Here is a 194,050-nt window from a genome sequence, read left to right on the forward strand (position 1 = left end):
AAATAGAGGGGGCGGGTCCCTTGCTTACCCAAGAGAGTAAAAAACCCCCCCCCCCCCCGGTGCCACCCCCTCCCTTTCCCCCACCCCCTCCGGCTCCGCGTTCCGGGGCGCCCGCCCCGAGGGGCGCGGTCCGCCGCGACGTGTCGCGCGGTTCCCCGCACCTCTGACGGGTCCGCCCTCCGGTCTTCCGGGCAGAGGATGACCCCCCGGGGGCGTGGGGAACAGCGCACTCAGCCGACGCGGCGCCGCACTCGGGACGACACCGCAAGCGGCACCCCCGGGGTCCTGGTCACCGCGACGGGGCCGGGAGGTAGCCCGCGGGGCAGGTGCTGAAGGTGCCACGGCCATGCGTGCGGCTCCGCAGCCCGGTGGCGTAACCGAACAGCTCGGCCAGGGGGACGGTCGCCGTGAGGACCGTGGAGCCCATGGCCACCGCGCCGGAGGCGGTCACCCGGCCGCGGCGCGCGGCCAGGTCGCCGAGGACGGCGCCCACGGCGCTCTCGGGCACGGTAACCGTCACCTCGGTCACCGGTTCCAGCAGCACCATCGCGGAGGCCCGCAGCGCCTCGCGGAGAGCGAAACGGCCCGCCGTGCGGAAAGCCAGCTCCGAGGAGTCCTTCGCATGGGTCGCCCCGTCCGTCAGCGTGACGCGCACCCCCGTCACGGGGTGACCGCCCAGCGGCCCCTGCGCGAGAGCGTCACGGCAGCCGTCCTCGACCGCGCGAACGTACTCACGCGGCACCCGGCCACCGGTCACCGTCGAGGTGAACACGAACTCCTCCTCCCCCTCCTCGGCGCCGAGCGGCGCCACATCGATGACGACATGGGCGAACTGCCCCGCCCCGCCGTCCTGTTTGACATGCCGGTGGACATGGCCCGTCACCCCGCGGACGACCGTCTCCCGGTAGGCGACCTGCGGGCGGCCGACGCCGACCTCCAGGCCGTGGGCGCGGCGGATCTTCTCCACCGCGACCTCCAGGTGCAGTTCGCCCATGCCCGCGAGCACCATCTGGCCGGTCTCGGGATCGGTCCTGACGGCGAGCGACGGGTCCTCCTCGACCAGCCGTGCGAGCGCCGACACCAGCCGTTCGGTGTCGGTGTTGCGGGCGGCCTCGACCGCGACGGAGACGACCGGGTCGGCCGCCACCGGGGGTTCGAGCACCAGCGGGGCGCCCGGCGCGCACAGCGTGGTGCCCGCGCGGGCGGCCTTCGGCCCGACCACCGCGACGATGTCCCCGGCGACCGCCTGTTCCAGCTCGGTCTGCCGGTCGGCGTGCAGCCGCAGGATGCGGCCGATCCGCTCGCCGCGCCCGGTGCCCGCGTCCAGCACCGTGTCTCCCTTCCTGATCGTTCCCGCGTAGATCCGCAGGCAGGTCAGCCGCCCGGTGGCGGTCGAGTTGACCTTGAACACCAGCCCGGCGAAGGGTTCCGCCGGGTCGGCCGCGCGTTCGCGCGTTTCGCCGTCGAGCGTGCCCCGGACCGGGTGCACGTCCAGCGGCGACGGCAGATAGGCCGCCACCGCGTCCAGCAGCGGTTCGATGCCGCGGTCGCGGTAAGCCGAGCCGCAGAGGACCACGACGCCCTCTCCGCCGCGGGTGAGGTCGCGCAGGGCCGCCGTCAGGGTCGGCTCCGACAGCGCCGAGCGCGCGCAGAATTCCTCCAGCGCGGCCGGGTGCAGCTCCGCCACCGTCTCCTCCAGCAGCCGTCGCCGCCGGTCCGCCTCCTGCTTCAGCTCGTCGGGCACCGCGCCTTCGCGCGGGCCGCCGCCGTCCGTCCAGACCAGGGCGCGCATCCGCAGCAGGTCGACGACGCCCGTGAAGCCGTCCTCCCGGCCGATCGGGAGCTGGACGACCAGCGGGACGGTGTGCAGCCGCCGTCGGATGGAGTCGACCGCCCGGTCCAGATCGGCGCCCGCGCGGTCCAGCTTGTTGACGAAGACGATCCGCGGCACGCCGTGCCGGTCCGCCTGCCGCCACACCGACTCGCTCTGCGGCTCGACGCCCGCTACGGCGTCGAACACGGCGATGGCGCCGTCGAGCACCCGCAGCGAGCGCTCCACCTCGTCGGCGAAGTCGACGTGCCCCGGGGTGTCGATCAGGTTGAACCAGTGCCCGTCCCACTCGCAGCTCACCGCGGCGGCGAAGATGGTGATGCCGCGGTCGCGCTCCTGGGAGTCGAAGTCGGTGACGGTCGTCCCGTCGTGGACCTCGCCGCGCTTGTGGGTGGCGCCGGTGAGGTAGAGGAACCGTTCGGTGACGGTGGTCTTGCCCGCGTCCACGTGGGCGAGGATGCCCAGGTTCCTGACGTCGGCGAGTGCCGGTACGGACGGACGGTTCGGGTTGCTGCGCACGGCCTGTGACCTTTCGGATGATCCGGTGAGGTGGCGGCGCGATTGTCGTGACGTACGACCGATGTGGCCCCGTCCGGAGAGCCGTGAAGCCGCGCGGCCGTAGCGCCGAGCCGCGCCCGGGTGTCCGGGCGTACGGGTACGGCGGCGGGCCTGGCAGGCAGGGCGGCGGGGAGGCGGGGTCGAGCGGATCGGTCGGGGGCCCGACGGGGTCAGGCGGGCGTCACGGGGCCACGGTGCCGGCCGCGCAGCGGGCACCGGGCGGACCGAGACACCAGAATCACCCGGTGCCGGGTCGGGGGAACGACGACTGCGCTGCGGTGACGCACGGCCGGGCTCCCCTCATTGGTCCGTTCACTCGTCATGGCACGCGCCGTCCGATGGTGGCGGCGCGTGGACGCGTGCCGAGTGTAGGGAGGCGGCTCCGGTCGCCGCACCGGGTTTTTCCGGTGCGGCGGGTCCGGGTCGGTGGCGGGCGGCGTCAGGCCGGGGCGCTCGCGTACATCCGGGAGACGACCTCGGGCAGCAGGCGCTCGGTGAGGCGCGGGGGCAGGGCCTGGAGGACGGCGAGGACGGGGGCCATGCGGTCGGGCAGCGCGCCGCCGGGGCCGACGCCGGCGAGCTGGAGGGCGAGCGCCGCCTCGTCGGGGCCGAGGGTGTCCGGGTCGAGCGCGGCGGCCAACTCCACGAGTCCGGGGTCGACGGCGGTCGGGCCGTACGCGCGGGCCCTGGTCACGGCGTCGGCCAGCTGGGCGAGGAGTTCGTCGATCCGGTCCGGGTCCGCGACGGCGGCGGTGACCGTGAGGTGCACATTGGACGGTGAGCCGCCGAAGGCGGGCTGCGGCTGGAGGTACCAGCCGAGCAGCCGCATCTCGTCCGCGACCACGAACGGGTCGAGCGCCGGGTCGGCGGAGGCGACGGCCACCAGCGACGCCTCGGGGGCGCCGAGCACCCGCAGCCCCTCGATCCGGCCGATCCCCTCGACCAGCCGTACGGTCGCCGCGTGCACGCGGCGGGACAGGTCGGTGTACCCGTCGGTGCCGACCCTGCGCAGCACCGCCCAGGCGGCGGCGAGCGGCCCGGCGGACTTGGTGCCCTGCAAGGTCGCGTTGACGACCGGGTAGCCCGGCCAGGAGGCGTGCGCGAACCAGCCGTGCCTGCGCAGTTCCGCGTCCCGGAAGAGCAGCACGGAGGCGCCCTTGGGCGTGTAGCCGTACTTGTGCAGGTCGACCGAGAGCGAGGTGACGCCGGGCACCGCGAGGTCGAAGGCGGGCGGCGGCGCGATGCCGTCGGCCAGCCGCCGGTGCGCCAGGTACCAGCCGCCGATGCAGGCGTCCACGTGGCACAGCGTGCCGCGTTCCGCCGCCGCCCGCGCCACCTCGGCGACAGGGTCGAGCACGCCGTGCGCGTAGGAGGGCGCGGAGACGACGACGAGGGCGGTACGGGGGCCGATGGCGGCTGTCATGTCCTCGGCCCGCACCCGGAAGGTCTCCGGGTCCACCGGGACGCTCACGACGGTGAGTCCGAAGAGCGCCGCGGCCTTGTGGAAGGCGGCGTGCGCGGTGACGGGGAGCACGATCTCGGGCGCGGTGACGCCGCGCGTCCTGCGGGCGTGCTCGCGGGCGGTGAGAACGGCCAGCAGGCAGCTCTCGGTGCCGCCGCTGGTGAAGGTGCCCGCCGTCCGCGGGCCGCCGCCGAGCACGGCCGCCGCCCGCCCCACGACGTCGTTCTCCAGCGCGACCACGCTGGGGAAGGCGGTCATGTCGAGGCCGTTGACGCCCGCGAAGGCGGCCTGGGCGCTCGCCGCCAGATCGTCGAGCCCGTCGAGTCCCGCGTCGTAGACGTACGCCATCGTCCGTCCGCCGTGCACGGGCAGGTCGGCGGCGCGCAGTCCGGCGAGGTGCTTCAGGATCGCGTCGTCGGTCCGGTCGTCCGTTTCGTCCATGCGCGGGAATCTAGGCCAGCGCCAGGACACACACCAGGCCCGAAGCAGAATATTGTTCAACTTCTGCTTCGGGCCCGGAAGGACGGGCCGGGCGCTCGGGCGCGGTTCCTACCGCTTGAGCGTCGGCTTCAGTTCCATCAGCCGGGCCAGCAGCCCGTTGACGAAGGCCGGTGACTCGTCGGTGGAGAACTCCTTGGCGAGCTGCACCGCCTCGTCCAGCACGACCGCGTCCGGGACGTCGTCCTCCCAGAGCAGCTCGTACGTGCCGAGCCTCAGCACATTGCGGTCCACGACCGGCATCCGGTCGAGCGACCAGCCGACGGAGTAGCTGGACAGCAGTTCGTCGATCCGCTCGGCGTGCGCCTCACAGCCCTCGACGAGCCGCATCGTGTACTCGGTGACCGGCGGCTGCCGGTCGTCGGTCCTGGCGAGCCGGATCCAGTCCGCCATGGCGGTCTTGGGGTCGACGCCCCGCTGTTCCGCCTCGAAGAGGATCTGGAAGGCCCGCTTGCGGGCCTTGTTCCGGGCAGCCACGGTTAGCTGTTCACCCGGCCGAGGTAGTCGCCCGTACGGGTGTCGACCTTGACCTTCTCACCCGTGGTGATGAAGAGCGGGACGCCGATCTCGTAACCGGTCTCCAGGCGGGCGGGCTTGGAGCCGCCGGTGGAGCGGTCGCCCTGGACGCCGGGCTCGGTGTACTCGATGACCAGCTCGACGGAGGCGGGCAGCTCGACGTAGAGCGCGGAGCCCTCGTACATCGCCACGACCGCCTCGAAGCCCTCGAGGAGGTAGTTGGCGGCGTCGCCGACCGTCTCGGGCGCGATGATGATCTGGTCGTAGGTCTCGGTGTCCATGAAGACGAAGTCGGTGCCGTCCTTGTAGGAGAACTGCATGCCGCGCTTGTCGACGTTGGCGGTCTCGACCTTCACGCCCGCGTTGAAGGTCTTGTCGACGACCTTCCCGGAGAGCACGTGCTTCAGCTTGGTGCGCACGAAGGCGGGGCCCTTGCCGGGCTTGACGTGCTGGAACTCGACTACGGTCCAGAGCTGGCCGCTGTCGAGCTTGAGCACGAGGCCGTTCTTGAGGTCGTTCGTGGTGGCCACGGTTGCGGAATCTCCTGAAAGTGCTGCTTCGGGGACCGAGGAGGGCACGCGCCCGTCACAGGGCGAGCAGTTCCTTGGTCGTGATGGTGAGTAGCTCGGGCCCGCCGTCCGCCAGTGGACGTACGACGAGTGTGTCGTCGATGCGGACACCGCCGCGGCCCGGAAGGTGGACCCCCGGTTCGACGGTGACCGGCACGCAAGCGTCCAGTTTACCCATGGCCGCAGGTGACAGCCGAGGGTCCTCGTCGATTTCCAGACCCACGCCGTGTCCCGACCACTGTGCCAGACCCTCCGCGTGGCCGGCGGCGGTGAGCGGGCTCCGGGTCGCGTGGTCGACGTCTCGGCAGGCCACACCGGGTGCGAGCGCCTCGCGGCCGGCCCGCTGGGCGGCGAACACCAGCTCGTAGAGGTCGATCTGCCAGGCTGCGGGAGCGGTGCCGATGACGAACGTACGGCCGACTTCGCAGCGGTAGCCGCGGTAGCGGGCGCCGAGCCGGACGGTCAGGAAGTCGCCCTCCTCGACGCGGCGGTCGGTCGGCACGTGCCGGGGCGCGCCGGAGTTCGGCCCGGTGCCGACGGAGGTGCGGAAGGCGGGGCCCTCGGCGCCGTGGTCGACCAGGCGGCGCTCCAGCTCCAGGGCGAGGTGCCGTTCGGTGCGGCCGACCAGGATCGACTCCAGCAGCTCGCCGAGGGCCTGGTCGGCGATCTCCGCGGCGATCCTGAGGTTGGCGATCTCGTGCTCGTCCTTGACCAGCCGGAGCTGTTCGACGGCGCCGCCGAGGTCGGACAGCGGGAGCGCGCCGACGACCGAGCTGATCGCGCGGTGCCGGGTCACCGTCAGGTGGTGCTCCTCGACGGCGAGGGAGTCGGCGCGGTGCTCGCGGGCCAGGTCGGCGGCGGCCACCGCCGCGTCGCCGTCCGGCGTCGCCAGCACCACCGCGCGCAGGTCGCCGGGCAGCGGTTCGTCGCGGTCGTCCTGCGGCGGTGTGAGGTGCACCAGCGCGTCGTCGTCCGGGCCGATCAGCAGCGCCGCGCCTTGCGGCGCGCAGCCGGTCAGGTAGCGGATGTTCGCGGGACGGGTCACCAGCGCGGCGGACGCGCCGTTCGCCGCGCACCGGTCGCGCAGCCGTGCTCTGCGTGCTGCGTGCACCTCGGACATGTGGCGAGCGTATGGGCGCGTCGGCGGCCCGGCTTCCTGAGCGCGTCCACCCGTGGCGCCGGGCCGCCGGCCGCCGCCCGCGCCCGTACCGCCGAAGGCTCGCCTGCCGCGTGAGCCCGTACGCGGGCCGCTCGCCCGCCGCCGCCGGATCGTGCGGGCGGGCTACCAGATGGGCGGGCCCTGGGCGCTGCGGGCCACGACGCGGTCGAGGGCGGCGGCGGCGGAGACCACGTCGAGCTGGGAGTTGTCGATGATGGGCAGGCCCGAGCCGTACCAGCCCGCCATACGGCCATGGATCCGGGCGACTTCCTCGTCCGACAGGCGGCGGTTGCCGGTGCGCTCCGCGTTGCGGGTCAGGACGACGTCCAGTCCCGGGAGCAGGACGACGGGGAGCAGGCCGGGCCCGACGTGCCGCTTCCAGCCGCCGAGGCCGACGGCGGGGCGGTCGGGGAAGACGGCGTCGTCGATGATGCAGGAGACGCCGTTGGCCAGGAAATTACGGGCGGCGAAGCCGCAGGTGCGGCGGGCCAGCCGGTACTGCGCCTCGGAGTGCTCGTTCCACCCCGCCTGCGGGTCGGCGAAACCGGCCCGCACCCATTCGCGTACGTCGTCCAGGCTGATGTGCGCGGTCGGCGCGCCGCGGTGGTCGGCCCAGTGCCGCGCGATCGTCGTCTTGCCCGCCCCCGCCGCGCCGATCAGCAGCACGGCTATCGGGCCGTGCGAGGCGCCGGACAGCGAGCCGTTGCCGTGCGGCGCCGGGACCTGCACGGGCGCGGGCGACGACAACGGGAAGTGCCCCGTACTGACGCCCGTCCCCTGGGGCGGGGTGGGGCCACCGGGCTGCGGCGCCCCCACAGCGTGCTGCATCTCGCCCCACTCCATCCCGTACGGAGGACCAGCTTCTTGAACCGGCCGGTAACGAACCCGTTCGACACGGAACGGTACAGCCCCTGACGGCCGTTGTGTGAACGAGCCGCGCTCCTCCAGGGTGCCCCGCTAGGAGCCGCCGTCCTCCGCGAGGGCGCGCAGCGCCAGCCGGTACGAGCCGATGCCGAATCCGGCGACCGTACCGGAGGCGACGGCGGCCACGACGGAGTTGTGCCGGAACGCCTCGCGCGCGTACGGGTTGGAGATGTGCACCTCGATCAGCGGCGCGGTCCGCTGCGCGGCGGCGTCGCGCATCGCGTAGGAGTAGTGCGTGAAGGCGCCGGGGTTGAGGACGACGGGAATCCGGCCGTCGGCCGCCTCGTGCAGCCAGCCGATCAGCTCCGCCTCGTCGTTGGTCTCGCGGACCTCGACGTCGAAGCCCAGCTCGGCGCCGAGCTTGGTGCACTCCTCGACCAGACCGGCGTACGAGGTCGCGCCGTAGACGTCGGGCTCGCGGGAGCCGAGGCGCCCGAGGTTGGGGCCGTTGAGCACCAGGACGCGGGTGGTCACGCGGAGACCTCCCCGTAGGCGGCGAGCAGGACGGCCGGGTCGGGGCCCTCCAGCACGGTCGGCTTGGCGAGTCCGTCGAGGACGATGAAGCGCAGCATGTCGCCGCGGGACTTCTTGTCGACCTTCATGGTCTCCACCAGCTTCGGCCACTGGTCGCCGCGGTAGGTCAGCGGCAGTCCGACGGACTCCAGTACGGCGCGGTGCCGGTCGGCGGTCGCGTCGTCCAACCGCCCGGCCAGGCGGCCGAGTTCGGCGGCGAAGACCATGCCGACGGAGACGGCGGCGCCGTGCCGCCAGTTGTAGCGCTCGTTCTTCTCGATCGCGTGCGCCAGCGTGTGGCCGTAGTTGAGGATCTCGCGGAGGCCGGACTCCTTGAGATCCGCGGAGACGACCTCGGCCTTGACCCGGATGGCGCGTTCGATCAGCTCGCCGGTGTGCGGGCCCTCCGGGCCGCGGGCGGCGGCCGGGTCGGACTCGATCAGGTCGAGGATGCCGGGGTCGGCGATGAACCCGGCCTTGATGATCTCGGCGAGGCCGCTGACGTAGTCGTTGACCGGCAGCGAGGCGAGCGCGGCGAGGTCGCAGAGGACTCCGGCGGGCGGGTGGAAGGCGCCGACAAGATTCTTGCCCTCCGCGGTGTTGATGCCGGTCTTGCCGCCGACGGCCGCGTCGACCATGCCGAGCACGGTGGTGGGCACGGCGATCCAGCGCACTCCGCGCAGCCAGGTCGCGGCCACGAAACCGGCCAGGTCGGTGGTGGCGCCGCCGCCGACGCCGACGATCACGTCGGTGCGGGTGAAGCCGGTCTGGCCGAGCGCCTTCCAGCAGTAGGCGGCGACCTCGGCGGTCTTGGCCTCCTCGGCGTTCGGGAGCTGGATGGCGATGGCCTCGAAGCCCTGCTCCGCGAGGTCCTCGCGGATCGCCTCGCCGGTCCCGGCCAGCGCCTCGGGGTGCAGGACGGCCACCCGGCGCGCCTTGGGCCCGATCAGTCCCGGCAGTTCGCCGAGGAGCTGGTGACCGACCAGCACCTCGTACGCCTCGGTGCCCGCCGTGGCACCGACCTGGATACGGGTGGGGGGCGCCACCGCGTCGTTCTCGCTCATGCGTCCTTCAGTTGGAGTGCGTCGAGGACGGCCTCGGCCACGTCCTCGGGGGTGCGGTCGTCGGTGCTGACCACGGCGCGGGCGATCTCCGTGTACAGCGGGCGGCGTACGTCCATTAGCTCGCGCCACTGCTGGCGCGGGTTGACCGCGAGCAGCGGGCGCGGCGCGTCCAGGCCGACGCGGCGGACGGCCTGGTGCAGGCCGACGTCGAGGAAGACCACCGGCAGACCGGCCAGCAGGTCGCGGGTGGGGCCGTCCATGACGGCGCCGCCGCCCAGCGACAGCACTCCCTCGTGCTCGGCGACGGCGGTGCGGACCGCGGCGCGTTCCAGCTCGCGGAAGCGCGGCTCGCCGTCGTCGATGAAGATCTCGGGGATCGGCTTGCCCGCGACGGCCTCCACATCGGCGTCGGTGTCGCGGTACGTGGTGCCCAGCCGGTCGGCGAGCGCGCGGCCGACGGTGGTCTTGCCCGCTCCGGGCGGGCCGACGAGGACGATCGCCGGGCCGGTCACTTGATCGCCAGGTTGTCGAGGAAGCCGCGGACGCTGCGCCGGGTCTGTACGACCGAGTCGCCGCCGAACTTCTCAGCGACCGCGTCGGCCAGCACCAGGGCGACCATCGCCTCGGCGACGATGCCCGCCGCGGGCACCGCGCACACGTCGGAGCGCTGGTGGTGGGCCTGGGCGACCTCGCCGGTGGTGACGTCGATGGTGGCGAGCGCGCGGGGCACGGTGGCGATCGGCTTCATCGCGGCGCGAACCCGCAGCACCTCTCCGGTGCTCATGCCGCCCTCGGTGCCGCCGGACCTGCCGGAGGCGCGCCGGACGCCGTCGGGGCCCGGCACGATCTCGTCGTGCGCCTTGGAGCCGGGCACCCGGGCCAGGTCGAAGCCGTCGCCGACCTCGACGCCCTTGATCGCCTGGATGCCCATCAGCGCGGCGGCCAGCCGTGCGTCGAGCCTGCGGTCCCAGTGCACGTGCGAGCCGAGGCCGACCGGCACTCCGTACGCCAGCACTTCCACGACGCCGCCGAGCGTGTCGCCGTCCTTGTGGGCCTGGTCGATCTCCGCGACCATCGCCTTGCTCGCGTCCGCGTCCAGGCAGCGCACCGGGTCCGCGTCCAGCCGCTCCTCGTCGCCGGGCACCGGCACCACGCCGTAGGGCGCCTTCGCCCCGGCCAGTTCCACCACGTGCGAGACGATCTCGATGCCCGCGGTCTCCTTCAGGTACGACCGCGCGACCGCGCCCAGCGCCACCCGCGCCGCGGTCTCCCGCGCGCTGGCCCGCTCCAGCACCGGCCGTGCCTCGTCCAGGTCGTACTTCTGCATCCCCGCCAGGTCCGCGTGGCCGGGTCGCGGCCGGGTCAGCGGCGCGTTGCGCGCCAGGCCCGCCAGGATCTCCGGGTCCACCGGGTCGGCCGACATGACCTGTTCCCACTTGGGCCACTCGGTGTTGCCCACCATCACGGCCACCGGGCTGCCCATGGTGAGGCCGTGCCGTACGCCGCCCAGGAAGGTCACCTCGTCGCGCTCGAACTTCATCCGCGCCCCGCGCCCGTATCCCAGCCGCCGCCGCGCCAGCGCGTCCGCCACCAACTCCGTGGTGACCGGCACCCCGGACGGCAGCCCCTCCAACGTCGCGACGAGTGCGGGTCCGTGCGACTCCCCCGCGGTCAGCCAGCGCAACCTGCTCAACGGTGCTCCCTCGATGTGCGCGTCCCGGTCCGGCCGCCCCCGAGCAACGGCGTGCCGTCCTGTCCCCCGATCCTCCCACGCCGACGTGCCGTGCCCCGACACGGTCCACCGTGCGGACAGCGACCGGCCGGAACCGTCACCCCCGCGGCAGCGCGGCCTCGCCCGCCGCGCGCATGGCCGCGAGGGGGGCGGGGGCGTGGCCGGTGTACTGCTCGATCTGGAGGACGGCCTGGTGGACCAGGAGGTCGAGGCCGCCGACGACCGGGGCGTCGCGGCGGGACCAGGCGGCGGCCAGCGGGGTGGGCCAGGGGTCGTAGAGGACGTCGAAGAGGGCGCCGGGGGCGGGCGGGACGGCGGCGGCGAGGTGGTCGGCGGCGCCGGCCGGGGTGGTGGCGATGACCAGCGGCTCGTCGAGGGCCTTGGCGGCGTCGGCCCAGTCGGCGACGCGCACGGCGACACCGAGGCGGTCGCCCCACTGCCGCATCTCGGCGGCGCGCGCCGGGCCGCGCACGTACGCGGTGACCTCGGCCGTGCCGAGCCGCGCGAGCGCGGCCAGCGCGGAGGAGGCGGTGGCCCCGGCGCCGAGGACCGCCGCGGAGGGCACGGAGGTGATGCCGCGCTCCCGCAGGGCGGCGAGCATGCCGGGGATATCGGTGTTGTCGCCCCTGCGGCGGCCGTCGGGGCCGAGCACGACCGTGTTGACGGCCTCCACGGACGCGGCCGTCTCGGTGATCTCGTCCAGCAGCGGGATCACGGCCCGCTTGAGCGGCATCGTCAGCGACAGACCGCGCCAGACGGCGGGGTCGAGGCCACCGATGAAGCCGGGCAGCGCGGCCTCGTCGACCTCGAAGCGGTCGTAGCGCCACTCGTCGGCGAGGCCCATCGCCTCGAACGCGGCCCGGTGCAGCACCGGGGAGAGCGAGTGCGCGATGGGTGACCCGAGCACCGCCGCACGGCGGGTGCCCGGGTGTCCGGTCGTGTCCACGGAAGAAGTGCCCCGGTCCTACTGGCTGTTGTACTGGTCGTAGAGCTTCTGGAACTCGGCGTGTGTCGAGGTGAACTTGGTCGTCTTGCCGTCCAGCGAGATGAAGTAGTACCAGTTCCCGCTGTCGGGGTTCATCGCCGCCTTCAGCGCGTCGACGCCCGGGTTGCCGATCGGCCCCGGCGGCAGGCCCTTGTACTTGTACGTGTTGTACGGGTCGTCCAGGGACTTGATCTTGGCGAGGCTGATGTTCGTGGCGCTGGTGTTCTTGATGTAGTTGTACGTCGAGTCGAACTGGAGCAGTCCGAAGGTCTCCTTGTTGGTGGGGACCATCCGGTTGTAGACGACCTTGGCCATCTTGCGGAAGTCGTCGTCGGTCTTGCCCTCGGCCTGCACCAGGCTGGCGACGGTGAGCAGTTGCAGCGGCGAGCTGAGATTCTGCTTCTTCGCCTCGGCGACCATGTCGAACTGGGCGTACTGCTTCTTCGCCTCGCCGACCATCTCGCGCAGCAGCGCTTCGGGCTTCATGCCCTTGGCGACGCCGTAGCGGGACGGGAAGAGGAAACCTTCCAGCGGGTCCTTCACCTTGGAGCTGGTGTCCGCCCAGTCCGGCAGTCCGAGGTTCTTGGCCTGGTCGTGCGCGACCTTCTTCGTGCTGCCCGCGGAGAGGCCGAGACGCTTATCGATGGCGTCGTAGATCTGCGCGTCGCGCATGCCCTCGGCGATGATCATCGCGTTCTGGGACTTGGGGTCGAGCATCATCGTGACGGCCGAGGCCGCCGACATCTGCTTGTTGAGGACGTAGACGCCCGCCTGGATGAACTGGCCCTTGGGGTTCTTGCGGGCCGCGGCGGTGAAGGCGTCGACGCTCTTGACCACACCGTCGGACTTGAGGATGTTGCCCATGGTGGTGATCGTCGAGCCCTTGGGGATCTCGACCTGGACCTCGCCCGCGCCGTTGCCCGAGTAGTCGGGGGCCGGGCCGAAGCGGTCCTGGTAGAAGTTGTAGCCGAAGTAGCCGACGCCGCCGAGGCCGCCGCCCAGGACGACCAGGACGACCAGGCACGCGCAGCCGCTGCGGCGCTTCTTGCCGCCCTTGGCGGGGGCCGACTTGCCCGCGCGCCTGCCGCCGCCGCTCGTGGTGGTGGTCGCGGGGGCGTCGTCATCGTCGTCGTCGCGGCCGGAGAAGAAGGCGTGCTCGCGCGGGTCGTCGTCCTCCCCCGCGTCCCAGTCGCCGGTGTTGCCCGGAGCCGTCCGCAGCGGGCGCGCGCCCGGCTCCTGCGGGTGACCGTCCTGCGCCCCCTGGACGCCTTGCGTGCCCTGCGCCGGGCCCTGGCCCTGTGGCTGGCCCTGGCCGTGCAGCGGCGCCTGCGGCTGACCCTGCCCCGGAGCGCCCTGACTCAGACCGCCCTGTCCCGGACCGCCCGGCCCCTGCCCGGGCCCCTGGCCCTGGAACGGCGCCTGCGGCTGCTGCCGGTACTGGGGCTGCTGCGGCGGCGGGTAGCCGTTCTGCCCGTAGAAGTCGGGCTGCGGGCCGCCCGCGTACGGATCCTGCGGCTGGTGCCCGCCATACGGGTCCTGGTGGCCGTATCCGCCGACCGAGTGGGAGCCGGTGTCGTAGCCGTCGTACTGCGCCTGCGGGTACTGCTGCTGTTGAGGGTGCTGCTGGGGGTGCTGCTGAGGCTGGTACTGCCCCTGCGGGTGCTGCGGCTGCTGCTGCGGGTACCCCTGCTGCTCGTACTGCTGCGGGGTCTGGGGGTACTGCTGGCCGCCCTGCTGCTGCGGGTACTGCTGCTGGTGCTGACCGGTGGCGTAGGGGTCGTACTCCGCCTGCGGGTACTGCACCTGCTGCTGCGGCGGGTAGGGCTGCTGCGCCTGGTCGTAGCCGTCACCGAAGAGCGGGTCCTCGGGATGCCACGGTTCGGAGCCGGCGCCCCGGCCATAGTCAGTCATCGGTCCCCTTGGTACGCGGTCTGCAACCGGCTTGCCGACCCTGTGAAACGGGCGGCGCCCGAGGGGCGCCGCCGTGTCGCGCGAGACGTTACCGTATCGCGATCAGATGACCACTTCGACGCTCTCGCCCGGAGCTTTACCCGACACCCGTTCGGTCTCCAGCGCACTTTGCAAAATAATGACCGCGGCAGCCTGATCCACTACGGAGCGTCCCTTTTTCGCCTTCACTCCGGAGGCGCGGAGCCCTTGCGTGGCCGTGACCGTACTCATGCGTTCGTCCACCAGGCGCACCGGAACCGGCGAGATGACTTTCGCCACATGCTGGGCGAAGCCGCGGACCTTGGCCGCCGCCGGGCCCTCGCCCCCGTTGAGGGAGCGCGGCAGCCCGACGACGACCTCGATCGGCTCGTACTCCGCCACGATCGCGGCGAGCCGCCGCAGCGCCGCGGGCACGTCCCGGCCGGGCACCGTCTCGACCGGCGTGGCGAGGATTCCGTCGGGGTCGCACGAGGCGACCCCGATGCGGGCGTCCCCGACATCCACCGCGATCCTCCGGCCCCTCCTCATGCCGCCTTCCCGCCCCGGGCGGCTCGGATCCGGCGAACCGTCCGTCACGCCTTCTCGCCCACCAGGCGCTGGACGGCCTCGACGGCGTCCTGGACCGCGGCCGGGTTCTGGCCGCCGCCCTGGGCCACGTCGTCCTTGCCGCCGCCTCCGCCGCCGAGGGTCTTGGCGGCGGTGCGGACCAGCTCGCCGGCCTTGATGCCGCGCTCGCGGGCGGCCTCGTTGGTGGCGATGACGGTCAGCGGGCGGCCGTTGGCGACAGTGAAGAGGGCGACGACGCCGGGGCGTCCGCCGCCGATCCGCTGGCGGACGTCGAGGACGAGCTTGCGCAGGTCGTCGGCACCGGTGCCCTCGGGGACCGTACCGGCGACCAGGGCGACGCCCTTGATGTCGGCGGCGCTCTCGGCGAGCCCTGCGGCGGCCTGGAGGACCTTCTCCGCGCGGAAGCGCTCGATCTCCTTCTCGGCGTCCTTGAGCTTGGCGAGCATCCCGGAGATCTTGTCGGGCAGCTCCTCGGGGCGGCCCTTGACCAGCTCGGTGAGCTGGGCGACGACCGTGTGCTCGCGGGCGAGGAAGTGGTAGGCGTCCACGCCGACGAGGGCTTCGACGCGGCGCACGCCGGAGCCGATCGAGGACTCGCCGAGCAGCTTCACCAGGCCGAGCTGCGCGGTGTTGTGCACATGGGTGCCGCCGCACAGCTCCTTGGAGAAGTCGCCGATGGTGACGACCCGGACCCGCTCGCCGTACTTCTCGCCGAATTCGGCGATGGCGCCCTGCCTCTTGGCCTCGGCGATCGGCAGGACCTCGGCGGTGACGTCCAGTTCGCGGGCGAGCACCTCGTTGATCTTCTGCTCGACGTCGGTGAGGACGGTGCCGGGGACGGCGGCCGGGGAGCCGAAGTCGAAGCGGAAGCGGCCGGGGGCGTTCTCGGAACCGGCCTGGGCGGCCGTCGGGCCGAGGGCGTCGCGCAGCGCCTGGTGGGTCAGGTGGGTGGCGCTGTGGGCGCGGGCGATGGCGCGGCGGCGTACGAGGTCGATCTGGGCCAGCACCCCGGCCCCGACGGTGACCTCGCCGACCTGGACGACGCCCTTGTGCACGCTGACGCCGGGCACCGGCTGCTGGACGTCGCGGATCTCGATCACAGCGCCGTTGTCGGCGCGGATGCGGCCGGTGTCGGCGAGCTGGCCGCCGCCCTCGGCGTAGAACGGGGTGCGGTCGAGCACCACTTCGATCTCGTCGCCCTCGGTGGCGGCGGGCGACGGGACACCGTCGACCAGCAGACCGACGACGGTGGCCTCGTTGTGGTTCTGGGTGTAGCCGGTGAACTCGGTGCTGCCGGAGCGGTCGGCGACCTCGCGGTAGGCGGACAGGTCGGCGTGGCCGGTCTTCTTGGCGCGGGCGTCGGCCTTGGCGCGGTCCCGCTGCTCCTTCATCAGGCGGCGGAAGCCCTCCTCGTCCACCGACAGGCCCTGTTCCGAGGCCATTTCGAGGGTGAGGTCGATCGGGAAGCCCCAGGTGTCGTGGAGCAGGAACGCCTTGTCGCCGGGGAGCACGCTGCCGCCGGCCGACTTGGTCTCGGTGATGGCGGTGTCGAGGATGTTGGTGCCGCCGCTGAGGGCCTTGAGGAAGGCGGTCTCCTCGGCGATGGCGACCGTCTCGATCCGCTTGCGGTCCGAGATCAGCTCCGGGTACTGCTCGCCCATGGTCTTGATGACGACGTCGGCCAGTTCGGCGACGACCGGTCCGGTGGCGCCCATCAGCCGCATATTGCGGATGGCGCGGCGCATGATGCGGCGCAGGACGTAGCCGCGCCCCTCGTTGCCCGGGGTGACGCCGTCGCCGATCAGCATCACGGAGGTGCGGATGTGGTCGGCGACCACGCGCAGCGACACGTCGGTGTCGTGGGCCTGGCCGTAGCGCACGCCGGTCAGTTCGGTGGCGCGGTCCATGACGACGCGCAGGGTGTCGGTCTCGTACATGTTCTGCACGCCCTGCAGGATCATCGCGAGGCGTTCGAGGCCGAGGCCGGTGTCGATGTTCTTGCTGGGCAGGTCGCCGAGGATCGGGAAGCTCTCCTTGCCCTCACCGGCGCCGCGTACGTACTGCATGAAGACCAGGTTCCAGATCTCCACGTACCGCTCGTCGTTGACGGCGGGGCCGCCCTCGACGCCGAACTCGGGGCCGCGGTCGTAGTTGATCTCGGAGCAGGGGCCGCAGGGTCCGGGGACGCCCATGGACCAGAAGTTGGGGCCCATGCCGAGGCGCTGGATGCGCTCGGCGGGGACGCCGATGACGTCGCGCCAGATCTGCTCGGCCTCGTCGTCCTCCTGGTAGACGGTGATCCAGAGCCGGTCGGCCTCCAGGCCGTAGCCACCGTCCTCCAGGGAGCCGGTGAGCAGCTCCCAGGCGTACTTGATGGCGCCTTCCTTGAAGTAGTCGCCGAAGGAGAAGTTGCCGCACATCTGGAAGAACGTGCCGTGCCTGGTGGTCTTGCCGACCTCTTCGATGTCCGGGGTGCGGACGCACTTCTGCACGCTGGTGGCGCGGTCGAAGGGCGGCTTGACCTCACCGAGGAAGTACGGCTTGAACGGGACCATGCCCGCCGGGACCAGCAGCAGAGTCGGGTCGTCCGCGATGAGCGACGCCGAAGGGACAACGGTGTGCCCGCGCTCCTCGAAGAAGCGCAGCCAGCGGCGGCGGATTTCTGCCGACTCCATCAGTGTTCGTCCTTCCGGTTGTACGCAATGCTCCGGCGCGGTGCCGGGAGTTCGGACGGGATTTCGGATTGCGGGGCGCTGCCGGTGAGGCCGAGCGCGTCCTGGAGCTCGCTCTCGCGCTGCGTCATGCCCGCCCGTACGTCCTGGGCGAACACCCGCAGCCGCGCGCCGGTCTCCAGCGCGCGGTCGGCCGCGGTCGCCGCGAGGCTCTCCGGCGTGAGGCGGCGCAGCGCCCGGTTGACCTTGGTGGTGGCCCAGACGCCGGTGGCGGCGCCGGTGACGAACCAGAACATACGGCGGAACATGTGGCCTCAGTCCTTCGAGCGGTTGCGACGGCCGCCGCGCCGGGCGGCGGGGAGCACCTTGCCTGCCTTGACGGTCCTGGCACGGGAGCGGTCGGTGCCCGCCGCGCCGTTGGCCGCCGCGCCCGCGCCCGCTCCGCCGGAGGTCCGCAGGCCGACCGCGCGCCGTACGCCGTAGCTGAAGGCGGCGACCTTCACCAGGGGTCCGCCGAAGGCCGACGCGACGGTGGAGGAGAGCGCGGAGGCGTTGGCCGTCACCTCGGCGACCTCCGCGGTGATGGTGTCGACCCGGTCGAGCTGGCTGTGGGCGGTGCGCAGCGCGTCGGAGGCGTCGCCGAGCAGCGGTACGGCCTGCTCGGTGATGCCTGCCACGAGTTCGCTGGTCCGCTTGAGCGTCTGGGCGAGCCTGACCAGCGCGACGGCCAGGAACGACACCAGGATCGCCCAGAAGACCGCCACGATGAGGCCAGCCACCTCTGCACCGGACACGTTGCTCCGCTCCCTCACCGTCGGTATCTCACGGACACTTCGCCGCGCTGTTTCGGCCGCTTCTCACGGCTGCTTCCCGCGACCGCTTCCGCGACCGCTTCTCACGACCGCGGTCCGCGGCTGGTTTTCACCACGACATCGGCCTCCGACCCTATCGCGCCGGGCCTGCGCGTCCGTACCGCATTACGCGCGCGCCGGGGCTGTCCCACAACCGGGCAAGCGCGGGCGTTATACCACTACTCGGCGACGGGATTGTACGGTCCGCGCACAGTCAAGTACGCTCCGTACACCATGGAGACTGTGGGTAACCTCCCCGCCGAGCTGACCGGCTTCGTCGGCAGGACGTCCGAACTCGCGGCGCTCGACGCGCTGTTGTCGCCGGCGGCGGAGTCCCGGCTGAGCACCGTGACCGGGGTCGGCGGGGTGGGCAAGACGCGGCTGGCGCTGCGGGCCGCCAGGCACGCGCAGGACCGTTTCCTCGGCGGCGTCTGGCTGGTCGACCTGTCCGGGCTCGGCGACGCGTCGCTGCTGGATCACGCGGTCGCGGAGGCGCTGCGGCTGGCGGACCACACCACCCGCTCGACGCGTTCGGTGCTGACCGAGCGGCTGGCCGGCCGCGAGCTGCTGCTGGTCTTCGACGGCTACGACCGGGTGCACGCCGAAGTGGCCTCCCTCGCCGCGGAGTTGCTGCGCCGCGCGCCGGGGCTGCGGGTGCTGGCGGCCGGCCGCAGGCCGCTGGGCATCACCGGGGAGCGGCTGCTGCCGCTGGCGCCGCTGCCCGCGCCGGACGCCCACAGCGACGCCGTGCGGCTGTTCGCCGAGCGCGCCGCGGCCGTGCTGCCGGGCTTCACCGTGACACCGGCCAACAGCGGTCCCGTCCTGGAGCTGTGCACCCGGCTCGACGGCCTTCCGCTCGCCCTCGAACTGGCGGCGGTCCGGCTGCGGGCGCTGTCGGTGGAGCAGGTGCTCGAACGGCTCGACGACCGCTTCCGGCTGCTGACCGGCGGCGACCCCACCGCGCCCGCCCGGCACCGCGCGCTGCGTACGGCGATCGGCTGGAGCCACGAATTGTGCACGCCGGGCCAGCGGCTGCTGTGGGCGCGGCTGTCGGTCTTCGCCGGACGGTTCGACCTGGACGCGGTGGAGTACGTGTGCGCGGGTCCCGACCTGGCCGAGGAGGACATCGTGGAGACGGTGTCCGCGCTGGTCGACCAGTCGGTGCTCAGCCGCGAGGAGGGCGCCGACGGTCTGGTGCGCTACCGGATGCTGGACACGGTCCGCGAGTACGGCGCGGGCTGGCTGGCCGCGCTCGGCGACGACGTACGGATGCGGCGGCGGCACCGCGACTGGTACCTGGGTCTGGCCACCTGGTGCGAGCTGGACTGGTTCAGCCCCCGGCAGTCGGAGGTGGCCGCGCGGGTCGAGGCCGAACTGCCCAATCTCCGGCTGGCGTTGGAGTTCAGCCTGGACGGCGCCGCGGACCGGCCGCCGGAGGACCCGGCCGTCGGCCAGTACCTGGCGGGCACCTTGTGGTTCTGCTGGGTCGGCTGCGGGCGGCTCGCGGAGGGCAGGCACTGGCTGGAGCGGGCCCTCGACCTCGCCGCGGGGCGCTCGGAGGCGCGCGCCAAGGCGATGTGGGTGTACGGCTATGTGACGCTGCTCCAGGGCGACTCGGTCACCGCGCTCGACGTGCTCCAGCAGTGCCGCAGCGAGGCCGAGGCGGCCGACAACGGCACGGCGATGGCGTACGCGGTCCACCGGCTGGGCTGCCTCGCGCTGGTCTCCGACGACATGCCGCGGGCCGAGCGGTTCATCGGCGACGCGCTGCTGCGCTACCGCCGGATCGGCGAGCTCAACAGCAACGTCCTCATGGCGCAGGTCGAGTTGGCGATGGCGGTGGCCTTCCAGGGCGACCTGGACCAGGCGGTGACCCTCGCCGCGGAGGCCCGCGACATCTGCCACGACCACGGGGAGCGCTGGACGCTGGCCTACGCGCTCTACGTCCTCGGTTACGCCGCCTGGCTCGGCGGCGACCGCGCGGAGGCGCGGCGGCTGGCCGAGGAGGCGCTGGCCATCGACCACGCCTTCCGCGACCTGGTCGGCGCGGTGCTCGCCCTGGAGCTGCTGGCCCTCATCACCGAGGACGAGGGCGCCCCGCACGAGGCGGCGGTCCTCCAGGGCGCCGCGGGGCGCCTGTGGGCCTCGGTCGGCCTGCGCCTGTTCGGCTCCCGTTTCTTCAACGCCCCGCACGTGCTGTGCGAGGCGCGCGTGCGGGCGGCGCTGGGTGACGACGCCTACGCCGCCGCCCTGAGCGAAGGCGAGCGGTTCGGGCTGGACGCGGCGGTCCACCGCGCCCTCCACCGCCCGTCGCCCGCCGCCGCCACCCGCGAGCGTCCCGCCCGGAAGGCCCCCGCCAGGAGCGCGGCCCCCGCGGAGGTGGTCGCCCCCGAGTGAGGGGGACGCGGGTACTTCCCAGCGGCGGCTGAGGGACGCGCTACACGACCGACCACGACGGCGGCGTCACCGCCGGCCCCGGGGGCCGCTTGCCACCGGCCGGTTGACCGCGCCCCGGGGGGCGACCGCCTCCCGTACGGAGCGCGGCGCCCCACCTCGGCGACCTCCCCGGAGGGGGTCAGCGGGCGTAGTACTCGACGACGAGCTGCTCGTCGCAGATGACGGGGATCTCGTTGCGGTTGGGGTCCCGGTCCAGGCGGAAGGCGAGGGCCTGGAGGTTGGTCTGGAGGTAGCGAGGGGCCTCGCCCTCACCGGCCCAGCCGCCTTCGCGGGCGACGATGAACGGCGTCTTCTCGCGGGAGCGCTCGCGGACGGTCACGACGTCGTCCGGGCTGACCCGGAAGGACGGCTTGTCGACCTTGCGGCCGTTGACCTCGATGTGGCCGTGCACGACCATCTGGCGGGACTGGTAGATCGTCCGGGCCAGACCGGCACGGAGCACGAGGGCGTCCAGGCGCCGCTCCAGCTCGATGATCAGGGCCTCGCCGGTCCGCTTGCCGGAGACCTTCTTGGCGCGGTCGTACGCGCGCTGCATCTGCCGCTCGCTGATGTCGTACTGCGCGCGCAGCCGCTGCTTCTCCAGCAGCCGGGTCTTGTAGTCGCTGTTCTGCTTGCGACCGCGACCGTGCTCACCGGGCGGGTAGGGGCGGGCCTCGAAGTACTTGACCGCCTTGGGGGTGAGCGCGATGCCCAGCGCCCGGGACTTCTTGACCTTGGGACGCGACTGATTCACGTGCGTGGAACCTCCGTGTAAATTAGGTAAGGCTTACCTTAGCTGAGGAGAACGCATGTTTCGACCCGGGAACCCCATGCCTGGCGTACCAGCACATGGTCAGCCGCGTCCCGAAGTGGAAGAAGCGCCCCGGCTGCCCTCGGCAGCCGAACGCGCGCGAACTCTCGTCGAGAATAACTCGTCCGCCGTCGTGACGATTCCCGGCCTGGCCACGGCCGGATCCGACGTCATGACCCCGGTGCGCCGCTCCGTGGGGCCCACCGGCGACGTGTTCCTGCTGTTCCCCGACGAATCCCCCGCCGTGCGCGTGGTGCGGGCCGCGGGCGGCGAGGAGATCGAGGCTGTGCTGGAGATCACGGATGTGGCGCCGGTCGCGGTGCCGCACCGGATCCGCGGCAGGGCCTGGGTCGCGGGCTGGCTGACACCCGTCCCGGGCGGCGCGATGGAGTCCGGTACGACGCTGCTCCGCCTGGAGACCGGCGAGATCTCACTGGACGACCTGTGGGGCGCCGCCCTGGTCGAGCCCGACGAGTTCGCCGACGCCGCCGCCGACCCGCTCGCCGAGTACGAGAGCGAACTGCTCCAGCACCTCGCCGCCGCCCACAGCGCCCAGGTGGGTCTGCTGTGCGCCCTCGTCGGCCGCCGCGAGGCGTCCTGCGACGACGCCTTCGCGGGCTCGCGCCCGACGCTGAGCGCCGTGCCGCTGGCGCTCGACCGCTTCGGGCTGCGCGTGCGCTTCACCGGCGACAACAGCGTCTTCGACGCCCGCTTCGACTTCCCCGAACCCGTCCGCGACCGCGACGGGCTGCGCCGCTCGATGCACGCCCTCTTCGACGCGGCCCGCGACTGCTGATCCGGGGATGTGTCAGTCCGAGGCCGGGGCCTCGCCCGCGAGCCGGGCGCGGACCCGGTCCAGGACGTCCGCGTAACGGGCCTCCGTGCCGTGCCGGGTCGGCTCGTAGTAGCGGCGGTCGCGCAGTTCGTCCGGCGCGTACTGCTGCGCGGCGATGCCGCCGGGCACGTCGTGCGGGTAGACGTACCCCTGGGCGTGGCCGAGCTTGGCGGCGCCCTTGTAGTGGCCGTCGCGCAGGTGCGCGGGCACGGGTCCCGCCTTGCCCGCCCGTACGTCCGCCAGCGCCGCGCCGATCGCGGTGGTGGCCGCGTTGGACTTCGGCGCGAGCGCCAGCGCGATGGTGGCGTGGCTGAGGGTCAGCGCGGCCTCGGGGAAGCCGATCATGGCGACGGCCTGGGCGGCGGCGACGGCGGTGGGCAGGGCGGTGGGGTCGGCGAGGCCGATGTCCTCGCTGGCGGAGATCATCAGGCGCCGCGCGATGAAGCGCGGGTCCTCGCCCGCGTCGATCATGCGGGCGAGGTAGTGCAGGGCGGCGTCCACGTCGGAGCCGCGGATGGACTTGATGAGGGCGCTGGCCACGTCGTAGTGCTGGTCGCCGTCGCGGTCGTAGCGCACGGCGGCCCGGTCGACGGACTCTTCGAGGGTGGCCAGGGTGAGCGTGTCCTCGCCCTTGTCCAGGGCGGATCCCGCGCCCGCCTCCAGGGCGGTCAGGGCGCGCCGCGCGTCGCCGCCGGCGATCCGCAGCAGGTGCTCCTCCGCGTCGTCCGGCAGCGTCACCGCGCCGCCCAGACCGCGCTCGTCGGTCACCGCGCGGCGCAGCACACCGCGCAGGTCGTCGTCGGTGAGCGGTTCGAGGGTGAGCAGCAGGGAGCGGGACAGCAGCGGCGAGATGATCGAGAAGTACGGGTTCTCCGTGGTGGCCGCGATCAGGGTGACCCAGCGGTTCTCGACGGCGGGCAGCAGGGAGTCCTGCTGGGCCTTGCTGAAGCGGTGGATCTCGTCCAGGAACAGCACGGTCTCGCGCTGGTACCCGCCCGCCTGGCGCTTGGCGCTCTCGATGACCGCGCGGACCTCCTTGACGCCCGCGGTGATCGCCGAGAGTTCGACGAAGCGCTTGTCGGTGGCCTTGCTGACCACGTACGCCAGCGTGGTCTTCCCGGTGCCCGGCGGCCCCCACAGGATCACCGAGGACGCGCCCGCCGGTCCTCCGCCGTCGGCCACCAGGCGGCGCAGCGGGGAGCCGGGGCGCAGCAGGTGCTGCTGGCCGACGACCTCGTCGAGGGTACGGGGCCGCATCCGTACGGCGAGCGGGCTGCTGCCCGGATCCCGCTCGTGACGGTCCTCTGCGGCTGCGGTGAACAGATCTGGCTCCACTCCGGCAGCCTATGCGCTGGGTGTGACAGCCCGGTCGGCGGCGGCGGCGAGCAGGGCGTGGACCAGGCGCGGGTCGGTGCCGTTCTCGGGGTGCCACTGCACGCCGAGGGCGAAGCGCTCGCCGGGCGCCTCGACGGCCTCGACGGTGCCGTCGTCGGCGTGCGCGGCGGCGGTGAGGCCGTCGCCGAGACGGTCGACGGCCTGGTGGTGGTACGTGGGTACGTCCTGGGGGCCCGGCAGCACGCGGGCCAGCAGGGTGCCGGGCACGGGCGTGACGCGGTGCTCGCCGAAGACGCCGGGCGCGGGGGCGTGGGCGTCGTGGCCGACGCGGTCCGGCAGGTGCTGGACGAGCGTGCCGCCGTACAGCACGTTCATGAGCTGCATGCCGCGGCAGATCCCGAGGACGGGGACGGCCGCGTCCAGGGCGGCGCGCAGGACGGCCGACTCCCAGCCGTCGCGCTCCGGTGCGGGCGGGCCGGTGCGCGGGTGCCGTGGTGCGCCGTAGTGCTCGGGCGCGATGTCGGGGCCGCCCGCCACGATCACCGCGTCCATCCGCGCGACGGCCGCCGGTGCGCGCTCGGCCGCGTCGGGCGGCAGCAGGACGGCGACGGCGCCCGCGGCCTGCACCAGGCGCGGGTAGACGGCGGGCAGCAGGACGGCCGAGGTGTCCCACAGCCCCCAGCGCGCCCGCTCCAGATAGGTGGTGACCCCCACCAGCAGCGTCCTCGGCACGTCCCCGTCCTCCCGCGTCGGCCAATGGTCCGGACTCGTACCTTAACCGGCGCGATCGTCCGCCCCGGTGCTAGGGCGTGTCCGTAAAGTCTCGTCGTCCGCCCGGAGGGCGGGGCTGGCGGTGTCTGGTGCGTGCGATCGGCAATGGCGGTGGGGGTGCCCCCGGACGAAGTCTGGGGGAGGCCGTCCTCATAGTGGGCCTATTCGGATGAGCCCGACAACGCAGCGAGCGTGCGTGCCAGGCGCCGCCAGCCAGACGAGACTTCACGGACACGCCCTAGGACAGAAAGCCCCGCAGCAGTGACGCCGTGCCCGCGAGGTGCTGCCGCATCGTCTGCCGCGCCCGCGTTTCGTCGGCGGCCAGGACGGCGGCGACCAGGGCGGCGTGCTGGCCCTGGGAGTGCTCGATGTTGCGGACCAGCATGGGGATGCCGTCCAGGAGTTGGTTGACCCGGGCGCGGACGGCGGCGTACTGGCGGGCCAGCGAGGGGGAGCCGGACAGCTCGGCTATCGCGAGGTGCAGGAGCGTGTCGGCGCGCCGGTAGTCCTCGATGGAGGCGTCCCCGGTGGCGCGCAGCCGGGCCCGCAGCAGGTCGGCGTCCGCTCCGGTGAGGCGTGCGCGGGCGCAGAGCCCGGCGGCGCCCACCTCCAGCACCTCGCGGAAGCGGAGCACGTCGTCCAGGGCCGTCGCGTCCAGACCCGCCGCGCCCAGGCCCGCCGCGTCCACGGGCGGGCCGTCCGCGCCGGGCGGCCTCGGCCGGACGAAGGTGCCGCCCTGGCGACCGCGGCGGCTCTCGACCAGGCCCTGCTCGTGCAGCACGCGCAGCGCCTCGCGCAGGGTGACCCGGCTGATCGCCAGCCGCCCGGCGAGTTCCCGTTCCGGTGGCAACCGTCCGCCCGCGGGGACCAGGCCGAGCCGGACCACTTGGAGCAGCCGTTCCACGGCCTCCTCGAAGCCGTTGCCGCCGCGCACCGGGCGCAGCACCGTGTCGAGCGGATCGGCGGGCAGCGCCGGGGGCTCCGCCGACCGCCCGGCCGCTGACCCGGCCGGCGGCTCGGCCGTCGAATCGGCCATCGGTTCCGTCATCCGCTCCGTCATGGCGAGGCCCCCTTCCCTTCAATGGTTCGCAGCCATACCTTAAGTCTTCCGACCGATCCGAGAGGTTCCGCTGTGGCAGAACACACTCCAGCCCTGTCCGTCGGCGCGCTCCGCTCGCTGGTGGCGGCGGGCGAGATCCACACCGTCGTCCTGGCCTTCACCGATATGCAGGGGCGGCTCCAGGGAAAGCGGTTCGCGGCTCCGTTCTTCCTGGAGGAGGTGCTGCCGCACGGCTCGGAGGGGTGCAATTACCTGCTCGCCGTCGACATCGACCTCAATACGGTGGACGGCTACGCGATGTCGTCCTGGGAGCGGGGCTACGGCGACTTCGCGATGCGCCCCGATCCCTCGACGCTGCGCCGCGTCCCCTGGCAGGACGGCACCGCGCTGCTGCTGGCCGATCTGACGTGGGAGGACGGCAGCCCGGTCAGTGCCTCGCCGCGGCAGATCCTGCGGCAGCAGCTCGACCGGCTCGCCGGACACGGCCTGACCGCGCACGCGGGCACCGAGCTGGAGTTCCTGGTCTTCCGCGACACCTACGAGCGGGCGTGGGACAGCGGCTACCGCGGGCTGACCCCGGCCAACCAGTACAACGCCGACTACTCGGTGCTGGCCACCGCCCGGGTCGAGCCGCTGCTGCGCCGCATCCGCAACGAGATGGCGGGCGCCGGGCTCGTCCCGGAGTCCGCGAAGGGCGAGTGCAACCTCGGCCAGCACGAGGTGGTGTTCCGCTACGACGAGGCGCTGACCACCTGCGACCAGCACAGCGTCTACAAGACCGGCGCCAAGGAGATCGCCTCGCAGGAGGGCATGGCGGTCACCTTCATGGCGAAGTTCAACGAGCGCGAGGGCAACTCCTGCCATATCCACCTGTCGCTGCGGGACGCGGACGGCGCCCCGGCGATGGCCGACCCCGAGGACCACTCCCCCACCGCGATGTCCCCGCTGATGCGGCACTTCCTGGCCGGACAGCTCGCCGCCCTGCGGGAGTTCTCGCTGTTCTTCGCGCCGAACATCAACTCCTACAAGCGGTTCCGCCCCGGCTCCTTCGCGCCCACCGCGGTCGCCTGGGGCCGGGACAACCGCACCTGCGCGCTGCGCGTGGTCGGCCACGGCCCGTCGCTGCGGCTGGAGAACCGGGTGCCGGGCGGCGACGTGAACCCGTATCTGGCGGTCGCCGCGATGGTCGCGGCCGGACTGCACGGCGTCGAGCGGGAGTTGGAGCTGCCGGAGCCGTGTACGGGCAACGCGTACACGGAGTCGTACGAGCGGGTGCCCGGCTCGCTGCGGGAGGCCGCCGAGCTGTGGTCGGGCAGCGACCTGGCCCGTGAGGTGTTCGGCCCCGAGGTCGTCGCGCACTACGCGAACATGGCGCGGATCGAGCAGCGGCAGTTCGACACCGCGGTCACGGACTGGGAGCGGTTCCGCTCCTTCGAGCGGATGTAAGGGCGGACGGGATGCAGGAGAGCCACGACGTACTCAACCCCGCCACCGAGGAGGTCGTCGCGACGGTCGCGGCGACCTCCCCGGAGGGCGTGGACGCGGCGGTCGCCGCCGCGGTGCGGGCCCAGCGGGGCTGGGCGGCGCTCGCGCCGGGTGAACGCGCCCGGCTGCTGCGGCGGTTCGCCGCCGAGGTCGACGCGCACCTGGAGGAACTGGCCGCGCTGGAGGTGCGGGAGGCGGGTCACACCGTGGGCAACGCCCGCTGGGAGGCGGGCAACGTCCGGGACCTGCTGGAGTACGCGGCGGGCGGCGTCGAGCGCCTGAGCGGCCGTCAGATCCCGGTGGCGGGCGGCCTCGACCTGACCTTCCACGAACCGCTCGGCGTGGTCGGGGTCATCGTGCCGTGGAACTTCCCGATGCCGATCGCCGCCTGGGGCTTCGCCCCCGCGCTGGCCGCGGGCAACGCCGTCGTGCTCAAGCCCGCGGAGACCACCCCGCTGACCGCCCTGCGGCTGGCCGAACTCGCCCTGGCCGCCGGGCTGCCCGAGGGCCTGTTCCAGGTGGTGCCCGGCGCGGGTCCCGTCGCCGGGGCGCGGCTGGTCGACCACCCCGACGTGCGGAAGATCGTCTTCACCGGCTCCACGGCGGTCGGCAAGCGGATCATGGAGCGGTGCGCGGCCCAAGTGAAGCGGCTCACACTGGAGTTGGGCGGCAAGAGCCCCAACGTCGTCTTCGCGGACGCCGATCTGGAGCGCGCCGCGGACCCGATGGCGTTCCTGGACAACGCGGACCAGGACTGCTGCGCCCGCACCCGGCTGCTGGTGCAGCGCGAGGTCTACGACCGCTTCCTCGACCTGCTGGCCTCCGGCGTGCGGGCGGTGCGGGTCGGCGACCCGGCGGACCCGGCGACCGCGATGGGCCCGCTGATCTCGGCGGTCCAGCGCGAGCGGGTCCGCGGCTACGTCACGCCCGAACTGCCGGTCGTGGCACGGGGTTCCGCGCCCGAGGGCCCCGGTTTCTGGTACCCGCCGACGGTGCTCGCCCCGGCCGACCCCAGCGTGCCAGCGGCCACCGAGGAGATCTTCGGCCCGGTGGCGGTCGTGCTGCCCTTCGACGACGAGGCGGACGCGCTGCGGCTGGCGAACGCGACACCGTACGGCCTGTCCGGCTCGCTATGGACCCGCGACCTGGGCCGCGCGCTGCGGCTCGCGCGCGGTGTCGCGGCGGGGAATCTGTCCGTCAACTCGCACAGCAGTGTGCGCTATTGGACGCCCTTCGGCGGCTTCAAACAGTCGGGGCTCGGCCGCGAGCTGGGACCCGACGCGCTCACCGCGTTCACCGAGACCAAGAACGTCTTCATCGGCACCGAGGAGTAGCAGGGTATGCCCGAGACCACAGACAGCACAGACGTGACCGGCACGGCTGCCGCCGCCGGGACGGAGCAGCCGGTCTGCCGCCGCCTCGTCGGCCGTACCGCCGTCATCACCGGCGGCGGCAGCGGCATCGGCCTGGCCACGGCGCGGCGGTTCGCCGCGGAAGGGGCCAGGGTCGTGGTCGCCGACATCGACCAGGACAGCGGGCGGGCGGCGGCCGAGGAGACCGGCGGGCTCTTCGTCGCCACCGACGTGACCGACCCGGAGCAGGTCGAGGCGCTGTTCAAGGCCGCCCACGACACCTACGGCTCGGTCGACATCGCCTTCAACAACGCGGGGATCTCACCGCCCGACGACGACTCGATCCTCACCACCGGGCTGGACGCGTGGCGCCGGGTGCAGGAGGTCAATCTGACGTCGGTCTACCTGTGCTGCAAGGCCGCGCTGCCGTACATGCGGCGGCAGGGCAAGGGGGCGATCATCAACACCGCGTCGTTCGTGGCGGTGATGGGCGCGGCGACCTCGCAGATCTCGTACACCGCGTCCAAGGGCGGGGTGCTGGCGATGACGCGGGAGCTGGGCGTGCAGTTCGCCCGCGAGGGAATCCGGGTGAACGCGCTGTGCCCCGGGCCCGTGGACACCCCGCTGCTGCGCGAGCTGTTCGCGAAGGACCCGGAGCGGGCGGCGCGGCGGCTGGTGCACATTCCGCTGGGGCGGTTCGCGGCGGCCGAGGAGATCGCCGCCGCCGTGGCGTTCCTGGCCAGCGACGACGCCGGATTCATCACCGCCGCCGAGTTCCTGGTGGACGGCGGCATCTCCGGCGCCTACGTCACGCCGCTGTAGCGGGCGGGCCGCTCGGCGGAACCGCTCAGACCAGCGTCTTCCAGTACGACCACCAGCGGGTCAGGATCAGCAGGACGAGCACCCCGTACCAGAGCACCGGCACGACCCAGTGGAACTCCAGCACGGCGGTGCGCGCGCCCTCGGGCACTTTGATGATCCGGTGCTTGATGTTGTGCACCGCCGTGTACCAGAACGCGGCGATGGTCACGACCCAGGCGAGGCTGCACCACAGGCAGAGCGAGCCGATGCTGTACAGCGACTGGTACTGGAGCCAGGTGCAGAATCCGACACCGAACAGGGTGCCCGCCTGGAGGCCGAGCCAGAACCAGGGACGGTAGCGGGCGCCGGCCAGGATGCCCATCGCGACGCAGATCATGACCGGGTAGGCGATCATGCCGATCATCGGGTTCGGGAAGCCGAACGCGTGGGCCTGCTCGCTCTTCATGATGTTGCCGCAGGAGATGATCGGGTTCAGGCTGCACGCGGGGGTGTAATTCGGGTCTTCCAGCAGCTTGAACTTGTCATCGGTGATCACGAACGCGGCGACCGTGCCGAGCAGGCCGCAGATCAGCAGCAGCCAGGTGTACGCGCGCCCTGCTCCGATGCCGTCGGCCGGCCGCCGCTCGTCCTCGGCGCCGCCGTCCGTACGCGTCTCGTCCAACGCGGAAGTCGTCATGATCGCCGATCTCTTAGGTCGTGGGGAGCGGGCACCCAACATTGTGCACCAGGGCGGTCAGGACTGGATAAGTCCTGCACGCCCTGGTACACGGAAGAGGGTCAAACGAGCCGCGCCTTGACGCTCGCGACCACCTCGGCGAGCGGGACCGCCGTCTGCTCGCCGCTGCCCAGGTCCTTGAGCTGGACGACGCCCTCGGCGAGGTCCCGCTCCCCCGCGACGAGCGCGAATCGGGCGCCGGAGCGGTTCGCGGACTTCATCGCGTTCTTCATGCCCTTGCCGCCGAAGGCGAAGTCCGCGGCGATCCCGGCCCTGCGCAGCGCGGTGACCGTGCCGAACAGCGCCCGCCGCGCCTCGTCGCCGAGCGGTACGGCGTAGACGTCGGTGACCGCGGGAAGGGCCAGTTCCACGCCCTCCGAGCGCAGCGCGAGCACCGTACGGTCCACGCCCAGCGCCCAGCCGACCGACGGCAGCGCGGGGCCGCCGATCATCTCGGAGAGCCCGTCGTAGCGCCCGCCGCCGCCGACCGCGGACTGCGAGCCGAGCCCGTCGTGGACGAATTCGAAGGTGGTGCGGGTGTAGTAGTCCAGGCCGCGCACCAGCCGGGGGTCGTCCTCGAAGGCCACGCCCGCCTCGGTCAGCAGCGCGCGCACCTCCTCGTGGTACGCCTTGCACGCCTCGCACAGGTGGTCGCGGATCAGCGGCGCGTCGGCGAGCTGTTTCTGTACGGAGTCGCGCTTGTCGTCGAGCACCCGCAGCGGATTGATCTCGATCCGGGCGCGGGTCTCCTCGTCCAGGTCCAGGCCGCGCAGGTAGTCCTGGAGGGCGGCCCGGTAGACCGGACGGCACTCGCGGTCGCCGAGCGAGTTGAGCAGCAGCCGGAAGTCGCGCAGCCCGAGGTCGGTGTACGCGTCCACCGCCAGGATGATCAGCTCCGCGTCGAGCAGCGGGTCCTCGGCGCCGATCGCCTCCGCGCCGACCTGCGAGAAGTGCCGGTAGCGGCCCGCCTGCGGGCGCTCGTAGCGGTAGTAGGAGCCGGAGTACCAGAGCTTGACCGGCAGATTCCCCGTCTTGTGCAGGTTGGCCTGGAGGGCCGCGCGCAGGACGGAGGCGGTGCCCTCGGGGCGCAGCGCGAGTTCGCTGCCGCCCTTGGTGGTGAGGGTGTACATCTCCTTGGTCACGATGTCGGTGGACTCCCCGACACCGCGGGAGAACAGTTCGACGTTCTCGAAACCGGGGGTCTCGACATAGCCGTAACCGGCCCGGCGGGCGGGCGCGGCGATGGCCTCGCGCACCGCGAGGAACACCGCGGAGTCGGGCGGCAGCAGGTCGTAGGTGCCCTTGGGGGCCTGGAAGGCGCGTACGGCGGAACTCACTGAATCCGTCACAATCCTCGTCGCGGAGCCGGGTCTCCGGCTCCTGGGCCGCGGGCCACCTCACCCAGGTAGGGGTTGGCGGCGCGCTCGCGGCCGATGGTCGTCTGGGGGCCGTGGCCGGAGAGCACCACGGTCGAGTCGTCGAGCGGCAGGCACACACGTGCCAGCGACTCGTACAGCTCGGCCATGGAGCCGCCGGGCAGGTCGGTGCGTCCGACGGAGCCGGCGAAGAGCAGGTCGCCGGAGAACAGCACCGACGGGATGTCGGCGGTCTCTGGCAGCCTGAACGTCACCGACCCCCTGGTATGGCCGGGCGCGTGCGCGACGGAGAACTCCAGACCCGCCACCGTCAGCGCGGCGCCGTCGGCCAGTTCCTTGACGTCGTCGGGCTCGCCGATGGTCAGCTCCCCCATCAGCGGCTGCCCGATGGCGCGGCCGAGCGCCTTCTCGGGGTCGCTGAGCATGTACCGGTCCTCGGGGTGGATCCAGGCGGGCACGTCGTGCGCGCCGCAGACCGGTACGACGGAGGCGACATGGTCGATGTGGCCGTGGCTGAGGATGACGGCGACGGGCTTCAGTCGGTGCTTGGCGAGGGTGTCCTCGACGCCCTGGACCGCGAGGTGGCCCGGGTCGACGATCACGCACTCCTCACCCGCGGCGGGGGCGACCACATAACAATTGGTGCCCCAGGCCCCGGCGGGGAACCCGGCAATGAGCACGTTCGTCCTTCTGTCGTCCGCGGTGTCGGCCGCGGGAGATATCGGCCGTTCACGAGCCTACCGGCCGCCGTACCGCCGCAGCGAACTCGTATTGTGCCTTCATCGGACCGCGTGCGGACTGGACGGGGGACGCGCATGCCGCGAAGATCTGCGGCACGCGTATTCGCGTTCGAGCGCACCGCGGCACACGGCCTGCCGACAGGTCGTGGACAGCGGAAACACAGTCATCGCACAGCACTCACGAGACACGACCGGGAGACGGCGAAGTGGTCACCAAGGATCAGCGGCGGCGGCAGCTCGCCCGGGAGAAGTTCGAGCGGCAGCAGCAGCGGCGGGTGCAGATGCGCCGCAAGTCGCGGACGCGCAATTCGGTGATCGCCGCCGTGCTCGCCGTGGTCGTCATCGGCGGCGGTTCCGCCTGGGGCCTGGGCGCCTTCGACAGCAGCGGCAAGAAGAAGTCCACGGACGACGCGGCGGCCAACGCCAGCGCGTCGCCGTCGGCGACCCCCTCGAAGGCGCCGGACCCGTGCGGCAAGGCGGACGCGGGCGCGCCGGGCACGGAGCAGTGGAAGACCGAGCCGAAGATGGCGATCGACAAGAGCGCGAAGTACACCTTCACGCTCCAGACGACCTGCGGCTCGATCCCGATCGCGCTGGACGCGGCGAAGGCCCCCGACACCACGAACTCCTTCAAGTTCCTCGCGGACAAGGGCTTCTTCGACCACACCAAGTGCCACCGGCTGACCACCGAGGGCATCTTCGTCCTCCAGTGCGGCGACCCGACCGCGCAGGGCAACGGCGGCCCCGGCTACACGATCCCGGACGAGAATCTGACGGCGTTCGGCAAGGCCGACGCGCAGAAGACCGTGACGTACCCGGCGGGCACCGTGGCCATGGCCAACACCGGCCAGGCGCACACCGGCGGCAGCCAGTTCTTCCTGGTCTACAAGGACAGCCCGCTGGCTCCGAGCTACACGCCGTTCGGCACGATCGACGCCGCCGGTATGAAGGTGCTCGACAAAATCGCCGCCGCGGGCGCCCAGCCCGCCGACCAGACGACGGGCAACACCGCGCCGAACGCGACCGTGGTGATCAACAAGGCGACCGTCAGCAAATCCTGATTGGGCCCGCATCGGATGCGGACAGCCGGGGTGCTGGTCGCCTATGTTGGCGTTGGACCGGTCAGGGCGTGCGGCCCAACCGGTGAAATTCTGTGGAAGATGTCCGGCCGTGAGCCGGCCGGGCATCACGTGGAGGAGGCGCTGTGAGCAGCGACCCGTGGGGCCGCGTCGATGAGACGGGGACCGTGTACGTGCGTACGGCCGACGGGGAGAAGGAGGTCGGTTCGTGGCAGGCGGGTTCTCCTGAGGAGGCGCTCGCCTACTTCGAGCGCAAGTACGAAGGACTCGTCGTGGAGATCGGCCTCCTCGAACGACGGGTGCGGACCACCGATCTCGCGCCCAAGGACGCGCTGGCCGCGATCGAGCACTTGCGCGTCTCGGTGACCGAGGCGCACGCGGTGGGCGATCTGGCGGCGCTGGGCGAACGGCTCGACGCGCTGGTCGCACTGGTGGACTCCCGGCGCGAGGAGCGCAAGGCGGCCAGGGCGAAGCAGAGCGAAGAGGCGAAGGTCGCCAAGGAGCAGCTTGTCGCGGAGGCCGAGCAGCTCGCCGAGAGCGAGCAGTGGCGGACCGCGGGCGAGCGGCTGCGCGCCCTGGTCGACACCTGGAAGGGCCTGCCGCGACTCGACCGCAAGGCGGACGACGAGCTGTGGCACCGCTTCAGCCACGCCCGTTCGGTGTTCTCCAAGCGCCGCAAGGCGCACTTCGCGTCGCTCGACGCGCAGCGCGAGGAGGCCAGGCGGACGAAGGAGAAGCTGGTCACCGAGGCGCAGTCGCTGTCGAACTCGACGGACTGGGGGCCCACCGCGGCCCGCTACCGCGAGCTGATGACGGAGTGGAAGGCGGCCGGGCGTGCGCAGCGCGAGGCCGAGGACGATCTGTGGAACCGCTTCCGCGGCGCCCAGGACGTCTTCTTCGCCGCCCGCTCCGAGGTGTTCGCCGAGCGGGACACCGAGCAGCGCGACAACCTCGCGCTTAAGGAGGAGCTGGTCGTCGAGGCCGAGAAGCTGCTCCCGGTGACCGAGCTGAAGTCGGCGCGTGCCGCCTTCCGCTCGCTCAACGAGCGCTGGGAGGCCATCGGGCACGTGCCGCGGGACGCGCGTCCGCGGATCGAGGCCCGCATGCACGCGGTGGAGCGTGCGCTGGCCGAGTCCGAGGAAGCCGAGTGGCGGCGCACCAACCCCGAGGTCCGGGCGCGGGCGGCCGGTCTGACCGGTCAGCTCCAGGCGGCGGTCGAGAAGCTCCAGAAGCAGATCGACGCGGCGCGCTCCGCGGGGAACACCGCGAAGGCGGACAAGCTCCAGTCGGAGCTTGACGGGCGTCAGGCGCTGCTGGACGCGGCCCTGAAGGGCATGGGCGAGTTCGGCGGCTGACCGGCCGCTCGCACGCCCGACGGCCCCGGCACTCACCATGAGCGCCGGGGCCGTCGGGCGTCCGCGGGCCGGTGGGTCGTGCCCGCCCGCCCGCGGCCTCGCTTACCTCTGGCGGCCCGAGGTCACCCGGTAGACGTCGTAGACGCCCTCCACGCCGCGTACCGCCTTCAGGACGTGGCCCAGGTGCTTCGGGTCGCCCATCTCGAAGGTGAAGCGGGAGGTGGCGACGCGGTCGCGGGAGGTCTGGACGGCCGCGGACAGGATGTTGACGTGCTGGTCGGACAGCACGCGGGTGACGTCCGAGAGCAGCCGGGACCGGTCGAGGGCCTCGACCTGGATGGCGACCAGGAAGACCGACGACTGGGTGGGCGCCCACTCGACCTCGATCATCCGCTCGGGCTGCTGCGAGAGCGAGTCCACGTTGACGCAGTCGGCGCGGTGCACCGAGACGCCGTTGCCGCGGGTGACGAAGCCGATGATCGGGTCGCCCGGCACCGGGGTGCAGCAGCGGGAGAGCTTGACCCAGACGTCGCTGGCGCCCTTGACGATGACACCGGGGTCGGCGTTGGCCCGCCGCTTGGTGCGCCCCTGTGTGGGGGTGGTGATCTCCGCGATGTCCTCGGTGGCGCCCTCTTCGCCGCCGAGCGCGTCGACCAGCTTCTGCACGACGGACTGCGCGGTGATGTGCCCCTCGCCGATCGCCGCGTAGAGCGCGGAGATGTCGGGGTAGCGCATCTCGTGCGCGAGGGTGACCAGCGAGTCGCCCGTGAGCACCCGCTGGATCGGCAGATTCTGCTTGCGCATCGCGCGGGCGATGGCTTCCTTGCCCTGCTCGACCGCTTCCTCGCGGCGCTCCTTGGAGAACCAGGCGCGGATCTTGTTGCGCGCCCGCGGCGACTTGACGAAGCCCAGCCAGTCGCGGGACGGCCCGGCTCCCGCGGCCTTGGAGGTGAAGACCTCGACGGTGTCGCCGTTGTCGAGCGTCGACTCCAGCGGTACGAGGCGGCCGTTGACGCGGGCGCCTATGGTCCGGTGGCCGACCTCGGTGTGCACGGCGTACGCGAAGTCCACCGGGGTGGCGCCCGCGGGCAGCGCTATCACGTCGCCCTTGGGCGTGAAGACGAAGACCTCGCTCTGCGAGAGGTCGAAGCGCAGCGACTCCAGGAACTCGCCGGGGTCCTCGGTCTCCTTCTGCCAGTCCAGGAGCTGGCGCAGCCACGCCATGTCGTTGACCGCGTCGTCCTTCTTGTCGGACCGCGGGCTGTCGGTGCGCACCTTGGAGGCGCCCGCCACCGCCTCCTGCTTGTACTTCCAGTGCGCGGCGATGCCGTACTCGGCGCGACGGTGCATGTCGAAGGTACGGATCTGCAGTTCGACGGGCTTGCCGCTGGGCCCGATGACCGTCGTGTGCAGCGACTGGTACATGTTGAACTTGGGCATCGCGATGTAGTCCTTGAACCGGCCGGGGACCGGATTCCATCGCGCGTGGATGGTGCCGAGCGCCGCGTAGCAGTCGCGGACGGTGTCGACCAGGACGCGGATGCCCACCAGGTCGTAGATCTCCGCGAAGTCCCGGCCGCGGACGATCATCTTCTGGTAGACGCTGTAGTAGTGCTTCGGGCGGCCGGTGACGGTGGCCTTGATCCGGGCGGCGCGCAGGTCCTGCTGGACCTGGTCGGTGACCACGGCGAGGTATTCGTCGCGCTTGGGGGCGCGCTCGGCGACCAGCCGGACGATCTCGTCGTACATCTTGGGGTAGAGGATCGCGAAGGCGAGGTCCTCCAGTTCCCACTTGATGGTGTTCATGCCCAGCCGGTGCGCCAGCGGGGCGTAGATCTCCAGCGTCTCGCGGGCCTTCTTCTCCTGCTTCTCGCGCTTGAGATAGCGCATCGTGCGCATATTGTGCAGCCGGTCGGCGAGCTTGATCACCAGGACGCGGGGGTCCTTGGCCATCGCGACGACCATCTTGCGCACGGTCTCGGCCTGCGCGGCCTCACCGAATTTGACCTTGTCGAGCTTGGTGACGCCGTCGACCAGCAGCGCCACCTGGTCGCCGAAGTCGCGGCGCAGCGCGTCCAGGCCGTACTCGGTGTCCTCGACGGTGTCGTGCAGCAGCCCGGCCATCAAGGTGGCGGGGTCCATGCCCAGTTCGGCGAGGATCGTGGTGACGGCCAGCGGGTGCGTGATGTACGGGTCGCCGCTCTTGCGCTTCTGGCCGCGGTGCCAGCGCTCGGCGACCTGGTAGGCCCGCTCGATCTGCCGGAGCTGGGCGCTGTCGCCCTTCGGGTCGTTGCCCCGCACCACGCGCAGCAGCGGTTCGAGCACCGGGTTGTACGGGCTGGAGCGCTGCACGCCGAGCCGGGCGAGGCGGGCACGGACGCGGCTGGAGGAGGCCCCGGGACGCGTCGGCGCGACGCTGCCGGGCGTACGCACCGGGCGTACGGCGGGCGCGGCCGGTTCGGGCGCGGCGGGCTTGGCGGGCGCGGGAGCGGGGGTGGGTGCGGCGGTCCGGCTGTCGGCGGACGTCCCCGTGCCACCCGCGGCCGGTTCCTTCCCGCCCGCGGCGTCGAGTGGCTGGGCCTGGTCTGGCAAGAGCACTCCTCACGCGGGGTAGAAGTTCCATGGTATCGACCTGCGGCGAGAGGCGGGGGCCCGAGCCCGCCGGGCGCCCGCCTCAGGGCCCCGTACGGGCCCCGCGTACGCCGTACGGGGCCGCAGGACGCTCGTAGGAGGCCGCAACCGGGCCCCGCGGACCCGAATGGCGTACGAGAGCCCGTACGCGGCCCGAGAGCCCGTACGCGGCCCGGAGCGCGTCAGATCGCGACGAGGGTGTCCAGGGGGGCGTCCCCCAGGACCCGGGCCAGCCGCGCCCGGCCGCCGAGGAAGCCCAGCTCCAGCAGGACGGCCACGCCCGCGACGGTCGCGCCGGTCCGCCGGATCAGCTCCAGCGAGGCTTCCGCGGTGCCGCCGGTGGCCAGGACGTCGTCGATCACCAGGACGCGGTCGCCCTCGGCGAAGGCGTCGACCTGCACCTCGATCTCAGCGGTGCCGTACTCCAGGTCGTACGACTGCGCCAGGGTCTTTCCGGGCAGTTTGCCCGCCTTGCGGACCGGGACGAAGCCGAGGCCCGCGCGGGCGGCGGCCGGGGCGGCCAGGATGAAGCCGCGGGCTTCGAGGCCGACGACCTTGGTGGCGCCGTGCCGCGCGCACAGGGCGGCGAGCGCGTCCACCAGGGCGCTGAAGGCGACGGGGTCGGCCAGCAGCGGGGTGATGTCCTTGAAGATCACGCCGGGCTGGGGGTAGTCCGGTACGTCGCGGATGCGGCCGAGCAGCAGTTCCCTGAGCTCGGCGGAGGCTGCGTCCGTGGTGGTCATCGCGCTACTTTCGTCGGTTCATGTCGCGTCGGTCCATGACGTGCTTGTCGTTCCACGGCGCTTCGGGCCATGGAGCGCTCATCGGTCGACGAGGGTCGGTCGATGAGGGTCGGAAAACGGAAAATCGCCGCCGCCCGGTCGGTGTCGACCGGGCGGCGGCGATTCACGGTCAGCGCCGCTTGCCCGAGGGGCGGTTGCGGCCACCACGGGTACCGCGGTTGGCGGACGCGCCGCGGGTGCCGCCGGAACGGCTGCCCGGGGCGGTGCCCTGGGCCCGCGGGCCCACCACACCGGCGCCGGCCGCTGCGGCTTCCGCCTGGTCGTCGTCGTCCCCGTCCCCGTCCTCGGGGTCGGCGGGCTCCTCGCCGCGGGCGGCCGCCTCGGCGGCCTTCGTGGCGTCGGAGGCCCGGCGGGCGAGCACCCGCTTGCGGACCTGCTTCATCGCCGGGTCGCGCTCCTTGAGGTCCGCGACGATCGGGGTCGCGATGAAGATCGAGGAGTACGCACCGGCGGTGAGGCCGACGAACAGCGCGAGCGCGATGTCGTTGAGCATGCCCGCGCCGAGGATGCCGCCACCGATGAAGAGCAGCGCGCCGACCGGCAGCAGGGCGACGACCGTGGTGTTGATCGACCGCACCAGGGTGCCGTTGAGGCTGCGGTTGGCGATCTCGCTGTAGGTGTACCTGTTCTGCTTGGTGATGTCCTTGGTGGACTCCTTCAGACCGTCGAAGACGACGACGGTGTCGTAGAGGGAGTAACCGAGGATGGTGAGCAGACCGATCACCGTGCCCGGTGTGACCTCGAAGCCCACGATGGCGTAGACACCGACCGTGATCGTGAGGTCGTGGAGCAGGGCGATCAGTGCCGCGACGGCCTTGCGCCACTCGAAGGCGATGGCCAGATAGGCGACCACCAGCACCAGGAAGATGATCAGACCCTGAAGGGCCTTGTGGGAGATCTCCTTGCCCCAGCTCGGACCGACGATCTGCGCGTCGATGTCCTTGAGCGGGATGCCCAGTTCCTTGGAGATGTTCTGCTGGACGGACTTGGACGCCTCGGTGGAGATGTCGCTGACCTGGATGCGGAGCTTTCCGCTGCCCAGCTTCTGGATCGTCGCGTCGTGGCCGGCGGTGTGGCCCTCGATCTTGCTCTGCGCGTCCGCGACCGAGATGGAGGTCTTGGCCGTGGTGAAGTCCGCGCCGCCGGAGAACTCGATGCCGAGCTTGAGGCCGTTGACCACCAGGCCGACCGCGGCGACGACCGTGATCAGGATCGATACGCCGTACCAGATCTTGCGGTGGCCGACGAAGTCGTACGCGATCTCGCCGCGGTGCAGCCGGTGACCGAGATTGCTGAGCTTGGACATCAGGCTTCCTTCGTCTCGGTGGGCCGGTTGTGGCGGACGCTCCGACGCAGCGGCGCCTTCACGCCGAGCGCCTTGGGATCGAGACCGGACCACCTGTGGCCCTGAGCGAAGAACGGGCGACGGGCGAGGATCGTCATCAGCGGCTTGGTGAACAGGAACACCACGACGACGTCGAGCACGGTGGTGAGACCGAGCGTGAACGCGAAGCCCTGGACCTTGCCGACCGTCACGGTGAACAGCACGGCGGCGGCGAGGAAGGACACGAAGTCCGACACCAGGATGGTGCGCCGGGCGCGCGGCCAGCCGCGGGCGACCGCGGGTTGCAGCGAGCGGCCCTCACGGAGCTCGTCCCTGATCCGTTCGAAGAAGACGATGAACGAGTCGGCGGTGATACCGATGGCGACGATGGCACCACAGACCGCGGGCAGGTTCAGGGCGAAGCCGATCGCCTCACCGAGCAGACACATGATCGTGTAGGTGAGCGCGCCCGAGACCACGAGGCTCGCGAGCGCCACCAGGCTCAGTCCGCGGTAGTAGGCGAACATGTAGAGCACGACCAGGACGAGGCCGACGGCGCCGGCGATCAGACCGCCGCGGAGCTGCTCGCCGCCGAGGGCGGGAGAGACCGTGGTCGTGTCCTGGATGGAGAACGCCAGGGGCAGCGAGCCGTACTTCAGCACGTTCGCCAGGTCCTCGGCGGACTTCTGGGTGAAGCTGCCGGAGATCTGGGCGCTGCCGCCGGGCAGGGCCTGGGAGACCGACGGGGCCGAGACGACGTTGCCGTCCAGGTCGATCGCGAACTGGTTGTTCGGCTGGGCCTGGGAGGCGAGGTCGCCGGTGACCTTGGTGAACTGGCTGGCGCCCTTGGAGTCGAACGTCAGGTTGACGACCCAGCCGTTGCCCTGCTGCGAGTCGAAGTTCGCGCTGGCGCCGGAGACGCGCTTGCCGTCGATCAGCGTCGGGCCGAGCGCGTACTTGATCCACTGGTTGCCCTGCTGACCGCAGGCGACGACCTTGTCACCGGGCTTGGTGCCCTTGCTGGCCGCGGTGCGCTGCGTGGGGTCGGTGCAGTCGAGCTTGTCGAGCTTCGCTTGGAGGTCGGCGGGGATCGACAGGTCGGCGGCGCCCGTGCCGGGCGTGGTCGCCGGGTTGCTGGGCGTCGCGGTGGGCGTCGGTGTCGGCGCCTTGTTCACACTCGACTTCAGCGCGTCGGTGACGGCGCGGCCCTGCGGACTGGACGTGGTGCTCCCGGTGGCCTTCGGGGTGCCCGTCGCGCTGGGCGTGCCGCTCGGCTTCGGCGTCGTACCGCCGGAGGCCGAGGGGCTGGCCGAGGGCTTGGGCGCGGCCGTGGCCGGGTTGCCGTCCGCGGCGGTCAGCACCTGGCGGAAGGCGAGCTGCGCGGTGGTGCCCACCTGCTGCTCGGCCTGGGCGGCGTTGGTGCCCTTGGGGATGTTGACGATGATGTTGTTCGATCCCTGGGTCTGCACCTCCGCCTCGGAGACACCGAGTCCGTTGACACGGCGGTTGATGATGCTGACCGCCGTGTTCATATTGGACTTGGTGACCGCGTTCCCCTGGTCCGCCTTGGCGGTCAGCGTGATGCTGACACCGCCGGCCAGGTCGATGCCCAGTCGGGGAGTGGTGTTGCCGGAGAGGAACATTCCTCCGGTCAGCGCCACCAGGGCGATCACGATCACGGCCAGAGCGCGCCCGGGGTATCCCTGACTCCCCGGGGACGGCCTGCGGCCCTTGTTGGCTGCTGCCACCTTCTTGATTCTCCCTGTCCTACCGCCCCTGAGCCTGCACGCTCATGGGGTGGCCACGAAGTTGTGAGAGCCGGACCCTTACTTGGACGTGGAGTCGGGGCCGTCCTGCCCCGGCGCGTCCTCGGTCTTGCTCAGATCGATGCGGTGCTCGCCCGAGTCCTTGGCGTCCTTCTTGACGTCGTCCGTCGCAGCGGCATCCCCGGAAGCCGCGTCGGCGGTGACGTCGCCTTCGGTGTCCTCGGTGTCGTCGTGCTCGATCTCCTCCGGCTCGATGCCGTGCACGATCCGGTTGAACTCCTCTTCGGCCAGCACGGCGCCGATGGCGTTCTTCGCGAAGTGTGCGTGCACCCCGTCCGTCAGCTCAAGGAGGACCGTCTCCTCGTTCACTTCCTTGACCACGGCGTACATGCCACCGATCGTGCGGACGCCCGATCCGGGCTCCATCTGGTTCCGCATGGTCAGTGCCTGGCGCTGCTTGTTCTTGGCCGAGCGCGTCATCATGAACATGACGCCAACAATCAGGACCAAGGGGAGGAGAGTGACGATACTCACGGTCTGGACGTTCCTTCGCACGGCCAACGTGGGGCTGGCCTGGGTTTCGGGATGTGGGTGCCGATCCGGAGGAAGGGCGTCGGCGGAGTCTAAGCGCTGGCTCGCCGCCTGAACAACGCCAAGCATGGCACTGGGGTTCCTGAAGGGGCGAGTCTATCGGCGGTCACGGTCCGAACAACCCGCTCTGTCCGGGTCCGGCGGGATTGTGCGGTGGTACCAGACCGAGGTGCGTCCAGGCCGCGGGAGTGGCCACCCGGCCGCGCGGTGTCCGGGCCAGCAGGCCCTCCCTGACGAGGAACGGCTCGGCGACCTCCTCGACGGTCTCGCGCTCCTCGCCGACCGCGACGGCGAGCGTGGACAGGCCGACGGGCCCGCCGCCGAAGAGCTTCAGCAGCGCCTGGAGCACGGCCCGGTCCAGCCGGTCGAGACCGCGCTCGTCCACCTCGTAGACCTCCAGCGCCTTGGCGGCGATCTCCCGGCTGATCACACCGTCCGCCCTGACCTGGGCGTAGTCGCGAACCCGGCGCAGCAGCCGGTTGGCGATCCGGGGGGTGCCGCGGGAGCGTCCGGCGATCTCGGCGGCGCCGTCGTCGGCGACCTCGACGTCCAGCAGCCCGGAGGAGCGGCGGATGACCTTCTCCAGCTCGGCGGGGGCGTAGAACTCCATGTGGCCGGTGAAGCCGAAGCGGTCGCGCAGCGGCGGCGGCAGCAGTCCGGCCCTGGTGGTGGCGCCGACCAGGGTGAAGGGCGGCAGTTCCAGCGGGATCGCGGTCGCGCCGGGGCCCTTGCCGACGATCACGTCGACCCGGTAGTCCTCCATCGCCATGTAGAGCATTTCCTCGGCGGGCCGTGACATCCGGTGGATCTCGTCGAGGAAGAGCACCTCGCCCTCCTGGAGCGAGGACAGGATCGCGGCGAGGTCGCCCGCGTGCTGGATGGCGGGTCCCGAGGTGATCCGGATGGGCACGCCCATCTCGGCCGCGATGATCATCGACAGCGTCGTCTTGCCGAGGCCGGGGGCGCCGGAGAGCAGGACGTGGTCCGCGGTGCCCTGGCGCTGGCGGGCGGCCCTGAGCACCAGGTCGAGCTGCTGCCGTACGCGCTCCTGCCCGATGAACTCCCCCAGGTCCTTGGGGCGCAGCGCCGCCTCGACCGCCTGGTCCTCATGGTCGGCGGTGGCGCCGACCAGTCGCTCCGGCCGCTCGTCGGTGGCGTCGTCCCAGTTCATGGTTGGTCTCTCGGGTCGGTGTGGGGTCGGCGGTACGGACCGGCGTCACCGGTACGGGTGCGGCCGGCGGCGTCAACAGGGCGGTCAGCGGGTGCGGTTGAGGGTCTGGAGGGCCGCGCGCAGCAGCGCGCCGACGTTCGGCTCCCGCTCGGCCTCGGCCTGCGGGGTGACGGCGGCGACCGCCTCGTCGGCCTCGCGGGTGGCGTAGCCGAGGCTGAGCAGCGCGGCGTGCAGCTGCTCGCGCCAGGAGTCGCCGACCGGGCTGCCGATTCCCCGGTCCGCGCCGGAGCCGACCGGTTCGCCCAGCCGGTCCTTCAGCTCCAGGAGCAGCCGCTGCGCTCCCTTCTTGCCGATGCCGGGCACCGCGGTCAGCGCCTTCTCGTCGCCGACCGCGACCGCGGAGCGCAACGCGTCCGGGGTGTGCACGGCGAGCATCGTCTGGGCGAGCCTGGGGCCGACTCCGCTGACGGTCTGGAGCAGTTCGAAGACCTGCCGCTCGTCCTCGTCCGCGAAGCCGTAGAGGGTGAGCGAGTCCTCGCGGACCACCAGGGAGGTGGCGAGCTTGGCGGGCTGGCCGATCCGCAGCGCGGCCAGGGTGTTCGGGGCGCACTGGACGGCCATGCCCACGCCGCCGACCTCGATGACCGCGGTGTCGGGGGCGAGCGCGGCGACCTGGCCGCTGACGAAGGCGATCACTTGGCGGACTCCTGGGGTCGTACGGGGCGGTGGGCGGCGATGGCCTGCTGGAGGCGGTTGGTGGCGGCGCCGCGCCAGATGTGACAGATGGCCAGTGCCAGCGCGTCGGCGGCGTCGGCCGGTTTCGGCGGGGCGTCGAGCCGCAGCAGCCGGGTCACCATCGCGCCGACCTGCGCCTTGTCGGCCCGGCCGCTGCCGGTGACGGCGGCCTTGACCTCGCTGGGGGTGTGCAGGTGGACGGGCAGGCCGCGGCGGGCGGCGCACAGCATGGCGACCGCGCTCGCCTGGGCGGTGCCCATCACGGTGCGCACATTGTGCTGGCTGAAGACCCGCTCCACGGCGACCGCCTCCGGGCGGTGTTCGTCGAGCCACTCCTCGATGCCGCGTTCGATCAGGACGAGCCGGTCGCCGATCTCCGCGTCGGCCGGGGTGCGTACGACGCCGACGCCGACCATCGTCAGCGGGCGTCCGGGAACGCCGTCCACCACTCCGATGCCGCACCGGGTCAGACCCGGGTCCACGCCGAGCACTCGCATGCCGCCCCCTTCCGCGCCCGTCAGCCGCCGTCTTCGCCAACCTGTTCGTGCAGGTTATCGGTTGGGGCCGACAAACAGCGGAGGGGGCGACGGGGTGTGTCCCGTCGGCCCCTCCGGCTGACCGTCCGTCAGGGTCCGCTCGCGCGCGGCCCCGGCGTCACCGCCTGAGCGCGGCTCAGGCGTCGACCTTCTCCATGACCTCGTCGGAGACGTCGAAGTTGGCGAAGACGTTCTGCACGTCGTCGCTGTCCTCCAGCGCGTCGATGAGCTTGAAGATCTTGCGCGCGCCGTCCTCGTCCAGCTCCACCTGCATGGTGGGCAGGAAGTTGGCGTCGGCCGAGTCGTAGTCGATCCCGGCCTCCTGGAGCGCCTTGCGGACCGGCACCAGGTCGGTGGCCTCGCTGATCACCTCGAAGGACTCACCGAGGTCGTTGACCTCCTCGGCGCCCGCGTCGAGCACCGCGTCCAGCACGTCGTCCTCGCCCAGCTCAGCCTTGGGGACGATCACCACGCCCTTGCGGTTGAACAGGTACGACACCGAGCCCGGATCGGCCATCGAGCCGCCGTTGCGGGTCATGGCCACCCGCACGTCGGACGCGGCGCGGTTGCGGTTGTCGGTCAGGCACTCGATGAGCACCGCGACACCGTTGGGACCGTAGCCCTCGTACATGATCGTCTGGTAGTCGGCGCCACCGGCTTCGAGACCGGCGCCGCGCTTGACCGCGCTGTCGATGTTCTTGTTCGGTACCGAGCTCTTCTTCGCCTTCTGGATGGCGTCGAACAGCGTCGGGTTGCCGTCCGGGTCGGCGCCACCGGTCCGCGCCGCGACCTCGATGTTCTTGATCAGCTTCGCGAAGAGCTTGCCGCGCTTGGCATCGATCACGGCCTTCTTGTGCTTGGTCGTAGCCCATTTAGAGTGGCCGGACATCCGACTGTCTCCTTCGCGTCACCAAATGCTGTCTTTCGTCGCGCCGTCGATCCTACCGGGATCCGGTCAGCCCGCCGCGCGCACAGTGTCCACGAAGAATTCATGGACCCGGTGGTCGCCGGTCAGTTCGGGATGGAACGACGTGGCGAGCACATTGCGCTGACGGACGGCGACGATGTGGCCACCGTACTCGGCGAGCACCTCCACGTCCGCACCCACCGACTCGACCCACGGCGCGCGGATGAAGACGCCCTCGACCGGGCCGCCCTCGACGCCCGTGACGTCGACGACCGCTTCGAAGGACTCGTTCTGCCTGCCGAAGGCGTTGCGGCGGACGATCATGTCGATGCCGCCGAAGGTCTCCTGGCCGGACCTGGGGTCGAGGATCTTGTCGGCGAGCATGATCAGTCCCGCGCAGGTGCCGTAGACCGGCAGGCCGCCGCGGATCGCCTCGCGCAGCGGTTCCATCAGGCCGAAGAGCACGGCGAGCTTGGAGATGGTGGTGGACTCGCCGCCGGGTATCACCAGGCCGTCGATTCCGGCCAGTTCCTCCGGGCGCCGGACGGGACCCGCCGCGGCGTCCGCCGCGGCCAGTGCCGTCAGATGCTCCCGGACGTCGCCCTGGAGTGCCAGGACGCCGATCGTGGGAGAGCTGGTCATCGTCGCCTTACCAGCCGCGGTTGGCGTAGTGCTCGGACTCCGGGAGGGTGTCGATGTTGATGCCGACCATGGCCTCGCCGAGGTTGCGGGAGGCGTCCGCGATGACCTTCGGGTCGTCGAAGAAGGTGGTGGCGCGGACGATCGCGGCGGCGCGCTTGGCCGGGTCGCCGGACTTGAAGATGCCGGAGCCGACGAAGACGCCCTCGGCGCCGAGCTGGCGCATCAGCGCGGCGTCGGCCGGGGTGGCCACACCGCCCGCGGAGAACAGCACGACGGGCAGCTTGCCCAGCACCGACACCTCCTTGACCAGCTCGTACGGGGCGCGCAGGTCCTTGGCGGCGGCGTACAGCTCGTTGTTGTCCAGGCCCTTGAGGCGGGAGATCTCGCCCTTGATCTGGCGCAGGTGGCGGACGGCCTCGACCACGTTGCCGGTGCCGGCCTCGCCCTTGGAGCGGATCATGGCCGCGCCCTCGGCGATCCGGCGCAGGGCCTCGCCGAGGTTGGTGGCGCCGCAGACGAAGGGGGTGGTGTAGGCCCACTTGTCGGAGTGGTTGACCTCGTCGGCGGGGGTCAGCACCTCGGACTCGTCGATGTAGTCGACGCCGAGCGCCTGGAGGACCTGGGCCTCGACGAAGTGGCCGATCCGGGACTTGGCCATCACGGGGATGGACACCGCGTTGATGATGCCCTCGATCATGTCCGGGTCGGACATCCGGGCCACGCCGCCCTGCGCGCGGATGTCGGCCGGAACCCGCTCCAGTGCCATGACGGCGACGGCGCCCGCGTCCTCGGCGATCTTCGCCTGCTCCGGGGTGACGACATCCATGATCACGCCGCCCTTGAGCTGCTCGGCCATACCGCGCTTGACGCGTGCGGTGCCGGTCTCGGGGGTGGTGGCGGAGGGGCTGGTGGACACGGTGACCTCACTCGCTGACGAAATCGGTGGCTTTTCTCCATGGTCCGGCCGGTCGCCGGGGGCGGGAAAGGGCCAATTCCGCCGCGGTGGCTCCCCGCGGACCGGCGGGTGGCCGTGTGGCCCGCGCGGATCGGTGTGTCCGGCGGGTGCCGGTGCGCTCCGTGGTGCCGGGGCGTTCAGTGCGACCCGGCGCCGTCCGCCGTGAGCGGCACCGGCGGCTCGTCGTCCATCTCGAAGGCCAGCGGGAAGGGGGCGTGGCCCGCGAGCCGGAACCAGCGCACCACGCGGTGTCTGCGGACCGCCCGCGCGGCGCGTACCGCGTCGTTGTGGAAGCGCCGGGCCATCGGCACCCGCCGTACCGACTGGGTCAGCTCCTTGATCGCCTCGGTGCCGCCCGGCGCCTCCCCGATCTCGGCGACCGCGCCCGGCTCGGAGAAGACCGCGCGCAGCGCCTGGCTCAGCTCGCTCTCGGCGACCTCCCGCTGCTCCGGCTCGGCCTGCCGGGCGGCGTGCGCGGACTCGTACAGCACGATCGACGCGGCCGGGTCAAGCACACCGGCCGTGGCCAGTTCCTGGGCGACCGAGGCGCGGCGCAGCAGTTGCGCGTCCAGGGCGGCGCGCGCCGCGTCGATCCGGGCGTGCAGGCGGTCGAGGCGCCCGGCCGTCCAGCTCAGGTAGAGGCCGATCGCGACGATCGCGACCGCGACCCAGATGATGGTGGTCACTGTCAGTCCCTTGCCAGGCCGAATCTCGCCCGAAGGCTGGTGCGTTCGTCCGCGGCGACATGCGCGGCGCCGTCGGTGACGGTCTCGTAGACGGACAGGATGTCACCGCCGACCACCGACCAGTCGAATCGCCGCACATGGGCGCTGCCGCGGGTGCGCAGTTCGGTACGGCGGGCGGGGTCGCCGAGCAGCCGCAGGGCGGCGGCGGCGAGCGCGTCGGCGTCCTCGTTGGCGAAGAGTTCGCCCGCCGCGCCCTGGTCGAGGACCTGCGCGAAGGCGTCGAGGTCGCTGGCGAGCACGGCGGCGCCCGCCGACATCGCCTCGACCAGGATGATCCCGAACGACTCGCCGCCGGTGTTGGGCGCCACGTAGACGTCGACGCTGCGCAGCAGCCGCGCCTTGTCCTCGTCGCTGACCATGCCGAGGAATTCGACCCGGTCGCGCATCGCCTCGGGCAGCGACTCGACGGCCTCCTCCTCGTCGCCGCGGCCCGCGACCAGCAGCCGGGTGCCGGGCCGCTCGGCGAGGATCTTCGGCAGTGCCCGGATCAGCACGGGCAGGCCCTTGCGCGGCTCGTCGATCCGCCCGATGAAGCCGATCGTGCCGCCCTGCCACTCCTTCTTGGGCTCGGCCCGCGCGAAGAAGTCCACGTCGACGCCGTTGGGGATGACGACCGCGTCGCCGCCCAGGTGCTCGACCAGGGTGCGGCGGGCGTACTCGCTGACCGCGATCCGGGCCCTGATCTTCTCCAGCGCGGGTTGCAGGATCGGGTACGCGGCGATCATCGCGCGCGACCGCGGGTTGGAGGTGTGGAAGGTGGCCACGATCGGGCCCTGCGCCGCCCAGCAGGCCAGCAGGCCGAGCGAGGGCGAGGCGGGTTCGTGGATGTGGATGACGTCGAAGTTGCCGTCGTGCAGCCAGCGGCGGACCCGGGCGGCGGACAGGAAGCCGAAGTTGAGCCGGGCGACCGAGCCGTTGTACGGGACCGGCACGGCGCGGCCCGCCGACACCACGTACGGCGGCAGCGGTGTCTCGTCGTCGGCGGGGGCGAGCACGGAGACCTCGTGGCCGAGGCCGATCAGGTGCTCGGCGAGGTCGCGGATGTGGAACTGGACGCCGCCGGGGACGTCCCAGGAGTACGGGCAGACGATCCCGATCCTCACGTTTTCTCCGTTCCGGAGTGGTCAGGTGGGCCGCCGGCCGTACCGCCCGCGCCCGACGGGCCGTCCGTGCCGGCCGTGCCGGCCGTGCTGTGGGCGCCGTCCGTGCCGTCGGCCCTACCGGCGCCTTCGGCCGCGGCGGTGCCCGGGCCGCCCCGCGGGGAGACGCCGGACGTGCCCTCCGCCGTTGCTCCCGCGCTCTCCCCCGCCGTGTCGGCGCCGCCCGCCGGGGGTTCGGGGCGGGGTTCGAGGTCGGACAGCCACAGGCGTTGCAGCATGTGCCAGTCCTCGGGGTGCTCGGCGATGCCGGAGGCGTACGCGTCGGCCAGTCGCTGCGTCATCGCGGCCGTCTTGGACGTACGGTCGCCGGTCGCGGGGACCTCGACCGGCGGGTGGACGCGGCCGCGCATGACGGGCGACTCGTCATACCAGAGGGTGACGGGGAGCAGCAGCGCTCCGGTCTGCTGGGCGAGCATGGCCGGGCCCGCGGGCAGCCGGGTGCGCTCGCCGAAGAAGTCGACCTCGACGCCGCTGGCCGACAGGTCGCGGTCGGCGACCAGGCAGACCAGGCCGCCGGACCGCAGCCGCCGGGCCAGGGTGCCGAAGGCGGCGCCGCCGGTGTGCGGCAGCACCTCCATGCCCAGGCTCTCGCGGTAGGCGACGAAGCGGTCGTACAGCGTCTCGGGCTTCAGGCGCTCGGCGACGGTGGTGAAGGGGGTGTCGAGCGCGGTGGTCACCCAGGCGCCGGCCAGGTCGTAGTTGGCCATGTGCGGCAGCGCCAGGATGACGCCGCGTCCGGCGGCGAGGCCGTCGGTCAGGTAGTGGACGTCCGCGGGGTCGAAGCCGCCGCGGATGCGGTCCTTGCTCCAGGCCGGGAGCCGGAAGGACTCCATCCAGTAGCGCAGGTAGGACCGCATGACCGAGCGCGACAGCGCGCGCAGCCGTGCCTCGTCGGCGTCCGGCACGACCCGGACCAGGTTGGCCTCGAGGCGTCGGACGCCCTTGCCGCGCTGCCGCCACGTGACGTCCGCGATGGCGCGGCCGAGCGCTCGGGCGGCCGGTTCCGGCAGCGTCTTGACCGCGCTCCAGCCGAGCCCGTAGAGCCCGTCGGCGAGGCTCCCCCTGAGCCGCGCGGCCCGGGAGGCGTCCTCGCTCACGCGCTGCTCCCCTGCCCCGAGGTGGCGGCGGCTGCGGCGTCGGCCTCCGCGGACTCGCGGCGTACGGTGACGACCCGCTGGACGAGGGTGACCAGGCTGCCCGCGGCGACCGCCCACAGGGCGATCGGCAGCAGGTACTGGATGCCGGGGACGCCGAACTTGTGCAGGCCGGCGAAGCCGCACAGGGTCAGCGTGATCACCAGGCGCTCGGCGCGCTCGACCAGCCCGTTGACGTTCACCGGCAGGCCGATCGCCTCGCCGCGCGCCTTGGTGTAGGACACCACCTGGCCGCTGGCCAGGCAGAAGATCGTCACCGCGCACAGCACGAGGTCGTCGCCGCGGCCCGCGTACCACATGGCGAGTCCGCCGAAGATGCCCGCGTCGGCGACCCGGTCGAGGGTCGAGTCGAGGAAGGCGCCCCAGCGGCTGGAGACCCCGGCCTGGCGGGCCATGTTGCCGTCCACCAGGTCGGAGAAGACGAAGAGCGTGATCACCACGGTGCCCCAGAAGAACTCGCCCCTGGGATAGAAGGCCAGTGCGCCCGCCATGACACCCGCGGTGCCGAGCAGGGTCACCGCGTCGGGGCTGACCCCCTTGCGGAGCAGAAATGCGGCGAACGGCGTGAGAACACGCGTGAAGAACGCACGCGCGTACTTGTTCAGCATGGCCTTCCCGACAGGTCGGAGGATGGTGTCACGGCGGCCGGAGCGGCAGCCGGATGGCCCATCGTAGCCAGCCCGCGCGCACCGGATGTCCCAGGCCGTGCCGGAGCGGCGGGGGCGGCGGCCCGGCGTACGACGTATGGACGCACCCGGACGGCCGTGGGAAGGTCGAAAGACCGCGGGCGTCGTCGAGGCCGCCTGTGCGTGGAGCGGTCTCCCGTGGCGCCCCTGTGACGCGCCCCCCACCGAGGGCGCGGTCCGTGCAGTGAGGACCGGGAGGCGAGAACGCGTGGGTGGTGCAGCGGACAGGAGAGACGCACAGCCAGGAGCCGCCGGAAGGGCACCGGCGGCCGACCGCCCCGAGAACGTGCGCAATGTGGTGCTGGTCGGCCATTGCGGATCAGGCAAGACGACATTGGTGGAGGCGCTGGCGCTGACCACCGGCGCGGTGAACCGGGCGGGCCGGGTCGAGGACGGCGGCTCGGTGTCCGACCACGACGAGATCGAGCAGCGGCAGCAGCGCTCCGTACAGCTCTCGCTCGTCCCCGTGGAGTGGGGCGGGATCAAGGTCAATTTGCTGGACACCCCCGGCTACGCCGATTTCGTCGGGGAGTTGAGGGCCGGTCTGCGCGCCGCGGACGCGGCCCTGTTCGTCGTGTCGGCCGCGCAGGACGGCGAGGGCATCGGCGGCGCGACCCGGATGGTGTGGGAGGAGTGCGCGGCCGTCGGGATGCCGCGGGCGGTCGTGGTGACGCACCTGGAGTCGGTGCGGGCCGGTTTCGAGGAGATGGCGGCGCAGTGCGCGGCGGAGCTGGGCGGCGACTCCCCCGATTCGGTGCTGCCGCTGTATCTGCCGGTGCACGGGCCCGCGGGCCCCGACGGCCATGCCCCGGTGACGGGCCTGGCGGGGCTGCTCTCGCAGCGGGTGTACGACTACGCGTCCGGCGAGCGGGCCGAGGCAGAGCCGGACGCGGCGCTGGCGCCGCTGGTGGAGCAGGCGCGCAACCGGCTCATCGAGGGGATCATCGCCGAGAGCGAGGACGAGACCTTGATGGACCGCTACCTCGGCGGCGAGCAACTGGACGTCAAGACGCTCGTCGACGACCTGGAGCGGGCGGTGGCGCGCGGCTCCTTCCACCCGGTGCTGGCCGCCGCGCCCGCCGCGGACGGCGCCCGGCAGGGCCTGGGCACCGTGGAACTGCTGGAGCTGATCACCGGCGGTTTCCCGACCCCGCTGGAGCGGGAGGCGCCGCCGGTCACGACGCCGGACGGCGGCGGGCGCCCCGCGCTGGTCTGCGACCCGGAGGGGCCGCTGGCCGCCGAGGTGGTCAAGACGTCCTCGGACCCGTACGTGGGCCGGATCAGTCTGGTGCGGGTCTTCTCCGGCACCCTGCGGCCGGACGAGACGGTGCACGTGTCGGGCCACGGCATGGAGGACCGCGGGCACGAGGACCACGACGTGGACGAGCGGGTCGGGGCGCTGTCGTCGCCCTTCGGCAAGCACCAGCGGCCGGTGCCCTCGGCGGGCGCGGGCGATTTGGTGTGCGTGGCCAAGCTGACCCGCGCCGAGACCGGCGACACGCTCTCGGCCAAGGACGGGCCGCTGCTGATGGAGCCGTGGGTGATGCCGGACCCGCTGCTGCCGATCGCCATCGAGGCGCACAGCAAGGCCGACGAGGACAAGCTCTCCCAGGGCCTGGCGCGGCTGGTCGCCGAGGACCCGACGATGCGTCTCGAACAGAATCCGGACACCCGGCAGGTCGTCCTGTGGTGCCTGGGCGAGGCGCACGCCGACGTCGCCCTGGAGCGGCTGCGCAACCGGTACGGGGTGCAGGTCGACGCGGTGCCGCACAAGGTGTCGCTGCGGGAGACCTTCGGCGAGCCGGTGACGGCCCGCGGGCGGCACGTCAAACAGTCCGGCGGGCACGGGCAGTTCGCGATCTGCGACATCCAGGTGGAGCCGCTGCCGGTCGGCTCCGGCATCGAGTTCGTGGACAAGGTGATCGGCGGGGCGGTGCCGCGGCAGTTCATCCCGTCGGTGGAGAAGGGCGTCCGCACCCAGGCCGCCCGCGGGGTCGCGCTCGGCTTCTCGGTGGTCGACATCCGGGTCACCCTCACCGACGGCAAGGCGCACTCGGTGGACTCCTCCGACGCCGCCTTCCAGACCGCGGGCGCGCTCGCCCTGCGCGAGGCCGCCGCGGGCGCGCCCATCCATCTGCTGGAACCGGTCTGCGAGGTCGGCGTGCTGGTGCCGGACGCGTACGTCGGTTCGGTGATGAGCGATCTGTCGGGGCGGCGCGGCCGGGTGCTGGGCACCGAACCGGCCGCAGACGGTCGGTCGGTGGTGCGCGCCGAGGTCCCGGAGATCGAGATCGGCCGCTACGCCGTCGATCTGCGGTCGCTGTCGCACGGCACCGGCCGGTTCAGCCGGCACTACGCGCGGCACGAGCCGATGCCCGCCCAACTGGCCACGAGACTGCGTCGGCAGGAGGAGAAGGACGAGGCGACCGCGCACGGCAGATGACGTGCGCGCGACGGAGAATCAGCGCCGGCGGACGCCGGAACAGCGCCGCTAAGTCGCCAAGTGGACATGTCCGCTGGCCAATCGGCGGCTCGCGGCCACGCCGCGGGCCGTCGCGCCGCTAATCTGGAGACTGCTCCGAACGTGTGACGTTCACCCGTGCGGGGAATGGGCCGGTCGGAGCCGTATGGACCGGTGAACCGGTGGATGTACGGGACTGGCGACTGGGGGCCTGTGGTGACGGACGGTATCGGGTTCGATTTCAGCCCAGGTGCGCAGATTCCGCTGACCGGCAGCGACGGTGAGACCGGTGCGACCCAGGCGCTGGCGTCCGCCGCGTACCGCGACACTCCGGTAACGACGCTGGTCGACGCCAACAGCGAGGCGAGCGTCAAGGCGCCGCGGCTGTCGCTGTTCGCGCCGAATCTGGGCGAGGCGTTCTCCCGCGCCATCCAGGTCAGGATGCTGGGCGCGGCGCGCAGTGAACTGGTGCAGTCCTTCGGTGTGGTGCCGCAGACCGTGGTGGAGCACGCGCTGGCCGCCAACCGGATTCGGCAGGAGCGCGACAACCGGCTGACCGTGGTGATGGGCGTGTGCGGGGTGCTGTTCCTGCCCGGCGTGCTGCTCTGGCTCGGCGCCTTCCAGTTGCGCAAGTCGCTCGGGTCGCTGAAGGCGCGGGGCAACAAGTCGGGGGCCTTCGGGGCCGTCGTGCTGGCCGTGGCCGCCGCCTTCACCGTGCTGCTCGCGGTACGGCCGCCGTTCAGCGGTTTCTGGCAGCAGTATTTCCGCGTCCTGATGATCGCGCCGATCATCGGCTGGTTCTGGGCGAAGCGGATCTGCGAGGCCACCGCGAAGGATCTGCGCAGCCGCTGGGCGGGCCTGGTCGCGGGCACCGCGGTCGGCGCGAAGATTCCCGAGGCGGTGCCGCGCAACCCCAACCAGACCCGCGCGGAGCTGCTGCGGCAGAGCCTGGCCAAGCTGTCCGCGGAGCAGAACAGCAATGTGGTCTTCTACGCGGGGCCCAAGGGCATACTCGGCATGGGCAGCCGGTGGGCGAACTGGCAGATGGCCGAGGAGCTGATCCCGCGCGAGGGGCTGGCCGAGATCCACCCGTTCCGGAGCTGGGACGTCATCCGCGCCATCCACGACCAGCTACGGATGATCGAGCGCGGCCCGCTGCACACCGGCGGCTTCCCCAAGCCGTCGATAAAGCACTGGGTCGTGGTGCCGGTCGGCGAGGGTGCGGGCAAGATCTCCCGGCCCACCGGGCCTGAGGTCGACTCGTTCTCGGTCAAGGACTTCGAGATCCAGCGGATCTGCAACACGCAGCAGTTCGGCAAGGGCAACCGGCACTATCTGGGCATCCAGTTCACCCTCTGGGACGGCAATCTCGTCATCACGCTGATGACGACGGTGACGGTGCTGGCGCACACCCTGCGGATCGAGGTCACCGGGCACGCGCTCGGCCCGATCCACGGGATCTTCACCTCCGGGCCGCCCGCGAAGGAGAAGACGATCACCAAGCCGGTGAAGTTCTGGGAGACCAGGACCGTACAGCTCCCGCTGATCGAGTCGGACGAGGTGGTACGGCTGGCCGCCCGCGCGCCGCTGACCCGCTTCCCCGCCGTGTTGGACTACCTCGGCGGCACGCTGAAGCTGCCCGAGCCGTTCGGGCTGCGGCACACGTGGGCCGACAAGCCGTGGAAGCACCGCTTCATGGCCGACGACGCGCTGCGCGCGGCCACTCCGGTGCTGCGGGCGGTGCACGCCGCCGCGATCCAGGTGATGAGCGAGAACGGCGTGGACACCTCGCACTTCACCAGCCGCTCGATGATGCTGAGCGGTCTGTCGCAGAGCGTGGAGCCCAGGAAGGCCGACGCGTACGACGCCTAGGACCTGTCCGGGCTCCGGCTCCGGCTCCCGCTCATGCGGGGTTCAGGGCGACGGGACGTTTCAGGGCGACGGGACGTCCGTCAGGAGGGCCAGACGTCCGCGAGCATCTTGCGGGTGTCGGCGAGGAGCTGCGGCAGCACCTTCGTGTGTCCGACGACCGGCATGAAGTTGACGTCGCCGCCCCAGCGCGGCACCACGTGCTGGTGCAGGTGCGCGGCGATCCCGGCGCCCGCCACATCGCCCTGGTTCATCCCGATGTTGAAGCCCTGCGCGCCGGACGCGGACCGCAGGGCGGTCATCGCCTGCTTGGTCAGCACGGCCAGTTCCGCCGTCTCGGCGCCGTCCAGCTCGGTGTAGTCGGCGACGTGCCGGTAGGGCACCACCATGAGGTGCCCGCTGTTGTACGGGTACAGGTTGAGCACCGCGTACACGTGCTCGCCGCGCGCGATGACGAGGCCGTCCTCGTCGGACTCGGCCGGGACCGCGCAGAACGGACATCCGTCACCGGCACCGGGGCCGGTGGGCTTGTTCTCGCCCTGGATGTACGCCATCCGGTGCGGGGTCCACAGGCGCTGGAACGCGTCCGGCACCCCCGCTCCGATCTGCTGTTCCGGCTCACTCGTCATGCCGTTCAGCATAGGACTTCCCCCGGAGCACGCGTGCTGCGGGGGAAGTCCCGGATCTCACGGGCGGCGGACGTCGGCGCCGTCAGACCTGGATGCGGCGCTCCACGGCGTCCACCATCTCGGCGATGGCCTCGTCGCGCGGAATGCCGTTCTTCTGCGAGCCGTCGCGGTAGCGGAAGGAGACCGTGCCGCCGGACATGTCCTCGTCGCCGACGATGACCATGTAGGGCACCTTCAGCTTCTGCTGGTTGCGGATCTTCTTCTGCATGCGGTCGGAGGACGCGTCCACGTCGACCCGCAGGCCCTTGCGCCTGGCCTCCGCCGCGAACTCCTGGAGGTACGGCACGTGCGCGTCGCCGATCGGGATGCCGACCGCCTGCACCGGGGCGAGCCAGGCCGGGAAGGCGCCCGCGTAGTGCTCGAGCAGCACGGCGAAGAACCGCTCGATCGAGCCGAACAGCGCGCGGTGGATCATCACCGGGCGGTGCTTGGTCCCGTCGGGGCCGGTGTACTCCAGGTTGAACCGCTCGGGCAGGTTGAAGTCGAGCTGCACGGTCGACATCTGCCAGGTGCGGCCGATGGCGTCCTTGCACTGCACGGAGATCTTCGGCCCGTAGAAGGCGGCGCCGCCCGGGTCGGGGACCAGCGGCAGCCCCTGCTTCTCGGCCACCTTGCGCAGCGTCTCGGTGGCCTCCTCCCAGACCTCGTCGGAGCCGACGAACTTCTCCGGGTCCTTGGTGGACAGCTCCAGGTAGAAGTCGGTCAGTCCGTAGTCGCGCAGCAGATTCAGCACGAAGGTGAGCGTGGTGTCCAGCTCGTCGGCCATCTGCTCCTTGGTGCAGTAGATGTGCGCGTCGTCCTGGGTGAAGCCGCGGGCCCGGGTCAGACCGTGCACGACGCCGGACTTCTCGTAGCGGTACACGGTGCCGAACTCGAAGAGCCGCAGCGGCAGTTCGCGGTAGGACCGGCCGCGGGCGTCGAAGATCAGATTGTGCATCGGGCAGTTCATGGGCTTGAGGTAGTAGTCCGTGCCCTCGTCGAGCTGCATGGGCGGGTACATGCCGTCGGCGTACCAGTCCAGGTGGCCCGAGGTCTCGAACAGGGTGCCCTTGGTGGCGTGCGGGGTGTAGACGAACTCGTACCCCTCCTCCTCGTGCCGCCTGCGCGAGTAGTCCTCCATGGTGCGGCGGATGATGCCGCCCTTGGGGTGGAAGACCGCGAGGCCCGAGCCGATCTGCTCGGGGATGGAGAAGAGGTCCAGCTCATTGCCCAGCTTGCGGTGGTCGCGCTTGGCGGCCTCCTCCAGGAAGTCCAGATGCGCCTTCAGCTCTTCCTTGGTGGGCCAGGCGGTGCCGTAGATCCGCTGGAGCATCGGGTTCTTCTCGCTGCCGCGCCAGTACGCCGCCGCGTTGCGCATCAGCTTGAACGCCGGGATGTTGCGGGTGCTGGGCAGGTGCGGGCCCCGGCAGAGGTCCTTCCAGCACAGCTCGCCGGTCTTCGCGTCCAGGTTGTCGTAGATGGTCAGCTCGCCGGCGCCGACCTCGACGTCCGCGCCGTCGTCTGAGGACGCGGCGCCGCCCTTGAGGCCGATCAGCTCCAGCTTGTACGGCTCGTCGGCCAGCTCCTCGCGGGCGGCCTCGTCGGTCACGACCCGGCGCGAGAAGCGCTGGCCGCGCTTCTGGATCTCCTGCATCTTCTTCTCGACGGCCTTGAGGTCGTCGGGGGTGAACGGCTTCTCGACGTCGAAGTCGTAGTAGAAGCCGTCCTTGACCGGCGGGCCGATGCCGAGCTTGGCCTCGGGGTGCAGCTCCTGCACGGCCTGCGCCATCACGTGCGCGGTGGAGTGCCGCAGGATGTTGAGGCCGTCCTGGCTGGTGATGTCCACCGGCTCGACCTCGTCGCCGTCGGCGAGGGCGTACGCGAGGTCCTTCAGCTCGCCGCCGACGCGGGCGGCGATCACGGACCGCTCGCCGGGGAACAGTTCGGCCGCGGTCGTGCCCGTCGTGACCGTCCGCTCTTCCAGCTCAACGGAATCGCGTTTGATGATCACACGGACATCTGACACCGGTCTGCTCCTGACTCAGGTCCTGCTGGCTGTGGTGACTCGGCGGCGGCGGGCGCCGCACCGCTGAATCGTACCGAGCCGCGAGGGCTGCCCGCGAAGCGATAACCCGCGGGGGTGGCGGCGCGAGGTGCCGTGAGCCCCGACGACCGGCCGCATCGCGGTCCTCATCCCTGGGGCCGGTCCTGAGGACGACCCTGGGGACGGCCGCCGAGCGGCGGTGCCGGGGCGTCGTCACCGAGCGGTGTCCGGCTGAAGTCCAGCGGCAGCCGCACGTTCCGGTAGCGGCCGACCGCCGGATGCTCCAGGGTCTCCACGGTGCGCCGCTCGCGCAGATAGTCGTCGTCGGCCAGGGACTCCAGGGTGCGTACGGGCGCGCAGGCGATCCTCGCGGTCCGGCACGCCGACACGATCCGCGCGACGGTCCGGCCGGACACGTAGTCCGCGATGACCGCCTGGACCTCGTCCGACCGGCCGCCGCGCTGTCCCGCGGTGGCGAACCGGGGGTCGTCCAGCAGGTCGTCGCGCCCGGCGAGCACGAGGAAGCGCCGCCAGTCGGCGTCGGTGTACGGCATGACGCAGACCCAGCCGTCGCGGGCCGGATGCGGGCGCCGGGCGGGTGCCAGCGACCGCGCCCACCCGATGTCGCCGCGCGGCGGGTCGAAGGTGTGGCCCGCGAGGTGCTCGACGAGGTTGAACGCGGCCATGTTGTCGACCATCGGCACGTCCACCCACTGGCCGTGGCCGTCGCGCAGGCGGCTGTACAGGGCCGAGACCGTCGCGAGCGCCATCAGGAGGCCGCAGGTCTTGTCGGCCGTGATCGACGGCGAGTACGCCGGTTCGCCGCCGCGCAGGCGGTAGCTGTCGGCCATGCCGGACAGCGCCTGGACCGTGTCGTCGTAGCCGGAGACGTCGCGCAGGCCGGAGCGGGAGCTGTACGCCTGTCCGGTGCAGAGCACGATGTCGGGACGGACCCGCGCGAGCGCGTCGTAGTCGAGGCCGAGCCGTTCGCGGGCGCTCGGCAGGATGTTGGTCACCACCGCGTCGGCCCCGGCCACCAGGTCGGTGAAGCGGCGTCGGTCCTCCCCCGTCGCCAGGTCGAGCACCACGGAGGTCTTGTTGCGGAGCAGCCGGAGCGACAGGGCCGAGAGACCGTCGCCCGCAGCCGGCCCGATCCGGCGTCCGATGTCGCCGCCCGGCGGCTCGACCTTGACGACCTCGGCGCCGAGGTCGGCCAGCAGCGAGGTCGCGTACGGCCCCATCACCACCGACGTGCAGTCGATCACGACGGTGCCCGCCAGCGGACCGCCGCGCGGGGCCGCGTATCGCGTCGGCACGGAATCTCCTGTCGGCACGCGGTCTTCTGTCGGCACGCGATCTCCTGTCGGCACGCGGTCTCCTCGAAGACGTCGGTCTCGGCCCCGGGACCGGGCCACTTGTGCGCCGGGGGCGCGGTGGCATCGTCTCCAGGACGGCCCTGGCGCCGCTCTGGAGTTGCCCACGCACTCGGCGGCGCCGACTTGTGCTCAGCCACAAAGGGGGCCGATAGCCTGGGGTGATGGACACTGGCGAGGGCGTCGCGCGGTCGGTGACCCCCGCCGCCGCGTCCTCGGCGGCCGTGGGCACGCTGCGCGACCTGCTGGAGAGCCTGGGACCGCACACGCTGCGGCTCGTCGGCGGTGACCGGGCGCGGTTGGCCCGGCCCGCGGGCGAGCCCGTGGTCCACGGTCCCGACGAGCCGATCCACGACGTGGCGGGGGCTGTCGTACTGCTCACCGGGGGCAGGTCCGATCCCGCCGAGGTGACCGACCGGATACGGCAGGCCGCCGCCGCGGGCGCGAGCGCGGTCGTGGTGAAGGCGTGGGGCCGGGACCTGGGCCGGGCCGTCGAGGCCGCCCGCGAGGCGGACATCGCCCTGCTGTGCACGCCCGACGAGATGGCCTGGCGGCGCCTGGACGCGTTCGTCACCGCGGCCGGTGCCGCTCGGGCCGCCGTCCCCGGGGAGGCGGGCGGCATCGGCGACCTGTTCGGCCTGGCCAACGCGATCGCGGCGTCGCTGGGCGGGCCGGTCACGATCGAGGAGGTCGACGGCCGGATCCTGGCGTACTCCAACCTGCCGGACCAGGAGATCGACGAGATCCGGCGGTTGGCGATCCTCGGCCGCCGGACACCGGAACGGCCTGGCGACGCGGCGAAGTACCAGGCCGTGATCGCCGCGCAGGGCCCGGTGCGGTTCGCCAGTTCGGGTCCGGAGTACGCCGACCGGATGGCCGTCGCCGTACGGGCGGGGCACCAGGTGCTCGGCGTGATCTTCGTCCTGGCGGACCGGCCGAAGCTGGTGGACGACGCGGAACGCGCGCTGCTGGACGCCGCCCGCAGCGTCGCCTTGCACCTGCTGCGGTCGCGGGAGGCGGTCAGCCCCGAGCGGGAGCGGCGCGGCGACGCGCTCCGCGGTCTGCTGGCCTCCTCGCTGGACGCGGCGAGCGCCGCCGCAGCGCTGGCGCTGCCCGCGCGTGCCTCGTTCGTCCTCGCGACGGTACGACCGGTCGCCAGTGAGCTGCGGGCCGCCGACGCCGCCCGCGTCCGCGACCTGATCACGCTGCACGGTGAGCACTGGCACCCGGAGTCGGCGGCCGTGCTGGAGGCGGGCGACGTCGTCCTGCTGCTGCCCGTGCTCGACCCGCCCTCGGACGACCGGGGCCAGGCGCGGCTGGCCGCGCGGCTGCGCAGGCTGGGCACGGACCTGGTGACGGCGGCCCGCAGGTCCGCCGGGGTGGAACTGGTCGTCGGCTTCGGCGCCGTCGTCGACGGCCTCGCTGCCGTCGCCGGGTCCCGGCCGCTCGCCCGGCGGGTCGTGGACACGCTGCTCGACCCGCGCGCCGACCCGCCCCACGGCGGTGTCGCCACCCTCCACGACGTGCGCCCTCAGGTCGTCCTCGCCTGTCTGCGGTCCGGGGCGCCGATCGACGAGGACGTGCTGCGGCTGCCCGCCGTGCGCGCCGTCCTGCGCCACGACGCGGACCAGGGCACCGACTACGCCGGGACGCTGCTGGCGTATCTGGGGTCCGCCGGGAGCGTCGCCGCGACCGCCCGTGCCCTCGGCGTCCACGAGAACACCGCCCGCTACCGGGTCCGCAGGCTGACCGAGATGTTCGGGGTCGCCCTGGACGCGGGCGACGACACGCTCGTGACGTGGCTCCAACTGCGCAACGCCGTGCGCGGCCCCCGGGGCGCACGCGGCTGAGGCCCTTGTCGGGACCGACAAGTCGCGGGGTCGGGCCCGTGGCCTGACGACAACGGCGGGGGCGCCCGCGCCTTCTACCGTTCGGGGCGGAACGGAGGAATCAGATGACATCAACCCTGCTCGCCCACGTCCGCGTCGGCCTCGGCGGCCCACCTCGCGACGTCCTGGTCCGCGACGGGCGCGTCACGGCGATCGGCGCCGTCGGCGGCGTCCCGCCCGAGCCGGACACCGAGGTGATCGCGTTCGCCGACGCCACCCTCGTCCCCGGTTTCGTCGACGGCCATGTGCACATCGAGCAGTGGGTACGGAATCTGCGCGCCGTCGATCTCGGCGCCGCAGGGAGCCCGCGCGAGGCCGCGGTCATGATGCGGGACGGCATACGCGCGGCGCACCGTACCGGGATCGTCTGGGGTCAGGGCATCGTGCCCGCGCTGTGGGAGGAGGCTCCGCACAAGCGGGTCCTGGACGAGCTGGTGGGCGACGCGGCGGTGGCCGTCAGCACCATCGACCTGCACACCACGTGGCTGAGCAGCGCCGCGCTCGACCTGGTCGGCCTGCGCGGGCACCCCACGGGGGTGCTGCGGGAGACGGCATCGATCGAGACCAAGGCGCGGCTGGCGGCGATGGTGCCGCCCGAGGAACTCGACGCCTGGGTCGGGGAGTCCGTCGCCGCGCTGCCCGCGCTGGGCGTCACCGGCCTGACCGACCTCGCCTACGCGGACAACGTCGAGGCGTGGCGCCGCCGGTCCCGGCCCGGCGCGGTGCCGGTCAGGGTGCTGGCCGGCGTCTGGACGCCGTGGCTGGACGGTGCCATCGCCGCGGGGTTCCGTACGGGGCAGGTCGTCGCGGGGACCCACGGGCGGGTGCGGGTCGGGCCGTACAAGATCGTCAGCGACGGGTCGCTCAACACGAGGACGGCGTGGTGCGTCGATCCGTATCCGCACCCGGCCGGGGCCGGTGACGCGTGCGGGCTGTCGCTGGTGCCGCTCGACGAATTGGTCGAGCTGATGGGCAGGGCGTGGGCGGCCGGTCTCGAACCCGCGGTGCACGCGATCGGCGACCGGGCGAACTCCGCGGTGCTCGACGCGTTCGAGCGGGTCGGGTGCCCCGGCAGGATCGAGCACGCCCAACTGGTGAGCGAGCGGGACATGCCGCGCTTCGCCCGGCTCGGCGTGGTCGCGTCGGTCCAGCCGCAGCACGCCGTGACCGACCGGGACGTGGCCGACCTGCACTGGCCGGGCCGCACTGACCGGGCCTACGCCTTCCGCTCCCTGCACGCCGCCGGTGCCCGGCTTGAGCTGGGCTCCGACGCGCCGGTCAGCCCGCTGGACCCGAGGCTGGCCATCGCCGACGCGGTCTTCCGCACCGACGACGACCGGCCCGCGTGGCACCCCGAGCAGAGCATCCCGCTGGAGGTGGCGTTCGCGGCGGCCGGCGCGGGCCGGGGCCCGGTGTCCGTCGGCGACGTCGCCGACCTCGTGGTCATCGGCGGGGACCCGCGCGCGTTCGACCGCGCCGCGCTGCGGACCATGCCGGTGCTGACCACGATGGTCGGCGGCACGCTCACGCACCGGTCGGTCTGAGGGGCCGCCCCCGCGTCGGGCCCGCCCGGCCGCGGTCGGGTGCCGTCCCCGGCGACGGCTTGCCTACGGGCCGGGCGCGTCCTCGGGGGCGCCGATCAGCCGCGACACGCGGGCGCCCAACCGCCGTGCGACGCCCTCCAGTTCCCGTGTCCGCGGCCTGATGCTGTCGGTCGAGCCGACCAGGCAGGCCGCGGCGGCGACCGAGTTGCTGGAGTCGCGTACCGGCGCGGAGATGGAGATGATCCCCAGTTCGTCGATGGACTTCATCGACAGCACGCCGTCGCGCCCGGCGCGGGCGAAGCGCCGCAGGAACTTCTCGACCTGCTCCGGCGGGTGCCTGTTCGGCAGGACCCGGCGCAGCTCGTCGGCCTCGAAGTCCGATGCCAGGGTCGGTCCGCCGTCGGAGCCGATGATGGGGGCGAGGCGCCCGAGCCACGGCGTCATGCTCAACCCCTCGCCGACGCTCTGGAGTTCTTCGACGAGCGTGAGGCTGTGCATCCCGTTCAGCACGGTGATGAACGCGCACACCCCGGTCGTCGCCGCCGCTTCGGCCACGAGCGGCCGGCCCTTTTCGAGGATCATCGGCAGGGTCGCGGCGCGATGCCAGCCGTGCACCGCCCAGCTCGCCTCGAACCGCGCGCCGTCCTTGCTCCTGCGGACGACTCCCGCCCGGCCGCACGACTCCAGCAGGCGGCGGACCCGGTCGGGCCGCAGCCCCGTCCCGGTCGCGATACCGGCCAACGAGTCGCGCCCCGCGGACAGATGCCACACGATCCGCAGTGCCGCCTCAAGGCCCAGCGGGCTGCCGTCGCGGCCGAGCGGACCTCCGGCCGCGATGTTCGGCCGGTCCAGTTCGTCGTCCACCGTGCGTTCGAGCAGCCGCCGCGCCTCGTCGAGCACACGGCGCGCCCGCGGTACGACCTTGGCGGCGCGGCTGACCGGCAGCCGGGCCGCCAGTACGGCGACACATTCGCCGACGGGGCTCATGACCGGCACGGCGATCTCCACGCCCATGCCGATGGTCGACTCGGCGCGGAGCGCCCGCGACGGGCCGTCGGTGTCTTCGAGGCGCGCCGCGCGCACGATCGCGCGCCGGGCGTCGTCGACCGACTCGCCCACCTTGGCGTGCGCGCGCAGGGGCCACACCGACTCGACCGAGGCGACCACCCGCATGCCCTGCGCCGTCGGTGCGGCCAGGCACGCGGTCTCGCCGGTGAGCGTCGCGACGAGCGTCAGCGCCGACCGGACGGACCTGGCGAACGGGGCCGCCGCGCGGCCGGAGAGCTCGATGGCCCGCCGTCCGATGCGGTAGGTCCCGTACGCGCTCCCGCGCTCCAGCAGTTCGAGTTCCGCCAGTTCACCACAGAGCCGGGAAGCGCTGCTCAGCACCGTGCCCAACCGTCCGGCGATCTCCCCGACCGGCATCGGCAGGGTGGGGTCGGGACGATTGCCGACCTGCTGCACCGCGTTCAGTCCCGACAACACATGTGTCGTCATCACCGGGTCCTCGACGATCCGTGTCGCGTGGGCCTTCCGTCGTGGCCGGGGCGACGTGCGTTCCCCGCACCGTAGCAGTGGCCCGCCCGCGCGCCCGGTGGTGCGCCGCCGCGGCGACCGTCCGGCCCGGGCGTTCGCGCAGAACCGTCAATTCGCCGTGCCGCGATTTGCCGGAAACGCATCGTGCGGCGTGACAGCACTTCCGCGGTGCTTATAGTGAGCCAACTCGTTTTGAGCACCGCCGGATTTCCCTTTTCCACAGAACGGAAAACGGCGTATCGGTCCTCGCATGTTGTTCCCGACTGCCGCAAGGAGCCCGACTCACGTGTTCAGCAAACACCTTACTGGTAGACCGGCGACAGCCGTGACAGTAGTGGCCGGATTCGCCATGACCGTCGGCGTCCTCACCGGTTGCACCTCGCATGCCACCGCGACCGCCGATTCCGTGGGCGAGGATTTCATCCGGGGGACGTACGACAAGAGCGTCGCACGACTGGTTCCTTCGGACATCGCGGGAAGGGGCGGGATCGACGTGGCGAGCGGGCCCGGCTATCCGCCGTTCTTGCTGCTCGCCGAGGACGGCAAGACCCTGGCAGGCGCGGAACCCGAGCTTCTGCGGGCCGTCGCCGACGTGCTGGGGCTGAAGGTGAGGTTCGCCGACGTCAAGTTCGACGCGATGATCCCCGGCCTCCAGACCAACCGCTACGACATGGTCGCCGCGGCGCTCAGCATCACGCCCGCCCGGCTGAAGCAGGTCGACTTCGTCAGCGAGTACTCCGGCGGCACCTCGCTGATCGTGGACGCGGGCAACCCCGAGAAGCTGACCCTCGACACGATGTGCGGACACACCATCGCCGTCATGAAGGGCAGCATCTACGCCGAGAACTACATGCCGACGTTCGACCGGGACTGCGTGCGTGCGGGCAAGCCCGCCATCACCGTCTCGGTGTTCCCCGCCCAGGCCGACGCCACGCTCGCGGTCAGCAGCCGCCGCGCGGACGCCAGCATGTCCGACTACGGCCCGCTGTCCTACATCGCCGGGCAGTCCAACGGCCGGCTCGACGTGCTGAACGCGAACTACCTGCCGACCACATGGGGCTACGCGCTCCCGAAGGGCTCCGCCCTGGCGCCCGCGGTCGCCGCCGCGATGAACAATCTGATATCCGACGGCACGTACGGCAAGATCCTGGCCAAGTGGAAAGTGAACCAGGGCGAGATCGCGAAGTCAGAGGTGCACACCGATGGCCAACGCTGAAATGCCCTCGCTCGCGCAAAGAACCGGCGGCCCGGACGGCGGCGTGCTCAAGGTCGCGCGCACCCGGCATTACGGTCAGTGGATCGCGACCTTCGTCATCATTTCCCTGGCGGCCCTCGTCGTCAATTCGCTGATCACGAATCCCCGCTATCAGTGGGACGTCGTATTCAGCTATTTCCGCGATGTGCAGGTGGTGCACGGACTTGTCACGACGATCGTCCTGACCGTCGTCGCCATGGTCGTCGGAATCGTCATCGGCGTCCTGGTCGCGGTCTGCCGTGATTCCAGGAACCGGTCCGTCGCCGCCGCGGCGCTGGCCTACGCCGGATTCTTCCGCGGCACGCCGCTGCTGGTGCAGTTGATCTTCTGGTTCAACCTGGCCGCCCTTTACCCGGTGCTGTCGATCGGCGTCCCGTTCGGCCCGACGCTGGTGTCGGGTGAGGCGAACACGCTGATCACGCCGTATGTCGCGGCGATCCTCGGCCTCGGGCTGAACGAGGGCGCCTACATGTCCGAGATCGTCAGGGCCGGGCTCCAGTCGGTCGACCCCGGCCAGACGCAGGCCGCGCAGGCGCTGGGCATGCGCAGGGGCCAGATCTTCCGGCGCGTCGTGCTCCCCCAGGCCATGCGGGTGATCATCCCGCCGACGGGGAACCAGACGATCTCGATGCTCAAGACGACGTCGCTGGTCAGCGTCATCGCGATCCCGGAGATCCTCTTCCGGGTGCAGGAGATCTACTCGCGGACGTACGAGGTGATCCCGCTGCTGATCACCGTCAGCCTCTGGTACCTCGTGGTGACCACCGTGCTGAGCACGGGCCAGTTCTACCTCGAACGGCATTTCAAGCGCGGTGACACCCACTCCGCCGAGCCGTCGCTGCTGGCGGCGCTGCGGGCCGGGATCGTCCCGCGCAGGGCGAGGGCCGCCGCGCCGACGGGCCCGGCCGGCACCGAGGGAGGCCGCGCATGACCGCCGTCTCCACCCGGCCGATGGTCGAGGCCGTGGGCGTGCACAAGTCCTACGGCGGCAATCGCGTCGTCCAGGGGATCGACCTGACGGTCGCGGAGGGCGAGGTGCTGTGTCTCATCGGCCCGTCGGGGTCGGGCAAGAGCACGTTCCTGCGCTGCGTCAACCATCTGGAGAAGATCGACGCGGGCAGCATCAGCGTCGCCGGCGACCTGGTCGGCTACCGCGAGCACAACGGGTGGCTGCACGAACTACGCGACGCGGAGACCGCCAAGCGCCGCAGCGAGATCGGGATGGTCTTCCAGCACTTCAACCTCTTCCCGCACATGACGGTGCTGGAGAACCTGATCGAGGCCCCGCTCCGGGTCCGCCGGGAGAAGCGCGGGGCGGCCGTCGAACACGCGCGGGCGCTGCTCACCCGCGTCGGGCTCGCCGACAAGGCGGACGCGTACCCGCGGGCGCTGTCCGGCGGGCAGCAGCAGCGGGTCGCGATCGCACGGGCGCTCGCCATGCGCCCCAAGCTGATGCTGTTCGACGAGCCCACCTCGGCGCTCGACCCGGAGCTGGTCGGCGAGGTGCTCGACGTGATGCGGGGTCTCGCCTCGGACGGCATGAGCATGATCGTGGTCACCCACGAGATCGGCTTCGCCCGTGAGGTCGCCCACACCGTGGCCTTCCTCGACGACGGCGTGATCGTCGAGAGCGGCCCTCCCGAGCGGGTGCTGGGCAGTCCGCGGCACGAACGCACCCGTTCCTTCCTGGCGAAGGTCCTGTCATGACAACTCATCGAATCCGGAAGGAAGCACCGTGAGCAACCCGCTGGAGACCTTCGACGTGGCCGTCGTCGGCCTGGGCGCCCTGGGCAGCGCCGCCGCGTACCACCTGGCCAAGCGCGGAGTCCGCACCGTCGCGTTCGAGCAGTTCGACCTCGGACACGTACGGGGCGCGTCGCACGACACCTCACGCATCATCAGGACGTCCTACGGCGCGACCAGATACGTCCGGCTCGCCACGTCCGCGTACCAGGACTGGGCGGACTTCGAGAAGGTCGCGGGCGAGCGGCTGGTCACGGTGACCGGCGGGGTGATCTTCCTGCCCGCCGACGGCCCCTACAGCGCCGGTGACTTCACCGGCAGCCTGACCGAGGTCGGCGTCCCGTACGAGCTGCTGGACCCGGACCAGGTCCGGGCGCGGTGGCCGCAGTTCGACCTCCCCGAGAACGTCGAGACCGTCTACACGCCCGACACCGGGATCGTGAACGCCTCCCGTACGGTGGCCGCGCTCCAGATGCAGGCGCGGGCCCACGGCGCCGAGTTGCGGGCGCGCACGCCCGTGACAGCGCTGAGGCCGGACGGCGCGGGCACCGTACTGGAGACGGCGGCCGGTCCCGTGCGGGCGAGGAAGGTGGTCCTGGCGGCCGACGCGTGGACGAACCGGCTGCTCGCCCCGCTGGACGCCGCGATACCGCTGGAGACGATGCAGGAGCAGGTCACGTACTTCAAGCCCGCCGACGCCGAGGCGTTCGACCCCGACCGCTTCCCCGTGTGGATCTGGGAGGACACCGACTGCTTCTACGGATTCCCCGCCTACGGCGAACCCACCGTCAAAGCCGCCCGCGACGTGTCGAACAACCTGATGACGCCCGAGAACCGGACCTTCGAGCCGTCCGCCGAACTGCTCGACCAGCTCTCGGCGTTCATGGGCGCCACGATCCCCGCCAGCGGCCACGTGCTGCGGACCGTCACCTGCCAGTACGCGATCACGCCCGACCGGGAATTCGTGCTGAGCCCGCTCGCGCGGTACCCCGACATCATCGTCGCCCTCGGCGCGGGCCACGCCTTCAAGTTCACCCCGGCCATCGGCCGCATCCTCGCCGAATTGGCGCTGGACGGTGAATCCACCGACGACATCTCGGCGTTCGCCGCGCCCGGCGCTGCCGCCTGACGGTCTCACAGGCCGGCGTTCCGCGACGGCCGCCGCGGAACGCACAACGGCCCGCCGACTGATGTCGGCGGGCCGTCACGGTACTTCGAGGCCGGTGAGCCTCGGTGGGCGATACTGGGATCGAACCAGTGACCCCTTCGGTGTGAACGAAGTGCTCTCCCGCTGAGCTAATCGCCCGGGACGCCTCGAACCATACAGCGCGACGGGCCCGCCGTTCAAACCACATGCGCGGCGTCGGCGGCGAGCCGCGCGAGCAGCCCGTGGCGTCCGCCGCGCATCATCAGCGCGTGGTTGGCGAGGAAGAGCGGGCGGCAGGGGACGGCGAGCAGCCGCATCAACGGCTTGCGGACGACGACTTCCTGTTCGTAGAGCAGCCGGGTGCGGGTCCCCGGGAGGCCGCCCGGCGTGATCGTCCAGCGGAACCAGCCCTCCAGGTCGCCGGTCATCGCGGCTTCCAGGACCCGCGTACTCGGGTCGTGCCGGACGGATCTGGCGCTGACGACGAGGTCGTACGGGAGGAGGGAGCGGAAGCGCAGCATGCCGGTGGTGTCGCCGGTCTGCCGCACCTCGCGGATCTGGGGCCACCAGACGGGGTAGTCGTCGGGCCGTTCCAGCACCCGGTAGACGGCGTCGGGGTCCGCGTCGAGCTGCCACGTCCTACGGAATCGGTAGTGACTCCAGTCCATACCGCAAGTGTGCGCGATCGAATCCGCGTACGGCGCGGGAACGCAAAGGATCCCGGGGAGCGGTGTGGAAACCGGTCCCCGGGATCCTCGAATCCGGTGGGCGATACTGGGATCGAACCAGTGACCCCTTCGGTGTGAACGAAGTGCTCTCCCGCTGAGCTAATCGCCCGGACGCGTGGACAACTTTACCGCACGTGGGAGGGGCCTCGGACCAGGCTCCCGAGGGCCCGCGACGGGCGCGCGGGCCCTAGCTGTCGGCCCAGGGCGTGTCGAGGCCGAACTGCCACAGGTAGCACCCGGCGAGTCCGGCCAGGGCGAGCACGGCGGCGGTGGTGAGCAGCAGATTGCGCCGCCGCACGCGGGGGTCCAGGGCGGCCCTGGCGGCGTCGGCGACCTTGCGGCGGGTCCAGCGCAGGACGCGCTGGGCCCAGGCGAACTCGGTGGCCCAGATCGCCATGCCGCCGAAGATCACCACCCAGCCGGGGCCGGGCAGCGGGAGCAGGACGACTCCGCCCGCGACGACGGCGAGGCCGACGAGGAAGACGCCGACCCGCCAGGACTGGTGCAGCAGCCGTGACTTCCTGATGAAGCCGGGGGCCCGTGACCCCAGCCGCGAATCCTTGGCCACGGCTCCGCCGGACTCGTCACTCTCCGCAGTCATACCGACAATTTACCCGACCGGCGTTCGTCACCGAAATGGCTGATCGGCCCGTCTCGGGACTAGGCCGGACGAGGTACCAGAAGCCTCACAAACCCCTCAGAGGGGTTTACAACGTCCTCGCAGGTGGCATGTCGATTTCGCCGACGTGCGAATCCCCGAGCGCACACTGAGCGAAAGGCCCTGGCGCTTATGAACACCACGGTCAGCTGCGAGCTGCACCTGCGCCTCGTTGTGTCGAGCGAATCCTCACTGCCTGTACCCGCGGGCTTGCGGTACGACACGGCCGATCCGTATGCCGTGCACGCCACCTTCCACACCGGAGCCGAAGAGACGGTCGAATGGGTGTTCGCCCGCGACCTGCTCGCCGAGGGGCTGCACCGCCCCACCGGCACCGGAGACGTCAGAGTCTGGCCGTCCCGCAGCCACGGTCAGGGCGTCGTCTGCATCGCCCTCAGCTCCCCCGAGGGCGAAGCGCTGCTGGAAGCACCGGCGCGGGCCCTGGAGTCCTTCCTGAAGCGGACGGACGCCGCGGTTCCGCCGGGCACCGAGCATCGTCACTTCGACCTCGACACCGAGCTCTCCCACATCCTCGCGGAGAGCTGAGACCCAGCCCGTCACCGCAGTCCGCGGCCGTCCTACTCGGGGGGACGCCCGGACCCGACCAGCGGAGCCGGACGCTCGCGCCCGGCCCGGCCGCCTGTCATCTCGACACGACTTCGCACGCGATTTCGCTCATGACATCGCTCGTGACGTCGCTCGCCGCGACACGCACGACACCGTCACCCGTCGCGTACGAGACACGCACGACAGCCGTCTCCGTGGGGCCTGCACCCCCACGGCGGCGGCTTTCGCGCGCTAGAGTCACCGGAACGCAGCCGACCGATCACGCCGGCAGGGAGCAGTTCCGTGCTGATCAACCATGACACCAGGTGCGCGCTCGACAGCGTCGTCGACCTCGTCAACACCGCGCCGCAGATCGAGGGCCGGGATTCGCTCGCGGACGTCGCGGACCTCCGCGGCTTCGTGGAGCGCAACCAGGTCAGCGAGGTCGGACGGCTCGACGAGCGCGACCTCACCGCCGTCCACGCCGTACGCGCCCGCTTCACCGCCGTCTTCGGCGCCGCCGACAACGCGACGGCCGCCACCATGCTCAACGCGATGGTCGCCGAGGCGGGCACCACGCCGCGGCTGACCGACCACGACGGCTACGACTGGCACGTGCACTACTTCGCGCCGGGCGCCTCGCTGGCCGACCACCTCGCCGCGGACTGCGGCATGGCGCTGGCCTTCCTCATCGTCGCCGGGGAACGCGACCGGCTGCGGCGGTGCGACGCGCCCGACTGCCGCCGGGCCTTCGTCGACCTGTCCCGCAACCGCTCACGCCGCTACTGCGACAGCCGCACCTGCGGCAACCGGCTCCATGTGGCGGCCTACCGGGCCCGCCAGCGCGAGGCGAGCGCCTGAGCGCGGGCGGCACGAACAGCCGACCGCGGACGCCGCCGCGTGCGTCCGCCCCCGGCCCGCGGCGTCAGAGCAGCAGCAGGTCGTAGATCGCGCCTGCCCCGAGCAGCCCTCCGATCACGCACAGGAACAGCATCAGCGGGGGCTGCGAGAGGGCGTACAGGCACCCCTGCGGCTCTCCCTCCCCCGCCCTCGCGGCGGGTTCACGACCCTCGGCGCGCGGGCCTGGAACGACGTTCTCGACAGTGGATTCGGCACGGTCCGGCCGCGGAGGGGAGAGACGATCCCCGGAGGTGGGCAGCACAGGCCGATGATCGCGCAGAGAACGATCACTCGTCTCCCAACACGCCAACTCCCAGGGGTGTTTCGGACCCCCACACCCGTTCGAAGAGGGCCGTGCGGCCCACGCCTTCCGGTCAGATACCGCGCCGCTTGAGGATCTCCTCGACGTCGGCGAAGTCGGACAGACCGCTGTCCGCCGAGGCGCGCCGTTTCGTGCTCGGGCGGGAGGAGGCGGGCAGCGCGGGGCTGGAGGCGCCGGGCACGGCCGCCGGGGGCTGCTGCCCCTCCTCGGGTCCGACGCGCGCGGCGATCAGCCGGGTGACGCCGTACAGCAGCACGGAGACGCCGATGACGCCGAAGCCGAGCCAGACGGTGGGCTTGAAGATCAGGTCGGCCGCCCAGTTGCCGGTGGCGGTGCCGATCTTGCGGCCGAGGGTCACGAGCCCCGCCATGGCCAGGCCGACCGGCAGCAAGGACACGGCGGCGATGCGGGTGGCCCGCAGATAGCGTCGGCGGTAGGCGGTCTGCACGGCGATGGCCAGGCCCGCGGCGGACAGGACGGCGCATAGGGCGGTGGTCAGCATCCCGAGGCTCCTGCGGCAGTTGCGGATGGCCCCGTGAGGTCCGGCCAAGGGCCCGCACGAGGTCGCGTCCTCCCATCCTGCCTCGACACGGGCGCGCGAGGCCACGGCGGGGGGCCGGGTTCAGGGGGATCTCGGGGGTGCCTCCTCCCCGAGTGGGAGACTTGGACCATGGATCAACCCTCCCCCGCCGTGTCGCGTCCCCCCGTCCTCGAGGTCTGGTGCGAGCTCCAGTGCCCGGACTGCCGCACCGCCCTGGACGACGTCCGCGCGCTGCGCGAGCGGTACGGCGACACGCTCGACATCCAGCTCAGGCACTTCCCGCTGCCCAAGCACGCGCACGCCCTGGCCGCCGCGCAGGCGTACGAGGAGGCGTACGAACAGGGCAGCGGCTGGCCGTACGCGGAGGCCGTGCTGGCCAGGGTCGAGGAACTGGACAGCCGCGGTGAGGCGCTGCTGGTCGAGGTGGCCCGCGATCTCGGCCTGGACGCCGACGAGGTGGACACCGCGCTGATCGACGGCCGCCACCTGCTGGTCGTCGACTCCGACGAGGCGGAGGGCAAGGCCATCGGCGTCACCGGCACGCCCACGTATGTGATCGGCGGCGAGCGTCTGGACGGCGGCAAGAGCCAGGACGGGCTGCGCGAGCGGATCACGGCCATCGCCGACCGCCTGCTGGCCGAGGCGGGCTCGGCCGTCCCCGGCCCCGGCCCGGCCACCGGCGACGACGCGCAGGTCTGCCGGATCCCCGGCCGCGACTAGACCGGCGCCGGGCCCATCGGGGTCGGGATCAGACGCGGGCAGCGGGCACGGGACCGGGCTCGGGCTCAGACGCGGGCAGCGGGGTCGGGTTTGGGCTCGGGTCCGGGCTACAGCAGCGGCTTCGTCAGGTGCCGCACCGTCGTGCCGTAGCCCAGCGACTCGTACAGCCGCAGCGCCGGTGCGTTGCCCGCGAAGACGTCGAGGGCGACGGCGGGGGCCCTGGCCTCCCGGCAGGCGTTCTCGGCGGCGAGCATGAGCGTACGGCCGTGTCCGCGGCCCCGGTGCGCGGTGTCGACCTCGACGGCCAGCACCCACGCGGGCGCGGCACGGTCGGCCTCGTCGTACAGCCGCAGCGCCACGCGGCCGACGGTCACACCGTCGTGCGCGAGGGCGTACAGCGCGGCGCCCGGAGTGTCCCGGCCGCGCGGCAGCACGTGGTCGAAGGCGGCGGCCTCGCGGGCCGCCGCCTGCTCGCGCGGCATGCCGCGGTCGACCAGCGAGGCGATGAACTCCTCCGCGCTGTGCGCCCGCCACGGCCCGTGCTCGGCGGCGGTCAGCGGGCGGGTGCGGCTGCCTGGGGGCAGCGGGTGCGGCGGGGCGGGCTCGCGCAGTGACTTGAGCATGCCGCGGGCGCGTTCGACGTAGCCGAGCGCGGTGGCCAGCCGCAGCCCGTACTCGGCGGCGGCAGGGACCGAGACCTCCGCCCGCGCGCAGCCCCACAGCCGCAGCACCTCCTCGGCGGCCAGCGCGGCCACGGTGCCGCGCCCGCGCCGCCGGTCCGGCTCGTCGACGGCCAGCGCCGCGATCCGCCCGGTGCCGGGGCCGAGCCCCGGTTCCGCGCTCAGCTCGACACCGCCGACCGGGCGGCCGTTGACGCAGACGGTGAAGGCGCGGGCGCGACCGCCGTCGGGCGCGCGCCGCTCCGGGCCCGCGGGTCTGAGGGTCGTCGTCATGGTCGCGCTCCCGGGATGTCGCCGTACCGATCGCATGGGGTGCCGGGTGACGTTCTACCGCGCCCGGCGGCCGCCGTGCCGGGACTTGGGGGACCTACGGGTTCGGATCGGCCGCCGCGCGCTCGGCGAAGATCCGCATGGCCTTGGCCGTGACGGGCCCCGGAGCGGCGGACAGCCGACGGTCGTCCGTCCGGTGCACGCCCTGCACATCGCGCAGCGACGAGGTCAGGAAGATCTCCTCCGCCCGGTCGAGGACGTCGAGCGGCAGGTCGGTCTCCTGCGCGCCGGTCCAGTCGATCACCAGCTCGCGGGTGATCCCGGCCAGGCAGCCGGACGCCAGCGGCGGGGTCAGCAGCCGGCCGTCGAGGACGACGAAGACATTGGACCCGGTGCCCTCGCAGAGCCTGCCCCGGGTGTTGGCGAACAGCGCCTCGCTGGCGCCGTGTTCGTGCGCCCGCGCGAGAGCGACGACGTTCTCCCCGTAGGAGGTGGTCTTGAGCCCGGACAGCGCGCCCTTCTCGTTGCGCGCCCACGGGACGGTGACGACGGCGGTGGTGTCGGGGCGTACGGACGCCTCGCCGAGCGCCACGACCAGGGTGGTGCCCGCGTCGCCGCGGTCGGAGCCGAGCGGCGACGGGCCGCCGGTGTACGTGATCCGCAGCCGTCCGAGCGGCATCGGGTTCGCGGCGAGCACGGCGTCGCAGGCGCGGCGCACCTCGTCCTGGTCGGGCTCCGGCAGGCCGAGACCGCGGGCGGACCTGGCGAGCCGCTCCAGGTGGCGGGTGACCGCGAAGGGCCGGCCCTCCACGGCCTTGAGCGTCTCGAACACGCCGTCGCCGACCGTCAGTCCGTGGTCGAACACCGACACGGTGGCGTCCGCGGTGTCCCGCAGTCCGCCGTCCACCCAGATCTTCACCGAAGCATCCCTCCGCTTGTCTCCTGGACTCCCGACGCTACCGCCAGCAGCCTGGCCGCCTTCAATTCGGTCTCGGCCCACTCGCCTTCCGGATCCGAACCCCAGGTGATCCCGGCACCGGTGCCGAAGCGCAGCAGGGGGGCGCCGGGGCCCGTCCTGTCGATCCAGAACGTCCGGATGCCGACGGCCAGTTCACCGGTCCGCCGGTCGGCGTCGACCCAGCCGATCCCGCCGCAGTACGGGCCGCGCGGGGCGGTCTCCAGCTCGCCGAGCACCCGCAGCGCGCTCGACTTGGGCGCGCCGGTGACCGAGCCGGGCGGGAAGGCGGCGGCGAACAGCTCCGGCCATCCGGCGTCGGGGCGCAGCTCGCCGCGGACGGTGGAGACCAGGTGCACCAGGCCGGGGTGCGGCTCGATCGCGCACAGCGCGGGCACGGTCACCGAGCCGGTGGCGCAGACCTGGCCGAGGTCGTTGCGCACCAGGTCGACGATCATGACGTTCTCCGCGTGGTCCTTGGGCAGCAGCTCGTCCGCGGTCCGCGCGGTGCCCTTGATCGGCCCCGACTCGACCGTCGCGCCGTCGCGCCGCAGGAACAACTCGGGCGAGGCGGTGGCGATCTCGACGCCGTGCGCGGGCAGCCGAATCGTTCCGGCATACGGGGCCGGGTTGCCGCGGGCCAGGACCGCGGACAGCGCGTCGATGTCCGGGCCGCCGTACCCGCCCCGGCTCTCCGCCTCGGGCAGCGGCGCGGTCAGGACCCGGCAGAGGTTGACCTGGTAGACCTCTCCGGCCGCGATGCGCTCGCGGATCGCGCGCACCCCGGCCACATAGGCCGCGCGGTCCAGCGAGGAGGTCCACGCGGCGGGGTCGGGGCCGCGCCAGGGGCGGGTCCGGGGTGTGGAGGGGGCGGGGTCGCGGCGTACGTCGCCGAAGCGGGCGCAGACCGTACGGCCCTCGAAGTCGGCGGCGACCGCCCAGAAGCCCGTGGAGTCGAGCGCGCTCAGGTCCGCGGTGACATCCCGCAGGTCGGAGGCGACGAGGCCGCCGAAGCGGGCCATGGGGGCGAGGTCACGCACGGGGCTTCCCTGGTGGACGGCGAGTGGACGACGAGAGGGCCGAACCGGTGCTCGGCGGCAGGTGGAGCCGAGTCTAGGCGGGGCGCCGTCGCGGTGCTCCGCCGGTCATGCGCCCGTCATTGGCCCGGCACGCTGCGGAAACCAGTTTTTGAGCTTGACCGGGAATCCGCTAGAGTTCACCACGTCGCCGGGACACGAGAGTGCCCCGGAGCTACGGCGCCTGCGGACGTGGCTCAGTTGGTAGAGCATCACCTTGCCAAGGTGAGGGTCGCGAGTTCGAATCTCGTCGTCCGCTCGACGTGGGGGATCTTCCCGAACCCCCGCTGTGTTGGTGGAGTGGCCGAGAGGCGAGGCAACGGCCTGCAAAGCCGTCTACACGGGTTCAAATCCCGTCTCCACCTCCAAGGACGATTAGCTCAGCGGGAGAGCGCTTCCCTGACACGGAAGAGGTCACTGGTTCAATCCCAGTATCGTCCACTGGACCCCACAGGGTCCTGGAGAAAGATCCCGCGCGATTAGCTCAGCGGGAGAGCGCTTCCCTGACACGGAAGAGGTCACTGGTTCAATCCCAGTATCGCGCACGCGTCATCAGCACCATCCGCGTCACCCGCACGACCGAGGACGATTAGCTCAGCGGGAGAGCACTTCCCTGACACGGAAGGGGTCACTGGTTCAATCCCAGTATCGTCCACGCGCAGGACACCGAGGGCCGGAAGCGATCGAGCTTCCGGCCCTCGGTCGTGCGGGTCCACTCGGCTGTGCGTGTCCACTCGGTCGTGCGGGTCCCTCGGCGGTGCGGGTCCCCTCGGTCGCGGGAGGACCGCCTCCGTCGTCGGGATCGGGGTCAACTGGCCCCGGAAAAGCGCAATGCCCGGGTATCTCGCGATACCCGGGCAAACGCAGTCGTCCGCCGTACCCCCGTCCCCACGGGGTTCACCGGTATGTCCCCGGCCCGGACCGCTCTTCCGGGCCTGGGGCGTTGTGTCAGCGCCCCATCAGGCCGGCTACGGACGACGCTTGTGTGACCACCGCGTCCACTCCACCGAAGAAGTAGGCGAGCAGCGCTGCCAGCGGCAGCACCATGGCCGCCGCCACCAGCGGATGCCGGGTGCCGGTCGGACGGGCGCCGACGATCATCGCCCTGCCGCCGCGCACGGCACGCGCGGTGCGTTCCACCGTGTTCGCCATGGCCCTCTCCAGAGGTGTGGTGTGGTCAGATCTTCTGTTGTCAGATTTGGGGCGGCGGACGTTTGACCTCGGGGGACGAGTGCTTCGCCCGCCGCTTGACCTCAACATTAGGGGCGCGACGGCGGCCGGTCGTCATGCCCTCGTACCCCTTTACCGGCCTCCCGGAGGATGACGGCGAGCGGCCCGGATACTCCCCTGGGTGGAGGAGGCGACCTAGGTCACCAGGGGTATCCCGGAGGGGACACCGGGCGGGAGGGGCGGCTTTTCCTGAGGAGGGGTCCGGGACGGAGTCGGTAGCGGGGCGGGTGACAGGGCGGTGACGGGGTCGGGCGACGGTGCGGTGACGGGGCGGCGCTCAGCCCGCCTGCTCGACCTCGCGCGGTACCGGCTGCTCCACCAGGGCGAGCACCCTGGTGGACATGAAGCGGGCGGTGCGGACCACCGTCCCATTGCGGGTGACTTCACTCACTTCCACGACACCTCGGCGCACCGCCGTCTCCACTCTGCGGCCCGCCCGGGTGGCGATGACCTCATAGGTGCGGGTGGTGTCCCCCGCGTCGACGACTATCTCCACACGATCACCTTTCACGGCGTCATTCCCCCTTGGCAGACGGTCCGTTGGCGAAGCGGGCGCGGTGCTGACCACCCGTCGGACGGGCGCGCTCCCACCTCTCAAGGATCCCACCGGGCACTGACAATTAGCGCCCGCGCGCCTGCGGGGCATCAGCGCGCGGGGGGACTTGAGTCCGTAAGCTGTGGGCGGCCGGCCCAGCGGCCGGTCAGTTCAGTGGAGTGGGGCCTCCCCCACCGGAGGCAGGGGACGGACGGACATGGCGATGATGCGGCTCCGGCGCGAGGATCCGCGGGTCGTCGGCGCGTTCCGGTTGCACCGGCGGCTCGGGGCGGGCGGCATGGGCGTGGTCTACCTCGGCGCGGACAAGCGCGGGCAGCGTGTCGCGCTGAAGGTCATCAGGCCCGAGCTGGCGGAGGATCAGGAGTTCCGCTCGCGGTTCGCCCGTGAGGTGTCCGCCGCCCGGCGGATCCGCGGCGGCTGCACGGCCCGGCTGGTGGCGGCCGACCTCGAGGCCGAACGTCCGTGGTTCGCCACGCAGTACGTGCCGGGGCCGTCCCTGCACGACAAGGTCGCCGAGGGCGGCACCCTGCCCGCCGCCGAGGTCGCCACGATCGGCGCGGCCCTCGCCGAGGGGCTGGTCGCCGTGCACGAGGCCGGGGTCGTGCACCGCGACCTCAAGCCGTCGAACATCCTGCTGTCCCCCAAGGGCCCGCGGATCATCGACTTCGGCATCGCCTGGGCGACCGGGGCCAGCACGTTGACGCACGTCGGTACGGCGGTCGGCTCGCCCGGCTTCCTCGCGCCCGAGCAGGTGCGCGGCGCCGCGGTCACCCCGGCCACCGACGTCTTCGCCTTCGGCGCCACCCTGGCGTACGCGGCGACCGCCGACTCGCCCTTCGGGCAGGGCAGTTCCGAGGTCATGCTGTACCGCGTGGTGCACGAGGAGCCGGATCTGACCGGCGTGCCCGACGCGCTCGCGCCGCTGGTCTACGCGTGCCTGGCCAAGGACCCCGAGGAGCGGCCGAGCACCGTGCAGCTCTCGGAACGGCTCGCCGAGATCGCCGCCCGCGAGGCCCGCGGGATCGGCGCGCCGCGCCGCGAGGGGCTGCCGAAGGCGGCCGGGCCGCGCCCGGAGCGGCCGACCGGCCGCAGGGCCGAGGAGTACGCGCAGCAGCACACCGAACGGCGGCCGGCCGGCGGGCCGACCAACGGGCGTACGGGTCCCGGTACCGCGCCCGGCCGCGGCAGCCGTACGGGCGGTGGCCAGGGGCCGCACGGCACCGGGGCCGGTGCCGGGGGGCAGGGCGGCGCCGGCACGTCAGGGGGGCGCTCCGGGTCGCGTACGCCGCCGCCTCGGCCGCCCGGCCCCCGGTCCTCCGGGACCCGCACCCCCGCCGCCCGGACGCCGACCGGGCGGCGTCCCGGTGCCAGCCCGAAGCGGCGCCTGTTGCGCCAGCGCGTCTTCGTCTTCGTCATCGTCACCCTTCTCGCGGCCGTCATCATCGCCGCCGCCCAGGGGTGCCACCGGCTCTCCCGCGGACTCGGCGTCCCGCCCACGGTCACCGTCTCGGCTTCCGCCGGGGATTCAGGCCCCTAGGGCTGCCGCCCGGGCGGCCCGATGTCGACTTCCGTCACGGCCGATCGCGCCGTTCCCCCGGGTGGGTGCCACTTTCGGCCGTGCGGACAGTCCCGGCCGGCCGTGGCTCGTCGCGCAGTTCCCCGCGCCCCCAGGTCAGTGCCACATTCCCGCCATGGGAACAGCACCGGCCCGTTGCGCTTGCGCGCGCAGTTCCCCGCGCCCCTACGGGACCCCACCCGGCGTCCGGAGGGCGGGCTTTTGAGGGGCGCGGGGAACTGCGCGACCAGCCCACGCCGGGGCGCGGGGAACGGCGCGGGGGGCCAGGGTGGGGCGGGGCTGGCTCCGCGACGGGATGTGGCACTCGCGCGGGCGTCCGTACTCGTGAAGCCTCCCCCGCAGGGGGGCTGGCGTGGGTGGGCGGACTTCGGCTAGGTTTCCAAGCGCTTGCTTAGTAGGCTCGGGCGATCGGAAGGACGCGGCGCATGACGACCACCACCGCGAAGGACGGCCTCGGCGAGGAGGAGCTGCGCCGACGGGCCAGGGCGCTGCTGGCGGCGTGGGAGCCGGGGCGGACGGAGCCGCTGGAGTTCCTGCGGGCGCGGTTCGACGCGGGGCTGGCGTGGGTGCACTTCCCCGAGGGCCTCGGGGGCCTGGGCGCGCCGAGGGCGGCGCAGGCGGCGGTGGACGCGGAGCTGACGGCGGCCGGGGCGCCGGACAACGATCCCCGGCGGATCGGCATCGGGCTCGGCATGGCGGCGCCGACCATCCTGCGGTACGGCACCGAGGAGCAGAAGTCCCGCTTTCTGCGACCGCTGTGGACCGGCGAGGAGGTGTGGTGCCAGCTCTTCAGCGAACCGGGCGCGGGCTCGGACCTGGCCGGGCTGCGCACGCGGGCGGTCCGCGACGGCGACGAGTGGGTCGTGGACGGCCAGAAGGTCTGGACGTCGAGTGCCCACACCGCGCGCTGGGCGATCCTCATCGCCCGTACCGACCCGGATGTGCCCAAGCACCGAGGGATCACGTACTTCGTGTGCGACATGACCGACCCCGGCGTCGAGGTGCGTCCGCTGCGGCAGATCACCGGTGAGGCCGAGTTCAACGAGGTGTTCCTCAGCGGGGTGCGGATTCCCGACGCGCACCGGCTCGGCGAGGTCGGCGACGGCTGGCGGGTCGCGCAGACCACGCTCATGAACGAGCGGGTGGCGATCGGCGGACAGAGCCTGCCGCGTGAGGGCGGCATGATGGGCCCCGTCGCCGCGACCTGGCGCGAGCGGCCCGAGCTGCGGACGCCGGAGCTGCACGACCGGCTGATGCGGCTGTGGGTGGACGCGGAGGTCGCGCGGCTCACCGCCGAGCGGGTCCGCCAGCAGCTCGTGTCCGGCGCGCCGGGCCCCGAGGGCTCCGGGCTCAAGCTGGCCTTCGCCCGGCTCAACCAGCAGATCAGCGGCCTTGAGGTGGAACTCCTCGGCGAGGACGGTCTGCGCTACGGCGACTGGACGATGGTCAGGCCGCGCAGTGTCGACTTCTACGGCCGCGACGCGGGCTACCGCTATCTGCGGGCCAAGGGGAACTCGATCGAGGGCGGCACCTCCGAGATCCTGCGCAACATCGTCGCCGAGCGGGTCCTCGGCCTGCCCTCCGAGCCCCGCACCGACAAGGACGCCGCCTGGAAGGACCTCCCCCGATGACCGCCGCCTCCGCCTCCGTCCCCTCCCCCGGCCCCGCCGACCTCCTCTACTCCGAGGTCGAGGACGACCTGCGGGCCGCCGTGCGCGACGTCCTCGCCGACCGCTGCCCGCCGACGGCCGTGCTGGCCGCGATCGAGACCGACACGCCGTACGACCCGGCGCTGTGGCGGGTGCTCGCCGCCGAACTCGGCCTCGCCGGGCTGCTGGTGCCGGAGAAGCTCGGCGGCCAGGGCGCCTCCGCGCGGGAGGCCGCCGTCGTCCTCGAAGTCCTGGGCGGCGGCGCCGCGCCCACGCCCTTCCTCGGCAGCGCCGTCCTCGCCACCACCACGCTGCTCGGCTGCGACACCGAGGACGCGGGGACGGCGGCGCTGCTCGGCCGCCTCGCCGCAGGCACGGCCACGGCGGCGCTGGCCGTCCCGCTGTCCGCCGCTCCCGGCGGTGCCTTCCCCACAGCGGTACGCGCCGACGCGGGCGGTCTGCTGACCGGCCGTGTCACCAGCGTCGTGGAAGCCCTCGTCGCGGACGTGCTCGTCGTCCCCGCCGTCGGCCCGGAAGGCCCGGGGCTCTACGAGGTCGCGGCGGCCGACGTCCGTACCGTACGGCCGGTCTCCCTCGACCTCACCCGGCCGCTCGCCGATCTGGAGCTCTCCGGCGCCGCCGGGCGTCTCCTGCCCGCCGCAGACCCGGCCGCCGCGCTGGACCGCGCCCTGCTCACCGGCGCCGGGCTGCTCGCCTCGGAACAGCTCGGCATCGCCCAGTGGTGCCTGGACGAGACCGTCCGATACCTCGGTGAGCGCCACCAGTTCGGGCGCGTGGTGGGGTCCTTCCAGTCGCTCAAGCACCGGCTCGCCGACCTCTGGCTCGAGGTCGTCTCGGCCCGCGCCGCCGCCCGCTCAGCCGCCGACGCCCTGGCCACCGGCGCGCCCGACACCGCCGTCGCCGTGGCCGTCGCGCAGTCGTACGTCGCCGCCACGGCCGTCCACGCCGCGGAAGAGGCCCTTCAACTGCACGGCGGCATCGGCATGACGTGGGAGCATCCGCTCCATCTCTACCTCAAGCGCGCCAAGGCGGACGAGATCGCCCTCGGCACGCCGGGGTACCACCGCGCGGCGCTGGCCTCTTTGGTGGGGCTCCCGCCCCGCCCGTGAGGACGCGGGCCCGTGGGCGCGCTGGGGGTGCCCCCAGCGCGCCTGACGACCTGGCCCCGGCCGCCGCCCCGCGCGGCTACAGCCTCGTGGCGTAGAAGGCGACGGCCGACGCGGCGGCGACGTTGAGGGAGTCGACGCCGGGGGCCATCGGGATGCTGACCCACTCGTCGGCGGCGCGCAGGGCGTCCACGGAGAGGCCGTCGCCCTCGGTGCCGAGCATGAGGGCGAGTTTGGGGTAGCGGCGGGCGGCCAGTTCGTTGATGGTGATCGACTTGTCGGCGAGGCAGAGCGCCGCGGTGACGAAGCCCTGCTGGCGGAAGCGTTCGATGTCCTTGGGCCAGGAACTCAGGCGGGTCCAGGGGACTTGGAGGACGGCGCCCATGGAGACCTTGACGGCGCGCCGGTAGAGGGGGTCGGCGCAGCGCGGGGAGAGGAAGACGGCGTCCACGCCGAGGGCGGCGGCGCTGCGGAAGGCGGCGCCGAGGTTGGCGTGGTCGACGATGTCCTCGAAGATCGCGACGCGGCGTCCGGCGCCCTGGGCGGGGGCGGCGGCCAGCAGGTCCTCGGCCGTCGGCAGCGGCTTGCGCTGCATGGAGGCGAGGGCGCCCCGGTGCACGTGGTAGCCGGTGACCTGCTCCGCGAGGTCGGGGCTGACGGCGTAGACGGGAGCGGGCACCTCGTCGATGACATCGCGCATGACGTCCACCCACTTGGCGGACAGCAGCATCGAGCGCATGCGATAACCGGCGTGCCGGGCCCGCCTGATGACCTTCTCGCCCTCGGCGATGAAGAGACCTTCGGCGGGTTCGCGACGACGCCGCAGGTCCACGTCGGTCAGCGACGTGTAGTCGTGCAGGCGCGGGTCGTCGGGGTCGTCGATCGTGATGAGCTCAGCCACAGCCTGATACTGCCCTGTCCTCCGGCACCTGCCAACGGCGCATCCACAAGCCGTTCACCGGCCGGTACGGCCCTGCGCGACGCCGCCGCCCACGGTGACCACGTCGCCGATCACGATCACGGCGGGGGGACGTACGCCTTCCGCTTCCACGACGTCCGCGACGGTCGCCAGCGTGGCGTCCACCCGGCGCTGCGCGGCCGTCGTGCCCTCCTGCACCACGGCCACGGGTGTGTCGGCGGACCGGCCGCCCGCCACGAGCGTCGCCGCGATCGGGCCGATCCGCTCGACCGCCATCAGCAGCACGAGGGTGCCGCGCAGCCGGGCCAGCGCCGTCCAGTCGACCAGCGAGCGCGCGTCGTCGGGCGCGACATGGCCGCTGACCACCGTGAACTCGTGGGCCACACCCCGGTGCGTGACCGGGATACCGGCCGCGCCCGGCACGCTGATGGAGCTGGAGATGCCGGGTACGACGGTGACCGGGACACCGGCCGCGGCCAGCGCCTCTGCCTCCTCCATACCGCGCCCGAAGACGTACGGGTCGCCGCCCTTGAGCCGGACCACGGCCTTGCCCGCCCTGGCGTGCTCGATCAGCGCGCTGTTGATGGCCTCCTGGGCCATCGCCCGGCCGTACGGGATCTTCGCCGCGTCGATCACCTCGACGTGCGGCGGCAGTTCGTCCAGCAGGTCGCGCGGGCCGAGCCGGTCGGCGATCACCACGTCCGCCTCCGCCAGGAGGCGGCGTCCGCGCACCGTGATCAGGTCCGGGTCGCCGGGGCCGCCGCCGACCAGCGCCACGCCCGCCGTCCGCGTCCGGTGGTGCGGCGCCACCAGCGTGCCGTCCCGCAGCCCCTCGACGACCGCGTCCCGTACCGCCGCCGACCGCCGGGGGTCCCTGCCGGTCAGCACCGCCACCGTCACGCCCTCCGAACGGCCCGTCGCGGGCGTCCACGCCGTGGCCGCCTCCGCGTCGTCGCTGCGCACGCACCACACCCGGCGGGCCTCCGCCTCCGCGGACGCCGCCGCGTTCGCCGCCGGGTCGGTGCTCGCCACCAGGGCGTACCAGGCGCCCTCCAGGTCCCCGTCCTCGTACGGCCGCCGCTCCCAGCGCAGCTCGCCCGCGTCGGCCATCGCCTCCACCGACGGCGTCGCCGTCGGCGACACCACCACGATGTCCGCCCCCGCCGACACCAGCGCCGGAAGCCGCCGCTGCGCCACCTGGCCACCGCCGACCACCACGACGCGCCGTCCGGCGAGGCGCAGCCCTACGGGGTACGCCGGGGCGTCCTTGCGATCCATGCGGTCCGGCTCCTTCTCAACGGTTTCCACTGCGTGCGGCGATCCTACGTTTCGGCCCCGGACCCGGTCGGCCCCACCGTGCCCGGCCGCGCGGTTCCCCGCGCCCCTCCGGGACGCGTCCTCTTCCGCAGAAGGGTGAGCGGTCCTTCTTGGGGGCGCGGGGAACCGCGCGGCCGACCACGACGCACCGCGACTGTGCACGCCACAACGGGCGGCACCCCCTCGGGGCGCGGGGAACCGCGCGCTCGGCCAGGACGCACCGCGAGACTGTGCACGCCACAGCAGGCGGCACCCCCTGGGGCCACGACCGTCCCGCCGGGGTGCATGCCGCCGTCAGCGGCGCCCCCTCCGGGGAGGAGGAGCAGGGCCCGGTGAGGGCCTGAGCTTCAGGCGGCGGCACCCCGTGCGGGGGCTACCCCTTCTCGGTGACGCCCGCCGCGTCGAAGGTGGCGACTTCGTGCATGACGCGCGCCGCGCTCTGGACGAGGGGCAGCGCGAGCAAGGCCCCGGTGCCTTCGCCGAGGCGGAGGTCGAGGTCGACGAGGGGCCGCAGCCCCAGCGTGGTGAGCGCGGCGACATGACCGGGCTCGGCGCTGCGGTGCCCGGCGATGCAGGCGGCGAGCACCTCGGGGGCGATGGCGCGAGCGACCAGGGCGGCGGCACCGGCGCTGACGCCGTCGAGGATGACGGGGGTACGGAGGGCCGCGGCGCCGAGCAGGAGCCCGACCATGGCGGCGTGTTCGAGACCGCCGATGGCGGTGAGGACGCCGATGGGGTCGCCGGGGTCGGGCCGGTGCAGGTCGAGGGCGCGCCGGACGACCTCGACCTTGCGGGCGTGCATCTCGTCGTTGATGCCGGTGCCGCGCCCGGTGACCTCGGCGGGGTCGACGCCGGTGTAGACGGCGATGAGGGCGGCGGACGTCGTGGTGTTCGCGATGCCCATCTCGCCGGTGAGCAGCGCCTTGTTGCCCGCGGCGACGAGGTCGCGGGCGGTCTCGATGCCGACCTCGATGGCGCGCAGCGCCTCTTCGCGGGTCATCGCGGGCCCTGCGGTGAAGTCGGCGGTGCCCGCGCGGACCTTGCGCGGCAACAGCCCCGGGGTGCTGGGCAGTTCGGAGGCGACGCCGACGTCCACGACGCAGACCTCGGCGCCGACCTGGTTGGCGAAGGCGTTGCAGACGGCGCCGCCGCCGAGGAAGTTGGCCACCATCTGCGCGGTGACCTCCTGCGGCCACGCGGTGACGCCCTGGGCGTGCACCCCGTGGTCACCGGCGAAGATCGCCACGGCCGCGGGCTCGGGAATCGGCGGCGGGCACTGCCGCGAAAGCCCGCTGAGCTGCGCGGAGATGATCTCCAGCATGCCCAGCGCGCCCGCCGGTTTCGTCATCCGCTTCTGCCGCTCCCACGCCTCGCCGAGCGCCTTGGCGTCCAGCGGGCGGATGCCGCGCAGCGTCTCTTCCAGCAGGTCGTGCGGCTCCTCGCCAGGCAGCGCGCGGTTGCCGTACTCCTCGTCGTGCACGACCCACGACAGCGGGCGGCGCTGCGACCACCCGGCCTGCATCAGCTCAGGCTCGTCGGGGAATTCGTCGACGTACCCGACGCACAGGTAGGCGACGACCTCCAGGTGCTCGGGCAGGCCGAGCTCGGTGACCATCTGGCGCTCGTCGAAGAAGGAGACCCAGCCGACGCCGAGTCCTTCCGCGCGGGCGGCGAGCCACAGGTTCTCCACGGCGAGCGCGGAGGAGTACGGCGCCATCTGCGGCTGCGTGTGGCGGCCGAGGGTGTGCCGACCGCCGCGGGTGGGGTCGGCGGTCACCACAATGTTGACCGGGGTGTCGAGGATCGCCTCGATCTTCAGCTCGCGGAACTGCCGCGCCCGGCCCTTGGGGAGCGACTTGGCGTACGCCTCCCGCTGCTGCATGGCCAGTTCGTGCATCTTCTCGCGGGTCTTCGCCGACCTGATGACGACGAAGTCCCACGGCTGCGAGTGCCCGACGCTGGGCGCGGTGTGCGCCGCCTCCAGGACGCGCAGCAGCACGTCGTGCGGGATCGGGTCGGACCGGAAGCCGTTGCGGATGTCTCGCCGTTCGCGGATCACCCGGTGCACGGCGTCCCGGACGGCGGGCTCGTACGCCTCCGCCGCGGGCCCCTGCTGCGGGGCGACCGCGACCGGCAGCGGCTGGGCCTCTTCGGCCTCGGCGACAGCGGCGGCGACCGGCTCGGGTGCGACGGGCTCGGGGGCGACGGGCTCCGCGACGACCGGCTCCGCGACGACGGCCTCGGGGGCGGCCTCGGGTACGGCCTCCACGGGCGCGGCCTCGGCTTCGGGAGTCGCCTCGGGCGCGGTCTCGGCCGACTGCGCCGGAGCAGCGGCCTGTTCCGGTACGTCCGCCGGTTCCGGCACGGCGACCGGCTCGGCCGCGGCGGGCGCGGGCGTCCCCTCGGCGGGCGTCTGCTGGACGGCCTCCACGGGTACGGCTTCCACGGGCGCGGCCTCGGCCGGTGCCGCTTCCACCGGTACGGCCTCGGGCAGCGGCGCCGGAGCCTGTACGGCCGCCGACGGCTGCTCCTCGGGCGCGACGTGCGGCGCCTCCTGCTCGACCGGGGCCGCGGGCGCGGCCTGCTCGGGAGCGGGCGCGTACTCGGCTGCGGCGGGCTGAGCGGGCGGCACGGGCCGGACCGGCTCGACGGCCACGGGCTGCGCGGCGAGTTCGGGCTGCGCGGCGAGTTCGGGCTGCGCGGCGGGTTCGGGGACGGCCACCGGCGCCGGGGCCTGGGCCGGGACGGCGGCGACCGGGGCGGCGGCGGCCGGAGCCGCGGTCTCCTCCGGCGCGTCGTCGGGCGCGAGGAACGCGCGCAACGGGTCGGCGGGCCGCGGCGGGACGACGCTGTCGGCGTGCGGGATCAGCGACGGCTGGGAGGCGGCGGGGGCGGCGGGCCAGCCGCCGACCTGCTCGGCGCCCGCCGTACCGGAGGCGGGAGTCCGGTCCGCGGCCTCGCCGGTCTGCTGGGCCGGGATGCCGGAGGTGTCGTCCTGCGGCACGTCGAGGTATTCGGGGCCGGAGGTCGGCGGGCCCGAGGCCCGTACCGGGGTCTGCGCCGGTGCCTGGGCGTGCGCGGGCCCGCGGTCGGCCAGGGAGCGTACGGAGACGCCCCCGCCGATGCTGTCGGGCATCGGCGGGCCCATGTGCAGCGGGCGGCGCGGCGCGGCGGTCTGGGCGGTCTGGGCGCCGGCCGGCTGCGGCACACCGGCAGACGGCATCGGGACCGCGCCCGTGTCGCCGGGGCCGGCGAACTCGGCGGCCGGGGCCGCGTGCTCGGTACCGGTGTCGAAGCCGTAGCCGGGCGCCGGATTCCCCGCGGCGGGCGTCGCGGCCTCGGCCACGGGCGGCACGGCCGGGGGCAGCGCATCGCCGCCCTGCTGGGCGGCCTGCTGGACGTCCTGGGGCTGGCCCTGCGGGAGCGGCTGCGGCGCGAGCACCGCCGCGTAGTCGATGGAGCCGGAGTCCCGGCCGCCCGCCTCGTGCGCGTCGGCCTGGGCCGGTACGGGCTGCGGCGGCACCGGCTGCGGGTCGCTCCAGGACCCCTGCGGGCCCGGCATGAGCAGCACGTCGTCCTCGTCGTCGATGCCCGCGCCGGGAGCGGCGGGCTGGTCGAGGTAGGTGTACGCGGGTGCGCCCTGTTCGTCGGGAAGCGGTTCCGCGCCCCAGCCGGGGACGGACGGCTGCGGTACGGCAGCGCCGGGAAGCTCGGAGTGCGGCTGGCGAACCGCTTCCCCGACTGCGTTCTCCGGCAGCCCCTCGCCGGGGATCCGACCGGTGTCCGTCATGCGTGCCCCTCGCCCATCGGTTTCGCTCCTTCCAGCGCTGCACCGCGCGCGGCCCGACCCCCTCACGCAAGAGAACGAGCGTGCGGAGCAGCGGGCACGTGAGCGCCGGACGCCGCGGTTCTCGACGACCCGTCAACGCACGACGACGGCACAACGATCCGCCAGCCTACCCCGCTCGGCGCGGCGGCCCGTCCGGTGGTCCGCACCTCGGGACGCCCCGCGTACGATGCCCCGACACCCGTCCGCGACCGGCGCAAACGCCTTCTGTGCAGGCGTTTTTGATCATGCACAGATCAGCGGCGCGTGCCGCAGAGGGCAAAGGTCACCGAGCGTTCCCGCTCGGCCCACTCGGAATCCAGTTCGACGGATTGCAGGAGAGCGCGTTCCACCTCGTAACCGCCTTCCTCCAGTGCCCTGCTGACCGCTTCGGCCTCGTCGCGGGTGGTCGCGCCGGTCACGATCCGCTCCGGGCGGCGGGCCGCGCAGGCGGCCGTCACCTCGGCGTCGACGCACCCGATCCGTACCGCGTCGGGCTCCGGAAGGTCGTCCAGCACCTGGGGCGCCGGGCCGTGTACGACCTGGAGTTGGACCCCGGCCCTGCGGCCGGTGGCGGTGATCCAGTCGCACGCGTCGGCGTCCCGGTCGACGGCGATGACGGCGGCGCCGAAGCGCGCGGCCTCGACGGCGACGGCGCCGTCCGCGGAGCCGATGTCCCACACGAGGTCGCCGGTGCGCGGGCCGAGCCGGGCGAGTTGGAAGGCGCGCAAGTGCGCCGAGGTGTCGCCGCCGTATTCGGACGAGGGCAGCGCCCAGCCGCGGACCGGGCCGGGAAATCCGGGGTCGCGCCCGGCGATCCAGCCGCCGCGCTCCGCCGACGGTACGCCGAGACCGGCCGCTCCCGAACCGGCGGAGGTGGTGCCGCCGACGACCAGGACGACGTTCGGATCGCGCCAGATGTGGTCGGCGACGTTGTCGGAGGTGAGAACTGTCACCTGTTCCTGCTCGGTGCCGAGCGCTTCGCAGATGACGAAGGTGCGGTGGACTCCGGTGAGCAGCAGGGAGAGTTCGACCGGGCCCGCGCCGGGCGCGGTGAGCACGGCGACCTTCGGGTAGGCGCGGCAGACGTTGACCGCGCGGCGCAGGGAGCGGCCGTGCGCGACGACCACGCGGGCGTCGTCCCAGGGCATTCCGGCGCGGGCGAAGGCGGTGGCGACGGCGGAGACGCCGGGGATGACCTCGATCTCCAGGCCGTGTTCCGGCGCCCGCAGCGCGCGGACGACGCCGAAGAAGCCGGGGTCGCCGTCGGCGAGTACGACGGCGCTGCCGCGGTGCTTGGCGATCCTGCGGGCGGCGATCTCGATGCTGCCCAGCACGATCCGCTCGGCGTGCTCGGGGACGTGCGACAGCGCGAGATGGTGTTTGGTGCCCGCGACCAGGGTGGCGGCGTTCAGTGCGGCGCGGGCCGCGTCGGACGGAGGTGAGCCGTCCCATCCGATCACGGTGACCCGGTCGGCCATCGTCGTCTGCCTCCATGGCTGTGCGGATCGCTGCGGACCAGGTCACGGCACGGCGGCGTGGCGCGCCCCGGTCCCGGGGGGAGAACACTATCCGGGCCCGGGTGCCGGGGGACGAGGCGAGGGGGCAGGTATCCGCCACGGCGTCCTCGGAGCCGGTGGGCGGGAGGGCTCAGCGCCAGTCGGCGTACGCGCTGAAGTCGGCGTGGGCGTCGTATCCGCCGTCGCCGGAAGCCTGGCCCGGACCCTCGTCCAGGTCCTCGGGCAGCACGCTCCACACCAGCAGGTCGGTGCGGATCTCGGCCCAGCGGCCGTCTTCGGTCTGGCTGCGGACGATGCCCGCGTTGCGCAGTACGCCCTCGCTGACGCAGCCGATCTTCTGCGCGACCTGCTGGGAGGCGGTGTTGTCGGCCGCGGTGCGCAACTCCAGCCGTTCGAAGCGCTGGTCGGTGAAGAGCCAGTGGCAGACGGCCTGCACCGATTCGCTGGCGTATCCCTCGCCGCGCGCCCAGGCGGCGGTGAGGTAGCCCACCTCGCTGCCGCGGATCCGCCAGTCGGTGTTGTGCAGGTGGACGGTGCCGACCAGCCGCTGGGTGAGGAATTCGGTGACGGCCAGGACGATGCCGCGGCCGGACTCGCGCTCGGCCGGCGCGGTCCTGGTGACGAACGCGCGGGCGTCGTCCTGCGAATACGGCTGCGGTACGCCGGTCCACGCGATGATCAGCTCGTCGTTCATCATCTCCGCCAGGGCGGGGATGTCGGCCTCCTCGTACGCGCGCAGCACCAGCCGCTCCGTACTGATGGAGATGTCCGGAAAGGTGGGCGTCATTCGCTGCTCCGTAACCAGGGCATGTGTGGATTGCACAGCATGCAGCATCCCGCACGGCATGGGCCGGGCAGGGTCGCCGGGGCGGGAGTGGGGTGCGCGGCGGCGAACGCCCTTCCAGAGTAGGGCGAATGCCGGTCAGGGCGGGTATCCGTGAACGTCATCCGATCCTGCTACCGTCAGCCCGCGTGACAGTGCACCACGCAGCAGGAGTCGGCTATCAACGGGCAGCGGAGGTCTACGAGAGCTCCCGGCCCTCCTATCCGCTCGCCGCGCTCGCCGCGCTGGCGGACGCGTTGCCCCTGGAAGCGGGCCGTACCGTGGTCGATCTCGGCGCGGGCACCGGGAAGTTCACCCGTCTGCTGGCACTGACCGGGGCCGAGGTGCTCGCGGTGGAGCCGGTGAAGGAGATGCGGGAGCGGCTCGCCGAGCTGCTGCCCGCGGTCGCGGTGAACGCGGGGACGGCGGAGACGACGGGGCTGCCCGACGGCTGCGCGGACGCCGTGGTGGCGGCGCAGTCCTGGCACTGGTTCGAGGAGCCGGCCGCGCTGACCGAGGTGGAGCGGCTGCTGCGGCCGGGCGGCGCGCTGGCGCTGGTGTGGAACACCTTCGACACCTCGGAGCCGTGGATGCGCGACTTCCAGGACATCTACTTCCGGCTGGCGCCGCGCGATCTGCCCCGCCCGCCGCTGTCCTCCGGCCTCGGCGACGCGGGCTGGCGCAAGCCGTTCGAGTCGCGGCCCGGCTGGGGGGCGATCGAGGAGCGGCACTGGCCCAATCCGCACTCCACGACGGTCGCGGACATCGTCGACCGGATGATGTCGTCCAGCCATATCGCCGTCCTCGACGCGACCGCCCAGGGGCGGGTGCGCGCGGAGTTGGAGGCGGTGCTGGGGGCGCACCACGCGACGCGCAGCAGCGGCGCAATCGAGATGCCGTACGTGACGGACGTGTACTGGGTGCGGCACGGCTGAGGCCCCGCGCCCTCGGGGGGAGCGGGGCCCGTGCGCGGCGGTCAGGCCGCCGGGGCGCCGAAGGCCGGTATCACCGAGCCCTTGAAGGTCGTCTCGATGTACTGCTTCACCTCGGGCGAGTTGAGCAGTTCCGCGAGCTTCTTCACGCGCGGGTCGTTCTCGTTGCCCTTCTTGACGGCCAGGAAGTTGGCGTACGGGTTCCCGTCCGCCTTCTCCAGCGCCAGCGCGTCCTTGGCCGGGCTGAGATCGGCCTGGATCGCGTAGTTGCCGTTGATCACGCCCGCGTCCACGTCGTCCAGGGAGCGCGGGAGCTGGGCGGCCTCCAGCTCCTTGAACTTCAGGTGCTTCGGGTTGGCCGTGACGTCGGCGGGGGTCGCGGTCTGGTCGGTGCCCGCCTTGAGGGTGATCAGGCCGTTGTCGGCGAGCAGCTTGAGCGCGCGTGCCTCGTTCGTCGTGTCGTTCGGTACGGCGACGCTCGCGCCGTCCTTGAGCGCGCCGATCGACGTGATCTTGTGGGAGTACAGGCCCAGCGGCTCCAGCTCGACGTTGACGACGGGCACGATGTGGGTGCCGTTCTTCTTGTTGAAGTCGTCCAGGTAGGGCTTGTGCTGGAAGAAGTTCGCGCCGACCTCGCCCTGCTCGGTGGCGGTGTTGGGCAGCACGTAGTCGGAGAACTCCTTGACCTGGAGGTCGAGTCCGGCCTTCTTCGCCAGGTGGTCCTTGACGTAGTCGAGGATCTGCGCGTGCGGGGTGGGGCTGGCCGCGACCACGAGCGGGCCGCTGGTGTCCTTGGCGCTCGCCTTGGAGTCGGAGTCGGAGCCGCAGGCGGTGAGGCCGAGCGAGAGCGCGGCGGCGGCGAGGACGGCGGCGGTGATGGTGGTGTTCTTTCGCACGAAAAGTGCCTCTTTCTGGTTTATCCGGGTCGTGCTGGGTGGTACGGCGCCGCGACGCTGCGGTGCCAGGGGGACAGAAGCGGGTCGGGACGGGAGAGTCGGGCGGTCAGGAGGCTGTCGCCGGGCGCAGCAGGCGCAGCCGGGGGGCCGCGCCGGACCGGCCGCGGCGGGCGACGGTGCGGGCGGCGAAGTCCCCGACGAGCTGGACGAGGGTGACCACGACGACGAGCACGGCGACGATCACCCACATGAAGCCGGTCTCGAAGCGCTGGTAGCCGTAGCGCAGCGCGAGGTCGCCGAGGCCGCCGCCGCCGACCACCCCGGCCATCGCGGAGTAGCCGATCAGCGCGATGACGGTGGTGGTGGCGCTGGCGATCAGTGAGGCGAGCGACTCCGGCAGCAGCACCTTGCGGACCACCGTCCACGTACTGCCGCCCATCGCCTGGACGGCCTCCACCAGGCCGTGGTCCACCTCGCGGACCGCCGTCTCGACCAGCCGGGCGAAGAACGGGATCGCGCCGACGGCCAGCGGGACGACGGCCGCCTCCCAGCCGATGGTGGTGCCGACGATCGCCCGGGTGAAGGACATCAGGGCGATCATCAGGATCACGAACGGCAGCGACCTGCCGATGTTCACGACGACGCCGAGGACGCGGTTGACGGGCAGACAGCGCAGCAGGCCGCCCCGGTCGGTGAGGACCAGCAGGACACCGATCGGCAGCCCCGCGGCCACCGATATGACCGTGGCCCAGGCGACCATGCGCAGCGTCTCGCCACCCGCCTGCGTGAGCAGCGGGTGCATCTCGGACCAGGTCACTTCGCCGTCTCCCCGACCGTGTTCCCGGCCTTCTCCCCCGCCGTGTTCCCCGCCGTGTCTCCTGCCGCGACCGGCTCGGCCTTGGCGGCGACGACGGCGACGTCCAGGCCCTGCTCGCGCAGGTAGCCGATCGGCACCACGTTGTCCTCGAAGCGGCCCGGCAGCTCGATCCGCATCCGGCCGATCTGCCGCCCGTCGTAGGTCTCCATGGCCGCGCCGAGGATGGAGATGTCCACGTTGTACGTGCGCGCCAGCCGGGAGATCACCGGCCGGGTCGCGCTGTCGCCGTGGAAGGTGAGGTCGACCACCGTACGGTCGGGGCCCGAGGCGTCGCCGTCCACGGGGAACAGCTCGTCGGCCAGTTCGGAACCGGGGGTGGCCAGCAGTTCGGCCACGGTGCCTGACTCCACTACGCGTCCGCCTTTCATGAGCGCCGCCGAGTCGCAGACCTGCTTGACGACGTCCATCTCGTGGGTGATCAGCAGGACGGTCAGGCCGAGCTGCCGGTTGAGGTCGCGCAGCAGTCGCAGCACTGACCGGGTGGTCTCCGGGTCGAGCGCCGAGGTGGCTTCGTCGGAGAGCAGCACCTTGGGGTCGCCCGCCAGGGCGCGGGCGATGCCGACGCGCTGCTTCTGGCCGCCGGACAGCTGCGCGGGGTAGGCGCGGGCCTTGTCGGACAGGCCGACCAGGTCGAGGAGTTCACCGGCCTTGCGGGCCCGCTGGCGGCCGGAGATCCCCAGGATCTCCAGCGGGAGTTCGACGTTGTCCTGCACGGTGCGCGAGGAGAGCAGATTGAAGTGCTGGAAGACCATGCCGATCCCGGCGCGGGCGGCGCGCAGGGCGGCGGGGGCGCGGTCGGAGCGTCCGGCCAGCGCGGTCAGGTCGCGGCCCGCCACCTCGACGGTGCCGGAGGTGGGGCGCTCCAGCAGGTTCACGCAGCGGATCAGGGTGCTCTTGCCCGCGCCGCTGCGGCCGACGACGCCGTAGACCTCGCCTTCGCGTACCCGCAGGTCCACCCCGTCCAGGGCGGTGACCTCACGGTCGCGCGAGCGGTAGACCTTTCTCAGGTCGGTGGTGGTGATCACAGGAGCGTCCATCGGGGTCGAGCGCGCGGCGGACGTACCACCGCACACGGGGGCGTTCTTCTCGGGACGCGGCACGCGGCGGCACACCGGAAAGGGCGGCGGGCCTCAAAGGATGTCGGCGGCGCTCTGGGCGCTGCGCCGGTGCGTGACGCGGGGCACTCGCTTCGGGGCGCGAGGCGTGGAGGTGGGCCCTCGGTCAGTCACACATTCGACACGCACAACGAACACCGGGCGTGATCGCCTCGGTCGCGCGGCTGCGGCTGTTCGTCGTGGTCATGCGTTCCAGTAAACCAGACGGGTGGCCGCGTTCCGAAATCCGGTCCGATTGTTCATTATGCGGACACACTCACGGGGCCGCCCCGGCGGGCGGCCGGGCGGGCGGGGGCGGGAGATCCCTGCGGGCAGGGGTGGGAGATCCGGGCGGGCAGGGGTGGGAGATCCGGGCGTCACGCCCCGTAATAGAGTCGCCGCATGCTCGACGCGGTCCTCATCACGGTCTCGGTCACGGCGCTGCTGCTCGCGGCGTGGTGCGGTTTCGCCGCGTACCGTGACCAGCCGACCAACGACTGGCACTTCATCGCGATGGCCGTGGTCACCGCGGCCGCGCTGGTGCAGCTCGTGATCGCGATCGTGCAGCTCGCCCGCGGCGACCGGCCGCAGCACGGGATGGCGGTCTTCCTCCCGTATCTGCTGGGCGCGGCCGTGACGATCCCGGCGGCGGCCTTCATGTCCCTTGCCGAGCGGACGCGTTGGGGCTCGGCGATCGTGGCGGCCGGCGGTGTGGTGCTGGCCGTGCTCGAACTGCGGCTCAACGAGATCTGGGGAGCCGGCCATGGCTGACGGCACACGCGCGACACGCGCACGGGCACGGGCACGGACGAAGACGCTGACGAAGGGCACGGACGGCATGAAGGACACGGGGGACGGCACCGCCGCCGAGGCGGCCCAGGACGCGCCGGGGACGCGGATCGGCCAGGGCCCCGGCCGGCTGCTGCTCTCGCTCTACGCGGTCTTCACCGTCGCGGCGCTGTCCCGGTCGATCGTGCAGATCGCGACCAAATACCACGAGGCACCGCTGGCGTACGTCCTGTCGGGCGTCGCGGGCGTGGTCTACGCGGTGATCACCGTCGCGCTGTGGAAGGGCGGCGAGGCGGCCCGCAAGGTGGCGCTGGTGTGCTGCTCGGCCGAGCTGGCCGGTGTGATCGCGGTGGGCACCCTGACGGTCGTGGACTCCTCGGCCTTCCCCGACGCGACCGTCTGGTCGGACTTCGGGATCGGCTACCTCTTCCTGCCGCTGGCCCTCCCCGTGGCCGGTCTGCTGTGGCTGCGCCGTGCCGCCCGCGAGGCGGGGCGGCCACAGGAACAGCAGACCGGGTCCGGGGCCTGATCCGTACGCGAGGCGCCGTGGATCGCGGCTCAGGCGGTGGCCGCGTAGCCCGCCGTGGCGGCGGCCTTCTCCATGGTCACCAGGCTCAGCCGACGGCTGACCGGCTCCGCGGCGCCCACCTGCTCGTAACCGAGCTTGCGGTACATCCGCAGATTGACCTGGCTGCGGTGGCCGGTGAAGAGCCGGTAGCGCTTGGCCTCCTCCTCGGCCGCCAGTCGCTCCTCGACGGCGTTGAGCAGCCGCCCGCCGAGGCCGTGTCGTTGAAGTCGCGGGTGGACGATCAGTTTCCCGATCCGCGCGGTGCCGTCGTCGTCGACGACTCCGCGTACCGAGCCGACGACCTCGTCGCCCAGGCGCGCCACCAGGACGCACCCCCCGGCGAGTTCGGCACGCAGCTCGTCCAGGGTCTGGGTGAGAGGTTCGATGCTGTAGTCGCCGTACAGCTCCGCCTCGCTCTGGTAGCAGAGGTACTGGAGTTTGAGGATCTTCTCGGCGTCCGAGTGCTCCGCCGTAGAGATGGTCACGCTCATGCCCATGCGCGCAGGCCTCCCCTTCGAATCCGTCCGGGCAGTTTGAGGGTGAGGTATGCGCCCGGAACGAGTGCCTGAACGGAGTTGGTGCGGATATGCGCCGCCTCCGTGGCGCCGATGATCGCACAAACCCTTCGGTGGGGTACCGCCTGCGCCCCACCCAGTTCAGTCTCGTACGGGCGCGCCAAGGGTGCCCACTGCCGCCGACTGTTTACCGTGCATTACCCCGTCTCACCGGGGATCCAACCCTCGAATTCAGGATCGTCCGAAGACAGCCGAGGCAGCGCGACCTCAGCGGTCCGATGCTGCCCTGTGAGATTCCCAACTCGCGGGAGATTTCCCGGTAAGTGGGGTCGGAACGGGACATCAGGGCCGTGACGACCTGCGGGCAGCGGCCGGGCAGCCGCCGTACCGCGGCCTGGACCGTACGGTGTTGCTCCGCCGCCAGCACCAACTCCTCGACCCCGCGCACCTGCGCGGGCGGGCCCGCGGCGTCCGGGTCCCCGTACGGGCGTTCGCTGCGGATGCGGCGGGCGTGGGCGCGGGCCTCGGCGCGGACCGCGCGGCGCACCCAGCGGTCCGGCTCGGGCGGCGGGCCGCCCAGTTCCAGCAGCCGCAGCCAGACGGCCTGTTCGAGGTCGGCGGCCTCGACACCGCCGCCGGCCAGCGCCTCGGCCGCGGCCTCGGCGGCCAGCAGCGGCCCGAGCGGCGCGTAGGGGTCCGCGGGGGCGTCCGCGGGACGGCGGGCGCGGTCGTCGGCGTGCGGGGCCGCGGACAGGTCGGGGTGGTCCATGGGGATCTGCATATCCGCTGGCACGAGACGGCCGCGCCGGACGGTTGCCCGGCGCGGCCGTTTTCACCACATGGAGTGGCGGTGGCGGTTCAGGACGTCGGGGTTCGGGACGTCCAGAAGTCCTCGCGGGCCAGTACGGCGGTGTCGGCGTTGTCGGTGAACAGGCCGTCGATGCCGGTCGCGAACCACGTCTTGAAGGCGGCCAGCGGGTCGCCGTACGCGTTGGGGTCCGTGCCGACCTGGAAGTCGGCGGGCAGGAACTGGTTCTCGTTGCGCGCGGTGAAGGGGTGCAGCACCAGACCGGCCTTGTGCGCGTCCTTGACGACGGCGGTGGGCCGGAGCAGCCTGCCCGAGGCGTCGCGCGGGATGATCACGTCGGTGGTCGGGCCGATGCCCTGGGCGAATCCGGCGATCCAGCGCAGGCCGGCCGGGGTGACGAGGTCGGCCACGGTCCGCTTGTCGCCGGAGACGACGAAGTCCCAGGGCCGCGAGGTGAGGCCGTTGAGCAGGAAGATCTTGGGCGCGGCGCCGCCGAGCGCGCCGAGCCGCTGGAGGCTCTGCGCCTCGAAGGACTGGAGGAACTGCGGGGCGTCGGCGCGGTGCCTGCCGTACTGCTTGAGCAGCTTGATCAGCCGCTCCTCCAGCGGCAGGCCGATCCCGCGGAAGTACGTGGGGTGCTTGGTCTCGGTGTGCAGCCAGACCGGCTTGCCGCGCTTGCGGCCCTCGCGGTCGGCCCAGGCCAGCACCTCCTCGAAGGTGGGGATCGCCCAGCGGCCGTTGTAGACGGTGTTGCGCTGGCGGACGGCGGGCAGCCGTTCGACGGCGCGCAGCCGCTTGAGTTCGGCGAGGGTGAAGTCCTCGGTGAACCAGCCGGTGGTGGGGGTGCCGTCGATGGTCTTGGTGGTTTTGCGGCCGGCGAACTCCGGGTGGTCGGCGACGTCGGTGGTGCCGCCGATCTCCGGCTCGTGGCGGCAGACGAGGTGGCCGTCCCTGGTGGGTACGACGTCCTGCTCGACGACGTCCGCGCCGATCTCCAGCGCGTACTCGTAGGAGCCGAAGGTGTGCTCGGGCCGGTATCCGGCGCTGCCGCGGTGCCCGACGATGGTCGGGACCGGCAGCTTGGGCGCGCCGCCGTGGCCGGGGGCGCCGTGCCGGGGCCGGGCGGTGGACTGTTCCCGGGCCTGCGCCGTACCGGCCGTGCCGAGTACCGCGCCGCCCGCGCCGAGTGCCGCCGCGGACAGGACAGCGCGCCTGCCGAGGCCGGTCTTGTGCTGGTCATCCGTCATGCGCGCATCGTGCCGTGAAAGTCTGTCGCCCCGTCGACATCAGCCGTAACACACACCTAACGCGTGTCAACACTGCGTAGCGGACGTGTGAACCCGGCGTGCGGCGGGGCCCCGCGCGGAAGTATCGTCCTTGTGTACGGTGCGGCGTCCCGCGGTCCCGCCGGTCCTGCGGTCAGGCTGCCGTCGTACCGCGACATCGCAGCACCGCCGCCGTCCGTCCCGCCCAGGCGTGTCCGAACCGGAGGATCCGTTGTCCCGCATGTCCCGCAGCTTGCTCAAGGCGATTCTCGGAGTGCTCATGCGCGTCCTGTACCGCCCCGTGGTCGAGGGCGTGGACGGCATCCCCGGTGACGGTCCGGTGATCCTGGCCGGGAATCACGTCACCTTCGTGGACTCGATGTTCCTGTCGCTGGTGGTGGACCGGCAGGTGTACTTCATCGGCAAGGACGAGTACGTGACGGGCAAGGGCGTCAAGGGCCGGCTGATGGCCTGGTTCTTCACCACCTGCGGCATGATCCCGGTGGACCGGGACGGCGGCCACGGCGGTGTCGCGGCGCTGATGACCGGCCGCCGCGTGCTGGACGAGGGCAAGATCTTCGGCATCTACCCCGAGGGCACCCGTTCCCCCGATGGCCGTCTGTACCGCGGCCGGACCGGAATCGCCCGGTTGGCCCTGATGACCGGCGCCCCGGTGGTGCCCTTCGCGATGGTCGGCACCGACAAGGTGCAGCCCGGCGGCAAGGGGATGCCCCGGATCGCCCCGGTCACCATCCGCTTCGGCTCCCCGCTGACCTTCTCCCGTTACGAGGGCATGGACCGCGATCGCTATGTGCTGCGCGCCCTGACCGACGAGGTCATGAGCGAGGTCATGCGGCTCGGCGGCCAGGAGTACGTGGACATCTACGCGACGAAGGCCAAGGCCGCCTGATAGGGCGGGGGCCGCGCCCGGCGCCCGCCGTGACATGGCGGGTTCACGGGGGCCGGTTACGCGGCTGGCGGTGGCCGTTCGGCGGCTCGCCGCGGACGGCTGATCGCGGGCGTCGACGACTGGACGGACTGCCTGATGCTGATGCAGCCCGGCCAGGTCGACTCGGCCTCGACCGACGACACCATCCTGAACGGACTGGCCGCGCGGGACCCCAACACCAAACCGATCGGCCCGCGTTTCACCGAGCCGCCCAGTACCGCGATTAGACGGCGTCGCCGTCCGCCCCGTCCCAGGCGTGCGCCCAGGTGTGCTGCACCGTCAGATCCGCCTTGATCTCGGCGAGTTGTACGGCGACGGCGGAAGGCGCCGTGCCGCCGCGTCCGTTGCGGGAGGCCAACGCGCCGGGGACGTCGAGGACATGGCGTACCTCGGGCGTCAGATGCGCGGAGATCTTCGCGAACTGCTCGTCGGTGAGCTGGTCGAGTTCGATGCCCTCGGCCTCGCAGACCTTGACGCACTCCCCCGCGACCTCGTGCGCGACCCGGAAGGGCACGCCCTGCTTGACCAGCCACTCGGCGATGTCGGTGGCGAGCGAGAAACCGGCCGGTGCCAGGGTCTCCATCCGCTCCCGGTGGACGGTGAGCGTGGCCATCATGCCGGTGAACGCCGGGAGCAGCACCTCCAGTTGGTCGCAGGAGTCGAACAGCGGCTCCTTGTCCTCCTGGAGGTCGCGGTTGTACGCGAGCGGCAGCGCCTTGAGCGTGGCCATCAGTCCGGTGAGGTTGCCGATGAGCCGTCCGGACTTGCCGCGCGCCAGCTCCGCGATGTCGGGGTTCTTCTTCTGCGGCATGATCGACGAGCCGGTGGAGAAGGCGTCGTGCAGGGTCACGAAGGAGAATTCCTTCGTGTTCCACAGGATGACCTCTTCGGCGATCCGGGAGAGGTTGACACCGATCATCGCGGTGACGAAGGCGAATTCGGCGGCGAAGTCGCGGGACGCCGTGCCGTCGATGGAGTTGCCCACCGAGCCGTGCTGGAAGCCGAGTTCCTTGGCGACGGCCTCCGGGTCCAGGCCGAGCGAGGACCCGGCGAGCGCGCCGGACCCGTACGGGGAGACGGCCGTGCGGTCGTCCCACTGCCGCAGCCGCTCCGCGTCCCGTGACAGCGCCTGTACGTGGGCGAGCACGTGGTGTGCGAAGAGCACGGGCTGGGCGTGCTGGAGGTGGGTGCGGCCGGGCATCGCGGTGTCCGGGTGCGCCTCGGCGAGGCCGACCAGCGCGCTCTGGAGGTCGGCGATGAGCCCGCCGATGGTCCGCGCGTGGTCGCGCAGGTACATCCGGAAGAGCGTGGCGACCTGGTCGTTGCGCGAGCGTCCGGCCCGCAGCTTGCCGCCGAGGTCGGCGCCGACCCGCTCCAGCAGGCCGCGTTCCAGCGCGGTGTGCACGTCCTCGTCGGCGATGGTGCCGGCGAAGTCGCCGGAGGCCACGTCCGCTTCGAGCGCGTCGAGTCCGGCGATCATCCGGTCCAGCTCGTCGGCGGTCAGCAGCCCCGCCTGGTGCAGCACCCGGGCGTGCGCGCGGGAGCCCGCGATGTCGTACGGCGCGAGCCGGAAGTCGAAGTGCACGGAGGCGGAGAGCTTGGCCAGCGCCTCGGCGGGGCCGTCGGCGAACCGGCCGCCCCACAGCCGCAGGTTGTCGTCGCCGCCGCCGGGGCCGCCGGTGTTCGTGTCCGTCACTTCGTCAGGTCCCGCTTCGCGGCGATCTTGCTGGACATGCCGAAGATCTCGATGAAGCCCTTGGACAGCGACTGGTCGAAGGTGTCGCCGGTGTCGTACGTCGCCAGGTTGAAGTCGTACAGCGACTCGCCGGACTTCCGGCCGGTGACGACGGCCCGGCCGCCGTGCATGGTCATCCGGATGTCGCCGGAGACGTGCTCGTTGGCCTCGGCGATGAAGCCGTCGAGCGCCCGCTTGAGCGGGGAGAACCACAGGCCGTCGTAGACCAGTTCGCCCCAGCGCTGCTCGACCTGCCGCTTGTACCGGGCCAGTTCGCGCTCGACGGTGACGTTCTCCAGCTCCTGGTGCGCCGTGATCAGCGCGATGGCGCCCGGCGCCTCGTAGATCTCACGGGACTTGATGCCGACCAGCCGGTCCTCGACGATGTCGATCCGGCCGATGCCCTGGGCCCCGGCCCGCACATTGAGCTGCTGGATGGCTTCGAGCACGCTGACCGGCTTGCCGTCGATGGCCACCGGGACGCCCTGCTTGAAGGTGATGACCACCTCGTCGGCCTCGCGCGGCTCGGCCGGATTCTGCGTGTACTCGTACACGTCCTCGATCGGCGCGTTCCAGATGTCCTCCAGGAAGCCGGTCTCGACGGCCCGCCCGAAGACGTTCTGGTCGATGGAGTACGGCGACTTCTTGGTGGTCGCGATCGGGAGGTTCTTCTCCTCGCAGAAGGCGATGGCCTTGTCGCGGGTCATCGCGTAGTCGCGGACCGGCGCGATGCACCTCAGGTCGGGCGCCAGCGAGGAGATGCCCGCCTCGAACCGCACCTGGTCGTTGCCCTTGCCGGTGCAGCCGTGCGCGACGGTGGTGGCGCCGTGCTTGTTGGCTGCGGCCACCAGGTGCTTCACGATGGCCGGCCGCGACAGCGCGGACACCAGCGGATACCGGTCCATGTAGAGGGCGTTGGCCTTGATCGCCGGGAGGCAGTACTCGTCGGCGAACTCGTCCTTGGCGTCCGCGACCTCGGCCTCGACCGCCCCGCAGGCGAGCGCCCGCTTGCGGATGACGTCCAGGTCCTCGCCGCCCTGGCCGACGTCCACCGCGACCGCGATGACTTCGGCGCCGGTCTCCTCGGCGATCCAGCCGATGGCGACGGACGTGTCCAGACCGCCGGAGTAGGCGAGTACGACGCGCTCGGTCACGGGGCTCTCCTTACGATGCATACGCTGACTGGTATAAGTATGCACTCGACCGTATGCTTCGTCAACGCGGCAGGTCAGAGGGGGTGTGAGACCGTATAACCGGCCGGACCGGAGCTATGCCTCGCCCTGGGCGAGACGGAGCAGGTGGTCGGCGAGTTTCTGGCCGCCGGCCGGGTCGCGGCTGATCAGGACGACGGTGTCGTCGCCCGCGATGGTGCCGAGGATGTCGTAGACCTCGGCCTGGTCCATGGCGGAGGCGAGGAACTGGGCGGCGCCGGGCGGGGTGCGGACGACGACGAGGTTGGCGGACGCCTCGGCGGAGATGAGGAGTTCGGCGGCCAGGCGCCGCATGCGCTCTTCCTTGACGGACTCGCCGAGCGGGGCCTGCGGGGTGCGGAAGCCGCCCTCGGAGGGGACGGCGTAGATGAGTTCGCCGTCATTGGTGCGGATCTTGACCGCGCCGAGTTCGTCGAGGTCGCGGCTGAGCGTCGCCTGGGTGACGCTCAGCCCGTCGTCGGCGAGCAGCTTGGCGAGCTGGCTCTGCGACCTGACCGGCTGGCGGCCGAGGATGTCCACGATCCTGCGGTGCCGCGCGGTACGGGTCTGCGGTACGGCCTGGCTGCCGTTGTGCTGCTGCGCCTCGGTCATCGTCGTGTCAACTCCGTCATTCTCCGGCTCCGCTCGCCCCGGAGGCCCGGTGCACCTGGTCGAGGACGCCGGGCAGCGCCTGGAGGAACGCGTCCGTGTCGTCGTCGCCGACGATCAGCGGGGGCGCGAGCCGTACCGTGTCGGGCACGGCGGCGTTGACCAGGAACCCGGCATCCTGAGCCGCCTTCTGGATCTGCGCTGAGAGCGGCTCGGTGAGCACGATACCCAGCAGCAGGCCCGAACCGCGCACATGATCGACCAACGGGTGTCGCAGCGCCTCGACGCCCTGCCGCAGCTTCTCGCCCTGCCGCTTGACGTGGTCGAGCAGGCCGTCGGCCGCGATCGTGTCGAGGACGGCGAGCGCGGCGGCGCAGGCGACCGGATTGCCGCCGAAGGTGGTGCCGTGGGCGCCGGGCGTCATCAGCTCCGCGGCCGGGCCGAAGGCGAGGGCGGCGCCGATCGGCAGGCCCGCGCCGAGGCCCTTGGCCAGGGTCACCACGTCCGGCTCGACACCCTGTGCCTGGCACTCGAACCAGTGGCCGGTCCTGCCGATGCCGGTCTGCACCTCGTCGAGCACCAGCAGCGTGCCGGTGGCCGCGGTGATCTCGCGGGCGGCGGCGAGGTAGCCGGGCGGCGGCACGACCACACCGTTCTCGCCCTGGATCGGCTCGATGATCACCAGCGCGGTGTCGGTGGTGACGGCCGCCCGCAGCGCGTCCGCGTCGCCGTACGGCACGTGCATGACGTCGCCGGGCAGCGGCTCGAACGCCTCGCGCTTCTTGGGCTGGCCGGTCAGCGCGAGCGAGCCCATCGTGCGGCCGTGGAAGGCGCCGTCGGTGGCGACCATGTGCTGACGCCCCGTCAACCGGCCGATCTTGAAGGCCGCTTCGTTGGCCTCGGCGCCGGAGTTGGCGAAGAAGACCCGGCCGGGGCGGCCGGAGAGCTGGAGCAGCCGCTCGGCGAGCGCGACGGGCGGTTCGGCGACGAAGAGGTTGGACACATGGCCGAGCGAGGAGATCTGCCGGGTCACCGCCTCGACGACCGCGGGGTGCGCGGTGCCGAGGGAGTTGACCGCGATGCCGCCGAGGAAGTCGACGTACTCCTTGCCGTCGGCGTCCCAGAATCTGGCGCCCGCGCCGCGGACCAGCGGGATGCGCGGGGTGCCGTAGTTGTCCATGAGCGAGCCCTGCCAGCGCTGGGTCAGTCCCTCGTTGCCGCTCACCGCGCTTCTCCTTCTCCCTGGTCGGATACGGTGCCCGCGGCCGGTGCGCCGGCCGCGTCGGTGACGTCGTCCGGCACGACCATCGTGCCGATGCCCTCGTCGGTGAAGATCTCCAGCAGGATCGAGTGCTGGACCCGGCCGTCGATGACGCGGGCGGTGTTCACGCCGTTGCGCACGGCGAACAGGCAGCCCCGCATCTTGGGGACCATGCCGCTGGACAGGTCGGGCAGCAGCTTCTCCAGCTCCGTCGCGGTCAGGCGGCTGATGACGTCGTCGCTGTTCGGCCAGTCCTCGTACAGGCCCTCGACGTCGGTGAGGACCATCAGCGTCTCGGCGCCCAGCGCGGCGGCCAGGGCGGCGGCGGCCGTGTCGGCGTTGACGTTGTAGACGTGGTGGTCGTCGGCGGAGCGCGCGATGGAGGAGACGACCGGGATACGGCCGTCGGCCAGCAGCGCCTCGATCGCGCCGGTGTCGATGGCGGTGATCTCGCCGACCCGGCCGATGTCGACCAACTCGCCGTCGATACGCGGGCGGTGGCGGGTGGCGGTGATGGTGTGGGCGTCCTCGCCGGTCATGCCGACGGCCAACGGGCCGTGCTGGTTGAGCAGTCCGACCAGCTCGCGCTGGACCTGGCCCGCCAGCACCATCCGGACCACGTCCATCGCCTCGGGCGTGGTCACCCGCAGACCGGCCTTGAACTCGCTGACCAGGCCGTGCCGGTCGAGCTGCGCGTTGATCTGCGGGCCGCCGCCGTGCACGACGACCGGCTTGAGGCCCGCCTGCCGCAGAAAGACCACGTCCTGCGCGAAGGCGGCCTTCAACTCCTCGTCCACCATGGCGTTTCCGCCGAATTTGATGACGACGACCCTGCCGTTGTGGCGGGTCAGCCACGGCAGCGCCTCGATGAGGATCTGGGCCTTGGGCAGCGCCGTGTGCTTGCGCGCGGTGGGCCGGCCCTCCGGCTTCGCGGCTCCGGGGTTCCGATCGTCGGTCATGAGCTGTACGCGCTGTTCTCGTGGACGTAGTCGGCGGTGAGGTCGTTCGCCCAGATCACCGCGGACTCCGTACCGGCCGCGAGGTCCGCCGTGACGACCACCTCGCGGAACCGCATGTCGACCAGGTCGCGGTCCTCGCCGACCGAGCCGTTCCTGCACACCCACACGCCGTTGATGGCGACATTGAGCCGGTCGGGCTCGAAGGCGGCCGAGGTCGTGCCGATCGCGGACAGCACACGGCCCCAGTTGGGGTCCTCGCCGTGGATCGCGCACTTGAGGAGGTTGTTACGGGCGATGGAGCGGCCCACCTCGACGGCGTCGTCCTCGGAGGCCGCGTTGACGACCTCGATCCTGATGTCCTTCGAGGCGCCCTCGGCGTCGCCGATGAGCTGGCGGGCGAGGTCGCCGCAGACCGCGCGGACCGCCTCGGCGAACTCCTCGTGCTCCGGGGCGATTCCGGACGCCCCCGAGGCCAGCAGCAGCACGGTGTCGTTGGTCGACATGCAGCCGTCGGAGTCGATCCGGTCGAAGGTCAGCCGGGTGGCGGCGCGCAGCGCCGTGTCCAGGGCGGGGGCTTCCACGTCGGCGTCCGTGGTGAGGACGACCAGCATGGTGGCCAGGCCCGGCGCGAGCATGCCCGCGCCCTTGGCCATGCCGCCGACGGTCCAGCCCGCGCCGCCCGCGACGGCCGTCTTGTGCACGGTGTCGGTGGTCTTGATGGCGATGGCGGCCTTCTCGCCGCCGTACTCGGACAGTTCGGCCGCGGCCTTCTCGACTCCCGGCAGCAGCTTGTCCATCGGGAGCGGCAGACCGATCAGGCCGGTCGAGGCGACCGCGATCTCGCCCGCGCCGTGGTCGTCGGCGCCGAGGACCTCGGCGACCTTCTCCGCGGTCGCGTGCGTGTCCTGGAAGCCCTGCGGGCCCGTACAGGCGTTGGCGCCACCGGAGTTGAGGACCACTGCGGCGACGGAGCCGCCCTTGACGACCTGCTCCGACCAGAGCACCGGCGCGGCCTTCACGCGGTTGGAGGTGAAGACGCCCGCGGCGGCGCGGCGCGGTCCGGTGTTGACCACGAGGGCCAGGTCCGGGTTGCCGTTCTCCTTGATCCCGGCGGCGATCCCCGCCGCCGTGAATCCCTTGGCTGCCGTGACACTCACTGCTTCTCCTCGTTCCCTTCTCCGCCCGCTCGGCACGAACCCGCGCCGATCGTCGTTGCCTGCCGCCCGGCGGCCTCGCGTGCGTCGGTCACCGGTTCTCCTCGTTCCCTTCTCCGCCCGCCCGGCACAGAGCCGCGCCGCGCGTCACGGTGCGACTCCGATGGTGGAGAGTCCTGTCGCCTCGGGGAGTCCCAGGGCGATGTTCATGCTCTGCACCGCGCCGCCGGCGGTGCCCTTGGTCAGGTTGTCGATGGCGCTGATCGCGATCAGGCGGTGGGTGCTCTCGTCGTACGCGATCTGGATCTGGACGGCGTTCGAGCCGTAGACGGCGGCGGTCGCGGGCCACTGCCCCTCGGGGAGCAGATGCACGAACGGCTCGTCGGCGAGGGCCTTCTCGTACGCCGCCCGCAGGTCGTGGCCGGTGACGCCGGGGCGGGCCTTGGCGCTGCACGTGGCGAGGATGCCGCGCGGCATGGGGGCGAGGGTGGGCGTGAAGGACACACTGACCCGCTCGCCGGCCGCCGCGCTGAGGTTCTGGATCATCTCCGGCGTGTGCCGGTGGCCGCCGCCGACTCCGTACGGGCTCATCGAGCCCATCACCTCGGAGCCGAGCAGATGCGGCTTGGCCGCCTTGCCCGCGCCCGAGGTGCCGGAGGCCGCGGTGATGACGGCCTCCGGCTCGACCAGCGCGGCGGCGTACGCGGGGAACAGCGCGAGCGAGACCGCCGTCGGGTAGCAGCCGGGCACCGCGACGCGCTTGGACCCCTCCAACGCGGCGCGGGCGCCCGGCAGTTCAGGCAGCCCGTACGGCCAGGTCCCGGCGTGCGGGCTGCCGTAGAACCTCTCCCAGTCGGCGGCGTCGGCCAGCCGGAAGTCGGCGCCCATGTCGACGATCAGCACCTCGTCGCCGAGCTGCGCCGCGACCGCGGCGGACTGGCCGTGCGGCAGCGCGAGGAAGACCACGTCGTGTCCCGCCAGCACCTCCGCCGTGGTCGGCTCCAGCACCCGTACGGCCAGCGGCAGCAGGTGCGGCTGAAGCGCGCCGAGCCGCTGCCCGGCGTTGGAGTTCCCGGTCACCGCCCCGATCTCGACCTCGGGGTGCCCCGCGAGCAGGCGCAGCACCTCCCCGCCCGCGTACCCGCTGCCCCCGGCCACCGCTGCCCGCACCACCATCGAACCCTCCTCGTCGATGGCATGACTATACGTTTCAACGCAGTATTATGCAAAGGTCCCGTCACCCCGCCTACCGGCACTTCCCCCGTTGCTAGGCTGCGCGCATGCCGAACCTGGGGCCCGTCGTCTGGCCGCCCGAGCCGATCAGGACCGCGAGGCTCGTACTGCGCGGGTCCGAGGCGCGTGACCGGGCGGCGTTCATCGAGCTGCTGGCGTCGCCGGAGGTGCATACCTACCTCGGCGGCCCCCGGCGGCGTGCCGAGCTGGAGCGCGAGCTGCCCGAGGTGCCCGAGCAGTGGCCGGGAAGCTTCGTCGTGGAGCTGGACGGCGCGATGATCGGCCAGCTCCTGCTCAGGCGAGCGGCGGAGAGCCACCGCCCGGCCGCCCGGGGAAAGGCCGATCTCGGCTATCTGTTCCTGCCGCGGGCGTGGGGCCTCGGGTACGCCGCCGAGGCGTGCGCGGCGGCGCTCGACTGGTTCGACGGCGTCCTGCCCGGCGAGCCGGTGATCCTGGCCACCCAGAGCGCCAACCTCGCCTCGATGCGCCTCGCGGCCAAGCTCGGGTTCACCGAGGTGGAGCGGTTCCACGCCTGGGACGCCGAGCAGTGGCTGGGCCTGCGCCCGCCGCTCCCGGCATCCGCGTAGGACCGAGGGCCCCGGTCGCAGCGGCCGAGCCGTACGTCGGCGCGGCCCTCGGCGGAGTCAGAGGGCGCGCAGGGCGGGCAGGAGCGTCTTCTGCGACCAGTCGAGGAAGGGCTCCTGGTGGTCGCCGCCGATCTGGATCAGGGCGATCTCGGTGAAGCCCGCGTCGATGTAGGACGCGACCGCTTCGGCGAACACGTCGGGGTCGCTGCCGCAGGGAATGGCCTCGGCGATGTCCTCGGGGCGCACGTGCTCGTTGGCTCCGGCGAAGGCCGCCGGATTCGGCAGTTCCGCATTCACCGGCCAGGGCCCCACGGACCAGCGGAACTGCTCGTGGGCCCGGGCGACGGCGGCGTCGGTGTCCGGGTCGTAGCAGACCGGGAGCTGGCCGACCCTCGGCTTTCCCGTACCGCCGTGCGCGTCGAAGGCGTCGAGCAGTTCGCTCTTCGGCTCCGTGGCGATCACCAGATCGGCCAGCCGGCCCGCGAGCGAGCAGGAGCGCTCGCCCGAGACCGCGATGCCGAGGGGCGGCGGGGTGTCCGGGAGGTCCCACAGCTTGGCGTTGTCCACCTCGAAGTGGGCGCCCCGGTGGTTCACGACATCGCCCGCGAGCAGGGCGCGGATGATCCCGACCGCCTCTTCCAGCATCTCGACCCTGGTCCGCGCGGAGGGCCACCCACCGCCGACCACGTGCTCGTTGAGCTGCTCACCCGAGCCCAGCCCGAGCCGGAAGCGCCCCTCGGACAGCAACTGCATCGTCGCGGCCTTCTGCGCGATCACCGCCGGGTGGTACCGCTTGGTCGGGCAGGTCACGTAGGTCATGAGCGGGATGCGGTACGTGGCCTGGGCCGCGGCTCCCAGCACGCTCCAGGCGTACGGGGAGTGCCCCTGGGAATCGAGCCAGGGGAAGTAGTGGTCCGAGGTCACGGAGAAGTCGAATCCGGCCCGCTCGGCGCCGACCACATGGTCCACGAGCGCGCGAGGGCCCGCCTGCTCCGTCATCATCGTGTATCCGAATTGCACCATGCGAGGCGTTTAGCCGATCTTCGCGGCCGGGAAACCTCCCGCTCGGCTGAGGGGGCGGTGCGGGGGTAGGCGTAACGGACGGGCAGAGGGGGGACCGGTCCCCCGGTCAGGACACGTCGCGATCGCACACGGGCAGGTGGCTTCAGGATGACAAGCGGGACCGGCGGCAGTGCCGCACCCGGCAGGGACGAGACACCGGAGCAGCGCGCCGACCGGCAGTGGGGCGAGCTGCTCCAGGAACTGCGGGTCGTCCAGACCGGTGTGCAGATCCTCTTCGGCTTCCTGCTGACGGTCCCGTTCCAGCAGCGCTTCGCGCATCTGTCCGACGGCGAGCGCACGCTGTACATCGTGACCGTGATGCTGGGCGCGGCGACGACGGGCGCCCTGGTGGGGCCCGTCTCGCTGCACCGGATGCTGACGGGACAGCGGTTGAAGCCCGAGACGGTCGCGTGGGCGTCGCGTCTGACCGTGGTGGGTCTCGTCCTGCTCGTGTGCACGATGGCCACGGCCCTGCTCCTCGTCCTGCGTGTCGCCGGTGGCGCGACGGTCGCGATCCCGATAGTGGCGGGAATGGTCGTATGGTTCGGCCTCGCCTGGCTCGTCCTCCCCGCGGTGGCGCGACACCGCGCCCTGTCGGCGGACGGGTCCGACTGACCTCGACGTTCCCGCAGGGGAGCAGGACACGGAAAGAAGCGAGACATGACAGAGTCAGAGCCCACCGGCAGTGAGACGCGGCGCGCCGACGGAGCGGTGCTGTTCGACGTCGACGGCACCCTGATGGACACCGTCTATCTGCACACCGTCGCCTGGTGGGAGGCCCTGAGCCAGCACGGCCACCGGGTCGGCACGGCCCGTATCCACCGGCTGATCGGGATGGGCAGTGACCATTTGCTGGACGCGCTGCTCGGCGAGGACCGCGACCACGGCGAGGACGACACGATCAGCGCCGCTCACGACACCCTCTATGCCCAGTACTGGTCCCGGCTGGTGCCGCTGCCCGGGGCTTCCGACCTGCTCAGGGCCTGCGCGGCGCGCGGCTGGCAGGTCGTGCTCGCCTCGTCCGCGAAGGGCGAGGAGGCCGAGGTGATGCTCCGCGCCCTCGACGCCGATGAGGCGATCACCGCCGTGACCACCTCCGACGACGTGTCCTCCAGCAAACCCGCCCCCGACCTCGTACGGCAGGCGCTGGAGAAGGCGGGTGTCCCGGCCGGGCGCGCGGTCTTCGTCGGCGACGCCGCCTGGGACGCGCAGGCGGCCTCCAAGGCGGGCGTGCGCTGCCTCGGCGTGCTCACCGGCGGCTGGACGCGCCAGGAGCTGAGCGAAGCGGGAGCCGAAACCGTCTACGAATCCGTCGCGGACCTGCTCACCCACCTGGACGACAGCGTCCTCGCCACGCCACCCCGATGACCGGCCGCCGGGCCGGCGTACGCGTGGCGTCACGACGCCGTCGCGGAAAGTTTCCCGCTCTCGGGCCCCCGGTCACACGTGTCAATCATGTGACGCGGGTACGCGGACAGTAGGGAATTATCACTTCTGTGGGTGATTGTTCCGTTTCGACCGCTCCCGAAAGGAACGACGACATGAAAGCGCTGGTCTACAACGGCCCTTACGACGTCTCCGTCGAGGATGCGCCGGACGCGCGGATCGAGCAGCCCAACGACGCGCTGGTCCGGATCACCACCACCAACATCTGCGGCTCCGACCTGCACATGTACGAGGGCCGCACGACCGTCGAGCGGGGCAAGATCCTCGGCCACGAGAACATGGGCATCGTCGAGGACACCGGGCCCGCGGTGACCCGGATCAAGCCCGGCGACCGGGTGTCGGTGCCGTTCAACATCGCCTGCGGAAGCTGTCGCAACTGCCTGAACGGCTGGACCGCCTTCTGCCAGCGCGTCAACCCCACCGAGGGCATGGACGGCGCCGCGTACGGCTACGCCAACATGGGCCCGTACGACGGCGGCCAGGCCGAACTGCTCCGCGTGCCGTACGCCGACTTCAACCTGCTCGAACTGCCCGCGGGTGACGAGCACGAGGCCAAGTTCACGATGCTCTCCGACATCTTCCCCACCGGCTGGCACGGCACCGAACTCGCCGGCCAGCGCGCCGGGGACAGCGTCGCCGTCTTCGGCGCGGGACCCGTCGGACTGCTCGCCGCGCACAGCGCCCTGATCCGCGGCGCGTCCCAGGTCTTCGTCGTCGACCGGCAGGCCGACCGCCTCGCCCTGGCCGAGTCCATCGGCGCCACCCCCGTCGACTTCTCCGAGGCCGACCCCGTGGAGCAGATCCTGGACGCCACCGACGGGCGCGGCACGGACTGCGGCGTCGAAGCCGTCGGCTACCAGGCGCACGACCCGTCCGGCCAGGAGCACCCGGAACTCGTCCTGGACAACCTGGTCAAGGCCGTCCGTACCACCGGCGGCATCGGTGTGGTCGGCGTCTACATGCCCGAGGACCCGGAAGCCGCCGAGGAGGGCGCCAAGCACGGCCGGATCGCCTTCGACTACGGCACCTTCTTCACCAAGGGTCAGCACATGGGCACCGGCCAGTGCCCCGTCCTGCGCTACAACCGCGCCCTGCGCGATCTGATCGTCACCGGCCGGGCCGACCCGTCCTTCCTGGTCTCCCACGAACTCCCGCTGGACGAAGCCCCCGACGCCTACCGGCACTTCGACAAGCGCGACGACGGCTGGACGAAGGTCCTGCTCCACCCCTGACGCAAGGCGGCGAAGGCGGCCCGACGCGACCATGGGCCGGGGATGACCGGAGCTTGACCCGGCGGGCAGCATGGAGGGATCGGGGCGGGCAAGGAGCCCGACGTGATGAGAACCGGTGCCGTGGCCCTGACCCTGCTCGTGGCCGTCGCGGCGGCGGTCGCCGCCGTGGCGGTCGGCCCCTAGTGGTGGACGGCCGCCGCCGTCCTGGCCCTGCTGGGGCTGCTCGGCCTGTACGACCTGACGCAGCGCCGCCACTCGGTGCTGCGCAACTACCCGGTGATCGGCCATGCCCGCTACCTGCTGGAGAAGATCCGCCCGGAGCTCCAGCAGTACTTCGTCGAGCGGAATTTCGACGGCCGCCCCTTCGACCGCGACACCCGCAGCATCGTCTACGAACGCGCCAAGGGCACCGCGGCCGAGGAGCCGTACGGCACCGAACTCGACGTATACCGCTCGGGCCACGAGTTCCTGGTGCCGTCGATGGCGCCGCGGCCCGTACCGGACGATCCGCCGCGGGTGCGGATCGGCGGTCCCGACTGCGCCAAGCCGTACGACATGGCGCTGCTGAACGTGTCGGCGATGAGTTTCGGCTCGCTGTCGGCCCAGGCGGTCCTGGCGCTCAACAAGGGCGCGGCGGACGGTGGTTTCGCGCACGACACCGGTGAAGGGGGCCTGTCGGAGTACCACCTGCGGCACGGCGGCGACCTGGTCTGGGAGATCGGCACCGGCTACTTCGGCTGCCGCACCGACGACGGCGACTTCGACGCCGGGGAGTTCGCCGACAAGGCCGCCCACGACAGCGTCAAGTGCGTGTCGCTGAAGCTGTCCCAGGGCGCCAAGCCCGGTATCGGCGGCGTCCTGCCAGGGGCCAAGGTCAACGCCGAGATCGCCCGGGTGCGGGACGTCCCGCAGGGCGAGACCGTCGTGTCCCCGCCGTACCACCGGGTCTTCGGCACGCCCCGTGAGCTGATCCGGTTCATCGCCCGGATGCGGGAGCTGTCGGGCGGCAAGCCCGCGGGCTTCAAGCTGTGCGTCGGTTCGCGCCGCCAGTTCCTGGCCGTCTGCAAGGCGATGGTCGAGGAGGGCACCGCGCCGGACTTCATCATCGTGGACGGCGCCGAGGGCGGTACCGGCGCGGCGCCGCTGGAATTCGCCGACCACGTCGGCACCCCGCTCACCGAGGGCCTGACCACCGTGCACAACGCGCTGGTCGGCGCCGGTCTGCGAGACCGGGTCAGGATCGGCGCGAGCGGCAAGATCGCCACCGGCAGCGACCTCGTCAAGCGCATGGTCCAGGGCGCGGACTACGGCAACGCCGCCCGCGCCATGATGTTCGCCGTCGGGTGCATCCAGGCGCAGCGCTGCCACACCAACACCTGCCCCGTCGGCGTCACGACCCAGGACCCGCGGCGGGCCCGCGCCCTGGACGTCGGCGACAAGTCCGTCCGGGTGCGCAGGCTCCAGGAGTCCACCGTCGCCAGCGCTCTTCAGATCATGGCGTCGATGGGCGTCACCGATCCGGCGCAGCTGCGCCCGCACATGCTGCGCCAGCGTGTCGACCCCTACACCGTCCGCTCCTATGACGAACTGTACGAGTGGCTGGCTCCCGGTCAGCTGCTCGCCGAACCGCCCGCCTCGTGGGCCGCCGACTGGGCCGCCGCCGACCCCGACCGCTTCACCGTCTGAGCCGTACCGCTGTGCGCACCGGCTGCCGCGCGCACCGCGCCGCACCCCGAAGCGCCGCACCGCCACACCGCCACACCGCCACACCGCCCCACCGTCTGAGCTGGAGGAATCATGGCCCGTACCGTTGCCCGCGTCATCGTGGACGCCCTGGCCGAACTGAACGTACGCCAGGTCTTCGGCGTCGTCGGCGACGCCCTCAACCCCCTGACCGACGCGATCCGCACCACCGACGGCGTGGAGTGGGTGGGCTGCCGGCACGAGGAGGCGGCGGCCTTCGCCGCGAGCGCGCAGTCCCAGCTCACCGGCGGCCTCGGCGTCTGCATGGGCACGGTCGGCCCCGGCTCGGTGCACCTGCTCAACGGCCTGTACGACGCGGCCAAGAGCCACACCCCGGTGCTGGCCATCGCCGGTCAAGTGCCGCTGTCCGAGCTGGGCAGCGACTACTTCCAGGAAGTCGACAACGACGCGCTCTTCAGCGATGTGGCGGTCTTCCGGGCCACCGTCACCTCGCCGGAGCAGATGCCGCTGCTGCTGGAGACCGCGGTCCGCACCGCCCTGGGACGCAAGGGCGTCGCCGTGCTGTCGGTCCCCGGCGACATCGGGGAGAAGGAACTGTCCACGGACCGGCCGGCCCGTTTCTCGCTGACCACGCCGAGCACCCGGCCGGACGAGGACGCCGTCCGCGCCGCCGCCGATCTGCTGGACCGGGCCGAGCGCGTCACCCTGCTGGTCGGCCGCGGCGCCCGGGGCGCCCGCGACCAGGTCATGGCCCTCGCCGACCGGCTGGCGGCGCCGATGGTGCTCACGTTGAAGGCCAAGGAGGGCTTCGAGGGCGACAACCCGTTCCAGGTCGGACAGACCGGTCTGATCGGCAACCCCGCGGCGGCCTCCGCACTCCAGGACGCCGACACCCTTCTGCTGCTGGGCACCGACTTCCCTTACCGCGACTGGTATCCCGAGGGCCGCACCGTGGTCCAGGTCGACACCGAGCCCACCCACATCGGCCGCCGCGTCCCGGTCGAGATCGGCCTCGTCGGCGAGGTCGGCGCGACCGTACGGGACCTGCTGGTCCAGTTGGACGCCGCACCGTCCGCGTCGGCGAAGGCCCGTGACCGCAAGCACCTGGACCAGGCCGTGGAGCGCTTCGCGTCCTGGCGGGAGGGGCAGGCCCGGCTGGCGGCCCCCGACCACGACAAGGGACTGATCGGCCGCGTCCGCTCCGCCCTGGACAACCGCGAGCACGGCATCCGTCCCGAGGCGCTCGCGGCGGCGGTCGACCGCCACGCCGCCGACGACGCGGTGTTCACCTCCGATACGGGCATGGCCACCGTGTGGCTGTCGCGTTTCGTGGAGATGCGCGGCGACCGTCGCCTCCTGGGCTCGTACAACCTCGGCTCGATGGCCAACGCCATGCCGCACGCGCTGGGCGCGCAGATGCTGGACCGGGGCAGGCAGGTCGTGGCGTTCTGCGGCGACGGCGGACTGAGCATGCTGCTCGGCGACCTCATGACGCTCAAGACGTACGACCTGCCGGTCACCCTCGTCGTCTTCGACAACCGCCGGCTGGGCATGGTCAAACTGGAGCAGGAGCAGTCGGGGCTGCCGGAGTTCGGCACGGTCCTGGACAACCCCGACTTCGCGGCGGTCGCGACCGCCTTGGGCCTGACGGGTATCCGGGTCACCGACCCCGACGAGTTGGACGACGCCGTCCGCACCGCGCTGGCCGCGCCGGGCCCGGTGCTCCTGGACGTCCTCACCAACCCGGACGAGATCGCCGTTCCCGCCAAGCCCACCGTCGAGCAGGGCTGGGGCTTCGCCGTCGCCAAGATGAAGGAGATCGTCCGGAGCTCCGGCGACAACTCGCACTGAGGGCACCGGCGTTGCGCGGTCGGGGGCATCGGGGCATCGAGCCGTCAGACCGTCGAACCGTGTGCCGTAAGCGCCGTCGTGCCGTCGTGCCCTCGTGCCGTCGTCCCAAGTAGCCTCCCGCGTGAGATCTTTGAGGTGTCGCCCGGCCGACTCCGGCCGGCCGACGTGGAGATGGGGGAACATGATCGCTCTGGTGCTGATCGGCGTGCTGGTGGTCGTCGTCGGCGGGTGCGCGTGCGTGGTGTGGGCGAGTCGCGGCGGGCCCCGCTGGGTGCGCGCGGTGGCGTCGGTGACCCTCGCCGCCGGTGAACTGGTGCGCGGCTCCGAGCGGAACCGGCGACAGCGGGAGCGCCGACGCCTGAACCGGTCCGGCAGCGGCAGCGACTGACGGCGGTCGCCGCTGGGTTGGCGGCGTCACCTCACCGCCGCACCGGCCTTGGAGCAGCGCATGTCGTCGTTGGACGAGCTTGAAGCCGTTCTGAGCGCGGCGCGGTCAGGACTTGGTGGCGCGGAGGATCACGAATTTGGGGTCGGAGGCGACGATGTCGCAGGTGCCGAAGAGGCGGCGCAGGCGGAGGTGGTAGCCGAGGTGGCGGTTGCCGATCACCCAGAGTTCGCCGCCGGGGCGCAGGACGGTACGGGCGGCGGTGAACATCCGGCGGGCCGTGATGTCGGTGGTGGCCTGGTGGGAGTGGAAGGGCGGGTTGAGGAGGACGAGGTCGGCGCTCTCGGCCGGGACCCCGGTCAGGCCGTCGGCGACCAGGAACTCCGCCTTGGTCGCGGGGTCGGCGTTGGCGCGGAAGGTGGCCTCGGCCGAGGCGACCGCCTGGTGCGACTCGTCGGCGAACAGCACGGCGGACTCGGGGTTGGCGAGCGCGGCGGCCGTCCCGACGACGCCGTTTCCGCAGCCGAGGTCGACCACGCGGTCCGGGCCGTGCCGCACGGGGAGGTGCTGGAGCAGGAAGCGGGTGCCGATGTCGAGCCGTTCCGCGCAGAAGATGCCCGCGTGGTTGGTCACCGTACGGCCGGAGACCGCGCCGATGCCGTCCGGCAGCGCGTAGGTGATCGGCCAGGGGCTGGCGGTACGGGTCCGGCCCGCGGCCGGGGCGCAGAAGATCAGCCGCGCCTTCTTCTCGGCCAGTGACGTACGCGTCGGTCCGAGGATCCGCTCGAAGAGGTTGAGCGTCGAGGTGTGGATCTCGGTGGTCATGCCGGTGCCGACCACGACGGTGCCCTCGTGCACGGCGGGCGCGAGGCGGTGGAGCTGGTCCTCCAGCAGCGCGAGGCTCTTGGGGACCCTGATCAGCAGGACGTCCACGCGGTCCGGCGGGGTGTCGCGGGTGGACAGCAGCCGGACGCCGTCGGCCTCCTCCGGGGCGTTGCGCAGCAGATTCGCGCGGGTCGCCTCCTGGGCCAGGAAGGAGTCCGAGATCTGGGTGGGGCGGTGCGCGGCCAGCGCGGTGGTCAGCGCGCCCCAGCGGTCACCGACCACGACGACGGTCCCCGACAGGTCCACGGACCCGGCCGCCGTACGCCCGCCGGCCGCGCCGTCCGCCTGCGCGGCGGGACGGGAACCGGCGCGGGCGTCGCCCGGCGGATCGGCCCGCTGACCGGTGCGGGTGTCGCCTCGCGCGTCGGCCCGCGGGTCCGCCCGAGCGTCGGCTCTCGTGTCGGCTCGGGTGTCCGCGAGATGCCGGAGCGCGTACGCGTCGGCGGCGTCCCAGGCCCGCAGTTGGTCGCGCGGGTCCTGCGGGAAGCGAGTGAGGTCGAGGTCACCCCAGGGCGTCGTGAATCGGATCATGGTGCTCACAGGCTAACCGCTACGCCACCACTGAGCGGTCGGCCGGTGGCCGTGAGGCGTCGGACGGGGGTCGGGCCACCCCCTCGGGACCCCCTCCAGGCCCCCCTCGGAGCCGCTTCCGCGGGGGTTTGACCGAGGTGGCGGGGCACGGCTCCTTCACCGCCGCGGGCCGGGCGCTGGGCTCCACGCGGGCAAGGAGCGGGACCCGGAGGCATGTCCAGCCCCCGGGCCCCTCGAAGTGCCGCCCCGTGCACACACCGGCGCACTTGAGGCCGCGGGTCAATCTGATGTCGACTCGTTCTACCGTTGAACTACCGGCCCGTGAAAGAGGACCAGACAGGATTCGAACCTGCACCTGACGACCTTGCCCGCGGCCGATCGATCCGGTGATCGGCGGCGACTGCTGAGTCTGGAGCGAGAGTCTGAGATTGATCGCGGTCTGCCTCTGCCATTTGGGCTACCCCCGCGAGTGGTGCGGGGCGAGGGACTCGAACCCCCACTGGAACCGCGTCGTTCACGACGAACTTCAGCTTCAGCTTTGCGCTCCTGGCGCACCCTCCGCGCTCCGGCGGAGGGGATCTAGGGGGGTCACTGCGCGAACAGGAACCCGAACACGGCCTCGCCGACGCGCCGGTCGGTGACCTCCGTGCCGTTGGCCTCCTCGCGGGCGAACTTCACCGCCTGCTGCAACTTCTCGACCCGGTCCAGCAGTTCGTTCACCCGGCGGGCGGGGAGCGCTCCGGAGAACTTCACCGTGGTCCAGTAACCGACCGCCACGTCCTCGTAGTACACCTCGACCTGGGCCGGGTGCTTCTCGGTGGCCTCGGCCTTCACGTGGTTGCGCGGGACCTTCTTGGTGCGGATCGTCCGTACCGGCTCGGTCTTCCAGGCGTCCGTGGAGGCGTCCAGATTCCAGCCCTCGGCCGCGTCCAGCACCGGCAGCTTGCGCACGAAGGTGTTGAGGTCGGTGAGCTGCTTCTCCAGGAAGAGCAGATACGACACGGGCACGTCGCTGACGACAGTGCGGCCGTCGACCGTGACATCGGCGCGCGCCTCGCAGTTGGCCCAGTCCTTGGTGGCGGTCACGTCGAAGAGCCGGGTGAGCGCCGCGGCGGTGTCCCGCAGCACATTCTCGGCTTTGACCTGCACCCGGGTGGACTCGGGCGGCAATTGCTCGCCCTCCTCGTCCTTCGGCTGATAGCTCCGCGAGATCCCGGAAAGCAACGCGGGCTTCTGCAAGTCGTGATGAGCGGTCGTCAGTTCCTGCTGCGCCTTGGACTTGACGCCCTTCTCGACCGCGATGATCTGATTGAGTTTCGCCACACACAGACCGTAACAGCGCGCCGACCACGCGTTCGACCGGTTTTCGCGGCGCCGGGCTTCGAATGTCCCGCCCGGCCGCCGACTCCGGAACCCCACGCCTCACTTCCGCCGCGACCCGACGCCGACTCCCCCGCAGGTAACCGCACATTATGGACGAAGTCCCGTTGAGAGCTTGGTCGTTACCGGCGCGCACGCCTCGGGCGTCTGGTACTGTCACGACCGCCAGTCAGCCATAGGTCGGTCTTCAACGACGGATCTGACTGATGACACGGGGTAGGAATCAGAGCTCGGCGCAGTGCTTCCCGGGGATCCACGGGCCGAGCGATGTGAATTCGCAATAGATTTTTGAGTGTCGTTGCCGCGATCGACCGCGCCCGAATACGGGGGTGCGCCGTCCGATCGTGACAACGTCTATTGGTCGCTGCCGGCTGGAGGTTCAGCCGTGGGCGAGATTGAGATCGGGGGCGATCTTGCGAAGGCCGAATCATTTCACCGAGCTTGTGCTGCGTCATGCCGCTGAACTGCCGGACAAGGACGCGTACTTCTTCCTGCCCGGCAGCGCGCCGGGCGCCGAGGCGCAGCGGCTGACCTACGCGGCGCTGGACGCCGAGGCCAAGCGGATCGCCTCCTGGTTACAGGAACACGGCGCCGTCGCAGGACAAGTGCTCCTGCTCTACCCCTCGGGCCTGGACTTCGTCGCGGCCTTCGTCGGCTGCCTCTACGCGGGTTCGGTCGCGGTGCCGGCGCCGCTTCCCGGCGACCAGGGCAACCAGGGCAACCAGGCCGCCCGGCTCACCGGCATTGTGCGCGACGCCGAGGTCCGCGCGGTGCTCACCGACTCCGCCAACGAAGCCGCCGTCAGCGCCTGGCTGCGCGAGTCGGGCGTGACCGACGTCGCCGTCCTGGCCAGTGACGACCCCGCCCAGGGCGACGCGCGGGCGTGGACCAGTCCTCAACTCACCGCCGATTCGCTGGCGTTCCTCCAGTACACCTCCGGCTCCACCAGCGAGCCCAAGGGTGTGATGGTCTCCCACGGGAACCTGATGGCCAATCAACTCGCCATCCGGCACGTCCTCGGCACCCACCAGGACAGCCGCATGGGGTGCTGGCTGCCCGCGTACCACGACATGGGCCTGATCGGGCACATACTCCACTCGCTGTACGTCGGCGGCTCGACCGCGCTGATGTCCCCGGTCTCCTTCCTCATGCGGCCGGTGCGCTGGTTGCAGATGATCAGCGAGTACGGCGTCGCCGTGAGCGGCAGCCCCAACTTCGGCTACGACCTGTGCCTGCGCCGGGTCACCGACGAGCAGTTGGCCACCTTGGACCTGAGCAAGTGGCAGCACGCCTCCAACGGGGCCGAGCCGATCAGGGCGGAGACGGTGCGCGCGTTCACCGAGCGCTTCGCGCCCGCGGGCTTCCGGCCCGAGTCCGTCAGCCCCTGCTACGGCATGGCCGAGACCACACTGCTGATCTCCGGCGTGCGGGCGGACCAGAACCCCGTCTTCCGTACCGTGGACGCGGCGGCCCTGGAGCAGGGGCGGCTGCGCGACGCGCCGCGGGGCGGCGGCACCCGCGACCTGGTCGGCAGCGGCGTGGTCGACCCGGCCGACTTCAGTGTGAAGATCGTCGATCCGGACGAGCGCTGCGAGCAGCCCGAGGGCGGCGTCGGCGAGATCTGGGTCAAGGGCGCCAGCGTGTCCTCCGGGTACTGGAAGCGTCCCGACACCAACGCCGAGATCTTCGACGCCGCGATCGTGTCGGCGGCGGGCTCGGACCCGGGCTGGCTGCGCACCGGCGACCTCGGCGTCCTGGACGCGGGGCAGCTCTACGTGACCGGCCGTCTGAAGGAAATGATCCTGATCAACGGGCGGAACATCTACCCGCACGACGTCGAGCGCGAGGTGCAGTCCCTGCACCCGGCCTTCCGCGGCGGCGCCGGAGCGGCGTTCTCGGTGGACGACGGCGAGGAACACCTCGTGCTGGTGCAGGAGTTCCGCCGCGGCGCCGCGCAGGACCCGGCGGAGCTGTGCGCCGAGGTACGCGCCCACGTCCGCCGTGAATTCCAGGCCAGTTGCAGCGTGCTGCTGGTCCGCCCGGCCACGGTGCGCAAGACCACCAGCGGCAAGATCCAGCGCACTTTGATGCGGTCGCTGCTGCTGGAGGACCGGCTGGGCGCGGTCCACCAGGATCTCGACAAACAGGTGGCCAACCTCGTGGCCGGGCCACTGGTCACCTCGGCGGGCTGAGCCGTGGACCACACACCTCACCGCCTCGCCGAGCGGCTGGAATGGGATCTCGGCGATCCGAGGGAGCCGGGCACGCTCTTCAGCCATGCCCGCAGCCTGGAGCTTGACGAGCGCGAGGAGTTCCCCGCCGCGCTCTGCGACCTGCTGGACGGGCTCGGCCTGCACGAGTTCTACGTCCCCGCCGCCCACGGCGGCCGGCTGACGGACTACGAGCAGTTGGTGCAGCTCATGCGGACGGTGGCGCGCCGCGACCTGACGGTGGCGATCGCGCACGGCAAGACGTATCTGGGCGCGGTGTGCGTCTGGGTGAACGGCTCGGCGGAGCAGTCCCGTCGGCTCGGTGCGGCCATCGCCTCCCGGCTGCCGGTCGCTCTCGCGCTGACCGAGCGCGCCCACGGCAGTGACCTGCTGGCGGGCGAGGTCGTCGCGGAGCCGTCCACCGGGACACCGGCCGCCGGTACCGCATCCACCGGGACACCGGCCGCCGTTACCGCGCCCACCGGTTCGCCCACCGGGACGCCTGCCGCGGACTATCTGCTCAGCGGCGAGAAGTGGCTGATCAACAACGCCACGCGCGGCGCCCTGCTGTCCGTGCTCTGCCGTACCGATCCGGCGGGCGGCCCCCGTGGCTACTCCGTCCTGCTGGTGGACAAGCGCGACATGCCCGCCGACGCCTACCGGCACCTGGACAAGGTGCGTACGCACGGCATCCGCGGCGCGGACATCTCCGGGATCGCCTTCGACCGGGCCCGGGTCCCCGCCGACGCGGTTGTCGGCGAGGTGGGGGGCGGCCTGGAGACGGTGCTCAAGGCGCTTCAGTTGACGCGCACCATGTGCGCGGCGCTCTCCCTGGGCGCCGCCGACCACGCGCTCGCGCTCGGTCTCGACTTCGCCGCCGAACGCGGCCTGTACGGCCGGTCGTTGATCGAACTGCCGCAGGCGCGCAGGACCCTGGCGGAGAGCGCCGCCGACGTGCTGGCCGACGAGGCGCTGACGCTGGTCGTGGCCCGCGCGGTGCAGACCCTCCCGGCGGAGCTCTCGGTCGTCTCGGCGGTCACCAAGTACCTGGTGCCGACCCGTACCGAGGCGGTCGTCACCGCGCTGACCCGGCTGCTCGGCGCCCGCGCCTTCCTCAAGGACGTCTACGCGGGCGGCCGGTTCCAGAAGGTGGACAGGGACCACCGGATCGTCGGCCTCTTCGACGGCAACACCCTGGTCAACCTCAACTCGCTGATCAGTCAGTTCCGTTTGCTGGTGCGGGCCCACGAGCGCGGTACCGGGGACGTGCCGGGAGCGGTCACCGCTTTCCGCCTGTCCGCGCCGCTGCCCGCCGTCGCCGTCGACCGGCTCTCGCTGATCGCCCGCCACGGCAGCGGTGTCCTGGCCGCGCTGCCCGACTGCGTCGAGGAGTTGCGCGGCCTCGCCGCGCGCGATCGCGCGGTCGAGCCCGCCCTGCGCGCCGCGCGGCGGCTGCTGACCGTCGTGGACGAGGTGCACGCGGAGATGGCCGGGTTCCAGGACGCGCAGACCGAGACGCCGCCGGCGGCCTTCGAGGCCGCCCGCCGCTTCGCGCTGTGCTTCGCCGCGGCGGCCTGCGTCGGCCTGTGGACCCACAGCCACGTCGAGGCGGAGACGGGCGCGACGGCGCCCCTGTGGCGGGACGCCCTGTGGCTGCGGGCCGCCCTCGCCCGGCTGCTCACCGCGCTCGGCGTGCCCGACGCGGCGGACCCCGAGGCGCTGGACGACGTGCTCGACGCCGCGGGCGCCCTGCACGCGCAGGGACGGCTGGTCTCGCTGCTGCCGCTGTCGCTGCGCCCGGACGGCCCCGCGCGGGAGGCCGACCGGACCGCCGCGACCGGCCACGCGCCGACACCGGCGCCCCCTTCGGCGGCGGCAGTGGGGAGCGCGACATGACGGACGGTCAGGAAGCGCGCGTGGCGGCCCGGGTCGCCGAACTCAACGCCGCCTTCGGCGATCCCGCCGACCCGGCCAACCCGGTCGGCAACGCACGGTTGTTGGAGGCCGACGAGGCCGGTGAGCTGTCCGCGGACGGCGAGAAGCTGCTGGACGCATTCGGCCTCAACGCCGAGTTCGTGCCCACGGCGCTCGGCGGCCGGCTGGAGCGGATCGACTCGCTGGCACGCGTCCTGCGCGAGGTGTTCCGGCGGGACGTGGCACTCGGACTCGGCTACGGCGTCACGTCGTTCATGGCCGCGGTCAACGTGTGGACCGCGGGCGACGCACGGCAGCAGGCCCGGCTGGCGGAGATCCTGCTGGGCGGCGGCCGGGTCTCCGTGGCGTACCACGAACTCGCGCACGGCAACGACTTCCTGCGCAACGAGTTCGAGGCGCGGGTGCGGCCCGACGGCTCGTTCGTCCTGCACGGCGCCAAGCAGGTCATCAACAACGCCGAACGGGCCCAGGCATGGCTGCTGTTCAGCCGCACCGACCCGGCGCCGGGGCCGCGCAGCCACTCGGTGCTGATGGTCGAGCGCGCCGAGGTGGCGCCCGAGCGGCTGACCGTACTGCCCCGCTACGGCACCGTCGGCGTACGCGGCTGCCTGCTGTCCGGCCTGGACTTCGACCGGGCACCGGTCCCGGAGCACGCGCTCGTCGGGCAGTTGGGGCACGGCGCCGACGTGGCCCTGCGCTCCTTCCAGCTCACCCGCGGCGCGCTGCCGGGAATGGCGCTGGGCGCGGCGGACACGGCGCTGCGCACGGTGGTGTCCTTCGCGCGGGAACGGCACCTCTACAAGCGGACGGTGGCCGAGATACCGCAGGCGCGGGCCACGCTCGGCGGCGCGTTCCTGGACCTGCTCATCAGCGACTGCCTCTGCCTGGTCGGAACCCGCGCCGTGCACCTCCTGCCGGACGAGGCGAGTGTCTACGCCTCGGCGGTGAAGTATCTGGTGCCGACGCTGCTGGGCGAGGCCGTCCACGGTCTCTCGGTCGTGCTGGGCGCCCGGTTCTACCTGCGCGACGGGGAGTTCGGCGTCTTCCAGAAGCACCTGAGGGACCTGCCGGTGCTCAGCCTGGGCCACGCGGGCGCGGCGGCGTGCCAGGCGACGATCATCCCGCAGTTGCCGCGGCTGGCCCGGCGTTCCTGGTTCAGGACGGAACCTGCCCCCGACGCCCTGTTCGACCCGCGCGCCGATCTGCCGGGGATTCCGTTCGACCGACTCGCCCTGACCGGCGACCGGGACGGCCTGAGCGCGTCGCTGGTCGCCGCCGCGGACACGGCGCCGGACGGCACCCCGCACGAGGCGGCCGTGCGCGCGCTGGCGCTGCACCTCACCGACGAACTGCGCCTGATCCAGGCGGAGAGCCTCGCGCTTGCGCCGCTGGACCGTACGGCGCTGGCCTCGCCCGCGAGTTTCGCGCTGTCGGACCGCTACGCGGTGGTGCTGGCGGGTGCCGCGGTGCTCGGCGTGTGGCGCCGGGCACGGGCGCGGGGCGGGGATTCCTTCCTCGCCGACCCGGCGTGGGCCGCCGCGGCCCTGGACCGCCTCGTCCGGCGACTGGGCCGCCGTCCCGCCGGGCTGCCCCCCGACTGCGCCGGGCGGGTGTGGGAGGAGTTGCTGCGCCGCCACACCGAGCGCCGCGGTTTCGATCTCTACGACACCGCCCTGGCCGGTTGACGGCGCCCGCCGCCCCGTACCAAGAACCCCTACTCGGATCTGGAGGAACCCGTGACCGACACGACTACCGGCAGTTCGGCGCCCCGCCCCGACAGCACACCGCGGCCGCACACGGCCGAGTCGCTGGCCGGGTGGCTGGTCGGCCACGTCGCCGCCTACACCCGGCTGTCCGCCGACGAGATCGATCCGACGGCGCCGCTGACCGACTACGGCCTCGACTCCGTGGCGGCGCTCAGCCTCTGCGGTGACATCGAGGACGAGTTCGACCTGGTCGTCGAGCCCACGGTGGCGTGGGACCACAGGACCGTGGACGCGCTCGTGGCGTACCTGCTCGACGCGCTCGGGCCGCGGTCGGAACCGGCCTGACGGAACACACCGGCCGCCGCCCACGCGAACCCGGCGGTCGACCTTCCGCCCGGCCCCGGCGGCCGTCCGCCCGCACCAGCCGGCGTCCGCCCGCACACCAGCCGTCATCCGCTCGAACCCCCGCCTTCCGACCGCCGGACGCTCCGGCCCGGAGGGTCCCCCCTCCCCCGCAGATGCCGACCGAACCAAAGGAAAACGAGAATGCACCTCAGCCCCAGCCCGTCGTGGCCGCAGATCGTGCTCGCGGTACTGCTGGCCTCCGATGTCCTGATGTCGCTGCGCCCGCCGAAGTTCATCCAGGTCTGCCTCGACGGCGTCAACCTGCCGCGGGACTGGTGGTGGGTGCTGATCGTCGTCAAGACCCTCGCCATCGTGGGCCTGTTGGTGGGCATCAAGCACGACGGCATCGGCTTCGCCGCGAACGTCGGCGTGATCGTCTACTTCCTGTGCGCGTCGTTCGCGCACATCCGGGCGCGCTTCCTGAAGCAGGAGTTCTGGGTCAACTGCCTCGGGTTCCTGGCCATCGCCGTCGCCGCCTTCATCGTCTCGTTCGCGGTCTGAGGAGGCGTCGGATGAAGAAGCCGCCGAAGAACCTGGGGCTGCTGTTCGACTGGCACGTCGAGCAGTCCCGCACCACCGAGCTGATCCTGGACCGGCCGTTCGACATCGCCCCCGACGGCGGCGCGGACTACGACGCCGCCGCGCTGGCCGAACTGGTGCGGGAGGCGTCGGCCTGGCTGTACGAGGCCGGCGCGCGCAAGGGCGACCGGATCGCCGTCGTCAAGCGCAATCACTTCGACATGATCCTGCTGGCCGCCGCGGCCGCGCGGATCGGCGCCACCGCGGCGACGATCTCGGGGGCCAACTACCCCGAGCACCTGGCGGTGATGCTCAAGCGGCTCGACCCCTCGGTCACCGTGATCGCCTCGTACGTACTGGAGGCGGCCGACCGCGTCGGGGTGGACCTGCGGTCGTTCGGCACCACCGTCCTGATCGACGGCGCCGACGCGGGAGCCGGTCTGCTCACGATCGACGGGCTGCGGGGCAGCGCCGCCCCGGCCCTCGATCTACGGGCCGACAGCGAGCCGATGATGATCACGCACACCTCGGGCACCACGAACACGCCGAAGCTCGTCGCGCACACCGCGAACTCCTGCCGGGCCGGCACCCGCCTGGAGCTGCTGCCGATGCCGCTCGCCGTCAACGGCCAGAAGGACATCGCGCTCAGCTCCATATCGTTCGCGCACTCGCGCGCCTACGCCTGGGCCATGGCGCAGCTCCGGTGGGCGCCGAAGGCGCTGGTCATCGCCAGCAGCCACGAGGCCGACGACGTCGAGCGGGTGCTCGACCGGGCCCGGCCGACGACGATCGAGGCCACCCCGAACGTCTTCCAGCGCTGGGTGCCGCTGGTACGGCGCAGGCCGGAGCTGTTCGCGCGGGTCCGCTACTACATGAACACCTTCGACCTGATGCACCCCTCCATCGCCCGGCCGTTCGTGAACGCCTCCGAGCGCCGGTTCGTGCTGTGGGGGCACAGTTGGGGCCAGAGCGAGGTCGGCCCGATGGCCGGCTTCGGCTACACCCGCGGTCAGATCAACCGCCGTGCGGCCTCCGGCGGGAACATGAACATGATGGGCAACCCCTGGCCGGGGCTGGTGAGCGTCAAGGCCGCGGACCCCGAGACCGGCGAGCCGGTCAAGCGCGGCGAGGTCGGCGTGTTGTTCGCCAAGGCCAAGTCGATCTGCGTCGACTACGTCGGCGAGTCCGACCGTTACGCGGAGAAGTGGAAGGGCGCCTGGTGGAACACCGGTGACGTCGGCCACCGGGACGCCCTCGGCCGGATCCACTTCGTGGACCGCGCGGTGGACGCCATTCCGGGCGGGAGCGCCACGGAGCTGGAGAGCGAGCTGCTGGACCGGATCGACAACGCCGTCGAGGTGATCGTCCTGACCCGCGGCGACCAGAGTCCCGTCCCCGTCGTCAGCCTCGACGGACCGGACCTCACCGCCGAGGAGTGGGCCGAGGTGACGCGCGGTCTGGCACCGCTCGCGGCCCCGGTGTTCATCCCCTGGGACCGCCTTCCGCGGACGTCCACGTGGAAGGTGCGCCGCAAGGAACTGCGCTCGATGGTGTTCGAGGAAAGCGCCGACGACACCGTATTGGAGGAGCGATTCACGTGACAGCGACGCGCGATCCGTACGGCACCGCCCTGGAGTCGGTGCTGCGGACCGTCCCGTACAACAGCGGGACGGAATACCTGCACTGGTACCACAAGAGCGCGCCCGATCCGCGGCACGGGCTGGCGTGCATCTACCAGACGCTCTACGTGGCGGAGCGCGCGACGGCGCTCGGCGCGCCCGAGGCGAAGATCCTCCAGGATCTCCGGCACATAGCGGCGGTCTTCGAGACCGGCGGCGACGTCGTGGTGCTCGACCCGTACCTCCTGCACCTGACGCCGATCCGGTTCCCCGCGCGGGAGGTCGCGGCCGGGCACTCGTCGGTCGAGGTCGACGCCGCGCCGGTCAGGCTGGACGCCCGGGGCGGGCGGCACCCCGGCCGGCTCGCGGCGGTGTACCGGTCCTCCGACCACGGCTACCGGATCCGGCTGAGCTACTCCAAGTACAGCGTGGAAAAGGACACGTACATCCTGAGCAGGCACTTCACGCTGCGCTCGGAGAACGAGTTCGTGTACGCCGACTTCTCGTCCGACATGCTGGGACTGCTCACCCACCCCGAGCAGAACAGCGTGTCGATCCGGGCGCTGGTGGCCGGGGCGGAGGTGACCGCCGAGGCGATCATCCCGCTCAAGGGCTTCGCCGACCGCGAGTTCTCGGCCGCCGACATCTGGCTGCGGTCCGGCCAGGGCGTGGCGTCCCGCAACGGCGACGGCGCGCACGCCTCGGCGGTCTGGGCGGACCTGGAGCGCAGTACGGGCCTGGGGCGCGCGGACATCGAGGAGCATCTGGTGTCGGCCGCGCAGGTGTATCAGAAGATCGCCGATCACCGGACGGACCTGCCGGGCTACTCCTTGCAGGACGCATGACGAATCGGGAGCGCATGGAGCTTCGGCGCGTTTTCATCGCCGGCACGATCCAGGGGGCCAACGCCGATCTGCGGATCGACGACCAGGGCTATCGCGAGCAGATCGCGGCTCTGGTGCGGGCGCGTTTCCCCGAGGCGGAGTGCTTCGACCCGAGCACCGGGGTCACCCGTCAGCTCGCCGACCCGACGACGATGTCGGTGATCGGCAAGCTGATCGGCGACGTTCCCCCGGTGCTCGACCTCGGGTCGCTGCCCGCGGAACTGGCCGCGCTGCGGGCCACGTTCAACGAGATGACCCGGGAGGCGGCCGACTGCGACCTGTGCATCGCCTTCCTGCCGGGCCGCACGCTCAGCATGGGCACCGCCATGGAGATGCAGGCCGCGTTCTCGGCCGGTGTGCCGGTCGTGGCGGTGACCTCGCTGGTCGACAACCTCGCGGTGATGTCGGTGTCGTCGTGGGTCGCGCGTGACCTGGACGCGCTCGCGGGACTCCTGGACGGACTGCGGGACATGAGCGTGCCGCTACCGGAGCGGGGTCACGGTGCGGACCGCGCCCTCGCCGGGGACGCCGCTCGCTGAGCCGCGCGGTGCGCTCCCGCACGCGGGACGCGGCTCACGCCCGGCGCGCCACGCGGTAGCGCAGGTAGAGCACGCTGGAGCTGAACGCGCGGGTCTCGACGAGGTCGAGGTCCACCCGGTGCTCGTCCCGGGGGAAGAACGGGACGCCGCCGCCGACGAGTACCGGGTAGACGCGTGCCCGGTACTCGTCGATCAGGCCCGCGGCGGCGGCCTGGGCGGCGAGCGTCGCGCCGCCGATCGCGATGTCGCCGTCCCCCGGCTCGGCCCGCAGCCGCTCGATCTCCCCGGCCAGGTCGCCGGAGGCCAGCCGGGCGTGACCCTCCACCTCCGACAGCGTGGTGGAGAACACCACCTTGGGCAGCGGCTTCCAGAGCGCGGCCCATTCGAGTTGGGCGGCGTCCATCGGCGGATCGTGGTCGGCGGTCTCCCAGTACAGCATCGTCTCGTACAGCCGCCGCCCCAGCAGATGGACGTCGATCTGCCGGATCTCGTCGATCCAGGAGCGAAAGACGTCGGGGTCCGGCTCCGTCCAGTTGAAGTCGCCGTCCGGCCCGACGATGTAACCGTCGAGTGAGACGTTCATCGAATAGGTCACCTTGCGCATGAGAAGTCCTCCTCCATGGCGAATGCGAAAGTCACGACCCGATATTTCGACATACCCCACGCAATTGCCGAAGAATCTCGCATCGTTGATCGGCTCGTATCCAGGCTGGTATACCTGCACGCATGTCACGCACAGCGCATTCCATGACGCCGCGCGCGCTTTTCCTCGCGCTGGTCAGCTTAGCGTCGACCCTGGCCCTCTCCGCCCCCGCGGCGGTCGCGGACGACGTGAAGGCACCGCCCGGATTCGTCGCCCTCGGTTCGGTCGACCGCTCGATCATCCAGGAAATGCGTTACGCCACTGCGCACGACTTCGTCGGAGCGCCGGTGGACGGTTACGTCCAGCCGATGTGCGTCCTCACCCGCCCGGCGGCACTGGCACTCCACAAGGTGCAGCGCGCACTGCTGAAGACCGGGTATTCGCTGAAGGTCTACGACTGCTACCGCCCCCAGCGCGCCGTCGACCACTTCGTCCGCTGGGCGGAGGATCTGAACGACCAGAAGATGAAAGGCGAGTTCTACCCGGACGAGAACAAGGCGGATCTGTTCACCGACGGCTACATCGCGGCGAAGTCCGGCCACAGCCGGGGCAGCACGATGGACCTCACCATCGTCAGACTTCCGGCCGCCAAGACCCGCGCCTACGTCCCCGGCGAGCCGCTGACCCCGTGCTACGGCGCCCGCGCCGACCGCTTTCCCGACAACTCGATCGACATGGGGACCGGCTTCGACTGCTTCGACACCCTCGCGAACACGCTGGACCCGCGGATCACCGGCGTCCAACGGGCCAACCGGCTGACCCTCAAGAACGCGATGGAAGCCGCCGGTTTCACCAACCTGCCGGTCGAGTGGTGGCACTACACCCTCGACCACGAGCCCTACCCGGACACCTACTTCGACTTCCCCGTCGCGCGGTCGTCGCTGAACTGACCCCGGAGCCGGGGCCCGGCCGCCGCCCCTTGAGGGCTCGGCGGCGGGCCGTTCCGGCGGGCGACGGACGACGGGCATCAGGTGTCAGGCATCGGGCGTCAGGCGTCAGGCGTCAGGCGAGGGAGCCGGAGGCGCGGCCGGGCGGCGGGCCGCCCGGGTCTCCGCCCTCGGAGGCGGCGGACGCCGCCGTGTCGTCGCTGTCCTGCGGCAGGGCGGCGCGCTTGGGCAGGAACACCAGGGCCAGGACGGCCGCGACGACGACGATGACGCCGCAGGCCAGCAGCACGGTGTGCATCGCGACGACGAACGCGTCGCGGACGGCGTCGAGAACGGCCTGGCTCTTGAGCTTGGCCGCCACGGCGACGCCCGCCGCGGGGCTGCGACCGGCGGCGTCCTGGATCTGCTGGGGCGACTTCCCGAGGTCCAGGTGGCCGCGGTACGTGGAGTTGGCCGCGGAGCCGAGCACGGCCACGCCGATCGCACCGCCGACCTGCCGTACCGCCTGGGTGAACGCCGACCCGACGCCGCTGCGTTCCTTGGACAGCGAGTTGAGGGCCGCCGCCATCGTCCGGGTCAGGGACATGCCGAGTCCGGCGCCGATGATCGTGAGCCAGATGGCGATGAACCCGTAGCCCGAGGTGGTCGAGGTGGCCATGCCGATGAACAGGCCGACGCCCATCAGCACGAACCCGAGCGCCGGTACGGCGCGCGGACCGAGCTGCGCGGGGAGCTTGTTGACGACGCTGGCGCCGACCAGCAGGCCGCCGATCAGCGGCAGCAGCCGCAGGCCGGTGCCGAGCGCGTCGGTCCCGAGCACCGCCTGGTAGTACTGCGGGAGGGCGAAGATCAGGCCGAACATCGCGAAGCTGACGACGGTGGCGAGGACCGAGCCCCACACGAAGCCGCGGCTGCGGAACAGTTCGAGATCCACCAGCGGGCTGCCGCCCGCGGCGGTGACCCGGCGCTCCCAGAAGGTGAACAGCACCAGGGCCAGCGCGCCGCCGACGATCGCCAGCACCACCACGGTGTCGCCCCAGCCGCGTACACCGGCCTCGATCGTGCCGTACGTGATGGCGGTCAGGCCAAGGCTGGAGATGAGGACGCCGACGTAGTCGATGCCGATGCCCGCGCTGCCGCGGGACTCGGGGACCAGCTTCGCGACCGCGAAGCTGCCGAGCGCCACGAGCGGCACGTTGACCAGGAAGACCGAGCCCCACCAGAAGTGGTTGAGCAGCGCGCCGCCGACGATCGGGCCGAGCGGCAGGCCGAGCATGGTGGAGATCGCCACGACCGTGATGGCCTTGGTGCGCTCCTCCTCGCTCTCGAAGATGTTGAGCAGCACCGATGTGCTCAGCGGCACGAGGAAGGCGCCCGCCAGGCCCAACAGCGCGCGGGAGGCGATCAGTTCGGTCGCCGTGTTGGAGTAGGCGCAGGCGAGCGAGGCCACGCCGAACAGGATCAGCGAGGCGAGCAGGAATTTCTTGCGGCCGTATTTGTCGCCCATCAGGCCCGCGGGCAGCAGGACCGCGGCCAGGACCAGCGTGAAACTGTCGACGATCCACTGGAGTTGGCTGGTCGAGGCGCCGAGGTCACTGCTGATCGTGGGGACGGCGACGTTGAGGATGGTCGAGTCGACGCCGACGGCCAGCAGGCTTAACCCGATCGCCCCGAGTGCCCACCATTTCCTGGTCTCCGTGCTGCTCATTCCGCCGCTCCTAGGTCTCGGGGAGATCGGCCGGGCCGCCGGTGTTCACCGCGTCCCAGCGCTTCCACATGGGGTCGGCCTCGGAGTCGAGCCAGGCGAACAGCCGGTGGGCCGCCCGCACGCGCCCGGCCCGTTCCGAGTCCTCCGGGAACAGCGCCAGCCCCTCGCCGGTGATGTCCACGAAGGACGTCAGACTCTCCAGCCGTCGTTTGAGCACGCCCGACCACGCGTCCTCGGTGATCTGGTAGTAGGTCGAGCGCTGACCGGCCCGGGTGACGGCCTGCACCATCCGCGCCTCGGTCAGCAGTTTCAGCGTGGTGGTCAGGGACGCCCGGCTGGCCTGGACCGCCTGCGCGATCTGCGCGGGGGTCTGGGCCGGCGGCTCGCTGACCATGAGCCAGGCCACCGTCCGCCCCATGATCGGCGGCCACCCGGCCTGGCTCATGAACCAGGACGTGACGCGTTCCATCCACGCCTCGACGTCCGGACCCGGCCTCGACTCCCCGCCCTGGCCGAGGGGTTGGGGTGTGGGGTCAGGACCCGGACCGGTCATGTCTGCCATCGTACGGAACCTTCTCGTTGTTGCTGTACCCGCTACTCGTTTCAGTCATCAATGTAACGTCAAGATACGGCTTCCGCACGGTCGTCGGCGGTCACGGCGCGCCACTCGGCGGCGGTCAGGGTGGGTTCCGCGGGCGCGACCGTGCCGACGACGGCGGCGAGCGCGGCCTGGACGTCCGGTGCGCCGAGCGCGTCGGCCTCGCCCGACAGCGTGTTGACCAGCAGCGCGGCGGAGCAGACGACGGGGTCGAGCAGCGCCGCCTCGCCGATCGTGTCGGCCTGGCGGCGGCGTTCGGCGGCGTAGCGGGTCAGCCGCGGGTCCTCGGACCTGGTCTGCACGTCGGGGTAGCAGACGTCCTGCGACGTGGCGAGGATCCAGGGCGTGTCGACGACCGCGCCGACCGCGCGCTGCACGGCCTGCGCCGCGCCGGGGACCAGGCCGCCGCACTCGGACAGCGTCCGGTCGAGGGCGGCGGCGGCCAGCGCGGCGCTGCTCATGCCGTGTCCGTAGACCGGGTTGAAGGCGGCGACGGCGTCGCCGACGACCGCGAGCCCGTCGGGCCAGCGCACCAGGCGCTCGTAGAAGAGCCGACGGTTGGCCGTCGAGCGGGATGCCTGCACGGGGGTCAACGGCTCGGCGTGGCGCAGCAGTTGCGAGATCAGCGGGTGGCGCAGGGAGTCCAGGTAGTCGCGGAATCCGTCCTCGTCGCCGGGCGGTTCTGCGCCGCGGGTCCCGGAGAGGGTGACCATCCAGCGTCCCCGCTCGATCGGCAGCAGGATGCCGTTGCGGCCCGGCACCCCGGCGCGGTGGTCGGCGTAGACGCTGACGAGCGGGAAAGGACCGCGGGCGCCCTCGGGTGCGGCGAAGATCCGGGTGGCGTAGGCCATGCCCGAGTCGATGACGTCCTCCTGGACGGGCGGCAGGCCCAGCACGCCGAGCCAGCGCTTCATCGGGGAGCCGCGGCCGGTGGCGTCCACGACGATGTCCGCCTCGACGACCGACATCCCGCCGCCCGTACGCGGCTTGTAGGTGACGCCGGTGATCCGGTCGGCGTCGCCGCGCAGGCCGATGATGTCGGTGTCGGCGAGCACGGTGATCCGCTTGTCGCGCAGCGCCTGGTCCCGCACGGTCCAGTCGAGCAGCGGCCGGCTGGCCGCGATCATGAACTGCGTCTCGGGCATGCGCTGTTGCCAGCCGTAGGCGGTGAGCGAGACCAGGTCCTCGGGCAGCCGGATCCGGTGGGCGCCGTCGGCGAGCAGCCGGTCGACGGTGCCGGGCAGCAGCGATTCCATGAGCCGCGCGCCGCCGGACCACAGGACGTGCGTGTGCTTGGCCTGCGGGACTCCGCGGCGCGGGTCGGGCCCCTCGGGCAGCCGGTCCCGGTCGAGGACCGTGACGGTGTCGACGTGGCGCAGCAGCGCGACGGCCGCCAGCATTCCGGCCATGCCCGCGCCGAGCACGACGGCGCGGCCTCCGGCGACGGGTCCGGTGGGTCCCGTGGATGTTCCGACCATGGTGTCCTCTCACGTTCCTTTCCTGATGGATGCCCTGGGGTGCGCCTCGGGGCGGGGGCCTCGGCCGGGACTCATGCCGGGGCTTCGGCCTCGGCCGGTCGTCGCGCGTACGGGCGGCGACCGGGGTCCGTAGCCGGGCCCGGCGGCGGGTCCTGGGCGGCCCGGCGTCTCCCGGCAGACGGCCGGCTCATGACGCGGGGACCCGGCCGAGGCAGGCGGCGACGGCCGTGGCCACGGCGGGCCACTGCTCGGCCAGGTAGAAGTGGCCGCCGGGGAAGCGCCGGAAGGACGTCCCGCCCGTGGTCTCCCGGCGCCATCCCTCGGCGTCCGCACCGCGCGCCCAGGGGTCGTCCTCGCCGAGGAACACGCTGATCGGGCAGCGCAGCGGCACGCCGGGACGGTAGGCGAAGGCGTCCAGCGCGCGGTAGTCGCCGCGCAGCACCGGCAGGACCATGGCGAGGATGCCCGGGTCCGCGAGCAGCGCGCCCTCGGTGCCGCTCAACGCGGTGAGGTCGGCGACGAGTTCGGCGTCGCTGCGGCGGCCGAGGTGCGCGTTGCGGTGCACGGCGGGCGCTCCCCGCCCGGAGGCGATCAGCGCCACGGGGCGGGTCCTGCCGCCCGCCTCCAGGCGGCGGGCCACCTCCCAGCCGACCAGGGCGCCCATGCTGTGTCCGAAGAGCGCCAGCGGAGCGGTGTCGGGCAGGTGCCCGAGCGCGTCGGCGACGGCGTCGGCGAGGCGTCCGATGTCCTCGGTGCAGGGCTCGTTGCGCCGCTCCTGCCGACCGGGGTACTGGGCGGCCAGCACCTCCACGCCGGGCGGCATGTGCGCGCTCAGCGGCTTGAAGAAGGTCGCCGATCCCCCGGCGTGCGGCAGGCAGACGAGCTGCACCGCGCCGGGACCGGGCGCCGCGGGCGTGTAACGGGTGATCCACGGACCGGTCTTCAGGTCCCAGGCGGTCATGGTTTCCTCCTCAGCGCCGCCGGGCCGGTTCGGCGACGGCGGATGGAGCGGTGGGCGTACGGGGGTGGACGCCGGTGGCGGCCAGGTCTCCTGTGGTGCCCGCGCGGGGCCACGGGATGCCGGGTCTGCCGTCGCGCCCGCGCGGGGCCGCCGCGCCGGATCGGGGTCCGGGCGCGGCGTCGGCCGGAGGTCCTTCCGGCCGGCGCCGCGGGCGCGTCAGTCGGGGTCGAGGGCGGACAGCCAGCCGTCCACGGCCGCCGCGGTGGCCGCGGCGTGCTCGGCCTCGATCATCGAGAAGTGGTCTCCCGGCACGTCGACGGTGTCGTGCGGCAGCGCCCAGTCGACCCGCCAGCCCTCGGCCGCACCGCCCTGGTGGCCGCCGATCGGTTCGCTCGCCCGTACTAGCAGCGTGGGCGCGGTGAGGGCGTCGAGGCCGTAGTCGAACCCGGCGTAGCGGGCGCGGGCGGTGAGCCATGCCTCGCCCGCGTCGTCGGCGGAGGTCTCCACGACCTCCCGGCGCTCGCGCAGCGAATTCTGCAAGGTGTCCGTCCAGTCGGCGCCGAGCCCGTGCCCGCCGCCCCAGGTCGGCGTGTCGATGAGTACGAGTCCGGCCGGGGCGTGTCCGTCCGCCGCCAGTCGGGCCGCGGTGACGGCGGCGATGTTGCCGCCGCCGGAGTAGCCGAGGACCGCGAACCGCCGTCCCCCGGCGGCCTGTTGGGCCGCCTGTGCCAGCGCCTCGGTCAACGAGTCTACGGAGCAGGGCAGTTCCTCGCCGGACACGAAGCCGGGCAGGCCCACGACGGTGGTGGCGCGGCGTCCGCCGAGGCCGGCGGCGAACCGCGCGTACTGGTGGAAGTTCTGCCGCCAGATGAAGGTCGGGAAGCAGATCAGCAGCGGCTCGTCCGGGCCGTCGGCGAGTTTCACCGTCCGCAGGGGGCGGGTCAGTTCGGCGGTGGTGGTGAACTGGGCGCGGTAGTCGGCGAACCGGGCGAGCAGGTCGTGCGCCTCCTCGCCCCGGCCGAGTTCCACGGCGCGTTCGAACAGGCCGCTCAGGCCCTCGGCCGAGCGCACGGCGGGCGCCGCCGGGGCGGCGGACCCCGTGGCGGCGTCGCCGAGTTCGCGGTCGAGGTGGGCGGCGAGCGCGTCGACGCTGGCGTGGTCGAAGACCAGGGTGCTGGGCAGCGCGATGCCGGTGACGGCGCTGAGCGTGGTGGACAGTTCGACGGCGGACAGCGAGTCGAAGCCGAGGGTGGACAGTTCGCGGTCCGGGTCGACGTGCTCGCCCGACGGGTGACCGAGCACCCGGGCGACCTGGAGGCGTACCACGCCCAGCAGTTCGGCCGGGCGCTCGTCGGGGCCGAGCCCGGCGAGCCGTTCCCGGAAGGTGCCGGACTCCTGCCGCGCCGCCGGTTCCGCGGCGGGCACTGTGCTGACGGAAGGGGCCGGGAAGGTGGCGGTCCGGCGCGTCGCGCCCGTAGCGCCCGTAGCGCCCGTAGCGCCCGTAGCGCCGAGCCAGTAACCGGCGCCTTGGAACGCGTAGGTGGGCAGGTCGACGACGCGGGCGCCGGTGCCCGCGAACACCGCCTCCCAGTCGGGCCGGACGCCGCGGGTCTGCACCGCGGCGACCGCGGCGAGCAGCGTGCGGGCCTCCGGCCGGTCGCGGCGCAGCGCCGGGACGACGACGGCGCCCGCGGCGGCCTCCCCCAGGCTGTCGCGCGCCATGGAGCTGAGCGCGGAGTCGGGGCCCAGCTCGACGTAGGTGGTCACACCGGCGGCCGCCATCGTCCGCATGCCGTCGAGGAACCGGACGGCCGAACGGATGTGGCGGGCCCAGTAGTCGGGTGAGGTCAGCTCGCCGGGCCCGGCGATCGTGCCGGTGACGTTGGAGAGCACGGGGATCTCCGGTTCGGCGAAGGTCATCGTCGCGGCCAGGTCCCTGAAGGGGTCCAGGATCGGGTCCATCCGCGTGGAGTGGGAGGCGATGCTGATCGCCAGCCGCCGGGTCTTGCGGCCCCGCTCGGCCCAGTGCGCGACGAGTTCGTCCACCGCGGCCTCGTCCCCGGAGACGACCACGGCCCGGGGGCCGTTGACCGCGCCGAGCGACACCTCGTGGTCGCGTCCGGCGAGCATCGGCGCCAGTTCGGCCTCGGACGCCTGGATCGCGGCCATCGCGCCGCCGGGCGGCAGGTCGCCCATCAACCGCCCGCGCGCGGCGACCAGTTCGGCCGCCTCGGGCAGCGACAGCACCCCGGCCAGGTGCGCGGCGGACAGCTCGCCGACCGAGTGGCCGATGAGGTGGCCGGGCCGCACGCCCCACGATTCCAGCAGCCGGTACAGCGCGACCTGGACGGCGAAGGTCACCGGCTGGGTGTACCGGGTCTCGTCCAGCAGGGCCGCGTCCGTCGATCCGGGCGCCGCGAACGCCAGCTGGCGCAAGGGCCGTTCGAGGTGCGGGTCCAGCGCCGCGCAGGCGGCGTCGAAGGCCGCCGCGTACGCCGGGAAGGTGGCGTACAGCTCCTGTCCCGCGCCCGCGCGCTGTGCGCCCTGGCCGGTGAAGAGGAAGGCCGGGCGACCGCTCGCGGACGGCGGCCCGACGGCCGCGTCCGGGTCGGGCACGCCGTCGGCGAGCGCCCGCAGTCCGCGCAGCGCCTCCTCGCGGTCGGCGGCCAGGACCGTGCCGCGGGCGGTGAGTTCCGCGCGGGTGGTGGCGAGGGAGTAGCCGACGTCGGCCACCGCGAGCTCGGGCCGGTCGGCGAGGTGGTCCGCGAGCCGGGCGGCCTGGGCGCGCAGCGCGCGGCTGCCGTCGCCCGAGACGGGCAGCAGGACGGGCACGGCGGGGGCGGCTACGGCGTCAGCACCGGCGGTCCTTTCACCGACGCCCGCTTCTCCGACGGTGCTTTCACCGACTGCCGCAGGAGCGCGTACGCCGGTCGGCGGGGCCGGATCCGCGAGTTCCGCGGGGGCCTGTTCGAAGATCGCGTGCACATTGGTGCCGCTGATGCCGAAGCCGGACACGGCGCCGCGGCGCGGTCGCGGCTGGTGCCCCGACTCGTCGGCGGGCTTGGCCTCGGGCCACGCGATGGTCTCGGTGAGCAGCCGCACCGCACCGGAGTCCCAGTCGACGGCGGGCGTCGGGGCGTCGATGTGCAGGGACTTCGGCATCGCGCCGTTGCTGATCGCCAGCACCATCTTGAGCACCCCGGCGATGCCCGCGGCGGCCCCGGTGTGGCCGAAGTTGGACTTGATGGAACCGAGCCGCAGCGGCTGGTCGGCGGGCCGCTCCTGACCGTACGTGGCCAGCAGCGCGCTGGCCTCGATGGGGTCGCCGAGCGTCGTGCCGGAGCCGTGCGCCTCCACGATGTCGACCTCGTGCGCGGACAGCCCGGCGTTGCGCAGCGCGGCGCGGATCACCTTGGCCTGCGCGCGGCTGCTGGGCGCGGCCAGGCCGTTGCTGGCACCGTCCTGGTTGATCGCGGAGCCGCGGATCACCGCGTGCACCCGGTGGCCGTTGCGGCGCGCGTCCGACAGGCGTTCCACGACGATCGCGCCGGCGCCCTCGGCCCAGGCGAATCCGTCGGCGGCGGCGGCGAACGCCTTGATGCGGCCGTCGGCGGCGAGTCCGCGCTGGTGGGTGAACTCGATGAAGAGGGTGGGGGTGGGCATCACGCTCGCGCCGCCGACCAGGGCCATGGCGCAGTCGCCCGAGCGCAGCGCCTGCGACGCCTGGTGCAGCGCGACCAGCGACGAGGAGCAGGCGGTGTCGATGGAGACCGCGGGCCCCTCCAGGCCCATGACGTACGCGATCCGGCCGGACGCCACGCTGCTGGCGTTGCCGGTGAGCTGGTAGCCCATGATCTGCGGCGGCAGCTCCTCGGCGTCGGTGCCGTAGCCCGCGTAGGAGACGCCGAGGAAGACGCCGGTCGCACTGCCCTTCAGGGAGTGCGGGTCGATCCTGGCGTTCTCGACCGCCGCCCAGGTCACCTCCAGGGCGAGCCGCTGCTGCGGGTCCATGGCCAGCGCCTCGCGCGGCGAGATGCCGAAGAACTCGGCGTCGAAGCGCGGCAGGTCGGTGAGGAAGCCGCCCTGGCGGGCGATCGAGGCGCCGGGGGTGTCGCCGTCGCCGAGCAGCATGCCCAGGTCCCACCCGCGGTCGTCCGGGATGTCGGTCATCATGTCCCGGCCGGACTCCAGCGCCTCCCACAGCTTCTCCGGGGTGTCCGCGCCGCCGGGGAAGCGACAGGCCATCCCGACGACGGCCAGGGGCTCGGTGGCCGCCGACAGCAGCCGCTGGTTCTCCTCGCGCAGCCGTTCCGTCTCGGTGAGGGCCGCGCGCAGCGCCTCGACGATGCGTCCGGTCTCCATGGCCATCAGTGACTCCGTTTCTGCTGGGACTTCCGTGGGGCCCGGCGCCGCTCGCGCCGCGTGTCGTGATCTCCGGTGGGCCGGGGCCCCGGACTCGGCTCTCGCGTCGGCCGGCTCCGGGCGGCTGCTCGGGCGTTCAGAACCGGTACCGCTCCTGCCACGGCCCCCGGTGCCCCGCGGTCCGGCTCCGTACCGCGGGTCGAGGGGCGAACCCGGTCCGTACGGTCCGGTGCCGTACCGACCGCTGCTGTACGAACCGTTGCCGTACCGACCGCTGCCGTACGTACCGGGCGCACGCCGTCACCGCTCGCCCAGCGCGGCGCGCACCAGGTCGTCGACGTCCATGTCGGCGATGGCCTCGCGCCGCTCCTCCCGCGCCTCGGGCTCCTCGGGCGCGTCGGGTGTGTCGGCCAGCCGCAGCAGCGTGTCCAGGACGCCGGCGGCGCGGAGCCGGGCGAAGGGGACGGTGGCCAGCAGTCCGCGGATCCTGGCCTCCTCGGAGTCGGCCGAAGGGGGTCCCGCGACATCGGCGGAGCCCTCCACCAGCTCTTCGTGGAGCCGGGCGGCGAGCGCGGACGGGGACGGGCAGTCGAAGACCAGGGTGCTGGGGAGTGTCAGGCCGGTCGCGGCGTTGAGCCGGTTGCGCAGCTCCACCGCGGTGAGCGAGTCGACGCCCAGGTCCTTGAAGGCACGCGACGGCCCGACCGGGTCGGTGCCGCTGAGCCCGAGCACCGCGGAGGCGTGCGAGCGGACCAGATCGAGCAGGTGCTCGCGCTGCTCGGCCGCGGGCCGCCCGGCCAGTTTCGCGGCGAGCGAGCGCGCCTCCACCGGGGCGGTGGAGCGGGCGGCGGCCCGGCGTCCCGCGGGCCTGCCGCCCGCGACCAGTGCGCGCAGCATGCCGGGCACCGGCGCCTGCCCGGCCTGGTCGCGCAGCGTCGGCAGGTGCAGCCGGGTCGGGACGGCCAGGGCCGTGCCCGTACCGCGCGCCGCGTCGAGCAGGGCCATGCCGCGCCGGGCGTCGATCGGCAGCACACCGGAGCCGGTCATCCGGGCGACCTGCTGCTCGTCCAGCCGTCCGGTCAGCTCGCTGACCTCCGACCAGTAACCCCAGGCCAGGGAGAGCGCGGGCTGCCCGTGGGCGCGGCGATGGTGCGCGTACGCGTCCAGGAACGCGTTCGCGGCGGCGTAGTTGGCCTGTCCGGGGTTGCCGAGCACACCGGCGCCCGCCGAGTACAGCACGACCTCGGCCAGGTCCGACTCCCTTGTCAGGTCGGCGAGGTTGACCACCGCGTCCACCTTGGGCCGCAGCACCCGGTCGACCTGTTCCGAGGTCAGCGAGCCGACCATCCCGTCGTCCAGGACACCGGCGGTGTGCACGACGGCGGTCAGCGGGCGGTCGGCCGGGACGGCGTTCAGTACGGCGGCGAGCGCGTCGCGGTCCGCCGCGTCGCACGCGGTGACGGTGACGCTCTCGGCGCCCGACTCCAGGAGTTCCGCGCGCAGTTGTACGGCGCCGGGGGCGTCGGGACCACGTCGGCTGGTCAGCAGCAGGTGCCGTACGCCCCATGCGGTGACCAGGTGCCGGGCGGCGATCGAGCCGAGGGTGCCGGTGCCTCCGGTGACCAGCACCGTGCCGTCCGGGTCGAGCGGCTTGGGCACGGTCAGCACCAGCTTGCCGGTGTGCTTGGCCTGGCTCATCAGCCGGAACGCCTCGGGCGCGCGGCGCACGTCCCAGGTGCGGACGGGCAGCGGGCGCAGGATACGGCGTTCGAAGAGCGCGACGAGCTTGCCGAGGATCTCCGCGATCCGGTCGGCGCCCGCGTCGATCAGGTCGTAGCGGCGGTACGCCACCCCGGGGTGGTCGGCGGCGACCGTGTCCGCGTCGCGCGGATCGGTCTTGCCCAGTTCCAGGAATGTGCCGCCCTCGGGCAGCAGCCGCAGTGAGGCGTCGATGAACTCCTGCGCCAGCGAGTTGAGTACGACGTCCATGCCGTGCCCGTGGGTGGCCGCGAGGAACTTCTCCTCGAACTCCAGGGTGCGGCTGGAGGCGATCCGGGACTCCTCGAAGCCCATCCGGTGGAGCGTGTCCCACTTGCCCTCGCTGGCCGTGGCGAAGACCTCCGCGCCCCAGTAGCGGGCGAGTTGGGCCGCGGCCATGCCGACGCCGCCGGTCGCGGCGTGCACCAGCAGCCGCTGTCCCTCGGCGAGGCCCGCGAGGTCCGCGAGCCCGAACCAGGCGGTCAGGAACACCGCGGGCACGCCCGCCGCCTGCTCGAAGGACAGGCCGCGCGGTATCCGCACCACCAGCCGCTGGTCGGTGACCGAGTACGGTCCGAACGGGTCGTGCAGCAGGCCCATCACCCGGTCTCCGACGGCCAACTCGGTGACGCCGGGCCCGACCTCGGTGATCAGGCCCGCGCCCTCGCTGCCGAGCCGGGCCTGGCCCGGCACCATGCCGAGGCTCACCAGCACGTCACGGAAGTTCACACCGGCCGCGCGGACCGATACGCGCACCTGCCCCTCCTCCAGCGGTGCCAGCGCCTCGGGGTGCGGAATCAGCGCGAGTGCGTCCAGGGTGCCGGGCGCGGTGGTGTCGAGCCGCCAGGCCGCGGCGCCGGCCGGCGGGCGCAGCAGGCGGGTGGTGTCGGCCGGGGCGAGGCGCGGCACGGTGGCCACCCCGACGCGCAGCGCGATCTGCTGCTCGTCGGCGGCGATCGCGCTGTTGAGGGCGGCGCCGACGCGCAGCCGGGACTCGTCGCGGCCGTCGAGGTCGAGCAGCAGGAACCGGCCCGGGTTCTCGGCCTGAGCCGACCGCAGCAGCCCCCAGAGCGCTGCGTGCGCCAGGTCCTCGACGTCCTCGTCCTCGGCCGCGGCGACCGCCCGCCGGGTCACCAGCGCCAGGCGGGTGCCCCGCAGCCGGTCGTCGGCCAGCCACTCCTGGAGCAGGGCGAGCGCGTCGGTGACGACGTCACGGGTGGTGGCCGCGAGGTCGCCGCCGGGCTTCGGCGTACCGAACGACAACAGGGCCAGGCCGGGCGCGGGCGCGCCCTCGGCGATCGCGGCGGCCAATTCGACTGGGCCGGTGCGGACTTCGGCCACGGCGTCCACCGCGCGCAGCGCGGGCAGCAGACCGTGGACGTCGTCGCCGAGTACGGCCCAGCCCGCGCCGGTCGGCGCGCCCGCGTCCAACGGGAGCCGCTGCCAGTCGAGTTGGAACAGCGCGTCCTTGATGTCCGCGTCGGCGTCCGGACCCGCCGCGTCCAACTGAGCCGCGCTGACCGGCCGCATCACCAGCGAGCCGACGGACAGCACCGGGGCGCCGTCCGCGTCGGCGAGCGTCAGCCGCAGGCTGTCCTGCCCCTCGGCCGCCGTGACCCGCACCCGCACGGCCCCGGCACCGACCGCGTGCAGCGTCACGTCACGCCAGGCGAACGGCAGATAGGTGGCCGAGGAATCGAGGAAGTCGCCGAAGCCGGTGGCGTGCAGCGCCGCGTCCAGCAGTGCCGGGTGGACGCCGAACCTGCCCGCGTCCTGGTGGAGTTCGACCGGCAGCGCGGCCTCGGCGTAGACGGCGTCGCCGAGCCGCCAAGCGGACCGCAGCCCCTGGAAGGCCGGGCCGAAGGCGTAGACGGACTCCCGCGCCCGCTCGTACATCCCCTCGGTGTCGGCGGCCACGGCGCCCGGCGGCGGCCACGCCGTCCCGCCCAGCGCGGCGTCGGCACCGCCGTCCGCCGCCTCGGCGGCGGGCGCGAGCGTGGCGGTGGCGTGCCGCGTCCACTCCGCGGGGGTCTCACCGCCCTCGGGCCGGGCGTGCACCTCCAACTCGCGGCGGCCCCGCGCGTCGGGCGCGGCGACGGACAACTGCACCTGGACGTTGCCCCGTTCGGGCAGCACCAGCGGGCTACCGAGGGTCAGTTCCGCCACCGTGCCGCAGCCCGCGAGGTCGGCGGCGTGCAGCGCCAGTTCCACGAAAGCGGTACCGGGCAGCAGCAACCGGCCGCCCACCCGGTGGTCGGCCAGCCAGGGGTGGGTGGCGGTCGACAGCCGCCCGGTCAGCAGCAGCCGGTCCGCGCCCGCGACCGGCAACGCGGCGCCCAGCAACGGGTGTCCGGCGGCTTCGAGCCCGAGGTCGGAGGCGTCGCCGGAGTTCTTGTAGCCCTCGGCGAGCCAGTAGTGCTGGTGCTGGAAGGCGTAGGTGGGCAGGTCCACGCGGTGGGCGGGGGTTCCGGCGAAGACGGACCGCCAGTCGACGGGGAGACCCCGTACCCAGCCTTCGGCGAGCGAGGTCAGAAACCGCTCCTGGCCGCCCTCATCACGTCGGAGGGTGCCCAGGGCGACGGCGTCCGATCCCGCGTCCTCGAAGGTCTCGGCCAGACCGACTGCGAGAACCGGGTGGGGGCTGGACTCGACGAAGTACCCGAAGCCGTCCGAGAGCAGGGCCCGGACGGTCTCGTCGAAACGGACCTCTTGGCGGAGGTTGGTCACCCAGTAGTCGGCGTCCAGCGCGGTCGTGTCGAGCTTGCCGCCGGTCACCGTGGAGTAGAACGGAACCTGCGACAACCGGGGCTCGATGCCGTCCAGTGCCTCAACTACCTCCCCGCGTATGGCATCGACCTGTGCTGAGTGCGAGGCGTAGTCGACATCGATACGACGCGCCCGTACGCCCTCGGCCTCGCATCCGGCGAGGAGGTCGTCCAACGCCTCCGGCTCACCGGAGACGACCGTGGACGACGGGCCGTTCACTGAGGCGACGGATATCCGCCCCTCGAAGCGCGCGATCTGCTCCCGCACCGCTTCCGCCGGGAGGGCGACGGAGACCATTCCGCCGTTGCCGGACAAGGTTCCGCGAATGGCCTTCGCCCGCAATGCCACCACCCGCGCCGCATCCTCCACCGACAACGCGCCCGCCACGCACGCGGCGGCAATCTCACCCTGACTGTGACCGATCACCGCACCCGGCTCGACACCCACAGCACGCCACACCGCAGCCAGCGACACCATCACCGCCCACAACGCCCCCTGAACCACCACCACGTCATCCAGAACGCCCTCGCGAATCGCCTCCACCACCGACGACCCCACATAAGGCAGCAGCGCCGCATCACACTCCGCCAACCGCGCCCCGAACACCGGCGAAGAGTCCAACAACCCCAACGCCATCCCCGCCCACTGCGACCCCTGACCAGGAAAGACGAACGCCACCCGACCCGCACCCGGACGCACCACACCGGACACCACACCCGAGGCCGCGACACCCTCCGCGACAGACCCCAGCAGGCCCCGCGCCTGGTGCGCCTCCGTGGCGAGCGCCACGCAGCGGTGTTCCAGGGCGGCCCGTGACGTGGCGAGCGACAGCCCGACGTCGGCCGGGCGGGAGCTGTCGCCGACGTGGTGCGCGAGCCGTTCGGCCTGCTCGCGCAGCGCGTCCGCCGACCTCCCGGACACGAGCCACGGGACGACCCTCAGCGGCCCCAACGGGCTGCTGTCCGGGCCGACTTCGGGTTCCGCGAGGGCCTGCGCACCGTCGTGCTCCGGCTCCTCCAGGATCACGTGCGCGTTCGTCCCGCTGATCCCGAAGGAGGACACGGCGGCCCGGCGCGGCCGGTCGGCGCGCTTCCATTCGAGCGGCTCGGTGAGAAGTTCGACTCCGCCGCCGGACCAGTCGATGAAGGGGGACGGCTCATCGACGTGGAGGGTGCGCGGCAGCAGTCCGTTGCGCATCGCCTGGACCATCTTGATGACGCCCGCCACGCCCGCCGCGTGGGCGGTGTGGCCGATGTTGGACTTGATGGAGCCGAGCTTGAGGGTTTCGCCGTCGGCGCGGTTCCGCCCGTAGGTCGCGAGCAGGGCCTGGGCCTCGATGGGGTCGCCGAGCCGGGTGCCCGTGCCGTGGGCCTCGACCGCGTCCACCTGGTCGGCGGACAGGCGTGCGTCGGCGAGGGCGTCGCGGATGACGCGCTCCTGGGACGGGCCGTTGGGGGCGGTGAGCCCGTTGCTGGCGCCGTCCTGGTTGAGGGCGGAGCCGCGGAGCACGGCGAGCACGTGGTGGCCCTGGCGCCGCGCGTCCGACAGCCGCTCCAGCAGCAGCACGCCCGCGCCCTCGGACGGGCCGAAGCCGTCGGCCGCCCCCGCGAAGGACTTGCAGCGGCCGTCGGGCGCGAGGGCGCGCTGCCTGCTGAACGCGATGAAGCCCTGCGGTGTCGGCATCACCGCGACACCGCCGGCGAGGGCGAAGGAGCACTCTCCCGACCGCAGCGCCTGCACCGCCAGGTGCATCGCGACCAGCGACGACGAGCACGCGGTGTCGACGGTGAGCGCGGGGCCCTCCAGGCCGAGGCTGTAGGAGACGCGGCCGGAGACGACGCTGGCGAAGGAGCCGACCCCGATGTAGCCCTCGAGGCCCTCGGGCACCTTGTGGTTGCCGGTGACGTAGTCCACGGTGGCGGCGCCGACGAACACCCCGCCGCGGCTGCCCTTGACGGACAGCGGGTCGATGCCCGCCCGCTCCAGCACCTCCCAGGAGATCTCGAGCATGAGCCGCTGCTGCGGGTCCATGATCAGGGCCTCGCGGGCGTTGACGCTGAAGAAGTCGGCGTCGAACTGGTCCGCGTCGTGCAGGAATCCGCCCTCGCGCACGTAGTTCTTGCCCTCGGCGTCGGGGTCGGCGTCGTAGAGGCTGTCCAGGTCCCAGCCGCGGTTGACGGGGAACGGGGTGATGGCGTCGCCGTCCTCGGCGACCAACTGCCACAGGTCGTCGGGGGTTTCGACGCCGCCCGGGTAGCGGCAGGCCATCGCCACGATCGCGATGGGCTGCGGGTCCTCCAGCTCGCGGACCCGGCGCCGCGCCTTGCGCAGGTCGGCGGTGGCGCGCTTGAGGTACTCGCGGAGCTTGTCCTCGCCGACCTGGCCGGCGCCGGCGCTGCTGACCGTGGTGTCCATCAGGAGTCACACCTATTCGTGTTCGGGTTCGGTGAGGTCACAGCCGTACGGTGGGCGCCGTCACGGGGTGTCGAGTTCGTCGTCGAGCATGGCGAGCAGTTCGGAATCGGTGGCCGCTTCGAGATCGAGGTCGTCGGCGGCCTTGCCTGCGGACCGGGCGGCGCCGGGGTCCTGCGCGTCCTGCAATTTGGAGGCCAGGGCGTGCAGCCGCGCGGTGACCTTCCGCCGCAGCTCGTCGTCGGCGGCCGGCAGGTCCAGCAGCACCGATTCCAGGCGGTCCAGTTCGGCGAGGGCCGGGACGGTCTCGGCGGCTTCGCCCGGGGCGAGTTGGCCGCGGATGAAGCGGGCCGCGGCGGTCATGGTCGGGTGGTCGAAGGCGATGCTGGCGGGCAACTGGACACCGATGGACGCCTGGAGCCGGTTGCGCAGCTCCAGCGCGGTCAGGGAATCGAAGCCCAGCTCCTTGAAGGCCCGGTCGGTCTCGATGGCCTCGGGTGAGCCGTGGCCGAGCACCGAGGCGACGTGGCCGCGGATCAACTCCTCCAGCCTGTGCAGTTGTTCGGCCTGCGACAGCCCGGCGAGCCGGGCCGACCAGTCGGCCGCCGCGGTCTCCGCGCGCGGTGCCTCCACCTTGCGCCTGGCCGGTGCGGCGGCCTGGACGAGGCCGCGCAGGAGGTCGGGGAGCGTGCCGGACGCGGCCCGTACGCGCAGCGCGTCGGTGTCGAGCCGGATGGGGACGAGCAGGCTCTCGCCATCGGTGACGGCCGCGTCGAACAGGTCGGTGCCCTGGCGCGCGGACAGCGGCAGGACCCCGGCCCGCGCGACCTTGGCCGCGTCGGCGTCGGCGCCCATCGCGCTGCTCTGCGCCCACAGGCCCCAGGCGAGTGACTGACCCGGCAGCCCGAGGTCGCGGCGCTGCCGGGCGAGGGCGTCGACGAAGGCGTTCGCGGCGGCGTAGTTGGCCTGGGCGATGCTGCCGAGGACGCCGGAGGCGGAGGAGAACAGCACGAACGCGGACAGGTCGGCGTCGCGCGTCAGATCGTGCAGATGGAGAGCGGCGGCGGCCTTGGGCGCGAAGACCCGGTCGATGTCCTGCGCGGTGAGCCGTTCCAGCGAGGCGTCGGACAGCACGCCCGCGCAGTGCAGGACGGCGGTCAGCGGGTGTTCCTCGGGGACGGCCGCGAGAAGGGCGGCGAGCGCGTCGCGGTCCGCGGCGTCGCACGCGGCGACGGTGACGGTCGCTGCACCCGACCCGGTCAACTCATCCCGCAATTCGGCCGCACCGGGGGCCTCTTCGCCACGGCGGCCGACCAGCAGCAGATGACGTACGCCGTGCCGCTGGACCAAGTGACGAGCGATCAGGCCGCCGAGGGCGCCGGTGCCGCCGGTGATCAGGACGGTGCCGTCGGGCCGCCACGGGGTGCCGCCTGCCGCCGACGACGTGGCACGGGCGAGCCGGGGCACCATGACCGTGCCCGCGCGCAGGGCGAGTTGGGGTTCGCCGGAGCCGACAGCGGCGGGTACGGAGGTGGGGAAGAGCGCCAGCGAGCCCGGGTCGTCGTCCACATCGACCAGGACGAACCGGCCGGGGTGCGCGGCCTGCGCCGAACGGATCAGACCCCACAGCGCGGCGCCGACGAGGTCGCCGATCCGGTCCTCGGCGCGGGCGGCGACCGCGTGCCGGGTGAAGACGACCAGCCGGGACGGTGCCAGCCGGTCCTCGGCGAGCCAGCTCTGGACCGTGGCGAGGAGGTCGACGGTGGCGGCACGGGCGGCCGAGGCGTCGTCCCGCTCGTGCGGAGCGAACCCGTGGCTGACGGCGACGAGTTCGGGCGCGGGAAGCCCCGCGTCGAGAGCTTCGGTGAGCGCGCCGAGATCGTCGTACGCCTGCGGGTACGCCCCGGACTCCTCCAGGGCTTCGGTGAGCCGGTCGTCGACCGGGCCGAGCAGCAGCCAGTCGGCGCTCTGGCCGGAGACGGGAACCGGCGCCCACTCCACGCGGTGGAGGCTGTCCGGCCGGCCGGCGGCCGAGTGGTTCACCTCGTCGGCGGTCACCGGCTGCGGCAGCCCGGCGTCCAGGACGGCGACCGGGCCGCCGTCGGGATCGGTGAACGTCGCGGTGAACTCGTCGGGCTGGCCGGTCGGACGCAGGTGGGCGCGGAGCGCGGTCGCCCCGGCGGCGCGCAGCGAGAAGCCGGACCACCGCGTCCACTGGGCGTTCTGGTTCCGGTTGACCAGGGCGGGTTGCAGTGCCGCGTCCAGCAGAGCCGGGTGAAGGCAGAACCGGGCCGCGTCGCGGGCGTGTTCCTCGGGCAGCCGGATCTCGGCGTAGTACTCGCGGCCGACCCGCCACAGCTTGCGCAGGCCCTCGAACGCCGGGCCGTACACCTGGCCCAGGTCGGCCATCCGGCGGTGGAAATAGGCGAGGCTGACGGGCTGCGCGCCGCTGGGCGGCCAGACGGAGCCTTCCAGTTCGTCGGCCGGGCCGGACGCGTCCGGTTCCTCGGGTACGAGGACGCCGGTGGCGTGCCTGACCCACGGCGCGTCCGGCTCGGCGTCCTCGGCGCGGGCGTGCACGGCCAGCAGGCGGCCACCGTCCTCGTCGGGCGCGCCGACGGACACCTGGACGTGCACCGCGGCCTTTCCCCGCAGCGCGAGCGGCACGGTCAGCTCCAGCGTCTCGATCCGGCCGCAGCCCGCCATCTCGCCCGCGTAGAGGGCGAGTTCAGCGAAGACAGCGCCGGGCAGCACGGGACGGTCGTGCAGACTGTGGTCGGCCAGCCACGGGTGGGTGCGCAGCGAGAGGCGGCCCGTCAGCACGATCCGGTCCTCGTCGGCGACGCGGACCGCGGCCGACAGCAGCGGGTGATCGACGGACTCCTGCCCGAGCCCGCTCGGGTCCCCGGCGCGCGCGGCGTCACCTTCCAGCCAGTAGCGCTGGTGCTGGAAGGCGTAGGTGGGCAGGTCCACGGGGTGGGCCGGGGTTCCGGCGAAGACGGACCGCCAGTCGACGGGGAGACCGCGTACCCAGCCCTCCGCGAGAGACGTCAGGAAGCGTTCCTGGCCGCCCTCTTCGCGACGGAGCGTGCCCAGGGCGACGGCGTCCGATGCCGCGTCCTCGAAGGTCTCCGCGAGACCGACTGCGAGAACCGGGTGGGGGCTGGACTCGATGAAGTACCCGAAGCCGTCGGAGAGCAGAGCCCGGACGGTCTCGTCGAAACGGACCTCCTGGCGGAGGTTGGTCACCCAGTACTCGGCGTCCAGCGTGCTCGTGTCGATACGGCCGCCGGTCACCGTCGAGTAGAACGGGATCTGCGAGGACTGCGGCTCGATGCCGGACAGGGCCTGGACGACCTCGTCACGGATCGCGTCCACCTGTGCCGAGTGCGAGGCGTAGTCCACATCGATACGACGCGCCCGTACGCCCCCGGCCTCGCATGCGGCGAGAACGTCGTCCAGCGTCTCCGGCTCGCCCGAGACCACCGTGGACGAAGGCCCGTTGACCGAAGCCACACCGATCCGGCCGTCCCAGCGCGCGATCAGCTCACGTACGTCCTGCGCGGGCAACGCGACCGACACCATTCCACCGTTGCCCGACAAGGTCCCGCGAATGGCCTTCGCCCGCAGCGCCACGACCTTCGCCGCGTCCTCCACGGAAAGCGCGCCCGCCACGCACGCGGCGGCAATCTCGCCCTGGCTGTGACCGATGACCGCGCCCGGCTCGACACCCGCAGCACGCCACACCGCAGCCAGCGACACCATCACCGCCCACAACGCCCCCTGAACCACCACCACGTCATCCAGAGCGCCCTCGCGGATCGCCTCCACCACCGACGAACCGACGTGAGGACGCAGGGCCGCGTCACACTCCGCCAACCGCTCCGCGAACACCGGAGACGAGGCAAGCAACTCCATCGCCATCCCCGCCCACTGCGACCCCTGACCAGGAAAGACGAAAACCACCCGGCCGGAGCCCGGACGCACCACACCGGACACCAGACCCGGCGCCGGGACGCCCTCCGACAGCGAACCGAGCGCGCTGAGCGCCGACTTGGTGTCGGTGGCGACGGTGACGGCGCGGTGCTCGTGCTCGGCGCGGGTGAGGGCGAGCGCCCGGCCGATGGAGGCGAAGTCCGGGGCGTCGGAGTCGCCCGCGTATCCGCTCAGTCGGCGGGCCTGTGCGCGCAGGGCGGCGGCGGACCGGCCCGACACGGGCCACGGGACGGCGTTCAGCGGGCCCAACGGGCCTTCGTCCGGCGCGGATTCGGCCTCGTCCGGCTCGGCGAAGTCGGTGGCGGCTTCCAGGACGACATGCGCGTTGGTGCCGCTGATGCCGAAGGCGGAGACGCCCGCGCGGCGCGGCCGGTCATCGGCGGTCGGCCACTGCCTGGCCTCGGTCAGCAGCTCGACGGTGCCGCTGGACCAGTCGACCTGGGGGGTCGGCGCGTCCACGTGCAGGGTGCGCGGCAGCAGTCCGTACCGCATGGCCTGGACCATCTTGATCACGCCCGCGACACCCGCGGCGGCCTGCGCGTGCCCGATGTTCGACTTGACCGAACCGAGCCACAGCGGCCGGTCGGCGGGGCGGTCCTTGCCGTAGGTGGCGAGCAGTGCCTGCGCCTCGATCGGGTCGCCGAGCGTCGTACCGGTGCCGTGCGCCTCGACCGCGTCCACCTCGTCACCGGTCAGCCGGGCGTCGGCGAGCGCGGCCTCGATCACCCGGCGCTGCGAGGGGCCGTTGGGGGCGGTCAGGCCGTTGCTCGCGCCGTCCTGGTTGACCGCGGTGCCGCGGACCACGGCCAGCACGCGGTGGCCGTTGCGCCGGGCGTCCGACAGCCGCTCCAGCAGCACCAGGCCCGCGCCCTCGGAGAAGCTGGTGCCGTCCGCGGCGGCGGCGAACGCCTTGCACCGGGCGTTGGGCGCGAGCATCTGCTGGCGGCTGAACTCGATGAACTCCATCGGGCTCGGCATCACCATCGCGCCCCCGGCCAGGGCGAGTTCGGACTCGCCGTCGCGCAGCGACCGCACGGCCAGGTGCAGGGCGACCAGCGACGACGAGCACGCGGTGTCCACCGTCAGCGCCGGGCCCTCCAGGCCGAAGGCGTAGGACACACGGCCGGAGACCACGCTGTTGGCCGACCCGGTCATCGTGTAGCCCTCAAGGCCCTCGGGTATCCGCGCGACATCGGCGCCGTACCCGGTGTAGGACGCGCCGACGAACACGCCGGTACGGCTGCCGCGCAGGTCGGCGGGCGCGATACCGGCCCGCTCGAACGCCTCGTACGCGGACTCCAGGACCAGCCGCTGCTGCGGGTCCATGGCCAGCGCCTCGCGCGGCGAGATGCCGAACAGCTCGGCGTCGAAGTCGGCCGCGCCGTCCACGAAGCCGCCCTCGCAGGCGAGTTCGACGCCCTCGGGGTCGAACAGCCTCAGGTCGTCGGTCTCCCAGCCGCGGTCACCGGGGAAGCCGGTCATCGCGTCCCCCTCCCCCGCGACGAGGTCCCACAGGTCCTCGGGGGAGGTGACACCGCCGGGATAGCGGCAGGCCATGCCGATGACCGCGACGGGTTCGTGGCTCTGCGCCTCGACCGTCCGGAGCCGCCGCTGCGTGCGCCTCAGGTCGGTCATGACCTTGTTGAGGTAGTCGCGGAGCTTCTTCTCGTCGGTGGACGGGGCCTGGTTCGTCATCGCGTGCACTCCGGGGATCGTGGGGACCTGCGGGCGGGGTTTCCAGAGAACGAGCGGGTCATCACGTGCCCAGCTCACGGTCGATCAGGGCGAAGATCTCCTCGTTGCTCGCGGCGCCCAGCGCGTCCTCGTCCGTCGCGCTCCCGCCGGGGCCTTCGGGTGCCTCGTCGTCCGCGGCCTCGTCGTCGCCGACCTTCCACAGCAGGCGCTCAAGGCGCTTGACGAATTTCGCGCGGGCCGGTCCCTCGGGCAGCCCGGCCGCCAACGCGCTTTCCAGTCGGTCGAGTTCGGCCAGGCCCGGAGTCTCGGCGGTGTCCTCGCCGCCGAGACCCAGTTCCTCGTGCAGGTGGCGGGCGAGGACCGCGACCGTCGGATAGTCGAAGACGAGCGTCGACGGCAGGGCCAGGCCGGTCGCCGTACCGATCCGGTTGCGCAGTTCGACCGCCATGAGGGAGTCGAAGCCCAGCTCGCGGAACGGCCGGTCCTGGTCGACGGATTCCCCCGTGGCGCCGTCGAGGGTCACGTGGCTGGTGACCGCGGCGGCGTGCCCGCGCACCAACTCGACCAGCTCGCGCTCCTGTTCCGCCGCCGGGCGGCCCGCCAGCCGGGACCGCAGTTCCCCCGCCGTGGCCGCACCGGTCCCCGCGGTTTCCGTGTCGCCCGCCGCACCGGACCGCAGCGCGGCGACCGCCTCGGGGATCTCCGTGAACAGCGCGGTCGGGCGCTTGGCGTGGAAGACGGGCGCGAACCGCTCCCAGCGCAGGTCGATGACCACCGGGGCCGTCTCGTCGCGGTCGAGCGCCTGTTGGAGGGCGGTCACGGCCAGCGCGGGCGCCATCTCGTGGATGCCCTCCAGGCGGCCCCGGGCACCGACGTCCCCCGCGGCCATACCGGTACCGGCCCACGTACCCCATGCCACGGAGGTGGCGGGAAGTCCCTTGGCGCGGCGGCGCTCGGCCAGCGCGTCCAGGAACGCGTTGCCTGGCGCGTAGTTGCCGAGTCCCGGCATGCCGAAGGTCGCTCCGAACGACGAGCAGAGCACGAACGCCGACACGTTCATGTCCCGCGTCAGCTCGTGCAGATGCACCGCCGCACCGGCCTTGACGCGCAGCACCCGTTCCATCTGGTCACGGGTCAGATGTGCCACCACGCTGTCGTCCAGAACGGCCGCGGCGTGGAACACGGCCGACAGCGGTTCCTCCGCCGGGATCGCGGCGAGTACGGCGGCGAGCGCGTCGCGGTCCGCGACATCGCAGGCGGCGAAGGTGACCCGTGCGCCGGCCTGCACCAGCTCCTTCTCCAGGGCGGCGGCGCCCGGCGCGTCCGCCCCGCGACGGCTGACCAGCACCAGGTGCGGCGCTCCCCCGGCGGCCAGCCAGCGGGCGATGTGCGCGCCGATCCCGCCGGTACCGCCCGTGACCAGCACGGTGCCCTCGGGCAGCCATGTGCGGACGGCGGCCGAGTCGGCGGCCGGGGCCCGCAGCAGGCGACGGCCCAGCAGCCCGCCGAGGTCCGGGCGCAGCGCCACATGGTCCTCGTCGGCGATCCCGGCGAGGGCGGCGGCGAGGGCACGACCGGCCCGGACCGTCGCCTCATCGGACAGCTCCGCGAGCGGCGTGGCCGGAAGATCCAGCAGCCCGCCCCACAGCAAGGGGTGCTCCAGCGCCACCACCCGGCCGAGGCCCCAGATCTGCGCCTGCGCCGCCGAGACCGTCCTGTCCCCCGCCGCCACCGACACCGCGCCACGGGTGGCGCACCACAGCGTCGGCTGCGTCCCGGACTCCTCGGCCACCGCCACCAGGGCCTGGACCAGGGAAACGGTGGCGGCCAGGCCCTCCGTGACCGCCGGCCGCTCGGGATCGGGCGTCTCGTCCAGCGCAAGCAGGGACAGGACGCCGGTGAGGGGGGTGGTCCGCTCGGTCGTGTCGCCGTCGGTGCGGGACCGCAGCTCCGCGGCGAGGGCGTCGGCGCTTCCCGCTGTGGTGGTCGCGTCGAGGTGCAGCCGTTCGACCTGGGCGCCGTGGCCGGTCAGGGCCGCGTCCGCGAGGTCGGCCCATTCGGCGGGACACCGGTCGGCCGGGGGCAGCACCAGCAGCCAGCGGCCGGTGAGCCGTACCCGCGCCGGGGACACGACCGGCCGCCAGCCGATCCGGTACCGCCAGCCGTCGACCGCCGACGCCTCACGGCGGCGCCTGCGCCACGTGGACAGCGCGGGCAGCGCCTCGCGCAGCGGCAGATCGGTGACGACGCCCAGCTCACCGGCCACCGTGTCGGCGTCTCCGCCGTCCACGGCCGCCCAGAACGCCTCCTCCACGGCATCGGGCACCCCGGCGTTCGCCGCGCCGCCCGCCGCTGCCCGCTCAGGATCGTCGTCCTCCAGCCAGTAGCGCTGCCGCTGGAAGGCGTAGGTGGGGAGGTCCACACGGTGGGCGGGGGTTCCGGCGAAGACGGACCGCCAGTCGACGGGCAGGCCGCGTACCCAACCCTCCGCGAGGGAGGTCAGGAAGCGTTCCTGGCCGCCCTCTTCGCGACGCAGGGTTCCCAGGGCGACGGCGTCGGAGCCCGCGTCCTCGAACGTCTCGGCCAGACCGACAGCCAGGACCGGGTGCGGGCTGGACTCGATGAAGTAGCCGAAGCCGTCTGAGAGCAGGGCCCGGACGGTCTCGTCGAAACGGACTTCCTGACGGAGGTTGGTCACCCAATACGCAGCGTCCAGCGCGGTTGTGTCGAGCTTGCCGCCGGTCACCGTCGAGTAGAACGGCACCTGCGAGGACCGGGGCTCGATGCCCGACAGGGCCTCAACTACCTCGTCCCGGATCGCGTCCACCTGCACCGAGTGCGACGCGTAGTCCACATCGATACGACGCGCCCGTACGCCCCCGGCCTCGCATGCGGCGAGAAGGTCGTCCAACGCCTGCGGTTCACCCGAAACGACCGTGGACGAAGGCCCGTTCACCGACGCGACGGAAATACGACCGTCCCACCGCGCGATCAGCTCCCGTACGTCCTGCGCGGGCAGCGCGACCGACACCATCCCGCCACGCCCCGACAACGACCCGCGAATCGCCTTCGCCCGCAACGCCACGACCTTCGCCGCGTCCTCCACGGAAAGCGCGCCCGCCACGCACGCGGCGGCAATCTCACCCTGACTGTGACCGATCACCGCACCCGGCTCGACACCCACCGACCGCCACACCTCGGCGAGCGACACCATCACCGCCCACAACGCCCCCTGAACCACGACCACATCGTCCAGAGCCCCGCTACGAATCGCCTCCACCACCGACGACCCCACATAAGGACGCAGCGCCGCATCACACTCCGCCAACCGCGCCCCGAACACCGGAGACGACCCCAGAAGCTCAGTCGCCATCCCCGCCCACTGCGACCCCTGACCAGGGAACACGAACACCACCCGGCCCGCGTCGGAGCGAACCGCTCCGCTCACCAGGCCGGGGGCGGGCGTGTCCGCCGCGAGCGCGCCGAGTACGTCCAGGGCCTGTGTGCTGCTCGCGGCCAGGACCACCGCGCGGTGCTCCATCGCGGAGCGGGTGGTGGCCAGCGAGAGGCCGATGTCCGCGGCTGCGGCGGTAGCGGCCAGGTCGGCGGCCAACCGGTCCGCCTGCCCGCGCAGCCCTGCGGCCGACCGTGCGGACACCGGCCACGGAACGACGTTGAGCAATCCCAACGGGCCCTCGGCGGAGCCGGGTTCGGCGATGTCCTCGCTCGCGGCCTGCGGCTCCTCCAGGATCACGTGCGCGTTCGTCCCGCTGATCCCGAAGGCCGACACGCCCGCCCGCCGCGTACGCCCCTCGCCCCGGACCCACTCGCGCGCCTCCGCCAGCAGCTCCACCCCGCCGCCGGACCACTCCACGTGCGGCGTCGGCTCATCGACATGCAGGGTCCTCGGCAGGACTCCGTGCCGCATGGCCTGCACCATCTTGATCACACCCGCCACGCCCGCCGCGGGTCCTGAGTGCCCGATGTTGGACTTCACCGAGCCCAGCCACAAAGGCCGTTCGCCGGCCCGCTCCCGCCCGTACGTCGCGAGCAGCGCCTGCGCCTCGATGGGGTCGCCGAGCGTCGTGCCGGTGCCGTGCGCCTCGACCACGTCCACGTCCGCGGCGCTGAGGCGGGCGTCGGCGAGCGCGTCGCGTATCACCCGTTCCTGAGCGAGGTTGTTGGGAGCGGACAGTCCGTTGCTGGCGCCGTCCTGGTTGAGCGCGGTGCCACGGACGACGGCCAGTACACGGTGGCCTTTGCGGCGCGCGTCCGACAGCCGCTCGACGAGCAACGCGCCCGCGCCTTCGGCCCAGTTGGTGCCGTCAGCGGCGGCGGCGAACGCCTTGATCCGGCCGTCGGGCGCCAGGCCGCGCTGGCGGCTGAACTCCACGAAGGCGTCCGGAGTCGGCATGACCGCGATGCCGCCCGCGAGCGCCATCGTGCAGTCGCCGGAACGCAGCGCCTGCACGGCCAGGTGCAGGGCCACCAGCGACGACGAGCACGCCGTCTCGACGCTGAGCGCGGGCCCTTGGAGACCGAACGTGTACGCGATCCGCCCGGCGGCGACGCTCGACATGGTGCCGGTGATGACGTAGCCCTCGACCGGCTCGGGCGTGCGCCGCAGCCGCGACACGTATCCGTTGGCGACGATTCCGGTGTAGACGCCGACCCGTTCCTCGCGCACGGCGCGCGGGTCGATGCCCGCACGCTCGAACGCCTCCCAGGAGATCTCCAGCATGAGCCGCTGCTGCGGGTCCATGCCGAGCGCCTCGCGCGGGGTGATGCCGAAGAACGCGGGGTCGAAGTCGGCCGCGCCGTCGAGGAATCCGCCCTCGGTGACGTAACTGGTGCCACGGCTCTCCGGGTCGGGGTCGAAGAGTCCGGCCAGGTCCCAGCCGCGGTCGTCGGGAAACGGCCCGATGGCGTCACGCTCGCCGTCCACCAACCGCCACAGATCCTCGGGCGATCGCACACCGCCCGGGTAGCGGCAGGCCATGCCGACGATCGCGACCGGCTCCTGGGCGGCGGCCTCGGCCTCCCGCAGCCGCTGCTTCGTGACGCCCAAGTCGGCCATCACCCGCTTCAGGTACTCCCGAAGCCTCTCCTCCGTGTTACCGGTGGCCATTCCCCTCGCTCCTTCGACGATCTGCGACGTTTGTCCGACAGCGGTGACCGGAGCGGCTCAGCCTGTGCCCAACTGTTTGTCGATCAGCGCGAACATCTCGTCGTCCGACGCGGTGTCCAGCGCGATTCCGCCGGTGTCGGCGCCCGCCTCCGCACCGGTCGCCGCGTCTCCGCGCCACGCCCAGAGCAGCGACTCCAGACGCCGGGTGATCCGCTCACGCGTCTCGCCGTCCGGCGAGATTCCGCCGAGCCGCGTGGCGATCCCGTCCAACTCGTTCAAGACCTCGGCGTGTTCACCGTCGACCGGCGCACTTTCCATCTCGTCCAGCAGGAAGCGGACCAGGCTGATCGGCGTCGGGTAGGAGAAGACGACAGTCGCCGGTAGCTTCAATCCGGTCGCCGCGCTCAGCCGCTTGCGTAGTTCGACGGCGGTCAGCGAGTCGAAGCCCAGTTCCTTGAAGGCCCGTTCGGCCGCGACGTCGTCCGGAGTGGCGTGCCGCAGCACCGTCGCCACCTCCACGCGCAGCAGGTCGAGCAGTACGCGCTCCCGCTCCTCGCGGTCGAGTCCCGCCAGCCGCACGGTCAGCGCGTCCGGGTCGACGTCGGGACCGTCTTCCAGCACCTCGGTCCGCGCCGTCGTGCGGACGGCGGGGCCGGAGCGGTCGATGTCCAGCCAGTAGCGGCGCGGTTGGAAGGCGTACGTGGGCAGGTCGACGTGGTGGGCGGGGGTTCCGGCGAAGACGGACCGCCAGTCGACGGGGAGGCCGCGTACCCATCCTTCGGCGAGGGAGGTGAGGAAGCGTTCCTGGCCGCCTTCGTCACGGCGGAGGGTGCCGAGCGCGACGGCGTCGGAGCCCGCGTCCTCGAACGTCTCGGCCAGACCGACCGCGAGGACGGGGTGCGGGCTGGACTCCACGAAGTACGTGAAGTCGTCGGCGAGGAGGGCCCGGACGGTCTCGTCGAAGCGGACTTCCTGACGGAGGTTGGTCACCCAGTAGTCGGCGTCCAGCGTGCTCGTGTCGATACGGGCGCCGGTCACCGTGGAGTAGAACGGCACCTGCGACGACTGCGGCTCGATGCCCGACAGAGCCTCAACGACCTCATCACGTATCGCGTCCACCTGTGCCGAGTGCGACGCGTAGTCCACATCGATACGGCGCGCCCGTACGCCCTCGGCCTCACACGCCGTCAGCAGCTCAGCGAGCGCCAGGGGTTCACCCGAAACGACCGTGGACGAAGGACCGTTCACCGACGCGACGGAAATCCGGCCGTCCCAGCGCGCGATCAGCTCCCGTACGTCCTGCGCGGGCAGCGCGACCGACACCATCCCGCCACGCCCCGACAGAGACCCGCGAATCGCCTTCGCCCGCAGAGCCACTACGCGCGCCGCATCCTCCACGGAAAGCGCGCCAGCGACGCACGCGGCGGCAATCTCACCCTGACTGTGACCGATCACCGCACCCGGCTCGACACCGGCAGCACGCCACACCTCGGCGAGCGACACCATCACCGCCCACAACGCCCCCTGAACGACCACCACGTCATCCAGAACGCCCTCGCGGATCGCCTCCACCACCGACGAACCGACGTGAGGACGCAGCGCCGCGTCACACTCCGCCAACCGCGCCCCGAACACCGGAGACGAAGCAAGCAACTCCATCGCCATCCCCGCCCACTGCGACCCCTGACCAGGAAAGACGAAGACCACGTGGTCGGCCGGTCGGCCGTCGGTGTCGTCCACCGTGGCCAGGCCCGTGACGGTGGAACCTGTGGGGGTGCCTGAGGCGAGGGCGCCGAGGGCCGAGGGGTGGTCCGGGTCCAGCACGACCGCGCGGTTCTCCCACGCGGCGCGGGTCGTCGCCAGGGCGAGGCCGATTTCCGGCGCGGCCGGGCCGTGGCCGGCCAACGTGTACTCCAGCAGCCGCTCGGCCTGGTCGCGCAGTGCGGCGGCGGACCGCGCGGACACCGGCCACGGAACAGTGGACCCCAGCGGCCCGAGCGGCCCGTTCGCGGGTCCCGACCGGGCCTCCGGCGTATCGGCCCGATCGCCCGGGCCTTCCGGATCGCGCGCGTCCGCCGAGCCGGCCGCACCGCCGACGCCGCCCGCGTCGTCCGTCGGCTCACCGGCCTCCTCCAGGATCAGGTGCGCGTTCGTCCCGCTGATGCCGAACGCCGACACGCCCGCCCGCCGCGCACGTCCGTCACTCCTGACCCACTCCCGCTCCTCGGTCAGCAGTTGCACCCCGCCGCCGGACCAGTCCACGTGCGGTGTCGGCTCGTCGACATGCAGGGTCCTCGGCAGGACTCCGTGCCGCATGGCCTGCACCATCTTGATCACACCCGCCACGCCCGCCGCGGCCGAGGTGTGGCCGATGTTGGACTTCACCGAGCCGAGCCACAGCGGCCGTTGGCCGTCGCGTCCCGCGCCGTAGGTGTTGAGCAGGGCGGTCGCCTCGATCGGGTCGCCCAGGGAGGTGCCGGTGCCGTGCGCCTCGACCACGTCCACGTCGGTGGCGGAGATCCTGGCGCTGCGCAGCGCGGCGCGGATGACGCGTTCCTGGGAGGGGCCGTTGGGGGCGGTGAGGCCGTTGCTCGCACCGTCCTGGTTGACCGCGGAGCCGCGGATCAGGGCCAGGACGCGGTGGCCGTTGCGCCGGGCGTCCGACAGCCGTTCCAGCAGGAGCAGGCCCAGGCCCTCGGCGGGGCCGAAGCCGTCGGCGGAGGCCGCGAAGGCGCGGCAGCGGCCGTCAGGGGACAGGGCGCGCTGGCGGCTGAACTCGGGGTAGCCGATGGCGGTGGACATGACGGTCACTCCGCCGGCGACGGCCATGGAGCATTCGCGGCTGCGCAGTGCCCCGGCGGCCAGGTGCATGGCGACCAGCGACGACGAGCAGGCGGTGTCGACGCTGATCGCCGGGCCTTCGAGCCCGAAGGTGTAGGCGACGCGGCCGGACATCACGCTGGCGAAGTTGCCCGTCGCGTAGTAGCCCTCGACCTCCTCGGGGATGGCGGGGAGTTCCCAGCCGTAGTCGGCGGAGCTGAAGCCGATGAACGTGCCGGTGGGGCTGCCCTTGACGGACAGTGGGTCGATGCCTGCCCGTTCGAAGAGTTCCCATGTGCAGGGCAGGAGGAGCCGTTGCTGCGGGTCCATGCCGAGGGCTTCGCGGGGGGAGATGCCGAAGAACGACGCGTCGAATTCGGTTGCTCCGGTGAGGAATCCGCCGCCCCGCACGTAGTTGCTGCCGGGCCGCGCGGCGTCCTCGTCGTAGCGGTCGTCGATGTCCCAGCCCCGGTCCTTGGGGAACGGGGTGATGGCGTCGCCGCCCTCGGCGACCAACTGCCAGAGGTCGTCGGGGGTTTCGACGCCGCCGGGGTAGCGGCAGGCCATGCCGACGACCGCGATCGGCTCGTTCCTGGCGGCGGTGGCGTCGCGGAGCCGCTGCTGGGTCTCGCGCAGGTCGCCGGTCACCCGCTTCAGGTACGCGAGCAGTTTCGCCTCGTTCTCCGCCATTGCCATCCTTTTCGACTCCAGGCTCTCCGGTTCAGGAATGTCCCGTCCGCGTGCGGCGGATCAGGGGTTGCCGAGTTCGCGGTCCAGCAGGTCGAACATCTCCTCCGCGGTGGCCGACTCGATCTCGCCCCGGCCGTCGCGTCGTTGCCGTACCTGCCACAGCAGTTCCTCCAGGCGGCCGACGACTTCGGCGGTCTCCTCACCGTCCGCGGGCAGAGCGGCGACCGCGCCCGCGAGGGCGTCCAGCTCGTCCAGGACGGATCCGGTGCCGGTCCCGCCGGTGCTCACGGGACCGGTCGCCGCGGACGCGGCGCCGGTGGTGAAGCGGGTCCGCAGGTGCTGGGCGAGCGCGGTGGGCGTGGGGTGGTCGAACACCAGGCTCGCGGGCAGCTTCAGGCCGGTCGCGGTGGACAGGCGGTTGCGCAGTTCGACGGCGGTCAGCGAGTCGAAGCCGAGATCCTTGAACGTGCGGCCCGCCCGTACCGAGGAGTTGTCGGCGTGCTGAAGGACGCTGGCTGCTTGGTCACGTACCAGGTCGAGGACGTTCTTGAGCTGGTCGGGCTCGGAGAGCGTCGCCAACTGGGCGGCGAATTCGGCGCCCGCGGTGGTCGGGGCGGCGGAGTCGGCCTGATCGGTCTCGGTGCGCAACGCCGCTTGTACCTCGGGGAGTTCGGCGAGCAGCGGGCTGGGGCGCAGCGCGGTGAAGCCGAGGACGAACCGTTCCCAGTCGACATCGGCGACGGCGACGAACGTCTCGTCGTGCGCGACGGCCTGGAGCAGTGCGGTGGCGGCTCGTTCGGGATCCATGGCCAGTACGCCGCGGCTCTCCATGTAGGCGGCGGCGCCCTCGGCCTCCATCATGCCGCCGCCGTCCCAGGCGCCCCATGCCAGTGAGGTCGCGGTACGGCCGAGAGCGCGGCGCCGCTCGGCGAGCGCGTCGAGGTGGGCGTTGGCGGCGCCGTAGACGGCCTGCCCTCCGCTGCCCCAGACCCCGGCGTTGGAGGAGAAGAGCACGAAGGCGTCGAGCGGTGTGCCGCCGAGGAGGTCGTCCAGGTGGAGGGCTCCGGCGATCTTGGCCGAGGCGATGCGGGTGATGTCCTCGTCGGTGGTGTCGGTGGCGGCCAGGTAGGTCTGCGGGGCGCCGGCCGCGTGGAAGACCGCGCTCAGCGGCCGGTCGGCGGGGACGCCCGCGAGGAGCGCGGCCACCTCGGACCGGTCGGCGACGTCGCACGCGGCGAACGTGACGGCGGCGCCCGCCGCCTCCAACTCCGCGCGCAGTTCGGCCGCGCCGGGCGCGTCGGGGCCGCGGCGGCCCGCGAGCAGCAGGTGCGGGGCGCCTTCGGCGGCGAGTCTGCGGGCGACGCGCGCGCCGATCCCGCCCGTTCCCCCGGTGATCAGAACGGTGCCGTCGGGCCGCCACGCGGCGGCTCGTGCGGAGTGCGCGGCCCCGAGAGGCGTACGGATGAGCCGCCGCCCGTGGACTCCGGAGGCCCGTACCGCGACCTGGTCCTCGACGGCGGACGCGGAGCCGCCGGACGCTGGGTCCACGGCCAGGGCGTCGGCGGCTGCCGGGTCGGCGGTCCCGTCAGGGCCGGGCAGTCCGCCGAGGACGGCGGCGAGCCGGACGGCGGCGGACGCGTCGGGCACGGGCGGCAGGTCGACCAGGCCGCCCCACTGGCGGGGCTGCTCCAGCGCGATGGCCCGGCCCAGGCCCCAGACCTCGGCCTGGCCGGAGCGGGGCCCCGCGTCGCCCGGTGCCGTCCTGACGCCCTCCGCGGTGGCCGCCCACAGCCGCCCGGTCAGTTCGGCGTCGGCCGCGGCCTGGGCGAGGGCGAGGGTGACGCGGGCGGCCGGGGAGAGACCGGCGGCAGCCGGTGCCGGGGCTTCGCGCCAGGCAGGGGCGTGGCCGGGCGTGCCGGAGCCAGCGGTGGCGTGGCCGGGCGCGCTGGTGTCGGATACCGCAGGGCCGGTGCCGTCGACGGCGGACGCTCCGGGCACCTCGTGCGCGGCAGCCTCCTCGACACCGCCATTCGCGGCGCCAACCGTCTCGGAAACACCTGCCTTCGGCACACCCGTCTCGGACCCGTCCGCCCCCTGACCGCCGGTCTCGGAGTCCCCGAGGGCGAGGAGAGACAGCACGCCGTCGGCCTCGACCGTCCGGAGGAGTTCGGCGAGGGCCGCCCGGTCGGTCCGGTCGGCGGGGATCTCGATGTGGGTGACCGTGGTGCCCGCGGCGGCGAGCGCGTCGCCCGCCGCGGCGGCCCACGGCTCGTCCGGGAAGCTGAGGATCGTCCACCGCCCGCGCGGCGCAGGGGCGTTCGCGGTGTCCAGGGCGCGCCAGGCGATGCCGTAACGCCAGCGGTCCAGGGCCGTACGATCCAGGCTGCGGCGGCGCCAGGACGACAGCGCGGGCAGGACCGTCGCCAACTCGTCCTCTCCGGCGTCGAGTTCGAGTTCCCCGGCCAGGTGCTCCAGGTCGCCGCGTTCGACGGCGGCCCAGAATCCGGCGTCGGCGAGGTCGCCCGTGCCGCTGGTGGTGGGCGCGGTTCGGTCCCGCAGGTCGTCCAGCCAGAAGCGGCGGCGCTGGAAGGCGTACGTCGGCAGGGCCAGCGGCGTACCGCCCGAACCGGGGGCCAGGGGCCGCCAGTCGACGCCGGGCAGGCCGCGGACGAAGCCCTCGGCCACGGAGGTGGTGAAGCGCGCCATGCCGCCTTCGTCACGGCGCAGCGTGCCGACCGCGACGCCGTCGCGTTCGGCGTCCTCGAAGGTCGCGGCCATGGCGGTGGTGAGCACCGGGTGCGCGCTGGCCTCGACGAAGAACCGGAAGCCGTCGCTCTCCATGGCCAGCACCGCGGCCTGGAAGTCCACCGGGCGGCGGGCGTTGAGGTACCAGTACGCGTTGTCTAGGGTCGTCGTGTCGACGAGGCCGCCGGTGACGGTCGAGTAGAACGGGACGGTGGCGCGGCGCGGTGTGATGTGCGCGAACAGTTCCATGATCCGCTCGCGCAGCGGCTCGACCTGGGCGCAGTGGGAGGCCACGGTCGACCCGACGACGCGGGCTCGGACGCCGTCGGCCTCGCAGGCCGCGACGAATTCCGTCAGCGCCTCGGTGTCACCAGCCACGGTGACGGCGGTCGGGCCGTTGCGTCCGGCGATGTCAAGTCGTCCGCCCCACGCGGCTGTTCGCGCCTCGACCTCGGCGACGGGCAGCGCCACCGAGGCGACCGCGCCGTTGCCGACGAGTTCGGCGGCGAACAGGGCGCTGCGCAGCGCGATGATCTCGGCGGCGTCCTCCATCGTGAGCGCGCCCGCCACCAGCGCGGCGGCTATCTCGCCTTGGCTGCTGCCGACGACGGCGGCGGGTTCGACACCGACCGACCGCCACAGTTCGACCAGGGAGACGTTGACGGCGAACAGCACGGGTTGCAGAACCTCGATGAGGTCCGGCGAGGGCGCGCCGGGCATTCCGCGCACGACGTCGGTGACCGACCAGTCCAGGTGGACGCGGAGCGCCGCGTCGCACTGGGCGAACCGCTCGGCGAACACCGCTGAGGTGTCGAGGAGTTCGGCGCCCATGCCCTTCCACTGCGAGCCCTGTCCGGGGAAGACGAAGGCCACCCTGCCGCGTACGTCGGCGGCGCCGGTGACCGCCCCTGCGGTCGGCGTACCGTCGGCGAGCCCGCCGAGCGCGGCGGCGGCCTGCGCGCGGTCACCCGCCAGGACGACGGCCCGCTGTTCCAGGACGGTCCTGGTGGTCGCCAGCGCGTGCCCGATCTCGGCGTCCGTGGTGTCGGGCCGGTCGGCCACGAAGGCCGCGAGGCGTCCGGCCTGCGCGCGCAGCGCCGCCGCGGACTTGGCGGAGAGCACCCAGGGGACGACGGTGCCGGGCGGGTCGCCCACGACGGCGGCCGGGGCCGGGGCGGCGGGTACGGCGGGCGCGTCGGACGTACCGGGTTCGGCCCTCTCGCCGAACTCGGAGCCAGGATGGGCCAGTTCGACCGCCTCGACCGGCGCCGCGGGCGGCTCTTCCAGGATCACGTGCGCGTTCGTTCCGCTGATGCCGAACGAGGAGACCGCGGCGCGGCGCGGGCGGCCCCGGTCGGGCCACGGCGTCGCCGCGTTGAGCAGCCGGAGCCGGCCGGAGGACCAGTCCACCTCGGGCGAGGGCTCCTCGGCGTGCAGAGTGCTGGGCAGCGTGCCGTGGCCCATCGCCATGACCATCTTGATCAGGCCCGCGACACCGGCCGCGGCCTGCGTGTGGCCGATGTTGGACTTGATGGAGCCCAGCCACAGCGGCTGGTCCCGCGCGTGGTCCCTGCCGTAGGTGGCGAGCAGCGCCTGCGCCTCGATCGGGTCCCCGAGGTTGGTGCCGGTGCCGTGCGCCTCGACCGCGTCGACCTCGTCGCCGGTCAGACCGGCATTGGCGAGAGCAGCGCGGATGACGCGCTGCTGGGAGGGGCCGTTCGGCGCGGTGAGGCCGTTGCTCGCGCCGTCCTGGTTGACGGCGGAGCCGCGCATGACGGCGAGGACGCGGTGGCCGTTGCGGCGGGCCTCCGACAGCCGCTCGACCACCAGCATGCCGACCCCCTCCGAGAAGCCGGTGCCGTCGGCGTCCGCGGCGAACGCCCTGCAACGGCCGTCGGGCGACAGCACGCGCTGGCGGCTGAACTCCACGAAGCCGAACGGGCTCGGCATCACCGTCACCCCGCCGACCAGGGCCAGCGAGCACTCCCCCGCCCGTAGCGCCTGAGCCGCCAGGTGCAGGGCGACCAGCGACGACGAGCAGGCCGTGTCCACCGTCATCGCCGGTCCTTCGAGGCCGAGGACGTACGAGACGCGGCCGGAGATGACGCTCAGCACGTTCCCGGTGACCGAGTACCCCTCGACGCGCTGCTGAAGGTCGGGGTCCTGGCCGTAGCCGGTGCCGACCGCGCCGATGAACACACCGGTACGGCTGCCGCGCAGCGTGGCCACGTCGATCCCGGCGCGTTCCACGGCCTCCCAGGCCGCCTCGAGTACAAGCCGCTGCTGCGGGTCCATGGCCAGCGCCTCGCGCGGCGAGATGCCGAACAGCTCGGCGTCGAAGTCCGTCGCGCCGCGCACGAAACCGCCCTGCTGGGCGTAGCTCTTGCCCGACCTGGCCGGATCCGGGTCGTACAGGTCCGCGAGGTCCCAGCCCCGGTCGGTGGGGAACCCGGAGATCGCGTCGGTGCCCGACGCCACCAGGTCCCACAACTGCTCGGGCGAATCGGCGCCGCCCGGGAAGCGGCAGGTCATGGCGACGACGGCGACGGGATCGTCGTCGAGCCCGGCCGCCGTCGGAAGGACTCCGGCCGGGGCACGGTCGTCGGCGGTCGCGGCGCCGAGGCCCAGTTCGTCCTCCAGATGCGCGGCGAGGGCGTCGGGGGTCGGGTGGTCGAAAACCACCGTGGCCGCGAGCCGCTGCCCGATCGCGGCACCGAGGCGGTTGCGCAGCTCGACACCGGTCAGCGAGTCGAAGCCCAGCTCCTTGAACGCCCGCTCGGGGTCGACGGCGGCCGGCGATCCGTGGCCGAGCACCGCCGCGACGTGCGTGCGTACGACATCGCGCAGGGCCTCGGTCCGTTCGGCGGGCGACAGCGCGGAGAGCCGCCGGACCAGGGCCGAGGAGTCGGCACGGGCCGAACTGGTCGCCACGGCACGGGACTTGCGGACGGACGCGGTGGTCAGTTCACGGGTGAGGGCGTGGAAGGCTTCCCCGGTGCTCTGGGCGTCGCCGGGCGTCAGACGCGCGGTGACGGCGAGCGGTACGTCCCAGCCGACGGCCGCGTCGAACAGGCCGATCCCCTGCTCGACGCTCATCGGCACCACGCCGCTACGGGCCAGGCGTGCCCGGTCGACCTCATCGAGCGAACCGGTCAGCTCGGAGTCGGTGGCCCAGTGTCCCCACGCCATCGACACACCCGCCGCACCACTCGTACGGCGCACACCCGCCAGAGCGTCCAGGAACGTGTTCGCCGCCGCGTAATTCGCCTGCCCCGCCGTGCCCACCACACCCGCGAGGGACGAGAACAGCACGAACAACGACAGGTCCAAGTCCCGGGTCAACTCATGCAGATGCCACGCCGCATCCACCTTCGCGCCCAGCACACTCCGGATACGTTCCGCGTCCAGATCCGGCACCAGACCGTCGTCCAGCGCGCCCGCGCAGTGCACCACACCACCCAACGGCCGTTCCCCGCCGAAGCGCGCGAGCAGCCCGGCCACCTGGTCCCGGACCGCGACATCGCACGCCACGACCTCGACCCGCGCACCGGCCGCCACCAACTCCGCCACCAGCGCATCCGCACCAGGCGCGTTCGCACCACGCCGACCCGCCAGTACGACATCGCGCACCCCGTACGAGGCCACCAGATGCCGGGCCACCAGCCCGCCCAGCAGACCCGTACCACCCGTGATCACCACCGCACTCGCGGCATCCACCCGGCGGGGAAGCCTCAGCACGACCTTGCCGACATGCCGCGCCTGCGACATGAACCGCAACGCCTCGCCGGCGCGACGCACATCCCACACCCGCACCGGCAACGGCTCCAGCACACCCTCCGCGAACAACCCCGCCAACTCGCGGAGAATTTCGCCGAGTCGGTCCGGAGAGATGTCGGTGAGGGCGTACGGGTGGTACGTGACGCCGGGGTGCTCGGCGGCGACGGCCTGCGGGTCGCGGATGTCGGTCTTGCCCATCTCCAGGAACCGGCCGCCACGCGGCAGCAACCGCAGCGACGCGTCCACGAACTCCCGCGCCAGTGAGTTGAGAACGACGTCCATGCCGTGGCCATCGGTGGCCTGCCGGAACGCGTCCTCGAAGTCGAGGGTGCGGGACGAGGCGATGTGGTCCTCGGCGAGACCCGCCAGCCGGAGCGTGTCCCATTTGCCCTCGCTGGCCGTCCCGAAGACCTCGGCACCCCAGTGCCGGGCCAACTGCGTGGCCGCCATCCCCACACCACCGGCAGCGGCGTGAATCAACACCCTGTGTCCGGACTGGAGTTCGCCGAGATCGGCCAGGCCGAACCAGGCGGTCATGAAGACGACGGGGACGGCGGCGGCCTGCTCGAAGCTCCAGCCCTCCGGCACCCGCACGACCAAGCGCTCGTCCACCACCGCCAACGGCCCGAACGACTCCGGCAGCAGACCCATCACCCGGTCACCCACCACAACACCCGCGACACCGGGCCCGACCTCGACCACGACACCCGCACCCTCGGTTCCGAGGTACGCGTCCGGGTCGGGGTACATCCCCAGATTGATCAGCACATCGCGGAAGTTGACTCCCGCGGCACGGACGTCGACCCTCACCTGACCGGCGACGAGCGGCGCCTCGGCGGCCGGGTCCGGCTCGACGGACAGTCCGTCGAGCGTGCCGTCGCCGGAGGCGACCAGCCGCCACGCGCCATCGGCGGGCGGCACCAACCCCCCGCCACCGGCAGGCGCCCGCACCAGCCTCGGCACCAGCACCTCACCACCACGCACCGCCACCTGCGGCTCACCCGCCGCCACCGCGACACCGACCGCGTAGGCGAGCGCGTCACGCACCGCGGCTTGTCCCCCCAACGCGAGGTGGACATCGACATCGGCGTCGGCGTCGGCGTCGGCGTCGGCGTCGGCGTCGGCGTCGGCGTCGATCAGCAGGAAACGCCCGGGATTCTCGGCGAGCGCGCTGCGCACCAGGCCCCACACCGGGGCGTGGACGAGATCGACGACAGGCTCACCGCTGTGAGTGGCCACGGCCCCCCGGGTGACGAGAACCAACCGCGAATCAGCGAACCGCTCCTCGGCCAGCCACTCCTGGACCAGACCCAGCACGCCGGTCACCGCGTCCGCCACCGCACCCGGCACATCGCCGGAGACTGAGGCCGGGGGCAGGACCACGCCGACCAGCGGCGGAACCGGCTGCGCCGCGTCGATGTCGGAAAGCCGTTCCAGGAACACGCATCCGTCGGGCGCGCCGCCGTCGGCGGACAGCGCGGCCGGCACCCAGTCCACGCGGTACAGGCCGTCGGCCGTGCCTGCCGCACTCGCGGCGGCGACGCGGATCTGGTCGGCGGTCGCCGTGCGCAGCGCGAGCGATGCCACCGATACGACGGGAGCCCCCTCGGCATCGGCCAGGAGCACCGAGGCGGCGTCCTCGCCCGCAGGCCGCAGCCGTACGCGTACGGAGGTCGCGCCGACCGCGCCGAGCGCCACGTCGGTCCAGGCGAACGGCAGCCGCAGGGAGGTGAGTTCGGCGGGCGAGCCGCCGCGCAACAGGACGATCCCGTGCAGGGCCGCGTCGAGCAGGGCCGGGTGGATGCCGAACTTGGCCGCGTCCTGGTGGAGTTCGTCCGGCAGCGCGGCCTCGGCGTAGACGTCGTCGCCGTGCCGCCACGCGGCGCGCAGCCCCTGGAACGCCGGACCGTAGCCGTAACCGGACTCGCCCACCTCGGCGTAGAAGTCCTCGACCGGCACCGGCACGGCGCCGGGCGGCGGCCACGCGGTCAAGTCCTCGGTCGCCTCTGCGGTGTCGGACGCGACCGCGAGAGTGCCGACCGCGTGCAGTGCCCAGGGCGCCGACTCCCCCGTCCCTTCGGGCCGTGAGTGGATGCCGAGTTCGCGCCGTCCGTCCGCGTCGGGCGCGCCGACGGAGACCTGTACCTGCACGCCGCCGCTCTCCGGAACGACGAGCGGTGCCTGAAGCGTCAGCTCCTCTACGCACCCGGCCCCGACCTCGTCAGCGGCCCGCAGCGCCCACTCCGCCAGCGCGGCACCGGGGACCAGGACGGTCCCCTCCACCCGGTGATCGCCCAGCCACGCGTGCGACGTCAGCGACAACCGGCCCGTGAGCACCACCTGATCCGAACCGGCCAGCCGCACCACCGCGCCGAGCAGGGGGTGGTCCGCAGCGGCCTGCCCGAGCCCGCTCGGGTCCCCGGCGCGCGCGGCGTCGGCAGTCAGCCAGTAGTGCTCGTGCTGGAAGGCGTAGGTGGGCAGGGCGAGTTGCCCGGCACCCGTCGAATCCGGCGTACCGGCGAAGACGGACCGCCAGTCGACGGGCAGGCCGCGTACCCAGCCCTCCGCGAGAGAGGTCAGGAACCTTTCCTGGCCGCCTTCATCACGGCGGAGGGTGCCGAGCGCGACGGCGTCGGACCCGGCGTCATCGAACGTCTCGGCGAGCCCGACGGCGAGGACGGGGTGCGGGCTGGACTCGATGAAGTACCCGAAGCCGTCCGCCAGTAGGGCCCGGACGGTCCCGTCGAAACGGACTTCCTGGCGGAGGTTGGTCACCCAGTAGTCGGCGTTCAGCGTGCTCGTGTCGATACGGCCGCCGGTCACCGTCGAGTAGAACGGTACCTCGGACGAGGTCGGTGTGATCCCGGACAGGGCCTGGACGACCTCGTCCCGGATCGCGTCGACCTGTGCCGAGTGCGACGCGTAGTCCACATCGATACGACGCGCCCGTACGCCCTCGGCCTCACACACCGTCAGCAGCTCAGCCAGCGCCAGGGGTTCACCCGAAACGACCGTGGAGGAAGGCCCGTTCACGGACGCGACGGAGATACGGCCGTCCCAGCGCGCGATCCGCTCCCGTACGTCCTGCGCGGGCAGCGCGACCGACACCATCCCACCGTTGCCCGACAACGACCCGCGAATCGCCTTCGCCCGCAACGCCACGACCCGCGCCGCATCCTCCACGGAAAGCGCGCCAGCGACACACGCCGCCGCGATCTCACCCTGACTGTGACCGATCACCGCACCCGGCTCAACGCCCACCGACCGCCACACCGCAGCCAGCGACACCATCACCGCCCACAACGCCCCCTGAACCACCACCACGTCATCCAGAGCGCCCTCGCGAATCGCCTCCACCACCGACGACCCCACATAAGGCAACAGCGCCGCATCACACTCCGCCAACCGCGCCCCGAACACCGGCGAGGAGTCCAACAACCCCAACGCCATCCCCGCCCACTGCGACCCCTGACCAGGGAAAACAAACGCCACCCGGCCGTCGCCCGATCGCGTCGCGCCGCTGACGAGTCGGGCGGCCGGGGCTCCTTCGGCGAGCGCGCCGAGGACGTCCTGGGCGTGTTCGGCGTCGGCGGCCAGGACCACGCTCCGGTGGGGCAACGCCGCTCGGGAGAGGGCCAGTTCGCGGCCGACCGAGGTGAGGGCAGGTGCGTCGTCCGTCCCTGCGAAGGCCGCAAGGCGTCCGGCCTGGCCGCGCAGTGCGTCCGCCGACCGCGCGGACACCACCCACGGCACCACCGACAGCGACCCCAACGGGCCTGCCTCCGGGCCGACTTCGGGCTCGCGCTCTGGCTCCGCGGAGGTGTCGGCCGCAGCGTCGCCCCCCGGCTCCTCCAGGATCACGTGCGCGTTCGTCCCGCTCGCCCCGAAGGCCGAGATCCCCGCGCGGCGCGGGTGGGTGTCGGCGGTCCACGGCATCGCCTCGGCGAGCAATTCGACCGCGCCGCTCGTCCAGTCGACGTGCGGCGTCGGCTCGTCCGCGTAAAGGCTTTTGGGCAGCACCTCGTGGCGCATCGCCTCGACCATCTTGATGACGCCCGCGACCCCTGCCGCGGCTTGCGTGTGGCCGATGTTCGACTTCACCGAGCCCAGCCACAACGGGTCCTCGCCGCCACGCTCTTGGCCGTAGGTGGCCAGCAGCGCCTGCGCCTCGATCGGGTCCCCGAGCGTGGTCCCCGTACCGTGCGCCTCGACCACATCGACATCTGCGGCCGTCAGACCGGCACTGTCCAGGGCGGCCCGGATCACCCGCTCCTGCGAAGGCCCGTTCGGGGCAGTCAGCCCGTTCGACGCACCATCCTGGTTCACCGCGGAGCCACGCATCACCGCCAGCACCCGGTGACCGTTGCGCCGCGCGTCCGACAGCCGCTCCAGCAGCAGCACACCGACGCCCTCGCCCCACCCGGCACCGTCCGCCGCCGCCGAGAACGCCTTGCTCCGGCCGTCGGGCGCCATGCCCCGCTGACGGCTGAACTCCACAAAAAGGGTGGGCGTGGACATCACCGTGACGCCGCCGGCCAGGGCGAGGGAGCACTCTCCCGACCGCAGGGCCTGCGCCGCCAGGTGCATCGCGACCAGCGACGACGAGCACGCCGTGTCCACCGTCATCGCCGGACCCTCGAACCCGAAGGTGTACGACACGCGGCCGGACACGGCGGCCGGGGACGAGCCCATCAGGGCGTAGCCCTCGGTGTCGTTGGCCGTGGCATCGGCGCCCACTGCGTAGTCGTGGTGCATGACTCCGGTGAAGACACCCGTCGAACTGCCCTTCAGCGAACCGGGATCAATACCCGCCCGCTCCAGCACCTCCCACGACGCCTCCAGCAGCAACCGCTGCTGCGGATCCATCGACAACGCCTCACGCGGAGACACCCCGAAGAACCCCGCGTCAAACTCACCCGCGCCATAGAGGAACCCGCCCTCACGCGCATAACTCCGCCCCGCCACACCAGGATTCGGATCAAACAACCCCTCAACATCCCACCCCCGGTCCACCGGGAACCCCGACACCGCATCCCCACCCGAAGCAACCAGCGACCACAACTCCTCAGGCGAACCCACACCACCCGGATACCGACACGCCATCCCCACAATCACCACCGGATCGGCCGCCTCACGCGCCGACAGGGGACCCGCCGTACCCCTACGGGCGGCGACCGGACCGGTGCGCTCGTCACCGAGCACCAGCGTGCGGAGGAAACCGGCCAACGCCCGTGGCGTCGGATAGTCGAAGACAAGCGTCGCCGGAAGCCGCAGGCCCGTCGCTCCCGCGAGCGCGTTGCGCAGTTGCAGGCCGGTCAGCGAGTCGAAGCCGAACTCCTTGAAACTGCGGGCGGGTTCGACGGCGGACGGGTCGGCGTATCCGAGGACTGTCGCGGCGCGGCCACGGACCAGGTCGAGCAGATAGCGGAGTTGGTCCTCCTCGGTCAGGCCGGTGAGGGCGCGCAGGAGGCTGCCGGAGTCGCCGCCGACGTCGGTGGCGCGACGCGGTCGGCCGCGGACCAGACCCCGGTAGAGCGGGAGGACGGGTTCGCCCGCGCGGGCCGCGCTGCGCAGGGCGCGCAGGTCGAGGCGGCTGACGACGTGGACCCCGGAGCCGCCGTCGGCGGACGCGGCGGCGTCGAAGAGCGCCAGGCCCTGCTCGGGCGACATCCGCGTGACGCCCATTCGCAGGTAGCGGGCCACGTCGGCGTCGCCGAGGTGGGCCGTCAGCTCGCTGGCCTCTGCCCAGTAGCCCCAGATCAGGTCGGTGACCGGCAGTCCCTCGGCGCGGCGGCGCGTGGCGAGGGCGTCCAGGAAGACATTGGCCGCCGCGTAACCGGCCTGGCCCGGGTTGCCGAGCACACCGGCGATCGAGGAGAACAGCGCGAACAGCGACAGGTCCAAGTGCCGTGTCAGCTCGTGCAGATGCACCGCCGCGTCCACCTTCGGCGCGAGGACTCGCGCCACCTGATTGGGCGTCAGTGCCGACACCACTCCGTCGTCGAGCACACCGGCCGCGTGCACCACACCCGTCAGCGGCCGGTCGGAGGGAATCGCCTCCAACAGCGCGGCCAACGACGCCCGGTCGGCCACGTCACACGCCGCGATCTCGACGCTCGACGCGCCCGCGTCCAGCAAGCGCCGCTCCAACTCCGGTGCGCCCGTGGCCGCCCGGCCCCGGCGGCCGACCAGCAGCAGATGCCGCACCCCGTGCGCCGAGACCAGATGCTCGGCGAGCAACCGTCCGAGGGTGCCGGTTCCGCCGGTGATAAGCACGGTCCCGTCGTCGCGCAGCGGCACCGGCGCGGGCCCGGCCGGGGCGACGCGGGCGAAACGGGGCGCGAGGAGCACGCCGTCGCGTATCGCGATCTGCGGTTCGCCGAGGTCGACGGCGGAGGCGACAGCGGCGGCCAGGGTGCCGGAGGCGGCATTGGTGCCACGGGTGCCGTCAGTGCCAGCGGTGTCGTCAGTGCCAGCGGTGTCGTCAGTGCCAGCGGTGCCGTCAGTGCCAGCGGTGCCGTCAGTGTCGACCAGGAGGAAGCGGTCCGGCGCCTCGGACTGGGCGGTCCGCAGCAGCCCCCACACGGGTGCGTGCACGAGGTCCGCCACCTCGTCGTCCGGCCCGGTGGAGACCGCCCGGGTGGTGACGACGACCAGCCGCGAGGCGTTCAGCCGCTCGTCGGCGAGCCATGCCTGGACGAGGGCGAGCGCGTCGGTGACGGCGGTGCGCACCCGCGACGGCAGCTCGCTGTCGACCTCCGACCGGGTGTCCCCGGGACCCAGCCGGGTGATCACATGGGCGGGGGGTTCCAGGGTGCCCGCGTCCAGGCCCGCCAGCAGCGCGGCGACATCCGTGACGTCCTGGGCGCCGCCCAGGGTGAGGACCGGTCCCGGCGCGGGGACGGCGGCACCGGCGGAAACGGGCAGCGGTGTCCAGTCCAGGGCGAAGAGGCCGTCCCGGCCGGCGGTGCCGTCGGCCTGCCGGAGCTGCTCGGGGGTGGTCTCACGCAGGACGACGGACTGCACCTCCCCGACCGGGGCCCCTGCCGCGTCGGCGAGCGTCAGCGCGACGGCACCGCCGTCCAGCGGGCGGACCCGCAGCCGCAGCCGACTCGCGCCGACGGCGGACAGCGCCACGCCTTCCCACGCGTAGGGCAGCCGCAGCGGCGCCGACTCCGGCGTACCGCCGTCGAGCAGGGACACGGCGTGCAGGACCGCGTCGAGCAGGGCGGGGTGGAGGGCGAAGCGTTCGGCGTCCTTGGCCGCCGCGTCGGGCAGCGTGACCTCGGCGTACACGTCGTCGCCCCGCCGCCACGCGGCGCGCAGACCCCGGAACGCCGGACCGTAGCCGTAACCCGCCGCCGCCACCCGGGCGTAGAAGTCCTCGACCGGGACCGGCCGGGAACCGGCGGGCGGCCAGTCGGTCAACCCGACGCTTTCAGCGGACCGTTCCGTACTGAGGACGCCGACGGCGTGCCGTGTCCACGGTTCGTCGTCCGCGATGCCGTCCTCGCCGCGCGAGTGAATCGTGATCTCGCGGCGTCCGTCGGCGTCCGGGCCGCCCACCGCCACCTGGAGCTGGACGGCACCGCCCTCGGGGATCGCCAGCGGCGCCTCAAGGATCAACTCGTCGATCTGCTCGGCGCGGATCTCCTCACCGGCACGCAAGGCGAGTTCCACGAAGGCCGCGCCGGGCAGCAGTACGGTGTCGTTCACGGCGTGGTCGGCCAGCCACGCGTGCGTACGCAGGGAGATCCGGCCGGTCAGCAACAGGGCGTTCTCGTCGGCGAGTTGTACGGCCGCGCCGAGCAACGGATGGTCGGCCGCCCCGAGCCCCAGCGACGAGGCGTCCGCGCTGCCGAGCGAGCCGGACTCCAGCCAGTAGCGCTGATGCTGGAAGGCGTACGTGGGCAGGTCGACGTGGTGGGCGGGGGTTCCGGCGAAGACGGACCGCCAGTCGACGGGCAGGCCGCGTACCCAGCCTTCGGCGAGGGAGGTCAGGAACCTTTCCTGGCCGCCTTCGTCGCGGCGGAGGGTGCCCAGGGCGACGGCGTCGGAGCCCGCGTCCTCGAACGTCTCGGCCAGACCGACAGCCAGGACCGGGTGCGGGCTGGACTCAATGAAGTAGCCGAAGCCGTCCGCCAGTAGGGCCCGGACGGTCTCGTCGAAGCGGACTTCCTGGCGGAGGTTGGTCACCCAGTACGCAGCGTCCAGCGCGGTGGTGTCGAGCTTGCCGCCGGTCACCGTCGAGTAGAACGGCACCTGCGACGACTGCGGCTCGATGCCCGACAGAGCCTCAACGACCTCGTCGCGTATGGCGTCCACCTGTGCCGAGTGCGAGGCGTAGTCCACATCGATACGGCGCGCCCGTACGCCCTCGGCCTCACACACCGTCAACAGCTCGTCCAACGCGCCGGGCTCACCCGAAACGACCGTGGACGAAGGCCCGTTCACCGACGCGACGGAGATACGACCGTCCCACCGCGCGATCCGCTCCCGTACCGCATCCGCCGAGAGGGCGACCGACACCATCCCACCATTTCCGGACAAGGTCCCGCGAATCGCCTTCGCCCGCAGCGCCACGACCCGCGCCGCATCCTCCACCGACAACGCGCCCGCGACGCACGCGGCGGCAATCTCGCCCTGGCTGTGACCGATGACCGCGCCCGGCTCGACACCGGCAGCACGCCACACCGCGGCCAGCGACACCATCACCGCCCACAACGCACCCTGAACCACGACCACATCGTCCAGAGCCCCGCTACGGATCGCCTCCACCACCGACGAACCGACGTGAGGACGCAGCGCCGCGTCACACTCCGCCAACCGCGCCGCGAACACCGGCGAGGAGTCCAACAACCCCAACGCCATCCCCGCCCACTGCGACCCCTGACCAGGAAAGACGAACGCCACCCGACCCGCACCCGGACGCACCACGCCGGACACCACGCCCGAGGCCGCAACGCCCTCCGACAGGGCCGCCAGCCCCGGCACCATTGCCTTGACGTCATCGGCGAGGGTCACCGCGCGGTGCTCAAGTGCCGCGCGGGAGACGGCAAGTGCGCGCCCGATGTGCGCCGGGGCGGCCAGCTCGTTCGAGTCGGCCGCAAAGGCGGCGAGCCTCGCGGCCTGGCCCCGCAGCGCGGCGGCGGACCGCCCGGACACCACCCACGGCACCGCTGCCAGCTCGCCCAACGGGCCCTGAGCCGAGGTCGTTTCGTCCACGGACGCGGGTTCGTCGGCCGGGGGTGCGTCTTCCAGGATCACGTGGGCGTTCGTCCCGCTGATACCGAACGAGGACACGGCGGCCCGGCGCGGGCGGTCCCCGCGCTTCCAGTCGACCGGCTGTTCCAGCAGACGGACCGCGCCCGCGGACCAGTCGACGTTCGAGGTGGGCGCGTCGATGTGCAGGGTGCGCGGCAGCTTCTCCTCCTGGAGGGCCAGCACCATCTTGATGACGCCGGCCATGCCTGCGGTGTGCGCGGTGTGGCCCAGGTTCGACTTGACCGACCCGAGCCACAGCGGGCGGCCTCCCGTGCGGCCCTTGCCGTACGTCGCGAGCAGTGCCTGCGCCTCGATCGGGTCGCCGAGCGTCGTGCCCGTACCGTGCGCCTCGACCGCGTCGACCTCGTCGCCGGTCAGACCGGCGTTGGCGAGGGCCGCGCGGATGACGCGTTGCTGGGAGGGGCCGTTCGGCGCGGTGAGGCCGTTGCTCGCGCCGTCCTGGTTGAGGGCTGAACCGCGCACCACCGCGAGGACGTTGTGGCCGTTGCGGCGTGCGTCGGAGAGCCGTTCGACAAGGAGCATGCCGACGCCCTCGGACCAGGCGGTGCCGTCTGCCCCGGCGGCGAACGCCTTGCAGCGGCCGTCGGGCGCGAGGCCGCGCTGTCGGCTGAAGTCGACGAAGACCCACGGTGTCGGCATCACGGCCACGCCGCCGACGAGCGCGAGCGTGGACTCGCCGTTGCGCAGGGACTGCACGGCCAGGTGCAGGGCGACGAGCGACGACGAGCACGCGGTGTCGACGGTCAGCGCGGGGCCTTCGAGGCCCAGGGAGTACGAGACGCGGCCGGAGATGACGCTGATGAAGGAGCCGGTGCCGGTGTAGCCCTCGACGCCTTCGGGCACCTGCTGCATGTTGGTGAGGTAGCCGGTCCCCGCGGCGCCGACGAACACGCCGGTCTTGGTGCCCTTGAGCGAGCTGGGGTCGATACCGGCGCGCTCCAGCACCTCCCACGACGACTCCAGGACGAGCCGCTGCTGCGGGTCCATGCCCAGGGCCTCACGCGGCGAGACGCCGAACAGCTCGGCGTCGAAGTCCCCTGCCCCGTCGAGGAATCCGCCCTTGAGGAGGTACGTCTTGCCGGACGCGTCGGGGTCCGCGTCGTAAAGGGCCTCGGTGTCCCAGCCCCGGTCGGACGGGAAGTCGGCGATGGCGTCGCCGCCGGTGTCGAGCAGCCGCCAGAAGTCCTCGGGTGTGCCGACGTGACCGGGGAACCGGCAGGCCATGCCGACGATCGCGATCGGCTCGCTCTCCCGGTCCTTGACCTCCTGCAACTCCTGCCGGGTCTGGTGCAGGTCGGCCGCGACGCGCTTCAGGTAGTCGACCAGCTTGTCGTCATTCGTCATCCGAGGCGTTCCTCCTCCGAGCGGTTACGGGATGTCCTGCGTCGTGTGGCCCGCCCGGCGCTCGTGCCGCCGCGCCGGGCGAGGCCGCTCAGGAGATCCCGAGCTCGTTGTTGATGAAATCCAGCACCTCGTCGGCGGATGCCGACTTCAGCCGGTCGGCGGCACCGGTCTCGCGTGTGCCTGAGCCGGTCTCGGTGCCGGAGTCGCGCCAGAAAGCGAGCAGTGTCTCCAGTCGGCGGCCGACCGCGGCGCGCTGGTCAGCGTCCACCTCCTCGGCCGCGACGGTGGCGAGCTGGGTCTCCAACGCCGCCAGTTCGGCCAGGAGTTCATCGGCACCTGGCGGTTGTTCGTCGGGCAGCAGCGTGCCGAGCAGGTGCGCGGCGAGCGCGTCGGGGGTGGGGTGGTCGAAGACCACGGTGGCCGCGAGCCGCTGTCCGGTGGCGGTGCCGAGGCGGTTGCGCAGTTCGACTCCGGTGAGCGAGTCGAAGCCCAGTTCCTTGAACGCGCGCGCCGGATCGACGGCGGCCGACGATCCGTGGCCGAGCACCGCCGCGACGTTGGTGCGCACCATGTCGACGAGTACGGCGCTGCGCTCGGCGGCTCCGAGCGCGGCGAGGCGCGCGGCCAGGTCCGCGCCGCCCGAACGCTCCGCAGGGACAGCGGCTTTGGCGGTACGGCGCTGCGGGGTACGGCTCGTCAGGCCGCGCGCGAGAGCGCGGAAGGCTTCTCCCGCGGTCTGCTCCGCCGCCGCCTCGGGCGCGAGGCGGGCCGTGACGGCGAGCGGCGTGTCCCAGTTCACGGCCGCGTCGAACAGGCCAATTCCCTGCTCGACGCTCATCGGCACCACACCAGAACGGGCCAGACGTGCCCGGTCGACCTCATCGAGCGAACCGGTCAACTCCGAGTCGGTGGCCCAGTGTCCCCATGCCATCGACACAGCCGCAGCGCCGCTCGTACGGCGCACACCGGCCAGAGCGTCCAGGAACGTGTTCGCCGCCGCGTAGTTCGCCTGCCCCGCCGTGCCCACCACGCCCGCGAGCGACGAGAACAGCACGAACAACGACAGGTCCAGGTCCCGGGTCAGCTCATGCAGATGCCACGCGGCATCCACCTTCGCGCCCAACACCGCGCGCACCCGGCCTTCGTCCAGACCACCGATCAGCGCGTCGTCCAGCGCGCCCGCGCAGTGCACCACACCGCCCAACGGCCGGTCCCCGCCGAAGCGCGCGAGCAGCCCGGACACCTCGTCCCGGACCGCGACATCACACGCCACGACCTCGACCCGCGCACCGGCCGCCTCCAACTCCGCCACCAGCGCATCCGCTCCGGGAGCGTCCTCGCCCCGTCGGCTGGCCAGCACCAGATCCCGGACCCCGTACGAGGCCACCAGATGCCGGGCCACCAGCCCGCCCAGCAGACCCGTACCACCCGTGATCACCACCGCACTCGCGGCATCAACCCGGCGGGGAAGCCTCAACACGACCTTGCCGACATGCCGCGCCTGCGACATGAACCGCAACGCCTCACCCGCCCGCCGTACGTCCCACACCCGCACCGGCAACGGCTCCAGCACACCCTCCGCAAACAACCCCGCCAACTCCCGCAGGATCTCGCCGACTCGCTGCGGGTCCGCCTTCGCCAGGTCGTAGGCCCGGTAGGTCACACCGGGGTGCTCGGCGGCGACGGCCTCCGGGTCGCGGATGTCGGTCTTGCCCATCTCCAGGAACCGGCCGCCACGCGGCAGCAACCGCAACGACGCGTCCACGAACTCCCGCGCCAGGCAGTCCAGTACGACGTCGACTCCGTCGCCCCCGGTGGCGGTCATGAAGGCGTCCTCGAAGGCCAGAGTCCGGGAGGACGCGATGTGCTCCGCGTCGAAGCCCATGTCCCGGAGGGTGTCCCACTTGCCCTCACTGGCGGTCCCGAAGACCTCGGCACCCCAGTGGCGAGCCAACTGCGTGGCCGCCATTCCCACACCGCCGGTCGCCGCGTGAATCAACACCCGTTGCCCGGAACGCAGTTCGCCGAGATCGGCGAGACCGATCCACGCCGTGAGGAACACCGCGGGGACGGCGGCGGCCTGCTCGAAGCTCCAGCCCTCCGGCACCCGCACGACCAAGCGCTCGTCCACCACCGCCAACGGCCCGAACGACTCCGGCAGCAGACCCATCACCCGGTCACCCACCACGACACCCGCGACACCGGGCCCGACCTCGACCACGACACCCGCACCCTCGCAGCCGAGCGACTCCTCAGTGCCGACCATGCCCAGACTGACCACGACGTCACGGAAGTTGACACCGGCCGCGCGGATACCGACCCGGATCTGGCCGGGGGCGAGCGGCGCGTCGGCAGCGGGGTGGGGGGCCAGGACGAGCCCGTCGAGCGTCCCTTCGGAGGCGACCAGTCGCCACGCGCCCTCGGCGGCCGGCACCAAACCCCCGCCACCGGCAGGCGCCCGCACCAGCCTCGGCACCAGCACCTCACCACCACGCACCGCCACCTGCGGCTCACCCGCCGCCGACGCGACACCGAGCACCGCACCGAGATCCGCGGCCGTCTCCACGTCGTGGTCGGTGTCGACCAGCAGCAGGCGCCCGGGGTTCTCGGCGAGCGCGCTGCGCACCAGGCCCCACACCGGAGCGTGGACCAGATCGGCGACAGGCTCACCGCTGTGAGTGGACACCGCGCCACGGGTGACGAGAACCAACCGCGAACCAGCGAACCGCTCCTCGGCCAGCCACTCCTGGACCAGACCCAGCGCACTGGCCACCGCCTCCGCCACCGCACCCGGCACATCGCCGGAGACTGACGCCGGGGGCAGGACCACGCCGACCAGCGGCGGAACCGACTCTGAGGCGGCGGCCAGGGCCGCGAGGCCCGCTGCCCCCGGCACGAGGACGCAGTCGGCCGTCGCCGCGTCGGCCTCCGTAGGCGTCGCGCGGACCCAGTCCACCCGGAACAGGCCGTCGACCGGGTCCGCGCCGGAACCACGGAGCTGGTCGCCCGACACCGCGCGCAGCACGAGGGACGTCACCGACAGGACCAGGGCGCCTGCGGTGTCGGTCACCGTCACTGACACCGTGTCAGGTCCCGAGGCCCGCAGCCGTACGCGTACGGAGGTCGCGCCGACCGCGCCCAGCACGACATCGGACCAGACGAACGGCAGCCGGACCGGCGAGCCGTGAGGGTGCTCCAGCAGTACGGCCTGGATCGCGGCGTCGAGCAGGGCGGGATGGATGCCGAACCGGGCCGCGTCCTCGGCCGCGGCCTCCGGCAACGCCACTTCCGCGTACAGCTCGTCGCTGTCGCGCCATGCGGCCCGCAGGCCCTGGAAGGCAGGGCCGTAGCCGTAACCGGCCGCCGCTGCCCGCTCGTAGAAGCCGTCGACCGGCACCGGCTCGGCGCCCGGCGGCGGCCACGCCGTGAGCGTGTCCGGGGTGTCAGGGCTGCCGTCGAGCAGCGTGCCGGCGGCGTTGCGCGTCCAGGGCCGGTCGCCCGGCGCGGCGCTCTCCGCGCGGGAGTGGATGCCGAGTTCGCGCCGCCCGTCCGCGTCGGGCGCGCCGACGGAGACCTGCACCTGTACGCCGCTGCCCTCCGGCACCACCAACGGCACCTGGAGCGTCAACTCCTCGACCCGCCCGGCCCCGACCTCGTCCGCCGCGCGCAACGCCCATTCGGCCAGGGCCGCGCCCGGCACCAGCACGGTCCCCTCCACCCGGTGATCGCCCAGCCACGCGTGCGACGCCAGCGACAACCGGCCCGTGAACACGACCTGATCCGAATCCGCCAGCCGCACCACCGCACCCAACAGCGGGTGATCGACGGCCTCCTGCCCGAGCCCGCTGGGATCGCCGCTGCGGCTGCCCTCACCGGTCAGCCAGTAGCGCTCGTGCTGGAAGGCGTACGTGGGCAGATCCACGCGGCGGGCGGGGGTTCCCGCGAAGACGGACCGCCAGTCGACGGGCAGGCCGCGTACCCAGCCCTCGGCGAGAGACGTCAGGAACCGCTCCTGACCGCCCTCGTCGCGGCGGAGGGTGCCCAGGGCGACGGCGTCGGAGCCCGCGTCCTCGAACGTCTCGGCCAGACCGACTGCGAGAACCGGGTGCGGGCTGGACTCGATGAAGTACCCGAAGCCGTCCGCCAGTAGGGCCCGGACGGTCTCGTCGAAGCGGACTTCCTGGCGGAGGTTGGTCACCCAGTAGTCGGCGTCCAGCGTGCTCGTGTCGATACGGGCGCCGGTCACCGTCGAGTAGAACGGGACATCGGAGGTTGCCGGTTCGATGTCGGACAGAGCCTCAACTACTTCCCCGCGTATGGCGTCCACCTGTGCCGAGTGCGACGCGTAGTCCACATCGATACGGCGCGCCCGTACGCCCTCGGCCTCACACACCGTCAGCAGCTCAACCAAGGCTTGAGGTTCACCCGAAACGACCGTGGACGAGGGCCCGTTCACGGACGCGACCGAGATACGGCCGTCCCAGCGCGCGATCCGCTCCCGTACCGCATCCGCCGGGAGCGCGACCGACACCATCCCACCGTTGCCCGACAACGACCCGCGAATCGCCCTCGCCCGCAACGCCACCACGCGCGCCGCGTCCTCCACCGACAACGCGCCAGCGACGCAGGCCGCCGCGATCTCACCCTGACTGTGACCAATCACCGCACCCGGCTCAACGCCCACCGACCGCCACACCGCAGCCAGCGACACCATCACCGCCCACAACGCACCCTGAACAACGACCACATCATCCAGAGCCCCGCTACGAATCGCCTCCACCACCGACGACCCCACATGAGGCAACAGCGCCGCGTCACACTCCGCCAACCGCGCCCCGAACACCGGAGACGACCCCAGAAGCTCAGTCGCCATCCCCGCCCACTGCGACCCCTGACCAGGAAACACGAACGCCACCCGACCGGGGTCCCGCACCGTCGCGCCCGACACCACGCGGGCGGCCGGGGTGTCGTCGGCCAGGGCGCCGAGCCCCGAGACGGCCTCGGCGATGTCCGGGGCCAGCACCACGCTCCGGTACTCCAGGGCGGTGCGGGACGTCGCGAGGGAGAGGCCGACGTCCGCCGGGGAGTTCTCCGCGCCGCCCGCCTCGACGAAGGACGCCAGGCGTCCGGCCTGGCCGCGCAGCGCGTCCGCCGACCGCGCGGACACCACCCACGGCACCACCGTCAGCGACCCCAACGGGCCTGCCTCCGAGTCGACTTCGGGCTCGGAGGTCCGCGACGGCTCGGCCTCTTCCAGGATCACGTGCGCGTTCGTCCCGCTGATGCCGAACGACGAGACGGCGGCCCGGCGCGGGCGGTCGCCAGGGGACCAGTCCTGGGAGCCGGTCAGCAACTCGACGGCGCCGCTCGACCAGTCGACGTGCGGCGTCGGCTCATCCACGTGGAGCGTGCGCGGCAGCACGCCGTGCCGCATCGCCTGGACCATCTTGATGACGCCCGCGACCCCGGCGGCGGCTTGCGTGTGGCCGATGTTCGACTTCACCGAGCCTAGCCACAGGGGCACTTCACCGGCCCGCTCCTGCCCGTACGTCGCGAGCAGCGCCTGCGCCTCGATGGGGTCGCCCAGTGCCGTGCCGGTCCCGTGCGCCTCGACGGCGTCGACATCGGCGGCCGTCAGACCGGCACTGTCCAACGCGGCCCGGATCACCCGCTCCTGCGACGGACCATTGGGCGCGGTCAGCCCGTTCGACGCGCCGTCCTGGTTCACCGCGGAGCCCCGCATCACCGCCAGCACCCGGTGACCGTTGCGCCGCGCGTCCGACAGCCGCTCCAGCAGCAAGACGCCGACGCCCTCGCCCCACCCGGCACCGTCCGCCGCTGCCGAGAACGCCTTGCTGCGGCCGTCGGGCGCCATGCCCCGCTGGCGGCTGAACTCCACGAAGACCCACGGGGTCGCCATGACCGTGACGCCTCCGGCCAGGGCGAGCGAGCACTCCCCCGACCGCAGGGCCTGCGCCGCCAGGTGCATCGCGACCAGCGACGACGAGCACGCCGTGTCCACCGTCATCGCCGGACCCTCGAACCCGAAGGTGTACGAGACCCGGCCGGAGGCGACGCTGCCCTGCGTGCTGGTGACGGCGTAGCCCTCCAGTTCTTCGGGGCGGTCGCCGGTGGAGCCGTAGTCGTGGTGCATGACTCCGGTGAAGACGCCCGTCGAACTGCCCTTCAGCGAACCGGGATCAATACCCGCCCGCTCCAGCACCTCCCACGACGCCTCCAGCAGCAACCGCTGCTGCGGATCCATCGACAACGCCTCACGCGGAGACACCCCGAAGAACCCCGCATCGAACTCCCCCGCGCCATAGAGGAACCCACCCTCACGCGCATAACTCCGCCCCGCCACACCAGGATTCGGATCAAACAACCCCTCAACATCCCACCCCCGGTCCACCGGGAACCCCGACACCGCATCCCCACCCGAAGCAACCAGCGACCACAACTCCTCAGGCGAACCCACACCACCCGGATACCGACACGCCATCCCCACAATCACCACCGGATCGGTGTCACTGTCCGGAGCGGACGCCCGGACTGCCGCGTCGGCCGGGGCCGTTGCCGCCGGCTGGCCCGGCCGGTCGGCGCCCAGCACGAGGGTGCGGAGGAAGCCGGTGAGTGCCTGGGGCGTCGGGTAGTCGAAGACGAGGGTGGCGGGGAGCCGGAGGCCGGTGGACGTGGCGAGGGCGTTGCGGAGTTGCAGGGCGGTCAGCGAGTCGAAGCCGAACTCCTTGAAGCTGCGGCGCGCGGAAATCGTGTCCGGTGTCGGCAACGCGAGGACGGCTGCGGCCTGTTCACGGATCAGATCGAGCAGGAGTCGGTCCTGTTCCTGCGGGTCGAGGCCGGTGAGGCGGTGCCGCAGGTCGCTGGCGCTGTCGGCCGGTGCGGCAGCGGCGGCGGTGCGCCGTGCGCGGACCAGGCTGCGGAAGGCGGGCCGCAGGGAGCCGCGGGCGGCCTCGGTGCGCAGGGCGGTCAGGTCGAGCGAGACGGGGACGAGGCAGGACGTGTCGGTGATGGTGGCCGCGTCGAACAGGGCCAGGCCGAGGTCGGCGGCCAGCGGCCGGACGCCGGAGGCGCGCAGCCAGGCGAGGTCGCCGTCGTCCAAGTGGGCGCGCATGCTGCCGACTTCCTCCCACAGGCCCCAGGCGAGGGAGTGCGCGGGCAGGCCCTCGGCGCGGCGGCGCGCGGCGAGGGCGTCGAGGAAGGCGTTGGCGGCGGCGTAGTCGGCCTGGCCGGGGTTGCCGAAGGTCGCGGCGATGGAGGAGAACAGCACGAACTGCGACAGGTCCAAGTGTCGCGTCAGCTCGTGCAGATGGACCGCCGCGTCCACCTTCGGCGTGAGCACGCGGGACAGTTGGTCGTCGGTGAGGGACAACACGAGTCCGTCGTCGAGCACACCGGCCGCGTGCACCACGCCGGTCAGCGGCCGGTCGGAGGGAACGGAGTCCAGCAGGGCGGCCAGCGCCGTTCGGTCGGCCGCGTCGCAGGCGACGATGTCGACGGTCTCCGCGCCGTCGGCGCGGAGCCGGGCCCTGAGGTCGGCGGCGCCGTCCGTGCCGGGTCCGCGTCGGCTGGTCAGGACGAGGTGCCGGACGCCGTGTTCGGTGACCAGGTGACCGGCCAGGAGCGAGCCGAGGGCGCCGGTCCCGCCGGTGATCAGGACCGTGCCGTGCGGGTCGGCCTCGGTGGGGTGCGGGTCGCTCTGGGTGCCGGGCGCCTCGGACGCGGCGCCGGGGGTGGCGCGGACCAGCCGGGGCAGCCGTGTCTCGCCCGCGCGCAAGGCGATCTGCGCCTCGTCCCGCGCGACGGCGGTGGCGACGGCCGCGGCCAGTGCGTCCCGGGACGCCGGTGTGTCGTCCGTGTCGACCAGGACGAGGCGGCCGGGGTGCTCGGACTGGGCGCTGCGGATCAGGCCCCAGACGGGTGCCGTCGCCAGATCGGCGACTGCCTCGTCGGGTCCCGCCGCCACCGCCCCGCGCGTCAGCACGACCAGGCGCGACGTGCTCAGCCGCTCGTCGCCGAGCCAGGTCTTGAGCAGGGCCAGTGCCTCGGCGGTCGCTGCGTGGGCGCGGGCGGGCAGTGCCGCGTCGACCGGCGTACGGCCCGGCGTCCCGCCCTCGTGGGCCGCCGTCCCACTCCCGTCGCCGAGGACACCGTTCGCGCCGACAGGCGGGCCGCCGTCGTAACCCGATGCCCCGCTCCCGTAACCGTCGCCGTCGCCCGGCGCACCCTTCGCGCCGCCCGGCTCCTCGTGCCCCCACCCGCCGAGCCGTACCAGTGCCGTCGGCGGCGCCTCGATGGCGCCCGCGTCGATGCGGGCGAGCAGTTCCGCGATGTCGGGCACGCCGTCGTCGCCCGTGCCGGGACCGACGGCCAGCCATTCGGCGGCGGGCTCCGCGGTCGCGGCGGGCTGCCAGTCGAGCCGGAAGAGCGCCTGGTCCGCGGGGGTGTTCGCGGGGCGCCCAGCGGGGCTCAACTGCGCCTCGCCGACGGGCAGCAGGGTGAGCGCCTCGATGGACGCGACGGGCGCGCCGGTGGCGTCCGCGAGGGTCAGGGCGACGGTGTCCGGGCCGTCGGGAGTGACGCGGACGCGGACCGCCGAGGCGTGGACGGCGTGCAGGGCGAGCCCGCGCCAGGCGAACGGCAGCCGCAGGCCCTCGACATGGGCCAGGCAGATGTGCAACGCGGCGTCCAGCAGGGCGGGATGGACGCCGTACGATCCGGCTTCGGTGGCCTGCTCGTCGGCGAGGGCGACGTCGGCGTAGAGGTGCTGACCCGACCGCCAGGCGGCGCGGACGCGGCGGAAGGCCGGACCGTAGCCGTAACCGGTCGCGTCCAGGTCCGCGTAGAACTCCTCGACGGGCACCGGCCGGGCGTCGGCCGGGGGCCAGGCGGTCAGGGGTTCGGGAGCGGCGGGCGCCTCGGAGGCGAGGACGCCCGCGGCGTGCCGGACCCAGGGGCCGGTGTCGACGCTTCCGGAGTCGTCGTGCGCGTCGGCGCGGTCGGGTCGTGAGTGGATTCGTAGTTCGCGGCGGCCGGTCGTGTCCGGTGCGCCGACGGTGAGCTGGAGGTGCACGCCGTCCTGGCCCGTGAGGACCAGCGGTGCTTCCAGGGTGAGTTCCTCGACCTGGGCGCATCCGGTCAATTCAGCGGCGTGCAGGGCCAGTTCGGCGAACGCCGAGCCGGGCAGCAGCACCGTGTCGAGAGCGGCGTGGTCCGCCAGCCACGGATGGGTGCGCAGCGAGATCCGGCCCGTGAGCAACAGGGAGTCGGTGTCGGCGAGTTGTACGGCCGCGCCCAGCATCGGGTGCCCGGTGGCGGACAGGCCGAGGCCGTCCGTTCCCGCGCCCGCGCCCGCCGCCGACTCCAGCCAGTACCGCGCCCGTTGGAAGGCGTAGGTGGGCAGGTGGACGCGGCGCCCGTCGGTCGCGGGCAGCAGGCGGGTCCAGTCGACGCCGGGCAGGCCGCGGACCCAGCCTTCGGCGACGGAGGTGAGGAAGCGGTCGGCGCCGCCTTCGTCGCGGCGGAGCGTGCCGAGGGCGAGGGCGTCGGTCCCGGCGTACTCGAACGTCTCCTGTATGGCGGGGGTGAGTACGGGGTGGGCGCTGATCTCGACGAAGAACCGGAAGCCGTCGTCGAGGAGTGTGTGGACGGCGGTCTCGAAGTCGACCGGCCTGCGGGCGTTCTCGAACCAGTAGTCGGCGTCGAGCCCGTCTCCGTCGAGCGCGCCGCCGGTGACGGTCGAGTAGAACGGGACGTCGCCCGCGGCGGGCGTGACGTCGGCGAACATCTGCGTGATGCGGTCGCGCAGCGGGTCGACCTGGGCGCAGTGCGAGGCGACGGTGGAGCCGATGACGCGGGCCCTGATCCCCTCGTCCTTGCAGGCGGCGACGAATTCGGCGAGCGAGGTCTCGTCCCCGGCGACGGTCTGCGCGGTGGGTCCGTTGCGTCCGGCCGCGGTGAGGCGGCCGTCCCACGCGGCCAGCCGCTCTTCCAGCGCCCGCGCGCTCAGGGCGACCGAGGCGACGGCGCCGTTGCCGACGAGTTCCTCGCCGAAGAGCGCGCTGCGCAGGACGACGATGCGGACGGCGTCGGCGAGGGTGAGGGCGCCCGCGACGCAGGCCGCGGCGATCTCGCCCTGGCTGCTGCCGACGACGGCGGCCGGCTCGACGCCCGCGGCGCGCCACATCGCGGCCAGGGACACGTTGACGGCGAACAGCACCGGTTGGAGTACGTCGATCCGGTCGAGCGGCGGCGCGTCCGGGGCGGCGCGCAGCACAGCGGTGGCGGACCAGTCGACGTAGGCGGCCGCCTCCCGCTCGCACTCGGCGAAGCGGCGGGCGAACACCGGTGAGGTGTCGAGGAGTTCGGCGGCCATGCCGCGCCACTGGGAGCCCTGGCCGGGGAAGACGAACACGGTCCGGCCGCGCAGGTCGGCCGCGCCGACGACGGCGTGGGGGGTGGGCGCGCCGACGGCGACGGCGGTCAGCGCGTCACGGGTCTCGTCGGGGTCGGCGGCGAGCACGACGGACCGGTGTTCGAGTACGGCGCGGGCGGTGGCCAGGGCATGGCCGGTGGCGGCCCGGCCGTCGCCCGTGCTCGCGGGGCCGTCTCCCCCGGCCTCGCCCGTCCAGTCGCGGATACGGGCGGCCTGGGCGCGCAGCGCGGCGGCCGACTGTCCTGACACCGGCCACGGTGCGGGGGCGCCGGTGAGGATCGGGAGCGCCCGCGGGTCCCCGGCCCCGCCCTCGGAAGCGGAAGCGGATACGGATGCCGAAGCGGATACGGACTCGGCCTCGACCTCGGCCTCGGACGCGCCGGGCGCGGCCGGAGCGCTTACGGGAGCCTCCGCCTCCTCCAGGATCAGGTGCGCGTTCGTGCCGCTGATGCCGAACGACGAGACGCCCGCGCGCCGCGGCCGGTCCCCGCGCTTCCACGCCACCGGTTCGGTGAGGAGCGTGACGGCGCCGGACCAGTCGACGTGCGGCGAGGGAACGTCCGCGTGCAGAGTGCGGGGCAGCTCCTCGTGGTGCAGGGCCTGCACGATCTTGATCACGCCCGCGATGCCCGCCGCGGCCTGGGTGTGCCCGATGTTGGACTTGACCGAGCCGAGCCGGAGCGGCCGGTCCTCGGGGCGGCTCCGCCCGTAGGTGGCCAACAGCGCCTGCGCCTCGATCGGGTCGCCGAGCGTCGTGCCGGTGCCGTGCGCCTCGACCACGTCCACGTCGGCGGCGGCGACCCGCGCGTCGGCGAGCGCGTCACGGATCACCCGCTCCTGCGAGGGGCCGTGCGGCGCGGTCAGGCCGTTGCTCGCGCCGTCCTGGTTGGTGGCGGAGCCGCGGATCAGGGCCAGCACCTGGTGGCCGTTGCGGCGCGCGTCGGAGAGCCGCTCGACCACGAGGACGCCGACGCCCTCGGACCAGCCGGTGCCGTCCGCGGCGGCGGAGAACGCCTTGCAGCGGCCGTCGGGGGACAGCGCCCCCTGTCGGCTCAGCTCCACGAACATGCCGGGCGTGGACATGATCGTGACGCCGCCCGCGATCGCCATCGTGCACTCGCCCGACCGCAGCGACCGTACCGCCCAGTGCAGTGCGACCAGGGACGACGAGCAGGCCGTGTCCAGGGTGACGGCCGGGCCCTCGAGGCCCAGCGTGTAGGCCAGCCGTCCCGAGGCGACGCTGGTGAGGGTGCCGGTGAGCCGGTGGCCCTCGACGCCGTCCGCGCCGTACTGGAGCTGCGGCCCGTACTCCTGGAACATCGCGCCGAAGAAGACGCCGGTGCGGGTGCCGCGCAGGGACAGCGGGTCCATCCCGGCGCGCTCGACCGCCTCCCACGAGGTCTCCAGCAGCAGGCGCTGCTGCGGGTCCATGGCCAGGGCCTCGCGCGGCGAGATCCCGAACAGCCCGGCGTCGAAGTCCGGTGCGCCGTCGAGGAATCCGCCGTGCCGGACGTAGCTGGTGGCCGCGCGCCGCGCCTGCGGGTCGTAGAGGCGCTCGATGTCCCAGCCGCGGTTGTCGGGGAAGTCGCCGATGACGTCCCGGCCGTCCGCGACGACGTCCCACAGCGCCTCGGGCGAGTCGACGCCGCCGGGCAGTCGGCAGGCCATGGCGACGATGGCGATCGGGGAGTCGTCGGCGTCCGGGTGGTCAGCGGGGGGCGCCGCGGTGTCGTTCGCCGCGGGTCCCGCGTCGAGCAGGGCGGCGCGCAGGTGGCGGGCGAGCGCGGACGGCGTGGGCTGGTCGAAGAGGACGGTGGCGGGCATCGCCACCTCGGCCTGCTCGGCGATCCGGTTGCGGAGCTGGACCGACAGGTGCGAGTCGAACCCGAGGTTCTTGAAGGTCTGTTCGGGGTCGAGTGCGTCCGGCGACGGCTGTCCCGCGACCGCCGCCGCGTGCGCCAGAACGAAGCGCAGCAACGTCGAATCCCGCTCGGCCGGGCGCAGCGCGGCCAGTCGGGCGGCGAACGAGGAGGCGGCGGCGGCCGGTTCGGCGCCGGAGTCCCGGTCCCCGTCGTGCTCGGCGTCCCGGACGGTGCGCCGGGCCGGTACGGCGGCGGTTCCCGCGCGTCGGCGACGGCGGCCGGTCGCGGTGTCCAGCCAGTGGCGGCGGCGCTGGAACGCGTAGGTGGGAAGGGCCACTTGGGCCGGGGGCGTGTCGGCGAACACGGCCTGCCAGTCGACCGGCAGGCCGCGTACCCAGCCCTCGGCCAGCGAGGTCAGGAAGCGTTCCTGGCCGCCCTGGTTCCTGCGCAGCGTGCCGAGCGCCACCGCGTCGAACCCGGCGTCCTCGAACGTCTCGGCCAGGCCCACCGCCAGCACGGGGTGCGCGCTGGCCTCCACGAAGTAGCCGAACCCGTCCGCCAGCAGCGCGCGTACGGTCTCGTCGAACCGCACCTGCCCGCGGAGGTTGGCGAGCCAGTACGCGGCGTCCAGCTCCCGGGTGTCGAGCCGGCCGCCGGTGACCGTGGAGTAGAAGAGCACGTCGGACGCCACCGGGGTGATGCCGGCCAGGGCGTCCAGCACCTCCTCCCGGATCGCGTCGACCTGGACCGAGTGCGACGCGTAGTCGATGTCGACGCGCCGGGCGCGGATGCCCTCGGCGTCGCAGGCGGCGCGCAGTTCGGCGAGCGCGTCGAGCTCGCCCGACACCACGGTGGAAGAAGGCCCGTTGACCGATCCGACGCACAGCCGGTCGCCCCAGCGGGTGAGGCGTTCGAGCACCGCGCCGACGGGCAGCCCGACCGAGAGCATCCCGCCGCGGCCCGACAGCGACGCGCCGATCACCTTCGCCCGCAGCGCGACCGTCTTCGCCCCGTCCTCGACGGACAGCGCGCCCGCGACGCAGGCGGCGGCGATCTCGCCCTGGCTGTGCCCGATGACGGCGCCGGGCTCGACACCGGCGGCGCGCCACACCTCGGCCAGCGACACCATCACCGCCCACAGCGCCGACTGGACGACGACCACGTCGTCCAGGGCGCCCTCCCGGATCGCCTCGACCACCGAGCTGCCGAGATACGGCGCCAGCGCCGTGTCGCACTCCCCCATCCGGGCCGCGAACACCGGTGAGGTGGCGAGCAGTTGCATCGCCATGCCCGCCCACTGCGAGCCCTGGCCCGGGAACACCAGGGCCACCCGGCTGCCTCCGGCGCGCACCGCGCCGCTCACGAGGCCGGCCGCGGGCATGCCGGTGGCGAGCATGCCGACGGCGTTACGGGCGTCCGCGGGTCCGGCCGCGAGGACGACAGCGCGGTGCTCGAACGCCGCCCGGGAGAGGGCGAGGGCCCGGCCTACCGGGCGCAGGCTCGACGGGCCGCCGTCGGCGGAGTCGGAGTCGGAGCCGGAGTCGGAGTCGGCATGAGCATCGGCATTGGCATCGGCGGATTCGGCGACGGCGGATTCGGCGACGGCGAGCAGGCGTTCGGCCTGGCCTCGCAGCGCGGCGGCGGACCGCGCGGACACCGGCCAGGGCACGAGGTCGAGTTCACCGAGCGGTGACCGTATCGCGGGGGCGGCGACCGGGGCAGCCGCGTCGGGGACGACGGAGGCCGAGGCCGCGGCCCATTCGCCCACCACCACATGGCAGTTGGTGCCCCCCATGCCGAAGGAGGAGACACCGCCCAGCAGCGGCCGGTCGGCGTCGGGCCAGGCGGTCGCCCCGTCCCCGGTCTGCACCCACAGGCGGAGGTCCGCCAGCGCGATCTCCGGGTTCGGGCGGCGGTAGTTGAGGCTCGGCGGCAGTGCCCGGTGCTGGACGCTGAGGATCAGCTTGAGCAGGCCGGTCACGCCCGCCGCGCCTTCCAGGTGGCCGACGTTCGTCTTGACCGAGCCGACGGCCAGCGGCGCTCGCGGGTCGCGGCCGGCGCCGAGCACCGTACCGAGCGCGCGGGCCTCGACCGGGTCGCCGACGCGGGTGCCGGTGCCGTGCAGTTCGACGTACTGCACCTCGTCCGGCGCGACCCCGGCCTGCCGGTAGGCGCTGCGCAGCAGGTCTTCCTGCGCCGCCTGGTGCGGGCTGGTGAGGCCGGGGCCGCCGCCGTCGTTGTTGACGGCGCTGCCGAGCAGCACGCAGCGGATCGGGTCGCCGTCGGCGACGGCGTCGCTCAGCCGCTTGAGGACCAGGACCGCGCCGCCCTCGCCGCGGACGTAGCCGTTGGCGCGCTCGTCGAAGGTGTAGCAGCGGCCGTCGGGAGAGAGAGCGCCGAAGGCGGTGATCCGCTCGGTGGTCTCCGGGACGAGGTTGAGGTTCACGCCGCCGGCCAGGGCGACCGCCGACTCGCCGGAGCGCAGGCTCTCGCAGGCGAGGTGGACCGAGACCAGCGAGGAGGACTGCCCGGCGTCAACGGTCAGGCTCGGGCCGTTGAGGCCCAGCGCGTAGGAGATGCGGTTGGCGACGAGGCTGCGGTGCAGGCCGGTGAGGGTGTGGGCGGTGGCCGGTCCTGACCGGGCGCTGAGGGTCGCGTAGTCGTCGGCGATGACGCCGAGGAACACCCCGTAGGCGAGGGGGTGTCGAGCCGTCTTCCCCGGGTGCTCCGCCGAGGCGGCCTCGGGGGTCCCGCTCCTGGAGGCGGGGTGCAGGGCGGCGAGGCCCGCGTCCTCCAGCGCCTCCCAGCCCAGTTCGAGCGCGAGCCGCTGCTGGGGGTCCATCTGGGCGGCCTCGCGGGGCGTGACGCCGAAGAACTCCGCGTCGAAGCCCTCGATCCGCTCGGCGTCCAGGAAGCCGCCGCGCTGCGGACCGGCCGCGCCCGGACCGCCCGGATCTCCTGGACCGCCCGGATCTCCCGGACCGCCCGGCCCGATGTCCGAATCGACGTCCGAATCGACGTCCGATTCGACGTCCGGCTCGGCGTCCGCGCCGCTCTCCACGGGCCAACGGGGCGCGGCGAGTTCGGTCACGGCGTCCGCGCCGCCGCGCAGCAGGTCCCAGAACGCCGTCGGGTCGTCCGCTCCCGGCAGTCGGCAGGAGACCCCGATGACGGCGATGGGTTCGCCCGGCCCGGCGGGGTCGCCGCCGTGTCCGTTCAGCGAATTCCGGTCGGCATTTGTGTCCGCCACCAGTACGTCAGAGCTCCTTCGGAATCCCACGACCCGGGGGGGGTGATACAGGTCGCACGAAAACGCCAGACTTTCCACCGCCTCGGTGGAATGCGGAGTGCGCGTCCCGATCGCCTCGGAATTGTCGCCCTCCGCGCCGTCATCCGTGGTTGCGGACAGGACGGACGTGGACCGGTAATCGATCCCATCAGCGTTCAACTGGCCAGTCAACCGGGGTCATTGACCGCACGACCCCTGCCCCCGCGGGGGTACCCCCTAAAACACGGCCCCCACCCCCTATACCTATTCCGGGGTTTGAGCCACTGCCGCACGCTGTTACCGTCCACGGGCGATGAAATTCGGAATAATTCCTCATTCGCGGCGTGAAACAAGTGTCCGGCTACGGCCGCATCCGCACGCCGCGCGTCATACGCTGGGAGTCTCGCGTGACCGATTCCGCTGTGTCGCTGAGCCCGCCGTCGGCCGCCGACGGCGGCGCTGAACTGTTCGCGTGGCTGCGCCGCATGCGCGACGACCATCCGGTGTTCCGCGACGAGAACGGCAGTTGGCACGTCCTGCGGTACGCGGACGTGCAGCGGGTGCTGTCGGACCAGAAGGACTTCTCCTCCGACCCGACCCCGGTGTCACCGAAAGCGGCGGAGATCGCCCGCGGTGACCTGGCCCAGATCGACCCGCCCGAGCACCACCATCTGCGGCGCGGGATCAGCCGGGTGTTCACGCCCCGCACCGTGGCCGAACTGGAGCCGCGGATCGCCGAGATCGGCCGGGAACTGCTCGGCGCCACCGACGGCATGGACCGTTTCGACCTGGTGCGGCATCTGACCCATCCGCTGCCGGTGATCGTGATCGCCGAGCTGCTGGGCGTACCGGCCGAGGACCGGCCGATCTTCCGGCACTGGGCGGACCGCATCATCGCCGCCAAGATCGTCGGCATCGACCTGCCGGAGAACTACGAGCGCCTGCGGACCGCGATCGAGGAGATGGACTACTACCTCGACGGCATGCTGGAGGAGCGGCGGTCCCGTCCCGGTGACGACCTGCTCAGCAAGATGGCCACCAGCGAGGTGGACGGTGAGCCGCTGTCGTCGGAGGAGGCCGTCAACTTCGCCCGGCTGCTGCTGATCGCCGGGCACATCACCACGACGATGATGCTGAGCAGCGCGATCCTGTGCTTCGAGGAGCACCCGGAGGCAGCCGCCGCGCTGCGCGCCGACCGCTCGCTGATCCCGGCCGCGCTGGAGGAAGTGATGCGCTACCGGCCGCCGTTCACCATCACCGGCCGGTACACCACCCGGGACGTGCCGATCGGCGGTGTGGTCATCCCCGAGCGGTCGATCGTCATCCCGTGGCTGGCGTCGGCCAACCGCGACGAGCGGCAGTTCGAGGACCCGGACCGGTTCGACATCACCCGTACGCCCAACGCGCACGTCGCGTTCGGCAAGGGCATCCACTTCTGCATCGGTGCGCCGCTGGCCCGGCTGGAGGGGCGGGTGGCCCTCAATCTCCTCCTCGACCATTACCAGGACGTGCGGCTCGACCGCAGCGAGCCGCTGGAGTTCTACGACCGGAACTTCTTCGGAGTGAAGTCGCTGCCGGTGTCGGTCGTCCACACGTGACCGCCGTGGCCTCCCCTTCAGGTCCCGACGGCCCTCGCCCTGCGCCCGGCCGTCCGAACGCCTTCCCGACCGCCCGTCCCACCCCTCTCCCGACCGTCCTCCCGACTTCCCGTCCCACCCCTTCTTCGACCGCCCGTCCCACCCCTTCCCCGACCGCCCGTCCCACCGCCCTCCCGACCATCGGAGCAGCCACGATGACCGACGAGAAACGGGCCAAGTGGCTCATTCTCGAACACTGTCGGATGATCAACGACGGCAATGTGGAGGGCCTGCTCCAGCTCTACGCCGAGGACTGCACCTTCGAGGACCCGGTGGGCAACGGCGAGCAGCACGGCCTGCACGCGCTCAGCCAGCGCGCCGCCGCCGCCGTCTTCTCCGGCGCCTTCGAGGACGCGGCCATGCCGGTGGCGTCCAAGGACGGCCAGTGGGCGTCGGTGCCGATGGTCTCGACCTTCAACTACCTGCCGCTGGCAGGTCCCGCGATGACCGAGTCGGGCCTGCTGCCGCCGGTCCCGCCCAAGGACCCGGAGGAGAAGATGATCCGGGTGAACATCGTGATGACGATCCACGTCAACGAAGTCGGCCTGGTCGACCGGATGATGGCGCTGTACGGCAGCTCCGACGTCACCCTCATCGACCGGAAGTGACGGACCGCTGACCGCCCCCGGCCGGGCGGAGCGACACGGTGGCGGGGGGGGGGGGGGGGGGGGGGGGGGGGGGGGGTGGGTGGGGTGGGGGGGGGGGGGGGGGGGGGTTTGGGGCGGTGGGGGGCGAGAGGCTGTTGGTAGGGGGGGGCGGGGGACG

General features: G+C 72.6%; 125 protein-coding genes, 7 tRNA genes and 2 pseudogenes. 48 read left to right on the plus strand and 86 right to left on the minus strand.

Going from position 1 to position 194,050, the window contains the following annotated elements; all coding sequences use genetic code 11:
- Nucleotides 1-289: 289 nt before the first annotated feature.
- The 16 genes from fusA to ACZ37P_RS27795 form a co-directional block, all read right to left on the minus strand.
- The gene (fusA, locus tag ACZ37P_RS27720) at nucleotides 290-2,350 is read right to left on the minus strand and encodes an elongation factor G (protein WP_467349123.1); all 2,061 of its coding nucleotides are present in this window, start codon (nucleotides 2,348-2,350) and stop codon (nucleotides 290-292) included.
- Between the two features lie 478 nt (nucleotides 2,351-2,828).
- Entirely contained in the window at nucleotides 2,829-4,292 is a 1,464-nt protein-coding gene (locus ACZ37P_RS27725) for a pyridoxal phosphate-dependent decarboxylase family protein (protein ID WP_467349125.1), read from the minus strand.
- 108 nt (nucleotides 4,293-4,400) lie between these two features.
- Entirely contained in the window at nucleotides 4,401-4,826 is a 426-nt protein-coding gene (gene nusB, locus ACZ37P_RS27730) for a transcription antitermination factor NusB (RefSeq protein ID WP_188285183.1), read from the minus strand.
- A gap of 2 nt (nucleotides 4,827-4,828) precedes the next feature.
- Nucleotides 4,829-5,395: an elongation factor P gene (efp, locus tag ACZ37P_RS27735; RefSeq protein ID WP_188285184.1), complete on the minus strand. Its 567-nt coding sequence runs from the start codon at nucleotides 5,393-5,395 to the stop codon at nucleotides 4,829-4,831.
- Nucleotides 5,396-5,450: 55 nt separating this feature from the next.
- A complete protein-coding gene (locus ACZ37P_RS27740; RefSeq protein ID WP_355348750.1) occupies nucleotides 5,451-6,554 on the minus strand; it encodes a M24 family metallopeptidase in 1,104 nt (367 codons plus the stop codon).
- A gap of 162 nt (nucleotides 6,555-6,716) precedes the next feature.
- Entirely contained in the window at nucleotides 6,717-7,421 is a 705-nt protein-coding gene (locus tag ACZ37P_RS27745) for a P-loop nucleotide/nucleoside kinase family protein (protein ID WP_188285186.1), read from the minus strand.
- A gap of 129 nt (nucleotides 7,422-7,550) precedes the next feature.
- Complete coding sequence (gene aroQ, locus ACZ37P_RS27750; protein WP_355348746.1) at nucleotides 7,551-7,991, minus strand: type II 3-dehydroquinate dehydratase; 441 nt, start codon at nucleotides 7,989-7,991, stop codon at nucleotides 7,551-7,553.
- Nucleotides 7,988-9,094, minus strand: coding sequence for a 3-dehydroquinate synthase (gene aroB, locus ACZ37P_RS27755; RefSeq protein WP_355348743.1), 1,107 nt, complete (start codon nucleotides 9,092-9,094; stop codon nucleotides 7,988-7,990). The genes aroQ and aroB overlap by 4 nt, the downstream gene beginning before the upstream one ends.
- A complete protein-coding gene (locus tag ACZ37P_RS27760; protein ID WP_355348740.1) occupies nucleotides 9,091-9,606 on the minus strand; it encodes a shikimate kinase in 516 nt (171 codons plus the stop codon). The genes aroB and ACZ37P_RS27760 overlap by 4 nt, the downstream gene beginning before the upstream one ends.
- Complete coding sequence (aroC, locus tag ACZ37P_RS27765; protein ID WP_355348737.1) at nucleotides 9,603-10,787, minus strand: chorismate synthase; 1,185 nt, start codon at nucleotides 10,785-10,787, stop codon at nucleotides 9,603-9,605. The genes ACZ37P_RS27760 and aroC overlap by 4 nt, the downstream gene beginning before the upstream one ends.
- A 136-nt stretch (nucleotides 10,788-10,923) precedes the next feature.
- Nucleotides 10,924-11,772 (minus strand): shikimate dehydrogenase, encoded by an 849-nt coding sequence (locus tag ACZ37P_RS27770; RefSeq protein ID WP_467349129.1) that lies wholly within the window; start codon nucleotides 11,770-11,772, stop codon nucleotides 10,924-10,926.
- A gap of 18 nt (nucleotides 11,773-11,790) precedes the next feature.
- A complete protein-coding gene (gene mltG / locus ACZ37P_RS27775) occupies nucleotides 11,791-13,722 on the minus strand; it encodes an endolytic transglycosylase MltG (RefSeq protein WP_401855105.1) in 1,932 nt (643 codons plus the stop codon).
- Between the two features lie 102 nt (nucleotides 13,723-13,824).
- Complete coding sequence (ruvX, locus tag ACZ37P_RS27780) at nucleotides 13,825-14,289, minus strand: Holliday junction resolvase RuvX (protein ID WP_355348851.1); 465 nt, start codon at nucleotides 14,287-14,289, stop codon at nucleotides 13,825-13,827.
- Between the two features lie 44 nt (nucleotides 14,290-14,333).
- Nucleotides 14,334-17,003: an alanine--tRNA ligase gene (alaS, locus tag ACZ37P_RS27785; RefSeq protein ID WP_391160801.1), complete on the minus strand. Its 2,670-nt coding sequence runs from the start codon at nucleotides 17,001-17,003 to the stop codon at nucleotides 14,334-14,336.
- Nucleotides 17,003-17,308, minus strand: a complete 306-nt coding sequence (locus ACZ37P_RS27790) for a DUF6167 family protein (RefSeq protein ID WP_188285194.1) — start codon at nucleotides 17,306-17,308, stop codon at nucleotides 17,003-17,005. The genes alaS and ACZ37P_RS27790 overlap by 1 nt, the downstream gene beginning before the upstream one ends.
- A gap of 6 nt (nucleotides 17,309-17,314) precedes the next feature.
- The gene (locus ACZ37P_RS27795) at nucleotides 17,315-17,794 is read right to left on the minus strand and encodes a DUF948 domain-containing protein (RefSeq protein WP_391046625.1); all 480 of its coding nucleotides are present in this window, start codon (nucleotides 17,792-17,794) and stop codon (nucleotides 17,315-17,317) included.
- Between the two features lie 291 nt (nucleotides 17,795-18,085).
- Between ACZ37P_RS27795 and ACZ37P_RS27800 the strand changes: the two genes are divergently transcribed.
- Nucleotides 18,086-20,248, plus strand: a complete 2,163-nt coding sequence (locus tag ACZ37P_RS27800) for an ATP-binding protein (RefSeq protein WP_467349133.1) — start codon at nucleotides 18,086-18,088, stop codon at nucleotides 20,246-20,248.
- Nucleotides 20,249-20,426: 178 nt separating this feature from the next.
- Here the strand turns inward: ACZ37P_RS27800 and rpsD are convergent, their stop codons facing one another.
- Nucleotides 20,427-21,041, minus strand: a complete 615-nt coding sequence (gene rpsD, locus ACZ37P_RS27805) for a 30S ribosomal protein S4 (RefSeq protein ID WP_188285197.1) — start codon at nucleotides 21,039-21,041, stop codon at nucleotides 20,427-20,429.
- A gap of 133 nt (nucleotides 21,042-21,174) precedes the next feature.
- Between rpsD and ACZ37P_RS27810 the strand changes: the two genes are divergently transcribed.
- Nucleotides 21,175-21,894, plus strand: a complete 720-nt coding sequence (locus ACZ37P_RS27810; protein ID WP_401855329.1) for a DUF2470 domain-containing protein — start codon at nucleotides 21,175-21,177, stop codon at nucleotides 21,892-21,894.
- 12 nt (nucleotides 21,895-21,906) lie between these two features.
- On the opposite strand, the gene ACZ37P_RS27815 is transcribed toward ACZ37P_RS27810, so the two are convergent.
- The 3 genes from ACZ37P_RS27815 to ACZ37P_RS27825 form a co-directional block, all read right to left on the minus strand.
- Nucleotides 21,907-23,268: a replication-associated recombination protein A gene (locus tag ACZ37P_RS27815; protein ID WP_355348717.1), complete on the minus strand. Its 1,362-nt coding sequence runs from the start codon at nucleotides 23,266-23,268 to the stop codon at nucleotides 21,907-21,909.
- Nucleotides 23,269-23,277: 9 nt separating this feature from the next.
- The gene (locus tag ACZ37P_RS27820; RefSeq protein ID WP_467349135.1) at nucleotides 23,278-24,000 is read right to left on the minus strand and encodes a gamma-glutamyl-gamma-aminobutyrate hydrolase family protein; all 723 of its coding nucleotides are present in this window, start codon (nucleotides 23,998-24,000) and stop codon (nucleotides 23,278-23,280) included.
- 277 nt (nucleotides 24,001-24,277) lie between these two features.
- Nucleotides 24,278-25,099 carry a FadR/GntR family transcriptional regulator gene (locus ACZ37P_RS27825; protein WP_467349137.1) on the minus strand — a complete coding sequence of 274 codons (822 nt, stop codon included), beginning with the start codon at nucleotides 25,097-25,099 and terminating at the stop codon, nucleotides 24,278-24,280.
- 72 nt (nucleotides 25,100-25,171) lie between these two features.
- Here ACZ37P_RS27825 and ACZ37P_RS27830 point away from each other — a divergent pair, with 72 nt between their 5' ends.
- The 3 genes from ACZ37P_RS27830 to ACZ37P_RS27840 are packed head-to-tail and all read left to right on the plus strand — an operon-like array spanning nucleotide 25,172 to nucleotide 28,758.
- Nucleotides 25,172-26,545: a glutamine synthetase family protein gene (locus ACZ37P_RS27830; protein WP_355332496.1), complete on the plus strand. Its 1,374-nt coding sequence runs from the start codon at nucleotides 25,172-25,174 to the stop codon at nucleotides 26,543-26,545.
- An 11-nt stretch (nucleotides 26,546-26,556) separates the two neighbouring features.
- The gene (locus ACZ37P_RS27835; protein ID WP_467349138.1) at nucleotides 26,557-27,918 is read left to right on the plus strand and encodes an aldehyde dehydrogenase family protein; all 1,362 of its coding nucleotides are present in this window, start codon (nucleotides 26,557-26,559) and stop codon (nucleotides 27,916-27,918) included.
- A 6-nt stretch (nucleotides 27,919-27,924) separates the two neighbouring features.
- On the plus strand, nucleotides 27,925-28,758 hold the full coding sequence (locus ACZ37P_RS27840) for a 3-oxoacyl-ACP reductase (RefSeq protein ID WP_355332501.1): 834 nt from the start codon (nucleotides 27,925-27,927) through the stop codon (nucleotides 28,756-28,758).
- Between the two features lie 25 nt (nucleotides 28,759-28,783).
- On the opposite strand, the gene ACZ37P_RS27845 is transcribed toward ACZ37P_RS27840, so the two are convergent.
- The 3 genes from ACZ37P_RS27845 to ACZ37P_RS27855 all read right to left on the minus strand — a co-directional run bounded on the left by ACZ37P_RS27845 (nucleotide 28,784) and on the right by ACZ37P_RS27855 (nucleotide 31,529).
- Complete coding sequence (locus tag ACZ37P_RS27845; protein ID WP_467349139.1) at nucleotides 28,784-29,434, minus strand: vitamin K epoxide reductase family protein; 651 nt, start codon at nucleotides 29,432-29,434, stop codon at nucleotides 28,784-28,786.
- 101 nt (nucleotides 29,435-29,535) lie between these two features.
- The gene (gene hisS / locus ACZ37P_RS27850; protein WP_401721480.1) at nucleotides 29,536-30,810 is read right to left on the minus strand and encodes a histidine--tRNA ligase; all 1,275 of its coding nucleotides are present in this window, start codon (nucleotides 30,808-30,810) and stop codon (nucleotides 29,536-29,538) included.
- Between the two features lie 8 nt (nucleotides 30,811-30,818).
- On the minus strand, nucleotides 30,819-31,529 hold the full coding sequence (locus ACZ37P_RS27855) for an MBL fold metallo-hydrolase (protein ID WP_391046608.1): 711 nt from the start codon (nucleotides 31,527-31,529) through the stop codon (nucleotides 30,819-30,821).
- 266 nt (nucleotides 31,530-31,795) lie between these two features.
- On the opposite strand from ACZ37P_RS27855, the gene ACZ37P_RS27860 reads away from it, so the two are divergent.
- Both ACZ37P_RS27860 and ACZ37P_RS27865 read left to right on the plus strand, forming a co-directional pair.
- Nucleotides 31,796-32,650 (plus strand): peptidylprolyl isomerase, encoded by an 855-nt coding sequence (locus ACZ37P_RS27860; protein WP_355332507.1) that lies wholly within the window; start codon nucleotides 31,796-31,798, stop codon nucleotides 32,648-32,650.
- A 143-nt stretch (nucleotides 32,651-32,793) separates the two neighbouring features.
- Nucleotides 32,794-34,023, plus strand: a complete 1,230-nt coding sequence (locus tag ACZ37P_RS27865) for a DUF349 domain-containing protein (RefSeq protein WP_188285205.1) — start codon at nucleotides 32,794-32,796, stop codon at nucleotides 34,021-34,023.
- A 102-nt stretch (nucleotides 34,024-34,125) separates the two neighbouring features.
- Here the strand turns inward: ACZ37P_RS27865 and ACZ37P_RS27870 are convergent, their stop codons facing one another.
- The 15 genes from ACZ37P_RS27870 to pgsA all read right to left on the minus strand — a co-directional run bounded on the left by ACZ37P_RS27870 (nucleotide 34,126) and on the right by pgsA (nucleotide 49,752).
- Complete coding sequence (locus tag ACZ37P_RS27870; RefSeq protein WP_355333552.1) at nucleotides 34,126-36,456, minus strand: RelA/SpoT family protein; 2,331 nt, start codon at nucleotides 36,454-36,456, stop codon at nucleotides 34,126-34,128.
- A 380-nt stretch (nucleotides 36,457-36,836) separates the two neighbouring features.
- A complete protein-coding gene (locus ACZ37P_RS27875) occupies nucleotides 36,837-37,397 on the minus strand; it encodes an adenine phosphoribosyltransferase (protein ID WP_355332509.1) in 561 nt (186 codons plus the stop codon).
- 169 nt (nucleotides 37,398-37,566) lie between these two features.
- Nucleotides 37,567-38,763 carry a protein translocase subunit SecF gene (gene secF / locus ACZ37P_RS27880; protein ID WP_355332512.1) on the minus strand — a complete coding sequence of 399 codons (1,197 nt, stop codon included), beginning with the start codon at nucleotides 38,761-38,763 and terminating at the stop codon, nucleotides 37,567-37,569.
- On the minus strand, nucleotides 38,763-40,529 hold the full coding sequence (gene secD / locus ACZ37P_RS27885) for a protein translocase subunit SecD (protein WP_355332515.1): 1,767 nt from the start codon (nucleotides 40,527-40,529) through the stop codon (nucleotides 38,763-38,765). The genes secF and secD overlap by 1 nt, the downstream gene beginning before the upstream one ends.
- A gap of 78 nt (nucleotides 40,530-40,607) precedes the next feature.
- Entirely contained in the window at nucleotides 40,608-41,081 is a 474-nt protein-coding gene (gene yajC, locus ACZ37P_RS27890; RefSeq protein WP_355332517.1) for a preprotein translocase subunit YajC, read from the minus strand.
- 163 nt (nucleotides 41,082-41,244) lie between these two features.
- Complete coding sequence (gene ruvB, locus ACZ37P_RS27895; RefSeq protein WP_355332520.1) at nucleotides 41,245-42,309, minus strand: Holliday junction branch migration DNA helicase RuvB; 1,065 nt, start codon at nucleotides 42,307-42,309, stop codon at nucleotides 41,245-41,247.
- Nucleotides 42,310-42,393: 84 nt separating this feature from the next.
- On the minus strand, nucleotides 42,394-43,005 hold the full coding sequence (gene ruvA / locus ACZ37P_RS27900; RefSeq protein WP_355332522.1) for a Holliday junction branch migration protein RuvA: 612 nt from the start codon (nucleotides 43,003-43,005) through the stop codon (nucleotides 42,394-42,396).
- Nucleotides 43,002-43,541: a crossover junction endodeoxyribonuclease RuvC gene (gene ruvC, locus ACZ37P_RS27905; protein WP_188285212.1), complete on the minus strand. Its 540-nt coding sequence runs from the start codon at nucleotides 43,539-43,541 to the stop codon at nucleotides 43,002-43,004. Before ruvC ends, ruvA begins: the two co-directional genes overlap by 4 nt.
- A 175-nt stretch (nucleotides 43,542-43,716) precedes the next feature.
- The gene (locus ACZ37P_RS27910; protein WP_188285213.1) at nucleotides 43,717-44,469 is read right to left on the minus strand and encodes a YebC/PmpR family DNA-binding transcriptional regulator; all 753 of its coding nucleotides are present in this window, start codon (nucleotides 44,467-44,469) and stop codon (nucleotides 43,717-43,719) included.
- Between the two features lie 66 nt (nucleotides 44,470-44,535).
- Complete coding sequence (gene pdxT, locus ACZ37P_RS27915) at nucleotides 44,536-45,129, minus strand: pyridoxal 5'-phosphate synthase glutaminase subunit PdxT (protein WP_355332527.1); 594 nt, start codon at nucleotides 45,127-45,129, stop codon at nucleotides 44,536-44,538.
- Between the two features lie 7 nt (nucleotides 45,130-45,136).
- Complete coding sequence (gene pdxS, locus ACZ37P_RS27920) at nucleotides 45,137-46,045, minus strand: pyridoxal 5'-phosphate synthase lyase subunit PdxS (RefSeq protein WP_355332529.1); 909 nt, start codon at nucleotides 46,043-46,045, stop codon at nucleotides 45,137-45,139.
- Between the two features lie 176 nt (nucleotides 46,046-46,221).
- Nucleotides 46,222-46,770, minus strand: coding sequence for a LemA family protein (locus ACZ37P_RS27925; RefSeq protein WP_355332532.1), 549 nt, complete (start codon nucleotides 46,768-46,770; stop codon nucleotides 46,222-46,224).
- 2 nt (nucleotides 46,771-46,772) lie between these two features.
- Nucleotides 46,773-47,933 (minus strand): glycosyltransferase family 4 protein, encoded by a 1,161-nt coding sequence (locus ACZ37P_RS27930; RefSeq protein WP_355332534.1) that lies wholly within the window; start codon nucleotides 47,931-47,933, stop codon nucleotides 46,773-46,775.
- Entirely contained in the window at nucleotides 47,930-49,087 is a 1,158-nt protein-coding gene (locus ACZ37P_RS27935; RefSeq protein WP_467349145.1) for a phosphatidylinositol mannoside acyltransferase, read from the minus strand. Before ACZ37P_RS27935 ends, ACZ37P_RS27930 begins: the two co-directional genes overlap by 4 nt.
- Nucleotides 49,084-49,752 (minus strand): phosphatidylinositol phosphate synthase, encoded by a 669-nt coding sequence (pgsA, locus tag ACZ37P_RS27940; RefSeq protein WP_355332539.1) that lies wholly within the window; start codon nucleotides 49,750-49,752, stop codon nucleotides 49,084-49,086. Before pgsA ends, ACZ37P_RS27935 begins: the two co-directional genes overlap by 4 nt.
- Before the next feature lie 286 nt (nucleotides 49,753-50,038).
- Between pgsA and ACZ37P_RS27945 the strand changes: the two genes are divergently transcribed.
- Both ACZ37P_RS27945 and ACZ37P_RS27950 read left to right on the plus strand, forming a co-directional pair.
- Nucleotides 50,039-52,273, plus strand: a complete 2,235-nt coding sequence (locus ACZ37P_RS27945) for an elongation factor G-like protein EF-G2 (RefSeq protein ID WP_467349146.1) — start codon at nucleotides 50,039-50,041, stop codon at nucleotides 52,271-52,273.
- A gap of 204 nt (nucleotides 52,274-52,477) precedes the next feature.
- Nucleotides 52,478-54,163, plus strand: a complete 1,686-nt coding sequence (locus ACZ37P_RS27950) for a hypothetical protein (protein WP_355332546.1) — start codon at nucleotides 52,478-52,480, stop codon at nucleotides 54,161-54,163.
- A gap of 80 nt (nucleotides 54,164-54,243) precedes the next feature.
- On the opposite strand, the gene ACZ37P_RS27955 is transcribed toward ACZ37P_RS27950, so the two are convergent.
- The 3 genes from ACZ37P_RS27955 to ACZ37P_RS27965 form a co-directional block, all read right to left on the minus strand.
- On the minus strand, nucleotides 54,244-54,801 hold the full coding sequence (locus ACZ37P_RS27955) for an HIT family protein (RefSeq protein WP_188285222.1): 558 nt from the start codon (nucleotides 54,799-54,801) through the stop codon (nucleotides 54,244-54,246).
- Nucleotides 54,802-54,871: 70 nt separating this feature from the next.
- Nucleotides 54,872-56,854, minus strand: a complete 1,983-nt coding sequence (thrS, locus tag ACZ37P_RS27960) for a threonine--tRNA ligase (RefSeq protein WP_391160829.1) — start codon at nucleotides 56,852-56,854, stop codon at nucleotides 54,872-54,874.
- A gap of 164 nt (nucleotides 56,855-57,018) precedes the next feature.
- Nucleotides 57,019-58,188 carry a CaiB/BaiF CoA transferase family protein gene (locus ACZ37P_RS27965; protein ID WP_467349148.1) on the minus strand — a complete coding sequence of 390 codons (1,170 nt, stop codon included), beginning with the start codon at nucleotides 58,186-58,188 and terminating at the stop codon, nucleotides 57,019-57,021.
- Between the two features lie 221 nt (nucleotides 58,189-58,409).
- Here ACZ37P_RS27965 and ACZ37P_RS27970 point away from each other — a divergent pair, with 221 nt between their 5' ends.
- Entirely contained in the window at nucleotides 58,410-60,095 is a 1,686-nt protein-coding gene (locus ACZ37P_RS27970) for a PucR family transcriptional regulator (protein WP_467349150.1), read from the plus strand.
- A gap of 104 nt (nucleotides 60,096-60,199) precedes the next feature.
- Nucleotides 60,200-61,678 (plus strand): amidohydrolase, encoded by a 1,479-nt coding sequence (locus tag ACZ37P_RS27975; RefSeq protein ID WP_467349152.1) that lies wholly within the window; start codon nucleotides 60,200-60,202, stop codon nucleotides 61,676-61,678.
- Between the two features lie 63 nt (nucleotides 61,679-61,741).
- Here ACZ37P_RS27975 and ACZ37P_RS27980 read toward each other — a convergent pair whose 3' ends face one another.
- Nucleotides 61,742-63,175 (minus strand): IclR family transcriptional regulator, encoded by a 1,434-nt coding sequence (locus ACZ37P_RS27980; protein ID WP_401307064.1) that lies wholly within the window; start codon nucleotides 63,173-63,175, stop codon nucleotides 61,742-61,744.
- 364 nt (nucleotides 63,176-63,539) lie between these two features.
- Here ACZ37P_RS27980 and ACZ37P_RS27985 point away from each other — a divergent pair, with 364 nt between their 5' ends.
- Genes ACZ37P_RS27985 through solA form a run of 4 tightly spaced genes read left to right on the plus strand, consistent with a single transcriptional unit; the run spans nucleotide 63,540 to nucleotide 67,341 of the window.
- A complete protein-coding gene (locus ACZ37P_RS27985; RefSeq protein WP_467349154.1) occupies nucleotides 63,540-64,430 on the plus strand; it encodes an ABC transporter substrate-binding protein in 891 nt (296 codons plus the stop codon).
- Nucleotides 64,417-65,400 (plus strand): amino acid ABC transporter permease, encoded by a 984-nt coding sequence (locus ACZ37P_RS27990; protein WP_467349156.1) that lies wholly within the window; start codon nucleotides 64,417-64,419, stop codon nucleotides 65,398-65,400. The genes ACZ37P_RS27985 and ACZ37P_RS27990 overlap by 14 nt, the downstream gene beginning before the upstream one ends.
- 20 nt (nucleotides 65,401-65,420) lie before the next feature.
- Entirely contained in the window at nucleotides 65,421-66,176 is a 756-nt protein-coding gene (locus ACZ37P_RS27995; protein ID WP_467349213.1) for an amino acid ABC transporter ATP-binding protein, read from the plus strand.
- A gap of 28 nt (nucleotides 66,177-66,204) precedes the next feature.
- Nucleotides 66,205-67,341 (plus strand): N-methyl-L-tryptophan oxidase, encoded by a 1,137-nt coding sequence (gene solA / locus ACZ37P_RS28000; RefSeq protein WP_467349158.1) that lies wholly within the window; start codon nucleotides 66,205-66,207, stop codon nucleotides 67,339-67,341.
- Nucleotides 67,342-67,446: 105 nt separating this feature from the next.
- Here solA and ACZ37P_RS28005 read toward each other — a convergent pair.
- From ACZ37P_RS28005 to ACZ37P_RS28020, 4 genes are all read right to left on the minus strand, one after another.
- Nucleotides 67,447-67,518 (minus strand) — tRNA-Val (locus ACZ37P_RS28005).
- Nucleotides 67,519-67,556: 38 nt separating this feature from the next.
- The gene (locus ACZ37P_RS28010; protein WP_355332571.1) at nucleotides 67,557-68,027 is read right to left on the minus strand and encodes an SRPBCC family protein; all 471 of its coding nucleotides are present in this window, start codon (nucleotides 68,025-68,027) and stop codon (nucleotides 67,557-67,559) included.
- Between the two features lie 97 nt (nucleotides 68,028-68,124).
- A tRNA-Val gene (locus tag ACZ37P_RS28015) sits at nucleotides 68,125-68,196 on the minus strand.
- A gap of 78 nt (nucleotides 68,197-68,274) precedes the next feature.
- Entirely contained in the window at nucleotides 68,275-68,688 is a 414-nt protein-coding gene (locus tag ACZ37P_RS28020; RefSeq protein WP_355332573.1) for a TIGR02611 family protein, read from the minus strand.
- A gap of 189 nt (nucleotides 68,689-68,877) precedes the next feature.
- Between ACZ37P_RS28020 and ACZ37P_RS28025 the strand changes: the two genes are divergently transcribed.
- Both ACZ37P_RS28025 and ACZ37P_RS28030 read left to right on the plus strand, forming a co-directional pair.
- Nucleotides 68,878-69,291 carry an SsgA family sporulation/cell division regulator gene (locus ACZ37P_RS28025; protein ID WP_003959770.1) on the plus strand — a complete coding sequence of 138 codons (414 nt, stop codon included), beginning with the start codon at nucleotides 68,878-68,880 and terminating at the stop codon, nucleotides 69,289-69,291.
- A 303-nt stretch (nucleotides 69,292-69,594) separates the two neighbouring features.
- A complete protein-coding gene (locus ACZ37P_RS28030; protein WP_467349161.1) occupies nucleotides 69,595-70,152 on the plus strand; it encodes a CGNR zinc finger domain-containing protein in 558 nt (185 codons plus the stop codon).
- Between the two features lie 64 nt (nucleotides 70,153-70,216).
- On the opposite strand, the gene ACZ37P_RS28035 is transcribed toward ACZ37P_RS28030, so the two are convergent.
- Both ACZ37P_RS28035 and ACZ37P_RS28040 read right to left on the minus strand, forming a co-directional pair.
- The gene (locus tag ACZ37P_RS28035; RefSeq protein WP_355332579.1) at nucleotides 70,217-70,453 is read right to left on the minus strand and encodes a hypothetical protein; all 237 of its coding nucleotides are present in this window, start codon (nucleotides 70,451-70,453) and stop codon (nucleotides 70,217-70,219) included.
- 112 nt (nucleotides 70,454-70,565) lie between these two features.
- Nucleotides 70,566-71,015 carry a hypothetical protein gene (locus ACZ37P_RS28040; protein WP_355332582.1) on the minus strand — a complete coding sequence of 150 codons (450 nt, stop codon included), beginning with the start codon at nucleotides 71,013-71,015 and terminating at the stop codon, nucleotides 70,566-70,568.
- 168 nt (nucleotides 71,016-71,183) lie between these two features.
- Here ACZ37P_RS28040 and ACZ37P_RS28045 point away from each other — a divergent pair, with 168 nt between their 5' ends.
- Nucleotides 71,184-71,774, plus strand: a complete 591-nt coding sequence (locus tag ACZ37P_RS28045) for a DsbA family protein (RefSeq protein WP_467349163.1) — start codon at nucleotides 71,184-71,186, stop codon at nucleotides 71,772-71,774.
- A 107-nt stretch (nucleotides 71,775-71,881) separates the two neighbouring features.
- Here ACZ37P_RS28045 and ACZ37P_RS28050 read toward each other — a convergent pair whose 3' ends face one another.
- From ACZ37P_RS28050 to ACZ37P_RS28060, 3 genes are all read right to left on the minus strand, one after another.
- Nucleotides 71,882-72,727, minus strand: a complete 846-nt coding sequence (locus tag ACZ37P_RS28050; RefSeq protein ID WP_467349165.1) for a GNAT family N-acetyltransferase — start codon at nucleotides 72,725-72,727, stop codon at nucleotides 71,882-71,884.
- 94 nt (nucleotides 72,728-72,821) lie between these two features.
- Entirely contained in the window at nucleotides 72,822-73,643 is an 822-nt protein-coding gene (locus tag ACZ37P_RS28055) for an aminotransferase class IV (protein ID WP_355332590.1), read from the minus strand.
- A complete protein-coding gene (locus tag ACZ37P_RS28060; protein WP_355332593.1) occupies nucleotides 73,640-74,719 on the minus strand; it encodes a chorismate-binding protein in 1,080 nt (359 codons plus the stop codon). Before ACZ37P_RS28060 ends, ACZ37P_RS28055 begins: the two co-directional genes overlap by 4 nt.
- Nucleotides 74,720-74,941: 222 nt before the next feature.
- On the opposite strand from ACZ37P_RS28060, the gene ACZ37P_RS28065 reads away from it, so the two are divergent.
- From ACZ37P_RS28065 to ACZ37P_RS28085, 5 genes are all read left to right on the plus strand, one after another.
- Nucleotides 74,942-75,014: transfer RNA gene (locus ACZ37P_RS28065), tRNA-Gly, on the plus strand.
- 35 nt (nucleotides 75,015-75,049) lie between these two features.
- Nucleotides 75,050-75,123 (plus strand) — tRNA-Cys (locus tag ACZ37P_RS28070).
- 1 nt (nucleotide 75,124) lies between these two features.
- A tRNA-Val gene (locus ACZ37P_RS28075) sits at nucleotides 75,125-75,196 on the plus strand.
- Nucleotides 75,197-75,228: 32 nt separating this feature from the next.
- Nucleotides 75,229-75,300, plus strand: a tRNA-Val gene (locus tag ACZ37P_RS28080).
- A 38-nt stretch (nucleotides 75,301-75,338) separates the two neighbouring features.
- Nucleotides 75,339-75,410: transfer RNA gene (locus ACZ37P_RS28085), tRNA-Val, on the plus strand.
- Between the two features lie 293 nt (nucleotides 75,411-75,703).
- Here ACZ37P_RS28085 and ACZ37P_RS28090 read toward each other — a convergent pair.
- Both ACZ37P_RS28090 and ACZ37P_RS28095 read right to left on the minus strand, forming a co-directional pair.
- A complete protein-coding gene (locus ACZ37P_RS28090) occupies nucleotides 75,704-75,907 on the minus strand; it encodes a hypothetical protein (protein WP_188285448.1) in 204 nt (67 codons plus the stop codon).
- 355 nt (nucleotides 75,908-76,262) lie between these two features.
- Complete coding sequence (locus tag ACZ37P_RS28095) at nucleotides 76,263-76,496, minus strand: hypothetical protein (protein ID WP_188285447.1); 234 nt, start codon at nucleotides 76,494-76,496, stop codon at nucleotides 76,263-76,265.
- A gap of 241 nt (nucleotides 76,497-76,737) precedes the next feature.
- On the opposite strand from ACZ37P_RS28095, the gene ACZ37P_RS28100 reads away from it, so the two are divergent.
- The 3 genes from ACZ37P_RS28100 to ACZ37P_RS28110 all read left to right on the plus strand — a co-directional run bounded on the left by ACZ37P_RS28100 (nucleotide 76,738) and on the right by ACZ37P_RS28110 (nucleotide 80,896).
- A complete protein-coding gene (locus ACZ37P_RS28100) occupies nucleotides 76,738-78,078 on the plus strand; it encodes a serine/threonine-protein kinase (protein WP_355332597.1) in 1,341 nt (446 codons plus the stop codon).
- Nucleotides 78,079-78,542: 464 nt separating this feature from the next.
- Nucleotides 78,543-79,748 carry an acyl-CoA dehydrogenase family protein gene (locus ACZ37P_RS28105; protein ID WP_391160858.1) on the plus strand — a complete coding sequence of 402 codons (1,206 nt, stop codon included), beginning with the start codon at nucleotides 78,543-78,545 and terminating at the stop codon, nucleotides 79,746-79,748.
- Nucleotides 79,745-80,896, plus strand: a complete 1,152-nt coding sequence (locus ACZ37P_RS28110) for an acyl-CoA dehydrogenase family protein (protein WP_467349169.1) — start codon at nucleotides 79,745-79,747, stop codon at nucleotides 80,894-80,896. Before ACZ37P_RS28105 ends, ACZ37P_RS28110 begins: the two co-directional genes overlap by 4 nt.
- Nucleotides 80,897-80,972: 76 nt before the next feature.
- On the opposite strand, the gene ACZ37P_RS28115 is transcribed toward ACZ37P_RS28110, so the two are convergent.
- The 5 genes from ACZ37P_RS28115 to ACZ37P_RS28135 all read right to left on the minus strand — a co-directional run bounded on the left by ACZ37P_RS28115 (nucleotide 80,973) and on the right by ACZ37P_RS28135 (nucleotide 89,262).
- Complete coding sequence (locus tag ACZ37P_RS28115) at nucleotides 80,973-81,794, minus strand: TrmH family RNA methyltransferase (protein ID WP_355332605.1); 822 nt, start codon at nucleotides 81,792-81,794, stop codon at nucleotides 80,973-80,975.
- A 54-nt stretch (nucleotides 81,795-81,848) separates the two neighbouring features.
- Nucleotides 81,849-83,090, minus strand: coding sequence for a uroporphyrinogen-III C-methyltransferase (cobA, locus tag ACZ37P_RS28120; protein ID WP_467349170.1), 1,242 nt, complete (start codon nucleotides 83,088-83,090; stop codon nucleotides 81,849-81,851).
- 412 nt (nucleotides 83,091-83,502) lie between these two features.
- Nucleotides 83,503-86,919: a nicotinate-nucleotide--dimethylbenzimidazole phosphoribosyltransferase gene (gene cobT / locus ACZ37P_RS28125; protein ID WP_467349172.1), complete on the minus strand. Its 3,417-nt coding sequence runs from the start codon at nucleotides 86,917-86,919 to the stop codon at nucleotides 83,503-83,505.
- 293 nt (nucleotides 86,920-87,212) lie between these two features.
- A complete protein-coding gene (gene cbiE, locus ACZ37P_RS28130) occupies nucleotides 87,213-88,436 on the minus strand; it encodes a precorrin-6y C5,15-methyltransferase (decarboxylating) subunit CbiE (protein WP_401307028.1) in 1,224 nt (407 codons plus the stop codon).
- A gap of 169 nt (nucleotides 88,437-88,605) precedes the next feature.
- Complete coding sequence (locus ACZ37P_RS28135) at nucleotides 88,606-89,262, minus strand: GNAT family N-acetyltransferase (RefSeq protein WP_401307025.1); 657 nt, start codon at nucleotides 89,260-89,262, stop codon at nucleotides 88,606-88,608.
- Between the two features lie 185 nt (nucleotides 89,263-89,447).
- On the opposite strand from ACZ37P_RS28135, the gene ACZ37P_RS28140 reads away from it, so the two are divergent.
- Entirely contained in the window at nucleotides 89,448-90,233 is a 786-nt protein-coding gene (locus ACZ37P_RS28140) for a class I SAM-dependent methyltransferase (RefSeq protein ID WP_355332619.1), read from the plus strand.
- 41 nt (nucleotides 90,234-90,274) lie between these two features.
- On the opposite strand, the gene ACZ37P_RS28145 is transcribed toward ACZ37P_RS28140, so the two are convergent.
- The 3 genes from ACZ37P_RS28145 to ACZ37P_RS28155 form a co-directional block, all read right to left on the minus strand.
- Nucleotides 90,275-91,126, minus strand: coding sequence for a MetQ/NlpA family ABC transporter substrate-binding protein (locus tag ACZ37P_RS28145; RefSeq protein ID WP_391126216.1), 852 nt, complete (start codon nucleotides 91,124-91,126; stop codon nucleotides 90,275-90,277).
- 106 nt (nucleotides 91,127-91,232) lie between these two features.
- The gene (locus ACZ37P_RS28150; protein ID WP_355332624.1) at nucleotides 91,233-91,943 is read right to left on the minus strand and encodes a methionine ABC transporter permease; all 711 of its coding nucleotides are present in this window, start codon (nucleotides 91,941-91,943) and stop codon (nucleotides 91,233-91,235) included.
- Entirely contained in the window at nucleotides 91,940-93,028 is a 1,089-nt protein-coding gene (locus ACZ37P_RS28155; protein ID WP_391161374.1) for a methionine ABC transporter ATP-binding protein, read from the minus strand. Before ACZ37P_RS28155 ends, ACZ37P_RS28150 begins: the two co-directional genes overlap by 4 nt.
- Nucleotides 93,029-93,499: 471 nt before the next feature.
- On the opposite strand from ACZ37P_RS28155, the gene ACZ37P_RS28160 reads away from it, so the two are divergent.
- Together ACZ37P_RS28160 and ACZ37P_RS28165 are read left to right on the plus strand one after the other, a co-directional pair.
- A complete protein-coding gene (locus ACZ37P_RS28160) occupies nucleotides 93,500-93,868 on the plus strand; it encodes a hypothetical protein (RefSeq protein ID WP_401307017.1) in 369 nt (122 codons plus the stop codon).
- Nucleotides 93,869-93,935: 67 nt separating this feature from the next.
- Nucleotides 93,936-94,415, plus strand: a complete 480-nt coding sequence (locus ACZ37P_RS28165; RefSeq protein ID WP_355333557.1) for a hypothetical protein — start codon at nucleotides 93,936-93,938, stop codon at nucleotides 94,413-94,415.
- Between the two features lie 29 nt (nucleotides 94,416-94,444).
- On the opposite strand, the gene ACZ37P_RS28170 is transcribed toward ACZ37P_RS28165, so the two are convergent.
- From ACZ37P_RS28170 to ACZ37P_RS28180, 3 genes are all read right to left on the minus strand, one after another.
- The gene (locus tag ACZ37P_RS28170) at nucleotides 94,445-94,951 is read right to left on the minus strand and encodes a GNAT family N-acetyltransferase (RefSeq protein ID WP_355332631.1); all 507 of its coding nucleotides are present in this window, start codon (nucleotides 94,949-94,951) and stop codon (nucleotides 94,445-94,447) included.
- 205 nt (nucleotides 94,952-95,156) lie between these two features.
- A complete protein-coding gene (locus ACZ37P_RS28175; protein ID WP_467349177.1) occupies nucleotides 95,157-95,738 on the minus strand; it encodes a sigma-70 RNA polymerase sigma factor region 4 domain-containing protein in 582 nt (193 codons plus the stop codon).
- A gap of 89 nt (nucleotides 95,739-95,827) precedes the next feature.
- Complete coding sequence (locus ACZ37P_RS28180) at nucleotides 95,828-97,024, minus strand: glycerophosphodiester phosphodiesterase (protein WP_467349179.1); 1,197 nt, start codon at nucleotides 97,022-97,024, stop codon at nucleotides 95,828-95,830.
- 259 nt (nucleotides 97,025-97,283) lie between these two features.
- Here ACZ37P_RS28180 and ACZ37P_RS28185 point away from each other — a divergent pair, with 259 nt between their 5' ends.
- Nucleotides 97,284-97,952 carry a lysophospholipid acyltransferase family protein gene (locus tag ACZ37P_RS28185; RefSeq protein WP_355332639.1) on the plus strand — a complete coding sequence of 223 codons (669 nt, stop codon included), beginning with the start codon at nucleotides 97,284-97,286 and terminating at the stop codon, nucleotides 97,950-97,952.
- A 262-nt stretch (nucleotides 97,953-98,214) separates the two neighbouring features.
- Here the strand turns inward: ACZ37P_RS28185 and argH are convergent, their stop codons facing one another.
- From argH to argC, 7 genes are all read right to left on the minus strand, one after another.
- Nucleotides 98,215-99,687 carry an argininosuccinate lyase gene (gene argH, locus ACZ37P_RS28190; RefSeq protein WP_467349181.1) on the minus strand — a complete coding sequence of 491 codons (1,473 nt, stop codon included), beginning with the start codon at nucleotides 99,685-99,687 and terminating at the stop codon, nucleotides 98,215-98,217.
- On the minus strand, nucleotides 99,684-100,880 hold the full coding sequence (locus tag ACZ37P_RS28195; protein WP_355332643.1) for an argininosuccinate synthase: 1,197 nt from the start codon (nucleotides 100,878-100,880) through the stop codon (nucleotides 99,684-99,686). Before ACZ37P_RS28195 ends, argH begins: the two co-directional genes overlap by 4 nt.
- A gap of 114 nt (nucleotides 100,881-100,994) precedes the next feature.
- Complete coding sequence (locus tag ACZ37P_RS28200) at nucleotides 100,995-101,528, minus strand: arginine repressor (protein WP_188280110.1); 534 nt, start codon at nucleotides 101,526-101,528, stop codon at nucleotides 100,995-100,997.
- Nucleotides 101,529-101,544: 16 nt separating this feature from the next.
- Nucleotides 101,545-102,750, minus strand: a complete 1,206-nt coding sequence (locus tag ACZ37P_RS28205) for an acetylornithine transaminase (protein WP_467349183.1) — start codon at nucleotides 102,748-102,750, stop codon at nucleotides 101,545-101,547.
- A complete protein-coding gene (gene argB / locus ACZ37P_RS28210) occupies nucleotides 102,747-103,745 on the minus strand; it encodes an acetylglutamate kinase (protein ID WP_391160881.1) in 999 nt (332 codons plus the stop codon). The genes ACZ37P_RS28205 and argB overlap by 4 nt, the downstream gene beginning before the upstream one ends.
- The gene (gene argJ, locus ACZ37P_RS28215; RefSeq protein ID WP_391160883.1) at nucleotides 103,742-104,902 is read right to left on the minus strand and encodes a bifunctional glutamate N-acetyltransferase/amino-acid acetyltransferase ArgJ; all 1,161 of its coding nucleotides are present in this window, start codon (nucleotides 104,900-104,902) and stop codon (nucleotides 103,742-103,744) included. The genes argB and argJ overlap by 4 nt, the downstream gene beginning before the upstream one ends.
- Nucleotides 104,903-105,046: 144 nt before the next feature.
- Nucleotides 105,047-106,075 carry an N-acetyl-gamma-glutamyl-phosphate reductase gene (gene argC, locus ACZ37P_RS28220; protein WP_467349185.1) on the minus strand — a complete coding sequence of 343 codons (1,029 nt, stop codon included), beginning with the start codon at nucleotides 106,073-106,075 and terminating at the stop codon, nucleotides 105,047-105,049.
- Nucleotides 106,076-106,179: 104 nt separating this feature from the next.
- Between argC and ACZ37P_RS28225 the strand changes: the two genes are divergently transcribed.
- The gene (locus ACZ37P_RS28225; protein ID WP_467349187.1) at nucleotides 106,180-106,719 is read left to right on the plus strand and encodes a GNAT family N-acetyltransferase; all 540 of its coding nucleotides are present in this window, start codon (nucleotides 106,180-106,182) and stop codon (nucleotides 106,717-106,719) included.
- Nucleotides 106,720-106,776: 57 nt separating this feature from the next.
- On the opposite strand, the gene ACZ37P_RS28230 is transcribed toward ACZ37P_RS28225, so the two are convergent.
- Nucleotides 106,777-107,742: an LLM class F420-dependent oxidoreductase gene (locus ACZ37P_RS28230; RefSeq protein WP_391046494.1), complete on the minus strand. Its 966-nt coding sequence runs from the start codon at nucleotides 107,740-107,742 to the stop codon at nucleotides 106,777-106,779.
- Nucleotides 107,743-107,889: 147 nt separating this feature from the next.
- Between ACZ37P_RS28230 and ACZ37P_RS28235 the strand changes: the two genes are divergently transcribed.
- From ACZ37P_RS28235 to ACZ37P_RS28260, 6 genes are all read left to right on the plus strand, one after another.
- The gene (locus tag ACZ37P_RS28235) at nucleotides 107,890-108,396 is read left to right on the plus strand and encodes a DUF6328 family protein (protein ID WP_355332664.1); all 507 of its coding nucleotides are present in this window, start codon (nucleotides 107,890-107,892) and stop codon (nucleotides 108,394-108,396) included.
- Between the two features lie 45 nt (nucleotides 108,397-108,441).
- A complete protein-coding gene (locus tag ACZ37P_RS28240; protein WP_391046491.1) occupies nucleotides 108,442-109,149 on the plus strand; it encodes an HAD family hydrolase in 708 nt (235 codons plus the stop codon).
- Nucleotides 109,150-109,322: 173 nt separating this feature from the next.
- A complete protein-coding gene (locus ACZ37P_RS28245) occupies nucleotides 109,323-110,459 on the plus strand; it encodes a glutathione-independent formaldehyde dehydrogenase (protein ID WP_467349189.1) in 1,137 nt (378 codons plus the stop codon).
- Nucleotides 110,460-110,663: 204 nt separating this feature from the next.
- On the plus strand, nucleotides 110,664-112,145 hold the full coding sequence (locus tag ACZ37P_RS28250) for an FMN-binding glutamate synthase family protein (RefSeq protein WP_467349214.1): 1,482 nt from the start codon (nucleotides 110,664-110,666) through the stop codon (nucleotides 112,143-112,145).
- 111 nt (nucleotides 112,146-112,256) lie between these two features.
- Entirely contained in the window at nucleotides 112,257-114,014 is a 1,758-nt protein-coding gene (locus ACZ37P_RS28255) for a thiamine pyrophosphate-dependent enzyme (RefSeq protein ID WP_467349191.1), read from the plus strand.
- A gap of 181 nt (nucleotides 114,015-114,195) precedes the next feature.
- A complete protein-coding gene (locus ACZ37P_RS28260; protein WP_391046484.1) occupies nucleotides 114,196-114,402 on the plus strand; it encodes a hypothetical protein in 207 nt (68 codons plus the stop codon).
- A gap of 105 nt (nucleotides 114,403-114,507) precedes the next feature.
- Here the strand turns inward: ACZ37P_RS28260 and ACZ37P_RS28265 are convergent, their stop codons facing one another.
- Together ACZ37P_RS28265 and ACZ37P_RS28270 are read right to left on the minus strand one after the other, a co-directional pair.
- Nucleotides 114,508-115,815, minus strand: coding sequence for a methyltransferase (locus ACZ37P_RS28265; protein ID WP_355332678.1), 1,308 nt, complete (start codon nucleotides 115,813-115,815; stop codon nucleotides 114,508-114,510).
- 588 nt (nucleotides 115,816-116,403) lie between these two features.
- Nucleotides 116,404-117,138: a DUF7873 family protein gene (locus ACZ37P_RS28270; RefSeq protein ID WP_355332681.1), complete on the minus strand. Its 735-nt coding sequence runs from the start codon at nucleotides 117,136-117,138 to the stop codon at nucleotides 116,404-116,406.
- 500 nt (nucleotides 117,139-117,638) lie between these two features.
- On the opposite strand from ACZ37P_RS28270, the gene ACZ37P_RS28275 reads away from it, so the two are divergent.
- The 8 genes from ACZ37P_RS28275 to ACZ37P_RS28310 all read left to right on the plus strand — a co-directional run bounded on the left by ACZ37P_RS28275 (nucleotide 117,639) and on the right by ACZ37P_RS28310 (nucleotide 127,012).
- Nucleotides 117,639-119,387, plus strand: coding sequence for a fatty acyl-AMP ligase (locus ACZ37P_RS28275; RefSeq protein ID WP_467349193.1), 1,749 nt, complete (start codon nucleotides 117,639-117,641; stop codon nucleotides 119,385-119,387).
- A 3-nt stretch (nucleotides 119,388-119,390) separates the two neighbouring features.
- Nucleotides 119,391-121,301, plus strand: coding sequence for an acyl-CoA dehydrogenase family protein (locus ACZ37P_RS28280; RefSeq protein WP_467349195.1), 1,911 nt, complete (start codon nucleotides 119,391-119,393; stop codon nucleotides 121,299-121,301).
- Entirely contained in the window at nucleotides 121,298-123,025 is a 1,728-nt protein-coding gene (locus tag ACZ37P_RS28285) for an acyl-CoA dehydrogenase (RefSeq protein WP_467349196.1), read from the plus strand. The genes ACZ37P_RS28280 and ACZ37P_RS28285 overlap by 4 nt, the downstream gene beginning before the upstream one ends.
- Before the next feature lie 51 nt (nucleotides 123,026-123,076).
- On the plus strand, nucleotides 123,077-123,391 hold the full coding sequence (locus ACZ37P_RS28290) for an acyl carrier protein (protein WP_188280097.1): 315 nt from the start codon (nucleotides 123,077-123,079) through the stop codon (nucleotides 123,389-123,391).
- 201 nt (nucleotides 123,392-123,592) lie between these two features.
- Nucleotides 123,593-123,952 (plus strand): DoxX family protein, encoded by a 360-nt coding sequence (locus tag ACZ37P_RS28295; RefSeq protein WP_188280096.1) that lies wholly within the window; start codon nucleotides 123,593-123,595, stop codon nucleotides 123,950-123,952.
- A gap of 11 nt (nucleotides 123,953-123,963) precedes the next feature.
- The gene (locus tag ACZ37P_RS28300) at nucleotides 123,964-125,571 is read left to right on the plus strand and encodes an AMP-binding protein (RefSeq protein ID WP_467349199.1); all 1,608 of its coding nucleotides are present in this window, start codon (nucleotides 123,964-123,966) and stop codon (nucleotides 125,569-125,571) included.
- On the plus strand, nucleotides 125,568-126,434 hold the full coding sequence (locus ACZ37P_RS28305; protein ID WP_355332693.1) for a hypothetical protein: 867 nt from the start codon (nucleotides 125,568-125,570) through the stop codon (nucleotides 126,432-126,434). Before ACZ37P_RS28300 ends, ACZ37P_RS28305 begins: the two co-directional genes overlap by 4 nt.
- Complete coding sequence (locus tag ACZ37P_RS28310) at nucleotides 126,431-127,012, plus strand: hypothetical protein (RefSeq protein WP_401854992.1); 582 nt, start codon at nucleotides 126,431-126,433, stop codon at nucleotides 127,010-127,012. Before ACZ37P_RS28305 ends, ACZ37P_RS28310 begins: the two co-directional genes overlap by 4 nt.
- 34 nt (nucleotides 127,013-127,046) lie before the next feature.
- On the opposite strand, the gene ACZ37P_RS28315 is transcribed toward ACZ37P_RS28310, so the two are convergent.
- The gene (locus ACZ37P_RS28315; protein ID WP_355332699.1) at nucleotides 127,047-127,616 is read right to left on the minus strand and encodes a dihydrofolate reductase family protein; all 570 of its coding nucleotides are present in this window, start codon (nucleotides 127,614-127,616) and stop codon (nucleotides 127,047-127,049) included.
- Nucleotides 127,617-127,738: 122 nt separating this feature from the next.
- Here ACZ37P_RS28315 and ACZ37P_RS28320 point away from each other — a divergent pair, with 122 nt between their 5' ends.
- A complete protein-coding gene (locus ACZ37P_RS28320; RefSeq protein ID WP_467349201.1) occupies nucleotides 127,739-128,545 on the plus strand; it encodes a M15 family metallopeptidase in 807 nt (268 codons plus the stop codon).
- A gap of 112 nt (nucleotides 128,546-128,657) precedes the next feature.
- Here ACZ37P_RS28320 and ACZ37P_RS28325 read toward each other — a convergent pair whose 3' ends face one another.
- The 11 genes and pseudogenes from ACZ37P_RS28325 to ACZ37P_RS28375 form a co-directional block, all read right to left on the minus strand.
- On the minus strand, nucleotides 128,658-130,250 hold the full coding sequence (locus ACZ37P_RS28325; RefSeq protein WP_355332705.1) for a DHA2 family efflux MFS transporter permease subunit: 1,593 nt from the start codon (nucleotides 130,248-130,250) through the stop codon (nucleotides 128,658-128,660).
- A 10-nt stretch (nucleotides 130,251-130,260) separates the two neighbouring features.
- Nucleotides 130,261-130,812 (minus strand): GbsR/MarR family transcriptional regulator, encoded by a 552-nt coding sequence (locus ACZ37P_RS28330; RefSeq protein WP_467349203.1) that lies wholly within the window; start codon nucleotides 130,810-130,812, stop codon nucleotides 130,261-130,263.
- Nucleotides 130,813-130,871: 59 nt separating this feature from the next.
- Nucleotides 130,872-132,326 carry an FAD-dependent oxidoreductase gene (locus ACZ37P_RS28335; protein ID WP_467349204.1) on the minus strand — a complete coding sequence of 485 codons (1,455 nt, stop codon included), beginning with the start codon at nucleotides 132,324-132,326 and terminating at the stop codon, nucleotides 130,872-130,874.
- A 187-nt stretch (nucleotides 132,327-132,513) separates the two neighbouring features.
- Nucleotides 132,514-133,287 carry a thioesterase II family protein gene (locus ACZ37P_RS28340; RefSeq protein WP_402712432.1) on the minus strand — a complete coding sequence of 258 codons (774 nt, stop codon included), beginning with the start codon at nucleotides 133,285-133,287 and terminating at the stop codon, nucleotides 132,514-132,516.
- A gap of 216 nt (nucleotides 133,288-133,503) precedes the next feature.
- Nucleotides 133,504-137,637 (minus strand): annotated as a pseudogene (locus ACZ37P_RS28345) (type I polyketide synthase); the annotation flags it as partial.
- 312 nt (nucleotides 137,638-137,949) lie between these two features.
- Complete coding sequence (locus ACZ37P_RS28350) at nucleotides 137,950-144,591, minus strand: SDR family NAD(P)-dependent oxidoreductase (protein ID WP_467349216.1); 6,642 nt, start codon at nucleotides 144,589-144,591, stop codon at nucleotides 137,950-137,952.
- Nucleotides 144,592-144,648: 57 nt separating this feature from the next.
- Nucleotides 144,649-150,276 carry a type I polyketide synthase gene (locus ACZ37P_RS28355; protein ID WP_467349207.1) on the minus strand — a complete coding sequence of 1,876 codons (5,628 nt, stop codon included), beginning with the start codon at nucleotides 150,274-150,276 and terminating at the stop codon, nucleotides 144,649-144,651.
- Between the two features lie 61 nt (nucleotides 150,277-150,337).
- On the minus strand, nucleotides 150,338-155,356 hold the full coding sequence (locus ACZ37P_RS28360; protein ID WP_467349217.1) for a type I polyketide synthase: 5,019 nt from the start codon (nucleotides 155,354-155,356) through the stop codon (nucleotides 150,338-150,340).
- Nucleotides 155,357-155,461: 105 nt separating this feature from the next.
- A pseudogene (locus tag ACZ37P_RS28365) lies at nucleotides 155,462-158,872 on the minus strand (type I polyketide synthase); the annotation flags it as partial.
- Between the two features lie 102 nt (nucleotides 158,873-158,974).
- Nucleotides 158,975-176,047 carry an SDR family NAD(P)-dependent oxidoreductase gene (locus ACZ37P_RS28370; RefSeq protein ID WP_467349219.1) on the minus strand — a complete coding sequence of 5,691 codons (17,073 nt, stop codon included), beginning with the start codon at nucleotides 176,045-176,047 and terminating at the stop codon, nucleotides 158,975-158,977.
- A 106-nt stretch (nucleotides 176,048-176,153) separates the two neighbouring features.
- Nucleotides 176,154-191,630: an SDR family NAD(P)-dependent oxidoreductase gene (locus ACZ37P_RS28375; RefSeq protein WP_467349209.1), complete on the minus strand. Its 15,477-nt coding sequence runs from the start codon at nucleotides 191,628-191,630 to the stop codon at nucleotides 176,154-176,156.
- 425 nt (nucleotides 191,631-192,055) lie between these two features.
- Between ACZ37P_RS28375 and ACZ37P_RS28380 the strand changes: the two genes are divergently transcribed.
- On the plus strand, nucleotides 192,056-193,246 hold the full coding sequence (locus ACZ37P_RS28380) for a cytochrome P450 (protein WP_355332734.1): 1,191 nt from the start codon (nucleotides 192,056-192,058) through the stop codon (nucleotides 193,244-193,246).
- A 194-nt stretch (nucleotides 193,247-193,440) separates the two neighbouring features.
- Entirely contained in the window at nucleotides 193,441-193,893 is a 453-nt protein-coding gene (locus tag ACZ37P_RS28385) for a nuclear transport factor 2 family protein (protein ID WP_401306948.1), read from the plus strand.
- The last annotated feature ends 157 nt before the right edge of the window (nucleotides 193,894-194,050 follow it).

Source organism: Streptomyces sp. NPDC024632, assembly GCF_055559175.1.

Excerpts from the sequence above, each read along its gene's own strand:
- ACZ37P_RS27725 (WP_467349125.1), bottom strand. The coding sequence starts at position 4,292 with ATGGACGAAACGGACGACCGGACCGACGACGCGATCCTGAAGCACCTC.
- ACZ37P_RS27740 (WP_355348750.1), bottom strand. The coding sequence starts at position 6,554 with ATGTCCGAGGTGCACGCAGCACGCAGAGCACGGCTGCGCGACCGGTGC.
- ACZ37P_RS27745 (WP_188285186.1), bottom strand. The coding sequence starts at position 7,421 with ATGCAGCACGCTGTGGGGGCGCCGCAGCCCGGTGGCCCCACCCCGCCC.
- aroB (WP_355348743.1), bottom strand. The coding sequence starts at position 9,094 with ATGAGCGAGAACGACGCGGTGGCGCCCCCCACCCGTATCCAGGTCGGT.
- mltG (WP_401855105.1), bottom strand. The coding sequence starts at position 13,722 with ATGACTGACTATGGCCGGGGCGCCGGCTCCGAACCGTGGCATCCCGAG.
- ruvX (WP_355348851.1), bottom strand. The coding sequence starts at position 14,289 with ATGAGGAGGGGCCGGAGGATCGCGGTGGATGTCGGGGACGCCCGCATC.
- alaS (WP_391160801.1), bottom strand. The coding sequence starts at position 17,003 with ATGGAGTCGGCAGAAATCCGCCGCCGCTGGCTGCGCTTCTTCGAGGAG.
- ACZ37P_RS27790 (WP_188285194.1), bottom strand. The coding sequence starts at position 17,308 with ATGTTCCGCCGTATGTTCTGGTTCGTCACCGGCGCCGCCACCGGCGTC.
- ACZ37P_RS27800 (WP_467349133.1), top strand. The coding sequence starts at position 18,086 with ATGGAGACTGTGGGTAACCTCCCCGCCGAGCTGACCGGCTTCGTCGGC.
- ACZ37P_RS27825 (WP_467349137.1), bottom strand. The coding sequence starts at position 25,099 with ATGACGGAGCGGATGACGGAACCGATGGCCGATTCGACGGCCGAGCCG.
- ACZ37P_RS27835 (WP_467349138.1), top strand. The coding sequence starts at position 26,557 with ATGCAGGAGAGCCACGACGTACTCAACCCCGCCACCGAGGAGGTCGTC.
- ACZ37P_RS27840 (WP_355332501.1), top strand. The coding sequence starts at position 27,925 with ATGCCCGAGACCACAGACAGCACAGACGTGACCGGCACGGCTGCCGCC.
- ACZ37P_RS27845 (WP_467349139.1), bottom strand. The coding sequence starts at position 29,434 with ATGACGACTTCCGCGTTGGACGAGACGCGTACGGACGGCGGCGCCGAG.
- ACZ37P_RS27875 (WP_355332509.1), bottom strand. The coding sequence starts at position 37,397 with ATGACCACCACGGACGCAGCCTCCGCCGAGCTCAGGGAACTGCTGCTC.
- secF (WP_355332512.1), bottom strand. The coding sequence starts at position 38,763 with ATGTCCAAGCTCAGCAATCTCGGTCACCGGCTGCACCGCGGCGAGATC.
- ruvB (WP_355332520.1), bottom strand. The coding sequence starts at position 42,309 with ATGAACTGGGACGACGCCACCGACGAGCGGCCGGAGCGACTGGTCGGC.
- ruvC (WP_188285212.1), bottom strand. The coding sequence starts at position 43,541 with ATGCGAGTGCTCGGCGTGGACCCGGGTCTGACCCGGTGCGGCATCGGA.
- ACZ37P_RS27910 (WP_188285213.1), bottom strand. The coding sequence starts at position 44,469 with ATGTCCGGCCACTCTAAATGGGCTACGACCAAGCACAAGAAGGCCGTG.
- pdxT (WP_355332527.1), bottom strand. The coding sequence starts at position 45,129 with ATGACCAGCTCTCCCACGATCGGCGTCCTGGCACTCCAGGGCGACGTC.
- pgsA (WP_355332539.1), bottom strand. The coding sequence starts at position 49,752 with ATGCTGAACAAGTACGCGCGTGCGTTCTTCACGCGTGTTCTCACGCCG.
- ACZ37P_RS27950 (WP_355332546.1), top strand. The coding sequence starts at position 52,478 with ATGTACGGGACTGGCGACTGGGGGCCTGTGGTGACGGACGGTATCGGG.
- ACZ37P_RS27955 (WP_188285222.1), bottom strand. The coding sequence starts at position 54,801 with ATGCTGAACGGCATGACGAGTGAGCCGGAACAGCAGATCGGAGCGGGG.
- ACZ37P_RS27970 (WP_467349150.1), top strand. The coding sequence starts at position 58,410 with ATGGACACTGGCGAGGGCGTCGCGCGGTCGGTGACCCCCGCCGCCGCG.
- ACZ37P_RS27975 (WP_467349152.1), top strand. The coding sequence starts at position 60,200 with ATGACATCAACCCTGCTCGCCCACGTCCGCGTCGGCCTCGGCGGCCCA.
- ACZ37P_RS27980 (WP_401307064.1), bottom strand. The coding sequence starts at position 63,175 with ATGACGACACATGTGTTGTCGGGACTGAACGCGGTGCAGCAGGTCGGC.
- ACZ37P_RS27990 (WP_467349156.1), top strand. The coding sequence starts at position 64,417 with ATGGCCAACGCTGAAATGCCCTCGCTCGCGCAAAGAACCGGCGGCCCG.
- ACZ37P_RS27995 (WP_467349213.1), top strand. The coding sequence starts at position 65,421 with ATGGTCGAGGCCGTGGGCGTGCACAAGTCCTACGGCGGCAATCGCGTC.
- ACZ37P_RS28010 (WP_355332571.1), bottom strand. The coding sequence starts at position 68,027 with ATGGACTGGAGTCACTACCGATTCCGTAGGACGTGGCAGCTCGACGCG.
- ACZ37P_RS28020 (WP_355332573.1), bottom strand. The coding sequence starts at position 68,688 with ATGACTGCGGAGAGTGACGAGTCCGGCGGAGCCGTGGCCAAGGATTCG.
- ACZ37P_RS28025 (WP_003959770.1), top strand. The coding sequence starts at position 68,878 with ATGAACACCACGGTCAGCTGCGAGCTGCACCTGCGCCTCGTTGTGTCG.
- ACZ37P_RS28040 (WP_355332582.1), bottom strand. The coding sequence starts at position 71,015 with ATGCTGACCACCGCCCTATGCGCCGTCCTGTCCGCCGCGGGCCTGGCC.
- ACZ37P_RS28045 (WP_467349163.1), top strand. The coding sequence starts at position 71,184 with ATGGATCAACCCTCCCCCGCCGTGTCGCGTCCCCCCGTCCTCGAGGTC.
- ACZ37P_RS28050 (WP_467349165.1), bottom strand. The coding sequence starts at position 72,727 with ATGACGACGACCCTCAGACCCGCGGGCCCGGAGCGGCGCGCGCCCGAC.
- ACZ37P_RS28090 (WP_188285448.1), bottom strand. The coding sequence starts at position 75,907 with ATGGCGAACACGGTGGAACGCACCGCGCGTGCCGTGCGCGGCGGCAGG.
- ACZ37P_RS28100 (WP_355332597.1), top strand. The coding sequence starts at position 76,738 with ATGGCGATGATGCGGCTCCGGCGCGAGGATCCGCGGGTCGTCGGCGCG.
- ACZ37P_RS28105 (WP_391160858.1), top strand. The coding sequence starts at position 78,543 with ATGACGACCACCACCGCGAAGGACGGCCTCGGCGAGGAGGAGCTGCGC.
- ACZ37P_RS28110 (WP_467349169.1), top strand. The coding sequence starts at position 79,745 with ATGACCGCCGCCTCCGCCTCCGTCCCCTCCCCCGGCCCCGCCGACCTC.
- cobA (WP_467349170.1), bottom strand. The coding sequence starts at position 83,090 with ATGGATCGCAAGGACGCCCCGGCGTACCCCGTAGGGCTGCGCCTCGCC.
- cobT (WP_467349172.1), bottom strand. The coding sequence starts at position 86,919 with ATGACGGACACCGGTCGGATCCCCGGCGAGGGGCTGCCGGAGAACGCA.
- cbiE (WP_401307028.1), bottom strand. The coding sequence starts at position 88,436 with ATGGCCGACCGGGTCACCGTGATCGGATGGGACGGCTCACCTCCGTCC.
- ACZ37P_RS28135 (WP_401307025.1), bottom strand. The coding sequence starts at position 89,262 with ATGACGCCCACCTTTCCGGACATCTCCATCAGTACGGAGCGGCTGGTG.
- ACZ37P_RS28160 (WP_401307017.1), top strand. The coding sequence starts at position 93,500 with ATGCTCGACGCGGTCCTCATCACGGTCTCGGTCACGGCGCTGCTGCTC.
- ACZ37P_RS28165 (WP_355333557.1), top strand. The coding sequence starts at position 93,936 with ATGAAGGACACGGGGGACGGCACCGCCGCCGAGGCGGCCCAGGACGCG.
- ACZ37P_RS28170 (WP_355332631.1), bottom strand. The coding sequence starts at position 94,951 with ATGGGCATGAGCGTGACCATCTCTACGGCGGAGCACTCGGACGCCGAG.
- ACZ37P_RS28175 (WP_467349177.1), bottom strand. The coding sequence starts at position 95,738 with ATGGACCACCCCGACCTGTCCGCGGCCCCGCACGCCGACGACCGCGCC.
- ACZ37P_RS28180 (WP_467349179.1), bottom strand. The coding sequence starts at position 97,024 with ATGACGGATGACCAGCACAAGACCGGCCTCGGCAGGCGCGCTGTCCTG.
- ACZ37P_RS28185 (WP_355332639.1), top strand. The coding sequence starts at position 97,284 with ATGTCCCGCAGCTTGCTCAAGGCGATTCTCGGAGTGCTCATGCGCGTC.
- ACZ37P_RS28200 (WP_188280110.1), bottom strand. The coding sequence starts at position 101,528 with ATGACCGAGGCGCAGCAGCACAACGGCAGCCAGGCCGTACCGCAGACC.
- argB (WP_391160881.1), bottom strand. The coding sequence starts at position 103,745 with ATGACCGACGATCGGAACCCCGGAGCCGCGAAGCCGGAGGGCCGGCCC.
- argC (WP_467349185.1), bottom strand. The coding sequence starts at position 106,075 with ATGGTGGTGCGGGCAGCGGTGGCCGGGGGCAGCGGGTACGCGGGCGGG.
- ACZ37P_RS28225 (WP_467349187.1), top strand. The coding sequence starts at position 106,180 with ATGCCGAACCTGGGGCCCGTCGTCTGGCCGCCCGAGCCGATCAGGACC.
- ACZ37P_RS28230 (WP_391046494.1), bottom strand. The coding sequence starts at position 107,742 with ATGGTGCAATTCGGATACACGATGATGACGGAGCAGGCGGGCCCTCGC.
- ACZ37P_RS28235 (WP_355332664.1), top strand. The coding sequence starts at position 107,890 with ATGACAAGCGGGACCGGCGGCAGTGCCGCACCCGGCAGGGACGAGACA.
- ACZ37P_RS28240 (WP_391046491.1), top strand. The coding sequence starts at position 108,442 with ATGACAGAGTCAGAGCCCACCGGCAGTGAGACGCGGCGCGCCGACGGA.
- ACZ37P_RS28245 (WP_467349189.1), top strand. The coding sequence starts at position 109,323 with ATGAAAGCGCTGGTCTACAACGGCCCTTACGACGTCTCCGTCGAGGAT.
- ACZ37P_RS28255 (WP_467349191.1), top strand. The coding sequence starts at position 112,257 with ATGGCCCGTACCGTTGCCCGCGTCATCGTGGACGCCCTGGCCGAACTG.
- ACZ37P_RS28260 (WP_391046484.1), top strand. The coding sequence starts at position 114,196 with ATGATCGCTCTGGTGCTGATCGGCGTGCTGGTGGTCGTCGTCGGCGGG.
- ACZ37P_RS28265 (WP_355332678.1), bottom strand. The coding sequence starts at position 115,815 with ATGATCCGATTCACGACGCCCTGGGGTGACCTCGACCTCACTCGCTTC.
- ACZ37P_RS28285 (WP_467349196.1), top strand. The coding sequence starts at position 121,298 with ATGACGGACGGTCAGGAAGCGCGCGTGGCGGCCCGGGTCGCCGAACTC.
- ACZ37P_RS28295 (WP_188280096.1), top strand. The coding sequence starts at position 123,593 with ATGCACCTCAGCCCCAGCCCGTCGTGGCCGCAGATCGTGCTCGCGGTA.
- ACZ37P_RS28300 (WP_467349199.1), top strand. The coding sequence starts at position 123,964 with ATGAAGAAGCCGCCGAAGAACCTGGGGCTGCTGTTCGACTGGCACGTC.
- ACZ37P_RS28310 (WP_401854992.1), top strand. The coding sequence starts at position 126,431 with ATGACGAATCGGGAGCGCATGGAGCTTCGGCGCGTTTTCATCGCCGGC.
- ACZ37P_RS28315 (WP_355332699.1), bottom strand. The coding sequence starts at position 127,616 with ATGCGCAAGGTGACCTATTCGATGAACGTCTCACTCGACGGTTACATC.
- ACZ37P_RS28320 (WP_467349201.1), top strand. The coding sequence starts at position 127,739 with ATGTCACGCACAGCGCATTCCATGACGCCGCGCGCGCTTTTCCTCGCG.
- ACZ37P_RS28325 (WP_355332705.1), bottom strand. The coding sequence starts at position 130,250 with ATGAGCAGCACGGAGACCAGGAAATGGTGGGCACTCGGGGCGATCGGG.
- ACZ37P_RS28330 (WP_467349203.1), bottom strand. The coding sequence starts at position 130,812 with ATGGCAGACATGACCGGTCCGGGTCCTGACCCCACACCCCAACCCCTC.
- ACZ37P_RS28335 (WP_467349204.1), bottom strand. The coding sequence starts at position 132,326 with ATGGTCGGAACATCCACGGGACCCACCGGACCCGTCGCCGGAGGCCGC.
- ACZ37P_RS28340 (WP_402712432.1), bottom strand. The coding sequence starts at position 133,287 with ATGACCGCCTGGGACCTGAAGACCGGTCCGTGGATCACCCGTTACACG.
- ACZ37P_RS28355 (WP_467349207.1), bottom strand. The coding sequence starts at position 150,276 with ATGACGAACCAGGCCCCGTCCACCGACGAGAAGAAGCTCCGCGACTAC.
- ACZ37P_RS28385 (WP_401306948.1), top strand. The coding sequence starts at position 193,441 with ATGACCGACGAGAAACGGGCCAAGTGGCTCATTCTCGAACACTGTCGG.